At 72.2% G+C, this 230686-nt stretch carries 194 protein-coding genes and 5 pseudogenes (1 of these 199 cut by a window edge); 91 read left to right on the top strand and 108 right to left on the bottom strand.

The window, feature by feature from the left end; all coding sequences use genetic code 11:
- The 6 genes from ACIGXP_RS19450 to ACIGXP_RS19425 form a co-directional block, all read right to left on the bottom strand.
- On the bottom strand, positions 1-1121 hold the beginning of the coding sequence (locus ACIGXP_RS19450; protein ID WP_399769795.1) for a SpoIIE family protein phosphatase. The gene continues 1294 nt to the left of window position 1, outside the view; only the first 1121 of its 2415 coding nucleotides appear in the window; it begins with the start codon at positions 1119-1121; its stop codon lies beyond the left edge, outside the window.
- A gap of 178 nt (positions 1122-1299) precedes the next feature.
- Positions 1300-1680, bottom strand: coding sequence for a hypothetical protein (locus ACIGXP_RS19445; RefSeq protein WP_399769793.1), 381 nt, complete (start codon positions 1678-1680; stop codon positions 1300-1302).
- A gap of 404 nt (positions 1681-2084) precedes the next feature.
- Positions 2085-3002, bottom strand: coding sequence for a MurR/RpiR family transcriptional regulator (locus ACIGXP_RS19440; protein WP_363219692.1), 918 nt, complete (start codon positions 3000-3002; stop codon positions 2085-2087).
- 78 nt (positions 3003-3080) lie between these two features.
- On the bottom strand, positions 3081-5126 hold the full coding sequence (locus ACIGXP_RS19435) for a phospholipid carrier-dependent glycosyltransferase (RefSeq protein ID WP_399769790.1): 2046 nt from the start codon (positions 5124-5126) through the stop codon (positions 3081-3083).
- Positions 5127-5289: 163 nt separating this feature from the next.
- Positions 5290-5520, bottom strand: a complete 231-nt coding sequence (locus ACIGXP_RS19430) for a hypothetical protein (RefSeq protein WP_399769788.1) — start codon at positions 5518-5520, stop codon at positions 5290-5292.
- A gap of 203 nt (positions 5521-5723) precedes the next feature.
- Positions 5724-6356, bottom strand: coding sequence for a nucleoside/nucleotide kinase family protein (locus ACIGXP_RS19425; RefSeq protein ID WP_363219690.1), 633 nt, complete (start codon positions 6354-6356; stop codon positions 5724-5726).
- Positions 6357-6441: 85 nt separating this feature from the next.
- Between ACIGXP_RS19425 and ACIGXP_RS19420 the strand changes: the two genes are divergently transcribed.
- On the top strand, positions 6442-7182 hold the full coding sequence (locus ACIGXP_RS19420; RefSeq protein WP_399769785.1) for an HAD family hydrolase: 741 nt from the start codon (positions 6442-6444) through the stop codon (positions 7180-7182).
- A complete protein-coding gene (locus tag ACIGXP_RS19415) occupies positions 7179-9551 on the top strand; it encodes a glycoside hydrolase family 65 protein (protein WP_399769782.1) in 2373 nt (790 codons plus the stop codon). The genes ACIGXP_RS19420 and ACIGXP_RS19415 overlap by 4 nt, the downstream gene beginning before the upstream one ends.
- A 113-nt stretch (positions 9552-9664) precedes the next feature.
- Here ACIGXP_RS19415 and ACIGXP_RS19410 read toward each other — a convergent pair whose 3' ends face one another.
- Both ACIGXP_RS19410 and ACIGXP_RS19405 read right to left on the bottom strand, forming a co-directional pair.
- Positions 9665-9841, bottom strand: a complete 177-nt coding sequence (locus ACIGXP_RS19410) for a hypothetical protein (protein WP_399769780.1) — start codon at positions 9839-9841, stop codon at positions 9665-9667.
- On the bottom strand, positions 9838-10221 hold the full coding sequence (locus ACIGXP_RS19405; protein WP_363219686.1) for a BlaI/MecI/CopY family transcriptional regulator: 384 nt from the start codon (positions 10219-10221) through the stop codon (positions 9838-9840). Before ACIGXP_RS19405 ends, ACIGXP_RS19410 begins: the two co-directional genes overlap by 4 nt.
- Before the next feature lie 137 nt (positions 10222-10358).
- On the opposite strand from ACIGXP_RS19405, the gene ACIGXP_RS19400 reads away from it, so the two are divergent.
- The 4 genes and pseudogenes from ACIGXP_RS19400 to ACIGXP_RS19385 form a co-directional block, all read left to right on the top strand.
- Entirely contained in the window at positions 10359-11843 is a 1485-nt protein-coding gene (locus ACIGXP_RS19400; RefSeq protein WP_399769883.1) for a hypothetical protein, read from the top strand.
- Positions 11840-12787: a YbhN family protein gene (locus ACIGXP_RS19395; protein WP_399769776.1), complete on the top strand. Its 948-nt coding sequence runs from the start codon at positions 11840-11842 to the stop codon at positions 12785-12787. Before ACIGXP_RS19400 ends, ACIGXP_RS19395 begins: the two co-directional genes overlap by 4 nt.
- A 76-nt stretch (positions 12788-12863) precedes the next feature.
- On the top strand, positions 12864-13718 hold the full coding sequence (gene prcB / locus ACIGXP_RS19390) for a proteasome subunit beta (protein ID WP_399769773.1): 855 nt from the start codon (positions 12864-12866) through the stop codon (positions 13716-13718).
- Between the two features lie 138 nt (positions 13719-13856).
- Positions 13857-14043 (top strand): annotated as a pseudogene (locus tag ACIGXP_RS19385) (hypothetical protein); the annotation flags it as partial.
- Between the two features lie 33 nt (positions 14044-14076).
- Here ACIGXP_RS19385 and ACIGXP_RS19380 read toward each other — a convergent pair.
- The 4 genes and pseudogenes from ACIGXP_RS19380 to ACIGXP_RS19365 form a co-directional block, all read right to left on the bottom strand.
- Positions 14077-14148, bottom strand: a pseudogene (locus ACIGXP_RS19380) (DNA-binding response regulator); the annotation flags it as partial.
- A complete protein-coding gene (locus ACIGXP_RS19375; protein ID WP_399769771.1) occupies positions 14120-14875 on the bottom strand; it encodes a phosphatase PAP2 family protein in 756 nt (251 codons plus the stop codon). The pseudogene ACIGXP_RS19380 and the gene ACIGXP_RS19375, both read right to left, overlap by 29 nt.
- Positions 14872-15429, bottom strand: a complete 558-nt coding sequence (locus tag ACIGXP_RS19370; protein WP_399769768.1) for a phosphatase PAP2 family protein — start codon at positions 15427-15429, stop codon at positions 14872-14874. The genes ACIGXP_RS19375 and ACIGXP_RS19370 overlap by 4 nt, the downstream gene beginning before the upstream one ends.
- Positions 15426-16091: a DedA family protein gene (locus tag ACIGXP_RS19365; RefSeq protein WP_399769767.1), complete on the bottom strand. Its 666-nt coding sequence runs from the start codon at positions 16089-16091 to the stop codon at positions 15426-15428. Before ACIGXP_RS19365 ends, ACIGXP_RS19370 begins: the two co-directional genes overlap by 4 nt.
- Positions 16092-16300: 209 nt before the next feature.
- Here ACIGXP_RS19365 and efeU point away from each other — a divergent pair, with 209 nt between their 5' ends.
- The 3 genes from efeU to ACIGXP_RS19350 all read left to right on the top strand — a co-directional run bounded on the left by efeU (position 16301) and on the right by ACIGXP_RS19350 (position 20216).
- The gene (efeU, locus tag ACIGXP_RS19360; RefSeq protein WP_399769765.1) at positions 16301-18331 is read left to right on the top strand and encodes an iron uptake transporter permease EfeU; all 2031 of its coding nucleotides are present in this window, start codon (positions 16301-16303) and stop codon (positions 18329-18331) included.
- 47 nt (positions 18332-18378) lie between these two features.
- On the top strand, positions 18379-19650 hold the full coding sequence (gene efeB / locus ACIGXP_RS19355; protein ID WP_399769763.1) for an iron uptake transporter deferrochelatase/peroxidase subunit: 1272 nt from the start codon (positions 18379-18381) through the stop codon (positions 19648-19650).
- 89 nt (positions 19651-19739) lie between these two features.
- Positions 19740-20216, top strand: coding sequence for a DUF5709 domain-containing protein (locus ACIGXP_RS19350; RefSeq protein ID WP_399769760.1), 477 nt, complete (start codon positions 19740-19742; stop codon positions 20214-20216).
- 66 nt (positions 20217-20282) lie between these two features.
- On the opposite strand, the gene sthA is transcribed toward ACIGXP_RS19350, so the two are convergent.
- Positions 20283-21683, bottom strand: a complete 1401-nt coding sequence (sthA, locus tag ACIGXP_RS19345; protein ID WP_399769757.1) for a Si-specific NAD(P)(+) transhydrogenase — start codon at positions 21681-21683, stop codon at positions 20283-20285.
- 133 nt (positions 21684-21816) lie between these two features.
- On the opposite strand from sthA, the gene ACIGXP_RS19340 reads away from it, so the two are divergent.
- The gene (locus ACIGXP_RS19340) at positions 21817-22947 is read left to right on the top strand and encodes a molybdopterin-dependent oxidoreductase (RefSeq protein WP_399769754.1); all 1131 of its coding nucleotides are present in this window, start codon (positions 21817-21819) and stop codon (positions 22945-22947) included.
- 155 nt (positions 22948-23102) lie between these two features.
- Here ACIGXP_RS19340 and ACIGXP_RS19335 read toward each other — a convergent pair whose 3' ends face one another.
- On the bottom strand, positions 23103-23309 hold the full coding sequence (locus tag ACIGXP_RS19335; RefSeq protein ID WP_351246755.1) for a hypothetical protein: 207 nt from the start codon (positions 23307-23309) through the stop codon (positions 23103-23105).
- Between the two features lie 197 nt (positions 23310-23506).
- Between ACIGXP_RS19335 and ACIGXP_RS19330 the strand changes: the two genes are divergently transcribed.
- Both ACIGXP_RS19330 and ACIGXP_RS19325 read left to right on the top strand, forming a co-directional pair.
- Positions 23507-25354, top strand: a complete 1848-nt coding sequence (locus ACIGXP_RS19330; RefSeq protein WP_399769750.1) for a glycoside hydrolase family 15 protein — start codon at positions 23507-23509, stop codon at positions 25352-25354.
- A gap of 84 nt (positions 25355-25438) precedes the next feature.
- Complete coding sequence (locus ACIGXP_RS19325) at positions 25439-25672, top strand: hypothetical protein (RefSeq protein ID WP_363219570.1); 234 nt, start codon at positions 25439-25441, stop codon at positions 25670-25672.
- A gap of 172 nt (positions 25673-25844) precedes the next feature.
- Here ACIGXP_RS19325 and ACIGXP_RS19320 read toward each other — a convergent pair whose 3' ends face one another.
- Positions 25845-28595 (bottom strand): SpoIIE family protein phosphatase, encoded by a 2751-nt coding sequence (locus ACIGXP_RS19320; RefSeq protein ID WP_399769747.1) that lies wholly within the window; start codon positions 28593-28595, stop codon positions 25845-25847.
- 59 nt (positions 28596-28654) lie between these two features.
- A complete protein-coding gene (locus ACIGXP_RS19315; protein WP_399769745.1) occupies positions 28655-31165 on the bottom strand; it encodes a SpoIIE family protein phosphatase in 2511 nt (836 codons plus the stop codon).
- Positions 31166-31416: 251 nt separating this feature from the next.
- Here ACIGXP_RS19315 and ACIGXP_RS19310 point away from each other — a divergent pair, with 251 nt between their 5' ends.
- Entirely contained in the window at positions 31417-32835 is a 1419-nt protein-coding gene (locus tag ACIGXP_RS19310) for a hypothetical protein (protein ID WP_399769743.1), read from the top strand.
- Between the two features lie 277 nt (positions 32836-33112).
- Here ACIGXP_RS19310 and ACIGXP_RS19305 read toward each other — a convergent pair whose 3' ends face one another.
- Together ACIGXP_RS19305 and ACIGXP_RS19300 are read right to left on the bottom strand one after the other, a co-directional pair.
- On the bottom strand, positions 33113-33400 hold the full coding sequence (locus ACIGXP_RS19305) for a DUF1232 domain-containing protein (protein ID WP_363219696.1): 288 nt from the start codon (positions 33398-33400) through the stop codon (positions 33113-33115).
- A gap of 137 nt (positions 33401-33537) precedes the next feature.
- Positions 33538-34800, bottom strand: coding sequence for a hypothetical protein (locus ACIGXP_RS19300; RefSeq protein ID WP_399769741.1), 1263 nt, complete (start codon positions 34798-34800; stop codon positions 33538-33540).
- Between the two features lie 330 nt (positions 34801-35130).
- Here ACIGXP_RS19300 and ACIGXP_RS19295 point away from each other — a divergent pair, with 330 nt between their 5' ends.
- Both ACIGXP_RS19295 and ACIGXP_RS19290 read left to right on the top strand, forming a co-directional pair.
- On the top strand, positions 35131-35526 hold the full coding sequence (locus tag ACIGXP_RS19295) for a PadR family transcriptional regulator (protein ID WP_363219699.1): 396 nt from the start codon (positions 35131-35133) through the stop codon (positions 35524-35526).
- The gene (locus ACIGXP_RS19290) at positions 35523-36524 is read left to right on the top strand and encodes a hypothetical protein (RefSeq protein ID WP_363219698.1); all 1002 of its coding nucleotides are present in this window, start codon (positions 35523-35525) and stop codon (positions 36522-36524) included. Before ACIGXP_RS19295 ends, ACIGXP_RS19290 begins: the two co-directional genes overlap by 4 nt.
- A 155-nt stretch (positions 36525-36679) precedes the next feature.
- On the opposite strand, the gene ACIGXP_RS19285 is transcribed toward ACIGXP_RS19290, so the two are convergent.
- A complete protein-coding gene (locus tag ACIGXP_RS19285) occupies positions 36680-38044 on the bottom strand; it encodes an FAD-dependent oxidoreductase (protein WP_399769878.1) in 1365 nt (454 codons plus the stop codon).
- Positions 38045-38258: 214 nt separating this feature from the next.
- Positions 38259-40019 (bottom strand): NlpC/P60 family protein, encoded by a 1761-nt coding sequence (locus tag ACIGXP_RS19280; protein ID WP_399769739.1) that lies wholly within the window; start codon positions 40017-40019, stop codon positions 38259-38261.
- A gap of 360 nt (positions 40020-40379) precedes the next feature.
- On the opposite strand from ACIGXP_RS19280, the gene ACIGXP_RS19275 reads away from it, so the two are divergent.
- Positions 40380-42434 carry a DUF1996 domain-containing protein gene (locus ACIGXP_RS19275; protein WP_399769876.1) on the top strand — a complete coding sequence of 685 codons (2055 nt, stop codon included), beginning with the start codon at positions 40380-40382 and terminating at the stop codon, positions 42432-42434.
- Between the two features lie 97 nt (positions 42435-42531).
- Here the strand turns inward: ACIGXP_RS19275 and ACIGXP_RS19270 are convergent, their stop codons facing one another.
- Entirely contained in the window at positions 42532-43230 is a 699-nt protein-coding gene (locus ACIGXP_RS19270) for a lipoprotein (RefSeq protein ID WP_399769737.1), read from the bottom strand.
- 249 nt (positions 43231-43479) lie between these two features.
- Here ACIGXP_RS19270 and ACIGXP_RS19265 point away from each other — a divergent pair, with 249 nt between their 5' ends.
- A complete protein-coding gene (locus ACIGXP_RS19265; protein WP_399769734.1) occupies positions 43480-43938 on the top strand; it encodes a flavodoxin family protein in 459 nt (152 codons plus the stop codon).
- Between the two features lie 388 nt (positions 43939-44326).
- Here ACIGXP_RS19265 and ACIGXP_RS19260 read toward each other — a convergent pair whose 3' ends face one another.
- The 3 genes from ACIGXP_RS19260 to ACIGXP_RS19250 form a co-directional block, all read right to left on the bottom strand.
- On the bottom strand, positions 44327-45124 hold the full coding sequence (locus ACIGXP_RS19260; protein ID WP_363220542.1) for an SAM-dependent methyltransferase: 798 nt from the start codon (positions 45122-45124) through the stop codon (positions 44327-44329).
- Positions 45125-45190: 66 nt separating this feature from the next.
- Positions 45191-45841, bottom strand: a complete 651-nt coding sequence (locus tag ACIGXP_RS19255) for a GNAT family protein (RefSeq protein WP_363220543.1) — start codon at positions 45839-45841, stop codon at positions 45191-45193.
- A gap of 418 nt (positions 45842-46259) precedes the next feature.
- Positions 46260-47156 carry an ATP-binding protein gene (locus ACIGXP_RS19250; protein ID WP_399769730.1) on the bottom strand — a complete coding sequence of 299 codons (897 nt, stop codon included), beginning with the start codon at positions 47154-47156 and terminating at the stop codon, positions 46260-46262.
- Between the two features lie 388 nt (positions 47157-47544).
- Between ACIGXP_RS19250 and ACIGXP_RS19245 the strand changes: the two genes are divergently transcribed.
- The 3 genes from ACIGXP_RS19245 (at position 47545) to ACIGXP_RS19235 (ending at position 50129) form a co-directional block, all read left to right on the top strand.
- A complete protein-coding gene (locus ACIGXP_RS19245) occupies positions 47545-48420 on the top strand; it encodes a helix-turn-helix domain-containing protein (protein ID WP_399769728.1) in 876 nt (291 codons plus the stop codon).
- A 58-nt stretch (positions 48421-48478) separates the two neighbouring features.
- Positions 48479-49294: an SAM-dependent methyltransferase gene (locus tag ACIGXP_RS19240; protein WP_363219602.1), complete on the top strand. Its 816-nt coding sequence runs from the start codon at positions 48479-48481 to the stop codon at positions 49292-49294.
- Positions 49295-49628: 334 nt separating this feature from the next.
- Positions 49629-50129, top strand: coding sequence for a hypothetical protein (locus tag ACIGXP_RS19235; RefSeq protein WP_363219603.1), 501 nt, complete (start codon positions 49629-49631; stop codon positions 50127-50129).
- A 60-nt stretch (positions 50130-50189) separates the two neighbouring features.
- Here the strand turns inward: ACIGXP_RS19235 and ACIGXP_RS19230 are convergent, their stop codons facing one another.
- A complete protein-coding gene (locus ACIGXP_RS19230; protein WP_399769724.1) occupies positions 50190-51335 on the bottom strand; it encodes a PP2C family protein-serine/threonine phosphatase in 1146 nt (381 codons plus the stop codon).
- A 276-nt stretch (positions 51336-51611) separates the two neighbouring features.
- On the opposite strand from ACIGXP_RS19230, the gene ACIGXP_RS19225 reads away from it, so the two are divergent.
- The 3 genes from ACIGXP_RS19225 to ACIGXP_RS19215 are packed head-to-tail and all read left to right on the top strand — an operon-like array spanning position 51612 to position 53310.
- Entirely contained in the window at positions 51612-52298 is a 687-nt protein-coding gene (locus ACIGXP_RS19225) for a hypothetical protein (protein WP_363219605.1), read from the top strand.
- The gene (locus ACIGXP_RS19220; protein ID WP_363219606.1) at positions 52295-52573 is read left to right on the top strand and encodes a BON domain-containing protein; all 279 of its coding nucleotides are present in this window, start codon (positions 52295-52297) and stop codon (positions 52571-52573) included. Before ACIGXP_RS19225 ends, ACIGXP_RS19220 begins: the two co-directional genes overlap by 4 nt.
- Complete coding sequence (locus ACIGXP_RS19215) at positions 52570-53310, top strand: metallophosphoesterase (protein ID WP_399769721.1); 741 nt, start codon at positions 52570-52572, stop codon at positions 53308-53310. The genes ACIGXP_RS19220 and ACIGXP_RS19215 overlap by 4 nt, the downstream gene beginning before the upstream one ends.
- Positions 53311-53334: 24 nt before the next feature.
- On the opposite strand, the gene ACIGXP_RS19210 is transcribed toward ACIGXP_RS19215, so the two are convergent.
- Positions 53335-54582, bottom strand: a complete 1248-nt coding sequence (locus tag ACIGXP_RS19210) for an MFS transporter (protein WP_399769719.1) — start codon at positions 54580-54582, stop codon at positions 53335-53337.
- A 516-nt stretch (positions 54583-55098) separates the two neighbouring features.
- Here ACIGXP_RS19210 and ACIGXP_RS19205 point away from each other — a divergent pair.
- Entirely contained in the window at positions 55099-55329 is a 231-nt protein-coding gene (locus ACIGXP_RS19205) for a hypothetical protein (RefSeq protein WP_399769716.1), read from the top strand.
- 92 nt (positions 55330-55421) lie between these two features.
- On the opposite strand, the gene ACIGXP_RS19200 is transcribed toward ACIGXP_RS19205, so the two are convergent.
- Complete coding sequence (locus ACIGXP_RS19200; protein WP_363219609.1) at positions 55422-56411, bottom strand: aldo/keto reductase; 990 nt, start codon at positions 56409-56411, stop codon at positions 55422-55424.
- A gap of 494 nt (positions 56412-56905) precedes the next feature.
- Here ACIGXP_RS19200 and ACIGXP_RS19195 point away from each other — a divergent pair, with 494 nt between their 5' ends.
- Positions 56906-57847 (top strand): hypothetical protein, encoded by a 942-nt coding sequence (locus ACIGXP_RS19195; protein ID WP_399769713.1) that lies wholly within the window; start codon positions 56906-56908, stop codon positions 57845-57847.
- Between the two features lie 164 nt (positions 57848-58011).
- Complete coding sequence (locus ACIGXP_RS19190) at positions 58012-61386, top strand: pyruvate carboxylase (protein ID WP_399769711.1); 3375 nt, start codon at positions 58012-58014, stop codon at positions 61384-61386.
- A 159-nt stretch (positions 61387-61545) separates the two neighbouring features.
- Here the strand turns inward: ACIGXP_RS19190 and ACIGXP_RS19185 are convergent, their stop codons facing one another.
- The 5 genes and pseudogenes from ACIGXP_RS19185 to ACIGXP_RS19165 form a co-directional block, all read right to left on the bottom strand.
- Entirely contained in the window at positions 61546-63720 is a 2175-nt protein-coding gene (locus tag ACIGXP_RS19185) for a hypothetical protein (protein ID WP_399769708.1), read from the bottom strand.
- Positions 63721-63801: 81 nt separating this feature from the next.
- Entirely contained in the window at positions 63802-64263 is a 462-nt protein-coding gene (locus ACIGXP_RS19180; protein WP_363219511.1) for a hypothetical protein, read from the bottom strand.
- Positions 64264-64356: 93 nt separating this feature from the next.
- Positions 64357-65133 (bottom strand): polysaccharide lyase family 7 protein, encoded by a 777-nt coding sequence (locus tag ACIGXP_RS19175; RefSeq protein WP_399769706.1) that lies wholly within the window; start codon positions 65131-65133, stop codon positions 64357-64359.
- Positions 65134-65246: 113 nt separating this feature from the next.
- Positions 65247-66455 carry a chitinase gene (locus ACIGXP_RS19170; RefSeq protein WP_399769704.1) on the bottom strand — a complete coding sequence of 403 codons (1209 nt, stop codon included), beginning with the start codon at positions 66453-66455 and terminating at the stop codon, positions 65247-65249.
- 144 nt (positions 66456-66599) lie between these two features.
- Positions 66600-68756, bottom strand: a pseudogene (locus tag ACIGXP_RS19165) (TIM-barrel domain-containing protein); the annotation flags it as partial.
- A gap of 920 nt (positions 68757-69676) precedes the next feature.
- Between ACIGXP_RS19165 and ACIGXP_RS19160 the strand changes: the two are divergent.
- Together ACIGXP_RS19160 and ACIGXP_RS19155 are read left to right on the top strand one after the other, a co-directional pair.
- Complete coding sequence (locus ACIGXP_RS19160; protein ID WP_399769702.1) at positions 69677-70801, top strand: GNAT family N-acetyltransferase; 1125 nt, start codon at positions 69677-69679, stop codon at positions 70799-70801.
- Positions 70802-70905: 104 nt separating this feature from the next.
- Positions 70906-73542: a glycosyl hydrolase gene (locus tag ACIGXP_RS19155; protein WP_399769700.1), complete on the top strand. Its 2637-nt coding sequence runs from the start codon at positions 70906-70908 to the stop codon at positions 73540-73542.
- 60 nt (positions 73543-73602) lie between these two features.
- On the opposite strand, the gene ACIGXP_RS19150 is transcribed toward ACIGXP_RS19155, so the two are convergent.
- The 6 genes from ACIGXP_RS19150 to ACIGXP_RS19125 form a co-directional block, all read right to left on the bottom strand.
- Positions 73603-74355 carry an ABC transporter ATP-binding protein gene (locus ACIGXP_RS19150; protein ID WP_399769698.1) on the bottom strand — a complete coding sequence of 251 codons (753 nt, stop codon included), beginning with the start codon at positions 74353-74355 and terminating at the stop codon, positions 73603-73605.
- Between the two features lie 3 nt (positions 74356-74358).
- Positions 74359-75966 (bottom strand): benzoylformate decarboxylase, encoded by a 1608-nt coding sequence (gene mdlC / locus ACIGXP_RS19145; RefSeq protein WP_399769696.1) that lies wholly within the window; start codon positions 75964-75966, stop codon positions 74359-74361.
- Complete coding sequence (locus ACIGXP_RS19140; RefSeq protein WP_399769694.1) at positions 75963-76760, bottom strand: ABC transporter permease; 798 nt, start codon at positions 76758-76760, stop codon at positions 75963-75965. Before ACIGXP_RS19140 ends, mdlC begins: the two co-directional genes overlap by 4 nt.
- The gene (locus tag ACIGXP_RS19135; RefSeq protein ID WP_399769692.1) at positions 76757-77560 is read right to left on the bottom strand and encodes an ABC transporter permease; all 804 of its coding nucleotides are present in this window, start codon (positions 77558-77560) and stop codon (positions 76757-76759) included. Before ACIGXP_RS19135 ends, ACIGXP_RS19140 begins: the two co-directional genes overlap by 4 nt.
- Complete coding sequence (locus ACIGXP_RS19130; RefSeq protein ID WP_399769690.1) at positions 77557-78522, bottom strand: ABC transporter substrate-binding protein; 966 nt, start codon at positions 78520-78522, stop codon at positions 77557-77559. The genes ACIGXP_RS19135 and ACIGXP_RS19130 overlap by 4 nt, the downstream gene beginning before the upstream one ends.
- A 79-nt stretch (positions 78523-78601) precedes the next feature.
- Entirely contained in the window at positions 78602-79609 is a 1008-nt protein-coding gene (locus ACIGXP_RS19125; protein ID WP_399769688.1) for a Ppx/GppA family phosphatase, read from the bottom strand.
- Positions 79610-79885: 276 nt separating this feature from the next.
- Here ACIGXP_RS19125 and ACIGXP_RS19120 point away from each other — a divergent pair, with 276 nt between their 5' ends.
- From ACIGXP_RS19120 to ACIGXP_RS19095, 6 genes are all read left to right on the top strand, one after another.
- Positions 79886-81067 (top strand): FAD-dependent oxidoreductase, encoded by a 1182-nt coding sequence (locus ACIGXP_RS19120; protein ID WP_399769686.1) that lies wholly within the window; start codon positions 79886-79888, stop codon positions 81065-81067.
- A 134-nt stretch (positions 81068-81201) separates the two neighbouring features.
- A complete protein-coding gene (locus ACIGXP_RS19115) occupies positions 81202-82998 on the top strand; it encodes an RICIN domain-containing protein (RefSeq protein WP_399769684.1) in 1797 nt (598 codons plus the stop codon).
- 30 nt (positions 82999-83028) lie between these two features.
- On the top strand, positions 83029-83844 hold the full coding sequence (locus ACIGXP_RS19110) for an inositol monophosphatase family protein (protein ID WP_399769682.1): 816 nt from the start codon (positions 83029-83031) through the stop codon (positions 83842-83844).
- Positions 83845-83887: 43 nt separating this feature from the next.
- Positions 83888-85243 carry an FAD-binding protein gene (locus ACIGXP_RS19105; RefSeq protein ID WP_399769680.1) on the top strand — a complete coding sequence of 452 codons (1356 nt, stop codon included), beginning with the start codon at positions 83888-83890 and terminating at the stop codon, positions 85241-85243.
- A 108-nt stretch (positions 85244-85351) separates the two neighbouring features.
- Entirely contained in the window at positions 85352-86815 is a 1464-nt protein-coding gene (locus ACIGXP_RS19100; RefSeq protein ID WP_363219447.1) for an aminotransferase class I/II-fold pyridoxal phosphate-dependent enzyme, read from the top strand.
- Positions 86816-87224: 409 nt separating this feature from the next.
- A complete protein-coding gene (locus ACIGXP_RS19095) occupies positions 87225-89504 on the top strand; it encodes a catalase (protein ID WP_399769678.1) in 2280 nt (759 codons plus the stop codon).
- 68 nt (positions 89505-89572) lie between these two features.
- Here the strand turns inward: ACIGXP_RS19095 and ACIGXP_RS19090 are convergent, their stop codons facing one another.
- The 7 genes from ACIGXP_RS19090 to ACIGXP_RS19060 form a co-directional block, all read right to left on the bottom strand.
- Positions 89573-91246, bottom strand: coding sequence for a PP2C family protein-serine/threonine phosphatase (locus ACIGXP_RS19090; RefSeq protein WP_399769676.1), 1674 nt, complete (start codon positions 91244-91246; stop codon positions 89573-89575).
- Complete coding sequence (locus ACIGXP_RS19085) at positions 91230-92282, bottom strand: SpoIIE family protein phosphatase (protein WP_399769874.1); 1053 nt, start codon at positions 92280-92282, stop codon at positions 91230-91232. The genes ACIGXP_RS19090 and ACIGXP_RS19085 overlap by 17 nt, the downstream gene beginning before the upstream one ends.
- Before the next feature lie 5 nt (positions 92283-92287).
- Positions 92288-92734 (bottom strand): ATP-binding protein, encoded by a 447-nt coding sequence (locus ACIGXP_RS19080; RefSeq protein WP_399769674.1) that lies wholly within the window; start codon positions 92732-92734, stop codon positions 92288-92290.
- Positions 92734-93114, bottom strand: a complete 381-nt coding sequence (locus ACIGXP_RS19075; RefSeq protein WP_399769672.1) for an STAS domain-containing protein — start codon at positions 93112-93114, stop codon at positions 92734-92736. Before ACIGXP_RS19075 ends, ACIGXP_RS19080 begins: the two co-directional genes overlap by 1 nt.
- Positions 93111-93983 (bottom strand): STAS domain-containing protein, encoded by an 873-nt coding sequence (locus ACIGXP_RS19070; protein WP_399769871.1) that lies wholly within the window; start codon positions 93981-93983, stop codon positions 93111-93113. The genes ACIGXP_RS19075 and ACIGXP_RS19070 overlap by 4 nt, the downstream gene beginning before the upstream one ends.
- A 491-nt stretch (positions 93984-94474) precedes the next feature.
- Positions 94475-95653 carry an acyltransferase family protein gene (locus ACIGXP_RS19065; RefSeq protein WP_399769670.1) on the bottom strand — a complete coding sequence of 393 codons (1179 nt, stop codon included), beginning with the start codon at positions 95651-95653 and terminating at the stop codon, positions 94475-94477.
- 703 nt (positions 95654-96356) lie between these two features.
- Positions 96357-97337 carry a hypothetical protein gene (locus tag ACIGXP_RS19060; RefSeq protein ID WP_399769668.1) on the bottom strand — a complete coding sequence of 327 codons (981 nt, stop codon included), beginning with the start codon at positions 97335-97337 and terminating at the stop codon, positions 96357-96359.
- 247 nt (positions 97338-97584) lie between these two features.
- On the opposite strand from ACIGXP_RS19060, the gene ACIGXP_RS19055 reads away from it, so the two are divergent.
- The 3 genes from ACIGXP_RS19055 (at position 97585) to katG (ending at position 101765) form a co-directional block, all read left to right on the top strand.
- Positions 97585-98739, top strand: a complete 1155-nt coding sequence (locus ACIGXP_RS19055; RefSeq protein ID WP_399769666.1) for an abortive phage infection protein — start codon at positions 97585-97587, stop codon at positions 98737-98739.
- 329 nt (positions 98740-99068) lie between these two features.
- The gene (locus ACIGXP_RS19050; protein WP_363220427.1) at positions 99069-99506 is read left to right on the top strand and encodes a Fur family transcriptional regulator; all 438 of its coding nucleotides are present in this window, start codon (positions 99069-99071) and stop codon (positions 99504-99506) included.
- A gap of 33 nt (positions 99507-99539) precedes the next feature.
- Positions 99540-101765: a catalase/peroxidase HPI gene (gene katG / locus ACIGXP_RS19045; RefSeq protein WP_399769663.1), complete on the top strand. Its 2226-nt coding sequence runs from the start codon at positions 99540-99542 to the stop codon at positions 101763-101765.
- 233 nt (positions 101766-101998) lie between these two features.
- Here the strand turns inward: katG and ACIGXP_RS19040 are convergent, their stop codons facing one another.
- On the bottom strand, positions 101999-102277 hold the full coding sequence (locus ACIGXP_RS19040; protein ID WP_399769661.1) for a hypothetical protein: 279 nt from the start codon (positions 102275-102277) through the stop codon (positions 101999-102001).
- 10 nt (positions 102278-102287) lie between these two features.
- On the opposite strand from ACIGXP_RS19040, the gene ACIGXP_RS19035 reads away from it, so the two are divergent.
- Entirely contained in the window at positions 102288-102707 is a 420-nt protein-coding gene (locus ACIGXP_RS19035; RefSeq protein ID WP_399769659.1) for a DUF4232 domain-containing protein, read from the top strand.
- Between the two features lie 62 nt (positions 102708-102769).
- On the opposite strand, the gene ACIGXP_RS19030 is transcribed toward ACIGXP_RS19035, so the two are convergent.
- Complete coding sequence (locus tag ACIGXP_RS19030) at positions 102770-103627, bottom strand: ABC transporter permease (RefSeq protein WP_363220510.1); 858 nt, start codon at positions 103625-103627, stop codon at positions 102770-102772.
- A gap of 5 nt (positions 103628-103632) precedes the next feature.
- Positions 103633-104562, bottom strand: coding sequence for an ATP-binding cassette domain-containing protein (locus ACIGXP_RS19025; protein ID WP_363220509.1), 930 nt, complete (start codon positions 104560-104562; stop codon positions 103633-103635).
- A gap of 132 nt (positions 104563-104694) precedes the next feature.
- Here ACIGXP_RS19025 and ACIGXP_RS19020 point away from each other — a divergent pair, with 132 nt between their 5' ends.
- A complete protein-coding gene (locus ACIGXP_RS19020; RefSeq protein WP_399769656.1) occupies positions 104695-105975 on the top strand; it encodes a sensor histidine kinase in 1281 nt (426 codons plus the stop codon).
- Entirely contained in the window at positions 105972-106628 is a 657-nt protein-coding gene (locus tag ACIGXP_RS19015; protein ID WP_399769654.1) for a response regulator, read from the top strand. The genes ACIGXP_RS19020 and ACIGXP_RS19015 overlap by 4 nt, the downstream gene beginning before the upstream one ends.
- 166 nt (positions 106629-106794) lie before the next feature.
- Here the strand turns inward: ACIGXP_RS19015 and ACIGXP_RS19010 are convergent, their stop codons facing one another.
- Both ACIGXP_RS19010 and ACIGXP_RS19005 read right to left on the bottom strand, forming a co-directional pair.
- A complete protein-coding gene (locus ACIGXP_RS19010) occupies positions 106795-107715 on the bottom strand; it encodes a serine hydrolase (RefSeq protein ID WP_399769652.1) in 921 nt (306 codons plus the stop codon).
- An 11-nt stretch (positions 107716-107726) separates the two neighbouring features.
- Positions 107727-108710 carry a LysR family transcriptional regulator gene (locus ACIGXP_RS19005; protein WP_399769650.1) on the bottom strand — a complete coding sequence of 328 codons (984 nt, stop codon included), beginning with the start codon at positions 108708-108710 and terminating at the stop codon, positions 107727-107729.
- Between the two features lie 130 nt (positions 108711-108840).
- Between ACIGXP_RS19005 and bla the strand changes: the two genes are divergently transcribed.
- From bla to ACIGXP_RS18990, 3 genes are all read left to right on the top strand, one after another.
- Complete coding sequence (gene bla / locus ACIGXP_RS19000) at positions 108841-109791, top strand: class A beta-lactamase (protein WP_399769648.1); 951 nt, start codon at positions 108841-108843, stop codon at positions 109789-109791.
- Positions 109792-109945: 154 nt separating this feature from the next.
- Entirely contained in the window at positions 109946-110128 is a 183-nt protein-coding gene (locus ACIGXP_RS18995; RefSeq protein WP_363220707.1) for a hypothetical protein, read from the top strand.
- A gap of 96 nt (positions 110129-110224) precedes the next feature.
- Complete coding sequence (locus tag ACIGXP_RS18990; RefSeq protein WP_363220706.1) at positions 110225-111115, top strand: SDR family oxidoreductase; 891 nt, start codon at positions 110225-110227, stop codon at positions 111113-111115.
- 2 nt (positions 111116-111117) lie between these two features.
- Here the strand turns inward: ACIGXP_RS18990 and ACIGXP_RS18985 are convergent, their stop codons facing one another.
- From ACIGXP_RS18985 to ACIGXP_RS18960, 6 genes are all read right to left on the bottom strand, one after another.
- A complete protein-coding gene (locus ACIGXP_RS18985) occupies positions 111118-112677 on the bottom strand; it encodes a N,N-dimethylformamidase beta subunit family domain-containing protein (RefSeq protein ID WP_399769645.1) in 1560 nt (519 codons plus the stop codon).
- A gap of 143 nt (positions 112678-112820) precedes the next feature.
- Positions 112821-113831 (bottom strand): hypothetical protein, encoded by a 1011-nt coding sequence (locus ACIGXP_RS18980; protein ID WP_399769643.1) that lies wholly within the window; start codon positions 113829-113831, stop codon positions 112821-112823.
- Positions 113832-113943: 112 nt separating this feature from the next.
- Positions 113944-115767 (bottom strand): phospholipase C, encoded by a 1824-nt coding sequence (locus tag ACIGXP_RS18975; protein WP_399769641.1) that lies wholly within the window; start codon positions 115765-115767, stop codon positions 113944-113946.
- Between the two features lie 176 nt (positions 115768-115943).
- A complete protein-coding gene (efeB, locus tag ACIGXP_RS18970) occupies positions 115944-117191 on the bottom strand; it encodes an iron uptake transporter deferrochelatase/peroxidase subunit (RefSeq protein ID WP_399769639.1) in 1248 nt (415 codons plus the stop codon).
- The gene (locus tag ACIGXP_RS18965; RefSeq protein ID WP_399769638.1) at positions 117188-118396 is read right to left on the bottom strand and encodes an EfeM/EfeO family lipoprotein; all 1209 of its coding nucleotides are present in this window, start codon (positions 118394-118396) and stop codon (positions 117188-117190) included. The genes efeB (ACIGXP_RS18970) and ACIGXP_RS18965 overlap by 4 nt, the downstream gene beginning before the upstream one ends.
- Positions 118397-118543: 147 nt before the next feature.
- Positions 118544-119317: a polysaccharide deacetylase family protein gene (locus tag ACIGXP_RS18960; protein ID WP_399769636.1), complete on the bottom strand. Its 774-nt coding sequence runs from the start codon at positions 119315-119317 to the stop codon at positions 118544-118546.
- A gap of 253 nt (positions 119318-119570) precedes the next feature.
- Between ACIGXP_RS18960 and ACIGXP_RS18955 the strand changes: the two genes are divergently transcribed.
- Positions 119571-120281 (top strand): GPR1/FUN34/YaaH family transporter, encoded by a 711-nt coding sequence (locus ACIGXP_RS18955; RefSeq protein ID WP_399769634.1) that lies wholly within the window; start codon positions 119571-119573, stop codon positions 120279-120281.
- A 263-nt stretch (positions 120282-120544) separates the two neighbouring features.
- The gene (locus tag ACIGXP_RS18950; protein WP_399769632.1) at positions 120545-121171 is read left to right on the top strand and encodes a DinB family protein; all 627 of its coding nucleotides are present in this window, start codon (positions 120545-120547) and stop codon (positions 121169-121171) included.
- 14 nt (positions 121172-121185) lie between these two features.
- Here the strand turns inward: ACIGXP_RS18950 and ACIGXP_RS18945 are convergent, their stop codons facing one another.
- Positions 121186-121785: a TetR/AcrR family transcriptional regulator gene (locus ACIGXP_RS18945; RefSeq protein WP_399769630.1), complete on the bottom strand. Its 600-nt coding sequence runs from the start codon at positions 121783-121785 to the stop codon at positions 121186-121188.
- Positions 121786-121909: 124 nt separating this feature from the next.
- Here ACIGXP_RS18945 and ACIGXP_RS18940 point away from each other — a divergent pair, with 124 nt between their 5' ends.
- Positions 121910-122758 carry an alpha/beta fold hydrolase gene (locus ACIGXP_RS18940; protein ID WP_399769628.1) on the top strand — a complete coding sequence of 283 codons (849 nt, stop codon included), beginning with the start codon at positions 121910-121912 and terminating at the stop codon, positions 122756-122758.
- Positions 122759-122798: 40 nt separating this feature from the next.
- On the opposite strand, the gene ACIGXP_RS18935 is transcribed toward ACIGXP_RS18940, so the two are convergent.
- Together ACIGXP_RS18935 and ACIGXP_RS18930 are read right to left on the bottom strand one after the other, a co-directional pair.
- The gene (locus ACIGXP_RS18935; RefSeq protein ID WP_399769626.1) at positions 122799-123566 is read right to left on the bottom strand and encodes a GNAT family N-acetyltransferase; all 768 of its coding nucleotides are present in this window, start codon (positions 123564-123566) and stop codon (positions 122799-122801) included.
- Between the two features lie 410 nt (positions 123567-123976).
- On the bottom strand, positions 123977-124768 hold the full coding sequence (locus ACIGXP_RS18930; protein WP_399769624.1) for an SDR family NAD(P)-dependent oxidoreductase: 792 nt from the start codon (positions 124766-124768) through the stop codon (positions 123977-123979).
- Positions 124769-124864: 96 nt separating this feature from the next.
- Here ACIGXP_RS18930 and ACIGXP_RS18925 point away from each other — a divergent pair, with 96 nt between their 5' ends.
- A complete protein-coding gene (locus ACIGXP_RS18925; RefSeq protein WP_399769622.1) occupies positions 124865-125476 on the top strand; it encodes a TetR/AcrR family transcriptional regulator in 612 nt (203 codons plus the stop codon).
- Between the two features lie 91 nt (positions 125477-125567).
- On the opposite strand, the gene ACIGXP_RS18920 is transcribed toward ACIGXP_RS18925, so the two are convergent.
- Positions 125568-127631 (bottom strand): SpoIIE family protein phosphatase, encoded by a 2064-nt coding sequence (locus tag ACIGXP_RS18920; protein WP_399769620.1) that lies wholly within the window; start codon positions 127629-127631, stop codon positions 125568-125570.
- Positions 127632-127797: 166 nt separating this feature from the next.
- Here ACIGXP_RS18920 and ACIGXP_RS18915 point away from each other — a divergent pair, with 166 nt between their 5' ends.
- Both ACIGXP_RS18915 and ACIGXP_RS18910 read left to right on the top strand, forming a co-directional pair.
- A complete protein-coding gene (locus ACIGXP_RS18915; RefSeq protein WP_399769618.1) occupies positions 127798-130254 on the top strand; it encodes a SpoIIE family protein phosphatase in 2457 nt (818 codons plus the stop codon).
- A gap of 87 nt (positions 130255-130341) precedes the next feature.
- Positions 130342-131157 carry a maleylpyruvate isomerase family mycothiol-dependent enzyme gene (locus ACIGXP_RS18910; protein ID WP_363218808.1) on the top strand — a complete coding sequence of 272 codons (816 nt, stop codon included), beginning with the start codon at positions 130342-130344 and terminating at the stop codon, positions 131155-131157.
- 12 nt (positions 131158-131169) lie between these two features.
- Here ACIGXP_RS18910 and ACIGXP_RS18905 read toward each other — a convergent pair whose 3' ends face one another.
- The 4 genes from ACIGXP_RS18905 to ACIGXP_RS18890 all read right to left on the bottom strand — a co-directional run bounded on the left by ACIGXP_RS18905 (position 131170) and on the right by ACIGXP_RS18890 (position 137630).
- Positions 131170-132288 carry a PP2C family protein-serine/threonine phosphatase gene (locus ACIGXP_RS18905; protein ID WP_399769869.1) on the bottom strand — a complete coding sequence of 373 codons (1119 nt, stop codon included), beginning with the start codon at positions 132286-132288 and terminating at the stop codon, positions 131170-131172.
- Positions 132289-132413: 125 nt separating this feature from the next.
- On the bottom strand, positions 132414-135296 hold the full coding sequence (locus ACIGXP_RS18900; protein WP_399769615.1) for a lectin: 2883 nt from the start codon (positions 135294-135296) through the stop codon (positions 132414-132416).
- Positions 135297-135501: 205 nt separating this feature from the next.
- Complete coding sequence (locus ACIGXP_RS18895; protein ID WP_399769613.1) at positions 135502-136914, bottom strand: ATP-binding protein; 1413 nt, start codon at positions 136912-136914, stop codon at positions 135502-135504.
- Positions 136911-137630, bottom strand: a complete 720-nt coding sequence (locus ACIGXP_RS18890; RefSeq protein WP_363218812.1) for a response regulator transcription factor — start codon at positions 137628-137630, stop codon at positions 136911-136913. The genes ACIGXP_RS18895 and ACIGXP_RS18890 overlap by 4 nt, the downstream gene beginning before the upstream one ends.
- A 206-nt stretch (positions 137631-137836) precedes the next feature.
- Here ACIGXP_RS18890 and ACIGXP_RS18885 point away from each other — a divergent pair, with 206 nt between their 5' ends.
- Both ACIGXP_RS18885 and ACIGXP_RS18880 read left to right on the top strand, forming a co-directional pair.
- Positions 137837-139030, top strand: a complete 1194-nt coding sequence (locus ACIGXP_RS18885; RefSeq protein WP_399769611.1) for a cytochrome P450 — start codon at positions 137837-137839, stop codon at positions 139028-139030.
- Between the two features lie 107 nt (positions 139031-139137).
- Positions 139138-139689 (top strand): DUF1707 domain-containing protein, encoded by a 552-nt coding sequence (locus ACIGXP_RS18880; protein ID WP_399769609.1) that lies wholly within the window; start codon positions 139138-139140, stop codon positions 139687-139689.
- Between the two features lie 9 nt (positions 139690-139698).
- On the opposite strand, the gene ACIGXP_RS18875 is transcribed toward ACIGXP_RS18880, so the two are convergent.
- Both ACIGXP_RS18875 and ACIGXP_RS18870 read right to left on the bottom strand, forming a co-directional pair.
- Positions 139699-141345: an APC family permease gene (locus tag ACIGXP_RS18875; protein ID WP_399769607.1), complete on the bottom strand. Its 1647-nt coding sequence runs from the start codon at positions 141343-141345 to the stop codon at positions 139699-139701.
- A gap of 150 nt (positions 141346-141495) precedes the next feature.
- Positions 141496-142488 carry a trypsin-like serine peptidase gene (locus ACIGXP_RS18870; RefSeq protein ID WP_399769605.1) on the bottom strand — a complete coding sequence of 331 codons (993 nt, stop codon included), beginning with the start codon at positions 142486-142488 and terminating at the stop codon, positions 141496-141498.
- A 496-nt stretch (positions 142489-142984) separates the two neighbouring features.
- Between ACIGXP_RS18870 and ACIGXP_RS18865 the strand changes: the two genes are divergently transcribed.
- On the top strand, positions 142985-143284 hold the full coding sequence (locus ACIGXP_RS18865) for a hypothetical protein (protein ID WP_399769603.1): 300 nt from the start codon (positions 142985-142987) through the stop codon (positions 143282-143284).
- A gap of 43 nt (positions 143285-143327) precedes the next feature.
- Here ACIGXP_RS18865 and ACIGXP_RS18860 read toward each other — a convergent pair whose 3' ends face one another.
- The 3 genes from ACIGXP_RS18860 to ACIGXP_RS18850 all read right to left on the bottom strand — a co-directional run bounded on the left by ACIGXP_RS18860 (position 143328) and on the right by ACIGXP_RS18850 (position 147812).
- A complete protein-coding gene (locus ACIGXP_RS18860; RefSeq protein WP_399769601.1) occupies positions 143328-144623 on the bottom strand; it encodes an alpha/beta hydrolase family protein in 1296 nt (431 codons plus the stop codon).
- A 230-nt stretch (positions 144624-144853) separates the two neighbouring features.
- Positions 144854-146860, bottom strand: coding sequence for a glycoside hydrolase (locus ACIGXP_RS18855; RefSeq protein ID WP_399769599.1), 2007 nt, complete (start codon positions 146858-146860; stop codon positions 144854-144856).
- A 43-nt stretch (positions 146861-146903) separates the two neighbouring features.
- Entirely contained in the window at positions 146904-147812 is a 909-nt protein-coding gene (locus tag ACIGXP_RS18850) for a LysR family transcriptional regulator (protein WP_399769597.1), read from the bottom strand.
- A gap of 98 nt (positions 147813-147910) precedes the next feature.
- On the opposite strand from ACIGXP_RS18850, the gene ACIGXP_RS18845 reads away from it, so the two are divergent.
- Positions 147911-148300, top strand: a complete 390-nt coding sequence (locus ACIGXP_RS18845; RefSeq protein WP_399769595.1) for a RidA family protein — start codon at positions 147911-147913, stop codon at positions 148298-148300.
- A 30-nt stretch (positions 148301-148330) separates the two neighbouring features.
- On the opposite strand, the gene ACIGXP_RS18840 is transcribed toward ACIGXP_RS18845, so the two are convergent.
- The 3 genes from ACIGXP_RS18840 to ACIGXP_RS18830 all read right to left on the bottom strand — a co-directional run bounded on the left by ACIGXP_RS18840 (position 148331) and on the right by ACIGXP_RS18830 (position 151196).
- Positions 148331-148882 (bottom strand): universal stress protein, encoded by a 552-nt coding sequence (locus ACIGXP_RS18840; protein WP_399769593.1) that lies wholly within the window; start codon positions 148880-148882, stop codon positions 148331-148333.
- A gap of 74 nt (positions 148883-148956) precedes the next feature.
- Complete coding sequence (locus tag ACIGXP_RS18835; RefSeq protein ID WP_399769591.1) at positions 148957-150168, bottom strand: hypothetical protein; 1212 nt, start codon at positions 150166-150168, stop codon at positions 148957-148959.
- A gap of 206 nt (positions 150169-150374) precedes the next feature.
- Entirely contained in the window at positions 150375-151196 is an 822-nt protein-coding gene (locus tag ACIGXP_RS18830) for an SDR family oxidoreductase (protein WP_399769589.1), read from the bottom strand.
- Positions 151197-151285: 89 nt separating this feature from the next.
- Here ACIGXP_RS18830 and ACIGXP_RS18825 point away from each other — a divergent pair, with 89 nt between their 5' ends.
- Positions 151286-151900 (top strand): TetR/AcrR family transcriptional regulator, encoded by a 615-nt coding sequence (locus ACIGXP_RS18825; protein ID WP_399769587.1) that lies wholly within the window; start codon positions 151286-151288, stop codon positions 151898-151900.
- An 85-nt stretch (positions 151901-151985) separates the two neighbouring features.
- Here the strand turns inward: ACIGXP_RS18825 and ACIGXP_RS18820 are convergent, their stop codons facing one another.
- The 8 genes and pseudogenes from ACIGXP_RS18820 to ACIGXP_RS18785 form a co-directional block, all read right to left on the bottom strand.
- Positions 151986-152867 (bottom strand): DMT family transporter, encoded by an 882-nt coding sequence (locus ACIGXP_RS18820; RefSeq protein ID WP_399769585.1) that lies wholly within the window; start codon positions 152865-152867, stop codon positions 151986-151988.
- Positions 152868-152948: 81 nt separating this feature from the next.
- Positions 152949-154698: pseudogene (locus ACIGXP_RS18815) on the bottom strand (carbohydrate binding domain-containing protein).
- A gap of 160 nt (positions 154699-154858) precedes the next feature.
- On the bottom strand, positions 154859-155140 hold the full coding sequence (locus ACIGXP_RS18810) for a hypothetical protein (RefSeq protein WP_399769583.1): 282 nt from the start codon (positions 155138-155140) through the stop codon (positions 154859-154861).
- A gap of 89 nt (positions 155141-155229) precedes the next feature.
- Positions 155230-155910: a maleylpyruvate isomerase N-terminal domain-containing protein gene (locus ACIGXP_RS18805; RefSeq protein ID WP_399769581.1), complete on the bottom strand. Its 681-nt coding sequence runs from the start codon at positions 155908-155910 to the stop codon at positions 155230-155232.
- Positions 155911-155941: 31 nt separating this feature from the next.
- Positions 155942-156757, bottom strand: coding sequence for an ABC transporter permease (locus ACIGXP_RS18800; protein WP_399769579.1), 816 nt, complete (start codon positions 156755-156757; stop codon positions 155942-155944).
- A 21-nt stretch (positions 156758-156778) separates the two neighbouring features.
- Positions 156779-157642, bottom strand: coding sequence for an ABC transporter permease (locus ACIGXP_RS18795; RefSeq protein ID WP_399769577.1), 864 nt, complete (start codon positions 157640-157642; stop codon positions 156779-156781).
- Positions 157643-157645: 3 nt separating this feature from the next.
- A complete protein-coding gene (locus ACIGXP_RS18790) occupies positions 157646-158842 on the bottom strand; it encodes an ABC transporter substrate-binding protein (protein WP_399769575.1) in 1197 nt (398 codons plus the stop codon).
- A gap of 37 nt (positions 158843-158879) precedes the next feature.
- A complete protein-coding gene (locus ACIGXP_RS18785; protein WP_399769573.1) occupies positions 158880-159911 on the bottom strand; it encodes an ABC transporter ATP-binding protein in 1032 nt (343 codons plus the stop codon).
- Positions 159912-160012: 101 nt separating this feature from the next.
- On the opposite strand from ACIGXP_RS18785, the gene ACIGXP_RS18780 reads away from it, so the two are divergent.
- Entirely contained in the window at positions 160013-160771 is a 759-nt protein-coding gene (locus ACIGXP_RS18780; RefSeq protein WP_363219673.1) for a GntR family transcriptional regulator, read from the top strand.
- A gap of 37 nt (positions 160772-160808) precedes the next feature.
- A complete protein-coding gene (locus ACIGXP_RS18775; RefSeq protein WP_399769570.1) occupies positions 160809-161570 on the top strand; it encodes a cache domain-containing protein in 762 nt (253 codons plus the stop codon).
- A gap of 13 nt (positions 161571-161583) precedes the next feature.
- Here ACIGXP_RS18775 and ACIGXP_RS18770 read toward each other — a convergent pair whose 3' ends face one another.
- Positions 161584-162192, bottom strand: a complete 609-nt coding sequence (locus ACIGXP_RS18770; protein ID WP_399769568.1) for a flavin reductase family protein — start codon at positions 162190-162192, stop codon at positions 161584-161586.
- Positions 162193-162462: 270 nt separating this feature from the next.
- Between ACIGXP_RS18770 and ACIGXP_RS18765 the strand changes: the two genes are divergently transcribed.
- Positions 162463-163275: an EamA family transporter gene (locus ACIGXP_RS18765; protein ID WP_399769566.1), complete on the top strand. Its 813-nt coding sequence runs from the start codon at positions 162463-162465 to the stop codon at positions 163273-163275.
- 66 nt (positions 163276-163341) lie between these two features.
- Entirely contained in the window at positions 163342-163866 is a 525-nt protein-coding gene (locus tag ACIGXP_RS18760) for a hypothetical protein (protein ID WP_399769564.1), read from the top strand.
- 12 nt (positions 163867-163878) lie between these two features.
- Here ACIGXP_RS18760 and ACIGXP_RS18755 read toward each other — a convergent pair.
- From ACIGXP_RS18755 to ACIGXP_RS18745, 3 genes and pseudogenes are all read right to left on the bottom strand, one after another.
- Positions 163879-164619 (bottom strand): annotated as a pseudogene (locus ACIGXP_RS18755) (thioesterase family protein); the annotation flags it as partial.
- Between the two features lie 165 nt (positions 164620-164784).
- On the bottom strand, positions 164785-166263 hold the full coding sequence (locus ACIGXP_RS18750; protein WP_399769562.1) for a glutamate-cysteine ligase family protein: 1479 nt from the start codon (positions 166261-166263) through the stop codon (positions 164785-164787).
- 304 nt (positions 166264-166567) lie between these two features.
- Positions 166568-166804 (bottom strand): hypothetical protein, encoded by a 237-nt coding sequence (locus ACIGXP_RS18745; protein WP_399769560.1) that lies wholly within the window; start codon positions 166802-166804, stop codon positions 166568-166570.
- Positions 166805-167322: 518 nt separating this feature from the next.
- Here ACIGXP_RS18745 and ACIGXP_RS18740 point away from each other — a divergent pair.
- Positions 167323-168414 carry a substrate-binding domain-containing protein gene (locus ACIGXP_RS18740; protein WP_363219680.1) on the top strand — a complete coding sequence of 364 codons (1092 nt, stop codon included), beginning with the start codon at positions 167323-167325 and terminating at the stop codon, positions 168412-168414.
- A 106-nt stretch (positions 168415-168520) separates the two neighbouring features.
- Here ACIGXP_RS18740 and ACIGXP_RS18735 read toward each other — a convergent pair whose 3' ends face one another.
- From ACIGXP_RS18735 to ACIGXP_RS18710, 6 genes are all read right to left on the bottom strand, one after another.
- Positions 168521-169231, bottom strand: coding sequence for a sulfite exporter TauE/SafE family protein (locus ACIGXP_RS18735; protein WP_399769557.1), 711 nt, complete (start codon positions 169229-169231; stop codon positions 168521-168523).
- Complete coding sequence (locus ACIGXP_RS18730) at positions 169228-170748, bottom strand: amidohydrolase family protein (RefSeq protein WP_399769555.1); 1521 nt, start codon at positions 170746-170748, stop codon at positions 169228-169230. Before ACIGXP_RS18730 ends, ACIGXP_RS18735 begins: the two co-directional genes overlap by 4 nt.
- 42 nt (positions 170749-170790) lie before the next feature.
- On the bottom strand, positions 170791-172146 hold the full coding sequence (locus ACIGXP_RS18725) for a uracil-xanthine permease family protein (RefSeq protein WP_399769553.1): 1356 nt from the start codon (positions 172144-172146) through the stop codon (positions 170791-170793).
- Between the two features lie 1006 nt (positions 172147-173152).
- The gene (locus ACIGXP_RS18720) at positions 173153-174007 is read right to left on the bottom strand and encodes an alpha/beta fold hydrolase (RefSeq protein WP_399769551.1); all 855 of its coding nucleotides are present in this window, start codon (positions 174005-174007) and stop codon (positions 173153-173155) included.
- Positions 174008-174222: 215 nt separating this feature from the next.
- Positions 174223-174987 carry a class I SAM-dependent methyltransferase gene (locus tag ACIGXP_RS18715; protein ID WP_399769549.1) on the bottom strand — a complete coding sequence of 255 codons (765 nt, stop codon included), beginning with the start codon at positions 174985-174987 and terminating at the stop codon, positions 174223-174225.
- Positions 174984-176135, bottom strand: a complete 1152-nt coding sequence (locus ACIGXP_RS18710; RefSeq protein ID WP_399769547.1) for a Glu/Leu/Phe/Val dehydrogenase dimerization domain-containing protein — start codon at positions 176133-176135, stop codon at positions 174984-174986. The genes ACIGXP_RS18715 and ACIGXP_RS18710 overlap by 4 nt, the downstream gene beginning before the upstream one ends.
- 112 nt (positions 176136-176247) lie before the next feature.
- On the opposite strand from ACIGXP_RS18710, the gene ACIGXP_RS18705 reads away from it, so the two are divergent.
- On the top strand, positions 176248-176712 hold the full coding sequence (locus ACIGXP_RS18705) for an Lrp/AsnC family transcriptional regulator (RefSeq protein ID WP_399769866.1): 465 nt from the start codon (positions 176248-176250) through the stop codon (positions 176710-176712).
- 41 nt (positions 176713-176753) lie between these two features.
- Here the strand turns inward: ACIGXP_RS18705 and ACIGXP_RS18700 are convergent, their stop codons facing one another.
- Positions 176754-177629, bottom strand: coding sequence for an ArsR family transcriptional regulator (locus ACIGXP_RS18700; RefSeq protein WP_399769545.1), 876 nt, complete (start codon positions 177627-177629; stop codon positions 176754-176756).
- Positions 177630-177825: 196 nt separating this feature from the next.
- Here ACIGXP_RS18700 and ACIGXP_RS18695 point away from each other — a divergent pair, with 196 nt between their 5' ends.
- Complete coding sequence (locus ACIGXP_RS18695; protein WP_399769543.1) at positions 177826-178473, top strand: RICIN domain-containing protein; 648 nt, start codon at positions 177826-177828, stop codon at positions 178471-178473.
- Between the two features lie 97 nt (positions 178474-178570).
- Here the strand turns inward: ACIGXP_RS18695 and ACIGXP_RS18690 are convergent, their stop codons facing one another.
- Entirely contained in the window at positions 178571-179680 is a 1110-nt protein-coding gene (locus tag ACIGXP_RS18690; protein ID WP_399769541.1) for a 4Fe-4S binding protein, read from the bottom strand.
- Positions 179681-180016: 336 nt separating this feature from the next.
- Between ACIGXP_RS18690 and ACIGXP_RS18685 the strand changes: the two genes are divergently transcribed.
- The 6 genes from ACIGXP_RS18685 (at position 180017) to ACIGXP_RS18660 (ending at position 190072) form a co-directional block, all read left to right on the top strand.
- Positions 180017-181897 carry an ATP-binding cassette domain-containing protein gene (locus ACIGXP_RS18685; RefSeq protein ID WP_399769863.1) on the top strand — a complete coding sequence of 627 codons (1881 nt, stop codon included), beginning with the start codon at positions 180017-180019 and terminating at the stop codon, positions 181895-181897.
- Positions 181898-182641: 744 nt separating this feature from the next.
- A complete protein-coding gene (locus ACIGXP_RS18680) occupies positions 182642-183628 on the top strand; it encodes an aldo/keto reductase (RefSeq protein ID WP_399769539.1) in 987 nt (328 codons plus the stop codon).
- A gap of 173 nt (positions 183629-183801) precedes the next feature.
- The gene (locus ACIGXP_RS18675; protein WP_399769537.1) at positions 183802-184773 is read left to right on the top strand and encodes a threo-3-hydroxy-L-aspartate ammonia-lyase; all 972 of its coding nucleotides are present in this window, start codon (positions 183802-183804) and stop codon (positions 184771-184773) included.
- Between the two features lie 211 nt (positions 184774-184984).
- Positions 184985-186574, top strand: coding sequence for a multicopper oxidase family protein (locus tag ACIGXP_RS18670; RefSeq protein ID WP_399769535.1), 1590 nt, complete (start codon positions 184985-184987; stop codon positions 186572-186574).
- Between the two features lie 233 nt (positions 186575-186807).
- Positions 186808-188412 (top strand): ABC-F family ATP-binding cassette domain-containing protein, encoded by a 1605-nt coding sequence (locus ACIGXP_RS18665; RefSeq protein ID WP_399769533.1) that lies wholly within the window; start codon positions 186808-186810, stop codon positions 188410-188412.
- Positions 188413-188620: 208 nt separating this feature from the next.
- Positions 188621-190072, top strand: coding sequence for a WGR domain-containing protein (locus ACIGXP_RS18660; protein WP_399769531.1), 1452 nt, complete (start codon positions 188621-188623; stop codon positions 190070-190072).
- A 76-nt stretch (positions 190073-190148) separates the two neighbouring features.
- Here the strand turns inward: ACIGXP_RS18660 and ACIGXP_RS18655 are convergent, their stop codons facing one another.
- A complete protein-coding gene (locus ACIGXP_RS18655; RefSeq protein WP_399769529.1) occupies positions 190149-191732 on the bottom strand; it encodes a glycerol-3-phosphate dehydrogenase/oxidase in 1584 nt (527 codons plus the stop codon).
- Positions 191729-192328 (bottom strand): TetR/AcrR family transcriptional regulator, encoded by a 600-nt coding sequence (locus ACIGXP_RS18650; protein WP_399769527.1) that lies wholly within the window; start codon positions 192326-192328, stop codon positions 191729-191731. The genes ACIGXP_RS18655 and ACIGXP_RS18650 overlap by 4 nt, the downstream gene beginning before the upstream one ends.
- A 120-nt stretch (positions 192329-192448) precedes the next feature.
- Between ACIGXP_RS18650 and ACIGXP_RS18645 the strand changes: the two genes are divergently transcribed.
- From ACIGXP_RS18645 to ACIGXP_RS18635, 3 genes are all read left to right on the top strand, one after another.
- A complete protein-coding gene (locus tag ACIGXP_RS18645; RefSeq protein WP_399769525.1) occupies positions 192449-194041 on the top strand; it encodes an FAD-binding oxidoreductase in 1593 nt (530 codons plus the stop codon).
- Between the two features lie 66 nt (positions 194042-194107).
- A complete protein-coding gene (locus tag ACIGXP_RS18640) occupies positions 194108-194998 on the top strand; it encodes a diacylglycerol kinase family protein (RefSeq protein WP_399769523.1) in 891 nt (296 codons plus the stop codon).
- A gap of 101 nt (positions 194999-195099) precedes the next feature.
- The gene (locus ACIGXP_RS18635) at positions 195100-195477 is read left to right on the top strand and encodes an NUDIX domain-containing protein (RefSeq protein ID WP_399769521.1); all 378 of its coding nucleotides are present in this window, start codon (positions 195100-195102) and stop codon (positions 195475-195477) included.
- Positions 195478-195495: 18 nt separating this feature from the next.
- Here the strand turns inward: ACIGXP_RS18635 and ACIGXP_RS18630 are convergent, their stop codons facing one another.
- Entirely contained in the window at positions 195496-195867 is a 372-nt protein-coding gene (locus ACIGXP_RS18630; protein WP_363220612.1) for a thioesterase, read from the bottom strand.
- 65 nt (positions 195868-195932) lie between these two features.
- On the opposite strand from ACIGXP_RS18630, the gene ACIGXP_RS18625 reads away from it, so the two are divergent.
- Entirely contained in the window at positions 195933-198440 is a 2508-nt protein-coding gene (locus tag ACIGXP_RS18625) for an ATP-dependent Clp protease ATP-binding subunit (RefSeq protein WP_399769519.1), read from the top strand.
- Here ACIGXP_RS18625 and ACIGXP_RS18620 read toward each other — a convergent pair.
- Positions 198437-198910 (bottom strand): GreA/GreB family elongation factor, encoded by a 474-nt coding sequence (locus ACIGXP_RS18620; protein ID WP_399769517.1) that lies wholly within the window; start codon positions 198908-198910, stop codon positions 198437-198439. The genes ACIGXP_RS18625 and ACIGXP_RS18620 overlap by 4 nt on opposite strands.
- A 153-nt stretch (positions 198911-199063) precedes the next feature.
- Between ACIGXP_RS18620 and ACIGXP_RS18615 the strand changes: the two genes are divergently transcribed.
- Positions 199064-199141: a 50S ribosomal protein bL37 gene (locus ACIGXP_RS18615; protein ID WP_373305753.1), complete on the top strand. Its 78-nt coding sequence runs from the start codon at positions 199064-199066 to the stop codon at positions 199139-199141.
- A 16-nt stretch (positions 199142-199157) separates the two neighbouring features.
- On the opposite strand, the gene ACIGXP_RS18610 is transcribed toward ACIGXP_RS18615, so the two are convergent.
- A complete protein-coding gene (locus tag ACIGXP_RS18610) occupies positions 199158-199766 on the bottom strand; it encodes a YdeI family protein (protein ID WP_399769515.1) in 609 nt (202 codons plus the stop codon).
- 104 nt (positions 199767-199870) lie between these two features.
- Here ACIGXP_RS18610 and ACIGXP_RS18605 point away from each other — a divergent pair, with 104 nt between their 5' ends.
- Positions 199871-200932: a YihY/virulence factor BrkB family protein gene (locus ACIGXP_RS18605; protein WP_399769513.1), complete on the top strand. Its 1062-nt coding sequence runs from the start codon at positions 199871-199873 to the stop codon at positions 200930-200932.
- 30 nt (positions 200933-200962) lie between these two features.
- Here ACIGXP_RS18605 and ACIGXP_RS18600 read toward each other — a convergent pair whose 3' ends face one another.
- A complete protein-coding gene (locus ACIGXP_RS18600) occupies positions 200963-201712 on the bottom strand; it encodes an SDR family oxidoreductase (RefSeq protein WP_363220959.1) in 750 nt (249 codons plus the stop codon).
- Between the two features lie 160 nt (positions 201713-201872).
- On the opposite strand from ACIGXP_RS18600, the gene ACIGXP_RS18595 reads away from it, so the two are divergent.
- Both ACIGXP_RS18595 and ACIGXP_RS18590 read left to right on the top strand, forming a co-directional pair.
- Entirely contained in the window at positions 201873-203180 is a 1308-nt protein-coding gene (locus ACIGXP_RS18595) for a hypothetical protein (RefSeq protein WP_399769860.1), read from the top strand.
- Positions 203159-203341: a hypothetical protein gene (locus ACIGXP_RS18590; RefSeq protein WP_399769511.1), complete on the top strand. Its 183-nt coding sequence runs from the start codon at positions 203159-203161 to the stop codon at positions 203339-203341. The genes ACIGXP_RS18595 and ACIGXP_RS18590 overlap by 22 nt, the downstream gene beginning before the upstream one ends.
- A 29-nt stretch (positions 203342-203370) precedes the next feature.
- Here ACIGXP_RS18590 and ACIGXP_RS18585 read toward each other — a convergent pair whose 3' ends face one another.
- Positions 203371-203967, bottom strand: a complete 597-nt coding sequence (locus ACIGXP_RS18585; RefSeq protein WP_399769509.1) for a CGNR zinc finger domain-containing protein — start codon at positions 203965-203967, stop codon at positions 203371-203373.
- A 56-nt stretch (positions 203968-204023) separates the two neighbouring features.
- Between ACIGXP_RS18585 and ACIGXP_RS18580 the strand changes: the two genes are divergently transcribed.
- Positions 204024-205268: an MFS transporter gene (locus tag ACIGXP_RS18580; RefSeq protein WP_399769857.1), complete on the top strand. Its 1245-nt coding sequence runs from the start codon at positions 204024-204026 to the stop codon at positions 205266-205268.
- A 51-nt stretch (positions 205269-205319) separates the two neighbouring features.
- Complete coding sequence (locus tag ACIGXP_RS18575) at positions 205320-206276, top strand: hypothetical protein (RefSeq protein WP_399769507.1); 957 nt, start codon at positions 205320-205322, stop codon at positions 206274-206276.
- A 208-nt stretch (positions 206277-206484) separates the two neighbouring features.
- Here the strand turns inward: ACIGXP_RS18575 and ACIGXP_RS18570 are convergent, their stop codons facing one another.
- The gene (locus ACIGXP_RS18570; protein WP_399769505.1) at positions 206485-207183 is read right to left on the bottom strand and encodes a hypothetical protein; all 699 of its coding nucleotides are present in this window, start codon (positions 207181-207183) and stop codon (positions 206485-206487) included.
- 326 nt (positions 207184-207509) lie between these two features.
- Between ACIGXP_RS18570 and ACIGXP_RS18565 the strand changes: the two genes are divergently transcribed.
- On the top strand, positions 207510-208361 hold the full coding sequence (locus tag ACIGXP_RS18565; RefSeq protein WP_399769503.1) for an alpha/beta fold hydrolase: 852 nt from the start codon (positions 207510-207512) through the stop codon (positions 208359-208361).
- Positions 208362-208371: 10 nt separating this feature from the next.
- A complete protein-coding gene (locus ACIGXP_RS18560; protein ID WP_399769501.1) occupies positions 208372-208824 on the top strand; it encodes a GNAT family N-acetyltransferase in 453 nt (150 codons plus the stop codon).
- A gap of 97 nt (positions 208825-208921) precedes the next feature.
- Here ACIGXP_RS18560 and ACIGXP_RS18555 read toward each other — a convergent pair whose 3' ends face one another.
- Both ACIGXP_RS18555 and ACIGXP_RS18550 read right to left on the bottom strand, forming a co-directional pair.
- Entirely contained in the window at positions 208922-209320 is a 399-nt protein-coding gene (locus tag ACIGXP_RS18555; protein WP_399769499.1) for an ACT domain-containing protein, read from the bottom strand.
- Positions 209321-209455: 135 nt separating this feature from the next.
- Positions 209456-210613 (bottom strand): erythromycin esterase family protein, encoded by a 1158-nt coding sequence (locus ACIGXP_RS18550; RefSeq protein ID WP_399769497.1) that lies wholly within the window; start codon positions 210611-210613, stop codon positions 209456-209458.
- 102 nt (positions 210614-210715) lie between these two features.
- Between ACIGXP_RS18550 and ACIGXP_RS18545 the strand changes: the two genes are divergently transcribed.
- Positions 210716-211477 (top strand): TioE family transcriptional regulator, encoded by a 762-nt coding sequence (locus ACIGXP_RS18545; RefSeq protein WP_399769495.1) that lies wholly within the window; start codon positions 210716-210718, stop codon positions 211475-211477.
- Between the two features lie 95 nt (positions 211478-211572).
- Here the strand turns inward: ACIGXP_RS18545 and ACIGXP_RS18540 are convergent, their stop codons facing one another.
- Positions 211573-212496 carry an SDR family oxidoreductase gene (locus tag ACIGXP_RS18540; protein ID WP_399769493.1) on the bottom strand — a complete coding sequence of 308 codons (924 nt, stop codon included), beginning with the start codon at positions 212494-212496 and terminating at the stop codon, positions 211573-211575.
- An 84-nt stretch (positions 212497-212580) separates the two neighbouring features.
- Between ACIGXP_RS18540 and ACIGXP_RS18535 the strand changes: the two genes are divergently transcribed.
- Both ACIGXP_RS18535 and ACIGXP_RS18530 read left to right on the top strand, forming a co-directional pair.
- The gene (locus ACIGXP_RS18535; protein ID WP_399769491.1) at positions 212581-213147 is read left to right on the top strand and encodes a TetR/AcrR family transcriptional regulator; all 567 of its coding nucleotides are present in this window, start codon (positions 212581-212583) and stop codon (positions 213145-213147) included.
- A gap of 102 nt (positions 213148-213249) precedes the next feature.
- The gene (locus ACIGXP_RS18530) at positions 213250-214908 is read left to right on the top strand and encodes a penicillin-binding transpeptidase domain-containing protein (RefSeq protein ID WP_399769489.1); all 1659 of its coding nucleotides are present in this window, start codon (positions 213250-213252) and stop codon (positions 214906-214908) included.
- 144 nt (positions 214909-215052) lie between these two features.
- On the opposite strand, the gene ACIGXP_RS18525 is transcribed toward ACIGXP_RS18530, so the two are convergent.
- The gene (locus ACIGXP_RS18525) at positions 215053-215721 is read right to left on the bottom strand and encodes an O-methyltransferase (protein WP_399769487.1); all 669 of its coding nucleotides are present in this window, start codon (positions 215719-215721) and stop codon (positions 215053-215055) included.
- Positions 215722-215968: 247 nt separating this feature from the next.
- On the opposite strand from ACIGXP_RS18525, the gene argG reads away from it, so the two are divergent.
- From argG to ACIGXP_RS18505, 4 genes are all read left to right on the top strand, one after another.
- Complete coding sequence (argG, locus tag ACIGXP_RS18520; protein ID WP_399769485.1) at positions 215969-217417, top strand: argininosuccinate synthase; 1449 nt, start codon at positions 215969-215971, stop codon at positions 217415-217417.
- A gap of 122 nt (positions 217418-217539) precedes the next feature.
- On the top strand, positions 217540-218496 hold the full coding sequence (locus tag ACIGXP_RS18515) for a GlxA family transcriptional regulator (RefSeq protein ID WP_399769483.1): 957 nt from the start codon (positions 217540-217542) through the stop codon (positions 218494-218496).
- A gap of 146 nt (positions 218497-218642) precedes the next feature.
- Positions 218643-219656 (top strand): type I glyceraldehyde-3-phosphate dehydrogenase, encoded by a 1014-nt coding sequence (gene gap, locus ACIGXP_RS18510; protein WP_399769481.1) that lies wholly within the window; start codon positions 218643-218645, stop codon positions 219654-219656.
- 113 nt (positions 219657-219769) lie between these two features.
- Complete coding sequence (locus ACIGXP_RS18505) at positions 219770-220846, top strand: acyl-CoA desaturase (protein ID WP_363219802.1); 1077 nt, start codon at positions 219770-219772, stop codon at positions 220844-220846.
- Positions 220847-220905: 59 nt separating this feature from the next.
- Here the strand turns inward: ACIGXP_RS18505 and ACIGXP_RS18500 are convergent, their stop codons facing one another.
- Positions 220906-221760, bottom strand: a complete 855-nt coding sequence (locus ACIGXP_RS18500; RefSeq protein WP_399769479.1) for a TSUP family transporter — start codon at positions 221758-221760, stop codon at positions 220906-220908.
- Positions 221761-221844: 84 nt separating this feature from the next.
- Here ACIGXP_RS18500 and ACIGXP_RS18495 point away from each other — a divergent pair, with 84 nt between their 5' ends.
- A complete protein-coding gene (locus tag ACIGXP_RS18495) occupies positions 221845-222648 on the top strand; it encodes an AraC family transcriptional regulator (RefSeq protein ID WP_399769477.1) in 804 nt (267 codons plus the stop codon).
- A 206-nt stretch (positions 222649-222854) separates the two neighbouring features.
- Complete coding sequence (locus tag ACIGXP_RS18490; RefSeq protein ID WP_363219805.1) at positions 222855-224306, top strand: cytosine permease; 1452 nt, start codon at positions 222855-222857, stop codon at positions 224304-224306.
- A 51-nt stretch (positions 224307-224357) separates the two neighbouring features.
- Here ACIGXP_RS18490 and ACIGXP_RS18485 read toward each other — a convergent pair whose 3' ends face one another.
- A complete protein-coding gene (locus ACIGXP_RS18485) occupies positions 224358-225278 on the bottom strand; it encodes a LysR substrate-binding domain-containing protein (protein ID WP_399769475.1) in 921 nt (306 codons plus the stop codon).
- Between the two features lie 159 nt (positions 225279-225437).
- On the opposite strand from ACIGXP_RS18485, the gene ACIGXP_RS18480 reads away from it, so the two are divergent.
- On the top strand, positions 225438-226520 hold the full coding sequence (locus ACIGXP_RS18480; RefSeq protein WP_399769854.1) for a diaminopropionate ammonia-lyase: 1083 nt from the start codon (positions 225438-225440) through the stop codon (positions 226518-226520).
- Between the two features lie 235 nt (positions 226521-226755).
- Complete coding sequence (locus ACIGXP_RS18475; protein ID WP_399769473.1) at positions 226756-227421, top strand: acetate uptake transporter; 666 nt, start codon at positions 226756-226758, stop codon at positions 227419-227421.
- A 284-nt stretch (positions 227422-227705) separates the two neighbouring features.
- Here the strand turns inward: ACIGXP_RS18475 and ACIGXP_RS18470 are convergent, their stop codons facing one another.
- Entirely contained in the window at positions 227706-228053 is a 348-nt protein-coding gene (locus ACIGXP_RS18470) for a VOC family protein (protein ID WP_399769471.1), read from the bottom strand.
- 26 nt (positions 228054-228079) lie between these two features.
- Positions 228080-228430, bottom strand: a complete 351-nt coding sequence (locus tag ACIGXP_RS18465; RefSeq protein WP_363220146.1) for a DUF1330 domain-containing protein — start codon at positions 228428-228430, stop codon at positions 228080-228082.
- Positions 228431-228645: 215 nt separating this feature from the next.
- Between ACIGXP_RS18465 and htpG the strand changes: the two genes are divergently transcribed.
- On the top strand, positions 228646-230550 hold the full coding sequence (gene htpG / locus ACIGXP_RS18460) for a molecular chaperone HtpG (protein ID WP_399769469.1): 1905 nt from the start codon (positions 228646-228648) through the stop codon (positions 230548-230550).
- Positions 230551-230686 lie beyond the last annotated feature (136 nt).

The following is a 230686-nucleotide window of genomic DNA, read 5'->3' as shown; positions in this document are numbered from 1 at the left end:
TACACGAACGGCTCGCTCTCGAACGGCACTCCCGTCTGCAGGGCCTCCAGATAGCCGTGCCACAGCGGCTCTCCCGCGACGGACGGGTAGCTCTCCAGGACGTGTCTGCCGAGCATCTGCCGGCCGGTCCGGCCGAACACGTCGACCGCCTCCGGGGTGGCGGCCTCGATCCGGTAGTCCTCCACCTCTCCGGTTGCGGCGCGCAGCGGCGTCAGCAGGATCGCCGCGCCCGGCAGCGCGTCGAACACCGCCTGCACGGTCTGGGTGACACCGTCACCCACGCGCTCCTGGGAGGAGTCGAAGGCGCGCAGCCGGCCCGCGCACAGCCGGGCCACGGCCCGCAGCAGCTCGCGTTCCCGCGGCACGAACGGCCCGCCTCGCCGGCGCAGCACACCGAGGGCGACACCTGCGCTGTCCCCGACCGGCACGGGCAGCCAGGCCCGGCTGGGCCAGCGCTCCGGTGACTCCCCGAGCAGCAGGAGCCGGTCGCCCGCCGCGACGAGGTCCTCCAGCCACTGCGGCTCGCCGGACCGCAGGGCGTCGAGCGGGACCACACCGGTCACCGGGGGCACGTATCGCCACTGCGTGGCGAGGGTCGCGTCGATGCCCGCATGGCCGATCAGTTCGAGGCCGCCCTCGGGAAGCCGCTCGTACAGCATCACGGCGTCGGCGTCCGTCTCGGGCGCGACGTGGTCCAGCAGGCACTGGGCCAGCTCGTGCGGTGTGCCGACGCGGACCAGGTCCCGGCCGATGTGTCCGAGTATCTTCGCCAGCTCCACCGTGCCGGTGGGCGCGACCTGCCAGGTGCCGGCGGCCGGCCGCGGGGCGAGCGGCTGCTCCTTCGGAGGCGGCAGGGCGCCCAGGGTGAGCCAGCACTGTTCGAGGAGCGTGCGGTTGCCGTCCGCGGCCCGCTGCAGCAGATCCTCGTGCGCGGCTTGCGCAGTACACCCGGTGACGGCCATCAGCACGCCCTTGGCCCGCTCCAGGACCGCCGAGGTGGCGGCCAGGTCCCGAAGCCGTTCCAGCTCCGCGCGCTGCCGCGCCACGATCTTGGCCAGCGCCGCCGGATCGGCGCCGGTGGGGTGCACGGGCTCGCTCGTCACGCGACGAGCATGGCACATTCGGACGCCTTCGATCACTCGTCTGCCGGGTCCGGATTCCGATGGGCTTGACACGGGCTGCGCAGCATCGGGTCGTACGGGGACTGCCGCGGACGCCGGGCGGCACCCGGAGGCCGCTCGCACGAAAGGATGCGAACCGTGGCACGCCGTTGTCCGGCGGGGCGGGACGGGCCGCGGATCAGCGGCCCGTGCCCCTGGCGGCCAGGGCCTGGCTGACCGCGCGGACGCTGCGGGCGATGTGCTGCAGCTGCAGGACTTCTGCGGCGTACAGCTTGATCGTGTGCTCGATGACCGACTCGGGCAGTCCGAGCATGGGCAGCTCGGCCCGTGCGGTCTGCAGCGCGGTCCTGGCCACCCGGATCTCCTGCTGGACCTGCAGCTGGGCGTGCCGGGCGAGCAGGACGGGGTGGCGGATGAGGGCCGGATAGCTGGCGTAGCGCGCGGGGATCAGCTCGCGCAGCCACTTGGCCGCCGAGCGCTCCCAGTCGTACGAGCCCGGCGTCTTGACCTGACAGGGCCAGTCGTGGCTGATACGGGTGCTGGTCAGAGGCATGATCATCGCTTCCGGTGGGCGGCGTCGTGAGGGTGGTCCGACGGGTGCGGGGCGGCCCCGGCCTAGGGGATGGCCGGGGCCGCCACGGGCGCGTCGCGCAGACGACACGCCCCGGTACACCCCCCGCGCCGACGTGGGTAGGGGACGGCGGCTGGGGGTGTCCGTGCGGGGACCCCGGGTGTCGGGAACCTGCGCTGCGTGGGGACGTGCGTACGCATGGGCGGTCCGTCGGCTTTCTCGGGGCGGTGTGCAAGCGGTGAGTCCGCGGGTGAAGTATTTATATATACCGTTCGCTTTGCAAGACGTATGAAAACATTCATGCGTGATTTGTCGTGGAAGATCCCCGTCCATGGCAGGTGGACCGCAAGATCTTCACGACACCCGGCGCACAGGCGCACGAACTGCTGGGTTCAGTCCTTCATGAAGAACTGATGCTGGTCGGAGAGCTGCTCGTACTTCTCCAGACGGGCCTGGGTGCGTTCCGGGTCGGCGTCGGTCATGGCCTGCAGCAGCGCGGCCGCCATCAAGCCGGGCGCGGCGTAGGAGTCGAACACCAGCCGTGAGCCGGTGCCGGTGGCGAAGGTGACATCGGCCTCGTCGGCCAGCGGCCCGAGCGCCAGGTCGGTCACCAGAGCGACCTTCAGACCGGCGCCGCGCGCCACGCGGACCGCCTGGAGCGTCTCCTGGGAGTGCCGGGGCATGGCGAAGGCCAGCACCCACGTGCCGCCGGCCTCGCGGCACTGGAGCAGCGCGTCGTAGGCCACGCTGCCGCCCCGGGTGACCAGCCGCACATCGGGGTGGATCCGGCGGGCGGCGTAACCGAAGTACTCGGCCAGCGACTCGGAGATGCGCAGGCCCAGCACCGTCAGCGGGGTGGAGCGGGACAGTTCGCGGCCGACCTGGATGACCCGGTTGGGGTCGGCGAAGTCGCGCCGCAGATTCTCCAGGTTCTCGATCTCGGCGTCGACGGCCGCCTGCAGTTCGTTGGCCCGGTCCTCCTCGCCCGGACCGCCGGCCAGGGTGCTCAGCGCGATCGCCTGGAGCTTCTCGCGCAGCGCGGGGTAACCGCTGAAGCCGACGGCGGCGGCGAAGCGGGTGACGGAGGGCTGGCTGACCCCGACCCGGTCGGCCAGCTCGGTGATGGACAGGAACGCGGCCTCGGTGATGTGCTCGATCAGGTACTGGGCGATGCGCCGCTGGCCCGGCGACAGACGCGGGCCGTCGAAGAGTTCCCTGAGCCGGGAGGTCGGTGCGGCCTCGGCCTCGGGCACGGCCTTGCCCGAGGTGATCGCTGACGCCTGCGCGCGGGCCTGCTGCGGCGAGGGCACCGGTCCGCCTCCTTTGTCTGCCACAAGCACTCAACATAGCTCACCGACTGTGGTGAACAGGGGCTTGAGCAGGAGGTTTCAGCGCCGGAAGAGGCTGATCGAATGCCCCACCGCACCGGTCGGCCTGCTGCTTTCGACCAGCTCGGCGAGCCGTCCGCGCGCCTTGGCGAGCGCGGAGTCCGACACCACCAGCAGCCCGTGCACCCGATCCGGCGGTACGGTGCGCGGATCGGCGGCGTGGATGCCGTAGTACGACGGCACGCCACTGCCCTTGTACACCAGCCACACCCGCTCGCCCGGATACCGCTGCCGGAGCCGGTCGGCGAGCCGGCCCAGGTCCTGTCCCCAGTCGACGTTGGAGTCGTGCAGCAGCCGATGGGTGTTCGCCGGGCCGCCGAACGCCTCGTTGGAGTACGGCAGGTAGTACGGGAACGTCCGCGCCGAACTCGCGGCCGTGCACAGCACCAGAACGGCCGTCGCGGCTGCCGTCCACCGCCGTCCGGTCCGCGGCACACAGGCCCCCGCCACCGCGAGGAACACCGGCACGAACAGCGCGTACCTCGTCCCGAAGTCCCGCGACCCCGTCATGGCCGCCGCGAGCAGCACCCCGGGCGGCAGCAGCAGATACGGCGCGGCGGGCCGCAGCCGCCGCAGTGCCACGACCGTCACGGCACCGGCCGCGCCCAGCGCCAGCAGCCCGAGCGGCGTCTTCACCAGCAGGGCGGCCGGCAGGTAGTACCAGAGCGCGCCGGTGTACAGGTGCCCGAACAGATAGCCCTGCCACGGCTGGTACTCCAGCCCGAACTGCACCCGCATCCCGGCCCGGTACGCGCCCGGCACCGGCAGCAGGTCCACCAGGCGCCCACGCAGGCCGTGCAGGACCGGCACGGGCTCGGCGGGCGTGAACCGCAGCCGCGGATCGACGGCCAGATACGCGGCCCAGACGACACCGACCGCCACGACCAGCACGATGCCCGCCCCTGCGAGCGCCGACAGCGCTTTCCGCCCCCGCCCGCCGGCCGGTCTCGGGAGGGTGGGCAGGGGCGTGTGGTGGTGAGCGTCGGCCGTGGTCGGGAGGGTGGGCAGGGCCTTGCGTCGGTGCTCGACGACCGCGCCCGCGAGTGCGGAGAGCAGCTGCCGTCCCCGCCCCGTGCCGACGTCCGGCCTGCCCGGCGGAACCAGCGGTCTTCGGCCGGTGCCCGTGTGCACGTCGCCCGGCGGGGCCTGTGGTCCCCGGTCGGCGCTCGTGTGCGGACCGCCTGGCGGGTACTGCCGCTCCTGGACGGTGCCGGTGCCCGGCGCGTCCGTCGGCGGAACCTGTGGTCCCAGGTCGGTGTCCGTGTCCGGTCTGCCCGGTGGCGCCTGCGGTCCCCGGCTCGCGGTGAGGACGGACAGCGCGGCCAGGCCCATCAGTACCGGTACCGCCGGCAGTGCGCTCATCTTGGTGGTGACGGCTGCGCCGAGGGCCGCGCCGGCGAGCGGCAGGTACGGCAGGGGCCGCCGCCGGGCCCGCCACACCAGCCAGGCCGACGTCAGGACGAACCCGGCCATCGGCACGTCCAGCGTGGCCAGCGAGCCATGCGCGATCAGGTCGGGCGAGAAGGCGTACAGCGCGAGCGTCAGCAGACCGCCCGCCGTGCCCGTCAGCTCACGGGCGAACGCGAACGCGACCAGCCCGAACAGCAGCGTCAGCACGATCACCGGCAGCCGGGACCAGAACATCACCCGCCAGGGGTCGTTGCCGGACTCGTACAGCAGATGCCGGCCCACGTCCCCTTGAGTGCCGGTGTACGACGGGTCGTAGTGCGGGTCCGCCACCGCCACACCGGCCGCGATGAGCAGCTTGCCGAGCGGCGGGTGCTCGGGGTTGTAGCGGATCCGGTGCTCACGCAGATAGTCGGTGGCCGTAGCGACGTACACCGGCTCGTCGATCGTCGGGGTCTGCTGGACGGCCGTGGTGACCATCGCCGCGGCCATCTGCACGAGCAGCAGCGCGGCCAGCAGCGGCACCAGCCACCGCCGGTGGCGGCGCAGCCGGGCGTACGGGCGGACGGGGGCCGGCCGTGACGGCTCCTCGGCCGGGGCCTCCCGGGTGAGAACCAGATGCTGTGCGCGCGTCATCATCCGCCCCGCGGTGGCACCGGCCGAGGGCCGGCGGGAACGGCAGCGGGCCGGATCATGGCCCTACTGTCGCACCGCTCCCGCCGCCGGAGGCGTCACCGCTCCACGAGTCGTACCGGCAGACCTTCCGCCGTGTACACGGGTACGGCCCGCAACCGGTCGGAGTTCACCTCGATCCGGGTGAACCGGCCGCGCAGCCGGGACGCGTCCGGCGCCGGCAGGGTGCTCCCCCCGTCCGCGGCCCCTCGGCGTCGAGCCGCAGGGACGGCACCGCCGATTCGCCCGGCACGGCGAGGTGCCGGACCGTCAGCGGTGCCGTGCGGCCGACGCGCAGGGTGACCTCCAGCGTGTCCGCGTCCTGCGCGTACGAGCCGCGCACCCGCAGCCGCTCGGCCACCGCCGCGTGCCGCCCGTGACCCGCGCGTCCCCGTGCGCCAGGGCGTCCGCGGAGCCCGCGACCGGCACCGTCCCGCCGGTGTACCGGTTGCGGCCGGTCAGCGTCAGGGGACCGGTGCCGTGTCGCGCAGCCCCCGGTGATCTGCACGTGGCCGGGGGTGGACGCGGGGCGACCAAAGCACGCGAACGTGCCCTTCGGGGCGTTCAGGCGACCGGTACCACCAGGTCCGCCCGCCCCCGCGTCATCGCCACCAGTTCGGCGTTGCGCTGGTCCGTGCCCTGGACCCAGGCCACGGCCCGCTCGTGATCCTTGCCGAACTCCTCGTGCCGGGCGACCAGTCGGCGGATCCGCTCGTCCTCGTCCGCCTCGCAGAACCACACCTCGTCCAGGCACGGCCGCACCCGCGCCCACGAACCGTCCGTCAGCAGAAGGTAGTTGCCCTCGGTCACCACCAGCCGGGCCGTCGGCGGCACCGGGATCGCGCCCGCGATCGGCTGCTCCAGCACCCGCTCGAACCCGGGCGCGTACACCACCTCGTCGGTGTCCTCGCGCAACCGCCGCAACAGTGCCGCGTACCCGGCCGCGTCGAAGGTGTCCGGCGCCCCCTTGCGGGCCCGGCGGCCGAGCCGGTCGAGTTCGGCGTCGGCGAGGTGGAAGCCGTCCATGGGGACATGCGCCGCCCAAGGCGGCCCGTCGGCGTTCAGGGCGCGCACCAGATGCTCGGCGAGGGTGCTCTTGCCCGCACCGGGGCTGCCCGTGATGCCGAGCAGGGCGCGCCGGCCGTCCCGGGGGAGTGCGCGGGCACGGGCGAGGAGATCGTCGAAGGTCAGCGGCACACAGCAGAGTGTGTCACCAGGAACGCGCGCGCTGTGTGGCGTGCGCCACTCACTGGACGGTGCCGCACGGGGAACAGTGCTGGGTATGACTCAGCTCGGTCTCCCCGACGGAATCCAGGCCTGTCTCTTCGACCTCGACGGGGTCGTCACCCGGACGGCCGTCGTGCACGCGGCCGCCTGGAAGGAGACGTTCGACGCGTTCCTGCGGGACTACGAGGGGGAGCGCGGACGGCCGTTCGACCCGGTCGCCGACTACGACGAGTACGTCGACGGCCGTCCCCGCGCCGACGGCGTCCGCGCCTTCCTCGACTCGCGCGGCATCCACCTGCCCGAGGGCACCCCCGGTGACCCACCGGACACGCGGACCGTGCACGGCCTCGGCAACCGCAAGAACGTCCTGCTGCTGGAGAAGATCCGCACCGGCGGGGTCGAGGCCTACGAGGGCACCCTGCGCTATCTGGCGGCGGTCCGCGCCGAGGGGCTGCGCACGGCGATCGTCTCCTCCAGCGCCAACTGCCAGGACGTGCTCCGCTCGGTCGGCGCCGAGCACTTCTTCGACGTACGGATCGACGGCGTGATCGCCGCCGAACGGCACCTGCCGGGCAAGCCGCACCCCGACACGTTCCTCGCCGCCGCCCGTGACCTGGGCGTCGAGCCGCAGCGGGCCGCCGTCTTCGAGGACGCGCTGGCCGGCATGGACGCGGGCCGCGCGGGCGGCTTCGGATACGTCGTCGGCGTGGACCGGGTCGGGCAGACCGACGCGCTGTACGCCCACGGCGCGAGCGTCGTCGTCAAGGATCTCGCCGAGCTGGGAGGCAAGCAGTGATCACCGACCGGTCGTACGCCGTCGAACCGTGGGCCGTCCGGGAGACCGCCCTCGACCTCGACGTCCTCGCCCAGAGCGAGTCGGTGTTCGCGCTGTCCAACGGCCATGTCGGCTGGCGCGGAAACCTCGACGAGGGCGAACCGCACGGCCTTCCCGGCAGCTACCTCAACGGCGTCCACGAGGTGCATCCGCTGCCGTACGCGGAGGCCGGCTACGGCTACCCGGAGTCGGGCCAGACCGTCATCGACGTCACCAACGGCAAGATCGTCCGACTGCTCGTGGACGACGAGCCGTTCGACCTGCGCTACGGCCGGCTCGTCTCGCACGAGCGGGTCCTGGACCTGCGCCGCGGGGTCCTGGAGCGGACCTGCGAGTGGACCTCCCCGGCGGGCTCCACGGTCCGGGTGCGCTCGACCCGGCTGGTGTCGCTGACCCAGCGCGCGGTGGCCGCGATCGCCTACGAAGTGGAGGCCGTCGGCGGCCGCAGCCGGGTGGTGATCCAGTCTGAGCTCGTCGCCAACGAGTCCCTGCCCGAGTCCGACGGCGACCCGCGCGCGGCCGTGGCGCTGCAGTCGCCGCTGGAGCAGGAGGACCACTTCGCCTCCGGCAGCCGGCTGCGGCTGGTGCACCGCACCCGGCGCAGCGGCCTGAGGGTGGCCGTGGCCGCGGACCACGTCGTCAGCGGCCCGGAGCGCACCACCACCCGCAGCGAGAGCGGCAGCGACGTGGCCCGGCTGACCGTCACCTCGGTGCTGGAACCCGGGCAGACACTGCGGGTCGAGAAGCTGGTCGCCCACGGTTGGTCCGGCACCCGTTCGCTGCCCGCGATGGCCGACCAGGTCGACGCCGCGCTCGCCGCCGCCGCGCACGACGGCTGGCAGGGCCTGCTGGCGGACCAGCGGGCCTGCCTGGACGACTTCTGGGCCCGCGCCGACGTCGAGGTGGAGGGCGACGAGGAGGTGCAGCAGGCCGTCCGCTTCGCGCTGTTCCATGTGCTGCAGGCGGGGGCGCGCGCCGAGCAGCGCGCCATACCCGCCAAGGGCCTGACCGGCTCCGGCTACGACGGGCACGCCTTCTGGGACACCGAGATGTTCGTGCTGCCCGTCCTCACCCACACCGCGCCCGCGGCCGTCGCCGAGGCGCTGCGCTGGCGGTACAACACCCTCGACGAGGCCCGCGAACGCGCGGCCCAACTGGGGCTCGGCGGCGCCGCGTTCCCCTGGCGGACCATCGCCGGACCGGAGGGCTCGGCGTACTGGCCGGCCGGCACCGCCGCCTTCCATGTGAACGCCGGCATAGCCGACGCCGTGATCCGGTACGTCGAGGCCACCGGCGACACCGCCTTCGAGCGTGAGGCCGGTGTGGAACTGCTGGTGGAGACGGCCCGGCTGTGGCGCTCGCTGGGCCACCACGACACCCGCGGCGTCTTCCACATCGACGGCGTCACCGGCCCCGACGAGTACAGCGCGGTCGCCGACGACAACACCTATACCAACCTCATGGCCCGGCAGAACCTGCTCGCCGCGGCCGACGCCGCCGAACGCCACCCGCGTGAGGCGGACCGGCTCGGCGTGGACGAGGAGGAGACCGCGTCCTGGCGGGACGCCGCCGAGGCGATGCACATCCCGTACAACGACGAACTGCGCGTCCACGAACAGCACGCCGGGTTCACCCGCTACCAGCGCTGGGACTTCGCCGGCACCCGCGCCGACCAGTACCCGCTGCTGCTGCACTTCCCCTACTTCGACCTCTACCGCAAGCAGGTCGTCAAGCAGGCCGACCTGGTGCTGGCCATGTACACCTGCGGCGACTTCTTCGAGAAGGGGTACGGCAAGGAGGGCGCGGAGGGTGCGGAGCAGATCGCCCGGAACTTCGCCTACTACGAGCCGCTGACCGTCCGGGACTCCTCCCTGTCGGCCTGCTGCCAGGCCGTCATCGCCGCCCAGGTGGGCCATCTCGACCTCGCCTGGGCCTACACCACCGAGGCGGCGCTGATGGACTTGCAGGACCTGGAGCACAACACCCGCGACGGGCTGCACATCGCCTCGCTCGCCGGTACCTGGATGGCACTGGTGGCGGGCTTCGGCGGGATGCGCCGCGACGGCGAGAGCCTGCGGTTCGCGCCGCGCCTGCCCGAGCGGCTGAGCCGGCTCGCCTTCAACGTCGAGTTCCGTGGCCGGCGGCTGCGCGTGGAGATCGGCGCGGACAAGGTGACGTACGCGCTGCTGGACGGGCCGCCGCTGAGCCTGCGCCACCATGGCGAGCCGCTCACGGTGGACACCGAGGAACCGGCCGTGCGGGCCGTGCCACCGGTCGTCCGCCGCCCCACGCCGGAGCAGCCGCTGCATCGGGCGCCGAACGGGGGTTGAGCGCGGCGCTGCGCGCGGAGTGCCGAGCAACGCAAGTGCCCGAACACGCCGTCGGCCGTCTGCCGCGCCGTCGGGCCCGGTCGCGCAGTTCCTCGCGCCCCTGCAGCGCGCTTTCAGTCCGGCGCGCCGGACAGCTGCCGCAGCAGGTCGCCCGTCGCGCCGCCTCGGGTGCCCGCCCGGTCGGTGAAGCTCAGTGCGGGAGCGACCCGCCGGGCGATCGGCGGCGCGACCGTCGACAGCAGCAGCAGCGCCAGCGCCGGCGCCGGCGGGCCGTACACGTCGGACGTCATGCGCCGTCTCCGGCGAGCAGCTCGCGCAGCGCCCGCTCCTCCTCGGGGCTCAGGCCGGTCACGAACTGCTGGAGCGCGGCGATCGGGTCCGGGCCCCGGTCCAGGGCCTCGTGCATCGCCTCGGCGGTCAGCTCGGCCGCGTTCTTCGCCGGGCGGTACGCGCCGCGCCGCCCGTCGGCGTCCCGCAGCACCAGCCCCTTGTCGTAGAGCCGTTTGAGGATGGTGTGCACGGTGTTGTAGGCGAGTGCGCCGTCGATCTCGGCCTGGATCTCCGCCGGGGTCAACGGCCGCTCGGTCGCCCAGAGAGCGGCCAGGACCTCGCTCTCCAGCGCACCGGCGCTGCGCCGCTCCGCCCTGCCGCGGGACCCTGTGCCAGCCATGCCCCAACCTTACAGCGCGTAGTGCCGTCGACCGGATGGCGTCGTCCGCCCGGTTGAGCTCGGGGATTTGGGATAGTTTGTCGATGTTTTCCCTGCGGGGTGACAGGGGTCCGCACACCGAGGGACAGAAGGTGACGATGGCCGGCAGCGCGCACGCCACACTCGCCGGGCTGCGGCGCGAGCGGTCACACCGCACGTCCGGCGGCGCCCGGCGCACACGGTGCACGGTCGCGCTCGCGGCCGTGGCGGCGGCCTTCACCCTGGCCCAACTGCTCCTCGTCCCGCCCGGCATGGGCCTCGGCTGGGACGAGACGGTCTACGTCAGCCAGGTCAGCGCACACGCCCCCGCCGCCTTCTTCAGCGCGCCCCGCGCCCGGGGCGTCTCCCTGCTCGTCGCGCCCGTCGCCTCCTGGTCGTCCTCCACGCCACTGCTCCGGATCTACCTCGCGGTCCTGTCCGGGCTCGCCCTGTTCCTGGCCCTGCGCGCCTGGCGCGGCCTGTTCCCGGTCCGCGTCCTCGCCCTCGCCGGCGCCCTGTTCGCCTCCCTGTGGGTGACCCTCTTCTACGGCCCGCAGGCCATGCCCAACTACTGGGTGGCCGTGAGTGCCCTGGCCGCCGTCGCCTGTTTCCTGCACGCCCGCGCCGGCCGGGGGCGCTTCCCGTACTGGGGCCTGGCGGCGAGTGCCGCGCTCATGGCCTGGATGCGGCCCATGGACGCCGTCTGGGCGGTGCTGCCGCTGCTCGCCCTCGGCCTCGCCCGCCGCCACTGGCGGCCCCTCGCGGTGCTGCTCGCCGGGCTCACGGCCGGTGCCGCCGAGTGGGTGATCGAGGCCTGCGTCAGCTACGGCGGCCCGGTGCGCCGACTGGCCGACGCCTCCGCGATCCAGGGCGGCCTCGGGGCGCACTTCGCCGTCGTCGACCAACTGCGCAGCCTCGGCGGCCGGACCCTGTGCCGGCCCTGCACCGGCGACCTGCCCCACCCGCTGGTCACCGTCTGGTGGTTCGTCCTGCCCGTGCTCGCCGTGCTCGGCCTGACCGTCGCCGTCCGCGCCCGGCGTACGGCGGCCACGCTGCTGCCGTTCGCCTGCGCGGCGGCCGCCGCCTTTCCCTATCTGTTCCTCATCGACTACGCGGCCCCGCGCTTCCTGCTGCCCGCCTACGCCCTGCTAGCCCTCCCGGTCGCCGACGCCCTGGCCCACCTGGCCGGCGCACCGCGCCGGCCCTGGCGCCCGGTCCCCGCCACGCTCGTCGCCCTGGGACTCGCCGTCCATCTCGCGGTGCAACTGGCCGTGCTGACGCACACGGTGGCCTCCACCACCGCGCAGCACCGCGGCTGGTCCCGCACGGCCGCCGCCCTGCACCGGCTCGGTGTCCGCCCGCCCTGTCTGCTCACCGGCAGCGAGGCCATCCCGATCGCGTTCTACGCCGGCTGCGCCTCGGCCGCGACGAGCGGGCACAACGCCAACAGCACCGAGAACGGCATCGCCGGTACCGTCCGGCGGATCCCGGCCGCCGTACTGGTGCCCGCCGGTTCCGGACCGCCCGGATACGCCCGCGACTGGGCGGCCGAGCCCTTCGACGGCGGGCGGCTGTACTTCACCGTGCCGGAGAGCGGCCGATGACCTCACCGGCGCACCTCGCCGTCTGTCTCGGCCGGCGCCGCGCCTGCTGGCACGCGGGCGTCCTGCTCGCCGTCCTGCTCGGCGCGCTGTACCTGGTCCGCCGGCACTGGCCCGCACTGGAGAACGGTGCCTGGCGGCTGGCCGAGGCCGACCAGGGCTGGCTGCTGGCCGGCGCGGCGGCGGCCGCCGGCACCTGGGCGGCCTCGGCGCTCGCCCAGCAGGGCGCGGTCGTACGGCGGCTGCCCGGACGCCGGCTGGTCGCCGCCCAGTTCGCCGCCTCCGCGGCGAACCACCTGCTGCCCGCCGGGCTCGGCGCAGCGGCGGTCAACCTGCGGTTCCTGATGCGCTGCGGACTGCCCGCGGGCCGTTCGGCCAGCGCCCTCGCCGTCAAGGCCACCGCCGGCGCCACTGTCCGCCTGGTGCTGATCGCCGTGCTCGGTCCCGCCTGCCCGGGGCTGCTGCGCCTGCCGCGCCTCACTCCCACGGCCCTCGCCGTCACCGTCGGCGGTCTCGCCCTGCTCGCGGCCCTGCCGGCGAGCCCCTGGTGGGGACGCTGCCGACGGGCTCTGTCGGCCGTCCTGACCGACATCCGCACCCTGCACGCCAACCCCCTGCGCGCCGCGGCCCTGTGGGGCGGCTCCGCGGCCTTCGCCGCACTGCACTGTCTGGTCCTCATCGCCGTCACCCGGGCGGTCGCACTGTCGCTGCCCCCGCTCCAGGTGGCCCTGCTGTACCTCGCCGCGAGCAGCGCCGCCGCACTGCTGCCCACCCCGGGCGGCCTCGGCTCCCTCGACGCGGCGCTCGCCCTCGCGCTCACCGTCTCCGGCGCCCCCACGGTGGCCGCCGCCTCCGCCGTGCTCGGCTACCGGCTGCTGACCGTGTGGGTGCCGCTGCTGCCGGGGCTGTTCGTGCTCGGGGTGCTGGTGCGGCGCAAGGCCCTGTGAGGGGCGGGGAGTTTCCCGCGCGCCCGCCACAGGTAGGAGTCGGATGTCACGTGCCGCCACACGAGGGGGGAGCAACATGTCGGGGAACGACACTGCGGGGCTGCCGAGCGAGGCGTTCTTCACACCGGGGACGTCGTCCTTCACCGCGTTCCTGGCCGCCCACCGGCCCGGGCTGCTGCCCACCGCGCGCACGCTGCCCGACGGGATACGCACGGCCCCCGACCGATTCCCGCACGGCACGACCGTGCTCGCCCTCACCTACCGCGACGGCGTGCTCATAGCCGGCGACCGGCGGGCCACCATGGGCAACCTCATCGCCCAGCGAGACCTGGAGAAGGTGCACCCCGCCGACGACTTCACGGCCGTCGCCTTCGCCGGCACCGTCGGCCTCGCCGTCGACATGGTGCGGCTCTACCAGGTCGAGCTCACGCACTTCGAGAAGATCGAGGGCACCCCGATGACCCTGGCCGGCAAGGCGACCCGCCTCGCGGCCATGATCCGGCAGAACCTCGCCCAGGCCATGCAGGGCCTCGCCGTCGTCCCGCTGCTCGCCGGATACGACCTCACGGCGCCCGAGGGCGGACGCGGCCGCATCTTCGGCTTCGACGCCGCCGGCGGTCTCTACGAGAAACAGGACTTCTACGCCGAGGGCTCCGGCTCCCCGTACGCCCGGGGCGCCCTGAAGAAGCTGTACCGGCCCGGCCTCACCCGCCGCGAGGCCGCCCTCGCCGCGCTCCAGGCGCTGTACGACGCGGCGGACGACGACTCGGCCACCGGCGGCCCCGATCTGAACCGCCGTATCTTCCCCGTGGTCTGCGTCATCACCGCGGACGGCTTCGAGCGGCTCCCGGAACCGGAGACCGAGCAACTCAGCCGGGACATGGTCGAACAGCGCACCACCCGCCCGGACGGACCGCACGCCCTGGCCTGACCCCGCGCCGCGCCCGCGCTCAGGATGCGTTCAGATCTCCCCTGGCAGCGTCGGCGCCATGACCTCACAGACCTCTGCGACCACGGTCGCCGCCACCGGCGCCGGCACGCCGGGCCGTCGCACGCACGGGCACAAGGTGCCCGGCTCGCGGTCGTGCTCGTGGTGCAGTTCCGCACCAGGTCCCACCGTCGCGCTGATCAGCGTCGTCGGCACCCTGGTCAGCGACAACCTCACCGACAACATGGGCGTGGCGCTGCAGACCACCACGACCGTCTTCACGATCGTCCTGGTGATCGTCTTCGCCACCTGGTACCGGGCCGAGCGACCCGCAAGGACGTCACCGAGGAGCGGCCGGAGAGACCGTGTCGAAGTCCTCGTCGTGCAGTCCACGGCGCGGCACGTCACGCAGGGCGTGATCGTCCTCGACGATGAGGATCCTGGGGCGCATGTCTCTCCACCGGCCCGTCGGCCGTATCGCTCGGGTGGGACGTGCCGTGGTGAGGGGCACGGGGGACGTATCGCCCGGCCTGCCACCGGGCCGCCGCGCAGCCGAGAACGCCGAGCCAGCCGACGGCGAACAGCCAGCCGCCGGCCACGTCGGTGAACCAGTGCACGCCGAGGTAGGCCCGGGTCAGCCCGACGCCCGCTCCCCAGCAGGCGACCAGCAGACACAGCAGGGTCCGGCCGCGCGGGGCGCGCAGGCACAGGGCGAGGATCAGCAGCCCGGCCGTCAGGGCGGCCGTGGTGGTGTGCCCGGAGGGGAACGACCACCCGGACGCGTGGGTCTGCCAGTCCCGGCTCGGCGGCCGGGCCCGTGCGACCAGGTCCAGCACGCCGTACCGGACCGCCTGGCCCGCGCCGAGGCAGAGCGCGCCGAGCGGCACGGCCGTCAGCCGCTGCCCCGCGGAGTGCCCCGCGATCAGTCCCGCCAGGACCACCAGGACGTACGGCACGACACCGGTGCCCGTGGCGGTCAGCGCGCGGGCCACCGCCACCGCCACCGGCGGACGGTGCCCGACGGACCAGGACAGCAGGCCCTGGTCCGGATACAGCGGGCCACCCTGATGGCTCACCACCAGCGCGGTCAACGCCGCGAACGCCATCCAGGCGACCAGGGCCGCCGTGCCTGCCGCGTCCGCGAGCCTCCCGGGCTTCATGCCGCCCCCGGCACCAGCAGCGGACGCAGCCAGGTGCCCGAGAGCCGGTCCGCGAGACCCGTCGGCCACCGCCGCAGGACGGCGGTCGTCGCGAGGTGACCCACCAGCCCGCCGAGCGCCGCCCCCGCGACGACGTCGCGCGGATGGTGCACCCCGACCCACACCCGGGAGGCCGCCATGGCGAGCGCGCACACCGATGCCGCCGTGCCCGGGCGCCGGGAGACGAAGAACAGGGCGACCGCGGCGGCGAACGCGATCGCGGTGTGATTGCCGGGGAACGACCAGTTGCCCCGCGCGGGACACGCCTCCGGCGTGCGCAAGGCCGGCCGGCGGCACGGCCGGTCCTCGGCCACCGGCGGCTTCACGGCCCCGGTCACCCCGAACGCCGCCCCCACCGCCACCGGCACCAGCAACGCCGTCATCGCCGCGGCCGCCCCCTCCCGGCGGGCCCGCCACCAGCCCGCGGCCATCAGCACCGCGAACACCGCCGCCCAGTACGCCGACCACACCACGTGCGGCCCGTCGACGGACGAGCCCGACAGGGTGTACGTCATCCGCGGGCCTCTTCCTTGGCCGCCCTGCGGGAGCGCAGCACCTCGGCGGCGACCGGGAGCAGGGACACGAGGACGATCAGCGCGATCACCGGCAGCAGGTACTTGTCGATGTTCGGGATGGAGGAGCCGAGCGCGTATCCGGCGAGCGTCAGGCCGAGGCTCCAGAGGAGTCCGCCGGCCACCTGCCAGAGGGTGAAGGTCCGCGCCGGGACGCCGAGCGCGCCCGCCATCGGGTTCAGCACCGTGCGCACCACCGGGACGAACCGGGCCAGCACGATCGCCTTCGCGTGGCCGTACCGCCCCAGCAGTTCCTCGGCCCGCCGCGCGCCCTCGCGCAGCTTCGCCGACCGGCTGCGGGCCAGCAGTGTCCCGCCCGCCTTGCGGCCGAGCAGGAACCCGCACTGAGAGCCGGCCAGGGCGCCGACGGCCGCCGCGACGAGCAGCGGCCCGAGCGACAGGTGCACCCCCTGGTCGGACGTTCCGGTGCACAGCAGTCCCGCCGTGAACAGCAGGGAGTCCCCGGGCAGGAAGAACCCGATCAGCAGGCCCGTCTCCGCGAAGAGCACCACGCCGACGCCGAGCGCGCCGAAGGCGGCGAGCAGCGAGTGGGCGTCGAGCACATTGACCGCGAGCTGTGACGCCAGGTGGGGGGAAGCGGTCATCGCCGTACGCCCTTTCCTTCGACTACGACAAGATTCGACTACACATTTGTAGACGTTCTATCGGGCCACTGACGAACCGGGAGTGACGACGGTTCCCGGCCTTTGCCCGTCCATTGCCGCTTCATGACCGGCTGACTACACGGCCGTCGTCATGATGGTCCGCGAAGGTAAGGCTTGCCTTCACTAAGTGCCGGGGAGGGCAGCAGGGCATGTGGGACGACGCGTTTCCGAGTTTCCTGATCGGACTCAGGGAGGGACTCGAAGCCGGACTGATCGTCTCCATCCTCGTCGCCACCCTGGTGAGAGCCGAGGCTCGCTCCCGTCTGCCCCAGGTGTGGACCGGTGTGCTCGCCGCCGTCGCCGTGGCGATGAGCTTCGGTGCGGTGCTCACCTTCACCGCCGCGTCCATGCCGCAGACCGCCCAGGAGGCGTTCGGCGGCACCCTCAGCGTGATCGCCGTCGCGTTCGTCACCGCCATGGTGTTCTGGATGCGCCGCTCGGCCCGCAACCTGTCCGGCGAGCTGAAGGAGAAGGTGACCGGCGCCCTCGCCATGGGCTCCGGCGTGCTGATCCTCACCTCCTTCCTCGCGGTCGGCCGTGAGGGCCTGGAGACGGCCCTGTTCCTGTGGACCACCGCGCGGGCCGCCGGCGAGTCGGCCGGACCGCTGACCGGCGCCGGCATCGGCCTCGTCCTCGCGGCGGCCCTGTGCTGGGGCCTGTACCGGCGCGTCCTGAGGATCAACCTGACGAAGTTCTTCACCGCCACCGGCGCCGTACTGATCGTCATCGCCGCGGGCGTCCTCGGCTACGGCCTGCGCGACCTCCAGGAGGGCGGCGTCCTGCCCGGCAAGGCCGCCTTCGCGGTCGACCTCGCCGGCAGCGTCGACGCCGGCTCCTGGTACAGCACCCTGGTCCAGGGCGTCTTCAACCTCACCCCGACCATGACCTGGCTCCAGGTGGTCGCCTACGTCGGCTACCTGGCCGTCGTGATGACCCTGTTCGTGCGCGGCGCGCGGGCCACGGCCCCCGGGCCCGCAAAGGAAGGCCCCGCGGCCGGGCCGAAGGCCGCCCGGCCCGAACGGCGCCGGCCGGTCTGGGTGCTGCCGGCCGCCGTGGTCGCCGTACCCGTCGTGATCGCCGGACTCGTCGTCGCCCTCGCCCGCCCCAAGCCCGCCGGCGACCAGACGGTCGCCGTCTCCGAGACCGAGTGCGGCAAGGGCTTCACCGCGCCCGAGCCGGGCCGGCAGACCTTCCAGATGCACAACACCGGCGGCAAGACCTCCGAGGTGTACCTGGTCGACCCGTCCACCGGCGCCGTCTACGGCGAGATCGAGGGCCTGGCCCCGGGCACCACCCGTGACCTCGTCGCCACCGTCGCCGGCGGCACCTACGCCTGGCGCTGCGTCCCGACCGGCGGCAAGGCCGTCACCTCCAAGCCGGTCACCGTCAGCGGCGGCGGCGCGGCCAAGCCGGTCGTCCCCGTCTCCGAGCAGGACCTCGCCGCACCTCTGAAGGCGTACAAGGCGTACGTCGAGCAGGGCCTCGCCACCCTCGTCAGCCAGACGCACACCCTCGACGACGACATCGAGCACGGCCACCTGGACAAGGCCCGCACCGACTGGCTCACCGCCCACCGCACCTACGCCTCCCTCGGCGCCGCCTACGGCACCTTCGAGGACTACGACCAGAAGATCGACGGCCGCGCCGACGGACTGCCGGACGGCGAGCGGGACAAGGACTTCACCGGATTCCTGAGGATCGAGTACGGCCTGTGGCACGGTCAGTCCGCCAAGGACCTCACCGCCCCCGCCCGGCAGCTCGCCGCCGACGCCGCAGGACTGCAGAAAGCCTTCCCGAGCCAGGACTTCGACCCCGGCGACCTGCCGCTGCGCGCGCACGAGATTCTTGAGAACACCCTCCAGTTCGAGCTGACGGGCGACACCGACGAGGGCAGCGGCACGGGTCTCGCCACCGCCGACGCCAACCTCGCCGGTACCCGTGAACTGCTCGCCGTCCTCAAGCCGCTGCTCACCACCCGCGCCCCCAGGCTGCTGCCGACGGTCGACACGGACATCGCCCGCCTGCAGAAGCTCCTGGACGCCGCCCACCGCGGCAGCGACTGGACCCCCGTCGACAGGCTCGCCGCCGCCGACAAGCAGCGCCTCGACGGCGCCACCGGGCAGCTGCTGGAAGACCTCGCCCCGGTCCCGGACCTCCTCGAGATCCGGAAGTCCGCCTGATGACCACCGCGCCCCCGCACCCTCAGCACCCCGAAGGGAACCCGCCGATGCCGACCGCCGACACGCCGACCTGCCCCGCCGGCCCCGCCCGCCGCTCCTTCGTGCGGACCGCCCTGGGCGCCGGTGCAGCCGGAGCGGTCCTGGCCGGCGGCGGCTACGCCCTGGGCGAGAGCGGCGGCACGGCCCAGGCCGGCACCACCCATGCGGACGGCAGCGCCAAGGTCCCCTTCCACGGCGCGCACCAGGCCGGGATCATCACCCCGGCACCGGCCGCCGCCACCTTCGTCTCCCTCGACGTCATCGCCGACGACCGCAAGGGCCTCACCGACCTGCTGAGGACCATCACCGAGCGGGCCCGCTTCCTCACCTCCGGCGGCGCACCCACCGACCTGGGCGTCGGCGCGCCGCCCTCCGACAACGGCATCCTCGGCCCCGAGGTCCCCTCCGACGGCCTCACCGTCACCGTCGGCGTCGGCGCCTCCCTCTTCGACGACCGCTACGGCCTCGCCAAGGCCAGGCCCGCCCGGCTCACCCCGATGCGGACCTTTCCCAACGACAACCTCGACCCCGCCGAGTGCCACGGCGACCTCTCCCTGCAGATCTGCGCCCAGAGCCAGGACACCGTGCTCCACGCCCTGCGCGACATGGCCCGGCACACCCGCGGCGGCATGCAGATCAAGTGGCGCATCGACGGCTTCCAGAACGCCCCGCGCCCCACCGGCGCCCAGCGCAACCTGCTCGGCTTCAAGGACGGCATCGCCAACCCGGACGTCACCTCCACCCGTGAGACGGACAAGCTGATCTGGGTCGGCGACGGCCAGGGCGAGCCGGCCTGGACCCGGGGCGGCAGCTACCAGGTCATCCGGATCATCCGGATGCTGGTCGAGTTCTGGGACCGGGTCTCGCTGAGCGAGCAGGAGAAGATGTTCGGCCGCCGCAAGGACACCGGAGCCCCGCTCGACGGCGCCCAGGAGACCGACATCCCCAACTACGCCAAGGATCCGCACGGCACCGCGATCCCGCTCGACTCCCACATCCGCCTCGCCAACCCCCGCAAGGCGGAGACCGACGGCTCCCGCATCCTGCGCCGCGGCTACAACTACGACCGGGGCGTGGACAACGTCGGCAACCTCGACATGGGCCTGGTGTTCTGCTGCTACCAGCAGGACGTCAAGCGCCAGTTCGAGGCCGTGCAGACCCGGCTGATCGACGAGCCCCTGGTCGACTACATCTCCCCGACCGGCGGCGGCTACTTCTTCGCCCTCCCCGGCGTCCGGGACACCACGGACTGGCTGGGCCGGGGCATGCTCTCCGCCTGACGCCGGCCTGCCCGGGCACCGGCGGGGTTAACCACCCGGCTGCGGGAAACGCGGACGAGGACCGCCCGCGAGCCGCGAAGGAGGCGACCATGAGCGACCAGCAGTCCGGACAGACCCCGATGGCGGACGACGCCTACCAGCCCACCGGTACCAACGAGGAACAGGAGGACGCCGGTCCCCTGGACCTCCAGGACGCGGTCGACGAGCGTACCTACGACGACATCCTGGACGAGGGCTACTCCCCGCCGGAACGCCCCCTCGGCGTCACCAGGCAGGGCACCACCGCCGCCGAGCAGCACGAGGGGGAGACCCTGGGCGAACGGCTCGCCCAGGAGGTACCGGACGCCCAGCCGGCAGCCGGCGACGACATCGGCGACCTGCCCGGCGGCGAGGGCGAACCCCTCGACCCCGAGGCCGGCGAGTCCCGGGCGGGCCGCCTGGTCGCACCCGACGAGGGCGCCCACCCCGACACGGTCAAGGAGGAGGTCGCGCGTGACGTGGGCATCGACGGCGGAGCGGCAGGCGCCGAAGAGGCAGCGGTACACGTGGTGGACGAAGAAACCTGAGCCCGGCCGGGCCCGGTGGTCCCGCATGAAGGCGCGCCGGGCTGCGAAACAGCAACCGGGGCGGCGCTACCCCAGCCGGTCGACCTGGCGGAGCCGATTCGTCGCGTCCAGCGCGGCCACCTTGTACGACTCCGCCAGCGTCGGATAGTTGAACACCGCGTTGACCAGGTAGTCCACGGTCCCCCCGCACCCCATCACGGACTGCCCGATGTGAATCAACTCCGTCGCACCGGAACCGAAACAGTGCACCCCGAGCAGCGTCCGGTCCACCGGGGACACCAGCAGCTTCAGCATGCCGTGCGCATCACCGATGATCTGCCCCCGGGCCAGCTCCCGGTACCGGGCCACGCCCACCTCGAACGGCACCCGGTCCTCGGTCAGCTGGTCCTCGGTCCGCCCGACGAAGCTGATCTCCGGGATGGTGTAGATCCCGATCGGCTGCAGCCGGTGCATCCGCCCGGCCGGTTCCCCGCACGCGTGGTACGCCGCCGCGCGGCCCTGCTCCATCGAGGTCGCGGCGAGCGCCGGGAAGCCGATGACGTCACCGACGGCGTAGATGTGCGGCACCTCGGTGCGGTAGTGCTCGTCCACCGGGATCCGGCCGCGGGCGTCCGCCGCCAGCCCCGCCCTGGCCAGGTCGAGTTCCTCGGTCAGGCCCTGCCGGCCCGCCGAGTACATCACCGTGTCCGCCGGGATCTTCTTGCCGCTCTCCAGCACGGTGAGCGTGCCCCGCGGACGGCGTTCGACCCCGGCGACGGTCTCGCCGAACCGGAACGTGACGGACAGGTCCCGCAGGTGGTACTTGAGCGACTCCACGATCTCGACGTCGCACAGGTCCAGCATCCCGGGCCGCTTCTCCACCACGGTCACCCTGCTGCCCAGCGCCGCGAACATCGAGGCGTACTCCATGCCGATGACCCCCGCGCCGACGATCACCATGGACCGCGGCACGCGCTCCAGCGAGAGCACGTTGTCGGAGTCCATGATCGTCCGACCGTCGAACTCGACGCTGTCCGGACGGGCCGGCCTGGTGCCAGTGGCGATGACGATGTGCCCGGCGCTCAGGCGCCGTTCCCGGCCGGACAGCTCGGACAGGGCGATGGTGTGCGGATCGGCGAAGCGGGCCGTGCCCGAGTGGACGGTGACGTGGTTGCGGGCGAGCTGGCTGCGGACGACGTCCACCTCCCGGGCGACGACGTGCCGGGTGCGCGCGGTCAGATCGGCGACGGTGATGTCGTCCTTCAGCCGGTAGCTCTGCCCGTACAGATCACGCTGGGTGAGTCCGGTCAGGTAGAGCACCGCCTCGCGCAGGGTCTTGGACGGGATGGTTCCGGTGTGCAGGGACACCCCGCCGAGCATGTCGGGGCGGTCGACGACGGCGACCCGGCGGCCGAGCTTGGCCGCGGCGATGGCGGCCTTCTGACCGCCGGGTCCGGATCCGATGACAAGCATGTCGAAGTCGGGCACCCTCGGGAGTCTGACAGCCCTCCGGCCCGCTCCGGAAGGCGTCGCCACCGTCGAAATCCCTCGGAACCTGAGGGAGTTGACACCGGCGTCCGCTCTCCTCGCCCCTCCTGCGCCCCGGGAGGACAATGACGCCATGGGCCAGCGACCCCGTGACCTGAGCGCTCCCGCCCGGCTGGCCGGCCCCGACGAGGGGATCGGCGCCGACGAACTCGCGCTCGCCACCCGCAACCACGGTCTGCCCCTGGAAGCCCTCCGCTACGACATCACCCCGCCCGGACTGCACTACGTCCTCACGCACTACGACATCCCGTACGTGCCGCACGCCGATGCCTGGCGGCTGGCCGTCGGCGGACGAGTGCGTACGCCACTCGATCTGTCCCTCGCCGATCTGCTGTCGTTCCCCCAGGTCACCACCCGGGTGACCCTGGAGTGCGCGGGCAACGGACGGGCGCTGCTGACTCCCCGGCCGGTCAGCCAGCCCTGGCTGGTGGAGGCGGTCGGCACCGCGGACTGGACCGGCGTACCGCTCAGGCTGCTGCTCCGGGAGGCGGGTGCGGACCCGGCGGCCGTGGACGTCGTCTTCACCGGCGCCGACCACGGGATCGAGCGCGGTGTCGAACAGGACTACCAGCGCGCTCTGCCCCTCGCCGTGGCCGTCGGCGACGACCCCGAGGTGCTGGTCGCCACCGCCATGAACGACGCGCCGCTGCCGCCGCAGCACGGCCGGCCGCTGCGGTTGATCGTGCCCGGCTGGTACGGCATGGCCCAGGTGAAGTGGCTGCGCTCGGTCACCGTCAGCGACGTACCGTTCACCGGCTTCCAGCAGTCGGTCGCCTACCGGATCCGGCGCACCGCCGACGAGGAGGGCGAGCCGGTCACGCGGATCGCGCCGCGTGCGCTGCTCGTCCCTCCGGGGTTTCCCGACTTCATGTCGCGCACGCGGGTGGTGCGGCCGGGGCCGGTGCCGCTGTGGGGCCGTGCCTGGTCCGGTCACGTGCCTGTTTCGTCGGTGGAGGTCAGTACGGACGGTGGTGGGAGCTGGCAGCCGACCGTCCTCGACCCGGTCCGGCAGGGGCGACGATGGGCTTGGCGCGCCTGGCACTGCGACTGGGACGCGTCACCCAACGAGTATCTCGTCGGCGCGCGTGCGACCGACCCGGGTGGTCATACCCAGCCTGTTGCTCAGCGCTGGAGCCGCGGTGGCTTTGCCAACAACGGGGTGAGCTGGCTGCGGGTCGTCTGTGTCGACGCCTCTTCGCCGTAGGGCCTTGTGCCCGATGGCGGGTGCGGGTGGTGTGTGGTACTCGCGCCCGGCGGCAGGGCCGCATGTCGCACACGGCCCCGCGCCCCTTCAGGTCGGCTGTTGTGCCCCCGTTGGATGCCCCCGTTTGACATGAGCCCTTGATTCCCCGGACCGCCCTACGGCAGCAGCCTCTCGATGGCTGTCGGGCCCTCCTTCTCCATCTTGCGTCGTGCCCAGGCGAGGTTCTTCGGGTTGACGTCCCTGCCCGCCGCCATCACCAGGTCCTCCGGGGTGATGTCCCGGGAGGGAGCGGAGTGGAGCAGGGCGTCCGGGGTGCAGTGGTCGTCGGACGACCGGGACTCGTCAGGTGTGGATGTCGACATGATGCCTCCTCCTCGGTCCGGATGACCGCATCCGTGCCGGTGCCGCCGAACGGGGCACACTCTCACCATTGCCCGCATCCGCGCACCCTGCATCTCCAGGCGCCCGGGAAGCGGGTGACGAGCGCCTTCCCAGCCCGCGGCAAAGCACTCGCTCCTAAGCTGGAAAACATCTCGCACCACTCACCGGGAGGCCGCAGATGGCCGAGACCCCGTTTCCCGAGGACGTCCGCCCCAGTCCCCGCTATCTGCCGATCGCCGAGCACGGGCTCATCGGCGATCTGCGCAGTGTGGCCCTGGTCGGGACGAACGGCACGATCGACTGGTACTGCTGTCCGTCCTTCGACGCCGCCAGCGTCTTCGCGGCGATCCTCGACGCCGAGCGCGGCGGCTGCTTCGAACTGGCCGCCGCCGTACCCGCGCGTACCAAGCAGTTCTACTTCCCCGACACCAACGTACTGATCACCCGATTCTTCACCGAGGACGGCGTGGGCGAGGTGCAGGACTTCATGCCGGTGACCTCCGACGGCCCGGCCGGCACGGGCGAGGCGGGGCGGCACCGGCTGATCCGGCGCGTGGTGTGCGTCCGCGGCACCGTGCCCTTCCGGGTGCTGGTCGCCCCCCGTTTCGGCTATGGCGCCGTCCCGCACACCCTGAAAACCGTCGCCGGCACCGTCGTCTTCGAGTCCGCCGAGCGGTCCCTGGCGCTCACCTCCACGGTCGTCCTGGAGTGCGACGCCCGGGACGCGCGCGCCGACTTCAAGCTCGCCGAGGGCGAGACCGCGGTGTTCGCGCTGGACCAGCTCGGCGCGGCGGTGGTCCCCCGCGGCTGCGCCCACGCCGAGGCCGAGCACGAGTTCAACGCCACGGTCGCCTACTGGCGCCGCTGGCTGCACCAGTCCCGGTACCGGGGCCGCTGGCGCGAAATGGTGCACCGCTCCGCGCTCACCCTGAAGCTGCTCACCTACGCCCCCACCGGCGCCATCGTCGCCGCCCCCACCACCAGCCTGCCCGAGCAACTGGGCGGCGAGCGCAACTGGGACTACCGGTATGTGTGGGTGCGCGACGCCGCCTTCGCCGTCTACGCGCTGCTGCGGCTCGGCTTCGCCGGCGAGGCGGAGGCGTTCATGCGGTTCCTGACCACGCACATCACGCCCTGCGACGGCTCCGCCTCCGCCCCGCTGCAGATCATGTACGGCATCGACGGCCGCGCCGATCTGCCCGAGCGTGTACTGCCGCACCTGGAGGGCCATCTGGGCTCCGCCCCGGTCCGGGTCGGCAACGCCGCGGCGGGCCAGCTCCAGCTGGACATCTACGGCGCGCTCATCGACTCGGTCTACCTCTACGACAAGTGGGCCCAGCCGATCTCCAGCGGCCAGTGGGACGACGTGTGCCACCTGGTCGACTGGGTGTGCGACCACTGGGACCAGCCCGACGAGGGCGTGTGGGAGACCCGTGGGGGCCGCAAGAACTTCCTGTACTCACGGCTGATGTGCTGGGTCGCCATCGAGCGGGCCATCCGCCTCGCCACCCACCGCGGGCTGCCCGCCGACCACCGGCGCTGGCGCCAGGCCCGGGACGCCATCTACCGGCGGATCATGGACCGCGGCTGGTCGGAGCGCAGGCGCGCCTTCGTGCAGTACGAGGGCGGGGACGTCCTGGACGCCTCCCTGCTGATGATGCCGCTCGCCAAGTTCATCGCCCCCACCGACCCCAAGTGGCTGTCCACCCTGGACGCCCTCACCGAGGACCTCGTCTCCGACTCCCTCGTCTACCGCTACGACCCGCAGGCCAGCCCCGACGGACTGCGCGGCGACGAGGGCACCTTCTCCATCTGCTCGTTCTGGTACGTCGAGGCCCTGGTGCGGGCCGGCCGGCTCGACGAGGCCCGGCTCGCCTTCGAGAAGATGCTCACCTACGCCAACCACCTAGGCCTGTACGCGGAGGAGATCGGCCGCACCGGCGAGCAACAGGGCAACTTCCCGCAGGCCTTCACCCATCTGTCCCTGATCAGTGCCGCGTTCAACCTCGACCGCGCGCTGGGCTGACTCGGCTGTGTACCGCCAGGTCGCCCGGGTACCCGGTGCCTGCCAAGGACGACATACACAGGGTCCGCAGAAGGAGGAGGCCCGATGACCAGCACCAGCGAGACCGGTGGCGTCACCGGCACGCGTGACAAGAACTACGACCTGATCTGGTACGTCGAGGCGTGCCTGGACAACGCCCTGCGTCTGGAGACGTACATCCAGGACGCCGAACGCGAGCATGACACCGAGCTCGTGGACCTGTTCCACAAGGCACAGGCCGACAGCCGCAAGGGCGCCGAGATGGGGAAGCAGCTGCTGCGCTCGCGGTTGAGCGCCTGACCGCCTCCTCCACTCAGGCGAACCGCGAACCCGGAACGGGTTCGGGAACTCGGGACGGGTCCGAACGGGTCCGGTGAAGCGACGGGTCCGGTGGTGTGGCACGCGCACTGCGCGCTGTCGCCCACCGGACCCGTTCCGTCTCCTGGCCCGGCGTCCGGGGCTGGACAGGGTGTCAGGGCTGGGGTCGGGGCAGGGGCTGTTCCGCCCAGATGATCTTGCCCTGTCGGGTGTACCGGGTGCCCCAGCGGTCGGCGAGCTGGGCGACCAGGAACAGACCCCGGCCGCCCTCGTCGGTGGTCGCCGCGTACCGCAGGTGCGGCGAGGTCGTGCTGCGGTCGGAGACCTCGCAGATCAGCGTGCGGTCGCGGAGCAGCCGTACGCCGATCGGGCCGCGCCCGTAGCGGATGGCGTTGGTGACCAGCTCGCTCAGGATCAGCTCCGTCGTGAAGTCCAGCTCCGTCAGGCCCCAGTCGGCGAGCCGCCGGGTCACCGACGACCGGATCTCCGACACCGCCGCCGGATCGGACGGCACCTGCCACTCGGCGACCCGGTCGGGGCCCAGTACCCGTGTGCGGGCGACGATCAGCGCGACGTCGTCGCTCGGCCGGGCCGGCAGCCGGCCCAGCACGGCACGGCAGGTCTCCTCCGACGAGGCGCCCGGCGTGCCGCGCAGAGCCTCGCTCAGCAGGTCGAGCCCCTCGTCGATGTCCCGCTCGCGGTCCTCCACCAGCCCGTCGGTGTACAGCACCAGCCGGCTGCCCTCGGTCAGCTCCAGCTCGGCCGTCTCGAACGGCAGCCCGCCCAGCCCCAGTGGCGGCCCCGCGGGCACCTCCGGGAACTCCACCCGGCCGTCGGCGTGCACCAGCGCGGGCGGCGGATGCCCGGCCCGGGCCAGGGTGCAGACCCGCGCGACCGGGTCGTAGACCGCGTACAGACAGGTTGCGCCGGTGATCGCCGCGGCGCCGTCCGCCGCGGTCTCGTCCTGGTCGATCCGGCCGACCAACTCGTCCAGCAGCCCGAGGAGCTCATCGGGCGGCAGGTCCAGCGCGGAGAAGTTGTGCACCGCCGTACGCAGCCGGCCCATGGTGGCCGCCGCGTGCAGCCCGTGCCCCACCACGTCCCCCACCACCAGCGCCACCCGCGCACCGGACAGCGGCAGCACGTCGAACCAGTCGCCGCCCACCCCGGCCTGCGCCGGCAGATAGCGGTAGGCGATCTCCAGCGCACCCTGCTCGGGCAGGCTGCGCGGCAGCAGACTGCGCTGCAGGGTGACCGCCATGCTGTGCTCGCGGGTGTACCGGCGGGCGTTGTCGATGGACACCGCCGCCCGCGCGACCAGCTCCTCGGCGAGGGCCAGCTCCTCGGCGTCGAACGGCTGCGGCTTGTCGGCGCGCCAGAAGTTCGCCACGCCCAGCACCAGACTGCCCGCCCGCAGCGGCACCGTGATCAGCGAGTGGATGCCGTACGCCAGGACCTGGTCGGTGCGCTCCAGGTCCTGTGCGCGCCAGCCCGGAGCATCGCCCAGCCGGGGCACCAGCACCGACTGCCCGGTGGTCAGGCTGCGCGCCTGCGGTGAGGTGGCCACGAACCGGATCCGCTCGCCGACCGGGTACAGGGGTTCGTCCTTGCGGATGCCGACGCAGGCGGCGCGGCGCAGCGCCGTGCCCGGCCTCGGCTCCTCGCCGTGCAGCACCGCGTCGAACAGATCGACGGTGGCGAAGTCCGCGAACCGGGGCACCGCCAGCTGGGCCAGTTCCTCGGCGGTACGGGTCACGTCCAGGCTGGTACCGATGCCCACCCCGGCGTCGTACAGCATGTTCAGCCGCTCCCGCGCCACCTCCGCACGGCCGGACAGAGCGCGCAGTTCGGTGGAGTCGCGCAGCGTGGTGACGCTGCCGGCCGGGCCGCCGCGCAGGTCGGTGGGGCGCTGGTTGATGGCCAGCAGCCGGTCCTTGACCAGGTGCACCTCGTCCGTGGCCACCCGGCCCGAGGCCAGCAGCGCCGCCGTCTCACTGTCCAGACCCAGCTCCAGCACGCTGCGCAGCTCGGCGTCCTCGGGCAGGTCCAGCAGCCGGTGCGCCTCGTCGTTCGCAAGCAGCAGCCGGCCGTCGCCGCCGACGATCAGCACACCCTCCCGGACCGCGTGCAGCACCGCGTCATGGTGCTCGTACATCCGCGTCATCTCATACGGTCCGAGGCCGTGCGTCTGGCGGAGCAGCCGTCTGCTGACCAGGGCCGTGCCCGCGGTGGCCAGCGCGAGCGCCGCCGCTGCCGCCGCGAGCAGCAGGGGCAGCTGCTGGGCGGCGGCCCCGCCCACATGCGCGGTGGTGATCCCGGCCGACACCAGGCCCACCACCTTGCCGCCCGCGTCCTTCACCGGCACCACGACCTGCACCAGCGGGCCTATCGTGCCGGTGACGTGCTCGGTGACCGTGCCCCCGGCCAGCGCCGGGCCGATCGTGCCGACGAACTTCTTGCCGATGCGGTCGGGCTTGGGGTGCGTGTAACGGATGCCGTCGGTGTTCATCACGACGACGAAGTCCACGCCGGTCGCCTTACGGGTCGCCTCCGCGCGCGGCTGCAGCACGGCCGTGGGATCGGGCGAGCGCAGCGCGGCGACCGTGCCGGGCGCGTTCGCGAACGTCTGGGCGACGGCGAGCGACCGGTTCTGCGCCTCCAGATCGCTGTCGTGCCGCACCTGCAGCACCTGCGCCACCACCGCCGAGACGACCAGCAGCAGCACGATCACCACTTGGAGGACGAACACCTGCCCGGCGACGCTGCGCCCGGTCACCGCCGACCGCAGCATCCCGGGCCGGGCGCCGTTCCCGCCCGGGCCGTCGGGCCCCGGGCCCTGCGGTGCGCGCGCGTGCCCGAAAGGACGGGGCGGCCGAGTCGCAGGCCTGCCGGGCAGTCGCACCATGTGCCCATGTCTACACTGCCCGGCCCCGTCAGGCGAGACTGCGGCCCGCGGCGATCCGGTCACCGGTGACTCGGGGGAGCCGAACGGCGGGCGGCGAGCAGCAGTGCCACGTCGTCGGGGCGGTCGGCGGCATGCCGGGCGGTGGCCGTGAGCCGGTCGGCGACCCCGGCCAGCGACCGGCCGCCCCGCCGCCCGGCCGCTGCCCCTGCCCTGTTCAGCGCCAGCCGCAGCGCCGTGATGCCGTCGTCGATGTCCGCGCCCGGCCGCTCCACCAGTCCGTCCGTGTACAGGGCGAGGATCGCGTCCGGCTCCAGCACCAGCTCGGTCACCGGGTAACGGGCTTGCGGGTCCACACCGAGGACCACACCGCCCGGGACGTCCAGCACCCCGGTCGGTCCGCCGGGCGGGCGCAGCAGCGGCGGCGGATGCCCCGCCCGGGCGATCCGGGCCCGGCCGGTGGCGGGGTCCAGCCGCAGATAGCAGCAGCTGGCGAACTGACCGGGGTCGAGGTCGATCAGCAGGTGGTTGGTGCCGCTCATCACCTCGTCGGGCGGCCGGTCGCCCAGCGCGAACGCGCGTACCGCGCTGCGCAGCTGCCCCATCGTGGCCGCCGCCTGCACCCCGTGCCCCTGCACATCACCGATCACCAGCGCCAGCCCGTCACCGGCCTCGACCACGTCGTACCAGTCGCCGCCCACGTCCATGCCCTGTGTCCCCGGCAGATACCGGCCCGCGGTCTCCACCTGCGGGTGTGCCGACAGCCGGCGGGGCAGCAGAGCCTGCTGCAGACCGCGGGCGAGGGCCGCCTCGCTGTCGTACCGCTGCGCCCGCTCCATGGCGTGCGCGATCAGCCCGGCGAGCGCGGTGAGGACCGTACGCTCCTCGGTGCTGAAGCTGCGCTGCCCTTCGAAACCGAGGATGCAGGAGCCGACCGGCCGGCCGGACGCGATCAGCGGCAGGAAGGCACGGGCGCCCTCGTCGGCGTCCAGCGGGATACCCGGGTAGGCGGACGCGATCTGCTGCATCGACTCGAAGAAGAGCGGCCGGCCCGTGGTGAGGGTCTCCACGCCGGGCACACGCGCGTCGAGCCCGATGCCCTCGAACGGTGCCAGGAATCCCTGCGGGAAGCCGGTCTCCCAGGCAAGGTAGAGATGCCGCTCCTGCAGCAGGTAGATGGCGAGGCGCCGGCCGCCGAACGCGGGCAGCAGCTCCTGCATCACCACGGCCGACACCTGCCGGGCGGTCACCGCGTCCGTCAGCGCGATGGCCAGGGCGATCGGCCGGTACAGCGGGGCCATCGAGTGGTCGGCCGCCGCGGTGTCCTCCGGGACATGCTCCTCGACGACCGGCTGGGCCGACGTGTCCATGCGGCTGGCCGGGACGAGCGTGCAGGTCAGCAGGTCCTCACCGGGATGCACCGACACGGCGAGCCAGTCGCCCGCCCCCGGCTCGGCGCGGTCGCCGGCCGGACGGCGCACATGGAAGTGCACGGGCTCCGTGGCCAGCAGGGCGCCGCGCAGATGGTCGTCGTACGGCGGACCGGTCAGCCACGGCATCGCCTCCCACAGCGGCCGCCCGAGCAGCCACTCGCGCTCCCGGCCGGCGAGCCGGGCCGCGGCCTGGTTGGCGTACACGATCAGACCCACCCGGTCCATGCAGAACACGCCCTGCGGCAGCAGATCGGCCGCGCCCTCCGCGGAGGCGGCGGGACCGGGCTCGAACACCACCCCGCCGACCCGCTCCACCGGCCCTTCCCCGGCAGCAGGCCACAGATGCAGCAGCCGCGGTGTGCCGTCCCGCCCCCGCAGGCACAGGGGCACCGCGGGCGGCTTCCCGGCGGCGGTGTCGCGCAGCGCGGCCAGGATGCGGTGCGCGTCGTGCGGGGCCACGGCGTCCGCGAGCGCCTCGTCACTCCCCACGACGTCACCGGGACGTATGCCGAGGAGGCCGTGCAACCGCTCGTCCGCGCGTACCGCGCAGCTCTCGGGATCCCAGTCGAACCGCGCCACGACCGTCTGCGCGGGCCGGCTCGCGGGCGGCCGTACGCACAGCGGTTCGCCGTCCCAGACGACCGCGCCGGCGTTCCCGTCGGCGAGTGCGAGCAGCTCGGCGCCCAGTCCTTCGGCCAGCCGGGCGAGCAACTCGGGGTCCAGCAGCTCGTCCGCCGTGTCCGCGACCGCCGGACGCAGCACCGTGAGCACCCCGAGCGGTTCGCTCCCGCCCGGCACCGGGACGTGCACCGACCCGAACGGGAACGGCAGACCCGCGGCGAACTGCGGATACCTGCGCACCGTCTCGGCGGCGTTGGGCAGCACCACCTGCACACCGAGGCGATAGGCGTCGGCGACCGGGAAGGGACGGCCGACGTGCAGCCGCCACCAGGGCCGGAACAGCGGACCGGGCAGCCCCGCGAGCACCGCGAGACGCAGCAGGCCGGGGGTACCGGACCGTAGATACACACCCGCCACCCGGCCGCCGGCCGCGCCGAGCGCGCCGGTCGAGGCCTCGGCCAGCAGTGTGGCCAGCCGGGTCCGCGTGCGGACCACCTGCTCGCCACCGCTGTCAGCCATCGCCCCTGCCTCGTCCCGTGCGCCTTCGGGTGGATGACACAGCAAGAATGCGCCCCGAGGACCATGCGACGCACCTGGGAGGGGGTGGTGAGCCGACGGAGTCCGCGCTGACCGACCGTCTCACACCAGTGCCGCACCGGAGTGGCGGGCCCACCCACCGGCTCCTAGTAATGGACTGCGTAATGGACTGCGTAATGCCGCGGCCGTGTGCGGGGGCGCAGCCGCTGCCGCACCCTGCGACTGGAGCCGAGATGACGACCCCCTCTCCGTCCCCCCGTCCCCACGAGGCCCTCATACCCTCCGTGCCGGTCCTCACCCCGTCCCCCCAGCTCCTGACGTGGCCGGCCACGCCGCCGGAGCCGCTTCCCCAATCGCCCGACGAGAGTCCTCCCGACGGCCCCCGCGAGCTGTCCGCCGGCACCACGCACGCCGGCACCGCGCATGCCGACCGGCCGGGCGAAGACACCCCGGACGACGGTGCCCCGCGCCAGGGCGATCTTCCGTACGACGATCCGTTGCAGGGCCTGGTCCGCGCGGCCGTCGCCGACCGCCCGCTCGAGGAGGTCGTCCGGCTCATCACGCTGCTGGAGAACTCGCCCGAGCACCCCCGGGCCACGGCCGACGCGCTGCGCGCGATCGGGGTCGACCGGCCCGTGGAGGACCTCGCCCGCCTGGTGGCCCTGCTGACCGAGCCGCCGCGGGACACCGGCAGCGCCGACGAGGTGATCCGGGCCGCCGCCGAACGCCGGCCGCTGGACGAGGTCGCCCGACTCGTGCAGCTGTTGCACCGTGCGTCCGTCGAACCCCACTGCGGTCAGGCCGCGCTGCAGGCCGCGGCCGCCAACCGGCCCGTCGAGGAACTCGCCGAGCTGATCGCCCGGCTGGCCGCGGACCGTCCCGGCCACGAGACCCTCCTGTTCGAGCCCCCGCTGCCTGCGTCGCCGCCGCCCGTCACCTCGCCGAGTGAGACTCCGCTGCCCGAGCGGTCGTACCCCGATCCCGCCGCCCTCGCATCCGCCGCCCTCGCGTCGGCTCGCCCCGCCTCGGCTGAACCGGCTTCGGCGGGCCCCTCCTTGGCCAAACCCTCCCCGGCCGAACCCCCCTCGGCCACGCCCGACGGCACCCCCGCGGCCACCGGCGGGAGGGGCGGGCCGGAGCCGGGGCCGGGGTCGGAGCCGGGGCCGGACCGGTCGGCGGAGGGCAGGCCCGCCAACGGCCGGCCGGTGCAGCTTCGCCCGGCGAAGGGCCAGGGCCAGGACGCCTGGAGCTCCCTGGCTCCCCCGTGGGGCGTGCGTGGCGCCGCGGTGCTGGTCTTCCTGTGCGGGGTGGCCCACGCCCCGCGCTCCTGGCCCGGACCGTCCCACGGTGTCCTCCCGGCCACCGTCCTGGGCCCGGTCCTGTGCGTCCTGCTGGCCCTCGCGCTGCCCGCCCGGTCGCCGCAGGCCCGGCTCGTCACGGCGACCGCCGCGCTCGGCCTCACGGCCGCGCTCGCCGCCGGACAGCTGCTCGGCAGGTGGTCCGGCGTGCCCGACCCGTCCCGGTCCTGGGATGCGACCCTGGCCCCGCCGTGGCTTGCCGACACCACGGCAGCAGTGGCCGCGCTCGCGGCCCTGGCGGTGCTGCTGGGCACCCTGGTGGCGAGCGACGCCCGCCGTGCGGGCGCGGGCTGACCCGGACCGCGGGGCGCGCCGGTCCGTCCGGCCCGGCGCCACGTTCCCGGCGTTCACCGGGCGCAGTACCGGACGACCGTCCACCCGGGCGGCCGCCGGGGCGAACGGGAAGGCGTCCACCTCCAGGCACATCGCCACATCATCGGCGTGGACACCGGCCCAGCCCCGCCGCACGCCGTCGGCGAGCCGTGCGGCGGCGTCGGACCGGCCGGGCCCGCTCCAGGTAGGGGGCCGGGTCGGTGTCGGCGGGCGCCCCGGCCGTTCGAAGCCCCACCGTTCAGGGCTCGGTCGGACCGGGTGGCAGCGGTCGGGCGGCGCGCAGGCTGCGCAGCGCCAGCAGCAGGACGGCGATGTCGTCCAGGTAGACGGGGTCGGGTAGCAGGTCGGTGGGGAGCAGCAGATAGGCGACGGCGCCCCAGAACACCCAGCGCGGCCCCGTCGGCAGCCCGGCCCGCTGCAGCATGCGACGGGCGCGCACCAGCCGCACGAGCAGGCCGATGGCGACGACGAGCAGCACGGCCGCGACAACGGCGCCGATCACGAGCAGGGTGGTGGCGGAATCCATCCGGCCTCCTCCTTCCGGCCTCCGAAGAGACGGCTACGACGACTGCCGGCTCCTACGGACAGGGTGTGCGCCAACTCCGACCCCAAACCGGGTCACCACCGTGCAGTCTCAGAACCGTTGCAGTCACAACCGTGCGGTCACAGTGGAGCCCGGGAGCCGTCGTGACCGTCCCCGCGCGGGCCGCCGGTCGGCGGGACCGGCGGTGACGACTGCCGCTCCGTTCCGTCCACGTCCTCGGCGGGGCCCTGCGGGGCCGGCGGGGCAGGGCGGCGGGCCTTGGCCGCGGACCTCAGCCGCTCGAACGTCCGCGTCAGAGGCTGCAGCGCACCCGGCGTCCGCGGCTCGGGCCGCTGCTGCGGCAGGGCGGGGGCGGGGACGTCCCGGTAGGCGGCGAGGGCCTCCAGGGCCTGCTCGGCAGCCTCCTTGTACAGGTCCCGGGACTTCGTCATCGCCTCCAGCGCCTCGGCGTACACGGCGACCAGCCGCCGTTCACGCTCCAGTTCCTCCTGAAGGGTCATCAGGGTCCAGTTCTCCCGCAGGTCGGTCAGGGCCTCCTGCACCTCGCGCGGCAGCGGCCGGGGCAGGGCGGCGAAGTGCCGCAGGGCCGCGACGAGTTCGGCCGGTTCGGAACCGTCCAGGAAGACACTGCGCACGCGGTGCTCGTGGCCGTCGTAGCCATCCGGAGCCGGATCCGGAGGCAGCAGTACGGCGCCGCCGCGCGGCACCTCGACGCCGAGGTCCTTCAGCGCCCAGTTGACGGCACGGAACTGGTGCGGCGCGGCCCGGTGCTCGACGATCCGGTGCCTGAGGCCCGGCGGCAGCAGCCGGGCCAGCGGCAGCCGGCCCTGCTCGTCCGGGGTCATCGCCTCGTGCACGACGACGTTGACGCACCACGCCTCGCGCGCCGCCTCGCGCAGCCTGCGCCGCATCTCCTTGTCGTCCGCGGGCAGCGGGTTGACCTGCCGGAAGCGCACCCCGGCGAGCGTGGCGTGATGGTCCCAGGAGCCGTCCTCGCCCGTCCCGTCCGCGGGCCAGAACAGCGTCGCCGGTGAGGGCCACGCCTCGTCCCAGGGGCGCTCGGCCTCCGCGACGAGCCGCCACTCGTGCCCCTGGGGCCGGCTCTCGCGCGCCACAAGGGTGAGCCGGGCCCGCACGGTGACCGTGCCGCCGGCCCGCCAGCGTGCCTCGAAGACCCGCAGGCCCGCGTCCGGGACCACGGGGGGTGCGGCTTCGGGCGCTTCGCCTGCGGGGGGTTCGGTGAAGTCGTCGATGTCCCCGTTCTCCTTGTGCCGGCGCAGGGTGCGGCGGACGACCTCCTCGGGGGCGGGACCGGTGTGGCGGCCCCGGGCCGCCCAGAGGGTCTGCGGGATGGTGGCGCGGTCGGTGGCGGAGTTCGACATGAGCCAATCTGCTGATGGGGGCGGGTGCGTCTCCCAGTATCACCGCTGGCCCGCGCGTCACGTCGTCCGGGGCCGGGAGGCGGCGCGTGGCGGATTTTGCACACCCCCGCGCACGGGACGCGCGCCGTTCACCCGGGGCGCGTGGGGCATGCGTCGGCCGGCCGTTGTTCACACGTGGTCGTGCCGTCGTATGCCGCCCAGAATGGGCGGGCGAACGGGGTCCGCCCGCCCATCCGCTCAGGGGCGGGCCCCGTTCACGGGGTATGCGGTGCCGTGCCCGTCGATATATATCGGCAGCCGATATATTCTGGCTCCATGACAGCGAAGAGCATGACCCGGGCGGCGTTCTTCGTCCTCACCGCGCTCGCCGACCAGCCCCGGCACGGCTACGGCATCCTGCGCGAGACGGAGGAACTGTCCGGGGGAGAGGTGCAGTTGCGGGTCGGCACGCTGTACGGAGTGCTGGACCGGCTCACCGCCGACGGCCTCATCGTGCTGGACCGGGAAGAGGTCCAGCAGGGCCGGCTGCGGCGCTACTACCGGCTCACCGACGACGGCGTCGCGGCCCTGGACGCGGAGGCCGAGCGGATGGCCGCCGGCGCCGGCGCGGCCAAGCGGCGCATCGCCGAGGGCCGCCGCGCCGGCACCGCCGTCCGCCCCGCGGCCGAAGGCCGGTCCGGGCTCGAACCCCCCACCGCACCCGGACTCGCCGGAGGTTACGCATGACCACGCTGCTGGAGGCCCGCTACCGCGCCGTCCTGCGCCTGCTCCCCGCCTACTACCGGCGCGAGCGGGAGGAGGAGATGGTCGAGACGTACCTGGGCGACCTCGACCGCGACACACAGGACCAGAGCCGGCCCACGCTCGGCGAGGTGGCGAGCATCGCCGCCCTGGCGGTGCGCAGCCGCCTCGGCGCGGCAGGGGCGCCCCGTCCCTACGTCCTGCTCGGCTCGGGCGCCCGGCTCTTCGCGCTGGCCGCCGTCCTGGTCCTGGCGGCCTCCGCCGTCGTCGCACCGATCCTGCAGCTGACCTGGTCGTTCACCCGCGGAGGTGCTGAACGGCGGGTGCTCCTCTCGGACTTCACCGACCACGGGCTCCTCGGCGGAACGGTCGCCCTCGCCCAGTGGATCCTGCCGCTGGGCTGGACGGCCGCCTACTTCGGTCTGCTGTACGGCCGTCGCCGTCTCGCCCGGACCGGTGTCCTGGTGGCCGCACTGCCCACCCTGTGGCCGCTGGTGTCCTCGCTGACCGGGGCGACGGTCATCACGGAGCCCGCGTTCGTGGTGACGCTGGCGCTCCTCGCATGGTTGCCGGCCCTCGTGCTGTGCGCCGCCCACCACCGTGACGCGCCGCCGGCCCGGCTGCCGGCCGGCACCCCCGGTCTGGTCTTCATGGCGGCGTGCGTGGTGACGGGCGCGTCCCAGGTGCTGCTGCCCAGCGCCGCCGACCTGGTGTGGGGCCCCGGCAACTGCTTCGTCGCGGGCGCCCTCGGCTGGCTGCTGTGGAGCGTGCGCCGTGCGGAGCGGGTCGCGCCGGGCGGTGCGCTCGCCCTCGCCGTGCTCGGCCTGCTCCTCCTGGCCGTGCGCATCGCCGCCCTGTACCCGTGGCTCGGGCTGCCCGAGGCCGCCGGGTATCTCCGCGGCGACATCGCCCAGGCGGTGGCGCTCGCCCTGCTGACCGTGGTCCTGGCGGTGGCCGGCCGCCGAGAGCTCGCTCCACGCTGAGCTGCCTCGGCGCCGGTGCATGCGCAACCATGCCCTGCTGCCCTGCTGCCCTGCTGCCCTGCTGCCCTGCTGCCCTGCCGCCCGCGGAACGCCGCCGTTCGCGAGGGGGCCGGCGCCTGGCGCCCGCCCCCTCTTGAGTCCTGCGGAGTACGGACTTACGCCCCGCTCTCCCGCAGCATGTCCTCACGCTCGACGATCTTTACGCGCTCGCGGCCCTGCGGCTCGCCCAGGGTCCGCTCGGCGGCGTCCAGCTTGTACCAGCCCTCCCAGGTGGTGAAGCGGACCTGGCGCTCGGCGAGGAAGGCGTCCACGGCCTGCGGGTCGGGCGAGGCGGGCGTGTGCAGCCGGCCGCCCGCGTAGTCGTCCAGCAGGTTGGCGACGGTCTCGTTGGCGTCCCCCTTGGTGTGGCCGATCAGACCGATGGGGCCGCGCCGGATCCAGCCGGTGACGTAGGTGGACTGCAGAGGGGAGCCGCCCTCCTCGATCACCCGGCCGCCCTCGTCCGGGACCGTACCCGTTTCGAGGTCCCAGGGCAGCTTGGGCAGCTTCTCGGAGAGGTAGCCGACCGCGCGGTACACCGCCGTGACGTCCCAGTCCTTGAACTCACCGGTGCCCTTGACGTTGCCGGTGCCGTCCAGGGCGGTGCGCTCGGTGCGCAGGCCGACGACCTTGCCGTCCTCGCCGAGGATCTCCGCCGGGGACTCGAAGAAGTGCAGGAACAGCTTGTGCGGCCGGTCGCCGGCGTCACGGATCGCCCAGTTCTCCAGCGTCTTGGCGACCATGTCCGCCTGCTTGTTGCCGCGCCGGGTCTCGATCGAGCCCTCGTCGTAGTCGATGTCCTCGGGGTCGACGATGACCTCGATGTTCGGCGAGTGGTCCAGCTCGCGCAGCTCCATCGGGCTGAACTTCGCCTGGGCGGGGCCACGGCGGCCGAAGACGTGGATCTCCAGGGCCTTGTTGGCCTTCAGACCGTCGTAGACGTTCGGCGGGATCTCGGTCGGCAGCAGCTCGTCCGCTGTTTTGGCGAGGATGCGGGCCACGTCGAGCGCGACGTTGCCGACGCCGAGCACGGCGACCTTCTCCGCCTGGAGCGGCCAGGTACGGGGCACGTCCGGGTGGCCGTCGTACCAGGAGACGAAGTCGGCTGCGCCGTAGGAACCGTCCAGGTCGATGCCGGGTATGGACAGTTCACGGTCGGCCATCGCGCCGGTGGAGAAGATCACCGCGTCGTAGAAGGCGCGCAGGTCGTCCAGGCTGATGTCGGTCGGGTAGTCGACGTTGCCGAACAGGCGGATCTGCGGCTTGTCGAGCACCTGGTGCAGGGCGGTGATGATGCCCTTGATGCGCGGGTGGTCGGGGGCGACTCCGTACCGGATCAGGCCGAACGGGGCGGGCATGCGCTCGAAGAGGTCGATGGACACACCGGGGTCGGCGGCCACCTCGGACTTGAGCAGGGCGTCGGCGGCGTAGATCCCGGCGGGACCGGCTCCGACGATGGCTACCCGCAGGGGGCGCGGCATGATCAGGTTCCCTTCGAGCGTGGATGGCGACTCGATCAAGGAGCCTAAACTAAGGCACGCCTAAGTTGGTACGGGGGTCAGGTCTATGACCTCATAAGTGGATCTTATGAGGTGCCCAGCGATGCCTTATGGCCCGGGGCGCGGGGACGGCGGTGGCGGTGACGGGCGGTGGCGGATGCGTCGACAGCCACCCCGGGGAAGGTCCCTGGGCCGGTCAGGCGGGTCGCACGATCCGGTGGATCGCCGACTCTCCGGCGCCGTAGACCGACTCCTCCCGTATCGACGATCCCGGGCCCGGCGCGTGCACCATCATGCCGCCGCCGACATGGAGGCCCACGTGCCGGTCGTCGTCGAAGAAGAGGACCAGGTCACCGGGCTCCATTCCGGCGAGGGTGACCGGGGTGCCGGCGAGCGCCTGCTGGTGCGCGGCGCGCGGCAGCGTGACCCCGGCGGCCTTCCAGGCGGCCTGGGTGAGGCTGGAGCAGTCGTACGAGTCCGGCCCCGTCGCACCCCATACGCACGGCTTCCCGATCTGCGCCCGAGCGAACGCGATGGCCTTGGCGGCCCGCGCGGCCCCGGGTGACTCGGGGAGGGGCGTGAAGGAACCCGTACCGGTCCCGGAGGCCCCGCCGGCCGACCAGGTGGACCAGGTGTCCTCGGCCGGCGTCGCGGTCACCGCTCCGTCCGGTGACGCCCACTGCGGCTGCTGCCACTGACCGGTTCCGGGGTCCGAGGGGGACTGCGTGGGCGGTGCGGCCGGGACGGGCACGGCGGTGAGCGCGGTTGGCGGTGCGGGTGGAACGGGCGCGGCTGCGAAGGGGGTTGGCGGCGTGGGCGAAAGGGAAGCGGGCGGCTCGGCCGCGAGGGGCGCGAGCGGTGTGGCCGGGTCGGGCATGGCCGGCGTGGTGGTCATGGGTGTCGGCGGTGTGGTCTCGACCGGCATGGCCGGTGTGTGTGTCGGCGGTGTGGCCGTGAACGGCGTGGGTGGTGCGACCGGAACGGAAGTGAGCGATGCCGTCGTGGCCGACGCGGGCGGCATGGGCGTGGCGGACGCGGGGGGTACGGCCAGAGCGCCGACGAGTTGGGCGGCGTACCGGGAGATCACATCGCTGGCGGCGGCGAGCTTGCGCTGGTTGGCGGCCTTGGACGCGGCGGGGGAGGGGCGGCCCGGCGCGGTGGGGCCGGGGAGCGCCCAGGGTTCCTGCGCCGGACTGTCCTGGGGCGCCGGCGGCCCGGTCACCGGGAGGACCGCCGTCTCGACGGGCCCCGGGCCGGCCGGCTCCACCGGAAGACCGGGCCCGGGAATCCCCGGCACCGGCCGCGGTGCATCGAGGTCGGCCGGTACTGCCTGCGCTTGCGTACCCACCAGGGCCGCGGGGCCGGGCAGCGTCAGTTCCGGTGTGCTCGCGCCGCGCACTGCCGCTCCGGCCAGACCGGTCAACTCGCGGGCTGCACCGGGCAGTTCAGGCCGCCGGGGAGCAGGCAGCGCGGCACGTCCGCCCTCTCGCGCAGCCCGGGCGAGCTGCTCGGGGTCCGGCGCCGGGCCGGCCGTCAGCTCGGCCACCGCGCGGTCGGCGGCCCGCTCCAACGCTTCGGACCGCCGAGCCGGCAGACCCGTACCCAGCGCGTCCGGTGTGCCGCCCGGACCACCACCGCCCATCCGGCCAAGGGAACGGCCCGTGGCCGGACGGTCGGGGAGCCGGTCGGCGGGCAGTACGGCGGGTACGGTCGGCCCGAGCTTGGCGCGCGCCATGTCGAACCACGGCCGGGCGACCTCGTCGAGAGCGGGATCCGGCCGCCGGCCCGACCGCTTGGCCAGCGGAACGCCCCGCGAGCGCGTCACCGAGGCCATGGCCCGGGTCGCGTTGTAGTTCCCGGTCGCGTTCTCGGCCTGATCGTAGAGGGAGTTGATCCGCTGCCGGACCTCGTCCCGCTGCGGAACCTCGTCGCGGCTCTCCGGCGCCATGGAAGACATGCTCCTTCCTTGCCCCGCAGGGCAGTTGGGCCGTCTCGTCCGGCTCCGTCGAGCGCCGGGCGGCCTCGCGTCAACCTAACCAACGTGTGTACCTCGTGTGAAGGTTGAGGCGTGGAATGTCCGATACGTATTTGTGATGTTCGTGGTGACGTTCGAAGGGGAAAGGGAGAGACCCCTGTTTCCCTGTGAGATACCGATGAATTCTCGAAGCCGTTGAACACATCGCCGCCGCCTTCCGTATGAAGCCGGGGAGCTCCATGCCCGACCGGCGCACACACCACACAGGGGACGACCTTGGCACGCAACAACCGCAGACGCCCGACGGGCGCACGACGCGCGACCTTCGCAGCGGTCGCCCTGATGCTGGGCGGAGGTGGCCTCGTCGTGGCGAACGTCTACGCCTCGGCGACCGAGGGCTGGGGTGGCGGGTCCGGTGCGAACGGCACCGGCCATGTCCTGTCCGCGGGCATGGCGACGATCGACTGCCCCGATGTCGGCAGCCGGCTGACCGCCGTACCGGACGCGGCCCGTTCCGACGTGGACCGCGAACTCGCCCTGCTGGACCGGCAGTCGGCGGCGGCGTACCGGCAGCTCCAGCAGCAGTCGGGGCAGGTCATCGGGCAGGCCACGGGACAGGCCACGGGGCACGCCTCCGGTTCCGTCGACGACACGATCATGAACCCGCTGAAGGAGCAGCGGGCCGCGGCGATCGGTCGGATCGCCGACGCCCTCGGCCGGGCGGGGGAGCGCCCGCAGGGCCTGGACGCCCTGGCCGCCTGCACCCTGCGGCCGGCCGGCGGCGGTGCGGGTGACGGCGCTCAGACCACCGCCACCCCGACCGGGGGCACCCAGCAGACAGGCGCCGGCCAGGGCGGCAACGGACCGGTCGTCTCCGACTACGCGGACATCACCTCCGTACAGCCCGGCCTGCCGGCCCCGCCCCAGCAGGCCGACGCCTCGCGCGGCACCTTCTCCTCCGACTGCGGGGTCAACGCGAACGGCCTGTTCAACTCCGACAACGTCATCGTCGCCCCCGGCGTCTCCAACGGTGCCCACCACTTCCACGACTACGTCGGCAACCAGGGCAACAACGCCTTCGCCGGCGACGACGACCTGGCGAAGGCCGACACGAGCTGTGCCGACCAGGGCGACAGGTCCACGTACTACTGGCCGGTGCTGCGCCTGCAGAACGGCACGCAGGAACGCGACGCCGGATCCCCGGGCGGCGGCACCGAGGGCAACGCGGGCCGGATCGTCACGCCCAAGCAGGTCACGCTGACGTTCGTGGGCAACCCGCACGCCAAGGTCACCGCCATGCCACGGTTCCTGCGCATCATCACCGGCGACGCCAAGGCCTTCGTCAACGGGCCCGGCAACGCCAACGCGTCCTGGAGCTGCACCGGTTACGAGGACCGGCAGCTGAAGGACAAGTACCCGCTGTGCCCGCCGGGCAGCGACGTGGTGCGCACCTTCCGGTTCCAGAGCTGCTGGGACGGCCGCAACATCGACAGCGCCAACCACCGCACCCATGTGGCCTTCACCGCCGCCGACGGCTCCTGTCCGGCCGGTTTCCGCCCCATTCCGCAGCTGGTGCAGCGCATCGTCTACGACGTCAAGGCGCCGAGCCTGCAGGACGGCGGCCGTACGGTGCCGCTCTTCGCGGTCGACTCCTTCCCCGAGCAACTGCACAAGCCCGTCACCGATCACGGTGACTTCATCAACGTCTTCGACGAGGACCTGATGCGCGACATGGTCGACTGCATCAACTCCGGCCGCACCTGCGGCCGCGGCGGCGACGGCTCCGGTACGACGCCGGCGCCCACGGCGAGTTCCGGCTCCGGTGCCACGGCTGCCCCGGGCGGCGGTGTGACGGCTGCCCCGGGCGGCGGTGCGACGGTCGCCCCGGGCGAGGGTGCGACGGAGCAGCCCGGCGGCACCGCCACCTCCGCGCCGGCATCCTCGGCGGCCCGGCCCACCGAGAGGCCGAGGACCGACGCGACGACCACTCCGCACCGCTCCACCCGGCAGGAACAGCCCGCGAAGCAGGAAGACCCCGCCGAGCAAGGCCGGTCCGCCAAGCCGGCTCAGCCCACCAAGGGGGACCAGCCCGCGCACCAGGACCGGCCCTCCCAGCAGAACGGCGGCACCACACAGCACACGCCCTCCAAGCAGGGCAGCTCCACCGAGCCGGCACCGCCCACGCCGACGTCCACGCCCGTCCAGTCCCCGCCCACCCAGTCCGCGCCCGCGCAGGCCACCGCCGCCGGACACGTCCCGCCCGCCTCCGCGCAGCCGCAGGGCAAGCAGGGTGCACTCGCGGAGACCGGGGCGCATGTGTGGCCCGCGGTCCTCGGCAGCTTGCTCGCCCTGTCGGGCCTGATCATGCTGCTCCGGGCCAGGCGCCTGCGCTACTGACCGCCGCCGTCAGCACCGCCGCCCGCGACGTCCACGACCGGCCCGGCTCCACGGGCCGGTCGACGACCGTGGGATGAGTGCTGCCCGGCGGGTGTTCTCAGCTCAGCATGAGTGTCTGCTTGGCGAGTTCGTACGCGGGCCGCATCGCGTCGTGCTCCTCGCTGTCCATGCCGCCGAGGTGCAGGACGACCGGGCCGTCGGGCGTGCTGACCGCGAGGGCGGTCTCCTTCTTCGTCTCTTCCAGGAGCTTGCTGGTGTAGAGGTACTCCACCTCCACGCCGCTCAGCCCGCCGCCGGTCTTGACGGAGTGGTACTTCTCCTTGCTGACGTTGTCCTCCGCGGCGACGAACCGGCGCAGCACTGCGCCCGCGTCGGCATCCCCCGGCTTGCCGGTCCACACGCGCAGGAAGCCGATGTGGCCCGCCGGCTTGGCGTCGATCTCGCAGGCCGTGGTGACCGGGCCCTGACGCAGCAAGGCGTCGGCGAGTGCCCCGTTCAGGTCGCCGTCGGAGCCCTTCGAGGTCTTCGACAGCTCCTTCTCGGCGTCGACCGGCTTGGCCTTCCAGCCCTTGGCGATGTCGAAACGGACGGGCAGTTCGCAACTCGAACCGGTCGCACCGATCGCACCGCCGCTCGCCGTCGCCGTCCCCCTGGCCCCCTCGCTCCGGGCGCTCGGCGATGCGCCGGAAGCGCTCTTCCCGGGACCGTCCGCCGACTCCGCGCACCCGCCGAGCACCGCCGCCAGCGCCACCGCCATGACCACTCTGCCCCACATGGACCCCACCCCGACCTGCACGTCCTTCTCCCCTCCTGTTCAGGGGCGTCACTGTAACCGAGGGCACCGGCAACGCCGAACGCCCTTCTTCGGGCCGGCCGGGCCGGTCGGTCGGTGAGGCAGCGGCTCGGGAGAGGACCGGACATGCGTGCATCCGTACCGGTCACGGCAGCCCCTCCCGTCCCTCCCGTGCACCGGCTCCACCCCGCCGCGCCGCCCGCCGCGCCCGCCGTTTGCGAGAGGACACGGGCGCACGGCAGGGTGCGGGGTGTGCCTACCTTGCTGATCGTCCATCACACCCCGTCGCCCAACTGCCAGGCGCTTTTCGAGGCCGTCGTCTCCGGCGCCACCACACCGGAGATCGAGGGCGTCCGGGTCGTCCGGCGGGCGGCCCTGTCCGCGACCGCCGCCGACGTCCTGGAAGCCGACGGCTATCTGCTCGGCACCCCGGCGAACCTGGGCTACATGTCCGGCGCGCTGAAGCATTTCTTCGACCAGATCTACTACCCCTGCCTGGACGAGACCCGGGGCCGGCCGTTCGGCTACTACGTCCACGGCGGCAGTGACGTCACCGGTGCCGTCCGCGCCATCGAGGCCGTCACCACCGGCCTCGGCTGGCGCCGTGCGGCCGACGCGGTGACCGTCACCGGCGAGCCCGGCAAGGCCGACACGGAGGCGTGCTGGGAGCTGGGGGCGACGGTCGCGGCAGGGCTGATGCCGCAGGCGTGAGGGCCGGGCGGGCCCGTCGGCGCGGGCACCGGGGGCCGACCGAGCGCGCCGGTGGGAGCCCGGGCCTCCGCTGCCCGGACCGATGATGGCCCCACCTCCTGGCGGTGATTCCGGTGCCGCCCGCCCCGTTCCCCTCGGTGGACCCGTTCGGCCGCCGCACGGGTGAGGTGGCGGCGCGGTGCCCCGGCGTCACGGGACCGGCCCGCACCGCTGCCGGGGCTGTCGGCGAGCGGTCGTACGAAGAGGCCGACGGTGGCCTCCTCGGTGAAGGTCCGGCGCGTCCAGGTGCCCTGCACCGGCCGACAGCGACCGGCCGGTGCAGGGCATGGCATCGGTGCCGTACACCCGGTGACCGAGGTCGAGAACCCGTACCCCGGGACCCACCGCATCAGGGTTTGCGGGCCACCCCGACGTACACCGGCTGCTCCTCGCGGACCCGCATCCCCGGCTCCGGGTGCCAGTGCGGGGCCGACACGACCCCCGGCTCGTACAGCTCCAGGCCGTCGAAGAAGCGGGTCACCTCGGTGAGCGAGCGTGCCTGGACCGGGGTGCCGCCGGCGCGGTAGACCGCCACGACCCGCTCCCGGACCTCCGGGTCGAACTCACCGCTGCCGTGGGACAGCAGCAGGTGGCTGCCGGACGGCAGGGGGTCCAGCAGCGTACGGACGACGCCGTGCGGGTCCTGCTCGTCGGTGACGAACGGCAGCAGCGCGATCAGTGACAGGGCGACGGGCCGGGTGAGGTCCAGGTGCTCGCGGGCGTACTCCACGATCCGCTCCGGTTCCCGGACGTCGGCGTGCACATAGGCGGTACGGCCCTCGGCTGTGCCGTGGAGCAGGGCTTCGGCGTGCCGCAGCACGATCGGGTCGTTGTCCGCGTAGACGACACGGGCGCTCGGGGTGACGGCCTGGACGATCTGGTGCAGATTCGGCTCGGTGGGGATCCCGGTGCCCACGTCCAGGAACTGGTCGACGCCCTGGCGGGCGACGAAGCGGACGGCCCGGTGCATGAACTCACGGTTGGCCCAGGCCGTGTCCTTGACACCCGGGAACAGCTCCAGCACCCGCTGTGCGGCTTCGGCGTCCACGGGGTAGTGGTCCTTGCCGTCCAGGTACCAGTCGTACATCCGCGCCGAGTGCGGCTTGCCGGTGTCGATGCGCTCCGGGCTGAATCCGGTGTCTGTCACGTCGGCTCTCCAGGAAAAGTGGGGGGTTGATGGCTCGCGACGCCGGACGGGCGGGCGAGCGGGTGGTCAGCGGCAGCGGGAGGCCGCCGTACTGTCGTGGCGGTGCCAGACGGCATCGACCACACGGCCGTCAGGAAGGGTGTGCCGGGGCGGTCCCTCGTCCGCCACGAAGCCGGCGCGGGCCAGGGCCCGTCGGCTCGCGGTGTTCCCGGGCTCCGCGCCCGCCCGGACCGTGGTCAGTCCGGCATGCGTGTGGGCGAGCGCCGCGCCGGCGCGGAACAGCTCCGCGCCCAGGCCCTGGCCGCGGCAGGCCGGCGCCAGCCAGCCGCCCATCTCGCCCGTACGGTGCTCCAGTTCGAGGGCGCCGGCATAAGCGAGGTCGGATCTGCGCACACAGACCAGGAGCAGCGGATCGTCCGGGCCGGGTACGTACGGCTGCGCCAGCTTCCCGGGCACCCGGCGGCCGTCGTCACCGGCCGGCCGCCAGGCGAGCAGGGCCCTGCGGGTGCCGGGATCCGGGAGGACCTGATCCGCCTGGGTGCCGAGCCAGCGCTGTGCCTCGGCATCGGCGCCGGCGGCGAGCGCCGCCGCCACGTCGAGCCGGGTCCGGGGCGTGAACAGCAACAGCCGTTCGGTGGCCAGGGCGTGCCGGCCGCATCCGGGCTCGCACCGCCCGGGCGCGGGCAGCCCGGATGAGGCCCGCCTCCGGCGGATCATCGACCAGACCATGCACACCCCCGGCGGAACGCTCCGCGTGACGGACCCGGAACCCGCACGAGCCCCGAGCCCCGACGGATGCGGGCGCCCCGCACCGGCGGTGAATTTACCGGGCTTCGCGGGCGGATGGGGTGCGGGCGGGGGTGGTTTCGGTCCAAGGGCGGCGGTGTGGGGCGGTGGGGCGAGCGGGCGCGGCGCCCCGTGGCCACCGCCCCGTTCCGCCGGAGTGTTGCGGCGCTCCGGTGAGCGGGTCCCGGGTTCAGCCGGCGTGTTCCTGGGAGCCGGGCTTGGGGCGGGTGCGGGTCCAGGAGGGGTCGGCGGACGGAGTGGGGACGGGTGCGGTGTGGCGCATGGGAATCCTTCGGACGAGTGGGGGACGGTCCGTGGCGGGCAGGGGGGGCGGATCGGGGGCGCGGTTTCAGCCGTGGTCGGACGGCAGCTCCGCCCAGACGACTCGGGCTGGCCGACCGGACAGCGGCGTCACGCCCCAGGCGAGGCTCAGCGCGTCGACGAGCAACAGCCCGCGCCCGTGCTGGTCGTCCGGTCCGGGGCGGCGCGCCACTGGTGGCGCGGCGCCGCCTTCCTGGTCCTCGACCTCGATCCGTATCCGGTCCGCCGTGTCGTGCAGCCGGCAGGCGATCCGCCGACCGGCCGTGTGCATCAGGGCGTTCGTGACCAGCTCCGAGATCACCAGGACCGCGTCGTCCCGGCGGTCCTCCGGTACGTCCCAGGCGGTCAGCAGATCCTGCACGACACGGCGGGCCGCGCCCACGGCCGCCGGCCGGGCCGGGAGGTCGAAGGCGGCGGCGCAGCGGGAGGTCGGGGCCCTGGAGGCGAGCCGGTCGGGGCCGAGGGGCCCAGGGAGTCGACCGAGGCGCTCGCCTCCGGGCGGTCTGCGGACACCGGCCTGGACCGGCGGTCGATGCGGAGGTTCCACGGCGTCCGCCGCGGGGAGCGGGTGGTTCCCGGTGTCCGGGGCCCCGCGCGGGGCGGCGAGGGCCGCGTCCGCCCGCCGGTCCGGCCCGTCCGTACGGTCCGGACCGCGACGCGGCCGCCGGTCGGCGGTGTCCGGCGCCCGGTCCGTCGCGTCGGCGCCGTCCCGTGGCTGCTGTGGCCGGTCGGCGGTGCCGGGAGTGCGGTGCGGTCCGTCGGGCGGGTCCGGGAGCCGGTGTGCCGGGTCGGTGATGCTCCGGGCCCGGTGGGTCTGCTCCGCGTCGGCAAGATCCCGGCGCGCGTACCTCGTGGAGTCCGGGGGCGGGATCCGGGCCGGGTCGTCCGTGGGCCTGCGCCGGGGGAGGACCGCGGGCAGGCGCAACGGGCTCGACGCCAGGGGCGTTCTCCGGTCCCCGGGTGGTCGGTGGAGCGGTAGGGGGAGGGAGGGCGGAGCCATCGCCGTGCGCCTTTCATCCGGCTTCGCGTGGGGGTGTCGGATCTGTGGCCGGCCGCTCGCGCAGCAGACGACACACCGCCTCCCACGAGGCCGTAGTGCGGCCCGGTCTCCCCCAACCCGGCCGCGCCGCCCGCTCCTTGGTCAGCCGGAGCAGTGAGTCCACTGTGGCACCTGCCAACAACGCTCCGCAACCGGCAAGTTGAAATTTGCAAGTAGCCAAGTGCATGCTGCTTCGGCCAGAACGTGATCGAATGGGTCGGGGAAGCGATCGTGTGCGACGGTGTCCCCGTGACCTGGTGAGGGGGTGTGAGGCGTGACCGAGGAGACCGACTGGGGTGGCGCACCCTCCGTCCTGCGCATGATCCTGGGCCGGCAACTGGAGGAGCTGCGCACCCGGGCCGGCCTCGGCTACGCGGCGGCGGGCACCGCCATCGGGGTCAGCCACTCCACGATCCGCCGCATGGAGGCCGCCAAGGTGGCCCGGCTGCGGCTCGCGGACGTCGAGAAACTGCTCCAGGTCTACGGCGTCACCGACCAGGACGAGATCGACACCTTCCTGCAGTCCGTGCGCGAGGCCAACAAGCGCGGCTGGTGGCACACCTACCGCGATGTGATGCCCGACTGGTTCGCCGCCTATCTCAGCCTGGAACAGGCCGCGTTGCAGATCCGCGCCTACGAGAACCAGTTCGTGCACGGCCTGCTGCAGACCGAGGACTACGCCCGCGCCCTGCTCGCCGCGGACCATCCGCACGCCTCCGTGGAAGCCACCGAACGCCGGGTCGCCCTGCGCATGCGCCGCCAGGAACTGCTGGCCCGCCAGGCGCCGCCGCGGGTGTGGGTGCTGATGGACGAGACCGTGCTGCGCTGGCCCGTCGGCGGACCGCAGGTGATGCGCGCGCAGATCGACCACCTCGTCGAGGTCAACCGGCTGCCGCATGTCACCCTGCAGCTCATGCCGTTCGCCAACGGACCGCATCCGGCGCTTCGGGCGGGCGCCTACCACCTCTTCCGCTTCCGGGCCCGCGAACTGCCCGACATCGTCTACCTCAGCGGCCTGGTCGGGGCCGTCTACCTCGACAAGGCCGACGACGTGGTGGTGTACCGGGAGTCGCTGGACCGGCTCGGCGCCCAGGCCGCGCCCGCCAGGAAGACGGAGGCCCTGCTCGGCGCGATCCGCAAGGAGCTGTGACACACCCACCTGCGCGTACGCAAGCCCCCACCCCCCGACCCGAATGGGAGACACGGCGTTGCCCGACAACGGATGGCCGGCCGACCGGATCGACACCGAGAACGCCCACTCCGCCCGCATCTACGACTACATCCTCGGCGGCAAGGACTACTACCCCGCCGACAAGGAGGCGGGTGACGCCATGGCCCGGGAGTGGCCCGCGCTCCCGGTCCACATGCGGGCCAACCGCGACTGGATGAACCGTGCCGTGCGCTGGCTGGCCGAGGAGGCGGGCATGCGCCAGTTCCTGGACATCGGCACCGGGATCCCGACCTCGCCCAACCTGCACGAGATCGCCCAGGCCGTGGCTCCCGAGTCCCGGGTCGTCTACGTGGACAACGACCCGATCGTCCTCACCCTCTCCCAGGGCCTGCTGGCCAGCGCGCCCGAGGGCCGTACCTCGTACATCGAGGCCGACTTCCGCGACCCGGCGGCCATCCTGGACGCCCCCGAGCTGCGCGAGACGCTGGACCTGGGCAAGCCGGTCGCGCTCACGGTCATCGCCATCGTCCACTTCATGCTCGACGAGGACGACGCGGTCGGTGTCGTGCGCCGGCTGCTGGAGCCGCTGCCGTCCGGCAGCTGGCTGGCGATGTCCATCGGCACCGCCGAGTTCGCCCCCGAGGAGGTGGGCAGGGTCGCCCGCGAGTACGCGGCCCGCAACATGCCCATGCGGCTGCGCACCCTCGACGAGGCCCACGAGTTCTTCGAGGGGCTGGAACTGGCCGAACCGGGCATCGTCCAGGTGCACAAGTGGCACCCCGACGGCACCGGCGAGAAGGACATCCGCGACGAGGACATCGCCATGTACGGCGCGGTCGCCCGCAAGCCGTGACCGGCCGCTCGTCGTGACAGACCAGGGGCCGGGGTCCGACCCACCTCCCGGACCCCGGCCCCGCCTCCTTGCGCACGGCGGGACGGGCGGCTCCCCGGCCGGCAGGTCCCGATTCGTCGCGGGAGCACCCAACTCCCAGCCCACTGAGGCGGAATGACCGAAAGGGCGCGGAAACCCGACCGGAATTCGGCACAACCTTCCGGCTGCCTCATGTTCCGTGACAGGAGTGGGAAAAAAGCCGGGAGAAGCGGAACCGGCGCGAGGGAAATGCGGTCTTAAGGTCCGTCGACGGCCGGGATCAGCCCGGACGTACGAAACCGGGGGAATGAGACACATGTCCGTTCAGAGTCGTAAGACCCTCCTCACCGCGGTGGCCCTCGCCGGCGGCCTCACCCTGGCCGCCGTGGCGCCCGCCCTCGCGGGCACCGGCACCAGCCACACCACCCGCACCGCCGCCGTGTCCTCCGCGCAGGGCGACCCGCGCAACGTCACCCAGCACGTGGCCGACTTCTACGGCGCCTACATCGACGCCGTCTGGTCCACCGACGACAAGGCCGCGGGCGACGCCGCCAAGGCGCTGCGGGCCTTCTACCTCTCCGCCGCCGCGCAGAAGCACGTGGCGGCCTTCGAGAAGAAGGAGCACGCCGACGGCATCCTCTTCGCGCAGAACGTACCGGTGAAGTGGAAGGTGACCTACACCGGTTCCGGCGCCGGCCATGCCACCAGCCGGGTCACGCTCACCTGGAGCGACGGGCCGCACGCCGAAGTCAGCGCCATCGACGTGCAGTCCGACCTGAAGACCCTGAAGATCACCGACCTGAGGTCGGTCCGCTGACCGGGGGCGTGCGGTCCCGCCCCGCCCCACTCGGGGCGGGACTCACGCCTGCCGTGACAGTCATCGGTGCGCGGCGGAGCCACTGACCCGGCCGTGCTGGCGGCGCCGGTCCACGGCCGTGCGGTGCAGCGCGATGAGCGCGGCGTCGTCGTCCAGCCGGCCCCCGGCATGGGTGAGCAGATCGCGCCGCACATGGTGCATCAGCGCCTCGGGGCTGTCGTCGGTCCAGCGCCCGGCCCGCTCGGTGAGGGGATAGAACCGGCCGTGCGCGTCCCTGGCCTCCACCACGCCGTCGGTGTAGAGGAGCAGGGTGTCACCCGGCTCGAACGAGAACACGTCCAGCGTGTGCTCGGTGCTGCTCTGCACCCCGAGCGGCGGTGACGGGTGCAGACTCGGGACGGTGACGGCGTGGCCGGGGCTCAGCAGCAGCGGTGGCGGATGGCCGCAGCTGGTCATGCGGGTGACCGGATCCCGGTCCGGGATCTCCACCAGCAGCGCGGTGGCGAACCGCTCGCCCGCCTCCTCCGGCGGCTCCAGGTCCGCGGTGTGCCGGGTGATGCTCTGCTCCAGGACGGCCGCCAGCTCCGCCAGCGGGATGTGCCGGTGCGCGCTCTCCCGGAACGCCCCGAGCAGCAGCGCGGCCTCGCCGATGGCCGCCAGGCCCTTGCCGCGGACGTCGCCGATCAGGACGCGTACCGCGCCGTCGCACCGGGTTGCCGCGTACAGGTCGCCGCCGATCTGTGCCTCGTCCTCGGCGGCCAGATACAGCGAGGCGATCCGCAGCGGCCCGATCTGCTCGGGCAGCGGCCACATCAGCACATGCTGCGCCGCCTCGGCGACCGTGCGGACCTGGGCCAGCTGTGCCTGCCGACGCTCGCGCAGCGCGCTGTACAGCACCAGCAGCACCGAGAGCACGGCGAGGGTGATGATCTGCACGACGTGGTTCGTGGTGCCGATGCCGCCATGGGTGACCCCGATGAGGATCTGGGCGGCCAGTGCGAGCGCCCCGATCGCCGCGGTGGTGCGCGGACCGGCGATGGAAGGCGTCAGTGCCGGTGCGATCACCAGGGCCGGGCCCAGGTGGACGCTGTAGGGGGCCTGTGTGTCCACCACCGTGATCACCACGATGAGCGCGACCGGGAGCAACAGCAGCGGATGTGCCGACTGCCATGGCTGCCGCCAAGCCGCCCCGAGCCGGGGTTTCATTCCTACAGCGTGCTCCCGGGCCGGACGGCACGCACGTCACGCGGGAAGGATCCGCCCCCTGCGCTTCCGCCCGGCCTCGCCCGCGCACGCCGAGACCGCGCCGTCACAGGTCTGTTCCCGCTCCAGGCGGCCTGCTGCCTGCCGCCGTCCTGGCGGAGCGAACCGCCGCGAACCGCCGTGCGGTGCGCCGTGTCGGTGCGGTCGCGCCGGGTACCCGTACGCCCCCGGGGCGGAACCGGCCACCCCGGGGGCGCCCGGTGCCGTGAAGGAGAGGTCATGACACACAACGGGGAGGACACCGCGCCCCTCCGGCGACCGGAGGTCACCGAACTGCGACTCGCCCAGGACGGAACGGACCGCTCCACCGCCTCCGCGCCGGGGCAGCCGGACCTGCCGCACGACCGCAGCCAGGCGATCCTGGAGGCCGCCAAGGAGATCGGCGCCCTCTTCAAACGCGCCGGCCACCGTTTCGCGCTCGCCGGGAGCGTGGCCGTCTACGCCCACGGCGGCAGCCGCTACCTCCAGCACGACGCCGACTTCTGCGTCCTGCCCGACGACGCCGAGACGGTCGCCGCCACCCTGCGCGAGGCGGGCCTCGACGTGCGCACCCCGCCCGAGGACTGGCTGCTGAAGACCACCTGCCGCGGACAGAACGTCGACATCATCTTCGCCCTCGCGCACCAGCCCGTCACCAAGGACCTGCTGGAGCGCGCCCATGTCCTGCCGGTCGACTCGGTGCTGATGCCCGTCCTGTCCCCGACCGACCTGATCCGCAGCCTGCTCAGCGCCTTCTCCGAGCACTACTGCGACTTCGGGGCCGTGCTGCCGGTCGCCCGGGCCGTGCGCGAGAAGGTCGACTGGCAGGAGGTCCGGGACACCTGCGGCGAACAGCCCATGCCGGCCGCCTTCCTCTTCCTCCTCGAACGGCTGCACGTGATCGACCCCCAGGAGGGGCAGCCATGACCGACACGAGCCCGCCGCCCCCGCCGGCGGCCGGCAACCTGGACTACCGCGTCGCCCACCTCGCCGAGCACCTGGCCGCCGGACCGCTCGGGGAACTCGGCGTACGACTGGAGATGCGCGGCGACGCCGTCCTGCTCACCGGCACCGTGCCGTCCGCCCAGTGCCGGGACGAGATCTGCCACATGGCCCGCGAGGAACTGGCGGGGCATCCCGTCCACTGCGACATCCTCGTCGCCGGGACCTCCTCGCCCGACCATGGAGAGGACCTGACATGATCCGCGTCGCGGCCGTCGGGGACATCCACATGGGCCCCGAGAGCCAGGGCACGCTGCGCCCCTCCTTCGAGACCCTGCCCGGGTGCGCCGACGTCCTGCTGCTCGCCGGTGACCTCACCCGGCACGGCACCCCTGAGGAGGCCGCGGTCGTCGCACGGGAGATCAAGGACCTCGGGGTGCCGGTCGTCGCCGTCCTGGGCAACCACGACCACCACGACGAGCGTCCCGAGGAGGTCACCACCATCCTCCGGGACGCCGGCGCCCATGTGCTGGAGGGGCAGGCCACCGTGGTCGCCGGCGCTGGTGGGACCCGGATCGGGGTCGCCGGGACGAAGGGCTTCGGCGGCGGTTTCGTCGGACGCTGTGCCGGGGAGTTCGGCGAACCGCTCATGAAGGAGTTCGTCCGCTACAGCCGCCGGTGCGCCGACGGTCTGCACGACGCCCTGAAGGAGCTGGCCGACTGCGACGTGCGGATCGCCCTGACCCACTTCTCGCCCGTGCCGGACACCCTGGCCGGCGAGCCGCCGGAGATCTACCCGTTCCTCGGCAGCTATCTGCTCGCGGAGGCGATCGACACCGGCGGCGCCGACCTGGCGGTGCACGGCCACGCGCACGCCGGCACCGAACACGGCATGACCAGCGGCGGCGTCCGCGTGCGGAACGTGGCCCAGCCGGTCATCGGACAGGCCTTCCACGTGTACCACCTGCCGGGCCGGGAGCAGCACACGCAGGAGTGAGCCCCGCGGCCCCGGGGGCGGGCGTCAGGCGGCCGTGCCCAGGGCCGCGCGGCCGGTCACGTCGCCGTCCTTCGCGGTCACGGTCACCGGCACCACGGCGCCGCGCCGCCGGACCAGCAGGCCCGCGCCGATCGACCCGGCGATCAGCAGACCACCGGCGACCAGGGCGCCGCGCGCACCGGCCCACTCCATGAGCAGGCCCAGCAGGGGCGGCCCGCCGAGGCCCCACACCGTGCCGATGCTGCTCCACACCCCGAGCACCCGGCCGCGCAGATGGGCGGGAGGGTCGGTCTGCAGGACCGCCGTACCGGCGGTGTCGGAGACGGACTCCACCACGGCCATGGGCAGCACCAGCACCATCAGCACGGCCAGCGACGGCGACAGGCCGGCGACGACCTGGAGGAGGGCGCCGGCGGCCGCCAGCACTCCCACGGTCCGCACGGAGGGCTTGCGCAGCCGGGCGCCGAGGACCGCACCGATGATGCCGCCGACCGCCAGCACCGTGGAGACGGTGCCGAAGGACCCGGCGCCGCCCGCGAGCGGTCCGGTGACGAGGACGGCGAGCGTGAGGCCGTAGTTGCGGCCGAAGACCGAGCTGATCCCGGTGATCCCGGCGAGAGCCATCAGCCGGGGCCGGCGCACGAAGAACATCAGCCCCTCCCGCACGCTCATCTCCGCCCGCTCAGGAACGGCCCGAGCCTGTGCAGCCGGCTCGGTCACCGCCCCGTGCACCGGCCGCAGGAAGGGCACGACCGACGCCACGAACAGGAACGACAGTCCGTTGGCGGCGTACGCGGAGGCCGTGCCGAGGAACCCGACGGTCACACCGGCGAGCGCGGTGCCGGCCAGCCGGCCCGCGCTGTGCACGAGGGCCCCCACTCCGATCGCCGACGGCACGTCCTCCCGCGGCACGAGATCGTTGCCGAGCAGCGCACAGGCCGGCCCGTCGACGGTGGCGATGATGCCGGTCACGGCGGCGAGCGCGAGCAGCGCCGGCATGTCGATCCGGTCCAGCGCCACCAGCAGCGCCGTGGTGAAGGCGACCGCGCCGAGCAGCGCCTGGCTCACGGCGACGGTCAGCTTCCGGGGCCAGCGGTCCACGGCCGCGCCGCCCAGCAGGCTCACGAACAGCGCAGGCGCCGCCTGCACGGAGATCGACAGGCCGGTCGCCGCGGCGGAACCGGTGATCTGCAGCACGAGCAGGTTCTGCACGGTGAGCTGCATCCAGGTGCCGGCGTTCGACACGAAGTTCGCGGCCGACCACCAGCGCATGCCCCGATGCCGCAAGGAACGCCACGGCGAACGCGAGGCGGGAGCGGAACCGGGCACGGACGTGGACAGGGCAGGAGCAGAGGGCACGGCGGGGTACTCGACAACCAGGGAGGGAGACAGGGACCGGCGGAACCCGTCGGGCCGGCTGCACTGCGCGGCCGGGCCATCCCCGGTCAGGGCGCCGACCATGGTGGCAGACGGGAGGGGACAGTGGTCGCCACGGCACTCGCCGGAGCGTCGCTGCGAGCCCCAAAGTCCCGCATGCCTAGGCCCGTTGGGCCTCGCGTGTGGTTCCTCACAGACCCCCGTGTGCGGCACTGCGCACCGGCTGGAGACAGTCCCCGCGTCCTGCCGAAGCGGACCCGCACACGTGACGCGCACCACGGCCGCACGGCGGCACCCGAACCCCGGTCACGCTCCGGTGCGTTCGATCAGTGGTCGGCCCGGAAGCGGGCCCCGTTCCACCATCGGCGCAGCTCGGCGCACCCCGATGCCAGGCACGTCGTTGGGCGGGGCATGAAGATCATCACCCGCGCCGCGCTTGCCGCCGCGACTCTCGTCCTGACCGCCGCCGTCCCCGCCCTGGCAGATGGGGACCACGGGTCCACCCAGACCGGCCAGAAGGGCTCGTCCGGCTCTGCGGCCAACTCCCGGAACAGCAGCCCCACGAAGATCAACCTCGACGAGGACTCGGACGCCGACTACTCGCAAGGACTTCTTCCCCGCGTCATGGGACAGCTGCTCTAGCGGTTCCCGAACGATGCGAACCGGCCTCCGGCCAGGACCGTCGCGTCCCTGCCGGAGGCACCCCGCGATGAGGCACGTCGTGACGGGCGCCCCTAGCGATTGACAGTGCGCATCCCCGCCTCGTCGTACCGCTCGCCCGCCACCGCAGGCAGCTCCGCGTCGATACGGGCCAGGTCCTCCCCGGTCAGCTCGACGGCGACCGCGGCGGCGTTCTGCTCCAGGTAGGTGCGGCGCTTGGTGCCCGGGATCGGGACCAGGTCCTCGCCCTGGGCCAGGACCCAGGCGATGGCCAGCTGGGCCGGGGTCACGTCCTTCTCGGCGGCGATCTCCTTCACCTTCGCCGCGAGCCGCAGATTCGCCTTGAGGTTGGCGTCCGTGAAGCGCGGGTTGGCGCGGCGGAAGTCGTTCTCGTCCAGCTCGTCCGGCGAGGTGAAGCGGCCCGCGAGGAAGCCGCGGCCGAGCGGGGAGTACGGCACGAAGCCGATGCCCAGCTCCCGGCACGCGGGCAGCACCTCGGCCTCCACGTCCCGCGTCCACAGCGAGTACTCGCTCTGCACCGCGGTGATCGGGTGCACGGCGTGCGCCCGCCGGATGGTCTCCGCGCTTGCCTCGCTCAGCCCGATGCAGCGCACCTTGCCCTCGGCGACCAGCTCGCCCAGCGCGCCGACCGTCTCCTCGATGGGCACGTCCGGGTCGACCCGGTGCTGGTAGTACAGGTCGATGTGGTCGGTGCCCAGCCGCTCCAGCGAGCCATGGACCGAGCTGCGCACGTGCTCGGCCGAGCCGTCCTGCCGGCCGATCGTGCTCATGTCGCCGGGTACGGCGTCGTCCATGCGGTAGTTGAACTTGGTCGCGATCACGTAGTCGTCGCGATGTCCCCGTATCGCCTCGCCGACCAGCGACTCGTTGGTCAGCGGGCCGTACACCTGGGCCGTGTCGAGGAAGGTGACGCCCAGTTCCAGGGCCCGCCGGATGGTGGCGATGCCCTCCTCCCGGTCCGCGGAGCCGTAGAAGGCGGACATCCCCATGCATCCGAGGCCGATGGCCGATACCTGGAGGTCCCGCAGACTGCGCTTCTGCATGCGATGTCCCAGCCTTTCCTGCACTCGATCGTCGTTCCGTACGGCACGGGGTCCTGCTTCGTCCCGCTTCCATCTAGCGACGGATCGCGGCACCCGGCATCCCGTGGGGGAGGCCGGGTACGGGCACCCGCGTGCCGGACGCCGGCGACGCTACGAGTTGGAGCGCTCTCGAAGTCAAGGCGGACCCGGCGCCGGGCTGCGCATCCAGCCGTACCGGCAGCTCGAACAGGTCGCAGAAGCCTTGTTCCGGAGGACGGGTCCGTGGGGAGGGAGGTTGCCTCGCGGCGCCGGATTCACGGCCGCGCGGACCTGTGGGTCTTCCCACACCCGCGCGTCCCCCTGACGGATCTTGACGCCCGTCTGCCGGATCGCTGAACTGTCACCGATCAGGTCGAACGTCGGTAAAACGCCCCGCCCGGTCCGACCGCCGGAAGCGGGGTGAAGGGGGCGAGGGACATGACGGGGGAGCCGAAGGCGATGGGCTGCCGTGCCTCATGACCACTGAAGGGCGCATCGACCTGTGCCGCTTACTGCTCGCACGGCTCGGCCGGTTCACCGGGCGGACGTTGCGGGCCGAGTGGCGCGCCATCGTCGTCGACCCGGTGCACCGCCTCACGCGGCGTGGACTCTCCGCGCTCCTGCTGGGTTTCGTCGCCGCGTCCGGCGTCGTTTTCTTCCACGACATCGCACAGCACCCGCTCGGCCGGCTGTGGGTCCAGCGGCTCGGGGGCGTCACCGGTGACCTCCCGCTGTGGCTGGCGCTGCTGCGCACGCCCGTGTCGCTGTACGTCCCCGCGCTCGACCTGCCCGTGTGGGCGGGCATCACCTCGCTGTTCCTCTCCTTCGCCCTCGCCGAACTGGTCGTGGGCCGGGCCCGGACCCTGGCGATCGCCTATGTCACCACCCTGGCCGGCACGCTCGTCGCCCGCGTGATGATCGCGCTGGGCCCCGGCTGGTGGGGTTTCGGCCTGCCGCACGCGTACGGGCAGGTGCTCGACACCGGGCCCTCCGCGGCTGTCGTCGGTCTGTTCACCTATCTCTCGGTGATCAGGCGCGCGCCCGTGGTGTTCACCCTGACCGGCGGCTCGATGGTGTGGGAGTCCCTCGCCGTGCCCAACCTGGCCGGGCGCGAGCATCTGATCGCGGTGGGCTCGGCGATCGTCCTCGGCCTGCTGCACGGCCGCCGCGCAGTCCTGCGTGCATACCTACGGTCCCTGCTGCCCACGCGCCACCGCATGCCCGCGCAGACTCGGCACTGCGCTCCCGCGCCCGCGGAGACCTCGCACCGCACCCCCGTACCCGCGGAGACCCGAGACGGTCACCCCGCGAACGCCGGCCCTCCGGTGATCCCCGTGTCCGCCCTGTCCCGCGCCGCACCCGCTCCGGCGTCCGCCGACCGCGCGCACGACGCGGTGATGACATCCCTGGAATGCTGAATGCCGATGCCAGAACGACCGAGTGTGGCGCCGCCCACCCCGTCGATGTGACGGTTTTCGCACGTCGACACGCGCGGGCACCCCCTAGGGTGTGCCGCGAGGTACGCAGGGCGTGGCTGACACCATGGTGTTCGTCGCCGGCAGGCAGCTGAAGGGAATCCAGGATGTTCCGCAAGGTGCTGGTCGCCAACCGTGGAGAGATCGCGATCCGCGCGTTCCGGGCGGGCTACGAACTCGGCGCGCGCACCGTCGCCGTGTTCCCGCACGAGGACCGCAACTCGCTGCACCGGCTGAAGGCCGACGAGGCGTACGAGATCGGCGAGCCGGGGCACCCGGTGCGGGCCTATCTCTCCGTCGAGGAGATCGTGGCCGCCGCCCGCCGGGCCGGCGCCGACGCTGTCTACCCGGGCTACGGCTTCCTGTCCGAGAACCCCGAACTGGCCCGCGCCTGCGAGGAGGCGGGCATCACCTTCGTCGGCCCGAGTGCGCAGACGCTGGAACTGACCGGCAACAAGGCCCGCGCGGTCGCCGCCGCCCGGGCGGCCGGAGTGCCCGTGCTGGGCTCGTCCCAGCCCTCCACCGACGTCGACGAACTGGTGCGCGCCGCCGAGGAGATCGGCTTCCCGGTCTTCGTCAAGGCCGTTGCGGGCGGCGGCGGTCGCGGCATGCGCCGTGTGGAGGACCCCGCCCAGTTGCGCGAGTCCATCGAGGCCGCTTCCCGCGAGGCCGCCTCCGCCTTCGGCGACCCGACCGTCTTCCTGGAGAAGGCCGTCGTGGACCCCCGCCACATCGAGGTGCAGATCCTCGCCGACGGCGAGGGCAACGTCATCCACCTCTACGAACGCGACTGCTCGCTCCAGCGCCGTCACCAGAAGGTCATCGAGCTGGCCCCCGCGCCCAACCTCGACCCCGAGCTGCGGGACCGTATCTGCGGCGACGCCGTCCGCTTCGCCCGCGAGATCGGCTACCGCAATGCGGGCACCGTCGAGTTCCTCCTCGACCGCGACGGCAACCACGTCTTCATCGAGATGAACCCGCGCATCCAGGTCGAGCACACCGTGACCGAAGAGGTCACGGACGTGGACCTGGTCCAGGCCCAGATGCGGATCGCCTCCGGCGAGACCCTCGCCGACCTCGGCCTGGCCCAGGACACCATCACCCTGCGCGGCGCCGCCCTCCAGTGCCGTATCACCACCGAGGACCCCGCCAACGGCTTCCGCCCGGACACCGGCCGGATCAGCGCCTACCGCTCCCCGGGCGGCTCCGGCATCCGCCTGGACGGCGGCACCACCCACGCCGGTACGGAGATCAGCGCGCACTTCGACTCGATGCTGGTCAAGCTCACCTGCCGGGGCCGGGACTTCAGGGCGGCCGTGGGCCGCGCCCGGCGTGCCGTGGCCGAGTTCCGCATCCGCGGCGTGGCCACCAACATCCCGTTCCTGCAGGCCGTCCTGGACGACCCCGACTTCCAGGCCGGGCGGGTCACCACCTCCTTCATCGAGCAGCGCCCGCACCTGCTCACCGCCCGTTCCTCCGCGGACCGCGGCACCAAGCTGCTCACCTACCTCGCCGACGTGACCGTCAACAAGCCGCACGGCGAGCGGCCCGACCTGCTCGACCCGGTCACCAAGCTGCCCCCGCTGCCGGCCGGCGAGCCTCCTGCCGGCTCCCGCCAGCTGCTGGTCGACCTCGGCCCCGAGGGCTTCGCCCGCCACCTGCGCGAGTCGCCGGCCATCGGCGTCACCGACACCACCTTCCGTGACGCCCACCAGTCCCTGCTCGCCACCCGCGTGCGCACCAAGGACCTCCTCGCCGTCGCCCCGGTCGTCGCCCGCACCCTGCCGCAGCTGCTGTCCCTGGAGTGCTGGGGCGGCGCCACCTACGACGTGGCGCTGCGCTTCCTCGCCGAGGACCCGTGGGAGCGGCTGGCGGCCCTGCGCGAGGCCGTGCCCAACATCTGCCTGCAGATGCTGCTGCGCGGCCGCAACACCGTCGGCTACACCCCGTACCCCACCGAGGTCACCGACGCCTTCGTGCAGGAGGCCGCAGCCACCGGCATCGACATCTTCCGCATCTTCGACGCCCTCAACGACGTCGGCCAGATGCGCCCCGCCATCGACGCCGTACGGGAGACCGGGAGCGCGATCGCCGAGGTCGCCCTCTGCTACACCGGCGATCTGGGCGACCCCGCCGAGCGGCTCTACACCCTCGACTACTACCTGCGCCTGGCCGAGCAGATCGTCGACGCCGGCGCCCATGTCCTGGCGGTCAAGGACATGGCCGGCCTGCTGCGCGCCCCGGCCGCGGCCAAGCTCGTCTCGGCCCTGCGCCGCGAGTTCGACCTGCCCGTGCATCTGCACACGCACGACACGGCGGGCGGCCAGCTGGCCACCTACCTGGCCGCGATCCAGGCGGGCGCCGACGCCGTGGACGGCGCGGTGGCCTCGATGGCCGGTACGACCTCGCAGCCGTCGCTGTCGGCACTCGTCGCCGCCACCGACCACTCCGACCGGCCCACCGGCCTCGACCTGGGGGCCGTCGGCGACCTGGAGCCGTACTGGGAGAGCGTCCGGAAGATCTACGCCCCGTTCGAGGCGGGCCTCGCCTCGCCGACCGGCCGCGTCTACCACCACGAGATCCCCGGCGGTCAGCTGTCCAACCTGCGCACCCAGGCCGTCGCCCTCGGCCTCGGCGACCGCTTCGAGGACATCGAGGCGATGTACGCCGCCGCCGACCGCATCCTCGGCCGCCTGGTCAAGGTCACCCCCTCCTCCAAGGTCGTCGGCGACCTCGCCCTGCACCTGGTCGGCGCCGGGGTCTCCCCGAAGGCCTTCGAGGAGACGCCCGACAGGTTCGACATCCCGGACTCGGTCATCGGGTTCCTGCGTGGTGAGCTGGGCACCCCGCCCGCCGGCTGGCCCGAGCCGTTCCGCACCAAGGCCCTGAAGGGCCGGGCCGCGCCCAAGCCCGCCCCGGAGCTGTCCGCCGAGGACCGCGAGGGCCTGGCCAAGGACCGCCGAGCCACCCTCAACCGGCTGCTGTTCCCCGGCCCCACGCGGGAGTTCGAGACGCACCGGCAGGCCTTCGGCGACACCAGCGTCCTGGACAGCAAGGCGTTCTTCTACGGACTGCGCCCCGCCAAGGAGTACGCCGTCGACCTGGAACCCGGTGTCCGGCTGCTGATCGAGCTGCAGGCGGTCGGCGAGGCCGACGAGCGCGGTATGCGTACCGTCATGTCCTCGCTCAACGGCCAGCTGCGCCCGATCCAGGTCCGCGACCGCGCCGCCGCCTCGGACGTGCCGGTGACGGAGAAGGCCGACCGTGCCAACCCCGGCCATGTCGCGGCGCCGTTCGCCGGTGTGGTGACGCTGGCGGTGACCGAGGGCGACGAGGTCGCGGCCGGTGCCACCGTCGCCACCATCGAGGCGATGAAGATGGAGGCCACCATCACCGCGCCGAAGGCGGGCCGGGTGTCCCGGCTGGCGATCAACCGGATCCAGCAGGTGGAAGGCGGCGACCTGCTGGTCGAGCTGGCCTGACCCGCGACCGCCCGGCACACGCGAAACGGCCCCGTGGCACCGGAAGGTGCCACGGGGCCGACGCCGAGGGCGAGGAGAGCGAAGGGACTGCGTCGAATCTCATCACAAGAGAGGTAGAAGGAAGCCCCTTCATGGCCTCGCCGTCGCCAACGTTAGCAGTCACTCCGGGATCAGGTCGCGCAGATTTTCCGGGGTGACGATCCGGGAGTCCGGGTGCAGTCCCTCCGGCCGCTGCAGGCCGAGGTAGGTGACCGGGCCGTCCGGCGCCGCCTGCGTACCGTCCCACTCGGTCACGGTCGTGCCGCGCTCGGCCAGCAGGTCGGCGAGGTGGCCGACCGTGAGGTACTCGCGCTCGACGATGCCGCGCACCAGCGTCGCCACCGACACCTGGTTGCCCTCGACCCGGTTGGCCGCCGGCCGGCCCTTGAGGTACAGGTGCAGCCACTTGGCGCGCCACCGGCCGTCGGCGCCGCGCAGGAACACCAGCGGCAGCGCGATGCGGCCGGGTCCGCGCAGCTCCGACTTCATCCGCACCGTGCGCGGCTCGAAGGGACGGCCGGCCTGCTCGGTCTCACGCAGCATGAACCCGAAGAAGGACTCCTCCACCTCCTCGAAGCCCTCCCCGGAGAAGATGTGGACCTGCGGGACGATGAACGTGCCGCGCACGGCGCCCAGGCGCAGGTTGATGAACTCCGAGGCGCCGTCGGGTGCTTCGGTGATGTCGCCGGAGTGCTCGCCCTCGACGTCGGACAGGGCCGTCCAGGACAGCCAGGTGACCGTCTCGTGGTCGGCGTCCAGCAGCAGCGCCGACAGGTCGTAGTCGGTGCGCGCGCTGGTCTGCTTCCAGTGCACGAAGAAGCGCAGCAGCTCCCCGTCGACGGGGCAGAGGGAGCCGCGGGGCAGCACGCCGAGGCCGGATGCGGTCGCCCTGCCGCTGAGCGGGAGCGCCACATCGAGCATGTCCGGGTCGACCAGCAGCCGGTCCACGGCCGGGAGCCGGCGGCCGATCTCGTCGTCGAGCGCGCTGGTCAGCCGCTTGCGCTCCGGCGGCAGCAGGGGCGGGCGGGTGTCGTCGGTGACCCAGGCGCGGCCCTGCCGGCCCACGAACACCCGGCGGCCCTCGCCCGCCCCGGCACGGTTGTGCAGATGCTCGCGCACCGACAGCAGCACCCGGCCGGACACCTCACCGGCGACCTCCTCGGCCGCGGCGACGACCGTGTCGCGCTCCTCCTGGGTGCGGGCCGTGCGCAGCAGCCGGTCCAGGGAACGGAACAGCCTGCCCGGAGCCGACTGCAGCAGCCGTACCGCCCCGGTGACGTCCCCGGCACCGAGCAGCTCCTCGACACGGCCCTCGAAGGAGCGCGCACGCTGCTCACCGCGGGCGACGGCGAACACCTCGGCGGCGTGCGGCCACTGCGGGTACTCGTGCGGGTGCAGCCGCTCCCCGAGGCGCTTGAACGCCTCCCGGTGGGCCACTACGTCCGCCAGCCCGGCGGGGGAGGCGGCGACGACGGCGTCCAGCTGCGCGAGCAGCGCCCGGCGCACCGGCCGTGACAGTCCCCGGAACCGGGTGGGCTCCTGGAGGGTCACGTCACCGTCGGACAGCGCGCAGGCCAGGCGGAGCACGTCGGTGACGGTGTCCAGCAGCAGGTCCGCGCCCACCCGCAGCCGGGCCCGGTTGACGACGGCGCGGTTCTCGCGCACGGGGATCGCCTCCGGCTGCGGCCCGGTCACGCACGCCCCGGCGAGCACCTCCAGGTCGCGCAGGCCGTCCTCGCCCAGCGGGGTGCTGCTTCCGGCCAGGGCCAGGTACAGCGCGGTGACCTCGTCGTCCAGCGGAGCGCCGAGGTCCAGCAGGGTCAGGCGGTCGCCCGCCGCAGGGATCAGCTCGTCGTGCCGGGCGAGCAGCTCGGCGTAGGGGTGCCGGTAGCGGCCGTACGACGGCAGGGTCAGCAGGTCGACCACCCCGCTGAACAGCTGTTTCAGCGTGCCCGTGCGGGTGGAGTCGTCGGCGAGGGCCTCCTCGACGCAGCGATTCCAGAACTGGACGGTGTCGGGGACGTTCGCGGGGAAGTCCACGAAGTAGACGTTGTGCTCGACATGGTCGCCGACCAGCTCGCGGACCGTCGCCAGGGTGCGGACGGCGGTGGCGACGACCACGTCCTCGGACAGGGACGACAGGTGCACGAGGGCAGCCGCGGAGAGCTTGAAGCCCACCGACATCAGCGCAGCGTCGAACTGCCGCGCCGCCCCCTCGCCGTGACCGGCGGGTCCGGCGGGGGCGGGGATGCGGTGAGCGTGTCGTACGACCAGCTGTTCGAGGGTGTCGCGCATTGCGGCATGATCGCAGAGGTCCACGAACCGCCGCACCGCTATTTGGCCCCGGCCTGAGGGGACGTGTGCGTCCCGGAGCGGTCAGTCCCAGAGCGGGTAGGTCATGACCTGCTTGAAGCCCTCCGGCCGGGCGCCGGGGTAGGTGAGGCTGATCTGCGTGTAGCGCTCGAAGGACGGGTGCTTCTTCCACTGCTTCTCGCCGGCGAGCCGGATGACGACCGGGTAGCTGTGGAAGGTGCCGGCCGCGCAGTACGGCGTGCAGTCGTTGACCCAGTTCACGCCCACGGCCTTCGCCCCGTCCGGACCCCAATCGGACCAGTGGAGTCCGGACAGCCGGCTGTTGCCGTCGCCGCAGGCGAGGATGAATTCCGCCGGGCGGACATTCCGGTGGAAGAAGCAGTCGACGAGCACGGGCCGTGCCGTCTGGGACTTCGAGTTCGTCGCGGCCTGAGCCGGCGGGCTGGCCGAGGCCGTTGTCATCGCCGCGGTCAGCAGGGCTCCTGCCGCGAGGGTGACCGCCGTTCCCACCAGTGATCCGCGCATGGCCGCTCCCACTGCAGTTCTGTGTCCGACCGCGTCCACTCGACGCTACGACCGTGCGGCCATTTGCACCAATCGCGCAGGTCGCGCAGCGTGTCACCCGTGCTTGAGCGTGAGGCCGTAGAACGCGACGCGGGCGCCGTCGGTGGTGCTGTCGGATGAGGACTGGTTGTAGGAGCCGGCCTTGAAGTACTGCTTGTACCGCTGGAACGACGACGGGATGCCGTAGTGGGTGGTGGCGCCGTTGACCGTCAGGTCGATGGTGTCGCCGCCGGAGACGGCGATGGTGTAGCTCCAGGTCCTGCCGACCGCCACATGCCCGACACTGTGCGTGGTCTGCCCGCCGGACGGCGAGTTCTCGGTGCCGAGGACGATGTCGCCGTTGGCGTGGTAGTACAGCTCCAGCAGCGGCTTGGTGGAGGAGCCGCCGGTGCCGAGGTGGATCTGCCCGACGCACACGTTCTTCGTCACGGACACCACCCGCAGGGTCGCGCTCATCCGGTGCGAGCCGGACAGTGCCCAGTCGGCGGCGCTGCCGTCGCGGTTCATCTCGCGCAGCTCGGAGCGGGCGTAGTTCGAGTTCGGCGTCGTCACCCCCTTCTCGGGCGCCCAGAAGGTCATCGCCCCGTCGCGGGTGTCGGTGTAGAAGTACGCGTCCTGGTAGCCGTGCGCGCCTTGGAGGCGGGACGACGGGATGGTGGTCGGGTGGCCGGGGGAGCCGACGGGCTCCTGCAGCTCCCAGACCGACAGGTCGAAGCTGCCGCCGGGGGCGGCATGCGGGTCGGCGGCGATCGCGCCGGGGCTGCCGGCCAGGGCGAGGGCAAGGGCGAGGCCCGCGGAGGCCGGCACCGCGAGGAGCCTGGATCGGGTCATGTGGGGGGTCCCTTCGTCGGACCCGGATGCGTTCAGTAACATGAACACTGAACGCATCCTTGGTCATCGATGACCCGAGAAGCTAGAGGTCTGAACCAGACACGTCAAGAGATTCAGCAGGCACCCTCGTCCTGCCACGGTCCCCATTCCGCGGCGCCGGGCACCTCGTTCCGGGTCCACCACTTGGCCTTCCAGTTGTGCTTGTTGTAGGAGACCTCGTTCCCCTGCGTGTACACCGCGGTCGAACTCCAGGCGGGCTTGCAGGAGGTCGGCGTCGGCGTGGGGGTCGGTGTCGGTGGGGTGGTGGGCGGGGTGACGCCGGCGAACTTCACCGAGTACTTGGCGAAGTCCCAGGAGTTCTGTGCGACGCTGGAGCATGTTCCGGACGTACGGCCGCCGTTGTCGGGCGGGCTGCACTGCCGGTCGCGGTTCAGGGACCAGAACGTGAACCGGTCCATGCTGTGGTTCGTCGCGTAGTCCAGGACCGTCTGGAAGTCCGCCTGGGTGAAGTATTCGCCCGTGTCGCTGCGGCCGTTCATGCCCGAGAAGCCCTCGTGGGCATACGCGGTCGCCTGGTCCCAGCCGAAGGTCGACTGCAGGATCGAGTTGAAGTTGGTCAGGGCGCTGGTCTGGCTCGCCGCCCCGTTGAAGCCGCCGTCGAACGGCATGATGGAGAAGTTGTTCGGGGTGAACCCCTGGGACTTGGCCTCCAGCAGCATCTGCTTGCCGAACCAGCCGGTGCCGTCCGCGGTGCCGGCCGTCGTCACGGAGACGTACAGGCCCGGGTTGTTCTGCTGGAGGATCCTGGCCGCGCCGATCTCGTTCTTGATGGCCGCGCTGTTCTCGTACTCCGGTTCCTCCAGGTCGAAGTCGATGGCGCGCAGTCCGTACTTGGTGATGACCTGCTGGTAGGCCGCCGCGGTGGATGCCGCGTCGGAGCAGGCCTGGCCGAGCTTCGTGCCGCCGTAGCCGCCGATGGAGGCCGATACGTCACCGCCCTTGGCGCGGATCGTGCTGATCACCGACTGCACGGCCGTGTCCGAGGAGACGGGTGCGGTGCCGCCCCAGGTCGGCGTGCAGCCACCGCCGTTGGGGGCGAGGACGAAGGCCAGCTGGAAGGCCTTCAGACCGGTCGCGTCCATGATGGCGGCCGGGTCCGGCGGGTCGTTGTCCAGCGGCATCAGATAGGGGGCGGCGGCGTACCAGCGGTTGTTCAGTGCGGTGGTCGCGCCCGAGGCGTTGCCCGTGACGAGTGCGGTGGTGCCCGCGGCGGCGAGCGTGACGGCCGCCGCCGCGCCCAGACATGCCCGAAGAGGTCTCACTGTGTGCCTCCGGAGGGTGGGGTGGGGAAGTCCCCGGAGTGGGGAGCCCCACCCTCCGTTGGCTGTTGCGGTCACGTCAATAAGTTGGACTAGACCAGCGTGGACTTTGGACTAGACCATACGATTCCTTTACCTCCCGTCGACCAGCCGCACCGTGAAGCCCCGGTCCAGCGACAGGCTCGGCGTGGTGATGGCCGTGACGTGCGTGGCGGGATCGAACAACCAGGCAGTGGCAGGCAGTTGGCGGCCGTCGAGCAGCACCCGTGCGGGCGCCGAGCCGCCGTGCACGGTGAACCGGTAGCCGCGGGCGTCCACCTTGCCGGCGTAGTCGCCCCGGCTCGCTCCCACCGTGACGGTCGTCCCCTTGCCGTCGGCCTGCACGGACACCCGCTGGGTGGCGGCCGCGCCCTTGGCGAAGTCGCGGGTCACCCCGTCGTCCTCGTACAGGGTGTAGCGGCTCGTGCCACGGGCCGCCGGATACAGGTCCCAGTCCAGCTCGTGCCGGTCCCGGGTCTGCCAACTCGTCGTCCCCTTCGGCCACATGGGTACGATCGCGCCCTCACGGACGAACAACGGGAGCGTGTCGAGCGGGGCGTGATAGCCGTTGACCGTGGTCGGGCCCTGGTAGGTGCGGCCGGTCCAGTAGTCCGTCCAGGTGCCCTTCGGAAGGTAGATGCCGTCCCGGGTGTCGGAGTCCTGGTAGACCGGGGCGACCAGGAAGTCGCGGCCGGACAGGAACTCGTACTTCGCCTGGTCGCCGAGGGTGTTCGGGTCGTCCGGGTACTCCAGCCACAGTGGACGCACCGCGCCCACACCCGTCTTCGCGGCCTCGGCGGACAGCGTGTACATGTACGGCAGCAGCCGCTCCTTGAGCTGCAGATACGTGCGGTTGATGGAGGTGTACGGCTCGCCGTCCCGCCACGGCTGCTGGTCGGCGGGCTTGCCGGTGGTGAGGTCGCTCGCCCAGCCGTCCATGGTCATGATGGCCGGCAGGAACGCCTTCCACTGCAGGTCACGGGCGTACATCTTGGCGTCGTGGCGGTAGATGCTGCCCACGTCACCGGTGTTGTAGGAAATACCGGACAGGGTCGCGCCGGCGTAGGTCGGGATCTGCCAGCGGATGTAGTCCCAGGACAGCTTCTGGTCGCCGCTCCACAGCACCCCGCAGCGCTGGGCGCCCGCCCAGGAGACCGGCAGCCACACAAAACCGCGCGCGTCGCTGTTGTCCTCGATCCCCTTCTTGGCGGCGTCGCACGCGTCCAGGGCGAACTTGTAGCCGTTGCCGACCCAGGCCACGTCCAGCTTGGCCACCCGCTGACCCGCCTTCACCTGGTCGGCGAGCTTGTCGATGCCGTCCTGGGTCCACAGGCCGAGCTGGGCGTGGTGGTCCTGCAGGCCCTTGGCGGTCTGCTGCAGGTTCTCGTATCCGCAGCCGTAGCCGTCGTTGACCAGCATCCAGCCGAGCGGCATCCGGTTCTGCGTGTACCCGTCGGCGATCTTCAACGCGTCCAGGGTGTGCCGCTCGCCCCGGTTGGCGTTGTGCAGGTAGCAGTCGGAGTCGCCGGGTTCGAGACCGTACACCGGAGGCATGAACGGCTTGCCGGTCAACGCGGTGTACTTGCCGATCACCTGCTTCGCGTCACCGAGGAAGTAGTAGGCGTCCAGGCGCCGTTCCTGCTGGCCGGTGGTCACGGGCTGCCCGAAGGTGTACACGCCCGGGGCGAAGGTGTTGCGGAAGGCGCCGTAGCCCGCGCTGGAGAGGTAGAACGGCTGGGAGTTGTTGTAGCCGCCCTCGTTCCAGTCGAAGCTGTTGGACACGTACATGGTCTGCCCGCGGTGCGAGAAGCTGCCGTTCTGCTCGCCGCCGCCGAAGAACTGCTCGTCCGCGCCGCGCACGAGGCTCTGCCGCATGCCGCCGGTGGACCAGCGCAGCGGTTTGTCCTCCTGCCAGATGCGGGTGCGGTTGTCGGGCTTGTACAGCCCGAAGCGCAGCGGGCTCTTGTACACGCGCAGGACGGCGCGCGGGGAGCGGATGCCGTAGTAGTCGCCCGCGTCGAAGGACGAGGTGCGGCGCTCCGGGGCGGGCTGCCGGCGCACGATGGCGGTGCCCGCGGGATCGTTCAGCGAGCCGGACGGGTCGGCCTGCAGTCGCAGTTGACCTCCTGTCAGGAAGTCGGCGCGGGCCGTCAGCCGTCCCGCCCCGATGGTGTAGCTGCCGTCACCGCCCGAGAAGGACGTGAGGTCACCGGCGTCGGTGGTGGCGGGCAGGTACGCGGAGCCCGTGAAGGAGTTGTCGTGCACGTCGTACGGCACGACCACCACGTGGTAAGTCCCCGACGCCCGCGGGATCACCGTGGCCTCCGGGTCGGCGGTGCCCGCGCTGGACGCCACCTGCTTGCCGTGGTCGTCGTACACGTACAGGTCGAAGTCGTCCGAGGGTTTCTCCCACTTGACCGACAGCGGGACGCCGCCCTCGGGGTTGTCGTCCCAGTAGCCGTCCGGCACCGAGACCGTCAGGTCGAAACGGTCGCAGATCTTGCTGTCCGGGTCGGTCGCGGCATCCGGACAGCTCTCGGTGCCGCCGCCGGTGCCCTTGGCGTACACCGGGCTCTGCCAGCTGACGCTGCCGTGGCCGGGGTCGAGCACGGCCCCGGCCACGGTGGCGGCGGCCTGGGCGGGCGCCGGGGCGGTGAGTACGGTCCCCGCCAGGGCGGCCGCCAGCCCCAGCGGTACCCAGGCCGGCCACGGCACTCGGTGGCGCAGTCTTCGCGGTCTTTGCACGGCGGAACAGCTCCCCTCGCAGCACTGCGGACTGACGTCTTGCTGTTCTTGCGCTGATGCTCGTAAACGCTCGAAATGAGCGCCAATCGAGCAACTTCAAGCAGGAAGCCTCGGGGCTGATGCAGGTTCATGTCAATACCGCGAAGCCCTTTACCAAGGGCTGTTCACGATGTCCGCGTACCCGTGGCGGACCGTCCGTCGCCTGAGGCACCCTTGACAGTGTGCGTACTGTTTCGCGACGTTTGAGCAGTCGCGCACGGAGGGGATTCGGCGCACATCGGTACCAAAGGCAGGACGCGCCCGGCGCGTCATGGGGGGAGAGCGGTCGCCCATGCGATCCATGAGCCATGCATCACACGCCTCACCGACCGGTGCCGCCTCGGGCACACCGCTCGCCGATCCTGCGCAAGGGCGACCTGCGGAAGGGCGGTCGAACTGAGGTGGACATCACCATCCACAGACCCGGCGAGCTGACGCCCGAGCTGCGCGGGGCCTGGCACCGCGCCATGGACGAGTCACCCGAGTACGCCAACCCTTTCCTCGCACCGGAGTTCACGATCGGCGTCGGCCGGTACCGCAGCGGCGCGCGGGTCGCGGTCCTGTGCGAGGGCGGGGAACCGGCCGGGTTCTTCCCGTACGAGCGGGGGCCGCTCGGCACCGGACGGGCCATCGGACTCGGACTGTCCGACTGCCAGGCGCTCGTGCACCGGCCCGGGGTCACCTGGGACGCGCAGGAACTGCTGCGGGCCTGCCGGCTCAGCATCTTCGAGTTCGACCATCTGGTCCAGGAGCAGCGGCCGTTCGCGCCGCACGTCACCGGAACGTTCGCCTCACCGGTGATCGATGTGAAGCCCGGCGACGGCGAGTATCCGGAGTGGCTGCGCGGCACCTATCCGGGCCTGGCCAAGACGACGCTGAAGAAGGAGCGGCGGCTCGGCCGGGACATCGGCGAGGTGCGGTTCGTCTTCGACGAGCGCGACCCCGAGGCGCTGCGCACGCTCATGCGCTGGAAGTCCGCGCAGTACCGCAGGACCGGCCGCATGGACCGCTTCTCCCGGCCGTGGATCGTCGCTCTGGTCGACCACCTCTTCCGGGTCCGCGAGGAGCACTTCACCGGGGTGCTGTCCGTGCTGTATGCGGGCGAGCGGCCGGTCGCGGCCCACTTCGGCCCCCGGTCGAGCACGGTCCTGGCAGCCTGGTTCACCGCCTACGACCCCGAACTGCACTACTACTCACCGGGGTTGATGATGCACCTGAGGACCGCCGAGGCGGCCGCCCGGCACGGCGTCACCCTCGTGGACCTCGGGCGCGGCGACAAGGAGTACAAGGACTGGCTGAAGACCCGTGAACTGCGGGTCGCCGAGGGCTTCGCGGCCCGCCCGCATCCGGTGGCGCTGGCCCAGCGGCTGTGGCGCAGGCCGGTACGCGGACTGCGGAACACGGTGCTGGCCCATCCCGGGCTGCGTGATCCGGCCGACCGGCTGCTGAAGACGGCGGGCAGGCTGCGCACCCAGAGCGCGGCGGCTTCCCCGGCCGACGGGAAGGACCGGCTTCCGGGGCGGTAACTACTGGCAGGTTCTCGTCAAAAATTCCTCAAGCGCCGGACGTTGTCGTGTCCGCGTGGTCGGGTCTCCTGCGTCAGCAGTGTCGCTGCACCGGGAGGTCCTTGGTGTCCCTGCCAACCCACAGAAGACGGTGGCTGACCGTCTGTGCTCTCACCGCTTCCGCCGCGCTCGTCGCGATACCCCCGTCCGCCGCCTCCGGACGGGGGATCAGCCCCTTCGGAGTCCGCACGCTCGGCCAACTCGCCAAGGAGCGCGAGCAGTCGGTGGGCGCCGCGTCGCCGCATTTGGCGGCGGACGACGACGGCAACGAGGCGGACGAGATCGCCGAGGGCGCCGACCAGTACGCCGAGGCACGCACCTCACCGGGTGTCGTCGCACCGGGCGCGTACGGCGCCGCCTGGCACGACCTCACCAGCCTCAGGAGCACCGGCGGCCATTGGCGCAACATCACCGACCTGCCGTACGACTCCGACGACCCGCGCTACCGCGACATCGACTCCAACTCCAGTGGCGGGAGCGGGAACGTCACCGGCCGGATGGCGGCGATCGCCGCCGACGACGACGGTTACGTCTACGCGGGCAGCGCCGGGGGCGGTGTGTGGCGCTCGCGCACCGGCGGCGGCCACTGGCAGCCCGTCAGCGACCGACTGCCCGCGCAGTCCACCGGCGCCCTCGCCCTCGACGGCGCGGGCCGGCTCTGGCTCGGCACCGGCGAGGCCACCACCAACTCCGACGCCTACCTCGGCAGCGGCGTCTACGTCCTCACCCACCCGCACCACGGCACCTTCTCCGCGCGCAGCCGGGTCGGCGGCGACGAGCTGGAGAGCACCACCATCCACGAGCTGCGCTTCGGTGGCGGCACGGTGTGGGCGGCCACCGGCAAGGGCGTGTGGAGCCACTCCACGAAGAAGCTGAGCGGCCCCTGGAAGCTGGAGTTCGCGCCCAACCCGGACTTCCTGCCGGGCGGTTCGAAGGCCGACGACCCGGACGCGCCGTACAAGAACATCGCCAACGACATCGCCATCGACCCCAAGGACCCCACCAAGGTGGTCGTGGCCGTCGGCTGGCGCGGCGGCGACGACTACAACGGCTTCTACACCAAGTCCGGCGGCACCTGGACCCGGATCACCGGCGGCCTCGGTGACCTCCCCGCCGACGCCGGCAACATCGGCAACGTCACCTTCGCCCGCTCCGCCGACGGCTCCCGCTACTACGCCATCGACCAGTCCCCGGAGCAGCTCGGCACCAACCCGGACAGCGGCCTGGAAGGCATCTACGTCTCCCGGTCCGGTTCGCCGGCCGGCCCGTGGACGAGGATCGCCGACTACAAGGGCCTGGCCGCCGACAACTCGGCGCTGACCTCGGCCGGTTACATGCCCGGCGTCCAGGCCTGGTACAACCAGTTCCTCACCGTGGACCCGGCCGACCCGCAGCACGTGTACGCGGGCCTGGAGGAGGTCTACGAGACCAAGGACGGCGGCACGAACTGGTCCACGGTCGGACCGTACTGGAACTTCACCTTCCCCTGCTGGAGCATCGACCCCGCCAAGCAGACCGGCGACTGTCACCAGACCACCCACTCCGACCAGCACGGCGTCGCGATCGGCAGCTCCCACGGCAAGAGCTTCGTGTACGTCGGCAACGACGGCGGCATCTACAAGCGCCCGGTGAACGGCGCCCAGGACGCCTCCGGTCACGCCACGGACTGGACCTCGCTCAACGACGGCACCATCGACACCCTGCAGTACTACTCCGTCGGCATCGGCAGGGACCTCGACCACGGCGGTCTGTCCGTCACCGGCGGCCTGCAGGACAACGGTCAGTCCATTCTGCGCAGCAACGACAGGGTCATGGGCTCCGACTTCGGCGGCGACGGCGGGGACACCCTCACCGACCCCGCCAACGGCTGCAACATCGCCCAGGAGTACGTCTACCTCGCCGTCCAGGTCACCCAGAACTGCGCGGTGAACGACGGCAGTTGGACCACCGACCCGAGCAAGGCGACCTCGTACTCCGTCGCTCCGCCCGACAACGCCAGCAGCGAGGCCCGCTTCATCGCCCCGCTCACGGCGGACCTGAAGGACGGCAACACCTGGGTGGCCGGCGGCCGGCACATCTGGGTCCAGACCCACGGCTACGGCATCCGCAGCGGCACGGAGTGGACCGGCGTCCACGACCTCGGCGCGGGCCGCACCGCGACCGCCGTCGCCGCGTCCGGCGGCAAGATCTACGCCGCCTGGTGCGGGCCCTGCAACAACCAGGGCTTCGCCCGCGGCATCGCGGTCGGCAACGCGGACGGCACCGGCTGGCACGACGTCAGCCTGCCGGTGGACGGCACCGTCCCCAACCGCTACCTCAGCGGTTTCGCCGTCGACCCGAACAACGCCGACCACGTCTTCCTCGCCGTCAACGGCTTCTCCCGGCACTGGACCGAGGGTCCCGGCGCGGGCGTCGGCCATGTCTTCGAGTCCACCGACGGCGGCACCACCTGGAAGGACATCTCGGCCAACCTGCCCGACGTGCCGGCCGACTCGGTGCTGGTGACGGCGGACGGCGGCCTCGCCGTCGCCACCGACCTCGGGGTCGTCCACCGTGCTCCGGGCCGCACCGCCTGGGAGCGGATCGGCTGCCTGCCGGCCGTCGCTGTACTCCAGCTCAGGACCAGCCCGGACGGTCGCACCCTGTACGCCGCCACGCACGGCCGGGGGATCTACACCGTGCGGGTGCGAGACCTGCACTGACGGCCGAGTGACGGGTGGCTCCGGGCTCTCCGGGGCCACCCTTCCCACCTGCCGGGACGCTCAGCCGCCGGCACGAACCGCCCGCCCCACTTCCGTGCGCAGCTGCACGAACGCGGGCAGGCCGCGCGTGCTGAGCTGGTCCCGTTCGCGGGGCAGGCCGACCGGCAGGTCGCGGATCACGTGGGAGCCGGGGCCGGGGGAGAGGACGACGACGCGGTCGCCGACGTACACGCTCTCGTCGATGTCGTGGGTGACGAACACGATGGTCGTGTCGTTCGTGCGATGGAGTTCCAGCAGCAGGTCCTCCAGGTCCTCGCGGGTGCCCGCGTCCAGCGAACCGAACGGCTCGTCCATCAGCAGCAGGGAGGGCCGGCAGACCAGGGCACGGGCGATGGCGACGCGTTGCTGCATGCCGCCGGACAGCTCGCGGGGACGGCGCCGGGCGACCCCGGGCAGACCGACGCGTTCGAGGATCGTCTCGGCCTCGGCCCGGCGGGCCGCCCGCCCCAGGCCCCGGCGGCGCAGCGGCAGGGCCACGTTGTCGCGGACGGTGAGCCAGGGCAGCAGCGAGCGGCCGTACTCCTGGAAGACGACCGCGAGCCGCTCCGGTACGCCCGTCACCGGTGTCCCGTCGATGGTGATCGTGCCCTGCTGCGCGGGCAGCAGCCCGGCGATGGTGCGCAGCAGCGTGGACTTGCCGCAGCCGGAGGGCCCGACCACGCTGAGGAGCTGGCCGTCGGGCACGGTGAGGCTGATGCCGTCCAGGACGTGCTGGTCGCCGAAGTGCCGGCTGACGGAGTCGAGGCGCAGCATCTCTCACCCGGCCCAGGGCTCGTAGAGGGTGCCCACCTCACCGGTGACCGGCAGGTGCAGCAGGAAGGGGCCTGTGTCGTCGGCCCGGCCCAGGGCGTGGTCCAGGGCGGCCGGCAGCTCCTCGGGGTGTGCGGCGCGGGCCGCCGGGCAGCCGAAGGACTCCGCGAGGGCCACGTAGTCGATGCCCGTGATGTCCGTGCCGGGGACGGGCGCGACGCCGATCCGGCGGCCCAGTGCCCGGACGGCCGCGTAACCGCCGTTGTCCAGCAGGACGTAGGTGACCGGTGCCGCGTACCGGGCCGCGGTCCACAGGGCCTGCACCGAGTACAGCGCCGAGCCGTCGCCGACCACGCACACCACCCGGCGCCGGTCGGCGAGCGCCCGGCCGACCGCGAGGGGCAGGCCCCAGCCGAGCGCGCCGCTGCCCGTGGTGAGGAAGCCGCCGGCGGTCTCGACGGGCACGCGCGCGTGGAGGGCGTCGCGGTGGCTCGGTGCCTCCTCGACGAGGACCCGCTCGCGCGGGAGCCGGGCGCGCAGCAGGTCGAAGAGGAGTTCCGGGGTGATGTGCTCCTGCGCGAGGGCCGGTGCGGGGGCCGGCCGGGGCGGCGGCGGATCCCGGTCGGGCTCCTTCAGCAGCTCGGTGAGCCTGGTCAGGGCGGGCCGCAGGGTGGTGACGATGCTGGTGCCGGTGGGCAGCCAGGCGGCCTGGCCGGCGTCGCAGTCCAGGTGGAACAGCTCGGTGCCGGGGGCGAGCGGGGGCCCGTCGTCCGCCACGTGATAGGTGAAGACCGGTGCGCCGAGCGCGACCACCACGTCGTACGGCGCGAGACGTCCGGCCAGTTGACGGGCTGTCGGCGGCAGGAACCCCTGGAACAGCGGGTGCGACTCGGGGAAGCCGGAGCGGCCGGAGAGCGGGCTGATCCACACCCCGGCCCGGATCCGCTCGGCCAGCGCCCGGACCAGGTCCAGAGCGTCCTCGTCGTCCACGCCCGGACCCACCACCAGCGCCGGGCGGGCGCAGGCGTCCAGCCGGGCGGCGAGCGCGTCGAGGGCGTCCGGGCCGGCGGTGAACGCCGTGTGCAGCGTGCGGGGCGGCACGGGCTCGGCGGCCCGGTCCCAGTCGTCCTCGGGCACGGACACGAACACCGGGCCGCGCGGCGGTGTCATCGCGGTCCGGTACGCCTCGGCGAGCACGGCCGGCACGTCCTCGGCCCGTTCCGGCTGGCGGGCGGACTTCACGTACGGGCGCGGGAACAGGGCCGGTTCCTCCGCGCCGAGGAACGGCCGCAGCTGGATGAGGGAGCGCGCCTGCTGACCCGCCACGATCACCAGCGGCACCCGGTCGCGGAAGGCGTTGAAGACGGCCCCGAGCGCGTGTCCCACCCCGCCGGCCGAGTGCAGGCTGACGAACGCGGCGCGCCGGGTGCCCAGCGCGTATCCGGCCGCCATGCCGACGGCGGCGGACTCCTGCAGGCCCAGCACATAGGTGAAGTCGTCCGGCCAGTCGCGGAACATCCGCAGTTCCGTGGAGCCCGGATTGCCGAAGACCGTGGTCATGCCGGTGTCGCGCAGAAACCCCACGACCGCCTCGCGGACCGTGCCCGCCGTCATGCCGTCCTCCCCGCTGATGCCCTCGGGCCGACGAGCCGCTTCTCGATCGCCAGCAGTGCGGTGTTGAGCAGATACCCGAGCGCCCCCAGCAGCACCAGCGCGGCCCACACCGTGAGCAGGTCCGAGCGGGTCTGGGCGTCGGTGAGGGTGAAGCCGATCCCGTTGTCGCTGCCCGGCAGCAGCTCCGAGAACACCATCAGGATCAGGCTGAGCGACAGGCTGAGCCGCAGCCCCGCGAAGATCCGGGGCAGCGCCGAGGGCAGCACCAGGAACCACAGCCGTTCGGGTGCCGTCAGCCGCAGCACGGCCGCCACCTGGAGCCGCAGCGGGTCGGTGGCCCGCGCGCCCTCGGCCGAGTTGACCAGCACCGGCCACACGGCGCTGAACACGATCGACGCCACCTGCATGGGCGTACCGAAGTCGAAGACCACGACGAACACCGGCACCAGCGCGGGCGGCGGTACGGCCCGGGCGAACTGGAGCACCGGGTTGCACAGGGCGTACGCCCGGCGTGAGCGGCCCACCGCGATCCCCAGCACGATCCCGGCGACGGCGGCGAGCGCGAACCCGGCCGCCATCCGGCCGAGGCTCGGCAGGATGGTGCCGACGGCGGCCGGAGTGAGGAACAGATGGCCGGCGGGCCCAGAGAACCACAGGTCGCGGGCGTGCCGGGCGATGCGCATGGGGGGCGGGAAGTAGACGCTGGCCCGCGCACGGGCGGCCGCCTCCCAGCAGGCGACGGCGAGGAGCAGCACGCCCCAGCGCAGCACCAGGGGCAGCGCGATGCGGCTCATCGCCGCGCTCCCTGCCGCAACCGCCCTGGCATGTCCGGGGGTTCCTGCGCCCACGCGAACAACCGCCGCTCCGCCCCGACCAGTACGCCGTTGATCACCAGCCCCAGGCCGCCCGCCCACACCACCCCCGCCAGTACGTCCCGGGTGCCGTCCGTCGCCGTCTCCGCCTGGGCGATGAAGATGCCGAGACCCTGACCGAAACCGGAGAGGATCTCCGTCGCGACGGCGAGGATCAGGGCCACCGCGGCCGAGATCCGCACCCCGGCGGCGATGAAGGGGGCAGTGGCCGGCAACTCCACGCGCCGCAGCACCGCGAGCCGCCCGAACCCGAAGGCGCGCAGGGTGTCCTTCGCCAGCGGGTCGGTCTCGCCCAGGCCGTAGACGGTGTTGAACAGCACCGGCCACACCGAGGCGTAGGCGATCAGCGTCACCTCCGTCCCGGTGCCCGACCCGAGCAGCAGCGACACCAGCGGGATCAGCGCGACGGACGGCAGGGGCCGCAGGAACTCGATCACGGCGCGGGCGGCGGCCTCCACGACCGGCACCGCGCCCAGCAGCAGCCCCAGCGGTACGGCGATCGCGCAGGCGAGCCCGAGCCCCAGCGCCCACGCCCGCAGGGTCACCCCCAGCCCGTCGAGAAAGGCAGGGTCACCCGCCAGCCGGGCGGCGCGGGCGAGGACGTCGGAGGCGGGCGGCAGATAGCTGCGCCGTACGATCCCCGCGCGGGCGACCGCCTCGCACACCCCGAAGGCCGCCGCCGCGCCGAGCACGCCCAGCAGGAGTTCCTGACGCCGTGTCATTTCGCCAGCAGAGGTGCCGGATCGACGTCCTTCTTCAGCAGCCCCTGGACGCGCATGAGCCGGATGAGCCGGCGCAGCGCGGCCGGGTCGGCGGCCGGCGGATAGGAGGGCAGGTGGATCGACTTCGCCTGGTCCGCGCTCACCTTGGTGTACTTCGGCAGTTCCGTGCGCACCGCCTCCGGGTCCTCGGCGGCGAGCCTGGAGGCCGCTTCGACGGCATGCCGGAAGCCGGCCGCTGCCTTCGGGTTCTTCTTCACGAAGTCGGCCGTGGTGACGTACCCGCTGGCGGGCAGTCCCCGCGCGGGGCCCGACCCAGCGTCCAGCAGCACCCGCGCGCCCAACTCGCCCTGAATGGCGGTGTCGAAGGGCTCCACGGCGTGTGCGGCGTCCACCTGGCCCTTCTCCAGGGCGGGGCCCATCTGCGGGAACAGGATCTGCCGGTAGACGGGCCGCCCGGCGCCCCGGGCGTCGAGGATCGCGTTCAGGGTCAGGGACTGGATGTTGTTGAGGACGGCCACGGCGACCTCCCTGCCCGCGAGGTCCTCGGGTGTCTTCAGCCCCGAGTCCCTGGGCACGAGGACGTCCATCATGTGCGGGGCGATCCGGACGCCTTCCGCAAGGATGCGCAGGTCCAGGGTGCCCTTCTCGTACGCCTGGAAATAGGTGACGTAGTTCGCGCTCGCGATCACGTCCACCTGGCCCTTGAGCAGCGCGGGCAGTGCCTGGATGCTCTGCTGGACGGCCTGGATGCGCACGTCCAGGCCCTCCTTGGCGAACAGCCCGCGGTCCCGGGCGAGATAGAGGGCGGCCGAGTCGGTGAGCGGCAGTGCCGCGACGGTCAGCTGCTGCCGTCCGTCGCCGGAGGGCGACGTGCCGCCGCTGTCGCAGCCCACGAGGACCAGCGCGGCGGCGAGGAGCGCGGCGAGGCGTTTCGTTCCCGGTCGTGATCGACGTAAAGGCATACGGGCATGACTACCCCGCATGTGTCATGATCGCTACAGAACGCGGGTCGGTTTGGGGGTCTTTGGAGAAACCCGAACACTACGCCGGTGGACTCGCGATGCGCAGGGGTGCCGCGGAGGGCGGTGCTGCGGTGTCGGTGGTGCCGGTGACGTCCGTCCACCAGTCCGAGCCGTCCTCGATGTAGCGCAGCAGCACGCCCTCGCGGATCGCCCAGGGGCACACGACGGCCCCGCTCAGTCCCATGAGCTTCAGCGCCGTGTGCCCGACGACCGCTCCGGCCAGGCTCTGCGCGGCACGCGGCGCGGAGATCCCGGGCAGCTGGGCACGCTCGGCGGCGGGCAGGGCGGCCAGGGTGCGGACCGCCTCGCGCAGATCCCGGCAGCGCATCTCCCGCTGCACGAACGGGCCGCACCGCCCGGGCGCCGCCCCGCACAGCCGCGCCAGCTGCTGGAACGTACGCGAGCTGACCGCGACCGTGCGCGGGCGTTCCCAGCGGATCCGCGAAGCCACGTCCCGCAGCTCATGGCGGATCCGGCGGCGCAGCACCTTCAGCTCGGCCTGCCCCGGCGGGTCCTGGTCACCCAGGTACTCCTGGGTCAGCCGGTTCGCGCCGAGCGGGAGGGAGGCCGCGAAGTCGGGCAACCGGCCCCGGCCGAACGCCACCTCCAGGGAGCCGCCGCCGACGTCGAGCACCGCCAGCGGACCGGCGCGCCAGCCCAGCCAGCGCCGGGCCGCCAGGAAGGTCAGCTCGGCCTCCGTCTCACCGGGCAGCGTGCACATGCGGATCCCGGTGCCGGCCGCGACCCGCCGCAGCACCTCCTGCCGGTTCGGGGCGCTGCGCACCACCGCGGTCGCAAAGGCCAGCGGCCCCGCCGCATGCCACCTGCGGGCCGTGGCACCCGCCGCACCCACCGCCTTCACCAGCCGCTCCACCGCCTCGTCGGCGATGCTGCCGTCAGGGGCGACGTGTTCGGACAGGCGCAGCTTCCACTTGACGGTGTGCACCGGCAGCGGAACACCGCCTTCCACATCCGCGATCACCAACCGGACCGTGTTCGACCCCGCATCCACCACGCTCACCCGCATGGGCGGGGAGTACCCAATTCTCCGGCGAAAACCCGTCGCACAGGGGGCGCGCCCGTGCACAGCGGCACGCTCACGTGCTTCTCCAGGACGGCTCACGGGAGAGCCCGAAGCGGACCGGGAGCGGGCCGCGCACGGACCGGCGTCCATCCCGCGACCGTCGTGTCCAACACCCCCTCGCCCGTACGGACCACTGTCCGGATCCCGGCCCCCGGCCCCGCGGCCGACCCGCCCCTGCCCTTAGATGGTCCCCACCACTGTCGGCCCGAGGAGCGGCACTTGAGCGGGACGGATGCGACGAGGGTACTGGTGATCGGCGGCGGTATCGCGGGGACCGCGGCCGCGCTCGGGCTGCACAAGGCCGGACACGACGTCACCGTGTACGAGGCACACCCCGGCACGGCCGAGGACATCGGGGCGTTTCTGACCCTGGCGAGCAACGGCATGCGCGCCCTGGCCCAGCTCGACGCCACGGACGCCGTCACCGCCGTCGGTTTTCCGCTGACTTCCCTGCGGCTGCTCGACAGCCGGGGCACCGAGCTGACGCACGCCCCGCTCGGCGAGATGACCGACCCCGACCTGCGGTACCGCTGCCTGCTCCGCGGCGAGCTGAACGCCGCCCTGCAGGAAACGGCGGCCCGGCGCGGCATCCGCCTGCGCCATGGCGCCCGTCTGGTCGGCATCACGGACGGCCCGTGCGGCGTCACCGCCCGGTTCGCCGACGGCAGCACCGCCCACGCGGACCTGGCCATCGGCGCCGACGGGCTGAACTCCACCGTGCGCCGGATCATCACCCCCGAGGTGCGACCCACGTACGCCGGCCAGCGGGTCTTCTACGGCTGCAGCGGCGCCGCACCCGGCGCGGACGGCACCGGCGTCATCACCTTCGTCCGGGGCAGCGAGACCACCTTCGGACACGCGGTGTCCCCGACCGGGCGGACGTACTGGTTCGCCCGCGTGAGCACCGAACCCCTGCCCGACGGCGGAGCCGCGCACCGCACCCCGTGGCGCGAGGACCTGCTGCCGCTGCTGCGCAAGGACGCCACCCCCGCCGCGGACATCGTCGCCGCCTCCGAGGGCCCCGTGATGGTCACCAACGCCACCGAGATGCCGCTCGGTGCCGTGTGGCAGAAGGGACGCACCCTGCTCATCGGCGACGCCGCCCACGCGGCCTCCCCGGCCACCGGCCAGGGCGCCTCGATGGCCCTGGAGGACGCCGTCGTCCTCGCCAAGGCGCTGCGCGATCTGCCAGGTCCGCACGCCGCGTTCGCCGCCTACGAACGGCACCGCCGCCCGCGCGTGGAGCAGAACATCACCGTCAGCGGCGGCATCTCCCGCGGCAGCCACGCCCCCTCCCGCCCGTCTCCCGTCGTGGCCCGTCCCGCGGAGCCGGACGAGGCGCTGATCCACCAGCTGGCCTGGGACATCCTGCTGCCCGCCGCCCCGCCCGGGCAGCCCTGACCCCCGCCTGCCGCGGACGTACGCGCGCGAAAGTGCAAGAGGCGGAGCACTGAAGTCCATTGCCGGGGGAAACCGCCGGGCCGGATCGTTCCGTGCAACCGGCCCTTCGGCAACAAGGAGCACAGTTGCGACTCTTGAGCAGAGCAGGCGGCGCCCTGGCGGTGTTGTCGGCGACTGCCGCCCTGGTCATGGGCGGCGGCACCGCGTCCCCGGCATCCGCCCAGGCCCCCGCCGACGCCACCTACACCGTGACCGTGGGGACCCCGGTACTCTTCGCCCACCCCACGGACACCCCCGCCGGTCCCTACCTCGACCGGGACGGCACCTTCCACTACCAGCAGTCCGCCGCGCTGTACGGCGCCAAGGACCCGCGCACCTGGGACTTCTACACCGGCAAGGACTTCGACACCGCCAGGTTCGACAAGACGCTGAGCAAGGCGGTGAACCCCGCCAACCCCGCCGACCGCAACGACGACACCACCTGGCGCTGCAACAACAGCCCCACCGGCCGCGAGGCGACGTACGCACCGAGCGGCTCCGGCTACGCCCAGAAGAACTACTGCGACCTGTCCGGGGTGTGGGTCGACCCCGACACCGGCGACTGGTACGGCCTGGTGCACAACGAGTTCACCCCGCAGCCCTTCGGTGACGGGCTGCACTACGACGCCATCGACTACGCCGTCTCCACCGACAAGGGCCGCACCTGGAGCGTCAAGGACCACGTGCTCACGTCCCCGTACAGCACCAGGCGCGCAGACACCACGGCCTTCCCGAACCAGACGTACTCCTACGGCGACGGCGACCAGCGCCTCTTCGTCGACACCGCCTCCGGCTACTTCTACGTCCATTACGGCTCCCGGATCATCGACAAGAGCGGCCGCTGGAAGGCGTTCTACGAGCACGTGGCCCGCGCCCCGATCTCCGCCAAGATGGCCCCCGGCTCCTGGCGCAAGTGGTACGCCGGCGCCTGGTCCCAGCCCGGCACCGGCGGCCAGGAGAGCAACATCGTCCCCGTCGACGCCGCCCACCCCACCGGCTACACGCCCGCCTCCGCCGAGTACGACCCGGCCAACACCGGGACCGCCGCCGAGCAGATCGCGGCCGGGAAGATGCCCCCGACCTCGCCGCTGTTCGTCATGAACATCGCCTACGACGCCTATCTCGGGCTGTACATCGGCGAACCGCAGGCCGTCGACCAGAGCGGGCACTCGCCGCAGTACCTCTACGCCACCGACGACCTGACGACCCAGAAGTGGCACCTCATCGGGGACACCGGCGGCTACACCAACGCGTCCTGGTACCGCTGGTTCCTCGACAGCGCCAACCGCACCAGCTCCACCGTCGTCGGCAGGTCCTTCCGCTCCTACTGCGCCTTCGGCTGCTCGCACGACGCCTCCGGGGAGTACGTCGACATCACCGTCGACTCCGGCAAACCCGCCGCCGCGCCCCTGGACACCGGCCGCGGCTACCGCATCGCGAGCGGCACGGGACGCCTCCTGGCCCAGAAGGGCGACGGCACGGCCACCACCTCACTGGCCCGGCCCACCGGCTCCGGCCGCGACACCTGGGTCTTCACCCCGACCGGCGACGGGGCCTTCACCCTCACCAACGCCGCGAGCGGCCGGCTGCTCGGCGTCGACTCCTTCTCCTCCGCCGGCCGCGCCTGGGGTGCCCGGCCCACCGTCACCGCGGCACCGGCCGGCGGCCCCTCCGTCGGACAGCAGTGGTTCGTGATCCCGAGCGCCTCCGGCGGCACCTGCCGCCTGGTCAACCGCTACAGCGGACTCGTACTCGGCCTCTCGGGCCGTTCCGGGCGGCTCGCCGAGACCACACCGATGCGCAACTGGACGGACCACAGCGGAAGTTCCGTCGGCGCAGGGCGCTCCGCAGCAGAACAGAGGCTGTCCTTCTCGCCGACCCGGGCGTACTGACGCCATCGGTGCTCCGAGTACTCTGCGCCCATGTCGATCACCAACGGGGAATCCGACGCCCGCCTGGCCCTCACCGCGGCCCAGACGGGCGCAGCCGTGGTCCGTGACCTCTACGGCAGCCGGCTCGCACGCCACGACAAGTCCGCCGGCGACTTCGCGACCGAGGCGGACCTCGCCGCCGAGCGGGCCATCCTGGACGTGCTGCGCGCCGCCCGGCCCGACGACGCCGTGACCGGCGAGGAGAGCGGCCGTTCGGGTGCCGCCGACGCCCGCCGCCGCTGGCTCGTCGACCCGCTGTGCGGCACCCTGAACTACGCGGTGCAAAACATGCTCGTCGGCGTGAACGTCGCCCTGCGGGAGGGGAACCGGGTCACGGCCGCCGCGACCGCCGACCCGTTCAGCGGCGAGGTGTTCTGGACCGACGGCGAGGCCGCCCGCCTCCGCAGGGACGGCGCGGACGAGCGGCTGACGCCGTCGGCCGGGTCCGCGCTGGTGGACATGAACCTCGACCCGCCGTTCCCCAACGCGCCCGGGTTCCAGGCGGCCCGGCTCCTCGCCGACCCGGGCTTCGCCGGACGCTTCCGGCCTCGGGTGATCTCCAGCACCCTCGCCGTGGCCTGGGTCGCCGCGGGCCGCAGGGCCGCCTACGTCACCGACGGCGACCTGCGCGACAGCGTGCACTTCGCGGCGGGCATCGCCCTGTGCCAGGCCGCCGGCTGCATCGTGACCGGACTGTACGGCGAACCCGTGCTCACCGGCGCGTCAGGACTGATCGCCGCGGCCGACCCGGAGACCCACACCGCACTGCTGGAGCTCGTCGAAAAACAAGGCTCCGGCGTGAGTTGACGGTGGTCTCGACGTACGCCGCGCCGTCTGATGTGATGCCGGCATGACGTCGGCCCACGACCTCGGCACCCGCCTCGGCCGGGCCCTGGACACCCGCCCGCAGACGCTGCGCGCATGCGCGCAGGACTTCGGGCACATCGTGCGGACCACGCCGCTCGGTGTCCTGCGCCCGCAGTCCGCCGCCGAGATCCAGGACCTGCTGGAGTGCGCCGGACCCCGGGGCATCCCGGTGAGTGTGCGCGGCGGTGGCCACTCCCTGTACGGCCAGGGACAGGCGGACGGCGGGATCGTGCTCGACCTGCGGGCGATGAACCGGGTCGGTCCCGTGACGGACGGGCAAGTGACCGTACAGGCGGGCGCGTTGTGGCGGGAGGTACTGGCCGCCACCCTGCCGCACGGCCGTGCCCCGGCGGTCCTCACCGACTACCTCGGCGCGGGCGTCGGCGGTGTCCTGTCGGCGGGCGGACTCGGCGGCGCGACGCACCGGCACGGCCTGGTCGCGGACCAGGTCCTGGAGCTGGAGGTGGTGACCGGAGCGGGGGAGCACCGGGTCTGCTCACCCGACCGGGACCCCGACCTGTTTCACGCCGTGCTCGCCGGTCTCGGCCAGTGCGCCGTCATCGTGGCCGCCACCCTGCGTCTGGTCCCCGCGCCCGACCGGGTGCGCCGCTACTGCCTGTACTACGCCGACCTCGCCCGCTGCCTCGCCGACCAGCGCCGGCTCGCCGAGGAGCAGCGTTTCACCTACCTGGAGGGCCAGGCACGGCCGATCGGGGAGCGCCACTGGCAGTACATGATCGAGGCCGTGGCCCCGCACGACGGCCCGTACCCGCCCGACGACAGCACCCTGCTCGCCGGGCTCTCGCACGATCCCGGCGCCCTGGAGGCGGAGGATCTCGGATACGGGGAGTTCGCGCATCGCGTGGACACGGACGAGGAGGTCCTGCGGACGACGGGGGAGTGGCTGCACCCGCACCCCTGGCTCAATCTGCTGCTGCCGCACGACAGCGCCGAGGCCGTCGTCCGCGCCGTACTGGCCGACCCCGCCTTCGGTGACCTGCGGGACACCGGTCTCGTCCTGCTGTACCCGGTGCTCTCCAGCCGGTTGCGCGCCCCCTCCTTCCGCCGCCCGTCCGGTGAAGTCCTGTACGTTTTCGCCCTGTTGCGCACGGCTCCGCCCGGCAGCCCGGAGACGGTCGCGGCGATGGTGGCCGCCAACCGTACCGCGTACGAACGGGCCCGGTCCCGGGGCGCCCTCGCCTACCCCGTCAACGCCCTGCCCCTGGCGGACTCCGACTGGCGGGACCACTACGGCGACCGCTGGCCGGTCTTCGCTGAGGCCAAGCACCGCCACGATCCTCATCTCGTCCTGGCGCGCGGACACGGCATGCGGTTCTGACGTCATGGCTTGAATCAAAGCGTGAACCAAGTGGCGCGGGATCCGGGGTTTCGAGCAGGCGACCAGTGCAACACGGTCGGTACGACCGACCGGCTCAGGAGGATCGCCATGGACCACTCGCGCGCGCCCGTACTGGAAGCTCTGCAGGAGTTCCGGCGGCGAGGAGACGTGGTGTTCGGGCCGCCGGGACACAAACAGGGCCGCGGCACCGACCCCCGGGTCGCCGACGTCCTCGGCATCGACGTCTTCCGCTCGGACGTACTGACCCTCAACGGCCTGGACGACCGCCGGCAGTCCCAGGGCGTGCTGGAACAGGCGCAGGAGCTGATGGCCGACGCGGTCGGCGCCGAGCACGCCTTCTTCTCCACCTGCGGCAGCTCCCTGTCCGTGAAGACCGCCATGTGCTCGGTCGCGGGCCCGGGGGAGAAGCTGCTGCTGTCCCGCAACGCGCACAAGTCGGTCATCGCCGCGGTGATCATCAACGGTGTGGAGCCGATCTGGGTCCACCCGAAGTTCGACGCCGAGCGGCACATGGCCCATCCTCCGGAGCCCGACGACGTCCGCGACCGGCTGCGCGAGCACCCCGACGCCAAGGGCATGCTGCTGATCACACCCACCGACTGGGGCACCTGCGCCGACATCCGCGGCGTCGCCGACGCCTGCCACGCCTACGACGTACCGCTGATCGTGGACGAGGCCTGGGGTGCCCATCTGCCCTTCCACCCGGCCCTCCCGTCCTGGGGCATGGACGCCGACGCCGACCTGGTCGTCACCAGCGTCCACAAGATGGGCGGCGCCATCGAGCAGAGCTCGGTGTTCCACCTCCAGCACGACCGGGTGGCACCCGAGGTGCTCAAGCAGCGCGAGGACCTGCTCGGCACCACCAGCGCCTCCTGTCTGGTGTACGGCGCCCTGGACGGCTGGCGGCGGCAGATGGCCGAGCAGGGCCACGAGCTGCTGGAGCGGGCCGTCCACCGGGCCGAGCGGATCCGGGCGGCCCTGCGCGAACTGCCGGGGCTGCGGGTGATGGGCGGCGAGGTCGTCGAGGAGGGCCTCGCGGCCGAGTTCGACCCGATGAAGATCGTCATCGATGTCCGGGACCTCGGCATCAGCGGTATGCAGGCGGCCGAATGGCTGAGGGCCGACCGGCATGTCGACGTGGGCGGCTCGGACACCTGCCGGATCAGCGCCTCCATCACCCACGCCGACGACGACGAGACCGAGAAGATCCTGCTGGACTCCATGCGCTCCCTGGTGGAGAACGCCGGTGCGATGGAGCGGCGGCCCGCCGTGCGCCTGCCCGAGCCGCGCGCACTCGAACTCGAACAGGCCGTCCTGCCGCGCGAGGCGTTCTTCGGGCCCGCCGAACAGGTTCCCGCCGAACGCGCCGTGGGCCGGATCGCCGCCGAGATGATCAGCCCCTATCCGCCCGGCGTGCCCGTGGTGGCGCCCGGTGAGGTGATCACGCAGGAGGTGCTGGAGTACCTGCGCAGCGGCGTGGAGCACGGCTTCCTCATCGCGGACGCGGCGGACCCGTCACTGAAGACCATCCGGGTCACGGCCCACCCGTGACCGGGCCTCCCGAACTGCGGGGGCCGGGGGCAGCGCCTAAGGTGGCGGTGCGGGCGGCCGGGTGCTTGCCTGCTCGGGTCAAGAAACCGGCCCTCCTGACGAAGACACCCTCGGCAGGGGGCCCTTGGCCCTGCTCGACAGTCCCCGGGTCCGGATGGACGCGTCCGGCGGGCCAGCCGTCCCGGCTACTCGATGGGAGACGGCCCGACTTCACCCCGACCGGAAATCCTCCGTGATTGCCGGTTTCGGGCGCACCGGCCCGGGGACCTCGGTACGAGGCCGTGCCGACCCCGTTTCCCCTGATGCTGTGGTGTTGCCGGCCGTATGCCCGGGTGTGGCCAGCGCGTGTCGGACACCCGCCTCGCCGGTGCCGGGCCCGCCCCCCGTGACCAGTGAAGGAATGGTGGAGATGAGCGAGACGAACCCCCTGAAGCGAGCGGCGGACAAGGTGGCGGACGCCCTGCAGGGTGACGGCGCGGGCCCGGAGGAGGGCATACCCGGCAAACCCGGCCCCCGCACGCCGTCGGTCGCCGAGCCGACCGAACCCCATGAGCCGTTCCCGCCCAAGCCCGACCAGACCGGCCCCGCCACCGTCTCACCCACCGGCCTGCCCACCGGCGCCGACCAGGCCCGGATGGCGCAGAGCGGCAGCCATCTGACCACCGCCCAGGGCACCCGGCTGTACGACACGGACCACTCGCTCAAGGCGGGACCCCGTGGCCCCGTGCTCCTGCAGGACCACCACCTGCGGGAAAAGATCATGCACTTCGACCACGAACGCATCCCCGAGCGCGTGGTCCACGCCCGCGGCGCCGCAGCGCACGGCGTCTTCCGCAGCTATGGCACGGCCGCGAACGTGACGAAGGCGGCCTTTCTCGCCGAGGGCGTCGAGACCCCGGTGTTCGTCCGCTTCTCCACCGTGCTCGGCTCCCGGGGCTCCGCCGACACCGTCCGGGACACCCGCGGTTTCGCGACGAAGTTCTACACCAGCGAGGGCGTCTTCGACCTGGTCGGCAACAACATCCCCGTCTTCTTCATCCAGGACGCGATCAAGTTCCCGGATGTCGTGCACGCCGCCAAACCCCACCCCGACCGGGAGATCCCGCAGGCACAGAGCGCCCACGACACCTTCTGGGACTTCGTCACGCTGCACACCGAGGCCACCCACCACACCCTGTGGAACATGTCCGACCGGGGCATCCCGCGCTCGTACCGCACGATGGAGGGCTTCGGGATCCACACCTTCCGCCTGGTCGACGCCGCCGGCGGGACGACGCTGGTGAAGTTCCACTGGAAGCCGAAGCTGGGCGTGCACTCGCTGGTGTGGGAGGAGGCACAGATCATCAACGGTGTCGACCCGGACTTCCACCGCCGGGACCTCGCCGACGCGATCGAGGCGGGCGCCCACCCGCAGTGGGAGTTCGGCATCCAGACCTTCCCCGACACCCCCGACCAGACCTTCGAGGGCATCGACCTTCTGGACCCGACGAACATCGTCCCGGAGGAACTCGCCCCCGTGCAGCCCATCGGACTGCTCACCCTCGACCGCAACCCCTCCAACTTCTTCGCCGAGACCGAGCAGGTCGCCTTCCACCCCGGCCATCTCGTGCCCGGCATCGACATCACCGACGACCCGCTGCTGTCCGGTCGTCTGTTCTCCTACCTCGACACCCAGATCACCCGCCTCGGCGGCCCCAACTTCGCGCAGATCCCGGTCAACCGGCCGCACGCACCCGTCAACGACATGCTGCGCGACGGCATGCACCAGACCGCCGTGCACCGGGGCGCGGCCCCCTACCGGCCCAACTCCCTCGACGGCGGCTGCCCCTTCACGGCCGGCGCGGACGCGGGCGCGTACGTCGAGGCTCCGGTACGGGTCCCGGAGGCGACGAAGGTCCGCGAGGCGCCGGCGTCGTTCGACGACCACTTCAGCCAGCCGCGCCGGTTCTGGCTCAGCATGAGCCCGGTGGAACGCGAGCACATCATCGGCGCCTACACCTTCGAACTCGCCAAGTGCTACGAACAGGCCATCCGGGAGCGGGCGTTGCAGGTACTGGCGAACATCGACCCGGAGCTGTGCGCGGGCGTCGCCGGCGGTCTCGGCCTGCCCGCCCCGCAGCCCACCGTGCCCCTGGCCGACGTCGCGCCCAGCCCCGCCCTGTCCCAGGTCGGACACACCTGGCCCACCGACGGCCGGATCATCGGCATCGTCACCGGCCCCGACGGCGACCTGGACGGCGTACGGGCCGTACGCCAGGAGGTGCTGGACGGCGGCATGGTCCCGCTGGTCGTCGCACCGACCGGCGGCACCCTCGGCTCCGGCACGGACGCGGTGGGCGTCCAGCGCACCTACGCCACGGCACGGTCCGTGGAGTTCGACGCGCTGCTGGTGGCCGGCACCCCCGGCGTCGGCGCCGACGCCTACGGCGCCCGGGACGCCAAGGCGGGCCTGCCGACCGCCCAGGACGGCACCCCCGATCCGCGGGTGGGGCTGCTGCTGGCGGAGGCATACCGGCACGGCAAGGCCATCGGCGCCACCAAGGGCGCGCAGAGCGTGCTGGAGGCGGCCGGCATCCCCGTCGACGCGCCCGGTGTGATCGCCGGCGACGGCGCCACGACCGTCCTGCAGCAGCTCACCCGACTGCTCGGCTCGCACCGGGTGTGGGACCGCTTCCCGTCCTCCGCCTGACCGGCCGCCACCAAGCGGTCGGGGCCTTGCCCTCCGGGGCCGGGGACCCGGCCGCCGGCGCCGCCGGTTCAGGTCCGGGTGCGACAGAGCAGCAGACAGATGTCGTCGTCGTGTTCGGAGTCGTACAGCATCGGCTTCAGCAGCGTGTCGGCCGCGGTCTCCAGGTCCTCCAGCTCAACCGCGGCCAGCGCGCCCATGGCCCGCGCCAGCCGCTCTATGCCCGCGTCGATCCCGGCGGACCGCCGCTCGACCAGCCCGTCCGTGTACAGCGCGAGCGTCGAGCCCGCGGGCAGCTCCACGGTGTGCTCCTCGTACTCGAAGGGCACCGGGACGCCCAGCATGATCCCCGGCCTGGCCTCCAGCACCCGCACCTCGCCCTCCGGGCCGCGCACGACGGCCGGCGGATGCCCGGCAGCCGCGCACACCACCCGGGGATCCCCGGGCGTGAACCGGGCGATGGCACAGGTCGCGTACAGCTCCGGCTGCTGGTGGCGGAGCATCCGGTGCAGCAGCGTGAGGATACGCGCGGGCCCGTTGCCCTCGACGGCGTACGCGCGCAGGGCGGTGCGCAACTGGCCCATGATGACCGCCGCCCGCAGTCCGTGCCCCGTGACATCCCCTATCACCGCCAGCACACTTCCGTCGGGCTGCGGGAAGGCGTCGTACCAGTCGCCGCCGATGTTCATCCCGTGCGTGGCCGGCAGATAACGCGCGGCCAGCGCGAGGCCCGGCGTGGCCGGCAGGTCGGTGAGCTGGGCGCGCTGCAGTTCCTCGGCGACATTGCGGTGCTGCTGGTACTGGCGGGCGTTGTCCAGCGCGATGCCCGCCCGCCGGGCCAGCTCGACCAGCATCACCGTGGTGTCCGGGTCGAAACGGTCACCGTGCGCGGCCAGGGTCAGCACACCTTGAACCGCGCGCACGCCGAGCGGCAGACACAGCAGCGGACGGTCCGGGGACAGCGCCGAGGCCGGCAGGTCGTCCACGCCCGGCAGGCCGCCCGGCCGCGGGCCCGCGTGCTGGGGCCGGCCGGTGCGGGCCGCCGTCACCGAAGCCGCCGCCCGCTCGGCCGGGGGCGTCCGCTCGTCGTCCACGAGCCAGACGTCGACATGCCGGGCGTACTCCGGGACCAGCAGCTCCGGCAGCCGGCGCAGGATGTCCTCGTGGTCCAGCGAGGCGTTCAGAGCGGCGCTGGCATCGGCGAGGAAGGTCAGCTGCCGCCGGGCGTTCTCCGCCTCCGCGCGGGCGGCCCGCTCGGCGTCGAGCAGCTCCCGCTGGGCCAGCGCCGCCGCCTCCAGCTCGGCGTGCAGGGCGAGCACACCCTGGTTGGTCTGGTGCAGCTCCTCCCGATGGAAACGGATCAGCTGCTCCGTCTCCGCCAGGTGCGCGAGAACGGCGGACGCGTCCTCGTCGGCGTCCAGGAGGGCCTCGGCGAGCTGCGCGTCGTCGAAGCCGGCCGGCCGGGGCAGCGGTCCGCTGACGGGGACGGGGCAGACGAGGGCGCCCTGCCACGGCTCGGACCCGCGCAGCAGCACGTGCAGGGTGCCGTCGGCGTGAGCGGTCACGGTCAGCTGCACGCGGGCCCCGTCCCGGCAGGGCCGCAGCCGGGTGCCGAGCGCGGCCAGGAAACGCGTGCGGTCCAGCGCGGGCACCTCGGCGTCCGCGGTGAGCCGCGCCAGCAGGGCACGGGCGCGGGCCGCGTCGGCGGCGGAGGCCAGTGTCCAGGTGTCAGAGACGGCTGTCATGGGTGCTGGTCCGGCGGTCGGGGGCCAGTACGGCCACGGTGGTGTCGTCGCGTACGGGGCGGGCGGGGCTGCTCGCGTCGCGCAGGACGGCCGCGGCCAGCACCGCCGGATCCTGGCCGAGCAGCCGGGGATCGTCCGGCGGCGTCCACCGGCTGGGCAGCCCGTCACTGTGCACCACGAGCACACTGTCCGGATGCCACGGCATCCTGCGCACGGGGATGTGCGCCGGGAAGTACGCCCCGACGATCCCCGGACGGGAGAGGAGGGACGCCCAGCCCTCCCCGGTACGCAGCCGGGCGCCGGCGTTGCCGATGCCGGCGAAGCCGAGTTCCGCGCGTTCCGTGTCCAGCTGGGCCACGGCGACCGCCGCGCCGCGGGTCGGCCGCAGCGCCATGTGCAGCCGGCGCAGGATCTCGACGGGCGGCAGGTGTGCGGCCCGGTGCAGCTCCGCCACCGCGGTGGTGGACGCGTGCGCGGCTTTGGGGCCGTGCCCGAGACCGTCCGCGAGGAGCAGGGTCAGCAGGGCGCCGGAACGCACCCAGCTCCAGGCGTCACCGCACTGCCCGGCCTCGGCCAGCGAGACGCAGATCCCACCCGCCGGTGCCTGCGCCGCGGGCGTCCCGCGTCTGGGGGGCTCCGCGTCGAACCGGGCCGTCGCCACCGTGCCGCGGCCCGGCGCGCTGTACAGATGGAAGGCGTCGGCGCTGCGCAGACAGCTGCCCAGACCGGCGCCGAGGGAGACCCCGGCGGTGGTGTAGCCGTCCCGCAGCGCCGCGGGGACATCGGCGATACCCGGCCCGTGGTCGAGCGAGAAGAGCTGCACCGACACACCCGGGCCGCCGGCCGGCGGCCCGACGAGATTGACCACCATGCGGCCGCCGCCCGCGTGCCTGAGCAGATTGGTGGCCAGCTCGGTGCTGACGAGTTCGGCGGCCGCGGTCCGCCGCGGGCCGAGGCCCGCCTGCACGCACGCCTCCCGGGCGGCCGTCCGGGCATCGCGTACCCGCGTGGAGTCGCCCACCGGTACCTCCCACACCCGGCTCATCCCGCCCCCGGACGCGACGCGGGAACCTGCGTCACCCAGGCGACGGCCGTGACGGTGGTGCCCCGGCCCGGCTCGGTGTCCACGGCGAACTCGTGCACCAGCCGCTTGGCGCCGCTCAGGCCGAGGCCGAGACCGCCTCCGGTGGTGTAGCCGTCGGTCATGGCCAGCTCCAGATCGCGGATGCCCGGGCCGCTGTCGGTGAAGCACATCCTCAGGCCCCGGCAGCGGCCGTTGTCCAGCGGAGTGATCTCCGCCCGGCCGCCGCCGCCGTGCACCAGCGTGTTGCGGGCCAGTTCGCTCGCCGCCGTGACCAGCTTGGTCTGCTGGACGAGCCCGAAGCCGAGCTGGGCCGCGCACCGCCGCACCTGCTGCCGCACCCAGGCCAGATCCGCGTCCGAGCCGATGGGCAGGCTGGTCGCGGACGTCTGGCCGGGCGCCTTCATCACGTCCTCCTCCGGGCCAGCAGTTCCAGGGCGCGGTCGACGTCGAGCGCGGTGACCAGACCGGGCAGGGCGAGCCCCAGCTCCACGAGCGTGATCGCCACGGCGGGCCGCATGCCGGCCAGGACCGTACGGGCCGCCAGCAGCCGGGCCGTGGAGGCGATCTCGGCCAGCACCCGGCCGAGGAACGAGTCGACGACGTCCACCCCGGAGATGTCGAGCACCACACCGGTCACCCGGCTGGTGGCGATGCGGCTGGTGATGTCCTGCTGCAGCTGTTCGGCCATACCGTCGTGCAGCTCGCCCTGGAGCGAGACGAGCAGGACGTCGCCCAGCGCCAGCACCGGGACCTGGGCCGGCTGACCGGGAGTGGGCTGGTTCACCGCGCGCTCGCACCCGCGTCCGCACGGGAGACCTCGATGCCCTGCCGGCCCAGTGCGTAGGCGAGGGCGTCGGCCAGCGAGGCGCGGGTGAGCACCGAGCCGAGGTCGATGCCCAGCTGCACGATCGTCTGCGCGATGGCCGGACGGATGCCGGAGACGATGCACTCGGCGCCCATCAGCCGCGCGGCGGCCACCGTCTTCATCAGATGCTGGGCGACGAGCGAGTCGACCGTGGGCACACCGGTGATGTCCAGGATGGCGAACCGGGCCCGCTGCTCGACGATGGCCTCCAGCAGCGACTCCATGACGACCTGGCTGCGGGCGCTGTCCAGCGTCCCGATCAGCGGGACCGCCACCGTGCCCTCCCACAGTTTGATGACCGGGGTGGCGACTTCGAGCAGCTGCTGCCGCTGCCGCTCGATCAGCTCCGTGTTCGCGTCCAGCGCCGTCTCCATCACCACCAGGCGCAGCGTGCCCAGCAGCAGGGTCAGCGCCAGTACGCTCTCCTGGGCCTGCGGGGCGGCGGCATCGGGGAACTCCTCGCGCAGCAGCTCCACGGCAGGCACACGCAGTCCGGCCACCTCGTCGGCGATCTGGGACGGGGTCGAGCCGCTGAGGGTCCTGGTCTGGGTCATGCGTCCCAACTGGTCGCGCACCGGATGGAAGCCCGGTGCCGTGATGTCCTCCAGTCGTCCGCTCACCGCCACTTCGGACAGGGAGTCCACGACGGCCTTGCACGCCTCCACCGCCTCGTCGCGGGAGACGGTGAAGACCGAGCGGAACAAGGGCGCGTCGGCCCAGCGCTGGGCGATCTGCTCCCGGCGCCGCTCCAGGAAGGAACTCACCACCTGTGGCGCCGATTCGGCCATGTCCTGCTCGGGCACTCTCCTCGTCTCCTTTTCCACGCCGATGCAACTCTCCTGGCCCTGACGGTCACTTGCCGTCAAGGGCGTCAAGCGGTGCCGGCCCGGCGGCGGATGCCACCGGGCCGGTGCCGATGGGCCGACTACCCCGAATCCCGCCGGACTCTCCTGGCTGTTGCCGACGTCACCCGTGCGTGCGACCCGGCCGGGACCTCAGGAAGGACCCGGGACGGGCTGACCGGGGCGGCGGAACAGCGCGGAGCCCGCCGGTCGCTGCCGCAGGGCGCGGTGGAAGGCCGCGTCGGGGAAGCCCGGATCCCGTCCGGCCGGCGGGGAAGCAGAGGAGAGCGAGGTGCCCGCCGGGGGCCGGCACGCCCTCCGGCAGTGCGTGACGGCTGACGCGGCGGTGCGGCGGCAGATGAGGGAAGCGGCCGGACGTAGGGGTGCGGAGGGCGGACCCGCCCTCCCAGGCGTCTCCGACAGCCCAGGGGACCTGCTCAGTCCCGTGCCGCGGCCGGTGCCTCGCCGCGTGCCTCCACCTGGTCCGGCTGGGGCGTGGGGCGGCGTCGGCGCAGCAGCAGACGTCTCGCCGGGCACTCCACCGCCTCGTACAGGACCCAGGACAGTCCGAGCGCAATGGCGAACGCGACCGTGGTGACGGCCAGTCCCGCGAGCAGCCCGAAGTGCGGCTTCGTCCCGAGCAGATGGGTGCCGGCGCGCAGCACGAGCAGATGGACCATGTAGAAGGCGAACGACAGTTCACCGAGCCGTACCAGCCGCCGGCGCCGCCACAGTGAGGGCAGCCCCTGGATGTCCGCGACCGCCGCGGCCGGAATGAGCAGCGTGAACCCGACGATGGTGCACACGGTGGCGGAATAACCGGGCGTGACCTGCGGGACGAGGAAGTAACCGATGATCGCCAGGGCGAGCGAGGCCTCCAGACCGGGCCCGCGCCACCGGCCGAGCAGCACCAGCCGCGCGCTGACCGCGCCGAGGACGAACTCCGGCAGCCGGGCCGCCGGGAAGGAGTACAGCGCGTACGTCCACCAGTGGTGCGCGTCCGCCCAGGCCAGCACCATGATCGCCGCCAGCGACAGGGTACCCAGCGCGGCCGAACCGCGCGCGCCGAGCCGGCGGAGCAGCAGGAAGAGCAAGGGGAAGGAGGCGTAGAAGAACGCCTCGCAGGCAAGGGACCAGCTGACCGGGTTCAGCGTCTGCCACCAGGGGCGCCACCAGGAGTGGAGCAGCAAGAGGTTGGACACGGCCTGTTTCGGCTGCGGCCTCGGCTCGTGTGCCAGCGAGTACGCCATGACGAGGGCGACCGCCAGGGTGACCAGGTGCACCGGGTAGATGCGCGCGATACGCCGCCGCCAGAAGGCGAGCGCGCGGTCGCGGGGCCGCGCCGACCAGGTCAGTACGAAGCCGGACAGTACGAAGAAGAAGGACACCCCGGTGGCACCGGCACCGAAGCCCCAGGTCACGAGGCGGCCGCTGGTGCCTCCGAAGTAGCCGAAGTTGTTCACGTGCAGTCCGAACACCAGGAGCGCCGCCATCCACCGCAGCCCCGTCAAGGACGGCAGTGAGGGCATGGCGGCGGCCGGGGAATCCCTGGCAGTCGTCTCGCCGGTACGGGCGGGCGGCGTCGTCCGGAACGCCCGGGTCGTCGCCGTGGTCATCGAATCACCTGCCGGAGAGGATTGGCGTGGGGCATGAAGGGGTATCTTGCCCGTTCACCTCTGGTCCATCACGTCACATGGCAAACATCACACTCGCTGCCGAACGACGGACCCTCCCGGATGCCACGGACGGTCGGGCCGGGTGCACCCGTACGAGTGAGCACTTCACACCGATTTGATCGGCCGTCAGCCCACTGGACGAACCGGGTGACCACATCCCTCGAGGCCACCGGACCGGCGGCCCACCGGCAGTGACCTCGGATCGTCAACTGAGCTCGCTCCGCGGCGACTTGCAGCAGCGGCCGGGGCAGGGTCATGATTTACCGCTGAGCCGAGTGATGGTCAGTCAAGCTGCTACGTCGGCAAGCGCGTTGACGATCCGATCCCGAGTCATCCTCGATCTGCCGGGTACGCCGGCGGCGCTCGCGCGTTCGTACAGCTCGGCCTTCGACAGAGACGCCCGGCTCATCGGCCTTCTTCCTGCCGGAGGCCTGTTTCCCGCCGCCCTTGCGGCCCCGGGACCGGCTCTGCCCGACGCTCCGGCTGTCGGGGCACTGGTCCTGCCGCACGCCGGGGTGCGAGGCACCTTCCTCGTCGGCGGGCTGCTGACCGTCGACAAGGACGGTGACCGGCCCGAAGGTCAGGACACCGGTCCGGATCGGTCTCGCCATCGCTCCTCGCCTCCTGTCCAGGGGGCCGTCCGTCATCTGCCACCTGGTGGCCGGCCGGTGTGCCCGGCCAGGGGACGCGTGGTCCGCCCCGGGCCGGCCAGTCGCTCCGCCTCGGCCGCGGTGGTCTCGGCGTGCCGCCGGGCCTGCCGTACGGCGCGGTCGGTCTGCCGGGCCCGGTCCCGTGCCGCCTGCTCGTCCGTACGCGCCTGCCGCTGCTCCTCCTCGGCGTCGCGCAGCTCCGCGCGCAGCTCACGCACCCGCTGCTCCGCCACGGCGACCCGGTCGCCGGCCTGCTCCGCCTTTCGTTCGGCGGCCCGGGCTTCCGCCTCGCAGCCGCGCAGGTTCCGCTCGGCGTCGCGGGCGGCTCTGCGTGCCTCGTCGAGACGGCGCCGATGTGCCGGCTCGTCCTCGCGCTCCTCCGCCTTGCCGCGCTTCCTCCCCGCCGTCCCGCGAGCGCCCTCCTCTTCCTTCTCGGCGCGCCGCTTCGCTCCGGTCGCCGGCGGGGCGGCGGGACGGCGTTCGAGGACCCCCGCGTCGGTTTCCGGGAACCCGAACGCGGAGCTGAGAGGCTTCACCAGCCGTCCCGCGGCCCATTCCCCGGCGGCCTCCGGATCGGCGAGCACGGCGTGCAGGGTCTCCTCGACCTCGCGCTGGACGCTCTCGCCCACCGGACGTCCGGCCTGCGCCGCCAGCCGCCGGGCCTGCCGCCCGAGCGCGCCGATCACCTCACTCTGCCGACGGGCGAGCTTGCGCAGCTGCGGACCGTCCAGTTCACGGTGGGCCCGGCGGAGTTCCTCGCCGAGGGTCAGCAAGGACTCGACCTCCTCCCGCTGCCGACGTACGAGCAGATTGCTGACCCAGGCTCCCAGGCTCGGCCTCCGCAACGCACCGATCTGCTTGGCGAGGGCCGGGTCACCGGCCTTGCGGGCATCCAGGGCGCGGCGATCGCGGGCGGCGACGAAGTCCTCCGGCCGCAGCCCGTACAGCTCGTCGGCGACGGCGTCCAGGTCCACCAGCGTCCCTCTCGACGGCCACCTCGGGGTGAGAGTCCGAGTTTCTCACTCATGGGGGTTTTGTGATGAATAGGGTGCTTCATCCGCGCGCGGCGGGGCGATGAGGAATGCGAGGCGGGGGCGGGGAACGGCGCGACTTTTGATGCCGGCCCCCTCCCCTTCGGCGCCGGGAAGATCACCCTTCGGTCCCTCGCCGTAGACCGTCGGCGGACGGTGCGGGGGCGGCCGGGCCCGGCAGGGTGACCGTATGCAGAGGAGCGAGGGGATCAAGCGTGCACAGTTCCTGGCCGGCATGGCGTCCGCCGGCCTGGCCGCGACCGCGCTGCCGTCGGGCGAGGCCCGCGCCGCGCAGGGCGGACCGCGCCGGGGGCTGCGCCAGGGACTGCGCCACCACGGGGTCGTGTACACCGTGGGTGCGGGGGAGACGCCGGGTACGGCCTTCAGCGCGGCCCGGATGCGCAAGGACATCCGGGTCATCCGCGACGAGTTGCACGCCGACACCGTCGATGTGACGGGTGACGGGGTGGAACGGCTCACGGCCACCGCCGCCGAGGCGGCCGAGCGGGGGCTGGGTGTCTGGCTCCAGCCGACTCTCGGAGACGCCCCGGAACGGGACATCCTGGAACACCTGGCCGAGACCGGCCGGTTCGCGGAGCGGCTGCGACGGCACGGTGCGGCCGTGGACCTCAGTGTGGGCTGCGAGTTCTGGCTGTTCGTGCCCGGGATCGTGCCCGGCGACACCGTCTTCGAACGCATCCGGAACCTGCTCGACGGCAAGGTGGACCCGGTCGCGATGCAGCGCCGCCTGGACCGGTTCACGGCGAAGGCGGCCGCGGTCGGGCGGTCCGTCTTCCACGGCCGGCTGAGCTACGCCGCCGCGCAGGAGGACAAGGTCGACTGGCGCCTCTTCGACATCGTGGGCATCGACTACTACTCGTACTTTCCTCACCGGGCCGACTACACAAGGCAGTTGAGCCGCTATCTGCGCTGGGGCAAACCGCTGGCCATCACCGAGTTCGGCACCTGCGCCTACGGCGGGGCGCCCCGGACCGACGGCATGGGCTGGGACGTCGTCGACAACGCCAAGAAGCCCCCGGAGATCAAGGGCGACCTGGTCCGCAGCGAGCGCACCCAGGCGGCCTACCTGATGCAGCTGCTCGACGCCTTCTCCTCGATGAACCTGTACGCGGCGATGGCCTTCGAGTTCGTGACTCCTGACGCCCCGCACCGCCCGGGCGACCCGCGCCACGATCTCGACCTGGCGAGCTACGCCATCACCAAGACCCTCAAGGACCGCCCGGACGACCCCGCATCGGGCTGGCACTGGGAGCCGAAGGAGGCCTTCCACGCCCTGGCCCGCCGCTACCGGTACGCCCGAGCCGGACACGCGGACGTCCGCTGATCCGGCTCCGGCCGCCCGTCGGTGACCACCACCGCGGCTCACCCGTTCGGAGGATCGACCGGCTTGCCGCGCGGTCGTCGCCGACACGGGGCCACATGATGCGGGCATGTCCCGGACGCACCCGCCGGCCCGCTCCGCTGCCGATCGCCGTACCGCCCGCTCCGATCGCCGTACCGCCCGCTCCCTCACTGCGAGGGCAAACGCGAAGGCAAAGGTCCGGGCAGGCGCGGGAGAGGACGCGGAGATGGCCGGCAGGCGTCGTGACACGACCAAAATTGCATCGTTCGTTTTCTTGAACCCCTCGTGTTTATGAGGGTAGGTTCGCCCTCATGACCGCCTCCCCGCCCCCGACCACCGCCGAGGAGCTCCGCGGTGCCGGCCTGCGCGTGACGGCAGCCCGCGTCGCGCTGCTGGAGACCGTCCGGGCGGGCGACCACCTCGGCGTCGAGGCGATCGCCTCCGGGGTACGCGACCGCGTGGGCCACATCTCCCTGCAAGCCGTCTACGAGGCCCTTCACGCACTCACCGCGGCGGGTCTGGTCCGCCGTATCGAGCCGGCCGGTCACCCCGCCCGGTACGAGGGACGCGTGGGGGACAACCACCACCACATCGTGTGCCGGTCCTGCGGTGCCGTCGCCGACGTCGACTGCGCGGTCGGCGACGCGCCCTGTCTGACCGCCTCCGACCCCCGCGGCTTCGCCATCGACGAGGCCGAGGTCGTCTACTGGGGCACCTGCCCCGACTGTTCCACCGGCCGCAGTTCCTGAGCACCGAGTTCCGCACAGTTCGGAAGGATTGCCATGACTGAGAACCACGACGCGATCGTCACAGACGCGAAGGCGGAGGGGGCGAGCGGCGGCTGCCCCGTCGCCCATGACCGGGCCCTGCATCCGACCCAGGGCGGCGGCAACCGCCAGTGGTGGCCGGAGCGGCTCAACCTGAAGATCCTGGCCAAGAATCCGCCGGCGGCGAATCCGCTCGGTGAGGAGTTCGACTACGCCGAGGCGTTCAAGAGCCTCGACCTTCCGGCTGTGAAGCGGGACATCGCCGAGGTGCTCACCACGTCGCAGGACTGGTGGCCGGCCGACTTCGGCCACTACGGCCCGCTGATCATCCGCATGGCCTGGCACAGCGCGGGCACGTACCGCATCAGCGACGGCCGCGGCGGCGCCGGCGCCGGCCAGCAGCGCTTCGCGCCGCTGAACAGCTGGCCGGACAACGCCAACCTGGACAAGGCCCGCCGCCTGCTGTGGCCGGTGAAGAAGAAGTACGGCCAGAAGATCTCCTGGGCCGACCTGATGATCCTCGCCGGCAACGTGGCCCTGGAGTCCATGGGCTTCGAGACCTTCGGCTTCGGCGGCGGCCGCGCGGACGTCTGGGAGGCGGAGGAGGACGTCTACTGGGGTCCTGAGACCACCTGGCTGGACGACAAGCGTTACACCGGCGACCGCGAGCTGGAGAACCCGCTCGGCGCCGTCCAGATGGGTCTGATCTACGTCAACCCCGAGGGCCCCAATGGCAACCCGGACCCGCTGGCCGCGGCCCGCGACATCCGTGAGACCTTCCGCCGCATGGCGATGAACGACGAGGAGACCGTCGCGCTGATCGCCGGCGGCCACACCTTCGGCAAGACCCACGGCGCCGGACCCGCCGACGCAGTGGGCGCCGACCCCGAGGCCGCCGGCTTCGAGGAGCAGGGCCTCGGCTGGAAGAGCACCTACGGCACCGGCAAGGGCGCGGACGCCATCACCTCCGGTCTGGAAGTGACCTGGACCGCCACGCCGACCCAGTGGGACAACGGCTTCTTCGACATCCTCTTCGGCTACGAGTGGGAGCTGACCGAGTCCCCGGCCGGCGCCAAGCAGTGGGTGGCCAAGGACGCCGAGGCGATCGTCCCCGACCCGCAGGACCCGTCGAAGAAGCGCCTCCCGACGATGCTCACCACCGACCTGTCGCTGCGCTTCGACCCGATCTACGAGCCGATCTCGCGCCGGTTCCACGAGAACCCGCAGGAGTTCGCGGACGCCTTCGCCCGTGCCTGGTACAAGCTCACGCACCGTGACATGGGTCCGAAGGCGCTGTACCTCGGCCCGGAGGTCCCGGCGGAGACGCTGATCTGGCAGGACCCGCTGCCGGCCCGCGAGGGCGAGCTGATCGACGACGCCGACGTCGCGACCCTGAAGACCAAGCTGCTCGACTCGGGCCTGTCCGTGTCCCAGCTGGTCACCACCGCCTGGGCGTCCGCCTCCACCTTCCGCGGCAGCGACAAGCGCGGCGGTGCCAACGGCGCCCGTATCCGCCTCGCCCCGCAGCAGGGCTGGGAGGTCAACGAGCCCGACGAGCTGGCCCAGGTGCTGCGCACCCTCGAGGGCATCCAGCAGGACTTCAACGCCTCCTCCGGCGCCAAGAAGGTCTCCCTGGCCGACCTGATCGTCCTCGGCGGTGTCGCCGCGGTCGAGAAGGCCGCCAAGGAGGGCGGCTTCGAGGTCCGGGTGCCCTTCACGCCGGGCCGGGTGGACGCGAGCGAGGAGCACACCGACGCCGAGTCCTTCGAGGCGCTGGAGCCGACCGCGGACGGCTTCCGCAACTACCTCGGCAAGGGCAACCGCCTGCCGGCCGAGTACCTGCTGATCGACAAGGCGAACCTGCTGACCCTGAGCGCTCCCGAGCTGACGGTGCTCGTCGGCGGCCTGCGCGTCCTGGGCGCCAACCACCAGCAGTCCCAGCTCGGCGTTCTCACCAAGACGCCCGGCGTCCTCACCAACGACTTCTTCGTCAACCTGCTCGACATGGGCACGACCTGGAAGTCCACCTCCGAGGACCAGACCACGTTCGAGGGCCGCGACGCCGTCACGGGCGAGCTGAAGTGGGCCGGCAGCCGCGCCGACCTGGTCTTCGGCTCCAACTCCGAGCTGCGCGCGCTCGCCGAGGTCTACGCGAGCGACGACGCGAAGGAGAAGTTCGTCAAGGACTTCGTCGCCGCGTGGGACAAGGTCATGAACCTGGACCGGTTCGACCTGGTCTGAGCATCGCTCCGAGGGCGTCCGGCCCGACCTGCACAGGTCGGGCCGGACGCCCTTGTCGTTCGCCGGGCGGCAGGGCCTTCCGCCCCCGACCCTCACGGAATCGTCACAGATGATCTACAACGGTCACAGCCGATCCACAGTGGAAACCCTGGGTCCCGCGCCTCTGTCTCCCCCGGTGCGTACCGGCAGTGAGCCGGTCGGACACGTGCACCGGAATCGGGGGACCTCATGCATCACCGCAACACCATCCGCCTCGCCGCGTCGGCGACGGCCGTGATCGCTGCCGCACTGTCGCTCACGGCATGCGGGCCGGGAAGCGGCGACGGAACGGCCAGGACGTCCTCCCCGACCCCGGCCTCCGCCACCCCCTCCCACTCCGCCCCGACCGCCGCGAGCCCCAGCACCACGGCCACGTCGGCCTCGGGCTCCTCCGGCGGCGGCACGTCGGCCCCTTCCGGTGCCCCGGTCTCTCCCGTGTCCCACACCACGGCCGCCACGGCGCCGCCGTGCACGGTGTCGGCCGTGAAGGCGACGGCCTATCAGGCGGCCGACCGTCCGGTCGGCACCGGTACGGGCGCGGCCGTAGTCGAGTTCACCAACGTCTCCGGACATGCGTGCGTCCTGCGGGGCCACCCGACGGTGGCCGGTGCGGGCAACGGTTCCCCCGAGCACAACAGCCCGCTGAAGGTGACCCCCACGGGCACCACGTCGGCCGTACGCCTGGCACCGGGCGGGAAGGCATGGGTGAAGCTGACCTTCCACCAGGTCCAGGGCGAGGCCGACGGCTACTGCAAGTCCGGCGCGACGCCCGTCGTCTACCCCACGCTCGTGGTCGGCCTGCCCGGCTCCGGGGCACACCAAGTCGCCCTCACCGACGGTGAGTTCGCCGAGTGCGACAATGTCGTCCTCGCGACCGCGGTCACGGCGGCGAAGCCGGCCTGACCGGCACTCCGTCAGCGGGCGGCCCCGGCGCGGACGGCGGCCGGGGCAGGCCCTGTCGGTCGTCACACGTCGCGGTGATGGGCGAGGACCAGCGTCAGACAGACCGCGACGAGCGGCCAGACGGCGTAGGTGATCCATGAACCGGCGATCGTCTGGGGGTAAGGGCCCTGGCCGAAGGGATGGCTTACGGTGACGAGGTTCTCCCAGGCGGTGCGGGGCAGCGCGTGGGAGATGTCGGCGCCGATGCGCCGGCTGTCGCCGAAGACGTCGGGCAGCAGGAGCAGGACCCCGGCGGTGGTCACCAGGGTGGTCGCGCCGTGCCGGATCACCGCGCCGAAACCCATGCCGATGAGCGCGGACACCGGCGCGAGCAGGGCGGAGGCGGTGACGGCCCGCAGCACGCCCGGACAGCCGATCGGCACGTCGATGTGCCGGCCGGACAGGATGCCTTGGCTGACGGCGAACGAGGTCGTCGAGACCAGCGCGCCGAACACCAGCAACACCGCCGTCACCACGGTGACCTTCGCGGCCATCACCTGGCGGCGGGCGGGCACGGCCGAGAAGGTCGTGCGGATCAGCCCCGTGCCGTATTCACCGGCGACGCTGATGGCGCCGATACTGCCGGCGGTGAGGATGAGGATCATGGCGCAGTTCTGGTTCATGGCGTCGCGCAGGGCCCAGATCGGTACGAACAGGGCCCGGATGCCGGCGTCGTAGAGGGGCCAGTTGCGGTAGTCCGCGACGGCGGCGTTCGCGCTGTTGCCGATGACGGCGAGGGCGGAGAGCGCGAAGGCCCAGCGCATCGAGCGCAGTGACCACATTTTGAGCCATTCGGCCACGAGGAGGTCGAGGAAGCGGGCACGGGGCTCGTCGCCCGGCGGGGCGGGCCGTGCGGACGGTGCGGCTGCGGATGGGGACATGCGGCTCATCGGACTTCTCCGAGTTCTCCTGCTTGTGCTGCGAGGTATGCGACGCGGCCGACGGTGAGTTCCATGAAGGCCTCCTCCAGGGAACTCCCGCGGGTGGCCAGTTCCTGGAGGGTGATGCGGTGGTGGGAGGCGAGCTCGCCGATACGGGCGGCGTCCATGCCGGTCACCGTGAGCGCCTGCCCGCCCTCCGGCCGTACCGAGGCGCCTTCCGCGGTCAGTACGGCGGTCAGGGCGGCGGAGTCGGAGGTGCGGACGGCGACCGACCTGCGGGTGCCGCGGGCGGCGAACGCCACAAGGCTCTCGGAGGCGACCAGCTCACCATGGTCGATGACGACGAGATGGTCGGCGGTGTTCTCCATCTCGCTCATCAGATGGCTGGAGACGAAGACGGTACGGCCCTCGGCGGCCAGCCGCCGGAACAGCCCGCGCACCCACAGCACGCCCTGCGGGTCCAGGCCGTTGAACGGTTCGTCGAACAGCAGCACCGGCGGATCGCCCAGCAGTGCCGCGGCGATGCCGAGCCGCTGCTTCATACCGAGGGAGAACCCGCCGATCCGTCGCCGGGCCGCTCCGGCCAGGCCCACCTCGTCCAGGACTTCCGTCACCCGCTGCCGCGGTATGCCGTTGCTGCGGGCGAGGATCGCCAGGTGCGCCTGTGCGCTGCGCCCGCCGTTGACGTCGCCGGCGTCGAGCAGCGCTCCGACGTGGCGCAGCCCGCGCGCCCGTTCCCGGAAGGGCCGCCCGCCGACCGTGGCGGTTCCGCTGGTGGGAGCGTTCAGCCCCGTGATCACCCGCAGTGTGGTGCTCTTGCCCGAGCCGTTGGGGCCCAGGAATCCGGTGACACGACCGGGACGGACGGTGAAGGTCAGATTGTCCACGGCCACGGTCCGGCCGTAGTGCTTGGTGAGTTCATGGACGTCGATCACCCTGGCAACGCTGCCGCGTCCGGCCTCGGCCGGGCATCGCGCGGACGGTGACACCTGCGCGGGCGCGTGTCAGCCGTGGTTGTACAACCGCGGCCCGATCCCCGGTGAAGATCACTCGGTTACGATCGGCGCATGTCCACCACACGCGCCTTACTGCTGCTCAAGCGTGTGCCGCCGGGCGTGTGGGCGACCCTGACATGGTGTGTCTGCGCGGCCACGGCGTACACGACCCGCATGTCCGACGGAAACCCGCGTCCGGTCATGCAGTGCTTTCCGCCCGAGGGCATGGACCGCCAGGCAAGGTGCCGGCTGTTCCTGGTCGCGGACCCGGACGGGACGCCGGGGGGCACGTGGTTCCTGGCCGCCGGCTTCGTTCTGGCGCTGACCGGTGGTGTTCTGCTGCACCGCCGTCCGCTGGCGGGTGTCGCCCTGCTGCTCGCGGGTTCCGCGGCCGGGACTGCGGGACTTCACGTGGCCCGGCTGCCGTTCCTTCAGTTCCTGTCGGCCGACGTCGCCTTGTTCTTCGTCGCCGTGACGCGGCCGCGCCGCACCGCGGTGACGGCGACCGCCGTGTCCCTGGGCGTGATGGCCGCCTGCGCCGTCGCGCAGCTGCTGCTCGCCGGCTCCCTCGACTCGACGGGGCCGGCTGTCGCTCTGACGGCCGTGGTGCTCACGGCCGTCATCGCCTGGCTGACCGGCGATGCGCTGCGGCGCAGCCGCGAGTACGCGGAGCGGCTGAGCGCCCAGGCCACGGCATCGGCGGTCATGGCCGAACGGCTGCGGATATCAAGGGAGTTGCACGACGTGGTCGCGCACAGCATCGGCATCATCGCCCTCCAGGCGGGTGCCGCGGGTGAGGTCCTCGACACCCAGCCGGCCCGGGCCCGTGAAGCGCTGAAGGTCATCGAGACCAGCGGCCGGGAGACCCTGTCGGGTCTGCGCCGGATGGTCGGCGCGCTCCGCCAGGCCCAGCCGCGACCGGGCGTGGACGCCGCGTCCGCGGAACCCGCGCCGCTCGACCCCGTGCCCGGTCTGGCCGGCCTCGACCGGTTGGCCGAGGTGACGACCGCCGCCGGTGTCCGCGTCGCCGTGCGGCGGCACGGGCAGCCGCGGCCGCTCCCCCAGGAGATCGACCTGTCGGCCTTCCGTATCGTCCAGGAAGCGGTCACCAACGTGGTACGGCACGCGCGCACCGACTCCTGCCAGGTGACCGTCGACCACCGGGACGACGCGTTGGTCATCGACGTCCTCGACGACGGCCGCGGCCGTGGCGCCGGCGGGGCCACCGGGTACGGACTGGTGGGAATGCGCGAGCGGGTCGGTCTGCTGCACGGCGAACTGTCCGCGGGCCCTCGCCCCGAAGGCGGATTCCGGGTGACGGCCCGGCTGCCCCTGCCCCAGGAGGCCCGATGAGCGTCCGCGTCCTCCTCGCCGACGACCAGCCGCTGGTACGCGCCGCCCTGGAGATGTCCATGGCCAACGCAGCCGACCTCGAAGTCGTCGGGGAGGCGGGCACCGGCGCCGAAGCGGTCCGGCTGACCGGGGAACTGCGGCCCGACGTCGTCGTCATGGACATCCGCATGCCCGGCATGGACGGCATCGAGGCCACCCGGATCATCACCTCGGGCCCCGGAACCGCGAGGGTCGTCGTGCTGACCACCTTCGACGACGACGAATACGTCTACGGCGCCCTGCGCGCCGGCGCCTCCGGCTTCCTCGTCAAGGACATGGCCGTGCCCGACATACTCGCCGCCGTCCGTGTCGTCGCCGCCGGCGACGCCCTGATCTCCCCGAGCGTCACCCGCCGCCTCATCGAGGAGTTCGCCCGGCGCCCCGGCCCCGCCCGGCCCCACCGCGACCTGGCCGGCATCACCCCGCGCGACCGTGAAGTCCTCACTCGCATCGGGCAGGGCATGTCCAACACCGAGATCGCCGCCGACCTGTTCATCAGCGTCGCCACCGTCAAGACCTATGTGACCCGGCTGCTCAGCAAACTCGACGCCCGCGACCGCGTCCAGTTGGTGATCACCGCCTACGAGACGGGCCTGGTGGCACCCTCCCGATGAGCCGCCCACGGCCCCGGCGGGCACACCGCCGCCGGCCGGGTCCGCGCCCTCCGCATCAGCGAGGCCACGACCGATGTGCGGCCCGCCGCGTGGGCGCGCGCCACCACATCGCACCGGCAACCGCCCGGCCACTCACACCTGCACGGCGCTGACGCGCACGTGCCCTTCACCGACGCAGCACCTCGAACGCCTCCCGCCCCGCACCCCCGATCGCAAGGTCGACATCCGCCGCAAGCCCCGCGCAGCGGTCCGCGCGCGTCAGCGCGGCCACCGCCACCCGGTCTCCCGACTCCGCCTCGACCACACCGATCTCGTGCCGCAGATGCAGAAACGTGCCCGTCTTCCCGCTCCACCGCAACGTGTCCGTCCGCAACTCGCTCGCCAGCCGGTGCGTGAAGACCTGCAGGCCCATCAGCCGCCGCAACTCCGCCGTCGCCCCGGGAACGGATATCCCATCGCACCACACCCGCTGCAACAGCCCCACCAACGCTGCGGCCGATCCCGCGTTCGCGTACGCAGGATCCAGGGTCTGGATGGTGTGCCGATCGGCCTGCTCGTCCCGCACGGCCAGCTCCAGCGCGAGGGAGAAATCGTTCCCCGCCGCGCCGGCGGCACACTCGTACATGTGATTCATCCGGTGCCGCATCCGGATGTCCCCGCACCCCCAGTCACGCAGCCGCGCGTCCACGTCCGCGACCGGCACCAGATCGAGCAGGGTGTCCGCCGCCGCATTGTCGCTCACCGACAGCATCTGCAGGAGCAGGTCGCCGACCGCAACGGTCGCCGGGTACCGGAACGCCGCGAGCCCGGTGGGACCCACGCTGCTGTGTGCCGGGTCGACCGTCACCGAGTGCGCCGGGTCGAGGTCCCCGTCCGCGATCCGGTCCAGTACGACGAGGGCGAGCGGCACCTTCACCACCGATGCGAGCGGCACCATCTCCTCGACGTCGAAGCCGAGTTGCTCGCCCGTGTCGAGGTTCCGGGCGAGGAACGAGCCGCGCACACCGAGGGCGGCCCAGTCCGCGGCGATCGCCTCGGCGACGTCCAGGAGCACGCCGTGGTCGCCGACGTACACAGGGTGGTGCACCGGTGCCGCGCTCATCCGCGTGCCGCCAGCCGCGCGGGGGCGTGCTCGGCACCGGGGCCCGGGGCGCCGGGCCCGGAGGCGACGGCTCCCACGGCGGACGCCAGCAGCGGCGTCAGCCAGTCCGGCACGCCTGCCGCGCCGGCCCGGTCCGGGGCGGCGCTCACGTCGTACCCGCGGTGCAGTGACCGGTCGGCCAGCGGGGCCCAATGTGCCCCGTGCTGCCGGGCGAACGGTTCGGCGCACAGCAGCAGCGCCCGCCCGGCCAGGGTCTCGGCGAGCGCGGTGGCCGCGGACCCGGCCGGCCGGAACCGGCCCGGGGGCAGCCCGGCCCGGGCGGCGGCACGGTCCAGACGGTCCTCGCAAGCGGGCACATGATCCTCCGGCAGCGTCAGCACCGGAAGCGGCGCATGAGGTTCGGCGGTACGGCGACGGCGGGGCCGCAACTCCTCCAGGTGGACCGAGCGCAGGGGACCGTCGTACGCCGGGAACCGCTCGCTGTCCGCTGCCTCGGGCGCCGACGCAAGGCCCAGCGGCACCCGGAACACGCCCCGCTCCGGAGGAACCCGCACGAGCGCGTAGCCGAGGGAGCCGTCGGCCAGCCCGGAAACCCTTTCCTGCGGCGGCAGTTCACGCATGCCGAGGGTGATTCCGCGCTCGGCCCCGGCGCGGATCGCGCGTGCCAGCGCCGCCGGTGCGCAGTGCGCGGGCACGCCGACGGCGCGCATCCGCGTCCGCGCGGCCGCACCGGCGACCTGCCGCAGCCGCTGGGCCCGCTCCAGCACGTCCCGTGCGTACGGCAGCAGCAGCACTCCCAGTTCCGTGGTCGTGATCTGCCGCCGCGAACGGTCGAACAGCAGGCCGCCGAAGTGCTCCTCCAGCGTCTTGATACGGCGACTGAGCAGCGGCTGGGCGATACCGAGCCGGTCGGCCGCCCGGGAGAAGCCCGCCTCGTCGGCCGTCGCGACGTACGCCTCCAGGTGCGCAAGGAGATCCATCCTGCACTCATATCAATAAGGCATGTTCTGTTCAAAGTTCCCTCTTGGACATGAGAGGAGTCCGCCTGTTTCGCTGGTCCCGTCGAAGATCCACGACTCCGATCACGGACGACCCAGGAGGACTGTGCCCATGACCGGCTCGCACTGCCCCAGCTCCCAAGGCCCCGGCCCCCACCCCATGGCCCGCCGCGGTCTGTTCCGGGCGGGCCTCGCGCTCACCACCGTGGCCGTCGCGGCCGGCGCGTTCTCCGCGCCCGCCGCCTCGGCGACCGCCGACAGCGAACGACACGGCACGGAAGCCGAGTTGACCGAGCTGGAGCAGCGGCACGGTGCCCGGCTCGGCGTGTACGCACGCAACATCCGCACCGGCCGGACCGTGGCACACCGGGCGGGGGAGCGGTTCGCGATGTGTTCGACGTTCAAGGCGTTCGCCGCCGCGGCGGTGCTGCGGGACCACGGCGGCTGCGCGCCACTGGAGAAGGTGATCCACTATCCGCCGCACGACATCCTGCCCAACTCGCCGCGCACCCAGGAGCATGTCGACACCGGAATGACGGTGGCGGACCTGTGCGCGGCGGCGATCCAGTACAGCGACAACGCGGCCGGCAACCTGCTGCTGCGCGAGATCGGCGGACCTGCCGGGCTCACCCGCTTCTTCCGCTCGCTCGGCGACGGGGTGAGCCGGCTCGACCGGTGGGAGACGGACCTGGGCAGTGCGATCCCCGGGGACCCGCGCGACACCACGACCCCGCAGGCCCTCGGCCGCAGCTTCGCAAGGCTCACCCTGGGCCGGGCACTCGCCCGCGCCGACCGGGAGCGGCTCGTCGACTGGCTGAAGGGCAACACGACCAGCGCCGCGCGGTTCCGCGCCGGACTGCCGCGCGACTGGGTTCTGGCGGACAAGACCGGCACCGGCGACTACGGGACCGCCAACGACATCGGCGTGGCCTGGACGACCCGGGGGACGCCGCTCCTGCTGACCGTGCTGTCGGCCAAGAACACCCGGGACGCACCGGCCGACGACACGCTCGTCGCGGAGGCGGCGCGGATCGTGGCCGGCGTCCTGGCACCGGGAGAGTAGCGGCCCCGCGTCATTCCGCTGTTCAACTGTCTGGATATGAGGTGACCGGCAGCACGGTTTCCCAGTACCGCCAGTAATATGATCCCCTTATTCCGGGTGTACCAGTCAGTCAACTTTGGCGCTGTCCCAGGACGCGCCCGGCCCGGAGAAGTCCATGTCTTCTGTCAACGACGCGTTGGAGAACGCGCGCTTCACCTACGAGCAGCACATGCGCACGTGCCGTCAGTGCCATGCCGACCGCGCGGCCTGCGCCGTGGCCAAGCATCTCCTGCGGATCTACAACCTCGCCCGCAGGGACCACATGCGCGCGGGAGGGCAGCACACGGCGTCCGGCTGACGGCAGCGGGCCGCCAACGGCTCACCGGGCTTTTCGGCCGGTGCGATCCGGGAACCCGGTCGGCTGTCCTGTCCGCCCGAGACACAGGAGGCCACCGTGACGGACCAGCACGGTGACCGGCCGGACCCGGTCACCCAGCACGCCCGCCCGGACTTCCCCTCACAGGACCAGCCCCATCCGGGCTGGACCGGCCCGATGGACCCGCCGCCCGACCACGGCGAGGAGTCCTACCGCGGCGTGGGCCGGCTGGACGGCCGTAAGACCGTGATCACGGGAGGGGATTCCGGCATCGGCCGGGCGGTGGCCCTCGCCTTCGCCCGTGAGGGCGCCGACGTGCTGTTCACCCATCTCGCCGAGGAGGAGGACGAGGCCCGCGAGACGTCCCGGCTGGTGGAGGAGGCCGGACGCAAGGCGGTCGCCGTCTCCTGCGACATCCGCGAGGAGGACAACTGCCGAGCGCTGATCGAGCGGGCGGTCGACGAGTTCGGCCGCATCGACGTGCTCGTGAACAACGCCGCCTACCAGATGTCCCAGCCGGACGGCATCGAGGCGATCAGCACCGAGCAGTTCGACCGGGTCATGCGGACCAACCTGTACGGCATGTTCTGGCTCACGAAGTTCGCGCTGCCGCACATCCCGGCCGGCGGCTGTGTCATCAACTCGACGTCCGTCCAGGCGTACAAACCCAGCCCGCACCTGCTGGACTACGCGATGACCAAGGGCGCGATCGTCACCTTCACGCAGGGGCTCGCACAGATGGTCGCCGAGCGCGGCATCCGGGTCAACGCGGTCGCACCGGGTCCGGTGTGGACGCCGCTGATCCCGTCGACCATGCCGGACACCAAGGAGTTCGGCAAGCAGTCCCCGCTCGGCCGCCCGGCGCAGCCCGCCGAACTGGCCCCCGCCTACGTCTACTTGGCGTCACCCCAGGCGAGCTACATCACCGCCGAGATCCTCAACGCGACCGGCGGTACACCGCTGCCCTGAGCTCACGCCTCGCCGTACAGCGCCGCCGCGTTGGGCCGGGGCGCAGGCGCGTGCCGTGCCGCGGGACCTTTCGCGAACGTCCGCAGGAGGTTCTCCGTGGTGCGGGTGACGAAGGCGCGGGTACGGGCGTCCATGCCGTGGTCCCGCCCGAACACGCCCGTCCCGGCCACCAGGCCCTCCACCCAGCGCATGGTGCCGGTCGCGAACACGCCCGCGCCGCCGGCCGCCGTGTAGTACGCCGAGTCGCTGTGGCTGGGCCGGCCGCCGCAGACCAGCGGGGAGTGCGCGGTGACCTCCAGGGGCCCCGGGGTGGGGGTGCCGGGGGTGACCCGGTCGTACTCGACGCCGACGAGATGGGCGAAGGAGTCGCCGGAGCGTACTCCGGTGCCGTCGTACAGCCAGTGATCGGCGGCCTGGACGACATAGGGCGCGTCGACGGGATACCCCTCGTAGAGCACGCCGGTCAGCGAGGACTCGGGATCCGCGGCGGGCGGGAGCCGGTAGTCGGTCGTCACCAGGGCCGGCTGCGAGCCGTAGCAGGGGTCGGCGCGGTAGTCGGTCTTGTAGCAGACCACCGTACGGTCGTCCGCGGCCTGTCCGGCCTCCAGCCGGACCCGGCGGAAGCAGGTGTTCGCGCCGAGGAAGGCGATGTTCGTGCCGGCGTCGCGGGCAGCGGTCACATGGGCCCGCTGCTGTGGCGTCCAGTACTCGTCGTGCCCCAGGCAGACCACGGCGTGCGCACCCCGCAGCACCCCCGGGTCCCGGTGGACGTCGACGCCCGTGCTGTAGGCGAGCGGGATGCCCAGGCGTTCGGCCAGCACCACCAGCGCCCACTCGTACACCAGGAACTTCTCGGCCCCGCCGCCGTCGTAGGGGCGGTCGAAACTCACCGCGAGGGAGCGGGTGGCGTACGCCCCGGAGGTGCCGGCATAGAGGCTGCTGCCGCCCCAGCGGTTGTACGCCTGCCAGGTCGCCGGGGCGTGCACCAGGACCGTGCGGCCCGCGCCCTCGGCGGAGCGGACGATCAGCGGCACGTACCGCTGGTGGCCGGTGTCCGCCTCCAGCCGCAGCAGGTAGGCGCCCTCCGGCCAGCCGGAGGTGTGCACGGGCAGCGTCCTCGGCCAGTCGGCGCGCACGGTACGCGTCGCGGGCAGCACGCGCGGGGCCGGCCGGGCGCGGCCGGGTATGCGCTCCGACGCCCAGACCCGGCGGGCCTGCCGGCCGCCGTACCAGCCGACCCGGAACGCGGAGACACGGAAGGACGCGGCGGTCGTCGACACGTGCAGCCCGCACGTCTCGCCCGGTGCGACGCTCACCCGGTCCGTGTAGCCGGCCACGGCATCCGGCGGCCCGGTCGGCCCCAGCCGCCAGTCGGCGGTGCCCGGCGCGTCCTGCTCCGCCTCGGGCCGCAGCCGCCGCCCGCCCCGGCCGGTCGTGTCGTGCGGACGCGGCGGCGCAGCCGTGCACGCGGCGGCCGTGCCGAGGCCCAGACCGGCGCCCAGGGCGAGAAAACGCCGGCGGCCGAGGCCGTCGGACGGGGCCGTTTCGTGTCCCGGAGCCACATGACCTCCCGAAGGCGTGCCCGTTCCAGCGTTCCGGCGCCTGCCCGCGCCCCGCAACCCCACGACGGGCCGGAAGGGCGGCGGTGGCGGGGCCGCTTCCGGGGCGGCGAGGCACCGCGGCCGCGGCCGTCCGGGTGACGGGGTCAGGTACGGAACCCGATGTGCACGTGGTCGTGGTGCGTCGGATCGCTGAAGAACCGACCGGCTGCGCCGCCCGGCAGCAAGGGACCGCCCACGTTGTACGACCCTGCGGCCGCCGCGTCCCGCATGAACCGCTCGATCAGACCGCGAGGCGTCGCCGGGCCGACGACCGCGTGACCGTCGATCCGCCATACGTCGAAGGTACGGCCGCGCGGATGGTCGCTGGGCCGGCCGGTGCCGAACACGTTCAGCGGATGCCCGGAGCGCACGACGCTCACCTCCAGCCGGTACCCCCGCGCCAGCGCGCGCATCGCCCGGGCCACACTGGTGTGCACCTGACCGCTGCGCAGGTCCGCCGCGGCGGCGGGCGGCAGCACGATCCGGTCGTCGGACAGCACACCCATCACCTCCGGTGCGAGCGACCGTGCGGCCGGTCCGGGGTGCGCCGGATGCAGGGCGTCGACCGTCCAGCCGTGCCCCGACCGGGACAGGCGTACGTCGACGGTCGTCCCGCCGGCGCCCACCGTGCCACCACGCCGGGTCCACTGCCGGCACACCACCAGCACGCTGGCCGACCGGGACAGGATCCCGCCGTACTGCGCGTCCACGACCTGCAGCGCCGCCTGGTCGGCCGTCGGCAGCAGCGGCCGGGCCTGCCCCACGAGGTCCCCCGGCAGCCCGAGCGCCGCGACCCGCGCGCGTGCCGCCGGGACTCCGCCGTGCCCGTCGCCCCACGCCCCGATCGCCTCCACCAGCTGCACGGCACGCTGCTTCGCCGCAGGCTGGACCTCGGCGGACCCGGGCCGCCAGGGCGTGGTGCGGGGCAGACCGGAAGAGGGCGACGCCGGGGAGGAGGACGCCGGCCTGGTCGGCGACGCGGACCCCTGGGGCGGGCGCTCGGCCGGAGCGCTGCTGCTGGAGCAACCCGCCACGCCGAGCGCGACACCGGCCAGGGCACCGAGCACGGCACGCCGGCCGGGCGGGGGAGCGCCGGGCGCACACGCATGGGTCATACGGCCCAGTGTCCGGCGCGCGATCCGCGTTCGGCGACCGCGAGCACCGAACGCACCGCCGACCGCGCCCCCGAGGCCGTCCGGGGGCGCGGTCACCTGGGGTGGTACGGGCTCAGACGGTGCCGTGCTGCCTGCGGCGCAGCGTCAGGTACGTGCCGGTCGCACCCGCGGCCAGCAGCGCGCCCACGCCGAGGCCGACCGGCAGGACCGGGAAGCCGGAGGCGTCGGTCGATGCGGCCGTGTTCTGCATCGCCGGACCCGGGGTGATGCTGGTGAGGACCGGGGCGATGTGCCGGACCGGGCCGACGTGCCGCACGGAGCCGTCGGAGTTCAGCAGCACCTGCTTGTTGTTCGGGTGCCGGAAGTCGAACATGCCCGCCAGCGAGCCGGCCGTGGCGTCGAAGGAGTGGTCCCCGATCCGGCCGGTGCTCCAGTTGTCCTCGATGAACCGGGTGATGGACGCCTGGTTCGTCAGGGCGTGGTCGACCTTGTTCACCTTGCTGTACGGCGAGATGACGAGCAGCGGCTGGCGGGTGCCGGGGCCGCAGCGGTCCGCGTAACCGCCGGCCGCCTTCGGGCCCTTCTGGCAGGCCGGGCTGTCGGTGGCCTTGCCGTTGGAGCCGAGCGAGGTGTCCGTCGAACCGTTCCTCGGAGTGACGTAGGCGTGGTCGTACCAGCCGTCGGAGTCGTCGTAGGCGACCACGACCGCGGTGGACTTCCACTGCGGCGAGCTCTGGATCGCGTTGATCTGCTGTACCAGGAAGTGCTGTTCGTCGACCGGGTCGGAGTAGCCGGCGTGGCCGTCCTGGTACGCCCCGGCCTTGACGAAGCTGACGGCCGGCAGCTTGCCCGCCTTCAGCGCGGCGGAGAAGTCGGTCAGGTCGTAGTTGTGGTTGGCCTGGCCGTTGTGGCCGATCTCCGAGACGCTCTTCGGCGGCAGGTGGTGCGGGTTCGCCGTCGACTTGTAGTACGCGAACGGGTTGTGGTGCGGACTGTAGTCGACCACGGACGCGCCGCCCAGGTTGGTGTGCGTGGTGTCGCACTTGGCGTACGAGCCGGATGTGCCGTTCCATGCGGTCGAGGGACGGAAGCCGCCCTGGAACCAGCCCCAGGTCACCTTCCTGGCGTTGAGGAGGTCACCGATGTTCTTGCCCTGCATCGACGCCAGCGCGTTGCTGCTGGTGTGGTCCTTGCCGGAGCAGTCGTCCCAGGCCGGGTCGGGGTCGTTGATCATCGTGCCGACCCCCTTGGCGTCGGGCGACTGGACCGCGTACGGGTCCGGCTTCGCCGTCTGCTTGCCGGTGACCGGGTCGACGGAGATGACACCGTGCGTGTTGCCGGAGACGAGGTTCAGGGCGCCGGGCGTGGACGGGCCGTAGTTCGAGCTGTAGGAGCGGTCGCTCAGGGAGTAGTGCTGGGCGTAGTTCCACAGTGCGGTGACGGTGTTGCCGTCGTAGTAGTCCATCGCCAGGCCGGGTTCGCCGAACAGGCCACCGCTGCACTTGTCGACCTCGGTGTTCTGCACGAACTGGTCGGCCCTGCCGCCGTTGTAGGCGTACTGCTCGGGGCCGTAGGAATGGTTCTGGTCGCAGGTCATCGCCTGGGACGGGGACAGCCGCTTGGGCGCGTACTGGTTCGGGTTGTGCTCGAGCAGTCCGGCGTGCGCGAGGGTGTCGATGTTCTTCGGGGTGTTCTTCGCCGGGTGGAACTTCGTGCCGTCGGTGTTGGCGGCCTTCGGATACGTGGCGAAGTAGTGGTCGAAGGAGATGTTCTCGTCGAAGAGCACGACGACGTGCTTGATCGGTGTTGCGGTCGAGACCTGGCTTGCGGACACGGCCGCCCAGCCGGGCGCATTGCTGCCGAGCGCGGTGAGCGCGGCGGCTCCCGCGAGCGCGCCCAGAGTGCGCAGCGCGGCTCGTGTTCCTCTGCTGGCCATGGTGGACTTCCCCTCCGGACTTAACGTTTCTGCGTCGTACGGGCACGGATGCTGCGCCCGTTGCGGGGCGCGTCGGCTGAGCCATGATGACCTGTGGGTGAACACCGAGTCAGGGATGTTGGGGCAAAACTTGACTGTGTGTTGACCCGGTCGGCCGCCGAGTTGTCCGGACAGGTTCAGCCCAACAGCGCACGCCCGTACCAGTCCGAGGCGTCCCGTACCCCGGGCAGCGCGAAGAAGTAGCCGCCGCCGAAGGGGCTGATGTAGTCCGTGAGCGGCTCGCCCGCCAGCCGGTGCTGCACGGTCTCGAACTGCCGCTTCAGGTCCTGCTGGTAGCAGGAGAAGAGCAGGCCCATGTCGAGGTTGCCGTTGGCGTCCATGCCCCGGTCGTAGTTGTAGGCGCGGCGCAGCGGGCGTTGGCCGGCGGTGCCGGGCGTGCGCGGATTGGCCAGGCGTATGTGCGCGTCCAGCGGGATGACGTCACCCTTGGGGTCGTCGGCGTACTTCGGCGTGTCGTGCTCGTGGTCGCCGTCCAGCGGCGCACCGGAGGAGCGGGAGCGGCCGAACATCCGCTCCTGCTCGCTGAGCGAGACCCGGTCCCAGAACTCCACCAGCATCCGGATCAGCCGTACGACCTGGTAGCTGCCGCCGACCGCCCAGTCCGGCTCGCCCACGCCCTTGCCCACCCACACCAGCTGGTCCATCTCGCGGGCGCTCGACGCATCCGGGTTGGCGGTGCCGTCCTTGAAGCCCATCAGGTTGCGTGGGGTGCCCGACGGCCGGGGCGGGCTGGAGAAGCCGTCCAGCCGCCAGCGGACCTGCATCCCGCCCCGGGTGTGCCGGGCGATGTCACGCAGCGCGTGCAGGGTGATGTCCGGCTCGTCGGCGTGCAGTTGGAGGCTGAGGTCGCCGTGGCACCAGTCGGTCTGCAGGTCGTCGTCGGGGAAGGCGGGCATGGCGGTCAGCCGCCGGGGCCTGCGAGCGGCCAGCCCGAACCGGTCGTCGAAGAGCGAGGCGCCGACGCCGACAGTGACGGCCAGTTGACCGGAGGGCAGCGGGTCGCCGAGGACGCCCGAGTCGGCGGGCGGAGCGGTGATGCCGGCCGGGGAGGGCGTCCCGCCCGAGGTGAGGAAACGGGCCCGGTCGGTGAGCGTGCGCAGCAGGTCGGTGAGTTCCGCCCGGCTCCCGGCGGTCACGTCGAGGGAGGCGAACACGCAGGTCCGGCGCGGGGCCGCGAGGATCGACGCCTGGTGGACGCCGTGGAAGGGAGCGATCGCGGGGCCGGTGCCGGCCGTGCTGACCGGGGCGGCGGCGCTGGTGGCGAGGCCGGCCCCGGCGACGGCGGCGCCGCGCAGGAAGCGGCGCCGGCCGAGGCCGTCGGATCGTCCGGCATCCCTCACCCGGTCGCTCGGACGGCCGTTCATACGGTCCTCCGCGGGTCGCACAGGGTGGCCACCGACGCCAGCCGCTCCACCAGGTCACCGAGGACCGCGTCGATCTGTTCCCGCCGGGCGCGGCTCAGACCGCCGAGCGGGGTCCAGCGGTCGCCGTGCCGGGAGCCGTCGAGAGCGTGCCGGGCTCGCTCCAGGTCCTGGTCGAGCCCCGGCAGACCGGCGTACCGGCTGGTGAGCAGCGGGCGCAGCCGGGACAGCACCTCGCGTGTGCCGTCGAGGTTGGCGCGGGCGGTGGCGAGGTTGCTGCCGCTGCCGTAGTCGGTGCGGCCGGTCAGCTCGAACTGCACGGTGTTCTCCAGGATCTCGTGCGCGCGCAGACCCAGCTGGGCGGGGTCCATACGGGTCTGCGACCAGCTGTCCCGCAGCCCGGTCAGCGCCTTCACCAGCGCCGCCGCCGGGGCGCGCAGCCCGGCGGCCGACTCACCGTGCCACAGCCCGTACTCGACGCGGTGGAACCCGGCGAAGTCCTTGTCGTGCACCCCGCCGGGCAGGCCCGCGTCGGTGCCGTTGATCTCTGTGTCCGCGTCCCCGAAGGCGTCGTACGCCGCCCCCAGCCGCTCGTACTGCAGATGCGCAGGCAGCCACGCCGACCGGGCGGCGGCGAGATCGCCCCGCTCGATCGCGTCCCTGAGCCTCGTGGTGAGCCGTACGGTGTCGTCGAGGCCGCCGCCGACCCACTTCTGGTAGCCGAGGGCGGGCGGGATCAGGTCGTGCTGCGTGACCGGTGCGGCGCCCGGACCGCGCTGCCCGGCGGTGATGCGCACGCTGGGCCCGGTGACGGCGTCGGCGTCGTCGGGCACGCACTTGAAGGCGTACGTCCCCTTGCCCAGCCGGACGGTCAACTGCCGTGTGGTACCGGGGCCGATGCCCTCCACCTCGCCGTACACGACCTGGCTGCCCGGGTCCTCCAGGTACACCTCGGCGGCGCCGTCGGAGGAGTTGTGCAGGTCGAAGGTCCGCACCCCGGGCTCGGGCCGGGTCCAGCCCCGGCCGCAGCGGCTCTCCGACACGTCGATGACGATGTGCCCCGACGCGGCACCGCCGGCCCGGCCGTGCCGCGACCCGCCCGGAGAGACCGCCGACAGCGCGCCCGCGAGGGCCACGGCGAGGACGACGAACACGGCGGGGGCCGTCCGGAGCCGGACGGACCGCGTGCCGAGGCGAGGCAACGGCATGGCGAGCCTTTCCGGGACGACGTACGCAGCGGCCTCATGGTAGACACCGTCCGGATCCGAACAGCTGTCCCCAGACGTCGATGGCCGAAAATTTCCCCGGGGTTCACCGCTGCACGGCTCCTGCAGGAGCCATGCACCGCGGCCCGTTCAGCGGACCGGGAAACCGAAGGAGTAGCCCTGCTGCTTCAGCCACGGCAGCAGGGTGCGCAGCGCGGCCACGGTCTGCGAGCGGTCGCCGCCCGCGTCGTGGAAGAGGATCGTCGGCCCGTTGGACAGCTCACGCTGGACGGTGGCGACGATGGCCTGGGCACCCGGCCGCTCGAAGTCCTTGGAGTCCACGTTCCACCCCAGCGGCCGCATGCCGTGCGAGGCCGCCAGCTGCCGGCTGTACGGGGTGAAGGCACCCCCCGGAGCCCGGTAGTACATCGGCCGGACGCCGCCGGACGCCTTGGTGATCTGCCGCTCGGCCTCCAGGACCTGCTGCGACTGGTAGGCCTCGGACTTCTTGTCCATCGTCGTGTCGTGGGACACCGTGTGGTCGCACAGCCGGTGCCCCGCCGCCACCACCTGCCGGACCAGCTCCGGATGCGCCTGGGCCTGCGGGCCGACCATGCAGAACGTCGCCTTCACACCGTTGGCGCGCAGCAGTTGCAGCACCTGCGGGGTCCACCTCGGGTCCGGACCGTCGTCGATGGTGATGTTGACCGCGTGCGCGCCCCCGTCCGAGGCATGGGCGATGTCGGCGGACACGGCCGCGGCCTTGGGCGCGGTGTGCCCGGACGAGACACCCGGCCGCGGCGCGCCGCCGCCCGGCTGTCCGGCCTGCGCGGTCCACACCGATGCGGCCGCCGCCACCGCCGTGACCCCGAGCGCCGCCGCGATCACCCGGCCGTGCCATCCCCGTCCGCCATGCCGCGCCATGCCCCGCCCCGTTCCGTCCCGAATCCCTGTGTGGTTGTGCACCTGGTCTCTGTGCACCTGTCAGGACGGCCGGGGTTGAGCACGGGATCCGGCTGTTACAGATCACGGACAATTCCGGGGCGTTTCCGCAACAGAACACTCCGTTCCGTGGCCCGAGCGGGCTCAAGGGGGAGGACTGCGGGCGCAAAGGGGTACCCCGTGTCTACGACCACCGCAGTACTACGGCCCAGGTCCGAGGGACGAGGTGATCCGGATGCCGTCACCAGCAGCGCGGTCGGACGACACGGCCGGCGGGCCGCCACGGCCCGAGGCACTGACGAGGATCATGCTCAGGCCGGTGGCCAGCAGCCTCCCCCTCGGCTTCTTCGCCTTCGGCACCGGAAGCATTCTGCTCACCGCCGCGCAGTTGTCGTGGGTGCCCCTGGCCCAGAGCCGGCCGCTGATGCTGCTGATTCTGGTGTTCGTGGTGCCCCTGCAGATGCTCTCCGGGATCTTCGCGTTCCTCGCCCACGACAGCGGCGCCGCCTGTGGCCTGTCCGTGCTGGGCTGCGCCTGGGCGGGCAGTGCGCTGGTCACCCTGTCGGAGCCGCCGGGCCGGCTCAGCCCCGGGCTGGCCGTGTTCCTGCTGAGCATCGCCCCGCTCATGCTCCTGCTCAGTGCCGCCGCGGTCCCCGGCAAGCCGCTGTTCTCCGTGCTGCTGCTGATCGGAGCCTGCCGTTTCGTTCTGACCGGCATCCACCAGGCCGGTGGAGCGGCCGTGCTGCGCACCGCCGCCGGCTGGACCGGCGTGGCCCTCGCGGCCTTCGCCCTGTACGGCGGCTTCGCCCTCCTGCTGGAGGACACGGCGCAGCGCACCGTCCTCCCGCTGGGCCGGCGGGGCCGCGCCCGTACGTCGCTGCAGGGCGACCTCGGCCACCAGCTGGACCAGGCGGAACGGGAGGCCGGCGTACGGCGGCAGCTGTGAGCGGGAGTCCCGCGCCCACCTCATGGCCGACTTGACGGTTGGCTGGTGGGGGGCGTTCGTCCACCGGGCCTGGTCCGACGGCGAAGTGGTGATCGGCCCAACCGGCTCCAGGCAGCCGGGTGTTGCACGGGATGCGGCCGGTGGCGGGCGGTGGAAAAAGGAGGCGCGGGGCCGGGGCGGCTGTGGCAGGGTGGCGGGCTGTGAGAACCGCGGCGGGCCGGCCGGCTCGGCAGGGGTGCGGTCTCTTCTGTCAGGAGCATTCGATGACGACACCGCCGGCACGGCTCCTTCCGCTGCTGGACCAGTTCGACTTCGCCTGCGAGCGGCTGCTGCACCGCCTGGCCGGGCCCGTCATGGACAGCGGCGACGGCGCGGAGACCAGGGTCGAGCCGCTGACCGACGACGAGTACTTCTGGCAACCCGTCCCGGGCTGCTGGACGGTCAGACGACGCACGGACGGGCCCGGACCGCGAGCGGCCTGCCTGGCCGGCGCAGGCCCCTGGGGTCGCGATGCCGCGCCGTACCCGCACCCCTGGCCACCGCCCGTCACCACCCTCGCCTGGCGGCTGAGCCACCTCTCCGAGATGCTGTCCCTGCGCGCCGACCACACCGCCGGCAGCCGCTCGGCGACCCGGGAGAACCATCCCGTCAGCGGGGACGCCGCCGACGCGATCGCGGCCTTCGAGACCGGCGCCGCCGACTGGCGGCGGGCACTGCTGGGCGCCGACGACGCGGCGCTGGACACGGTCGGGTACTGCGCCTACCCCTACGGCAGCGACCCGGAGGAACCCTTCCTCGACATCGTCTGGTGGGTCAACCAGGAAGTGCTGCACCACGGAGCCGAGATCGCCCTGCTCCGCGATCTGTACCGAGCGGGCCGTCCGTCCTGACGGCCACGGCCGGCTCACTCCCCGCCCAGTGCCGCCCGTACGATCGCCGCGGCCGCCGTGCCCGCGGCCCGTACCGGTTCGGTGCTGCGCGCGGCCCGGCCCAGCATGAAGGCGCCCTCCAGCAGGGCGATGACCGAGCTTGCCGTCTCCCGGGCGGCGGGCCCGGGGATCCCGCCCTGGGCGTAGTACGCGGCCAGGTGCTCGATCCAGCTGTCGAACACCTCCGAAGTGGCCTGCCGTAGCGTCTCGTTGGTGCTCGCGACCTCCATCGCGACCGTCGCGATGGGGCACGGGTCGGCGAAGTCCAGCTCGGCGAGCGTACCGGCCGCGGCGGCGAAGGCGTCGGCGGTGGCCGCGACCCGGTCCTCGTACGGCGTCATCAGCGCGGTGATGAGCCCCAGGTAGACGGCGCCCGAGGTGCGGATCACCTCCTCGCCCAGCTGGGCCTTGCCGCCGGGGAAGAAGTGGTAGATCGAGCCGAAGGGCGCACCGGCGGTCTCGGCGATCTGCTTCATCCCCGTGCCGGTGTAGCCCGAGCGCCGGAACAGCTCGGTGCCGGCGTTCAGGATCCGCTGCCGGGTCTCGTGGGTGCTGATCGCCTTGCTGTCGCTCATGGGGTGGCACCTCCGGGGCAGCCGCTGTTGCCAAAGGACGGTCGGCGTCTATTCTGTCACTAGAACGATCTATCAAGAGTCGGGGACGGTCGTGGCAGCGGCCGGACGGGGCGGAGGCACGGGCATGCCGGAGATCGAGCTGAGCGCGGGCACCATCGACTACCAGGACACCGGAGGCGACGGCCCCGCCGTGCTCCTCGTCCACGGCCTCGGCTTCGACGACTCGGTCTGGGCCGACGTCGTCCCCGCCCTGCGCCCCGACTTCCGCGTCCTGGTCCCCGTGCTGCCCCTCGGCAGCCACCGGCGCCCGATGCGGCCGGACGCGGACCTGTCCGCGCACGGCATCGCCCGCCTGCTCGCCGAGTTCATGGACCGCCTGGACCTGCGGGACGTCACCCTCGTCCAGAACGACACCGGAACGGCCCAACTCCTCGTCGGCGTACGCGACGAGCGCATCGCCCGGCTCGTACTGACCTCCTGTGAGGCCCTGGACAACTACCCGCCCGGCATCCAGGGCCGGATCCTGTACGCGGCCGGCAAGGTGCCCGGCGGTCTCTTCCTCCTCCTGCAGTCCTTCCGTTTCCCCGCCCTGGCCCGCATGCAGACCTCACTGGGCGGCATGGCGAAGAAGCGGCTGCCGAAGGACCTCATCGCCCGCTGGTACGGCCCGCTCCTGAAGAGCCGTCACATCCGCCGGGACTTCGGCAAGTTCTGCCGTACGACCCGGAAGGACTGCTACCTGGAAGCGGCCCGGAACCTTCCGGGGTTCACCCGCCCGGCGCTGGTCGCCTGGGGCGCCGAGGACCGCATGATGCCGCCCGCCACGGGCCGCCGACTGGCCGGGCTGCTGCCGAACGCCCGCTATGTGGAGATCCCCGACGCCCGCACCCTGGTCCAGTTGGACAATCCGGCCGTCCTCACGGAGGAGATCCGCCGTTTCGTCAAGGACCACCCTCTGCCCGGGGAGGGGTGACACGGTCGCCGGCGGGGACGGGCCCCGTCCCCGCCGGACGTCATCCTTCGAGTGAGACGTACAGTCGGGTGCCGCCGGGCCGGAAGCCGACCCTCTCGTAGACGCGGCGGGAGCCCTCGCCGGAGTACTCGAGCCACACCGACCGCGCTCCGTGGCCGAACATCGTCTCGGCCAGGGCCGAGGTGACCGCGGCGGCGATGCCGCGGCCCCGGTATGCGGGAAGGGTGCCCACGCCGGCCAGTTCTGCGGTGCCCTCTGCGGGCGCCGAGCACAGGGCGCCGCCGGCGCAGCCGCCGTCGGGCGTACGGACGAACCGGACGGCTCCGCCGCCCTCCGCGGTGCGCCGCAACCGCGCCGCGCCTTCCGGGGAGGGCTCCCACTCACCGCCGAAGGCTTCGGCGAGCGCGATGTCGAGCTCGGTGTAGTCGGCCTCCGTGGCCGGGGCCTCCACATGGACCGGGCCCGCCGGGCCGTGTCCGAAGCGGGGCACGGCCAGCGTGGCCGGAGTGCAGACCAGGTACTCGTGCACCGCCTCCGTGCCGAAACCGGCCCGGCGCAGCGCGGGTTCGACGGCGGGCGCGGCGTCCGGGGCGAACTCCAGGCGGGGTCGCAGCCCGCGCTCGCGGAACGCGGTGATCAGATCGGCGACGTCCCGGTCGGTGGGCTCGGCGCCGGGGCAGGGCGTGGCGTAGTTGATGTACGGACTGGTCGTCGAGGGATCGAACCCCACGACGAAACCGCCGACTTCACGCGCCGCCGGGCGGCGCAGGAGATGGGCGACGGCAAAGCGCTGGACATCGGTGCGCATGGTGAAGACCTCACGGTGAAGGCGGCCACGGGCTGTTGTGAGCCGGGCGCGGCCGGGCATGGGGGAACGGCCTCTGCGAGGAGGCGGGCGGTGTGCTGGACACCGCGTCGTCGGACCGCCGTGAGGGAATGCGGGAGATACCGGGAGAACGCTGCCGCGGGGCAGACGGCTCAGTATCGGCGGCGGCCGCTGATGGACGCCGGAACCATGGACTTCAGTCCTTCGTGAAAAGTGGTCGGATGTGCTGTCGAACGGGAAGGATCTTGCCACGCACGGGCGGACATGACAACTGCCTCCCGGGCCAACGGGCAACGTGCGGAGACGACATGAAGATCCGCGCCCGCATGAGCATGAGCGCCGACGGCAGCCGGCCTCCGCTGCCCGGCCGCCCCGCGAGCCGGCGCTGATCCTCAGCGGCTCGATCGCTGGGCGGCCACGATCGCGTTCAGCGTCGGTTCCGCCCCCGCCAGCCGCTGCACCCGCTCCGCGAACCCCGGGAACTGCGACGCGACCTTGGTGAGGAACCGCAGCTCGACGGGCGCCACGTTGATCTCGGCGACATCGCGTTCGATCGCCCGCGTCACCCCTTTGCAGACCCGCTCCGGGGAGACGGTGCGGACGCCGCCGGGCGTGGCCGAGCCGGTCTTCGCGAACATGCCCAGCTCGCGCACGAAACCCGGCTGGACGATCGAGACGCCGACGCCCGTGCCGTGCAGATCCTGCCGGAAGGCCAGTGAGAAGCCGCGCAGCCCGAACTTCGTCGCGTTGTACAGGGACGAGTACTTGGTGGCCGCCATGCCGGACAGCGACCCGACGAAGCAGATGTGCCCGCGTCCGGCGGCCACCATGCCGGGCGCGAGCAGCCGGGCGAGCACCGCGGGGGCGCGCAGGTTCACCGCGAGGGCGCGGTCGATCTGCTCCGGGGTGTAGTCGAGGACGTCGCCGCTGGAGGGCAGGGCCGCGTTGGCGATCAGGATGTCCGTACCGGCGGCCTCCTCCGCCAGCCGCCGCACGTCGTCCGGGTCGGCCAGATCGGCCGGAATGGTCCGGGCGCCGTAGCGTTCGGCGAGGGGTTCGAGCGCCTCGGAACGCCGGCCGGTGAGCACGAGGCGGGCGCCGCGAGTGGACAACTCGGCGGCGAGCGCGCCCCCGATGCCGCCGGTGACGCCGGTGAGCAGAACGGTTGACCCGGCAATGTCCACGACTACCCTCCAGTCCTGTTCGTTCGAACGAACAATAGGGAGCCCGGGCGGCCCTGTCCACCGGGGCATGTCACACGGGGTGGAAGAATGCACGGCATGCCGCATGCCGCCCCCACCGCGCCGACGCGCCAGCGCATCATCACCGCCGTCCTGCAGATCATCGGCGAGGACGGAGTCGCGGCGGTCACGAACCGGCGGATCGCCAAGGAAGCCGGGGTGTCGCTCGGTTCCGTCACCTACCACTTCGAGACCCAGCACGAGCTGCTGCGGGAGAGCCTGCTGCACTTCGTGCGCGAGGAGGCGCGGCACTTCACCGAGCTGGCCGAGCAGTGCCAGACGGAGGGCCTGGACATCGAGGACGCGGCGTCCCTGGCCGGCCAGGTGGCCTGCGGCTCGGCCCTGGACAGCGCCCATCTCGCCCCCTTCGAGCTGTATCTGCACGCCGGACGCGACGAGCGCCTGAGGGAGGCGGCGGCCGAGGCGTTCCGGGCCTACGATCTGCTCGCCGCACGGATCCTCACCGCGCTCGGCGTCCCGGACGCGGAACGCCTCGCCGCCACGACGGTCGCCCTCGTGATGGGCCTGCAGCTGCGGCGTCTGGCCACGGGCAGCCCCGCCGACGACCTGGTCGACGCCCTCCTGCTGCTGGTCCGCGGGACCGCCGACCGATCGCTCCCGGCCGGTTCAGGACAGCCGGCGGCACAGTAGGACGCCGGTCCCCGAGCGGCTGTTCACCCGGTGCTGAAGGCGATTGGGGCGGCACACGCGCCGTCCCGGCCGGCGCAGTCGCCGCCCGGGTCTACAGGGCCCGGGCGATGAGCAGGGCCACGTCGTCGTGGTCATCGGGGTGGCGCAGGCCGTGCAGCAGGACGTCGCAGGTCTCCTCCAACGGCCTGTCCGGCTCGCCGAGGAGGTCCAGCAGCGCGTTCAGCCGGTCGTCGATGGGGTGCTGACGGGTCTCCACGAGGCCGTCGGTGTACAGCACCAGCACATCGCCGGGCCGCAGCGCGACGGTGGTCGTCTCGAACCGTACGCCGCCGACCCCGAGCGGCGCCGCGGCCGGCAGGTCGAGGAGCCTCGGCGCGGCGCCGGGACGCGCGAGGGCGGGCGGCATGTGTCCGGCGTTCGCGACGCTGCACCGCCCGGTGCGGGGGTCGTACGCCGCGTACAGGCACGTGACGATGTAGTGCTCCAGATCGCAGGTGATCTTGTCCAGGTGCTGGAGGACGGCGCCCGGGTCGAGGTCGAGATCGGCATAGGCGCAGGTCGCGGTGCGCAGCCGGCCCATGGTGGCCGCCGCGTCGATCCCGTTGCCCATGACGTCGCCCACCACCAGGGCGGTCTTGTCGCCGGTCAGCGGGATGACGTCGTACCAGTCGCCGCCGACCTCGCTGGTGGCCTGCGCGGGCTGGTAGCGGGAGGCCAGTTCCAGGCCCGTGTGGTGCGCCGAGTGCTCCGGCAGCAGACTGCGCTGCAGGGTGAGGGCGGTGTTGCGGACGCTCTGGAACCAGCGGGCGTTGTCGATCGCGACGGCGGCCCGGCCGGCGAGTTCGACGGCCAGGACGACGTCGTCCTCGTCGAACGGCGCCGGATTACGGGTCCGCTTGAGATCGAGGGCTCCGAGCACCTCGCCGTGGGCGATCAGCGGCACGGCGAGATACGAGTGGACGCCGGCCCGCGCCAGCAGGGCACCGGCCTCGGGATCCCGGGCGATGCGCGGCAGATCCTGCGGCCCGACGTGGCGTACCAGCACCGGCCGTCCGGTGTGGACGCACAGGGTGACCAGCCGGTCGCCCTCGTATGCGGCGAGGTCGCCCGGAGAGTCGGCGGCGTGCAGCGCCACCGTGGGATGGGCCGCCTTCAGCGCCAGCGCCCGGAAGATCTCCGGGCCGTTGTCCCGTCTGCGCATACGGCAGGACAGGGCGGAGTCGAGGACGTCCACGGCGACCACGTCGGCCAGCGCGGGCGCGGCGATCTCGGCCAGTTCACGGGCCGTCTGCTCGACGTCCAGCGCGGTGCCGACCCGCGCGGAGGCGTCCGCGATGAGCGCCAGGCGCCGCCGCGCCCGGTCGGCCTCGGCCGCCGCGCGGTGCCGCTCGGTGACGTCGACGACCGAGGCGGCCGCGCCCAGCACCCGCCCGCCGGGATCCTCCAGCCGGTAGAAGGACAGCGACCAGGCGTGCTCGTGGCCGGGATCGGCCGACGGACGGCCGACGTGGTACTGGTCCAGCAAGGGCGTACCGGTGGTGAGAACCTGGCGCAGCGCGGACTCGACGGTGTCGACGTCCGGGAAGGGCAGGGTCTCGCGCAGACGGCGGCCGATGTGGTCCTCGGCGGGAATGCCGTCGATCCGCTCCAGCGCCGGATTGACCAGGAGGTACTTCAGCTCGGGATCCAGGAGGGCCAGACCGATCGGGGACTGGTTGATCAGCTGCTCGCACAGCGCCAGATCCGTCTCGACGCGCTGGAGCAGGGTGTGGTCGGCCGCGATGCCCAGCGCGTAGACGTCCCCGAGGTCGTCCAGCAGCCGCATGGTCCGGAACTCCGTCAGCCGGCTGCCGCCGTCCTTGTGCCGCACGGGAAAGGTGCCGGCCCAGCCCCGGCCGGTCTCCAGCACCTCGGTGAACAGACTCACCACGGCCTGCAGATGTTCCGGATGGATGAGCAGGCGCGCCGCGTGTTTGCCGAGGGCCTCCTCCGCGGAGTAACCGAACAGGTCCTCGGCCTGCGGGGTCCAGAAGACGATCCGGCCGCGGGTGTCCAGGGCCACCGCCGCCACGCTCAGTACGTCCAGCAGCCCGGTCGGCCGGGGCAGCCCGGTGCGCTGTTCGTCATGGCCGGTTTCGAAGGAGTCCACTGCCATGCCTGCTTCACCTCCACCGGCCGGGCGGGCGCGCGCAGGCGCTGACGACCGGTACTCCCATGGTCCCACCGCCCCGGTCCGGCCCCACCGGACGGCGGGCCATGGACCGTCCGGCCCCTGCACATCACCGGCCGAACTGGCTCATAGTGGTGTATGGGTGTCATCGATGGAATCTCCGCGAGGGGACTTCGCCGCGACCTCACCCGGGGAACCGGGTGATCTCTTCGACGCGTCGACCGACGCGGCCGCGGTGATCTCCGTACACGGCGTGGTGCTCGGCTGGACCCGCAGCGCCGAAGCCCTACTCGGCTACGCGGCCCCGGACGTCCTGGGCGTCAGCGCCGCGCGGCTGCTGGGCATGCCCGAGGACCCCGCACGGCTCGCCGGCATCGTGGAACGGTGCAGCACCGGAAACGGCTGGAGCGGGCAGATCGCCGTACGGCACCGTGACGGCCGCCCCCTCGACCTTCAGTTGCGGGTCTCGGCGTCCTTCCCCCTCGGCGACACCGAGTGCTTCCTGGTGTCGGCCCGCGAACAGCGGCAGCGGTGGACCATGGGCCAGTCGGTGCTGGACGGGTTCCTGACCCGCGCACCGATCGGCATGGCCGTCATGGACACCGAGCTGCGGTACGTCTGGCTCAACGACACCCTGGAACGGTTCGGCGGCGTCCCCCGGGACGAGCGGCTCGGGCGGCGGCTGAGCGAGCTGCTGCCCGGGATCCAGGCGGAGTCCCTGGAGAGCCTCATGCGCAAGGTGCTCGCCACGGGCCTGCCGGTGACCGACTACGAGTACCAGGGCTGGAGCTGGGCCGACCCGCACCGCCGGCACGCCTACTCGACCTCGTTCTTCCCCCTGGTGGACGCCGACGACACCATCACCGGAGTCTGCTACATGGTCCAGGACGTCACCGAGCGGTGGAACACCCGCCAGCTGCTGACCATGGTCAACGAAGCCGGCACCAGCATCGGCACGACACTCGACGTACTGCGGACCGCCCAGGAACTCGCCGACTTCGCCGTCCCGCGCTTCGCGGACTTCGTCATCGTCGACCTGCTGGAACCCGTGCTCAGCACCGAGGGCCACGGAGCATGGCTGACCGACGCGGGACCCGCGCCCGCCCGGCCGGTGATGCGCCGCGCCGCACTGCGGTCGGTGCGCGAGGGCTGCCCCGAGGCCGTCGCACGGGTCGGCGACCTGGTCCACTTCCTCCCGCCGCCCCACGACGGGAGCCTGCTCACCGAGGGCGAGCCGCTGCTCATCCCCGTCCTCGAACCGTCCGACGAGCTGTGGGTCACCCGGGAGCCCGAACGTGCGGACCGCATACGCGAGTTGGGCCTGCACTCGCTCATCGCCGTGCCGATGCGGGCCCGGAACACCGCCCTCGGCCTCACCACGTTCGCCCGGTCGCTCAACCCCGTCTCCTTCGGGCCCGACGACGTCCTGCTGGCCCGGGAGCTGGTGGCCCGCGCGGCTGTGTGCGTCGACAACGCCCGCCGCTACACCAGGGAGCACGCGGCGGCGCTCACCCTGCAGCGCAGCCTGCTGCCCCCCGCCGTGACGGGCGGCACCGCCCTGGAGGTGGCCTCCTCCTATCTGCCCGCCGACCCCTCGGGCGGTGTCGGCGGCGACTGGTTCGACGTGATCCCGCTGTCCGGCGCCCGGGTGGGCCTCGTCATCGGCGACGTGGTGGGCCACGGCATCACCGCGGCGGCGAGCATGGGCCGGCTGCGCACGGCGGTGCAGACCCTCGCCGCCATGGAGATGCCTCCTGACGAACTGCTCGCCCATCTCGACGACCTCGTGCTGCGGCTCAGCGACGAGGAGACCGCCGTCGGTGCGGCCGCCCGCAGCACCTTCATCGGCGCGACCTGCGTCTACGCCGTGTACGACCCGGTCAGCATGCGGTGCGCGATGGCCCGGGCCGGACACCCGCCGCCCGTCGTCGTGACACCGGGCGGACCCGCCCGCTTCGCCGAGATCCCCGCCGGACCCCCGCTCGGACTGGGCGGCATGGCCTTCGAGGCCACCGAGATCGAACTGGCCGAGAACAGCCTCTTCGGCCTGTACACCAACGGTCTGATCGAGGGCCCCGACCGCGACGTGGAGCGGGGCATGGCGCGGCTCGGGGCGCTGCTCGCGCACACCGGGGAGGACCTCGACGCGCTGTGCACCTCCGCCGTGCGGCAGCTCGTGCCGGTGCCGCAGCCCGACGACATCGCCCTGCTCCTGACCCGCACCCACGCCCTCGGCGCCGACCGGGTCGCCTCCTGGGACGTACCCGCCGACCCGGCCGCCGTCGGCGTCCTGCGCGCCCAGGCCACCCGCCAGGTCGCGGACTGGGGCCTTGAGGAACTGGCCATCACGACGGAACTCGTGGTGAGCGAACTCGTCACCAACGCCATCCGCCACGCCACCCCGCCCATCCGGCTACGGCTCCTCCGCGACACCCGCCTCACCTGCGAGGTCACCGACGCCAGCAGCACGGCCCCCCGTCTCAGGCACGCCCGGATCACGGACGAAGGCGGTCGCGGGCTCTTCCTGGTGGCCCAGCTCACCCAGCGCTGGGGCGCCCGGTACACCGGCGACGGAAAGGCCATCTGGGCCGAACAGGAGATCCCCTGACCCCGGATTTGCCTTGGAGTGCACTCCAGCATCCAGACTGTCGCTGACCGACTTCGTGCTCAGGACAGAACAGGACGGCGGCAGCCGATGACAACCACCAGCCGGGCGGAGCATCCTCTGCCGTACGACACCTACCGTGAGGCCATCGCCCGCGAGACCCTCCGCTTCGCCGAGGTGGCCGGGGGCGCCGACCCGGCAACCGCCGTGCCCTCCTGCCCCGACTGGACCCTGGCCGACCTCACCCAGCACGTCGGAGCGCTGCAGCGCTGGTTCTGCACCCTGCTGACCCGGCTGGTCCAGGAGCCTCCCCGCAGCCGCGACGTCGAGCTGGGGCTGCCGGAGAACCCGCGGGAGTATCCCGGCTGGGTGGCCGCGGGGGTGCCCGCGGTGGCGGCCGTCCTGCGGGACACCGATCCCGAGGCGCCGATGTGGGTCTGGGGCGAGGACCGGCACGCGCGGTTCTGGGCCCGGCGGATGCTCTTCGAGACCCTGGTGCACCGGGTGGACGCCGAGCGTGCCGTCGGCCTGGACTCCGGCCTCGACCCCGTGCTCGCGGCGGACGGCGTGGACGAGTTCCTCGTCAACCTGCCCTACGCGGGTCTCTTCGCCCCCGGCGTGACGAAGCTGCGCGGCGAGGGCGAGACCCTCGCGTTCCGGTGCACGGACCTCGGCGAGGCAGCGGGCGAGGAGTGGCGGGTGCGGCTGGACCCGGACGGCTTCCGCCTGCTGCCGCGTGCAGATCACGCGGCGGGACAGGCCGGGACGGCCACGGCGGCGGTGCACGGGCAGGCGGCGGATCTGCTGCTCCTGCTCTACGGACGGCGGTCGTTTCAGGACGCCGCCTTCCAGCTCTCGGGACGGACCGCGGTCCTGGACAACTGGTTCGCCCACACGGCCTTCTGACACCGGCGGCGCTCACCCGGCCGGCGGCTCCTCGGGATGCAGGCAGACCGCGAGAGCCGCGGTGTCGTCCTGCAGGCCGTTGTGGCTGTAGTCCAGCAGGTCGTCGTGGAGCCGTGCGAGCAGTTCCCCCGGCGGGAGGGGGCCCCAGGAACGCAGGCGCTGCAGCAGTGGATAGAAGGTGCCGGCCGCGTCCCGTGTCTCCGTGACGCCGTCCGTGTACAGCAGCAGCTGGTCGCCGGGCCGGAAGGGATACACCTCCAGGCGGAACGGGTCCTCGACCAGCATGCCGAGGTTCAGGGGCGGCGCCGGGCGCCCGCTCTCCAGCTCGCACACCTCGCCGGCCCTGAGGGAGACGGGCGGTGGGTGGCCGCAGTTGACGATGCGGACGAGCCGGCCGTCGGCGGGGATCTCGGCGAAGACAGCGGTGACGAACCGTTCGCTCGTCTCCGTTCCGCCGAGCTGCGTCGCCCGGCGGCTCATGCTCGTGTCCACGCGGCCGGCCAGAGCGGGCAGCTCCGGTTCGTCGTACGCCGCCTCGCGGAACGCCCCGAGCAGAGCGGCGGCGGTCTCGACCGCGAGCAGTCCCTTGCCACGGACGTCGCCGATGACGAGGCGGACCCCGAACCGGGTGGGGACGGCCTCGTACAGGTCGCCGCCGATGCGGGCCTCCGCGGCCGCGGAGAGGTAGAGGCTCTCCAGCCGGAGGTGGCCGATCCGGTGCGGCACGGGCCGCAGCAGGACGCGCTGCGCGATCTCGGCCACGTACCGCACGTCGGCCAGGGTGCGTTCGCGCCGGATCCGGTGGGCGGCCACGATCACGCCGAGGCCGCCCACCAGGGTCGTACAGATGTAGGACGCGACATAGTGACGGTCCCACAGATAGCCGACGGACCGGCCCGCACAGCACGGGGTGCCGGCCAGTACCGCTTCGAGGCCCACGGCGAACACCGTGGCGGCGCCGACGAGCACGGGGCCGTGCGCGAACGCGGTCACCAGGGGCACGGCGATCAGCACGAAACTCACCGGCCAGTCCACGGGCGTGGCGGGCTCCAGCAGCAGGACGGCCGCGACGTACAGGAGCGGAAGCCAGCGCAGCCACGCCGGAGGCGCCGGCAGCCGGGGCCGGGGCATCGAGCCGTCCTCCGGCTCCCGGCCGGTCCGTCGGTGCGTCACCCGACCAGCCTGGTGCGCGGTGCCCCCGTACCCCGGGATTGCTCCACTCAACGGCATGTTCCGGCACCGGCCCCCGCACAGGCTCAGCCGCTGCCGAAGCCGATCGCAAAGATGTGCAGACCCCCGGCGGCGACATCGGACGGCAGGCGCACACTGCTGACCGTCTTGCCCGGACTCAGCGCCACGGGCGCCGTGGCGAACACATATGTCCGTGTGCTGTCGGAGGCGGTGCCCGCGTGGTTGCGGTACGGCAGGGTCACCGCGACGGTGTTGTCGGCGAGCGGTGAGGCGGCGCCCCCGTTCAGCGTCCAGTCGGACAGACCGACGGTGACCGACTGGGTCGTGCCGTCCGTGTAGGTGACGGTCGCCGTGCCGGAGGCCGGACCGTTGTTGGCGGCACCCAGGAAGGAGATGCTGCCCGAGCCCGGCGTCCGTACCGTCTGACCGTTCGCCTCGTAGTTGTCCCTTGCGCCGGGCACCACGTCGGGCCAGGTGAAGCCGACCGCGTCGACCGTGACCTTCGAGCCGGGGCTGATTCCCGCGGTGGCCAGAGCGTGCGCGGAGTAGCTGTAGCCCGCGCCGTCGAAGTTCGCCGAGGCCGCGGCGGTGTCACCGGACGTCCCGACGTCGCTGTAGGCGGGTGCGCCCGGGTAGGAGCGCGGGGCGGCCGAGGCGTCCGACGCCCAGGACGTGTTGGGCGAGGTGCCGAGTACGTAGGTGAGGGTGCCGCCGCCGGTCAGGGCGCCGTCGGGCGCGTGTGCCGCGTTCCAGGGCGTGCCGTTCCACGTGGCCGACTGGACGTACGGGGCGTCGTCCGCCGCACCGTTGCCGTTGATCGTGAGGGTGTGTCCGGACGGGAGGGTGATCAGCGCCTGGGGGAAGAGCGGGCTGCCCAGCGCCAGATCGGCGGTGCCGGGGGTCTCGGGATACATGCCGAGGGCGGACCACACGTACCACGAGCTCATCTCGCCGAGGTCGTCGTTGCCCGCGAGTCCGGCCGGGCCGGCGGTCCAGATCTGGTCCTGGATCTGCCGGACGACCTTCTGCGTCTGGTAGGGGCGGCCGATGTAGTCGTACTCCCAGGGAATGTTCAGGCTCGGCTCATTGCCCAGATCGGTGTATCCGCCGGCGCCGGTCAGCGAGGACAGGTCCGTGTCCAGGTACCTGGCCATGGCCGCGTCACCGCCCAGGGCGGTCGCCAGTCCGTGCAGGTTGAACGGCACCATCGGTGTGTACTGCCAGGAGTCGCCCTCGACGAAGTTCCGGCCCGAGGCCGGCGAGAAGCCCGCCGTCCATGTGCCCGAGGCGTCGCGCGGCTGGATGAAACCGCTGCCGTGGTGGAACAGGTTCTGCCAGTCCTGCGCCCGGTCCGCGAACCGCTGCTGATCGGCGGTGTGGCCGAGGGCGCCGGCGAGGGCCGAGACGGCGAAGTCCGCAGAGTTGTACTCGAGGGTGGTGGCGGCCGCGCCGTAGAAGTTGCAGCAGCCGTACTTGCCGTTGCTGGGCAGCCAGCCCAACTGCTCCAGATAGGTGAGGCCGGGCCGGTTGTCGTTGGGGACGGTTGCCTCCGCGATCATGCCCTTGAGGGCGGTGGCCGTGTCGAAGCCGCGGGCCCCGAAGGCGTAGTAGTCGGCGATGATCTCGTCCGCCGGATCGCCCACCATGACGTGGGTCTCGCCGTTGTTCTCCGACCACTTGGGGAACAGGCCGGTCTGACGGTAGTCATCGACCATCGACTGGGCGGTGTCGGAGGCGATCCGGGGCGCGACGAGCGCCTCCAGCTGGGCCTGCGAGCGGTAGACGTCCCAGCCCGAGTAGTTGGCGTAGGCGGCGCCATGGCCCGGGTCGACGGTGTGGATCCTGCCGTCGAAGCCGGGATAGCGGCGGTTGGTGTCACTGATCACGTTCGGATGCAGCAGCGCGTGGTACAGCGCCGTGTAGAAGACGGTCTGCTGAGCGGGTGTCCCGCCGGCGATCCGCACCCGGCCGAGGAGGGACTTCCAGGCGCTGTGCGCCGCGCCGCGGACCTTGGCCAGGTCCCAGCCCGGGTTCTCCGCCCGGCGGTTGCCCGCCGCGCCTGCGGCCGACACGTACGAGATGCCGACCTTGGCCTGAACCACCCGGTGGGTGGTGGTGTCGAACGTGACATAGCCGTCGGAGCCGCTCGCCCCGGGAGCGAAGGTGTGCGGCGTACGGCCCACGGGGCCGTGCAGCACCGGCTTGTTGGGCGCCTCGGGTGCGCTGGGGGAGGCAATGGTCGTGGGGGTGGTGGGCGTGGCGGCGGCCAGCGCGGTGCCGCTGTGGCGGAACGGCTGGTCGAAGACCATGTCGTAGTAGACGGTGTAGGAATTGCCCTCACCGCAGAAGTTGCCGCTGGTGACCTTCCCCCGCACCTCTCTGTCGTTGACCACGTCGAACTGCGCGGCGGTGTCGCCGTTCTCGCTGCCCGTCAGTTTGAACAGGAGGTTCGCCCGCGTGGTGGCCGGGAAGGTGAACCGGGCCATTCCGCTGCGGGTGGTGGCGGTCAGTTCCGTCGTGACGCCGTTGTCCAGGGAGACCGTGTACGAACCGGGTGTGGCGGACTCGGCGGCGTGCGAGAAGCCGACCGTGGCGCCCGTGTCCACCGTGCCGACGGTCGGCAGCACCGGGATGTCACCGGCGGCCCGGCAGCCCGGTCCCGCGATATGGGTCAGGCCGAATCCGGTGATGGCGGAGTCGGCGTACTCGTAGCCGCCGCCGTCCGGGCGGTGCGGGCTGGTGTCGGGGCTCCACTGGACCATCCCGAACGGGGTGTCGGCCCCCGGGAAGTCGTCTGCGGCGTGTGTGGTCCCGATGAAGGGGTTCACGAGGGAGGCCGGGTCGGAGACCGGCGCGAGGGAGGAGGGGTGGGCTTGTGCGGGGGCGTAGGCGGCACCGGCGATCAAGGCGCCGGCGGTGAGCACGGGCAGGAGGCGGAACGGCACCATCGTGACCATGTCCCTTCGACAACGTTGTCCCGCAAAGTGGTCCCTGTGGCTCCTGCTGTCAAGGCCATGCGGTGCAGAACCAGCCGTTGGTCTGACGTGACGTCACATCACGGGGACGGCTTGGTCCTGGCCAAGGGTGTCCGGCCGGTTGCAGATCGGGGACGGCGCTGGCCCGGCGGCCCGGAAGTCCCGCCGGGCTGACGGTTCAGTGGGGCGAGCGCGAGTCCACGGGCAGGCTCAGCCGGAACAGGGCGCCGCCTCCCGGGGCCTGGTGGGCGGTGAGTTCGGCGCGGTGGGTGTGGGCGATCTGACGGGCCATGGCCAGCCCGAGGCCCGAGCCGGGAAGGGCACGAGCGGCGCGGGCCCGGTAGAAGCGGTCGAACACATGAGGGAGGTCGGCCGAGTCGATGCCGGGACCGTGGTCACGGACGGCGATCTCCAGCCGGTCGGGATCCGCCGACCGCTGCGCCGCCACCTCGACCCGGCCGCCGGGCGGGGAGAACTTCGCGGCGTTGTCCAGCAGGTTGGAGAACAGCCGGGTCAGCCGGCTCGGCACTGCGGCCGTCAGGGCGGACGCCGCCGCGGTGCCGGTGTCGAGGACGAAGGGAACGTGAGGCCAGTGGTCGCGGGCGGCCGCCACCGCGTGCTCCAGCAGGGCGGTCGGGTGCACCAACTCCAGGGCCTGCTGCGGCTCTTCGTCGCGGGCAAGGTCGATCAGGTCGTTGACCAGCGTGGTCACCTCCCGCAACTGGCGGGTGAGGGCGCTCGTCGCACGCTCCCGCCGGTCCGGGGTCAGCCGCTCGGCGCGCAGCAGGATCTCGGCGTTGGCGCGCAACGCCGTCAGCGGTGTGCGCAGTTCGTGCGAGGCGTCGGCGACCAGACGCCGTTGCGCGGCGAGCGATTCCTCCAGGGCGTCGAGCATGGTGTTGAAGGTGACGGCGAGCCGGGTGATCTCGTCCTCGCTGTCTCGTTGCCCGGGCGGCAGCTCGATACGGAGTCCCGCGTCCCGCGTGGCCGTGATCCGCTCCGCGGTCGACGTCAGCCGGGTCACTGGAGCCAGACCCGAACGGGACACCCAGTAGCCCAGCAGGGCCGCGACCGGCACACCCGCCCCGCCGATCACGGCGAGCAGTCCGGCGGCCTGCCGCTCGGCGTGCCGTACCCCGTCGGAGCGCAGCGCCACCTGCATGGCCAGCCCTCGACGGGCCGGCGTGGTCAGCACCCGCACCGGCCGGCCGTCCACCGACGCCGTGCTGTAGTACGGCGCCCGACGGCGGCCGGCGACCTCGCGCACCGCGTCCGTGACCGGCAGCAGATAGGGCCGGTGCGGGTCCTGCGCGGAGGCCTCGGGCACCAGTTGGGCACAGGCGGGGGCGGCCAGGTACCGGCACTCGCCGGACTGCACCCCGGGGCCCTCCTGCCGGTGCTGCTGGACGGCCAGCGTGGCCGCCTGCGTCAGTTGCAGGTCGAACTGCCGGTGCAGGGTGTAGACGGTGACGGCGTACGCGCCGGCGCACACCGCCAGCGCCACACCCGCCACGGCGGCCGACGCGGTCAGGGCGAGCCGGCGGCGCAGCGGAGGGCGACGGTGCCGACGGGGCCGGCGCGGCCGCGTCACCGTTCGTCCAGCCGGTAGCCGACGCCGTGCACGGTGTGCACGAGCCGCGAGGCGCCCTCGGCCTCCAGTTTCCGGCGCAGATACCCGATGTAGACGGCCAGCGAATTGGAGTCGGGCCCGAGGTCCCGGCCCCACACCCAGCGCATGATCGTGCCCCGCTCCAGTACCTGCCCGGGGTGGCGCAGCAGCAGATCCAGCAGGCTCCACTCGGTGCGGGTGAACTCCAGCCGCCGCCCGCCCCGCTGCCCCGTGCGGGTCCGCGGGTCCACGACCAGATCGGCGAAGTGCAGCTGCGCGCACGGGGTCGGCTCGGCGGGGCCGGCGCGGCGCAGCAGGGCGCGCAGCCGGGCCGCCAGCTCGTCCAGCGAGAACGGCTTGACCAGGTAGTCGTCCGCTCCCGCGTCCAGGCCGTCCACCCGGTCGCTGACCGCGTCCAGTGCGGTCAGCACCAGGATCGGCGTACGGTCGCCCAGCGCCCGCAACTGCCGGCACACGGCGAGCCCGTCCACCACCGGCATCATCACGTCGAGCACCAGCGCGTCCGGTTCCCAGTCCGCCACCGCCGCCAGACCCGCGTGTCCGTCCGCCGCACCACGGACGGTGAACCCCTCCAGGGCCAGCCCGTCCTCCAGGGCGGCGCGTACCTCGGGATCGTCATCCACGACCAGCACGCGCGCGGCACCGGCGGGGGACACGTCCTGAGCTGCGTCGTTCATGGGACCAGCCTGCCAAACGGCGTTCTTAACAGCCTCTTAGACCGTTCCTTCATTGCAACGGGGCATTGCGTTTGAGCTCAGCGTCATTGCGCCAATTTCCCGCAGCCCACCTGCACTTACGTCGCTAGCACGATTGACGAGATTATGAATGCAACGTAGCTTTCGGGCTGCATCAAACGCGTAATATCGTGAAACGGGGAATGGTCATGAGCGAATCCGTCCACACCGTCACGGCGCTGCCCACGGAGCGTCGGCCGGGCTGCCCCTTCGACCCGCCGGCCGAGCTGATCGACGCCCGTCGGCACGGCCCCATCAGCCGCTTCACCCACGTCGGCGGAAGGCCCGGCTGGCTGATCACCGGGTACGACCTGGTGAGGTCGGTCCTCCCCGACTCGCGGTTCAGCTCGCGCAAGGAACTCCTGAACGTGGGCGACTTCGAGGTTCCCCCGGTGCCGCCCGGCGAGTTCCTCCTCATGGACGACCCGCAGCACCGGCGCTACCGCAGGCCGCTGGCGGGCAAGTTCACGGTGCGACGGATGCGACTGCTCACCGAGCGCGTCGAGCAGATCACCGCCGACTGCCTGGATGCCATGGAGAAGGCCGGTCCGCCGGCGGACCTGGTGACCGCGTTCGCCAAGCCCATCCCCACCGTCATCATCTGCGAGCTGCTGGGGGTGCCGTATGAGGACCGGGGCTCCTTCCAGGAGCAGATCGACACGTTCATGGGCGGGGAGACAAGCGATGAGGAGCTGATGGCGGCCTACACCGCCACCCAGGAGTACCTCGCGGAGCTGGTGGCCGCCAAGCGCGCGAACCCCACCGACGACGTGCTCAGCGAACTCACCGGCAGCGATCTGACCGATGAGGAACTGAAGGGGATCAGCCTCGTTCTGCTGGCGGCCGGGTTCGACACCACCGCGAACATGCTGTCCCTCGGCACGTTCGCACTGCTGCAGCACCCGGAGCAACTGGCCGCGCTGCGCGCCGACCCCGCGCTCATCGACGGGGCCGTGGAGGAGTTGCTGCGGTATCTGAGCGTGGCCAAGACGTTCATGAGGACGGCGCTGGAGGACGTCGAGCTGGGCGGGCAGACCATCAAGGCCGGGACGACGGTCGTCCTGTCGTACAACACCGCCAACCGCGACCCCGAGCGCTTCGCCGACCCGCATGTGCTCGACCTCCGCAGGCAGGACGTGGGCGGGCACCTGGCCTTCAGTCACGGCATCCACCAGTGCCTCGGCCAGCAGCTGGCCCGCGTCGAGATGCGGGTCGCGTTCCCCGCGCTGTTCAACCGCTTCCCGACGCTGCGCCTGGCCGTACCGGCCGAAGAGGTCGGCCTGCGCCCGGAGACCGCGGACATCTACGGGGTGAAGAGCCTCCCGGTCACCTGGGACGTCTGACCGCGGGACGGTGACGGGTGACGTCGCGTACGGTCGCCTGTCACCCTTGTGAGGTTGCTGTGACGGCAGGTCAGGGCCATGGGCGAGAAGGGGGAGGGGCGAGGATCATGAGCAGCGCCGACCGGGAGCCGGCAGGCCCGCCGCAGTTGATCAGCGACGAGGACCGCGACATGGCCGTGCAGCGCCTGCAGGAGGCGTACGCCGAAGGGCGCATCTCGTACGAGGAGATGGACGAACGCCTCCACCAGGTCCTCACCGCCAGGACGCACCATGACCTCGTGCCGGTGTTGGCCCCGCTCCCCGAAAAGCACGCGGACACCACGTCCACGATCGCCGCCGCACGCGGACGGATCCGGCGGCGCGGCGCATGGCGGGTGCCTCGGGTCCTCAAGGTCGAGTCCGCATTCGGCAGGGTGCACCTGGACCTGTCCCACGCGGTCATCGAGCATCCGGTGGTCGACATCGAGTTGCACCTCGGCACCGGCAGGGCCGAGATCATCGTGCCGCGCGACGCGATCGTCGAGATGGAAGAGCTGCGTACCGTGTGGAAGGTCCCTCGCTACAGGGCCCGGCGGCATCCCCGCCCCGGCGGGACGAGGATCCGGATCTCCGGAACCATGGAGTACGGGCGGTTGAAGATCCGCCACGCGCGACATTGAGGCCGCGGCTCAGAGGATGTCCTCCTCCTCCGGGACGACGACCTGGTCGATCAGTCGCTGGATGCGTTCGGTGGGCAGGGCGACTGCCATGGCCCAGTAGTAGATGACGACGCTGAACGCGGCCACGACCCCGATGTCCCACCACAGCGGGAACCAGGGGTGCCTGAGCGGCCCGAAGTCGCTGAGGTAGACGATGAGCCCCATGCCCACGAGGTAGACCGGCAGCCATTGCGCGGCCCGCAGGTCGAGCTGGGGAGTGATGGGGTTCATCTTGAACACCCGGTTGGCGACCAGGATGACGTAACCGAGCAGGATGGCGACGCCGAGCTTCCAGTCGGTGGTCCAACCCGACCACAGGATCAGCAGGTTGGCGACGATGAACGCGAGCGGCGACATCCAGGCGCCGCCGGGCAGCCGGTAGGGACGGTGTGCCTCGGGCAGCCGGTTGCGGAACACCCCGAAGGACAGCGGCGCGCCCGCGTACATCAGCACGCTGGCGCTGGTGATCAGGCCGACCAGGGAACGCCAGCTGGGGAACGGCAGGAAGCAGATGCAGCCGATCACGAACGCGGTGATGAGGCCGACCCAGGGAACACCGCGCCGGTTGGTGGTCTCGAAGACGGAGGGCACATAGCCGTTGCGGCTGAGGCCATAGGAAACCCGGGAGGAGCCGGTGATGTAGATCAGACCGGTGCCGGCGGGGGAGACCACGGCGTCGAGATAGAGGACCGTGGCCAGCCAGCCCAGGCTGATCAGCGTGGCCACTTGGGCGAAGGGCCCGCTCAGCGCGGTGAAGGCCGAGTCGGCCCAGTGGCTGCCGATCTGCGCGGCGGGCAGTGCGGCGAGGAAGGTCACCTGCAGAAGGATGTAGATCAGAATGCCCAGGATGATCGAGCCGATGACCGCTCGCGGGATGTCCCGCTTGGGGTTGGCGCTCTCACCGGCCAGCTGGTCGGCCTGCTCGAAGCCCAGCAGAGCGAAGATGATGCCGCTGGTGGAGACGGCGGACAGGATGCCCTTGGCGCCGTACGGGTCGAATCCGTTCGCGGCGGTGAAGTTGCCGGTGCGGAACTGGGCGATGGCGAACACGAAGATCGTCAGCAGCGGAACGCCGACCTTCCACCAGGTCGCCGCGCTGTTGGTGCGGGCCAGCAGCCGGATGCTGAGGAAGTTGATGGCAGTGATGACCGCCATCAGCCCGACCGCGACGGCGATGCCCGGCGGAGTCAGGACGTGCTCGCCGCCCTGGACCTTCTCCCAGCCGCTCGCCCAGGAGTAGTGCTGGCCGTACGTGATCATCGCCAGCACCTCGATGGGCGCCACGGTGGCCGCCTGCAGCCAGGAGAACCAGCCGAACGACGCGCCGGCCGCGCCGCCGAAGGCGTAGTGCGGGAAGCGGGCGGTGCCGCCCGAGACGGGATACATACCGCCGAGTTCCGCGTGCACCAGCGCCAGGATGAGGATCGCCAGGCCGCCGATGGCCCAGGAGATGATCGCCGCCGGACCCGCGGCCGCCAGGGCGCCTTGTGCGCCGAAGAGCCACCCGGACCCGATGATCGAACCCTCCGAGGCCCAGATGAGTCCGACGAAGCCGATCTCACGCCGGAGCCCGGGCTTGTGGGTTTTCGGACCGGGTGAGGCCTCTGACACGGCCATGGTCCACACCCCCTCGATAGGGTGATGTTCACCCCTATCGTGCCACGGTGACGTTGCCTTGGCAGTGGACGTGCAGGCACGACTTCCCGGACAGGCGCGGGACGACTTCCCCGCACGCGCAGACACGACTGCCCGGCGTGCGGGATCGCCCTATGAGCCGGCGGTGAGGCGGGGGCCCGCCGGTGGCGCTCCGGTGACCGCTGCCGCGTACAGGTCCGCCGTGGCGGCGCCGAAGTAGGCGCTGTAGGAGATCTGCGGGGTGTTGCCGCCGGTGTGATAGCCGCCGATCACACCGATGACCGCCCAACCGCCGGGCCACGGTACGAGCATCGGACCGCCGCTGGTGCCGCCCACGAAGGCGTCGCAGGCGATGCGCGGGAACGTACCGGGGTCGGCCGGGTCGTCGCTGTCCCACCTGGTGGTCCAGCTCCAGCACTCCAGCGGCTGCTCCGCCCCCGCGGGGTAGCCGATCATCCGGACCGGGGCGTGGTAGTAGCCCGTCCCGGTGAGCAGCCGCACTCCGCCGACCGCGTCCTCGAGGCGTGTGCCGTCCTGGTTGGGCTCGGTGGCAGCGAAGGCGAAGTCGTACCCGGCTCCGGCGTGTTCGCCCAGGTCGTAGTACTGCTGGGGAACGTAGACGCCGTCGGTGCGCACCGGGAAGATCCCGAAGGGTTTGCGGGCGTCGTGGTACTGCGGGACGAAGGCCAGGTGACGCGCGGGCGCGGTGCCGGCGTAGCCCTTCAGACAGTGGCCGGCGCTCAGCACCAGGTCGTGGCCGGGGCTGTGGACGACGGATCCGCTGCAGGTGCGCCCGGTGCCGCCGGCGTCCGTCCAGAAGAAGGTGCCGGCCTGGGGGATGCCGTCGAAGCTCCGGCTCGGCGGGATGTACTCGCCCGGCCGGGGCCCGTCCACCGCGGGGGACGCCCCGGCGGCCGGCGCACCCGGCTTGCTCCCCTTGACGGTGTCGGCCGGCAGCGCTGCCGCCATGCGCGCCCGGGTCCAGTAGGCGTCGAGCCGGTCGGCGAGCGGGTTCCGGGCGGCGGTGGCGCCGTCGGCCGATGCCGTGGTGGTGAGGCCGGTACAGAGCAGCAGGGCTGCCGCACAGACGGCGGCGTATCGCACGATCCTGGTCCCGGGTCTCATCAGTTCCCCTCGGAGCGGACGCAATTGACGGCCCACCATAAGCCCGCGGCAGCGGGCAGCACAGCGCTCGCTGCCGCCATTCGCGAACGGCGGCATACCGGCACCGCGGGCCATACGGCCGTCCCGGGCAGGTCGCGGACCGTGTGGGCGTAAGTGCCGCGGCGGTCGGGGGTGGCGGGCGCGCCGGGTCGATGCGGGCGCGCCGGGTCGAGGGCGAGCTTGTCGGCGATGCCCGGATCATCGTCCGCGGCGCGAGCTCGACGACCGGCAGACGGGGAATGGTGATCACGTTCCGGCGGGGTTGCGCCGCAGGCACCGCGGCCGTCCTCCGGGCCGTGTACCGCGTAGCCGTGCACGAGTGGGGCGTGTCCTTCTGGGTAGACGCCCCCACCGGCCATGGGACGCGGTTCCCCGGTCCCCCACTACGGGCGGGACGGGACCGTCAGCCATGGACCGCACACGCACGGTCAGGAGCCCTACCGGAAGGAGAAGGCCAATGAAGAGGCTGATACGGAAAGCGGGCGCGGCCGGTGCCGTCACCACGGTGGTCGCAGGTGCTCTCCTCGCCACCGGCGGCTCCGCGGCGGCCACCCCGGGACCGGCGGGACACGCCGCCGGCACCGCGGCGGTGCACGCCGACCGGCGCACGCCCTGCCGAAGCGGGCCCGGGCAGCGGATCGATCCCTGGGTCGCCGGCCAGGTGGCGTGGTCCGTCCCTGGCGCTCGGCATCGTCTGGCAGTGTACGACCCGTGGATCAAGGACCAGCTGGCGCGCTTCGCGTCCTCCTCCTGTTAGTTCCCGTACCGCTCTCTCCCGCCTCCATGGCACGGCGCCGCGATCACATCACGAAGACCATGTCCGGGTACTTCGGTGACGGTCGCTCCAGCAGCCGTCCGCTGCGGCCGCGCAGCCAGTGGTCGAAGTAGGCGGACACATAGGCCTCGTTGGTCCGTATCGCGGTGGCCGGGTCGATCGTGCCGATGTCGTCGGTCCGCTCGCAGGGCGACAGATGCAGCTGTGGCACGAGCGCCTCCGCGTCGGTGAACGTGGCGTGCTCCGAGCCGAGCAGGGTCAGCTGACGGTTCCACCCCGGGGTGTGGGCGCGGAACGCCTGCCAGCCGGGTCCGGTGTCGGTGTCGCCGTCCTTGCCCATCAGCAGGAAGGGCCGGTCGAGGCCGTGCCGGGCGACGGGCATCAGCGAGCCGTCGTAGTTGGTCAGATTGCCGTCCATGTCGATACCCGCGGTGATCCGGTGGTCCGCGTCCATCGCCAGCGCGGCAGCCGTACCGCCCATCGAGTGGCCGAACATACCGACCTCGGTCAGATCCAGCGCCCCCGCCAGGCCGTCCGGCAGCGGCTGTCCGTCCGCGTCGGGGTTCCGGCCGCTGTTGAGCTCGTTGAGCTGGTCCAGGACGAAGCCGGTGTCGGCGACCCGGACGGCCAGCGCCTTGCGCAGAAAGGTGTCCACACCGTCCGAGGGCGGTGACAGGGTGGCCAGGGAGCCGTCCGGGAACTGGACCTCGGGCGACTCGTAGGTGTTGTCGATGGTGACGACCGCATAGCCGCGGCTGGCCAGATCGGCCGCCGACGTCGTGCCCCAGGTGCGCGGTTCACCCAGTCCCGGGGAATAGAGCACCACCGGGAGCCGTCCGGCGCGGCCGGCGGCCGCAGGAGCGTTGCGGGTCACGTGGGTGACGGTGCGCGCCCAGTCCGCCCGGCCGGCCGGGATGTGCAACCCGAGGTAGCCGTTCGCCGTGACCTCGTCGAAGTGGGTGGCCGCCGCGGGCAGCATGTACGGGGCCGCCGGCCGGCCTGCCGTGTCGGTCGCGGGGTAGTACACACTGACCATCAACTCCCGCCGGCTCTTCCCGGACCGCCACGGGTCCGCCCGGGAGTGGTCCACCACATGCAGGTCCACCTCCCCGACCCGGTAGGGACCGGTCGGGGCGGGAAGGGCGAGCGGACGGGAGGACGACGAGGTGGTCGGGACGGTGGGGGCCGCGCGGGTGGCCGCGGCGGCGGGGAGAGCGGCGGTCAGCGTGCACAGCGCGGCGGCGGCGCACGCGGCGAGCGCTCGTGCTCGGCGCCGGGTGCCGCCGCGACGGTCGGGCGGCCGTGGAAGAGGAGTCGTCATGGACCAAGCCTGACGACTCGTCGGCTCTCCCCACATCCGGGGAAGCCCCCGATCTTGTCCCTCAGGGTATCCGTAGGGGATCCGATCGCCCGTCCCAGGAGCCGGTTGCCCGTGCCGGGAGCCGATGGCTGCTTTCCGGGAGTCGGCGGCCCCTTCCGGGCCTTGGTGGCCCCTGCCGAAATGGGTGGCCCTGCCGAAGTGGGTGGCCCCGTCGCGCCGCCGGCCGTGTGTCACAGGCCCTCGGGGCACAACCGCTTCTTCTCGCCTCCCTTGAGCACCGCGTCGACGCAGCCGGCGGGCAGCCCGTCATGGGGCGTGGTGGAGAAGTTGGCCGTCACGGTCAGCACCCCGCTGCCGAACGTGGTGCGCTGTACGAGACCGTCGTCCGTGAGCCGGCGGAAGCCGGTCATCGGCTGTGCGGCCGCCGCCTTGTGCAGGGGCTCGAAGTACCGTTGCACCTGGGCGATCCGCTCGCCGTGCCGGTCCAGTTCGGACTGGTCGAGGACCAGGTTGAGGGGCACGTTGTACAGCATCGCGAGAAGCGCACGGGTGCGGCTCTGGTCCGGCAGTTTCGACCACGACAGCTCCCAGCGCTCGGTACTGATCACCGAGTCGTGCAGGACCGTCTGGTAGAGCGGCACCCGGTACCTCGGGTCGTACATCGCCTTCGCGAGGTCGGCCGGCAGATGGACGGGCTTGAAGAAGATCCCCGGTGCGTCGGCCGGGGCGTAACCGCCCCAGGCCGGGCGGTCCCTCTCCAGCTTCCACAACCGGTCGTCGACCGGTGTGCCAGAGCCATGGCTGAAGGACAGCACTCCGTTCGCCCAGGAACCCGCGCTCTCCGAACCGAGCACCAGGCGGCGGTCGCCGGACAGCCATGCCATGCGCGCGAGCCGGTTCCTGCGGTCCTGGGCCTTGGTCATCGGATGCGCCGGAGAGTGATCGGCGAACAGTTCACCTGCGGCGTCGACGTCCAGGAAGTAGCTGGTGGCGCCACCCGCGGTCATCTTCCCGGTGCGGTCGGACAGGTAGTGCCGGCCGGGCTCCGCGCGGCGGAGCGCTTCGGAGCTCACATAGCAGCCGCGGCCGCCGAATCCGGTGACGACGGTGCCGTCCGCCTGGCGCACACAGGCGGCCTGCCACACCGGGGCGGGCCAGCCGGACACGGGGGTGTCGGCCGACGCCGGGTCCTGCGCATTGGCCCAGGAGTCGTAGGGCCCGACGAGATAGCCGGCCTGCCGGGCAAGGCGCGTGGCCTCCCGGTCCATGGGGGCGCCGTCGGCGTCGTACCCCAGCCACATCCGGTCGATCCCCAGCTCCCGCAGCCGGCGGACGCCCTCGGCGGTACGTGCCTGGCCCCACGTGTAGGCGTGGAAGGCGCCCACCAGCTTGGCGACTTCGGGATTGCGCGCGATCTTCTGCCGGAGCGTCGTGATGCCACCGTGGCCCTGGAGCCAGGCGCGGTAGTCGCGCGCCGCCGCCACCGGTGACCCGTCGGTGAGCGCGAACGTCACCGTGTACGTCCCCGTGGCCTGTTGCGCCGAGAACGCGTGCTCGGCCTCGGTGCGGAGCCTGCCGCCGACGGACACGAACCTGAGGGTCGTGCCGATGTCGGACTCGACGATGTAGCTCGCGCCGTGCCGTCCGGACTGGCTGGTGCCCCAGAACGGCATGGTCAGGCCGCCGGCCATGTCGGCCTCGGTGCCCGCCAGGCCCGCCGAGGGAGAGTTCCACCACCGGTCGGCGACCGGCACGGACAAACCCTCACCGCGCGGGACCTGCACCTCCTGCGTGGTTCGGTCCGTGCCGGAGACCGGCCAGGTCAGGCTGGCCCGCCGTGCCGAGTGCACGGTGACGGCCAGGCGTCCGTCACGCGCGGAGGCGGTGACGGTCAGCCCCCTGTCGACGTAGCGCCAACTGGCCCGACCGCCGCGGACGGTGACCTTCCCGGGCGCGCCGAGATCACCGGACGCCGGTGCCGACAGCTGCCAGGTGCGGCCGTCGTCCGCCCGGGCCCGCACGGCCAGGGACCTGAGGTCCACCGTGGCGCGGCCACCGTCGACCGGTACGGAGAGCTGGTCGCCGTGCGCTTCGATGCGCCGGGACTCCTGCGCGGCGGTGCCGAACGCGGCGGCCGTACCGATCGCACCGACCATCAGGAGCGCACCGCTCACCGCGATGATCTTCGTCTGTGTCTTCGTCTGTGTCTTCGTCTTCTTGAGCTTCCTCGCCTTCACAGCCGTGGACTCTGGCGAGCGAACATAAGAGAGATGTGAGAGCTCATGAGCGGTGCCGCGCCTGCTGACCGATCGTCGTCAGCAGGCGGGCCACCAGTGGATTGCGGTCGTTCCTGCGCCATGCGACGGCGACCCGTGTACGCGCGGTGCCGGGATCGATCCGGCGGAAGGCCACCCCCTTGAGCCGGATGCGGCGGATGCTCGCCGGGGCCAGGGACACCCCGAGCCCGGTCTCCACCAGGGCGCACACGGTCTGCCACTCCACCGCGTGCTGGGAGATCCGGGGTGTGAACCCCACCTCCTCGCACAGGCCGGTGATCCGGTCGTACAACTGCGGGCCGACAGCGCGCGGCAGCAGGACGAACGGCTCGCCGGTCAACTCCGCGAGCGGCACCACCCGTTGGCCGGCCCGTGGGTGTGCGGCCGGCAGCACGGCCACGAACGGCTCACTGAACACGGTCCGGAAGCCCAGTTCGGACTCGTCGGCCGGAGGCTCCCGCAGCAGGCCGATGTCGATCGTTCTCTCGCGCAGTGCGTCGAGCTGCGGCGCCGTGGTCATCTCGTGGATGTCCAGATCCGCGTCGGGGAACCGCTGCCGGAAGTCGCGCAGCAGGCCCGGCAGGACGGTCAGGGCCAGTGAGGCGGCGAAGCCGATCCGCAACCGCCCGGACCGGCCGCTGCCGGCGGCCCGTGCCGCGGTCAGCCCGTCGGCGAGCCCGGCCAGGGCCTGCCGGGCGGCCGGCAGCAGCGCGTGGCCGGCCGGGGTGAGCGTCACCCGTCCCGGTTCCCGCTCGAAGAGCGCGTACCCGACCTTCTGCTCCAGTCGGCGGATCTGCTGGCTCAGCGGGGGCTGGGCGATGCCCAGGCGGGCGGCGGCGCGGCCGAAGTGGAGTTCCTCGGCGAGTACGACGAAGGCGTGCAGCTGCGGCAACGGGAGTTCGGGGCGGTCCATGTCCCAGGGATATCAGTCCGGTCCATATGCCTGGAGATATCAGTCCATGGCAAAGCCCGTATTGGACGTATCGGCGCTGGCCGCCTAGCTTTCCGCGCATGACAGAGCGACGTGCGATCCTCAGCGGCTCGGCCTTCGAGGAGCAGATCGGCTACGCCCGTGCCGTGGTCGACGGGGACTGGGTCCATGTGTCCGGGACCACGGGGTTCGACTACACCACCATGACGATCCCGGACGACGTCGTGGCACAGGCGGAGCAGTGCCTGCGCAACATCGAGGCCGCGCTCGCGGAGGCCGAGTGCGGCTTCGCCGACGTGGTGCGGGTGCGCTATCTGCTACCCGACCGCGCGGACTTCGAGCCCTGCTGGCCGGTGCTGCGCCGCTGCTTCGGCCAGGGCCGGCCGGCCGCCACCATGCTGGTGTGCGGCCTCGCCGACCCACGTATGAAGATCGAGATCGAGGTGTACGCCCGCCGCAGCGCGAGCTGACCTCGGAGACCCGGCGCAGCGCGGCCGGGGTCACGGCGCCAGGCCCGCCGCCCGGCCCCGCCGCTCCGCCGGTTCGCCGCGCCGCAGGATCCGTGCCTCGCGGGGCAGCAGCCGCGGGCCGGCCACGACCAGGACCTCGCACGCGGCCCGGGCCGGGACGTGCCGGTGCACCGGTCGGCGGTGCAGCCGGGCCAGCGGGCCCCGGGGCCTGGCCCTGCCTATGACCAGCAGGTCGTCCGGGGACGACGCGATCGAGCACAGCACCGGTCCTGCGCGGCCCCTGACCACCCGCCGTACGATCCGCAGGTCGCCCGGAGGACCGCCGTTCGCCAGCTCGAAGGCCCGGTCCAGCAGCTGCCGCGCCTTGTCGGACCACAGCCGGCCCCACGTCGGCTCGGGCCAGCGCCGGTAGACCGCATCGCCCTCCGGCGGCTCCCAGGCATGGACGGCCACCAGCGTGCGGCCGGTTCTGCGGGCTTCCAGAATGCCGCGGCGCAACGCGGCCAGGCCGGCGAGCGAGTCGCTCACTCCGACGACGACATTCCCGGCCGGGCCGCTCCCTGTCGTTCCGTGTGCTGCCATGACCCCACGCTAGGAAGGCCGCTGCCCCCGGCAAAGTCCCATTGACGGAAACCGGCCTTCCTTTCGGGGTGCGGTCATTTCCCGGGGCGCAGGAAGGCGGACCAGCCGCCGTCCGGTTTCCGACCCACCTCCAGGGTGCGCAGTTTCGAGAGGATCCTGGGGTCCTGCGCGTCGAGCCAGTCCACGAACTGCCGGAAGGAGACCAGGCGCACGTCGTCCCAGCCGGCGATCTGCCGCAGGGCCTCCTCGGCCGCGTCCATGTAGATGCCGCCGTTCCACTGCTCGAAGTGGTTGCCGATGAACAGCGGCGCCCGGTTCGTCTCGTACGCCCGCTGGAACCCGGCCATATAGGCCTGTGCCGCCTGCGCGCGCCAGTAGGGGTAGTTGTAGGAGGGCGCGCGCGTCGAGTTCTTCGACTGGTTCGCCATCATGTTGTAGTCCATGGACAGCACCTCGAACCTGTGCCCGGGAAACGGGATGCTCTGCAGCGGCAGGTCCCACACGTCGCCCCGCTTCCTCGGCCAGCACTGCAGCCCGCCGGGTGAGGAGGCGTCGTAGCGCCAGCCCAGTTCCCGCACGACCGGCAGCAGGTTCCGCTGCCCGAGCAGACAGGGGGTGCGGCCGCCCACGAGTTCCTTGTCGTAGTCGAAGGGGAGCGGCGGGTCGTCGTGCCAACCGGTGTGCGACCGCCAGCACTTGACGAAGGTCCGAGCCTGTTCCACCTCCGAACGCCACTGCTCCGGCGTCCAGTTGGCCACCGACCCGGAACCGGCGCAGAAGTGCCCGTTGAAGTGTGTACCGATCTCGTGTCCGTCGAGCCAGGCCTGACGGATGTACTTCAGCGTCGCCTTGAGGTGTTCACCGGTGAGGTAGCCGATGTCGGAGGCGCCGACCGGGTTGTTCGGCGGATCGTAGAGATGCTTCTTCTCCTCCGGCAGGAGATAGAGGCCGGACAGGAAGAACGTCATGTGTGCGCCGTGGGCGCGGGCGAGCTCCAGGAAACGCGGGAACAGTCCGGTGCCCAGCTCGCCGGCGCCGTCCCAGGAGAACACCACGAACTGCGGCGGGGTCTGGCCGGGTTCGAGGGGCTCGGGCGGCGCCGGCTGGCGGGGCTGCCGTCCGGTGTACGCCGTGGAGCCGTCCCCGATCAGCCGGGGCGGCCCCTCCAGGGGTGCCGTACCGTCCTCGTCCGAGCGGCCTGCGCATCTGGCCAGCGAGGCGGCAGCCAGACCGATGCCGGCGCCGAGACCGAGGCGAGCCGCACTCCGGCGGCTGATTCCACTCATCGCCATCCCAACCCGCGCCCGGCCGCGACGCCTTGTGCGCCACCTCGGCCGACTCCCGACAGTTCGCACCATAGAGCCGATAAGTTTATAAAACGGCTAATTGGTGCGGTGTGGCGTGCAAGGGGGTGGCCAAGTGCCGCTCGTGTCACCCGGTCGGCCCTGCGGCGCCGGACATCGGACGGTCCGTGCCGGCGGACCCGCGAGACTCAGCGGAACGCGGCCGCGTTGCGTGCCGCCCACGCGGAGAAGGGCGCCGCGGGCCGGCCGAGCAAGCGCTCCACGTCACCGCCGACCGCCTGTTCCTCCGGGGTCGGAGCGCCGAGGACGGCGAGCGTGCCCTCGACGACGGCGGGCGGGATGAACCGGATCATCTCCGCGCGGGCTTCCTCGCGGCTCTGCTCCACGAACGTCACCGGTTCTTCGAGTGCGGCGGCGATGGCGGCGGCCCGCTGCCGTGGGGTGGTCGGCTCGGGACCGGTCAGCGTGTAGGTGGCGCCGTCGTGCCCGTCCCCGCGCAGTACGGCCGCCGCCACCGCGGCGACGTCGGCCGGGTCGACGAACGGCAGCGCCACATCGGCGAAGGGTGCCGCCGCGGTGCGGTACCGGCGCACCGGCTCCGCCCAGGCCAGTGCGTTCGAGGCCAGCCCGCCGGAGCGCAGCACGGTGAACGGCAGCCCCGATCGGGCCACGGCCGCCTCGAAACGCGCCGCGTGCGTGTACGCCTGTGGCCGCGTGCCCGCGCCCTGCGAGGACAACAGCACCACCTTCGCCAAGCCGGCGGCAGCGGCCCGGCGCAGGATGCCGGCCGGTTCCTCGCCGGCCACCAGCAGGAACAGCGCCTTGGCGCCCTCCAGTGCGGGAGCGAGGCTCTGCGGGTCACCGAGGTCGGCGGCGACGGCCCGGACACCCGGCGGTACGTCATCCGCCCCGATGCGCCGGGCGACGGCCGTCACCGTCTCCCCGGCCTCGACCAACGCGGCGACCAGGGCCCGCCCCACGTTCCCCGTGGCTCCCGTGACAACGATCATGGCGTTTCTCTCCTCGGTCGAGTGAGTTAGTTGACTAACTAAGACGGGACATTAGCCCGGAGCGGCCACCGTTGTCTATCCTCAGTCAGGTGACTGACTCAGAATCCGCGGCCACGGCCCGGGCGGCGCGACCCAGCCGTTCCAGCCGCGGCGACAAGCGCGAGCGCCTGGTGAAGGCGGCCGTCCAGGTCTTCCATGAGCAGGGTGTGGAGAAGACGACCCTCGGCGACATCGCCCGCACGGCCGAGGTGCCGCTCGGCAACGTCTACTACTACTTCAAGACCAAGGACCAGCTGGTCGAAGCCGCCGTGGACGCCCACTGCGAGCAACTCGACGCGCTCACGACCCGCTTGGACACCCTGCCGGATCCGGCCGCCCGGCTGAAGGCGCTCGTCGCCGGCTGGGTCGACCAGCGTGAGACCGCGGCCCGCTTCGGCTGTCCCTTCGGCACCCTCGCCACCGAGCTCGACAAGCGTGACGACGGCCTGGGCCAGTCCGCCGCGAAGGTCATGCGAGCCCTGCTCGCCTGGGCGGAGTCCCAGTTCGCCCAGCTCGGCCGCGCCGACGCCGCCGCGCTCGCCGTCGAACTCGTCGCCGCCTACCAGGGCATGTGCGTCCTCACCAACACGTTGCGCGACCCCGGTCTGATGGCCGCGCAGGGTGAACGGCTCCAGGCCTGGATCGACGGAATCGCGGGGCGGTAGCAGGCGCGAAGGCCGCGGGGCCTGCGAGCGGTGGTTTCCGGCACCCGTGACGGCACGGGCGCGGTCCGTGCGGTCGTTCCCCCTTTCACGCAGCCGTGCGCCGCTGTCCGGCCGCGACCGGCGCCACGGTGATGTGCTGGACGGCCCGGCTGAGCACCACCACGCCCACGACGATGAGCACGGCGCCGCACGCCTCCGGTACGAGCCACCAGCCCATGCGGATCCGCTCCCCGAACAGTGTCATGCCGAGCGTCAGGCTGATCACCGCGTCACCGATGGTCAGCGCGGGCTGCGCCGCGGCCAGCGGCCCGGCCTGGAGCGCGTTCTCCAGCAGGATCACGGCGGCGGCACCGGTGAGTGCGAAGCCGTACGTCTGCCAGGACCGCAGGAACGCCGCGAAGCCGTGGTCGGCGAAGGTGCCGGCGGCCGACTTCAGCAGGGCGGCGGTCAGCGCGTTGCCCGCGGCGGAAGCCGCCGCGAAGAGCGCGGCGCGGCGGGCCGGCGAGTGACCCCGGCCGGCGAGCAGAACGGCCGCGGCCATCCCGCCCAGGCACAGGCACAGGGCGGGAATCCAGCGGGTGAGCGGCGCGTAAGCGGTGGCGCCGTGCGGGGCGGCGGCGACGAGCAGGACGGCGAGGCCCACGACGCAGCCGCCCACCCCCCTCCAGCCGGATCGGGGCAGCCGCCTGTGCATCAGCGGGGCGGCGACGAGCAGCGCGAAGGGCAGCTCCAGGATGAAGAGCGGCTGGACCAGCGCGAGGGGGCCGTTGACCAGGGCCAGGCTCTGGAACAGGGCGGCGCAGACCACCCCGCACATGCCGATCACCCAGAAGGGCCGGCGCACCAGCTCCGCGAGCAGCCGCAGCCCGCCACGGCTGCTGTCGGACGCGGCCTTGCGCTGGAAGGCGGTGCCCACGGCGTTGCTCGCGGCTCCCGCGACGGCGAACGCCGCGGCCAGTTCGATCACGACCGTCTCCTGCCTGCGGGAGGCCTCCCGGAGGAGCTTCGGGTCCTTTCAGCCTACGGAAGGCGGCGGCAGGGCGCCGGGTCAGCTCAGGGTCAGGTCGTCGGCGTAGACCGCGCCCTGGCCGTACCAGCCGTGCGCATACACCGTGACCGTGCCCGAGGAGCCCGTCGTGAACGGCACCGTCAGCTTCGACCACGACGAGGACGAGGTCCAGGTACTGGCCGTTGCCCCGCCGCTGACGCCGAGGTAGGCGTACGGACCCTGCACCCAGCCGCTCAGGGTGTAGGAGGTGCCGGGCTTCAGGGTCAGGGTCTGCGCGCATCGGCCGGTCTGCGAGGCGGAGGGCGCGGTCCTCAGGGCGTGCGCCCCGCCGTGCGCGGGGGAGGAGACCACGGTGGCCCCGCTGTCGCAGGTCCACGGCGTGAGTGAGCCGGACTCGAAGTCACCGTTGGCGAGGACGGCCGTGCCGCCGGACCCCCTGACGGTCAGGGTCAGGGTGGAGCTGTGCCGGGTCGGGCCCGCGGCGCCGGTGACGGTCAGGGTGTAGGTGCCGGGTGGCGTGGTGGCACCGGTCTTCACGGTGAGGGTGGCGGCGCCGCCCGCGGTGACCGAGGACGGGCTCAGGGACGCGGTCGCCCCGCTCGGCGCGCCGCTCACCGTCAGACCGACCGTTTGCGCGCTGCCGGAGGTCACCGCGGTCCGCACCGTCACGGTCGCGGTTCCGCCGGGGTCGACCGAGGCGGTGGCGGGGGAGAGGGCCACGGAGAAGTCGTTCGCCGGCGGGGTCGTCGTACCGCTGCTGAAGGGCGCGAAGGTGTGGGTGAAGTACCAGGTGTCCTGGGAGATACCGGAGCACGTGTCGGAGGCGCCGGATCCGGGGCAGCCGCCGTTGTCCCGCTGGAGGGCCCAGAAGGAGAGGGTGTTGATGCCCTTGGCGACCGCCCAGTCGTAGACCGTGGGGGCGTCGGCGGTGGTGAAGGTCTCGGCCGGGCCGTAGTCGTCCACGCCGGGCATCTCGGTGACGCCGGCCATGTTCCACAGCTGGGCGTCCGACAGGTTCGGGTACAGCTCGGCCAGCTGGTCGTGCAGTCCGCTCGCGGCCGTCTCGGTGTCGGTGGCCATGTGGTGCGTGGCGCCGTCGTAGTAGTCGAAGGTCATGATGTTGACCACGTCGATCCTGGCACCCGCCTTCTTCGCGCTGCGCAGTACGGCGAGGCCGCTGTCGGCGAGTCCGGTCGTCGTGGTCGGCAGCGTGTACGAGAACTGCACCGAGCGGCCGTTCGCAGCGGCCCAGTCCTGGACCTTCTTGACGGCCTGGTTGCGGCGGTCGATGCCGGCGGTGTTCGTGAGGGAGTTGTCCTCGACGTCCATGTCGAGCCGGGAGACGTCGTAGGTGGTGATGATCTTCTCGTAGGCGGCGGCGATGGAGGCGGTGTTCGTGCAGCTGTCGGCGATCTCGGTGCCGCCGTTGTCGGCCGCGTAGCCGCCGAGGGAGGGGATCACGTCACCGCCGCGCGAGCGGATGGTGGCGAAGTCGGCGCCGAAGACGGAGGAGTCGACCGGCGTGGACGTGTCGCCGTTCCAGTAGGGGGTGCAGGAGCCCTTCTTGTCGGTCTGGAGGAAGGCCATGGTCAGGTACTTGGCGCCGGAGGCCTGGGCGAGCGCGGCGGGGCTGTCGCCGTTGTAGGCCTCGAAGTAGGGCGCGAAGACATGGGGGGGGCAGCGGGGTCGCCGCATGTGCGGTGCCCTGCGCTGCCAGGGTGAGCCCCGCCGAGGCGGCCAGGGTGACCAGGCCTGCGAGCAGGGCGCGTACGGGTCTCGGACGTGTCATCGGGTACTCCCGGTTGGCGAACGGCACTGTGCGGCCCGGCCATGGGCCATGGAGCTAGGCCATGATTGGTCTGGACCAAACGCCGGTCAAGGTGTGGGAGCCGCCTTTTGCATGTTCATGGCCAAATCAACGGGCCCGTGCACAGGGGGAGTTGGCCCGCTCAGGTGGCGCGCGTGCCACCTCCGCGGCGGATGCGGCCCAGGAGATCCCGGTGGTATGCCGCGAGTTGTCCGGCGGGCACCGGGGCCGGGCTGCCGGCGAGCGTGTACCAGGTGTCGCTGCCGGAGTGCTGGATGGCGACGCGCACACTGCGGCCGTCGGACAGCAGGATGGTCGCGACCGTCAGATCGCCGGTGATCACGCCGACCTCGTCGGTCATCGCTCCGCCGGGTCCGGCGGTGACCCGGTCGACGTACGTGTCGATGCTGGGCGGGTTGTTCATGGGCGCAGGTTTCCATCAACCCGGCCGGCAGGCCCCGCGCCGCGCAGGTGACGCCGTGCGCGTCCCCGTGTCGGGTGTGCGGCCGGGTCTCAGCCGAACAGGGGGAACCGGTCCGCCGCCGCCCCCAGGGCGGCCCGTTCGGCCTCGGTGAGCGCGGCCCGTCCGGTGCCCACGCGCGCGTAGTGCTCGTCGGTCCACTCCGGCAGGCCCGGTCGCCCGAGCAGACCGTCCAGCGTGACGCGTACCGCCGCCAGACCCTCCGGGGCCGGACCGGGCGCGTGCGGGAGACGGACCGTCAGGTCCAGGTGGTGGACGGTCGCCTCCACCGCGAGGGTGGTCAGCAGGTCCCCGGCGGTCAGGACGTGCCCCTGCGTGCCGACGTGCCGGGCGGGGTCGGCCGCCTCCGCCGCCTGCACGGCCGCCGCCAGCGTCTCCAGATACAGGCCCTGCAGCTGACGGAAGTCGAGGAACATGCTGCCGTTCACTCGTACCCACCGCCGGCCGTTCGCGGCCCCGACGGTGTCCGGCCGCCAGTCCCGCCAGTAGGACACGGCGTCCCGGTCCACCGGCTCGTGCGCCGGCGTGTGCAGGGCCACGAGCGCGCGCTGGGCGTCCGCCAGACAGTGGAAGACGAGATCACGGACCGCCCAGCCGGTACAGCCGGTCGGCAGCCACGACTCCTCGTCACCCAGGTCCGCGACGACCGCCGAGGCCGCCTCGTACGCCGCGCGCACCGCTCGTGCCGGGTCGACGCCGTTCTCCGTACTCATGCACCCCCCTGTCCGTGCGCCGTACAGGCTCTCACACCCGGCTCGACGTCGCCGTGTCCGCGGACAGCCGCTGGGCGACGTAGATCGGGAGCACCGACAGCAGCACGAGCACTGCGGCCACGACGTTCACCACCGGCGCCTGCTGGGGTCGCGTCATGTTGTCGAAGATCCAGATCGGCAGGGTCTCGATGCCGGGTCCCGCGGTGAACGTGGTGACCACGATCTCGTCGAAGGAGAGGGCGAAGGCGAGCAGAGCGCCCGCCAGCAGTGCGGAGCGGACGAGCGGGAAGGTGACGTCGGCGAAGGCCCGGAAGGTCGTCGCGCCGAGGTCCATGGCTGCCTCCTCGTACGAGGCGGCCGTACGGCGCAGGCGCGCGACCACGTTGTTGAAGACCATCACGATGCAGAACGTGGCATGGCCGACGATCACCGTGAACAGCCCGAGACCCACGCCGAGCGGCGCCAGAACCGTACTGAAGGCCGAGTTGAGGGCGATGCCGGTGACGATGCCGGGCAGCGCGATCGGCAGGACCACGATGAACGACACCGTGTCGCGGCCGAAGAAGCGGTGCCGGGCCACGGCGAACGCGATGAGCGTACCGAGCACCACCGCGATCGCGGTGGCCCCGAGACCCGCCTTCACCGAGACCCACAGCGCCTGCCGGGCACCGGAGCTGTGCCCGGCCGCCGACCACCAGCGCCACGTCAGCCCCGACGGCGGCCAGCTCGCGCTGCGGTCGGGATTGAGGGAGTTGACGAGGACGAGCAGCAGCGGGACGTAGACCACCGCGAAACCGAGCCCGGCGCCGGTGCGCAGGGCGATGCGCGCGGTGCGGCTGAGATGCATGGCGCTTCTCTCCTCCAGGTCCTACAGGCTGTCGAGGGCGCCCGTACGGCGGATCGCCAGCAGGTACAGGACGATCACGACGACGGGGACGGTGCCGAGCGCCGCGGCCATGGGCAGGTTGAGCTCGATGTTGGAGTACACGAGGTTGCCGATCAGCTGCGTCTTGCCGCCGACGATCTGCACGGTGATGTAGTCGCCGAGGCTGAGCGAGAAGGTGAACACCGAGCCGGCCGCGACCGACGGCAGCACCATCGGCAGCACCACCGAGCGGAAGGTCCGCCCGGCCCGCGCCCCGAGGTCGGCCGAGGCGTCGAGCAGGTCGGCCGGAAGTTGTTCGAGGGCCGTGTGGATCGGCAGGATCATGTAGGGCAGCCACAGGTAGGTCAGCGTGAGGACGGTGGCCGGCAGGCCGAAGCCGGGGCCGCTCAGCCCGAACGGGGCGAGCATCCAGTCGGCGAGGCCGCCCCGGGACAGGATGAGCCGCCAGGCGTACACCTTGACCAGGTAACTCGCCCACAGCGGGGTGAGGATGGCCACCACCAGGAGCGGGCGCCACCTGGGCCCGGCCACGCGCGCGGTGTAGAAGGCCACCGGGAAGGCGATCACCGCGCACAGCACGGTCACCGCGAGTGCGACTCCGGCACTGCGCAGGATCACCTGGCGGAAGACGGGCGTGGTGAACAGCTCGTGGAAGTTGTCCGTCGACCAGACCTTCACCACCTGCGAGGTGAAGGAGTTCGTGGTCCAGAACGCGGAGACGAACAGGACCGCGAGGGAGCCGAGATAGAGGACGGCGAGCCACAGCAGCGGGGCGGTGAGCAGGAGGGTCAGCCGCAGCCGGGGTCTGCGGTGCAGCGCCCCCGCGGTCCGGGTCAGCAGGGCCATGCCTCAGCCCTTGATCTCGGTCCAGGCCTGCACCCACTTCGCGTACGGCACGCACTTCACGTCCTTGCGGCCGTCGAGGCACTGCTCGATGGGCGTGTTCCAGAAGGCGATCTTCTTCCAGTAGTTCTCGTCGGCCGCGTGGTAGACCGTGCAGAAGTTCTTGTCGCTGGTCTCTGCGCACGCCCTGGAGTTGGCCGGGGCCTCGCCGAAGTACTCGGCGACCTGGGCGTTGACCTTGGGCGACACGATCCAGTCCAGCCACTTGTAGGCGCAGTTGGGGTGCTTGGCCCTGCTGTACACCATCCAGGTGTCGGACCAGCCGGTGGAACCCTCCTTCGGCACCAGCGCCTTGACCTTCGCGCCCTCGGAGGCGGCGAGGTTGGCGATGACCTGCCAGGTGGTGCCGACCACCGAGTCGCCGCTCTTGAAGGCGGAGACCTCCTTGAGGTAGTCGCTCCAGTACTCCCCGACGTTCTTGTTCTGCTGCTTGAGCAGGGCCACGGCCGCGTCGAACTGCTTCTGGTCGAGCGCGTACGGGTCCTTGATCTTCAGCTCCGGCTTGGTGGCCTTGAGGTAGAGGGCCGCGTCGGCGATGTAGATCGGCGAGTCGTAGGCGGTGACATGACCCTTGTAGGTCGAGGCGCCGTCGAAGACGGCGGCCCAGGAGGTGGGCGCGGGCCTGACCTTCTCGGTGTTGTACATCAGCAGGTTGGCGCCCCGGCCGTGCGGGATGCCGTACATCCGGCCCTTGACCGAGTTCCAGCCGCCGTTCTTCAGCCCGGCGAAGACGTCCTTGTAGTTCGGGACCAGGGCGGTGTTCACCGGGGCCGCGTCGCCGGAGGCGATCAGGCGCAGAGAGGCGTCACCGGAGGCGGAGACGGCGTCGTACTCGCCGGTCTTCATCAGCTTGACCATCTCGTCCGAGCTGGCGGCGACCTTCGAGTGGACCTGACAGCCCGTCTGTTTCTCGAAGCCGCCGACCCAGTTCGCCTTCGGGTCGTCGGAGCCGTCCTCGACATAGCCGGCCCAGGCGATCAGGTTGACCTGGCCCTCCGTCTTGCCGAGCTTCGTCGGGGCCTTGAGGTCGGGTGGGTTGAGGCCGGTCGCGGACGAACTGCCCGAGCCGGAGGAGTCACAGGCGGCGGCGAGCAGCAGCGCGGCGGCGCAGGCCGCGACGCGCAGGGTTCGGGTGGGACGCACGGTGTTCTCCAGGGGGACGTTGAAGGCGGGGGAGAGGTCAGGAGGGCAGCCGGACGGCGTGCCGGCGGTGCCAGGTCAGGCGGACCCGGGTGCCGCGGTAGGCGGCGGCGTCCTCGGAGGAGGTCTCCAGGTTCTGCTGGAGCGCGGTGAGCCGGCCGCCGCCGTCGAGGTCGACCAGGAAGCGCGTGGCGTCGCCGAGGTAGACGACCTCGGCGACGGTTCCGGTGGCGGTTGCGTGCTGCGGCTCGTCCGCCTCTGCGGACTCCTTCAGGACGCGGATCTTCTCAGGCCGGATGTTGTACGTGCCCGGCGTACCGACGATCCGGTGGGCCGCCTCCCCGTCGAGGAGGTTCGAGGTGCCGACGAAGGAGGCGACGAAAGGGGTCGCCGGGCGCTCGTATATCTCCGCGGGCGTGCCGATCTGGGCGATACGGCCCTGTTCGAAGACGGCGATGCGGTCGCTCATCGTCAGGGCCTCCTCCTGGTCGTGGGTGACGAAGACGAAGGTGATCCCGACCTCCCGCTGGATCGCCTTCAGCTCGACCTGCATCTGCTCGCGCAGCTTCAGGTCCAGGGCGCCGAGAGGCTCGTCCAGGAGCAGCACCCGGGGCCGGCCGACGAGCGCGCGGGCAAGGGCGACGCGCTGGCGCTGTCCGCCGGAGAGCTGGGCCGGGCGTCGCTGGCCGTAGCCCTCCAGGCGGACCTCGGCGAGGGCCTTGCGGGCGCGGACGAGACGTTCGGCCTTGGGTACTCCGCGGACCTTCAGGCCGTAGGCGACGTTCTGCTCGACCGTCATGTGCGGGAAGAGGGCGTAGTCCTGGAAGACCGTGTGCACGTCCCGCTCGAACGGGGCGAGGCCGGTGACCTCCTGGCCGGCGAGTTCGATCCGGCCCCGGTCCGGTGTCTCGAACCCTGCGACGAGCCGGAGGACGGTGGTCTTCCCGGAGCCGGAGGGGCCCAGCATCGAGAAGAACTCGCCGTCCCGGATCTCCAGGTCGACCCCGGCCACGGCGGTCGTCCCACCGAACGACTTCCGCAGGTCCTGCAGCCGGATCGCAATTCCCTCCATGGGGGAACCTTTCTGGCGCGCTGTACGTTGAACCGCTTGACCGCAAACATATGAAGTCATAGTTCTAAGCTCAAGGTCCCCTTAAGGTAAAGCTTGAGTCAATGCACGAGGTGGTGACCGTGAAGCAGCAGGAGACGGACAGCCGCGCCCGCAGGGCCGTCTTCAGCCCGGTGGACAACCGGGCCCGCGTGGACGCGGTCGTACGCCGCCTCGCCGACGCCATCGAACTGGGCCTCCTCGCCGACGGCGAGCAACTCCCCGGCGAGAGCGAGCTCGCCGGACAGCTCGGTGTCTCCACGGTCACGCTGCGCGAGGCGCTCATGGCCCTGCGGCAACAGGGCCTGGTCACCACCCGCCGGGGCCGCGGCGGCGGCAGCTTCGTCTCCCTCCCCGAAGTCCCCGCCGACGACCGGCTGAGGGCCCGGCTGCGTGGCTGGAGCACCGAGGAGCTGCGCGACCTGGGCGACCACTGGGCCGCCCTGTCCGGTGCCGCCGCCCGCCTCGCCGCGCAGCGCACCGAGCCCGAGGACCTCCGTCAACTCCGCCGCACCGTGGAGGAGCTGACACGGGCCGAGGATGCGGCGGCACGCAGCCGGCTGTACGGCCGCTTCCACGTCGAACTCGCGGCAGCCGCCCAGTCCGCGCGGCTCACCCGCGAACAGGTCGCTCTGCAGAGCGAGATCGGCGCACTGCTCTGCCTGGTTCTCGCCGACGACGCATATCGTGAAGAAGTTGCGGACCGTCACCGCAGCGTCATCTCGGCCGTGCAGGATGGGGGCCAAGAAACGGCCGGCACGCTGGCCGAGCGGTGTGTCAGGGAGTCGACGGCGCGGCTCGTCGCCGTACGTCTCACCCTCTGACCGCGCCGCGTCCGGTTCCCGTCCGCTGGAGGACACCATGGGCGTCAGGCCCGGGCTCGCCACCCTCGACACGGAGACGGAGACCTGGGTGGCCGCGCAGGTCGGCGCTGCGCTGGAAGCCGTCTTCGAGACCGTCGCCGCCACCCGCGCCGACACCGAGGCCCTGCTCCACCGGGTGGCCGCGCAGGGCCGGCGGCCCGCCAGCGCCGACCTCGCCGCCCTGCGCCCCGGCCTGCATCTGCACCTGACCCGCGAGGAACTGGTCTCCGGCGTCGGTTTCGTCGCGGCCCCCGGCCTGCTGGCCGACGTGCCCGCCTGGCTGGAGTGGTGGCAGTCGGGCACGGACGGTGACGTCCGACCGCTCCTGCTCGACCTCGATCCCGGTCAGTCGGCGTACTCCGACTACACGCACTGGGACTGGTTCGCGCTGCCCCGCGACACCGGGCGCCGGGCGGTGGCCGGACCCTACGTCGACTATCTCTGCTCCGACGAGTACAGCCTGACCCTGTCCGAACCGGTGCTGGTGCAGGGCCGGTTCGCCGGGGTGGCCGCCGCAGACGTCTACCTCCGCCACTTCGAGGCGGCCGTACTCCCCCTCCTGCGGCGCCTTCCGCGCCCCGCCCACCTGGTCAACGCCCGCGGCCGGGTCGCCGCCTCCGCCGACGCCGCCCACCTGGCCGGCTCCCTCACCAAGGGCCCCGACTTCGCCGAACTGCTCGGCACGGCACGCCCCGGCACGTACGAGGACCTACGCCTGGTGCCGTGCCGGGGGGTGCCCCTTGTGCTGGTGCTCGTCTGACGAGCCAGTGGGCTCAGTCGCGCTTCCGGTCCCGGTACGGTATGCGGGCCAGCTCGTGGATCTCGCCGACCGTGCCCCACTCGTTGCCGCCCAGCCGGGACAGCGGCCGGAGCCGGCCGATGTCGGGCCGGCCCTCCACCAGTACGTCCTCGTGGACGGCGGCGTGCACGACCTGACCGAACACCACCGTGGAATCGCCCAGGCGCAGGGTCGAGTGCAGTGTGCATTCGAGGGCGACCGGAGACGCGGCCACCCGCGGCGGCCGCACCCGCAGCGACGGCTCCCGCTCGATGCCCACGGCGTCGAACTCACCCCGGTCGCGGGGGAAGTCGGTCGCGGTCGCGTTGATCTCGGCGGAAAGCGGCTCCGGGGCGAAGTTCACGACGAACTCCCCGGTCTCCTCCGCATTGCGCAGCGAGTCCTTCCGGCCCACCGACGTGAACTGGACGACCGGCGGATCGGTGCAGGCAACGGTGAAGAAGGAGTGCGGGGCCAGGTTCGCCGTCTCGCCGTCCGGAGCGAGGGTCGACACCCAGGCGATCGGCCGCGGAACGACGACGGCCGTGAGCAGACGGTAGAACGCTCCGGCGCCCATGGACTCGGGTGAGTAGTCGACGCGCATGACAGCACGCTAAGCGGTACCGCCGACAGCCGTGCCACCACCCCCACTGTTGATCAGCAACGGGGCACCGCCCTAGGGTGCGAGGGCAGCCGCACAAGGAGCTCGATACCCATCAGCCCCCAGCCCACCCCTCGCCCACGCGCCGCACTCGCTCTCGGCCGGGGACTCGGCGCCGTACCCGCCCCCGGGCTCGTCCTCGGCGGCATCCTCGGCCTGCAGGGCGGAGCCGCGCTGACGACCCGTCTCTACCCCGCGGTGGGACCGGCCGGCGTGGTGACCCTGCGGCTGGTCCTCGCCGCGCTGGTCCTCACCGCCGTGGGGCGGCCCCGGATCCGCGGCGACCGGACCGGCCTCGGCATCGCGGCCGTGGCGGGCACGCTGCTCGCCGTGCACCATCTCGCGTACTACGAGGCGGTCGCCCGGCTGCCGCTGGGCGCCGCCACCACCCTGGAGTTCCTCGGCCCCTTCGCCATCGCCCTGTGCGGCTCCCGCCGCGCCCCCGACCTGCTGTGGGCAGGCCTCGCCGCCACCGGCGTCCTCCTGCTCAGCCACTCCGGTAGCGCCCTGGACGCCACCGGCATCGCCTGCGCCACCCTGGCCGGTTGCTGCTGGGGCGGGTACATCCTGGCCGGCAAACGGCTGGCCGGACACGACCCCGGCGGCAACGGCCTGGCGCTCGCCGTCACCTGGGGTGCGCTGCTCAGCCTTCCCTACGGCATCACGCAGGCGGGCACCCGCCTGCTGGACCCGGGCACGCTCGCCGTGGCCGCGGCGGTCGCCGTCCTGTCCAGCGTGGTGCCCTACACCTTCCAGCTGGAAGCCCTGCGCCGCCTCACACCGCGCGTCTTCGGCGTCCTCACCAGCCTGGAACCCGCGGTCGGAGCCCTGATCGGCCTGGTCCTCCTCGGCCAGCACCTGGCCGTGGCCCAGTGGGCGGGGGTGGCGGCGGTGGGGCTCGCTTCGGTGGGGGCGACGCGTGCGGAGGGGCGGGCAGGAAGGGCGCGCGCCGCTCACGAAGGGGCCGCGACTGCCGCTCGGACCGAGGCCGCCACCCGTGAGAGTCAGGACGCGACTGCACCGTGAGGCTCGCCCACGGCTTCCGCCGCGACGCCGGTCACCTCGGTCCGTCCATGCCCTACCGTGACCGGCATGAGCCTGTCGGGAGAGAGCTGCCGGAGCTATCGGTATGTCGGTCCCGAGGACCTGAGGGCCGCGGCCCGGCCGGGGGACACCGGCACCGGCATCCGCACGGCGGGTGAGTTCGTGGACTGGGCCGCGACCCGTACCCGTGCGGAACTGGCCGAACCCTTCACCTTCGTCATCAGTGGGGACGGCGTCCTGCTACTGGCCCCGCGCCGGTCCGAGCACGTCGCCTGCGCGGGCGGTGAGCCGGTGCTGAGCGCGGGAGAGATCAGCTTTCGCGAGGACGCCGGCCGCTGGACGGCACACGAGGTGAGCAACCAGTCGACCGGCTACTGTCCGGACACCGACTCGTGGCCGGCCGTGGCCCAGGCGCTGGAGCGGGCCGGGCTCGGCCACCCCGGTTCCTTCACCCATGAGGTGATCTTCCGCCGCTGCGGCGTCTGCGGGCAGCACAACATCGTGCGGGACGGCCACTTCGTCTGTGTCTTCTGCGATGCCGACCTCCCCGAGCGGTGGAACATCGAGCCCTGAGGCCTGCCAGGGTCACCGGCCGGGCAGCGGTCGGACCGTGAGGGTTTGCTCGGCCCGTCCCACCGGGCCGTGGATGTCGTGCAGGACGCTGCTGGTGAGCCCCAGGCCGGTGGGGCCGAAGACGACCGTGGTGTCCAGACCGGCCCAACGGTCCTCCGGCCGGCGGTGCAGATGGATCGTCAGGTCGACGTTGCGGAACATCCACTCGGTCGGCGGCCGGCGTACGGCGATGCCGTTGGCCGTGTCGACCAGCGCGACGTAGGACGCGACCGGGCTGCTCGGCTCGCCGGCGACGAGGTCGAGGTCCGTGGTGATCCAGGCCGTGGCGCGGCCCGGCTCCGGGGCATGGACCGGACGGATGTCGACGGACGCGCAGTGACCCCCGGGCCACACGGAGGCCAGCGACTGGCCGGCGAGGCCGTACGGCAGGGGCATGCGGGCGTCGGCGCCGCCGGCTACCGTGCTGGTGTCCACCTCGGTGAGCAGCCAGGCGCGGGCCCGCACGACCGGCCGGTCCGCGATGCGCACGACCGCTTCGAGCAGTTCGATGGTGCGGCCCGGCCGGATCGACTCCACCTGTATCTCGCACTCGTCCAGGGCGAGCCGCCCCAGGATGTCGAAGCTGATCCGTGACAGGAGCAGTCCGCTCGGCGGGCGCTCGGCACGGTACTGGTCGATCGCGTGGACCACGAGTCCGGCCAGCGGGCTGAAGTGCTGTTCGGCGGGGTCCCATGCGCCGCTCGCGTGCGGCGTGGCGGTGTGCGCGTCGGCGGTCCGTCACCGGGTTGATGTCTGCGCGGGCACCTCGTCGACGACGGACGACTCGACCGGCTGGACCAGGCGTTCACCCGGGATCACACCGCCGAACGGGCCGAGCCGGCCCGGGCGTTGAACACCGTGCTCACCCGCTGAGCCCGCTCAGTCCACCGGCCAGGTGTGGACGGGCGCGTTGAGGTGCATGTAGTCGATGTACAGCTGGGTCATCCGGCGCAGCGCCTCGTGCCGGCCCGCGTGCGCGGTGGCGTCGAGGTGGTGGAACATCTCCTTCTGCCACACGGCGCCGTTGCGTGCCGTGACACAGCGCTGCTCGATGACGCCGAGCAGCGGCTCCCGCCACGCCTCGTCCATGCCGGAGTGCTCCAGGCCCCGGTGCGCCAGCGGCAGCAGCCGCCGCAGGACCAGTTCCGGCACCGGCACCTCGCCCATCCCGGGCCAGTACAGCAGGGCGTCGATGCCGTGCCGGGCGGCGGTGTGCAGATTGTCCTCGGCGGCCGCGAACGACATCCGCGACCACACCGGCCGGTCCTCCTCCACCAGGGCGCGGGTGAGGCCGTAGTAGAAGGCACCGTTGGCGAGGGTGTCGGCGACGGTCGGTCCGGCGGGCAGCACCCGGTTCTCCACCCGGATGTGCGGTACGTCGTGCGAGACGGCGTACACCGGGCGGTTCCAGCGGTAGATCGTGCCGTTGTGCAGGGTCAGTTCGCCCAGTTCGGGGGTGTCTCCGCGGTCCAGCGTCTCCACCGGGTCCTGCTCGTCGCACAGCGGGAGGAGCGCGGGGAAGTAGCGCAGGTTCTCCTCGAAGAGGTCGAAGACGCTGTTGATCCACCGCTCGCCGAACCACACCCGGGGCCGTACGCCCTGCACCTTGATCTCCTCCGGCCGGGTGTCCGTGGCCTGCTCGAACAGCGGGATGCGGGTCTCGTGCCACAGCTCCTTGCCGAACAGGAACGGCGAGTTCGCCGCCAGCGCGACCTGGACCCCGCAGATGGCCTGCGCCGCGTTCCAGTAACCGGCGAACTCCTCCGGAGACACCTGGAGATGGAACTGCGTGCTCGTGCACGCGGCCTCCGGGGTGATGGTGTCCGCGTAGGTGCGCAGCCGGTCCACGCCGTCCACCTCGATGCGCAGGTCCTCGCCCCTGGCCGCGAAGATCTGGTCGTTGAGCAGCTGGTAACGCGGGTTCTCCGACAGGGTTTCCTCGCCGATGTCCTCCTGGCGCAGGGTGGGCAGGATACCGATCATGATCAGCCGGGTGCCGATCGATCGGGCCCGCTCGTCGGCGTGGTTCAGCGCGGCGCGGATCTCCGACTCCCACGCGTCGGGACCACCCGCGATCAGCCGCCGGGGCGGGACGTTGATCTCCAGGTTGAACCGGCCCAGCTCGGTGGACCAGGCAGGGTCCGAGATCGCCTTCAGCGCATCGGTGTTGCGCATCGCCGGCTCGGCGTCCTCGCCCACCAGGTTCAGCTCGATCTCCAGGCCGACCTGCGGCCGCTCGGACTCGAACCGTGACTCGCGCAGCATCTGCGCCAGCGCGTCGAGGCACTCGTGCATCTTGATCCGGTACCGGCGGCGGTCCTCGCGGGTGAAGACGAGCGCCGGGACGTCACGTCCCATCGGCCCTCCAGGATTCCCCTCGTCGCAGACCTCTCCCCCCAGAGTCGCACCATCACGCGAGCCTCACCAAGCGTGGCCCGCGTCTGCCCGGCGCGGATTCCCGCGCCCACGACCGACCGGACGTGCCGGCGTTGTGGCACCGACGGGCACAAGTGCCCCAGCCCCCACCGCACGGGCACGCCCGTCGCCTCCCCGACGGCACCCGCCGGACGCTGTTCGCGTACGAGGGCGGCGCACGTCTTCTCGCGCAGCAGCCGACGGCCGTCGGGGAGTCCGCCGCATGATCGCGGCGCCGACGGCCGCCTCACCGAAGGGCCCGGCCACGCAGGTGCCCGGACGGCTCCGGGTGGTCGTGCGAACCGGGCGACGGGGGCAGCGGCCGTGGCGGTCCCCGCGCAGGGCGCCTGCACCACCGGGGCGCGGGCGGGCCACCGAGGGCCGAGGTCAGTCCGAGCAGCGCGGTCACCTCCGTGCGCGGGAAGACGGCGAAGGCGGTGGTGCTGCCGGGGCGTACGACGATCTTCGCGACCAGCAGAGACACGGCATGGCCGAGTCAGGCCGCCCGCTGCCCCGGAACCGCCGCCGCCCCGCCCTCGCCGCCGGCCGCACGGTGAGCGAGGCCCGGCCGTCCCGGAGAACCCCGGCAGATGGTTCCGCACCAGGCCGTCCGGGGCCCAGCGGACCCAGTCGACCCAGCGGACCCAGCAGACCCGGCTCCCAGGCTCGGGCGAAGGCGAGCGTGGCCGGCAGCTCGGACGCCGAACCACGGCATCGCCGAGCCCGCCGTCAGGGAAACGCCCGGCTACTCCTCACCGAGCGCGACGTCCATGACGGTCCGGCATGACGGTCCGGCCGGCCGGCAACACCTTCACCTGCACCCCCGCACAGGCGCCGGCTTCGACCGCTTCCTCGGCGACAGCGCGGGTGTCCGACGTGGACTCCGTCCCGATGCCGCCGAGTGCGTGAACGCCCCTACCCGCGGAGCCGGTTGCCGAGACGACCGGCTGCCGGGACGGGATCGTGGTGGCTCCGGGCGGCGGAGATTGCGAAGATGGATCCATGACCATGTCCCACGGCGCTCGCCGGCCCACGATCGCCGACGTCGCCGCCGCCGCGTCGGTGTCGCGGACCACCGTGTCCCACGCCCTCAACGGCATCGGCAAGGTCGACCCGCGGACCCGCGAACGCATCAAGAAGATCGCCGCCGAGCTGGGGTACCGGCCCAACCTGCGCGCCCAGCGGCTGCGCCGGGGGCAGGCCAAGGCCATCGCGCTGGCGTCCTCGATGCCGTTCGCGGTGGCCGGCGGCCCCTCACGGCTCGGCTTCTACATGGAGGTGGCCGCCGCAGCGGCCGAGCGGGCCCTCGTCCACGACTACGCCCTCGTGCTGATCCCGCCCGTGCAGTCCGGATCCGCGCTGTACTCCGTGGACATCGACGGCGCGATCGTGGTCGAGCCCGAGGCGGACGACGCGGCCGTGGCCCAACTGCGCGAGCGCGGACTGCCGTACGTCGCCCTGGGCCGGCCCACCGCGCCCGACGACGACGCCCCCTACGTGGACCTGCACGGCGGCAGGGTGGTCGAACTGCTCCTCGACCATCTGCGTGACCAGGGCGCCCGCAATCCGGCGCTCATCGTCGGCGCGGGCACCCGTCACTCCTCGGTCGACGCCCGCGCGGCCTACGAACGGATCGCCGCCGCACACGGCCGGCCGCCGATCGTCGCGACCGCCCCGGAGGACGGCGGCGAGCAGGCGGGATACGACCGGTGCGCCGCGCTGATCGCCGAGCACCCCGGCATCGATGCGCTGTGCGTGCTGGTCGACGCCTTCGCCGTCGGCGCCGTACGGGCCCTGCGGGAGGCGGGACGCCGTATCCCCGATGACGTCATGGTCGTCACCCGGTACGACGGTCTGCGCGCCCGCACCTGCGAACCGCCGCTCACCGCCGTCGACTTGGGCCTGGAGCGGGCCGCCGCGGACGCGGTGGAACTGCTGCTCGCCCGGCTGGGCGCGCGACCGGCCACCGGCACGGCCGGGCCGACGGGGACCGGGGGCGAGCCGCCCTCCGCCGCACCCCGGCTCGTGCTGCGCGCCTCGTCGTTGCGCCGCCCGCCGACCGAGACCGGCGGGACGCCCCCGGGGACGGCGTAGACAGGGGCCGTCCGGCAGCAGGATCGAACGGGGCCCGTCCGGCACCGGGGCACGACGGCGCGCGTCCGGCACCGGGGCACGGCGGGGTGCGTCCGGCAGCGGAGTGTCACGTCCCCGCCATCAGCACCACCCCCGACACCAGGGCGAAGACAAGGACGAAGGCACGCATCCGCTGCGCGTCGACACGCCGGTGCACGAGCCGGCTCAGCCAGGCCCCCGCGGCGAGCGCCGGCAGCAGCAGGAGTGCCCAGCCCATGTCCGCCGCACGTCCCCGCCCGGTGACGAACAGCAGGAGGAGCGAGGCGACTTCGCCCACCAGGAAGCAGGCGGCGACGGTCGCCCGCAGCTCGCCCGGCGGCCGGTGCTGGTAGACGAGGGCGAGGGGCGGGCCGCCCACCCCGGTGGCGGTCTCGGTCAGCCCGGTGACGACCCCGGCGCCCACATAGGCTCCGCGCCCGGGTACGAACGACGGCACGACGAGGCTCACCACGGCCGCCAGCACCGTCGCCGCGCCGACGACGGCTCCGAGCGCGCCCTGCGGGATCGCCCACAGCAGCGCCAGCCCCGCCGGTGTCGCCGTCAGCCGGGCCGCCGTGATCCACCGGGCGCCGCGCAGATCGAGACTGTGCCGCTCGCGCCAGGCGACGTGCAGGTTGAGCGGGATCATCGCGGTCAGCACGAACACCGGCAGCAGTGCCGGATCGACGAGGCCCGCGACAGGCGCGACGATCAGCGCGAACCCGAGGCCGCTCGTGCCCTGCACGAACGCCGCCGCCGCGACGGTCAGCGCCAGTACCGCCAGAGTGCCGGCGTTCATCGCAGCGCGCCGGAGCGGGGCGTCGGGAGGACGGAGCCGTGCGGATGCCCAGGGGGCGGTGGGACGGTGGGCGTGCCCCCGGCCGTGAACGGGCTGGGCGGCGACGCGGCGGCGTCCGGTGCCGCCGCTCGCTGCCGCGCGGTCACCGATGTCGGATGGGCCCGTGTCACCCCGGCGCGCCGTACCACGCGCGGGCCCAGTTCGGCGGCCCGTCGGACCAGTGCCGGTCCGTCCCAGTCCGGCGGCCAGCCGTGCCACAGGCGCAGCCGGCCGGCGACGAACACGGCGGTGAGCTGGTCCCGGTTGCCGTGCCGGACCAGCTCCCACGGCAGGTCCCAGGACGGCTGCAGCTCCGGCCCCCCGACGTCGACCAGGAGGAAGTCCGCCGCGGCACCGGGCGCGATGCGTCCCGTGTGCCGGCCCAGTCCGACCGCGTCCGCGCCGCCCGCCGTGGCCCGCTCCCACCACGTCCAGCCGGCGCCGCAGGAGGAGTCGCCGCTGGCCAGGCCGTAGGTGAGCCGCTGAGCGAACTCCGCCGCGTCCGTCAGCCGGAAACCGTCCCCGCGTGTCCCGTCGGTGCCCAGACCGAACCGGATGCCGCGCTCGGCGAAGGTGGTGGCGGGGGCGACGGCGTTGCCCTTCCACGCGCTGGCGACCGGGTTGTAGCTCACCGCCGTGCCGCTGTCCGCGAGCAGTGTGACCTCGGCCGGGGTGAGCAGCGTGGCGTGCGCGGCGAGCAACTGCGGGCCCAGCGCGCCCACCTGGTGCAGATACTCCAGGGGCCGCAGCCCGTACCGGACCAGGGAGCGCTCGACCGCGACGAGGTGTTCGTTCACGTGGATCTGTACGACCGTGCCCGCGTCGGCGGCTAGCCGCGCCGTCGCCGCGAGCGTGGGTGCGGTCGCGGCCTCCGGCACGGAGACGGCGAGCGAGGGATGGACCAGGTCGTCGGCGGCGTAGCGCGCGAGGTGCTGCTCGGCGGCGGCGAGCACGGCCCGCGGATCCGTGTCGTCACCGGTGCCGTCCGAGGCGTCGTTGCAGATCAGCCCCAGCACGCAGCGGATGCCCGCGTCACGTGCGGCCGAGGCCACGACGTCCACGTCCACGGTGGCCCGGGTTCCCGACTCGGCGACCGTCGTGAAACCGCCCCGCAGGGACTCCAGTGCCGCCAGTTTCGCGGCCACGTACGCCGACTCCTCGTCCAGGGCGCGCTCCAGCGGCACCCACACCCGGCGGAAGATCTCCGACGGCTCCCCGAAGGCGAGGGCGCCGCCGAAGCTCTGCGTCAGATGGTGGTGGGCGTCGACGAAACCCGGCATCAGCACGTGCCCGGGCAGCCGGAGGGGGGTCAGCGACGGGTGCCCCCGGATGATCCGCTCGACGGGGCCGACATCGCGGAACACGCCGTCCCGCACGACCACGGCGTGCAGTTCCAGCGGGCCGTCGGGGGTGAGCGTCATGTCGGGGACCAGCAGCAGCGCGTCCTGGCGGAGCCGGTCGGGGGTCAGGTCGGTCATGCTTCTCCGTTGTTCGAGAGGGGGAGGGAGCTGTGCGGAACGTCAGACACGGGCGGTCGGACCCGGCGCCTCGGCCGGCACGGCGGCGGTGGTGTCCGTGGGGTGCCGCCCCAGATGGTGGAAGACGACGTTGAGGACGGCGGCGACGAGGGCGCCCACCGCGACCCCGTTCTCCAGCAGGATCCGCACGCCGGACGGGAACCCGGTGTACACACCGGGCACCAGGATCGGCAGCAGGCCCAGCGCGAGCGCGACGGCGCAGGTCATCGTGGCCGTGTGGTCCTCCAGCCGGGCGCGGCCGAGCATCTGCACACCCAGTACGGTGATCACCGCGAAGACGACCATCGCGGCGCCCCCGACCACGGCCGACGGCATCACGCTGATCGCCCGCGCGACGGGCGTCACAAAGCCGAGGACGACGAGAACGACGCCCGCGGCGGCCGTGACATACCGGCTGCGCACGCCGGTGACCCGGACGATGCCGATGTTCTCCCCGCTGGTCACCATCAGCGGCAGCCCGAAACAGGCGCCGAGCAGTGAGGTCAGGGCGTCCCCGCGGACGGTGCGCGGCACGTCGGTCCGTACGTCGATGTCCTTGCCGACCGCCTCCGCGTTGATGACGGTCTGCCCGGTCGCCTCCGCCATGGACGCGAGGCTGTACAGCAGCAGCGGCAGCGCGGCGAGCAGGTCGAAGACTGGTGTACCGAACGGCAACGGACGTGGCACACCCACCAGTTGGCCCGACAGGGCGGCGCCCGGGTGGACCTGCCCGAGGGCGCAGGCAAGGGCCGTGCCGGCCACGAGGCCGAGCAGTACGGCGAGTTGACGCAGGACCCCGCGCAGCAGCCGGGTGAAGACGACGATTAGGGCGATGGTGGCGAAGGCCGGCCCGAGGCGGGCCGGATCGGCGAAGCCCGGAGTGCCGGGCTGCCCGGTGACCAGCAGCGCGCCGACCTTCACCAGGTTGACCCCGACGATCACGATCATCGTGCCGATGACCAGCGGCGGGAAGAATCTCAGCAGGCGCGTGAACAGCGGCAGCACCAGGAAGGTGAAGGCGGCGGTGAGGAGCACCGCGCCGGTCGCCGTGCGCAGCCCGTGCTGCTGCGCGATCGACAGGAACAGGATCAGAGGCGCTCCGCCCGGCAGCATCACGAACGGCAGCCGTGGCCCGAACTTCCAGGGTCCGAGGGACTGCACGAGCGAGCCGATCCCGGACAGCAGCAGGGCCGCGGAGAGCAGGTTGACGGTGATGCCCGGACTGAGCCGGAGGGTGGCACTCATCAGGAAGATCGCGGAGATCGGTGTGGCCGCCATGACGAGGACGTGCTGCACACCGAAGAGCAGGATCCGTCCGAGGGGGCGGGACTCGTCGACGGGATGTACGGGACTGGACACGCGCGGGCTCCGTTCGGCTCGCTCGGCTCAGGCCGCGACGATCCGGCCGGGACGGCGGCCAAATCGATTTGGCCAATCGATTTGGCCGCCAGTATGGAGTCGTCGGTGGGGGATCGGTCAAGGGGTCGCGCGGTCGGCCTCAGGACCCACGGTGCAGGGACGCGCGGTTCGCCCGCACACAGGAGGGGGCTTGCCGGTTCGAGGGGCACGGCTTGGACGCCGTCCTGTGTCGCGCGGCGCTCCTCTCGGCGACCGTCGCCTCTCCCTGTCAACTACCGGGTGCGCGCGGGTGGTTCCCGGCCTCCGGGCGGCTGGCCCAACGGTCATGCCGGAGCTCTTGACCAAGTGCCGCTCACGCCGCGGCCCAGGGCGGTCCGTTCCCCCGCCTTCGGCGTCCAGGACACCCGAGGCGGTGGCGGTAGGAGACGCCGGCGGTGCAGCGAGCCGGGGAACGCGGGTGCCGTTGCTCAGCCGGGGCGGCCCACGGCACCGGTGTGCCATACGGGCGCGTCACCCGGCCGGACCGGCTCCGCTGGCCCGCGGGCGGCCGGCGTCGGAGGGTCTGTAACAAGATCGGTGAGTCGAAGCTTCGTCCGACCGGTCGCAGGGTCGTCCCCCCGTGTTGTGACGAGGCGGGCCGACGCGCCGGGGCGGGGAACGGTAAATCCATGCGCTCGGGTCGTTCCCCGCCCCTTTCATCCCCGCCTCTTTCATCCCACCTTCATCAGGCCCCGCCTGCGGGGCGACGACCAGGCGTCCTTTCCACACTGGGCGCGCCCGGACGAAGACGAAATCCCGGCGCATGGATCGTCGCCCTGGCCGTCCACGGTGGGCGTGGACCTCGGCGGCGGGCAGTGCGGTGCAGATCAGCGCATGCCGGTTGAGGCCGCCGAGCACTCCAGGCCACCGGGCAACTGGGGCAGGACCGTCACCGCCCCGCCGGCGGGTGGGAAATGCCCGTCGAAGGCGCGCAGCAGGACCCCAACGGCGGATGCGGAGGCCCGAATCAATACCGGTGCGCGCGGAGGAAGTCCAGCAGCACGGCGTTGAATCGCTGCGGCTGCTCCAGGTTCGGCAGATGGGCGGCGTCGTCGATGAGGGCGAGCCTGGCGCCGGGGACGAGCGCGTGCATGAGCTCGGCCTGGTCCACCGGTGTGTACGGGTCATCCGCGCCGACCACCAGGAGGGTGGGCACGCGTACGGCGCGCAGCGTGTCGCGGTAGTCGGGTCGTTCGGCGCGCCCGCGCAGGGCCGCCGCGGCTCCGGCCGGGTCCGTGCCGCGCATCATGCCCAGCACATGCTCGGCGACCTCGGGCAGGCCTGTCACATGGTGCGGGGCGATCATCTTGTCGATCACCTCGGCGGCATAGCCGTCCATCCCTTCCGCGAGCAGCCGGTCGGCGAGGGCGTTGCGGAGCGCCTTGCCCTCGTCGGTCTCGGCGATCGGTGAGGTGTCGGCCAGTACGAGTGCCGCAATCCGGTCGGGGTGCCGCAGGTGGAAGTGCATGGCGATCTGCCCACCCATGGACAGCCCGGCGACCACCGCGCGCGGCACACCCAGGTGGTCGAGCAGGCCCGCGAGATCCTGCGCGAAGTCCGACAGCAGCGTCCGGCCGGGCACCACCACGCTGTCGCCGTACCCGCGCAGGTCCGGTGCGATGACCCGGTATCCCGCCCCGGCCAATGCGGCGGCCTGCGGCGTCCACATGCTGCGGTTGAACGGGTGGCCGTGGACGAGCAGCACCGGTGCCCCGTCGGACGGGCCGAGAACGTCGTAGCCGATGGTGACACCGGAGGCGACGAGGGCCCTGCCGGTTCCGGCTCGGGTCGCCTGTGCCGGCGCTGCGTCGCGGAGCGTCATGCCTGCTGCCCTTCCCGAGCCAGGATCGTCCCCGGCTCGGCCTGCTGGTGCGCGGTCACCGCGGTCAGGACAAGGACAGCAGATGATCCGGATCCGCACCGCCGCCCTGCAGTCCAGGGCCCGCGGGGACAACTCCGGGTGGAGGGGTCGCTCATGTCCGCCTTTCAGTTCACGCTGGTTCACGGGGCCGTGACCGCAACGGTCGCGTGTCGCACTCAGGGCTTTACGGCGTGCAGGATCCGCATGCCTCTGGAGTCGGCCGCGTCGCGGCGGACGTCCAGCCCCGCCGCCCGGCACTGCTGAACAAGCCAGGAGGACGCGATCCGCAGCTTGGGATAGCTGCCGGTCTGCTGCTGCCAGGAGCCGTTCGTACGGGTGTGGAGCAGGTCGTGGACGATCACCGTGTCTTCGTCGCGGTATTCGAGGAAGCAGGTGAGCAGCCGGTCGTCGCTGCTGCGTACCGGGATGAAGCGGTCGGTGCCGCGCAGCTCCGCTGTGAGGTCGCGGTAGGTGACGACGAGGTGGCCGCCCGGGGCGAGGGCACGGCCGATGTGGCCGAGCAGGACGGGGACGTCCGCCTTGGACGGGAGGTGGGGAAGCGTGTCACCCATGCAGACGACGGCCGCGGCCGTGCCCGGCGCGGCCGCCTCGGGCCACACGGTACGGATGTCACCGTGCACCGGCCGCACCGCACCGGTGTCCTCGGTGTGGGTGACGAGTTCGTCGAGCAGGCGGCGGCTGGTGTCCACGGCGATCACCGGGGAGAAACCGAGGCGGACCAGGGCCAGTGTCTGCGCGCCGGAGCCGCAGCCCAGGTCGATGGCCGGGCCTCCGTCTTCGGCGGCCGTCAGGCCGAGTTCGCAGAACAGCGCGGCCTGCCGGTCCGCGACTTCGTGGACGTCTCCGCCGAGCATCCAGGTGTAGTGCTCGGCGAGCAGCCCCTCGTAGTGGGCGACGGCGGTTCCCGTATCGGCCGTCATGGCGTGTTCCTCGGGTCGTGCCGACGCGAGCTGTCGGCGGGCAGCAGGGAGATGTTCTCGGGGTCGCGGGGCCCCGCTGTCCGCAGCCGCGACGACGGCCTGGGTGAGCCCACCCGGGCCGAGGCGGCGCGCAGGCGGCGCATGGCCAGCTCCTCGGCCGCCTGCGCGGGGGTCCGGCCGTGGCTCTGCGCCGTGTCCAGCAGGGCCTCAACGGTGTCCCCGATCGCTCGGACACGCGCGTGTGCCTCGTCGGCACCGAGGCGGTGGAGTTCGGTGCTGATGGCGTTGATGACCCCTCCGGCGCCGGCGACGTAATCCGGCACCCAGATGATGCCGCGCCGGTGCAGCAGGTCCGCGACATCGGGGGTGGCGAGCTGGTCGTTCGCCGGCCCGACCACGGCACGGCAGCGCAGCCGTGCCACGTTCTGACGGGTCAGAACGGAGCCGAGCGCCGAGGGGACCACGATGTCCACGTCCGCGGCGAGGATCTCTTCCGACGACCGCCAGACAGCGCCGAGTTCGTCGGCGGTGCCGCGCTTGTCCGCGTCGATGTCGGTGACCGTCAGGACGGCTCCCTCGGCGGCCAGCAGGCGTGCCAGGTGTGTGCCGACGCGGCCCAGACCGATCACGGCCAGACTGCGGCCGTCCAGACTCCTGCTGCCGTACAGCCGTCGGCTGACGGCCCGCAGTGCGGCGAGCGTCCCCTGCGCGGTGTGCGGGGACGAGTCGCCGCTGCCGCCCAGACGCGCCGGCCTGCAGAACACATGAGGGGTGACTTCCCCGATCACCGCCATGTCGTCGGGGCCCGTCCCGACATCCGGCCCGGTGGCGTACGCCCCGCCGAGCGAGTCGATGACATCTGCCACGTCCCGCAGCATGTCATGGCGTCGGCCGGCATCCAGCTCCGTCCCCTGCGGCAGGGCCACGACGGTCTTCCCACCACCGTTGGGCAACCCCGCCATGGCGAACTTCGAGGTCATCGCGGCCGACAGCCGAAGGGCGTCGGTGAGGCCGTCCCGCCAGTCGGGGTAGTGCCAGACGCGCAGGCCGCCTGCTGCCGGGCCGAGTGCCGTGGAGTGAACAGCCACGATGACCGGAAGCTCCGAGCGACGGCCGGTGTGGATCGCGACCTGCTCATGATCGAGCATGAGCCTGCTGTCCCTTCATTCGTTCGGTTCGATCACGCCATGCTGCACGAACGATCCAACGAGCGGTGTGCTCACCGAACGTTTGCATGAAGATGGGATACGGTTGACGGCCATGGACGAACTTGATTCGGAGATTGTCCGGCTTCTCCAGACAGATGCGCGGCAGTCCAACCGCGAACTCGCCCGGAAGCTCGGCGTTGCCCCTTCGACCTGCCTGGAGCGGGTTCGCGCGCTCCACCGCCGGGGCGTCATCCGCGGCTACCACGCCGACATCGACCCCGCGGCTCTCAACCGCAGCGTTCAGGCGCTGGTGTCGGTTCAGGTACGTCCCCTCAGCCGCGGCGTCATCGACGCCTTCAAGGCCTTCGCCAGCGGCATGCCGGAAGTCCTCCATGTGTTCGTGCTCTCCGGAGGCGACGACTTCCTCCTCCACGTCGCCGTGCAGGATCTCGACCACCTGCACGCCTTCCTCACCGACCGGCTCAGCAAGCGCGGCGAAATCACCGGCTTCCGTACCTCGGTCATTTTTCAACAGGTGAGCAACACCGCACCCGCACGGCTTCCCGCGCCCGACTAGGCATTGCGAACTCTCCGCGGGCACACCCTTCTTGACGGGCATCAACACGCCGAATCAGACGTCCTGCCCCTGCTCGTTTCTGTCTGCGTCAGGTGGTAGCCCAGGGGAGTTGCGACGTGCTCGACGCTCTGCCCCATCCGCAGGGACTGGATCAGGCCGGCACGCCGCAGGACCGCGGCGTGCCGACTGGCCGTGGCGTCCGACACGCCGAGCAGGGAGGCGAGTTGCCGCCCGGTGATTCCTCCGGACATGACGATGCTCTCGAGTGCCTGCGCTCGGCTGGTGCCCAGGAGCGGTCGCAGGGCTGCCCGCCGGCCGGGTCCGATGCGTGGCGCGGGTCCTGCGGGGATCCGGACGGTCAGCTGATCGCTGGCGGGTTCGGCCAAGGTGACCCGTCGGCTGAGGGCTACCGCCTGGATCTGCAGGGACCGCCGGCCGAGTTCGAGGTCCGCGTCGAAGGCCGTCGCCAGTTCCAGGACGCCGTGACGGTATCTGATGCCGTGTCCGAGTTGCTGGAGCATCGCCGAGGCGCCACTGCCGACGTAGATCTGGGAGAGGCCGACGGCCCGGGCTGCGACCGCTGATCGGATGCCCGAGCGGTATGGCTCGATGGCGGTGCTGCGAAGGTGGGCGACGGCGTTGGCGAGGACGCTGCGGGCCCGCTCCTCGCCCTCGGCGAGGGCCTTGGTGAAGGGCGTGGGACTGCGGCGGGCGAACAAGTGGGAGAGGTACAGGCGGCTGACACCCTCGGCGAGTTCCGGCGAAATGCTGCGCGTGTAGAGCTGTACCAGCGGGTCCCGAGGCTGCCCACTGCGGGCGTAAGCCCTCCCGGCTGCTGTCAGTTCGGCGTCGTAGTCCGGGCGGGAGCAGACACTGACGCTGCCCAGGCCTGCGGACCCGAGATGAATCCGTATCAAGGTTGGCCCCCTGTGCACTTGACGTCCCCATCAGGGCTTTTGCACGTGCAGACGAAAGCTACCCGTGGCCGAGTCCAACCGAAACGATGCGTACACACCACGGCGCCATGCAGGTCAATGCGGCCTCGCCCTGCTCGCTGCTTCTCACCGTCGCGGTGCCCGGAACCAGAGCCTCGGACACAGACAAGGACGAACCATGAGACCCATCAGACGGTTCGCCGGCACGCTCAGCGCCGGCGTCACCCTGTTCGCGCTCGCGTTCACCGCCGTTCCCGCTCAGGCGGCCCCCGTAAGTCCGGCGGCCCTCGGCGCCACCCCGGTACGGATCGCGTCCCCCGCCGGGACGACCACGCTGCCCCGGGATGCGCGACGCGTAACGCCCGCGGCTACCACCTACGGGCCCTACCTCGTCAAGAACGTCGTCACCGGCAAATGCATCGACATCCCCGGCTACGGTGCCGGGACGGTCAACGGGCCGGTCAACGAGTACACGTGCAACGGGACGTCCGGCGACAACCAGCTGTTCTACTGGGACCGTGTCGGTTACAGCTCCAACGGCTACGCGCTCTACAACCTCCGCAACGTCAAGGACGACCTGTGCCTCGACGTGCCGAACTACGGCAGTGTGAACGCCGGCACCAAGGTCAGCGAGTTCTACTGCAACCAGACGACCGGCGACAACCAGCTCTATGCTCAAGTCGCTCGCTCCGACGGCTTCTGGCTCGTCAACCTTGCCAGCGGGCTGTGCCTCGACGTCGACGGCGTACGCACCGGCGGCGACAACGCCCGGCTCACGCTGTATTACTGCAGCGACAACGACGACCACCACTGGACGATCCCGTAAGCGGACGTCCTCGGCCTTGGTGCGGCGCCCACCCGCCGCACCAAGGCCATCCGCGTGCGCCCGGCCCGGTGCGTGTCGTTCCGCTCCGGCTGCCCGCTCAGTGCCGGTCGGACGGGTTCGGGTGCTGCTTGCCGGGAGCGCGCCAGCCGCCCGAGACCTCCTTGGTCGGTTTGTGGGGGAAGCGGCGTTCGGCGTATCGCTGTGCCGCCGAGCCCGGCAGGACGTACAGGGTCTCGGTCTTGTCCTGGAGGGGGCGCAGGACCGTGTCCAGGTAGGCTCTGCGGTCGTCGAGGTAGGGGCCGAGCACGTCCTCGCCGGCGGGGCAGACGGCCACGCAGTAGCCGGACTTGTAGCTGGGCTTGAAGGCGAGGCTCTGCCACATCGACGCGTTCTCCGGGTCGGTGACCCTGGAGCGGAAGTCGGCGGCGTCCTCGCTGTCGGCCACGGTCTGCGCCCAGTCGGTGAACCCGCTCATGAACTCCCGGTAGTTGTGGGTCGTACAGGCCAGGGCGTCGAACGAGCCGTCCTTGCCGATCGCGCCCACCGGGCAGGCGGCCACGCACAACTTGCAGTCCACACAGGGGCTGTAGTCCAGCTCCTGTCCGTACGCACTGACCGGAGCGTCCACGAGCACCGTGGCCAGCAGCACGAAGTTGCCGAACCGGGGGTGGATGACGTTGCGGTGCAGCCCCATCACACCCAGGCCGGCCGCCACGGCGACCGTCTTGTGGGCCACCACCCAGATACGACCGGGAAAGCGCTCCATCTCCTGGGGAAACCCGGCCGACGGGTTGAGCGCGCGATGGCCGGCGTCCTCCAGCGCCCGGGTCACCGTACGGGCCGCCGCGTTGACCTGTTCGTCGGTCTGGTGGAACTCCTGGTTGGCCACACTGCGCGCGGCTGAGCGCGTGTTGTCGCGGTTCATGCGGACCATGAGCGAGACCAGCGAGCGCGTTCCCGGCAGCGCGGCCAGCACGTGTTCGCGTTCTCCGGCGAGGCCGGGATGGTCCAGGCTCACCGCCGCCGCGTCGTCCGCGCCGGCCGCCAGGCACAGTGCGCGCAGCCACGCCGCGTCGATCTCCGGCGGCGGCCCGGGCCGGCCGCCGGAGGGCCGAGCGGCCAGCACGGCCCGCACGGACGGGTGGGCGGCGAGCTTCGCGGGCAACCTGTGCTCTTCCGCCTCCCCGGCGCCGTCCTGCTCGCTCATCCTGCCCCTCCCGGTAAGTTGGAATTTCAAACTCACTATGCCGGTCGGCTGGGTGATCAGGCAAGGGGCGGAGTCGCCAAGGGGTACGTACGGCTCGCGACCCGCGTCCCCGCAGAACCTCATCCGTCACGGCCGTCACCAGCACCGGCGTTTCGGCCGGCCACGACCACCGGGGAAGCCCTGCATCCCGGCGACCGCGCGTTCGGCGCCCCTGGATTGACGGCTCCGCTCTTCGTCCGGAAACGCGTGCGTTCGATTCGCCCGCGCCCTCGTTGAGCCTGGCACCGCCGGACCACCCGGGTGCGGTGCCGGCCCGAAGGAGGGACGCAGGTGACCGTGACCGACGCCTCGACAGAAGATGCCCCGCCGCCCCCTCCACCGCCGGCCGCGATCAGTTACGCGGGCAAGTCCGGCAAGAACCCCCTGGAAGAAGCCAGTTTCCGGAGCATGTGCGGGCGTCTGCCGTCCGTGCTGCGCCGCACCGCGGGCATGGCCTGGTCCGTCGACCGGACCGGGGTCGTGCTGCTCCTCGGCTGCCAGTTCCTCACCGGCGTCGCGGCCGCCGTGGTCCTCGGCTGCACCGCACAGGCCATGACCCACATCCTCGGCGCGGGCCCCGTGTCCGGACGTCTGCACGGCGCCCTGCCCGCCCTCGCGGTGGTCACCGCCGCGGCGGCGGTGGGCCGGATCGGCAGGGCCCTGGCCTCCTACGCCGACGGGCGGATCACCCCGCGGCTGGTGACCGAGGCGGACGTCGCCCTCGTCTCCGCCGTCTGCCGGGTGGAGGCCTCCGCCCAGGCCGAGGACGGGTTCGCCGACCGGCAGGAGGCCGCCGAGGTCGGGGTCACCCGCACCACCACGATGGTCAAGGACGCCCAGCAGTTCCTGGCCTCACTCATCCGCATGATCGCCGCCGGCGGGGTCATCACCGCACTGCACTGGCTGATGCTCCCGCTGTTGCTGCTGGCCGTCCTGCCCGCGGGTCTCGGGGCCGTGCTGTCCGCCCGCGTCGACTACGAGACGCACTACGCCAACGTCGGCGACCGCAACGTACGCGGCATGATGCGCTGGTGGGCCACCTTTTCGCGGCACGGCGACGAGGTCCGCGCGAACGGCATGACCGACTACCTCGTCTACTGGTACCGCGCGTTGTCCGAGCGCATCGACCGGCGCACCCTGACCGCCGCGCCCCGCATGCTCCGGATCGTCCTCGCGACCTCCGCCCTCGGCGGTGCGTTCCTGCTCCTCACCTGGGCCGCGCTCGCCTGGCTCGCGATGACGGGGCGGGTCGCTCTGCCCGTCGCCGCGACCGCGGTGGTCGCCGTGCAGACCACGCTCGCCGCGCTGTCCCAGTTCGTGCAGTACGGCGCCGCGATGTTCCACACCTCCCTCTACCTCGCCGACATGCGCTCCTTTCTCGACATGGCCGCCGAACGCGCTCCGAATCGCGGGGAGTCGGCCATCCCGGAACATGTCGAGGAGATCCGGCTCGAGGAGGTCGTCCACCGGTACCCCGGCAAGGACGAGCCCGCCGTGGACGGGGTCTCCCTCACCCTGCGACGCGGGGAGATCCTCGCGATCGTCGGTGAGAACGGCTCCGGCAAATCCACGCTGACCAAGCTCATCACCGGCATCCTCCTGGCGGACAAGGGCCGTGTCCTCTGGGACGGCGTCGACCTCGCGCGCGCCCGGCCCGACTCCGTCTGGAGCCGGACCGCGCTCGTCCCGCAGAACTTCGCCTGCTGGCCGTTGCGCGTCCGGGAGAACATCACGCTGGGCCAGCCGCGCACCCAGGAGGACGGGCCGGTGTGGGAGGCCGTCGACGCCGTCGGCATGCGCGAGGCGGTCGAGCGGCTTCCGCACGGGCTCGACACCCTGCTCGCACGCGAGATCTTCGGTGGCGCCGAGCTGTCCGGCGGACAGTGGCAGCGGCTGGCGTGCGGCCGTGCGCTGTACCGCCGTACCCCGCTGCTCATCCTGGACGAGCCGACATCTCAGATGGACCCGCGTGGCGAGCACCAGATCTTCCTGGAGATCAAACGCATCGCCGCCCGGCGCATCACCATCGTGGTCACCCACCAGCTGGAGAACACCCGCCTCGCGGACAGGATCGTCGTCCTGCAGGGCGGCCGCGTCATCGAGCAGGGACGCTACGACGACCTCGTCCACGCCGACGGCCTTTTCGCCGAGCTCGTGGCCCTGGCCAAGGACCGGTGAGGAGGCGGGCCGAGCCGACGGGAGCGGGCCGGCCCGGGGGAGGTGCCGCGGCAGCGGAGGGAGGGCAGGCTGAGGAAGGGGGCCGGAGGAGTTGAGTGGGGCGGGCCGACGGGAATGGGGCCTGACTGAGAGAAGCGGTCCTGGGGCGACGGGAGAGCGTTCTCCGGACGCAAACAGAACCCGGACCAACGGCTGCCGCCGGGGCGGACGGAAGGAAACGGGGTCGGGCGACGGAAACACGGCCGGGACCGAAGCCGGCGCGGCCCAAGCCGCAGGAAGCCAGGCGGAAGCGAAGTCCGGGAACCCGATGCAACGCGGTCGGCCCGGGGTCGGAGGAAGTCGGGCCGGGAGCCGAAGTCCGGGAAGCTGACTCAACGCGGCGAGCCCGGGGCGGAGGAGCGAGGGCAGCGTGGCCGGCCTGGTCGGAGGGAGGTGGGTCGGAAAGCGAATTCCGCGAACCGAAGGCAGTGCGGCCGGGCCCGGGGCGAAGGAAGCCGGACCGGGAGCCGAGGGCCGCGAACCCGAGGCAGCCGTGGCGAAGCGGAGGCACCCGGGCCGGCTGACGGAGGTCGGGGTCGGGGCGGAAGCGTGGCCCGAAGTTGTGGAAGCGTGGCCCGGACCGACACGGCGTCGGCCGGGCGCGCGTCGATACGATCATGATCACGCAGACGGAGAAGTCCGGTCCGGCCCCCGGCCCGCGCCGAGGTGCACTCGGCGGGACACACCGACGAGGGGAACCGCACCATGGAGTACGTCAAGCTCGGCACGAGCGGCCTGGAGGTCTCCCGGCTGGCGCTCGGTTGTATGAGCTACGGCGTTCCCGACCGGGGTCCGCACCCGTGGACCCTGGACGAGGACGCCGCCCGCCCGCTCATCCGCCAGGCCCTGGACGCGGGGATCACGTTCTTCGACACGGCCAACAGCTACTCCGCCGGCACCAGCGAGGAGATCGTCGGCAGGGCGCTCGGGGAGATGACCCGGCGCGAGGACGTCGTGATCGCCACCAAGGTCTACTTCGCGGTGGAGGACGGCGCGGCCCGCAGCGACCGCCCCAACCGGTCGGGCCTGTCCCGCAAGGCGATCATGACCGGGATCGACCACAGCCTGCGCCGCCTCGGCACGGACTACGTCGACCTCTACCAGATCCACCGCTTCGACCCGCACACCCCGGTCGAGGAGACCATGGAGGCGCTGCACGACGTGGTCAGGGCGGGCAAGGTCCGCTACATCGGCGCGAGTTCGATGTACGCCTGGCAGTTCGCCAAGCTGCAGCACACCGCCGAGCGGCACGGCTGGACGAAGTTCGTGTCCATGCAGAACCACTACAACCTCCTCTACCGCGAGGAGGAACGCGAGATGCTGCCGCTCTGCGCCGACCAGGGCGTCGGCGTGATCCCGTGGAGCCCGCTCGCCCGCGGCCGCCTCACCCGCGACTGGGACGCCGCCAGCGTCCGCAGCGAGTCGGACGCCTTCGGCCGGACCCTGTACCAGCCGGACGACAAGCGGATCGTCGACGCCGTCGCCGCGATCGCCGCCCGGCGTGGTGTGCCGCGCGCCCAGGTGGCCCTGGCCTGGGTCGCCGCCCGCCCGGGCATCACCGCACCCATCGTCGGCGCCACCAAGGCCCATCACATCCCGGACGCGCTCGCCGCGCTCGACCTCCGGCTCACCGACGACGAGATGAGGGAACTTCAGGAGCCCTACACGGCCAGGGGAATCAGCGGGCATTGAGTCCGACCGCACGTCACGCCGCCACCCCACGCCCGTCCGGCCGTTCCCTGGACAGACGGGCGTGCGCCTATCTAGAGTTCCTGTCCAGGAATGGAAAATCAGTCTAAGGATGCACAGTCCCAGCAGTAGGCCCGCAAGCGTGCGGGTGCCGGGACGGAAATGAGGAGACCGCCATGGCCGCCGCCGCTTCACGCGTAACGTTCGACGATGTCCGTGCGGCCGCCGCGCGTATCGAAGGCGTCGCCCACCGCACTCCTGTCCTCACCTCGCGCACCCTGAATGCCCTCGTCGGCGCCGAGGTGTTCATCAAGAGCGAGAACTTCCAGCGCGCCGGCGCCTTCAAGATCCGCGGTGCCTACAACGCGGCCGCCCGGCTCTCCCCGGAACAGCTGGCCAAGGGCATCGCCGCCTACTCCTCCGGCAACCACGCCCAGGCCACCGCCCTGGCCGCCCGTGAACTCGGCACCAGCGCCGTCATCCTGATGCCCGAGGACGCCCCGCGCTCCAAGCGTGAGGCAACCGCAGGATACGGCGCCGAGATCGTCACCTACGACCGCTATACAGAGGACCGCACCGCGCTCGGTGCCGCACTGGCCGAGGACCGCGGCCTCGTCCTCATCCCGCCCTACGACCACCCCGACGTCATCGCCGGACAGGGCACCGCGGCGCTCGAACTCCTCGACGAGACCGGACCGCTCGACGCCCTGGTCGTACCCGTCGGGGGCGGCGGCCTGATCGCCGGGAGCGCCACCGCCGCCAAGGCTCTGCACCCCGGCATCCGGGTCATCGGTGTGGAGCCGGAAGAGGGGGACGACACCCGGCGCTCCCTGGAGAGCGGCGCCCGTGTCACCCTGCCCGTCCCCCGGACCATCGCCGACGGGCAGGCCCTGCCCACGCCCGGCGAGATCACCTTCGAGATCAACCGGCGCCTCGTCGACGCCATCGCGCTGGTCAGCGACGAGGAGATCGTGAGCGCCATGCGCTTCGCCTTCGAACGCCTGAAGATCGTCCTGGAACCCAGCGGCGCCACCGGCCTGGCCGCACTCCTGGCCGGCCGCGTCGAAAACGTCCCGCCCCGCATCGGCATCATCGCCTCCGGCGGCAACATCGACACCCGGCGGTTCACCGAACTGGTCGGCGGATGACGGCCGTTGTGGCGTCGCACGAGCCGAGCCGCTCAACAGCCGGGCCGTGCGGGGCGTGCCGACGTCCAGGGGGTCGAAGGTGCCGTCGCCGCCGGCCGTCCACGGCGCGGCGGGAGACATCCGCCCGCCGACTGGGTCACGGAGTCCGACATAACCGATGAGTACGCCGCATTTCCCCCTATCGCGCCGCAAATTGTGTCTTATTACAGCCATGCACACACCTTCGCGGCGTACTCTGCTCCGTGCCCCGCTCGCTGCTGCCGGCGCGGGACTCCTGCCTGTCCGTCCCGACTTCGTTCTCCGCCCCCACCGCGGCCCCGAGGGCACCGCGCTCGGCGAGTCCGCCTCCGGCCCGCCGCGGTCCGGGACCTATGTCGACCCGTCGGGTCCGGAGGTCCTGGCCGCCGAGCGGAGACGCGGTTCCGGCCCCCTGCGCAGCTTCGCGCTCACCGCCGGCCCGGCCACGCTGGACCTGGGCGGGCGGACCGTCAGGAGCTGGGCGTACGACGGCACGCTGCCCGGCCGGGTGGTGCGCGTCACCGCCGGTGACGTCCTGAACCTCACCCTCGCCAACCGGCTGCCGGCCGCCACCACGCTCCACGCCCACGGCGTGCGCCTGCGCAACGACATGGACGGCGTCCCCGCCGTGACGCAGAACGCCATCCGTCCGGGGACCGACTTCACCTACCGCTTCGCCGTCTCCCACCCGGGCACCTATCTCCTGCACTCCCACGTCGGGGTCCAGCCCGACCGGGCGCTGTACGCCCCGCTCATCGTCGACGACCCCAGGGAACCCCTCTCCTACGACAAGGAGTGGGTCGTCGTCCTGGACGACTGGGTCGACGGCGTGAACGGCTCCACCCCGGACCGTGTACTCGACCAGCTCCAGCCCGGCACAGGCATGTCCATGGGGCGCGCAGGCATGGCCATGGCTCCCGCACGCGGTGGTCTGCCGACCGGTCCCTCCCGGGTGTTGCGCACCTCGTACAGCCGGATGCTCGACAGCCCCGGCGGGAGCGTGGCCTACCCGTACTACCTCGTCAACGGCCGGCTGCCGGCCAATCCCGCGGTGTTCCGGTGCAGCCCGGGCGACCGTGTCCGGCTGCGGATCATCAACGCGGGCTCCGAGACGGCCTTCCGGGTGGCGCTGGGCGGCCACACCATGACCGTCACGCACACCGACGGCTATCCCGTGGAACACGAGGAGACGGACGCGCTCCTCATCGGCATGGCCGAACGGTACGACGTCCTGATCACCGCCGAGGACGGCGTGTTCCCCCTGGTCGCACTCGCCGAGGGAAAACAGGGCCAGGCACTCGCCGTGCTGCGCACCGACGGGGGCAGAAGCATTCCCGGGCGGAACGTCCGCCCGGACGAGCTGGCCGGGAAGATCGTACCCGCACGTCGTCTCGTACCGGACGAGTCCGTGGCGCTGGACGACCGTGAACCCGACCGTGAGGTGCGCATCCGGCTCACCGGCGGCATGCGCCGGTTCGACTGGGGCTTCGACCACCAGCCCTACGACCCTCGCAGACGCCACCCGGTGCGCGCCGGCGAACGGGTACGGCTCACCCTCGTCAACGCCACCGACATGTGGCACCCCCTGCACCTGCACGGCCACACCTTCGCGGTCACCGGCCTCGACGGCGTGGGGACGCGCAAGGACACCGCGCTGGTGCTGCCCCACCGCAAACTCGTCGTCGACTTCGACGCCGACAACCCGGGCCTGTGGATGCTCCACTGCCACAACCAGTACCACTCGGAGAGCGGCATGATGACCCTTCTCGGATACCTCAAGTGACCGGCTGATCCAGGCACTTGGTCCAACCTCGGGAACGGATGGTTCCCGTGCCCGGCGCGGGCGCGCCTTCCCGCGCCGGGCACGGGCCGGACCCGGACCCCGGCCCGGAAAAACGGATGCGCCGCCCGGAGCGCGTCGGTTACCGTGACCGCATGTCCACGCCCCGAATCTCCTAGCTGAGGACCCGCTTCCACGCCAGAAGTGTGTCCTCCTGCTATGTCGGAGCGTTACCCATGATCACCGCTCGTGATGTCGAGCTGCGCGCCGGTGCGCGCCTGCTTCTTTCCGGTGTCTCCTTCACCGTCTCCCCCGGGGACCGGATCGGCCTCGTCGGCCGCAACGGCGCCGGCAAGACCACCCTGATGACCGCGCTCGCCGGACGGTCCCGGCCCGCCGCCGGCACGATCACCCACACCGGTCCGGTCGGCTTCCTCGCCCAGGACTCCCGTGCCGCCGACCCCGCCGTCACGGTCACCGACCGGATCCTGTCCGCCCGCGGCCTCGACACCGCCCTGCGCGAACTGCGCACGGCCGAGGCGGCGATGGCCGACGCCACCCGTCCGGCGGCGCTGGAGCGGGCGATGAACGCCTACGCCCGCGCCGAAGCCGCCTTCCAGGCGGGCGGTGGCTATGCGGCCGAAGCCGAGGCCGCCCGGGTGGCAGCCGGACTCGGGCTGCCCGAACGGGTCATGGGCGAGCCGGTCGGCACCCTGTCCGGCGGACAGAAGCGGCGCGTGGAACTCGCCCGCATCCTGTTCGCCGGAAGCCGCGGCACCCTGCTGCTGGACGAGCCCACCAACCACCTCGACGCCGACTCGCTCGGGTGGCTGCGCGGCTTCCTGAAAGGCCATCAGGGCGGACTGGTGGTCGTCAGCCATGACACCGCTCTGCTCGCCGACGTCGTCAACCGTGTCTTCCATCTGGACCCCGGACGAGCCGCGATCGACGTCCACAACACCGGCTGGACCACGTACACGACCCGACGCGAGACGGACGAGCGGCGCCGTACCAGGGAGCGGGCCGGCGTCGAACGCAAGGCCGCCGCCCTGCACGCACAGGCGGACCGCATGAAGGCCCGGTCCGCCACCGCCGCCACGGCACGGAGCATGGCCCGCCGCGCCGACCGGATGCTGGCCGGCCTGGAACCGGCCCGGCGCACCGAGAAGACGGCCAGGATCCGGCTGCCCGAGCCCGCCCCGTGCGGGCGGACGCCGCTCGCCGCGATCAGCCTGGCCAAGTCCTACGGCGACCTCCACGTCCTGGACGGGGTCGACCTGGCGGTGGACCGGGGCAGCCGTATGGTCGTGCTCGGATTCAACGGCGCCGGCAAGACCACCCTGCTGCGGATCCTCGCAGGTGCCGAACAGCCGGACAGCGGACGCGTGGTGCACGGGCACGGACTGCGCCTCGGCTACTTCGCCCAGGAGCACGACACACTCGACACCGGCCGCACGGTCCTGGAGAACCTGCACGCAGCCGCACCGCACCTGGACACCGGCGAGGCGCGGCGGGTGCTCGGCGCGTTCCTGTTCGGCGGTGACGACGCCGACAAGCCCGCGGGTGTCCTGTCGGGCGGCGAGCGAACCCGGCTGGCGCTGGCCGCACTCGTCCACTCCGGGGCGAACGTCCTGCTGCTGGACGAGCCGACCAACAACCTCGACCCGGTCTCCCGCGACGAGGTCCTGGCCGCGGTCGGCTCCTATCCCGGCGCGATCGTGATGGTCACCCACGACGAGGGCGCCCTCGACGCCCTCCGCCCCGACCGCGTACTGCTCCTGCCGGACGCGGACGACGACCTGTGGAGCGAGGACTACCGAGCCCTGGTCGCCCTCGCGTGACGATTCGCCGTATGCGTCAACCGGCGGACCGCACAGGTGCGTTGAGGTCGAACCGTGAGAGCGCGGGGCAGCCGGCGGATGCCTGCCGGGGGCCGGGAGCGGCACCGTGGTCCGGCGACGGCGGCCCGTTGTCAGTGGTCGCCCTTACGGTCTCATCAGTGAGGACCTGCCGGAACGGCCGCGGGTCCGTCCTGGGGAGGGGTCTGCCATGATCACGGCGTCCGCGGTGTCGACGACGTATCTCGAACTGTCGCAGGAGGGCGGCGGCGCCCACAAGTTCTACGAGGTGACCGTCGACGGTTCGGTGGTGACGGTGCGGTACGGAAGGATCGGCGCAGCAGGACAGACCCAGACGACGACCTTCCCCACCGCCGAGAAGGCCAGGGCGGCCGCCGTGAAGAAGGTGGGGGAGAAGGTCCGCAAGGGCTATGCCCCGGCTGTCCAGGGGCAGCGCGCCCCGCGCGCGGTGACCCGGCGTCAGGTCAGCTCGGCCCCCTCCACGGCCCGGGCGGTGGCGCCCGTGCTGTGGCGGTTCCGCACCGGCTCTGCCGCGTTCGGCATCCATGTCGACGACGAGCACTGCTGGGTGGGCAATCAGGCGGGTGACGTCTACACCCTCGGACACGACGGTGCCGTCCTCGCCCGGTTCAGCCTGCCCGACGGAGTCAAGTGCCTGGTCGCCGACGACTTCTGGATCTACGCCGGCTGCGACGACGGCAAGGTCTACGACCTCTCCTCCAAACTGCCCTTCGCCGCGTACGACATCGCCGCCGACGTCGACATCTTCTGGCTGGACATCCACGAGGGCGTCCTGAACGTGTCGGACCGTGACGGCCGGCTCACCGTCATCGACCACGAGGACGAACACCAGTGGGCCCGCCGCAGCCAGGGCGGACACGCCTGGATGGTCCGCGCCGACGACCAGGCCGTCTACCACGGCCACCAAAGGGGCGTCACCGCCTACGCGCCCGACGGCGGCGGCGAGTTGTGGCACACGGCCACCAACGGCAGCGTGCTGTTCGGCTGGCAGGAGGACGACGCCGTCTACGCGGGCACCGGGCACCACGTGGTCCAGCGGCTGGCGAAGGCGACCGGCGCGATCGAGGCGACGTACGCCTGCGACAGCGCGGTCTACTCGTGCGCCACCTCCCCGGGCGGGCGGTTCGTCTTCGCCGGGGACGCCGCGTCGTCCGTCTACTGCTTCGACCAGGACGGCACGCGCCTGTGGAAGCTCGGCACGGGCGGTGGCTCGGCGCTGTCCATGCAGTACCGCGACGAACGGCTGTACCTGGTGACCACCGACGGATCGCTGGTGTGCGTCGACGCGAGCGAGACGGCCATCACCGCGGCCCAGCAGGGCACGGTGCCGGTGGCACGGGACGTCAAACTCGCCGCCGCCCTGCCGACCTACGCACCCGCCACCGCCGTGGCCGCGGTGGCCACCGTCTCCCGGGCTCCCTCCGGAACCGTCGTGGTCGAGTGCGTGCAGGAGGGCGGCCGGCTTCGGGTGCACGTGGTGTCCGAGGGCTACGACCCTTCCTGGAAGGTCCAGTTCCCGCGCGCGATACGCGAGCCGGGCGCCCGCTACGTCGTGGACGCCCTGCACCCGGCGGCCGGCGGCTTCTACCGCGTCCGCGGCGACATCCGCCGCCTGCTGTGAGGCTCCGCCCCTTTGGCGAAGTGCCCCGGCCGGCCGGGGCCGCCGGCCTGTGGGCCCCGGCCTGCGGCCGTGCGGTTCAGGGGCGCGCCGCCTCCGTCTCCGCCAGCAGCTCCCGCGCCACGGAGAGCGCCTGGGCGCGGTCCTGCGGCACCAGACCGATGCGGGTACGGCGGTCCAGGAGGTCCGAGGCGTCCAGCGCGCCCTCGTGCAGGACCGCCCACAGCAGTTCCGCGCGGGTGACCGGGTGGCCCGGCAGCACCGGCTCGGCCAGGGCGGGGTCCTCCGCCGCGAGCGCGTGGACGGCCTCGGCCTCGATGCCGTAACGGCGGACCAGGCGCCCGGGTGCCGACAGGGAACGCAGCCGGGCGGGTGCGGCGGCGCCGACCAGCGGCAGTGCGGCGGTGGGGGAGGACGCGGCGGGAAGGCCCCGGGCGGCGGTCGCGGCGTCCACGGCGTCCTGTGCCATCCGCCGGTAGGTGGTGAGCTTGCCGCCGACGATCGTCGTGACACCGCCGGGGGAGGTCAGCACCGCGTGCCGGCGGGAGATGTCGGAGGTGCGCGCGGGTGCGCCGTCGCGGCCGTCGTGCGCGGACATGTCCAGCAGGGGGCGCAGTCCGGCGAAGGCGCCGACGACCTCCTCCCGGCCGACCGGTGTGTCAAGGGCCGAGCCGAGCACGTCCAGCAGGAAGCCGATGTCCGTCTCGGGCACCTCCGGCACGTCCGGGATCCCGCCCTCGACCGGCTCGTCGGTGAGGCCGACGTACACCCGGCCGTCGCCCTGGGGCAGGACCAGGACGAAGCGGTTGGTCTCGCCGGGGATCGGGATGTGCAGCCCGGCCGGCAGGGCGCCGAGCCGTTCCGAGCGCAGGACCAGGTGGGTGCCGCGGGACGGCCGGATCCGGATGCCCTCGACGAGATCACCCGCCCACACCCCGGTGGCGTTGATGACGGCGCGGGCGCTGATCTCGCCCTCCTCACCGGTGAGTTCGTCGCGGATGCGGGCGCCCGTGCCGGTCAGCTCCAGCACCCTGACCCGGGTCAGCACCCGTGCGCCCTGCGCGGCGGCGGTCCTCGCCAGGGCGGTGACCAGCCGGGCGTCGTCGGTCACCCTGCCGTCCCAGGACAGCAGTCCGCCGCGCAGCCCGGCCGCGCGTACCGAGGGCGCCAGGTGCCGGGCCTCCGTCGCCGACAGCCGGCGGGGCGCGGGCAGCACCTGGCGCGGAGTGCGGGCGGCCAGGCGCAGCATGTCCCCGGCCCGGAACCCGGCCCAGGCCAGCGAGGCCTGGGCCTTGGACACCAGCGGGGTCAGCGGCAGGACGAACGGCTGGGCGGCCACCAGGTGCGGGGCGGTCCTGGTCATCAGCACCCCGCGTTCCACCGCGCTCTCATGTGCGACGTCGAACTGCGCGGAGGCCAGATAGCGCAGCCCGCCGTGGATGAGCTTCGAGCTCCAGCGGGAGGTGCCGAAGGCCAGGTCGTGGGCGTCGACCGCGACGACGTCCAGCCCGCGTGCCGCCGCGTCCAGTGCGGCTCCGGCTCCCGTGGCGCCGAGGCCGACGACCAGGACGTCGGCGACCCTGCCGTCCGCGGCCTCGGTCAGCTCCCGCCTGCGGCGGCGGGCACTGAGGGACGAGCCGGCGTGGGCCCTGGTGTGGCTCATGGCGTGAGGGTCCTCTCCAGGAGGGTGCGCAACTCGGCGAGGAAGGCGGGGGAGTCGAGCTCCGGATCGTCCTCGTCGGTCATCGTGCGCAGGGACAGGGTGAAGGACTGCACGGTCAACAGCAGGGCGCGGGACTGCCGTTCGACATGGCCGGGACGTACCGACCCGTCCGCGTGGCCCGCGCGCACGGCGTCGGCCAGCAGGTTCAGCAGCGCCTCCTGGCTGGCTCCGCGCCGGTCGAGCACATACGGCAGCAGCAGCTCCGGATCGACGTCGATGATCTTGCAGAAGAGCGGGTGCGCCCGGAACGCCTCGACCCCCGCCACCAGTCCGTCCACGATCCGCGTGCGCGTGTCGATGGCGTCGGCGGGGTCGGGGATCGCCCGGGTGGCCACGTCGATCCACTCACGGGTCATCAGATCGCCGACCAGGGTCCGCAGGTCCGGCCAGCGCCGGTACAGCGTCATCCGGGACACACCGGCACGGCGGGCCACGTCGGCGAGGGTGGTGCGGCGGACGCCGACGGCCAGCACGCAGTCGCGCACCGCGTCGAGCACATGATCGTTGTCCGAACCGTTGTGACGAATAGGCGTCATGTGTCACAGTGTAACGCCCCGGGGGCCGGACGGAGCAGCCACCGTCGCCCCGGACACGGCCGCCGGCCGTCGCGCGAACCGAGCGCACCGAGCACACCGACCTGTGAGGACGACCGTTCAATGGACATGCTGTGGAACGGCTGGGGCGACCCGGCCAAGGCGGCACCGCTGCCCGACTCGGTGACCGGACTGCTGCGCGACCTGCTCGGCGTCAAGCCCCGCACCACGCCCGCCCTCGCCCTCGACGACATCCGCCTGCCGGGCACCACGGCCGCCCCGGCCGCGCTGAAGGCGCTCGCCGAGGCCGTCGGCGGCGACGACCACGTCCGCACCGACAGCGAGAGCCGCATCCGCCACACCCGCGGCAAGTCCACGCCGGACCTGCTGCGCATCCGCACCGGGGACTTCGCGGACGTCCCGCAGGCCGTCGTCCTGCCCGCCTCCCACGACGAGGTCATCGCCGTGCTGCGCGCCTGCGCCGCGCACGGCCTCGCCGTCGTCCCCTTCGGCGGCGGCACCTCGGTCGTCGGCGGACTCGCCCCGCAGCGCACCGCGTTCATCGCCCTGGACCTGCGCCGGATGAACGCTCTGCTCGACCTGGACCCCGTCTCGCGCACCGCCGTACTCCAGCCCGGCCTGCGCGCCCCCGAGGCCGAAGCACTGCTCGCCGGACACGGCTTCACTCTCGGCCACTTCCCGCAGTCCTTCGAGTGGGCCACCATCGGCGGTTTCGCGGCGGCCCGCTCCAGCGGACAGGCCTCCGCCGGCTACGGCCGCTTCGACGAGATGGTCCTCGGCCTGACCCTCGCCACGCCCGAGGGCACGATCGAGACCGGCCGCGCCCCGCGCTCCGCCGCCGGCCCCGACCTGCGCCAGCTGATCCTCGGCTCGGAGGGCGCCTTCGGCGTCATCACCTCCGTCACCGTACGCATCCGGCCGCTGCCACAGAAGCGGATCTACGAGGGCTGGCGGTTCGCCTCGTTCGAGGAAGGCGCCGCCGCGCTGCGCAGGCTCGTCCAGGACGGACCCCGGCCCACCGTGCTGCGGCTGTCCGACGAGACCGAGACCCTCATCGGCCTGGCCCAGCCCGACGCCATCGGCGGTGACCTGGCGCAGAGCGCGGCCGGCTGCCTGGCCATCACCGGCTACGAGGGCACGGCCGAGGACACCGCGCTGCGCCGGGAACAGGCGGCCGCAGTCCTCACCGCCTGCGGCGGCACCCTCGTCGGAGCGGAACCGGGCGAACGCTGGGCCCACGGCCGCTACTCGGCGCCGTACCTCCGCGACGCCCTCCTCGACGTCGGCGCCTTCGCCGAGACCCTGGAGACCGCGGCCTTCTGGTCCCGCATCCCCCGTCTCTACACGGCCGTACGCACCGCACTCACCGACACCCTCACCGAGGCCGGCACCCCGCCCCTGGTCATGTGCCACATCTCCCACGTCTACGAGAACGGCGCCTCCCTGTACTTCACCGTCGTCAGCGCTCAGGGCGAGGACCCGGTGGCCCACTGGACGCCCGCCAAACACGCCGCCAACGAAGCCGTACTGGCCGCCGGTGGCACCATCTCCCACCACCACGGGGTCGGCACCGACCACCGCGACTGGTATGTCCGCGAGGCCGGACCGCTCGGCATCTCGGCCCTGCGCGCCGTGAAGCGCCGTCTGGACCCCGAGGGCCTGCTCAACCCCGGCGTCCTGCTCCCCACCGACTGACCCCTGATACGACTCATCCACCCGACCGGCCGACCCATCAGACCCGCCTGCTTCGGAGGCACACCGATGCGACAGTTCACCGCCGTCGTCAACCCCACCGCGGGCGGCTCCACCGGGGCGGCGACACTGCTGCACCTGGCCCGGCTGCTGCGTGAGGCAGGAGCCGAGCTGGAGACGGAGTACAGCCACAGCCTCGCCCACGCCCAGGACATCGCCCGCCGCGCCGGCGAGCGCGGCCGGATCGTGCTGGCCGTCGGCGGCGACGGGATCGCCGGCGGCATCGGCGGCGCGCTGAGCGGCACCGGCACCGTCCTGGGCCTGGTACCCGCGGGACGCGGCAACGACTTCGCCCGCGCCCTGAAACTGCCCGCCGACCCCGCCGACCCCGCCGCACTCGCCGACCTGCTGCTGCACGCCGAGCCCCGGCCGGTCGACACCATCGAGGTGGAGTCGGCCGTCCACCCGCGCACCGTGGTCCTGGGCAGCGTGTACGCCGGCGTGGACGCCGTGGCCAACCGGCACGCCAACCACGCCCGGCTGCTGCGCGGCGCCGCCTCGTACTACGCGGGCGGCCTGCGCGCCGTCACCACCTGGCGGGCGGCCGACTACCGCGTCACCGTCGACGGCACGGAGCACACCCACCGCGGCTACACGGTCGTCGCCGCCAACTCCCCCTACTACGGCTCCGGTCGGCTCATCGCCCCCGACGCGCGCGTCGACGACGGACTGCTCGACGTGGTGATGATCCGCGAGGCACCGCGCAGGCTGTTCTTCGCCCTCATGAACGAGCTGAGGACAGGAGCCCACATCCACCGCCCCGAAGTGCGCGTCCTGCGCGGCAGGGAGCTGCGCATCGAGGCGAACCGGCCCGTCCCCTACGGAGCCGACGGCGAGGTCGACGCCACCCTCCCGGTCACGCTGCGGGTACGTCCCGGAGACCTGCCGGTGCTCTACTGACCACTCACTCACGGGAGATGACACGGCGTCGGTGCAGGACGGGCCGGCCATGGGTAAGGGAGGAGAACCCGGCCGGGCGCGCCGGGGGAAGGTGGTCGGTCATGAGGCTGGATCCTGCCGAGGGCCTGGTGCAGGCGGTCGTCCTGTACGACGGACGGCTGCTGCTGGTGGCGGACGGCGACGGATGGACGCTGCCGTCGGGCACGCCTCAGCCTGCCGAACCGGCCGAGGCCACCGCGGCACGCGTCGTCTACGAACTCACCGGCTACCTCGTCGACGGCACCGAGTCCCTGGCCCCGCACGACACGATCCCGGCGGCCGAGACCTCGGCGGTGGTGTGTCAGCTGCTGAGCGAGTCCCCGTCGGACGGAGCCGGCCTCGCGCCGGAGCACGTGCGCTGGGCGCCGATCCCCGAGACCGCCGACGCCGTGCTCCCGGCAGCCGTACGCGCATACCTTCGGGGTCACACGCCCGCATGAGCCCAGCCGGGCCCGGGGTCAGCGATCCGCCGCAGGATCGGGCACGCGGGCCAGGAACCGCTCCCGGTCGACGATCGCCCGGTCGATCTCGCCCGTCGCGACCAGCCGCCCCGAAGCGTCGACGGCCCGCACCGCGAACGTCAGCCGCCCGCCCGCACCGGAGTCCGCGGTCTCGGCACTCACCTCCACCTGCCCCCCGACGGGTGTGGCCCGCAGATGCCGGATCCGCACCTGCGTCCCGACGGTGGTCCGACCGGACCCGGTGAACGGGGCGGCGGCCCGCACGGTGGCCGCTTCCATCCACGCGATCAGCCGCGGGGTGGCGAGGACAGGCACATCACCGCTGCCGACCGCCACCGCCGTGTCGGCCTCGGTCACCTTGTGACGCATGCCCCCACGCTACAAAGGTGTGTCTTCCGTTTGCGGTGCCGTGCACGGCGCGATTGAGTGATGACATGTCGATGTCCTTCGGTGCACCGTTCGGTTCGTCGGACCCCTTCAGTGAACTGTTCAACCGCTTCTTCGGGATGTCGCCGGCGTCGTCGCCTCCCGCGGTGCAGCGCGTGCCGATCGGCCGGCTGCTGACGGAGTCGTCGCAGGAACTGCTGAACCTGGCCGCGCAGCGGGCGGTCGAGGACGGGACGCCCGACCTGGACACGGAACACCTGCTCTGGGCGGCCACCAAGGTCGAGCCGTCCCGCAGACTCCTCTCCCAGGTGGGCGTCGACCCCGACGCGCTGGCGGCGGAGATCGCCGAGATCCTGCCCCGGGAGTCCGGCGAGCCGTCCTCGCAACCCGGCCTCACCCCCGCGGCCAAGCGCACGCTCGGCGCCGCCTACGCCCGGTCGCAGGCGGCCGGTGTGTCCTACATCGGCCCCGAGCACCTCCTCGGCGCTCTGCTGGGCGACAGCGACACGGGCGCCGCCAAGCTGCTGCGCGCCGAGGGCAGGGACACCAGGAAACTGACGGACCTGACCGACCAGGCCGCCCGCGGCGAGGGACCGTCCGCGGAACGGAAGAAGACGCCGGCGACCACGCTGGACGAGTTCGGCCGGGACCTGACCGAGGAGGCCCGGGCCGGGAAGCTGGACCCGGTGGTGGGGCGCGCGGAGGAGATCGAGCAGACGGTCGAGATCCTCTCGCGGCGGTCGAAGAACAACCCCGTGCTGATCGGTGAGCCCGGGGTGGGCAAGACCGCGATCGTGGAGGGGCTGGCGCAGCGGATCGTGGCCGGTGAGGTGCCCGACACCCTCAAGGACAAGAGGGTCGTGGCGCTCGATCTGTCGGGGCTGGTGGCGGGGACGCAGTACCGGGGCCAGTTCGAGGAGCGGTTGAAGAAGGTCATCGAGGACGTCCAGGCGGCCAAGGGCCGGATCATCCTGTTCATCGACGAGGTGCACACCGTCGTCGGCGCCGGCGCGACCGGCGAGGGCTCGATGGACGCGGGCAACATGCTCAAGCCCGCGCTCGCGCGCGGGGAACTCCATGTCGTGGGGGCCACGACGATCGACGAGTACCGCAAGCACATCGAGAAGGACGCGGCGTTGGAGCGCCGGTTCCAGCCGGTGATGGTGCCGGAGCCGACCGTGGAGGAGACCGTGCAGATCCTGGAGGGGCTGCGGGACTCCTACGAGGCGCACCACCAGGTCCGGTTCGACGACGCGGCGCTGGTCGCGGCCGCGGAGCTGTCCGACCGCTATGTCACCGACCGCTTCCTGCCCGACAAGGCCATCGACGTGATGGATCAGGCCGGTGCGCGGGTGCGGCTGCGCAGCGTGGGGCGCTCCACGGAGGTGGTCAGCCGTGAGGACCGTATCGCCAGACTCCGGCGTGAACTCGAACAGGCCGTCTCGGTCGAGGACTTCGAGAAGGCATCGCAGCTGAAGCGGGAGATCGCCGAGGTGGAGGGCGAACTCGCCGGCATCGAGGAACGCCGTGAGGGCGTCGTCTCCGTCACGGCCGCGGACATCGCCGACGTCGTCTCGCGCCGCACGGGCATCCCGGTGTCACAGTTGACGGCGAGCGAGAGGGAGAAGCTGCTCAGGCTCGAGGAGGAGATGCACGCCCGGATCGTCGGCCAGGACGAGGCGGTCACGGCCGTGTCCCAGGCGGTGCGCCGCAACCGCGCCGGCATGGGGGACCCGAACCGGCCGGTGGGTTCCTTCCTCTTCCTCGGTCCCACGGGCGTGGGAAAGACCGAACTCGCCAAGACACTCGCGGCGTTGCTGTTCGGGGACGAGGCCCGGATGATCCGCTTCGACATGAGCGAGTTCCAGGAGAAGCACACGGTCGCCAGGCTCGTCGGCGCCCCTCCCGGATACGTGGGATACGAAGAGGCGGGCCAGCTGACGGAGAAGGTGCGCCGCCAGCCGTACAGCGTGGTGTTGTTCGACGAGGTGGAAAAGGCACACCCGGACGTCTTCAACACGCTGTTGCAGATCCTGGACGACGGTCGGCTGACCGACGCCCAGGGCCGCACCGTCGACTTCCGGCACTGCGTCGTCATCATGACGTCCAACATCGGCGCCCGTCGGATTCTGGACCACAAGGGTGATGTGTCGCAGCTGAAGGACGAGTTGATGGAGGATCTGCGGGGCAGGTTCCTGCCGGAGTTCCTCAACCGGATCGACGACATCATCGTCTTCCACGGTCTGACCGAGGACGACCTGGGGAAGATCGTGGACCATCTGCTGGACCAGAGCAAGCGCCGCGTCCGCGCGCAGGGCATGGCGCTGCAGGTCACAGAGGCGGCGAAGAAGCTGCTCATCGCGCACGGCCATCAGCCGGAGTTCGGCGCCCGGCCGCTGCGCCGCACGATCCAGGCGGAACTGGACAACCGCATCGCCAGCCTGCTGCTCAGCGGTGAGGCTGGGCCCGGCGACACCATCGTCGCCGACGTACAACACGACTCACTGCACTGCACGGTGCGCAAGGGCAGCGGCTCCGGCGAGCCTGCCGTCTAGGGGGACTGGCCGTCCCCGATCGACACCACCACCGCGCTCGACGGGCCGTCCGGTGTGTCGAAGTGCACCGAGTCACCGGCGCGACGCCCGATCAGCGCAAGGCCCAGTGGGCTGTCCGAGGTGACCAGGGTCTGGTCGAAGGCCTCGGCGACCTCGCCGATCTGGAGCGTCTCCTGCGAGCCGTCCGCGAAGCGGACCGTGACCGTGCTGCCCACGCCGACCTCGTCCGTAGGGGGAGGCCCGGCCACGTCCGCTTGGCGCAGCCGCTCGGTGATGTCCTCGATACGGCGGTCCAGACGGTCGAGCTGATCGACGCGCCGCAACTCGTCGGCCTGGTCGGCCTGGTCGCCCACATCGGCGCTGTCGTGCAGCGTCCCGGCCACGAGGCGGCGCTCGTCGCGCAGATCGGCCAGTTCCTGCTCCAGCGCGTGACGGGCCGTGGCACTGATCGGCTTCGGGTCACCGGCCATTCCGGCTCCTCTGGTCCAGGGGAGGATATTCACCAGTGGCGCATTTTTCGCATCGTATCAACGGGGACGGACAGTGGAGAGGTGATTGGTCCGGATATAGCGTATTTATGGATAGCCTGTCCGTATCGTCTTGCTCTCCCTCAGGAGGTTCCCATGTCCTCGAAGCGACGCCGGAAGAAGAAGTCACGTCGCGGCCATGCCGCCAATCACGGGAAACGCCCCCAGTGCTGATCCCGAGTGCCGCGCTTCAGGGGTGGATCTTCTGCTGCGCGGCGAGCATGGCGACGAACTTCTCGATGCGCGCCGCCCGGGTCTCCGGCTTCTTGGCGTCCTGGATCCGGTAGAGGATCGCGTACCGGTTCCGGCTGTCGAGGGCGGCGAAGAAGTCCCGCGCCTCCGGGGTGGCGGCCTCCAGGGCAGCCCGGAGGTCGTCGGGCACCGTGGCAGCGCTCTGGTTCGCGTACGCCGCCTCCCAGCGGCCGTCCGCCTTGGCCTTCTCCACCTCCCGCAGGCCGGCCGGTCGCATCCGGCCCTGCTCCGCGAGTTCGGTGGCCTTCTGCCGGTTCACCCGCGACCACTTGCTGCCCTGCCGGCGCGGGGTGAAGCGCTGCAGCCAGTACCGCTCGTCCAGCTTCTTCTTCTGCCCGTCGATCCAGCCGAAGCAGAGAGCCGACTCAAGTGCTCCCGCGTAGTCGACGCCGGCGATCCCGGAGTCCTTCTTCGGGATCTTCAGCCAGACGCCCCGCACGTCGGCGTGATGCTCCTCCAGCCACTTCTCCCACGCCTCCTGCGAGGCGAAGGCGAGGACCGGATCGGCGGCATTCCGTGCCCCACCTGCCTGCGCTGCACCCGACATGCGCCACATCCAAACCCACCCCGGCGGTGTGGTCAATCGGGTGCCATGGCCGATTCCGGCGGGTCCCCGGGCTTGAGGCCGCGCGGCCGGGTTACCCGACCGGCATGGCGAAGCTGCATCTTCCCCGGCGCCACCGCCTCGGTGGCGACACCACTACGACGCCCCGGGTACCGGCACCGGAGGAGGCCGGGCCCGGCCGGCAGGTCGAGCGGGCCGCCCCCGACACCCCCGCGAAGCTCCCCAGACGCGCCTGGGGAGCCGTGCTCAAGGGCTCGCTGCGCGAGTTCCGGGACGACGAGCTGACCGACCGGGCCGCGGCCCTGACGTACTACGGGGTCCTCGCCCTGTTCCCCGCGCTGCTGGTGCTGGTGTCACTGCTGTCCGTCGCCGGCAGGTCGGTCACCGACAAGGTGCTGGCCGACCTCAGGCACCTGGCGCCCGGTTCCGCCCGGGACATCCTCACCCGGGCCGTGGAGCAGCTGCAGAACAACGCCGGCATAGGCTCCGTCATGGCCGTCGCCGGCCTCGTACTGGCGGTGTGGTCGGCCTCCGGCTACGTGGCCGCCTTCATCCGTGCCGCCAACGCCGTCTACGACATGCCGGAGGGCCGCCCGCTGTGGAAGATCCTGCCGGTGCGGATCGGCGTCACGGTCGTCCTGATGGTCCTCGCGGTGGCCAGCGCGCTGATCGTCGTCTTCACCGGCGGCCTGGCCCGCCACGCCGGCCAGGCCCTGGGCGTCGGGGACATGGCCCTGACGGTGTGGTCGATCGCGAAGTGGCCGGTGCTGGTCCTGCTGGTCACGGTGATGATCGCGATCCTGTACTGGGCGACGCCGAACGCCAGGGTCAAGGGCTTCAAGTGGATCACCCCCGGCAGCGTCCTCGCGCTGGCGATCTGGATGATCGCCTCCGCCGGATTCGCCTTCTACGTCGGCAACTTCGCCTCCTACAACAAGGCCTACGGCACCATGGCCGGCGTCATCGTCTTCCTGGTCTGGCTGTGGATCAGCAACCTCGCGATCCTGCTGGGCCTGGAGTTCGACGCGGAGACGGTGCGGCAGCGGGCCGTCGCCGGAGGCCATCCGCCCCGGGCCGAGCCCTACACCCAGCCTCGCGACACCAGGAAGTGGGACGAGGAGGACGTACGCAGGCTGCACGAGACGTGACTCCGGCGCGCCGCCTCCTGTCCCTCGCGCTCAGGCTGCGTACCCGCCGTCCACCGAGAGCTCCGCGCCCGTCACGTACACCGCCTCCGGTCCCGCCAGGTACGCCACCGCCGACGCCACCTCCTCGGCCGTGCCGAAGCGGCCGAGGGCGGTCATCGCGGCCTGGCCGGAGGCGAACGGCCCGTCCGCGGGGTTCATGTCGGTGTCGGTCGGACCGGGATGCACGATGTTCGCCGTGATCCCGCGCCCGCCCAGCTCACGGGCCAACGCCCTCGTCAGCCCGACGACGGCCGACTTGCTCATCGCGTACAGCGTGGCACCCGGGCCCGGCGTGCGCCGGGCGATGCAACTGCCCACGGTGATGATCCGTCCCCCCGATGCCATCAGTGCGGCGGCTGCCTGGGCGGCCAGGTACACCCCGCGCACGTTCACGGCGATCAGGCGGTCCACGTCGGCGAGCGACATGCTCTCCAGCGGCTGCATCAGTCCTACGGCCGCGTTGTTCACGAGGACGTCCAGGCCCCCGAGTGCCTCGGCCGCACGGCCCACCGCGCCCGCTGCCTCCTGTGCGTCCGCGGCGTCGGCACGCAATGCCACCGCCCGCCGCCCGAGTGCCTGGACCTCCCGCACCAGGCCCTCAGCCGCCTCCTTCCCCTGCACAAAGGTCACGGCCACGTCCGCGCCCTCCCGCGCCAGTCGCAGTGCCGTCGCCGCGCCGATGCCCCGGCTGCCGCCGGTGACCAGGGCCTTCCTGCCGTTCAGAGCTCCCTGTGAAGTCATGCCTCCATCTCACCGGGGGGACATGCGCAAGTCTGGCGGCGAACGGACCTCGACCTACTGCCAGCCAGAGGCATGCGTGAGTGGCGTCCGCGCGGGCGTTGTCAGTGCTGGGTCGTAGGGTGCGGAGCACGGCACGGTTCCGAAGGCGATGGGGGTCATGATGCGCAGGCCGGTCGAGGGAGAGGTCCACGTCCACTACGGTCAGCTCTACGTCGAGAGCGATCCGGACAGCTACGGCCCGGACCTCGCCGAGGCGTTCGCCGGCCAGTCCTCCGGGCTGTGCGGCGCGGCGATCCCGGGAACCCTGTGGCTGACGACCGGACTGCACACGGGCGACGTCGGCTTCACGGTCGAAGTGCACGACCACGCCCCGCCGTTGGACCCGAGCTGGGAGGACGTGGTGGAGGTGTCCTTCCGCCCCGTCTCGGACAGTACCGCGCTCGTGCTGTGGGGAGGCGAGGGCTCCTGGGAGCTGGGCCTGGAAGAGACCGACTACCGCGTCCGCTACTGCGCCCAGGGCATGGACGCGGCACACGAGGAGGACACCCGACTGCGCGACGAGCCGCAACTCGACCGCTACCTCCTGCAGTTCTGGCCCGCCCCGCCCCTGCCGGACCGTGTCGTGAAGCAGACCTCGGGCATGGCGGCGTACTGGCACGACTACGCCCGCACGCTGCCGGCCCCGCCCACCCCGGCCGAACGCGCCGAGGCCGAACGCCAGGCCCGCCTCGCACAGGAACAGGCCGAAAGAGAACGCGAACTGGCCTACGAACGCTGGGAGTGGGGCGGGCGGTCGCCGAGCCCGGCACTGCGCGACGTCGACGGCAACGTACGCGGCCTGCTCGACTTCGACGCGGCGCTCGTGCACGCCATCGACGCCGCCGGACCCGCCGCACAGCGCGCGGTGGCCCTGCTGGCCGCGCGCCGTGCGTGCGAGGCGGCGGGTCTCGCGGAGCTGGACTGGATCGCCGCCGGACTCACCGCCGTCACCGAGGGACGACCCCTTCCGCCGCCGCTCGACGACGAGGCCCGGGCGTGGCAGACCCTCGACACCGACCCGAGGGTCCCGGACCGGACCGTCGGCTGGGCCGTGCCACCCGAGCGTCCGCCCTTCGACGCGCCGTCCGGCGCGGACGAGGTGTCCCTGCCGATTGCCGTGGCCGATTCGACGGCGCTGATCGCGGGGCCCGCGGCGGACTGGGCACCGGCGCCGGAGCCGCCCGAGTCGCCGGCGGCCCAGGGCGCCGATGCACCGAAGCACACCTTGCGGGTCACCATCGGCGCGCCGGACCCCTCCCTGCGCTTCTCCCAGCCGCACATGGCCGTACCCGCGCTGCTCGCCGCCGCCGAACCCGACCCGCTGCGGGCGGCCCTCGACGCGGTGTACGCGGGCATCGCCACGTACGGCGAGGACTATCCGGCCCTGCTGCGAGAGGTCTGGTCGCGGTGCGACGGCAACCGCGCATAGCGGACGGACCGCGCCTGCCGAAGGTGCACGGCGGTGACCGGGACGCCGGCCTCACCGGTGACGGCCGGCGCCGGCTGCCGCGGGTTCTCGGCTCCCGGCGTGACACCACATCCACGGACGACCGCCGTGCGCTGGTGCGGCTCATCCGCGCGCTCCCGTGAGGAACCGGCGCCGCGCGGCCGGGCCCCGGTCACCCGGGTGAGGGTGCGGAGCGGGCGCGCCGGTGTGCCGCGACCCGCTCGCGGGTCGCGCAGCGCCGGGAGCAGTAGCGGCGTTGGGGGCCCGGCCCCTGGGTGATGAACACGTTCCGGCAGGCATCCGACGCGCAGATCCGGCCGGGCGGGAGCTGCCGGTCCCACACGAGAACGGTCAGGGCCAGGCAGGACGACGCGAGGAACCACTCGTCCCAGGAGGCGTCGTCGTCGCGGTCGAGGTGGGGATGCCAGGGCGTGCCGCCCCCGTGGGAGGTCAGACGGAGCGGCCCGGTGTGTTCGCGCAGCAGTCGGTTGAGGGCGTCGGCGGCCTCGTCGGCGTGCTCGGCGGCGAAGACCTCCCGCAGCCGGTCGGCGGCGTCCCGCATCCGCGCGACCTCACGGGCCGTGAGGTCGACGGGGCCCGTCTCGCCGTACGCGCGCAGCACCTCCGCCACGTCGCCGGGGTCGGCGCGGTCGTCGGCCAGGGCATTGACGAGGGCGGCGGTGCGGCGCGCCATCCTCAGGACGGAGTGCCGGGTGGACCAGTCACCGCCGTCGGCGTTGCGGGAGGACACCAGCGCAATGTAACGCATATTGCGAGGTTTTGAGTTACCTCCGTAACGTCGTGCGAGTGACACGGCGTTACGCGATGGCCTCCTATGTCGTGGGGGCAGGGATGGCCCGGACCGGGGACGAGATGTCAGGACCGGCGCTGATGCTGGCGGGATTCGCCGTCGCCGGGTCGGCCTCCGAAGCGTCGGTGCTGCTCGCGGGCATCACGGCCGCGGCGGCAGCAGGGGGACCGGTACTCGGGGCTGTGCTCGACCGGCAGCAGCGGCCGGGACGGCTGCTCGGCGCAGCACTCCTCCTGTACGCGACCGGGCTGGTGGCGATCCTCGTGGGCCTCGGCCGGCTTCCGTTCACGGTCACTGTCATGATCGCCGTACTGACCGGATCGCTGGGGCCCGCGCTGTCGGGCGGCTGGACGGGCCAGCTGCCGCGCGTGGCGGCGGGCGACCGGCTGCCACGCGCGAACGCCCTCGATGCCATGACCTTCGGCATGGCGAGCCTGGCCGGCCCGAGCCTTGCCGGCGGCCTGGCCGAGGCCCTGGGCGCGTCGGGGGCCGTCGTGGTCTCGGCCGCGCTCATCGGCTCGGCGGCACCCGCCGCGTGGACCCTGCCGGGGCGCCCTGTGCGGGTGCGGGGAGGGCAGCGGGAGTCGCTGATCGGCGAGCTGGCCGCCGGAATGCGGGTCATCGTCACGAAACGCCGGCTGGCGCGGGCGACCCTGCTCTCGGTCCTGTGCTGTGCGGCGCAGGGCATGCTGACGGCCTGCGTCCCGATGCTGGGTGTACGGGTCCTCGGCGGAGCGGGCCGAGGTGCGCTGCTGCTCTCCTGTGCGGCCGTCTCGGCTCTGGCGGCCAACGCGGTGCTGGCCCGGTTCCCCCAGTCCATGGCTCCCGACTCGATCGTCTGGGCCGGCGCCCTGGTCCAGGCCGGCGCGCTCGCTCTGGCGGCGACGGTCCGCCCCACCGCGCTCGTCCTGGCCCTGCTGCTGACCGGAATCGGCGAAGGACCGCAGCTCACCGCCCTTTTCGCGGTACGCCACCGGGAGGCTCCCGACCGTCTGCGCGGCCAGATCTTCACCACCGGTGCAAGCCTGAAGATCACCGGCTTCGCATCCGGCGCGGCGATCGCCGGTCCGCTGGCGGCCTGGTCCCTCCCGGGCACCCTGGCAACGGCAGCGGGCGTGGCGGCCGCAGCGGCGCTGGTCTTTTGCGCCGTACCGCTGGACACCGCCGGATCGCAGTCACCCGGGTCCTGCCCGGCACCCGGAATACCGGCAACCCGACCGTCCCCCGGACAGATGTCGGATGATACGTGTAAACCATAACGATCTCGGCCCAGCCCTTGTGTCCTCGCCGATCCGTCCTAGCCTCCGGCCATGGCATTTCTTTCAAGTCGCCGCAGAAGGGCCCGCCTCGCTCCGGAACTGGACGACCAGGAGCTGGGCAAGCTGCTGAAGTCTCTCGTGGCGACCTCCAGGACCGGCACCTTCGGGACCACCGAGCTGTGTGTGGCGCAGATGTCCCGGCTCCTGGAGCAGGACCCGGGCGACTGGGACCGCCGGGCGCATCGCATGGATGTCCTGGCGGGATACCTCACCGGATCCCATCTGCCGCGGTCCTGGGTCGCTCGGGAGCCCCGCAGTGCGAACGCGCTCGTCCTGCACGCCTGGACCCAGGTGGCGCAGGCCCGCACCCAGGGGCGCCTGGAAGACCCCGCCGACGCCGTTGACGCCTGTCTGCGGGCTGCCGAGCTCGCTCCGGACGACCCCACTCCCTGGGTGGTCCTGCTCGCGGTGGCACGCCTGGAACGCCGTGAGCAGTCCCAGGTATTCGGGGTGTGGAACGAGGTGCTCGCCCGCGATCGCTGGAACCGCGAGGCGTATCTGAGCATGCTGGCCTACCTCAGCCCGCAGGAGGCGGGATCGCGTATCCAGGTCCTGGAGTTCGTGGACAGCCTGGGCGCCCGCATGCCCGCCAACGCGCCGTGCGCCGCGACCGAACTCACCGCCCAGGTCCTCCAGTACCACTCGATCCTCGACCGCGGCGGATTCGAGGCACTGGTCGCACGCAACCACTGGTCCCAGGCGATGGCCGCGCAGGCCCTCGACCGCGTGGCCCACACATGGGGCCAGCCCGGGTTCCTCCGCCACGCCAAGGCACTGGCCGACCTCAACCTCCTCGCCTATGCGCTGATGGCCGCGGACCGGCGCGCCGAGGCGCGTTCCGTCTTCGAGGCGATCGGTGGTGTCGTCACCCCATGGCCCTGGCAGACCGGAGGCGACCCGGTGGCCGAGTTCGACCAGACACGACAGAGGGCCGGCGCCGCCCTGTGAAGCCCTGGGCAGCTGCGCCCGTGTCTGACGTCGTGTCGGTTCAGGCGGCTTCAGGCGGGGCGCGAGGAGTACGGCCGCGCCGGACCGGCCCCGTCCCCCGGCTCGGCGGCAGTCTTGGGTGCCGACCGGAAGCCGTCCCGAGCGGGCTGAGGGCCGAAGCACCTCAACGGCGCTCAGGTACGGTCACGACGGGGCGAGGGGAACACGGTCACTGGGCGGCGTCGGGCTGGGGCTCCTCCGCGTTCGCCGCCGCCGGCTCCGAGCCGGTGGGAAGGGTGTAGAAGACGGACGAGCCCTGCTTGGTGCGCTGGGCGCTGTTGCGGGCCACGAGGTTCTCCAGAGTGGTGCGGATGACCTTGGTCTGGATCGACCGGTCGGGATGTGCTTTCTCGAGGGCCTCGGTGACCTCCGCGGCGGAGCGCGGCTCCTGCTGGTCCGCGAGGTGGCGGCGGACGAGCTCGACGAGCGTGGGCTGAGCCGCCTGAGCGGCCGCCTTCTTCGCCGCGGGCTTGGCGGCCGTGGTCTTCGTCGTCGCGGGCCTGGACGCCGCGGGCTTCTTGGCGGACCGCTTCCGGGGCTCGGACTGCTCCTTCCCGGACTCGGGCTGTTCCGCGGTCGCCTTCTTCGCCGCCCGGCGTGTGCCGGAGGTGGCGGTGGTCTTCTTCCGCGGGCCGGGCACCACGGCGCCGTCCGTGGTGGCGGATGCGCCCACCGAGGTCACACCGAGTGCCTGCTGCATGCTCGTCAGAATGGTGTGATCATGCTGCAGGGACGTCAACTGCTCCTGCAGCGCCACGATTTCGGCGGAGATGCGCTCCTGTTCCTTGACGTTGCGCTCGAGGTCGCTGGTCACCTGGCTGACATACTGCGAGGTCAACTCGGTGACGGGGGTGGTGGGCTCAGGCATCTGTCGCTCCGAGGGTGTGAGTGGGGGTGCGCTCCTTTGCCTCCGGTGCGGCAAGCGGGGAGCGGGAGTTGTACTGCGGGTTCCCCGGCAGAGCGGGGAGGTTTCCTGCGGGGGTGTCCCGACACATGGATGATACGGCTGGGCCAACGTGTTTCTACTGAGTGAACCCTGTGCGTTGCGCGGAGGTACGGGTCGCGTCGATCCGGTGCAGCCGCAACTCGCCGCCAGAACCGCGGCTTCGACGAACTTCCGTCTCTCCGGTGCGGGCGAGCGCGCGGCACAGCCGATCGATGGCCGACGGCGGCCGACACCCGCAGAATGCCGCCATGGGATCCTTCATCTCGTACGACGGCGCCGAACTCGCCTACCGCGTCTCCGGGACCGGCAAGCCCCTGGTGTGTCTGCCCGGCGGACCGCAGCAGTCGACGTACCTGGGCGACCTGGGCGGGCTGTCCGCGCACCGCAAGCTGATCAGGCTGGACCTGCGGGGTACCGGGCTGTCCGCCGTGCCACAGGACCTGGTTTCCTGCCGCTGTGACCGGCTCGTCGACGACGTGGAAGCCCTGCGCCGGCACCTGGGCCTGGAACGGATGGACCTCCTCGCGCACAGCGCCGGGGCCAATCTGGCCGTGCGGTACCTCGGCCGCCACCCCGAACGCATCGGCCGGCTCGCTCTCATCACACCGAGCGTCAGGGCCGTCGGCCTGGTCATCCCCGACCGGCTCCGGCGCGAGACCGTACGGCCACGCCGGGACGAGCCGTGGTTCCCGGGGGCGTTCGCGGCGCTGGAGGCGATCGGGGCGGGTGCGGTCACGGCCGAGAACTTCCGGGCCATCGCACCTTTCTCCTACGGTCGTTGGGACGATGCGGCCCGGGCCCACAAGGCGGCCGAGGAGGAACAGCTGGACCCGGGCATCGTGGCCGCGTTCGGCGCCGAGGGCGCGTTCGACCCGGACGCCGCCCGCGCCGCGCTCGCCCGATTCGATGCACCGGCGTTGCTGCTCGCCGGTGAGGTCGACCCGGGCGCCCCGCCGCCCGCGGTGGCCGAGTTCGCCGCCCTGTTCCCGAACGCCGAACTCGTCGTACAGCCCGGAGCGGGACACTTCCCATGGCTGGACGATGCCGAGCGGTTCGTGGCGGCGACCGCCGGGTTCCTGCGCGAAGCGCCGACCCGCTAGCCTCACGATCATGGCGGACTGGGAGATACGTCCCGCGTCGGCGGCGGACGTCGAGGCGGTGGCCGAACTGCGGGCCGTGGTGCTGAGGGCGGATCTGGAGCGTCTCGGGCGGTACGACGCACACCGGGTGCGCCAGCGGCTGCGGGACCGGTTCGTGCCGGCCCACACCCAGGTGATCGAGGTGGGCGGAGTCTTCGCCGGATGTGTGGCGCTGCGGCCGGCGCACGACGCACACTGGCTGGAGCACTTCTACCTGGACCCGGACCTGCAGGGCAGGGGCATCGGATCGGCCGTGCTGCGGATGCTGGCGGAGCGGTGCGACCGGGAGGCCACCCGGCTCCGGTTGAGCGTGCTCCGGGGCAGCAACGCCCGCCGGCTGTACGAGCGCCACGGCTTCACCGTGGAGAGCGAGGACCCGGTGGATGTGTTCATGCTCCGCGAACCGGTCTCCACCCCGCGCTGATGCCCCGTCATGAGTGCGCCGGGCGCGGCAACGCGCCCGGCGCCGGATTCCTCCCCGGAGGACAATGCCGTGCGCCGGCACAGTCCTGCGGTGCGACTCAGGCAGAGGTGCGCGACAGCCGCTGGAGGACGTCCACTGCCTGCTCGGCGTCGTCGTAGGGCACGAAGAGGTGGTCGTGGTGGAAACCGGCGACCACATTGCAGCTCAGGCCCGCGTCGGCGAGGGCGCGGGACACGGCCGCGGTCAGTCCCACCGCGGCCGGCGCGGAGTGCACCCGCAAGGTGATCCATCCGGCCACGTAGTCGTACGCCATCCCGGCCGCGTCCGCCTCCGCCTGCGGAACGACGAGAGTCAGGCCCTCCTGCTCGGCGACCGTCACCACAGGGGTGACACCGGACGGCACGCCTCCCTCGGCCATGGTGAAGACATAGCGGCCCGGATTCAGCTCGGGACGCATGCCGCTGAGCAGTGTCTGCAGATCAGTCTCGCCGGTCACGGACCCAGCCTACGGCGCGACCGGCCACACTCCGGGCAGGCGAGCCGTCGGGGCGTGGGGTTTCGGCGGGTGTGCATCCGCATCGTCATGCCCCATGTGTGGCCCGGCGGCGTGGTCTTCGGTCCTCCTGCCGCGTCAGATGTGCGGGGGTGCGCCGGCGGTCGTGCCGTCGCTGATGTGCAGGACCGCGTCCACCGCGCCGAGCGTCGCCCGGTCGAGCGGGAAGTAGCCCTGCCTCGGGTGTGTGTCCGTCCGCGTGCGGGCCGACGGGTCCGCGGCGGCCGGTTCCAGGCTCCATGTGGTGATACGGCTCTGCAGGCGGCCCTCGTAGGTGTCCGGAGCGGGGTCCTGGAGTCCCAGAGTCGCACTGCGGCCCAGGCTGCCGGCCACGCAGACGTACCGGTCGCCCAGCAGAGCGGCCACGATGGCGCCGGCACCGGACCACTGCGCGCCGAGGTCCCCCGGGCGCCAGGCACTCGCGTTGCGCTGCAGGTGGAAATTGTGCGTGAACACCAGCGTCGAGCCCCGGTCCTCCTCGATGGCTCGTATCTCCAGGAGGTTCTGGGCCATGAGCGCGTCACGGGTGGCGAGCAGGCAGGCTTCCCGGGAACCCGGTTCGAGGGGCTGGGCCGACTGCTTGTGGTAGCGCAGCAGGCCCAGAGCGGCAGTGAGATGTGTCCTGGTCCTGAACCAGTCCTCGCGGGACGTCGCCGCCATCAGCTCCGGAGCGCGTCCGTGGAGCGCGAGGTGCATGTCGTCCGCGATCAACCGCAGCCGCTCGGCCTCGGCTGTGGCGCCGGGTGACATGGTGTGGTCCAGGACCGCCTCCGGCCGGCTCCACCGTGTGTCCTCGCCGGTGAGTGCCGCGAGATCGAGGTCGAGTCCCAGGTAGTCACGGGTGTGTTCCAGATAGGTCCGGGGGCTGGGTGCGCTGAAGTTCTCCAGCGGCGCGTCGAAACCGTGGAAGGCCAGGCGTTCCTCGGGCGGCCGGTTCCGGTTGTAGTCGCGCATCCAGCTGACCAGCCGCCTGTTGGGATCCTGGTCTCCGAAGCCGTGGGAGAAACCTTCACGCATGACCGCGTCGAGGTTTCCGGTTCCCTCCTGGACGTAGTCGTTCACGGTGAGGGCTGCCACGCGGTCGGTCTCCAGGGCGATCGACCGGAAGCCACGGTCGGCCAGCTGGGCGAACAGTTCGTTGCGGATCCGTCCGAAGGCCGGTTCCTGGTGGGTGGGCTCCCCGAGCGCCAGAAGGTCGCATGCGGAGGTCACGAAGTCTCGGATGTCCTGACTCATGAGCCTCAATCGTATCCTTGAAAGAACGGTTGAGACTTCGGAGAGCTGTTGCGCTCACGGAGGTCTTTTTCAAGGGTGAGGCCTGGGATAAAGTCTCAACCGGTGAGCACCTTGCGACCGACCGACCTCGCACGCGAGCACGGCATCTCGACCCAGGCCGTACGCAACTACGAGCGGCACGGATTCATCCCGGCCGCCGAGCGCACCCCCAGCGGCTACCGGATCTACACCGAGGTGCACGCGGCAGCACTGCGTGCCTACCTCTCTCTGGTCCCCGCGTACGGGTACGCCGCCGCCGGCCAGATCATGAACGCCGTCCACCGGGACCGACGCGACGACGCGCTGACGATCATCGACCGCGGCCACGCCCAGCTGCTCCGCGACCGGGACACGCTGGAAGCCGTGCGCACAGCGGTGAATCACCTGACAGCGGAGTCCCCGGCCGCCCCGGGTCCGGCCCCGGACGACCGAACCCGAACCGTCGGCGAACTGGCGCACCAACTCGACGTCACCCCGGCGACCTTGCGCAACTGGGAGAGCGCCGGAATCCTCCGCCCCGCCCGGGACCAGGCGACCGGATACCGCGTCTTCCACGCCGAGGACATCCGTGACGCCGAACTGGCGCACCTCCTGCGGCGCGGGGGTCATCTCCTCGACCACATCGCCACCGTGGTCCAGCAGATCCGCACGGCCGGCGGCACGGACGCGCTGGCCGCCTCCCTGGACACCTGGCAACGAAAACTCACCGACCAGGGCCTCGCCATGCTGCACGCCGCCACACGTCTCAGCGCCTATCTGACCCACCTCGACAGCGCCGACGCGGTACCCGACTCGCCGGCTCCGGCTGGACCGACGCGGCCGTGATCAACGCCGGGGACGGCACCCCAGTACCCCGCCCAGGGCGACGGGGCGGCCCGCGGGTGCCCGCTTCTCTTCCGGGCCGTCAGCCGGAGGTCCTGTCAGGCAGCGGCGGCAGAGGCCTGGAAATAGTGGCCCTTGTCGAGGTCCGCGAGGAGGCCCGGCTGCGTCGGCTCCCAGTCCAGCAGTTCGCGGGTCAGGGTGCTCGACACCGGGACGTCGAAGCCGAGGAATCCTGCCAGCCAGGTGAAGTGCTCGGCCGCGGCCTCGGGAGCGAGGGAGGCCACCGGTACGTCGAGGTGCCGGCCGATCACCTCGGCGACGGCACGGATCGTGACGCCCTCCTCCGCGGCACCGTGCAACACCGATCCGGCCGGGGCCCGTTCGACCGCCAGGCGGAAGAGATGCGCGGCATCCAGACGGTGGACGGCCGGCCAGCGGTTGGCGCCGTCGCCGATGTAACCGGAGACCCCCTTCTGGCGGGCGAGGGCGACCAGCATGGCCATGAAGCCGTTGTCTCCCTCGCCGTGACAGGTCGGCGACAGCCGCACCACGGACGAGCGGATGCCGCGCGCGGCGAACCCGAGCACCTCCTGTGCGGTGACCGCCCGGATGGTGACCGGGGAGCCGTCGAACGCGGGCATGTCCCGCTCGGTCGCCACCCGCCCGGGCGCGAGGCCGGCCATGCCGGAGGCGAGCACGAAGGGCCGGCCGGTCCCGGCGAGCGCTTCACCGAAGGCGTCGACGGCGCGGCGGTCCGCCTCGGCGGCGCCCCGGAAATCGCCGCTGAAGGCGATGTCGTGCTGGAAGGCGAGGTGGATCACCCCGTCCGACGCGGCGGCCGCGTCCTGCAGCACAGCGAGGTCTTCGACGGTGCCGCGGACGACCTCGGCTCCCGCCGCGGTGAGCGCGGCGGCGGAGGCGTCGGAGCGGGCGAGCCCGACGACCTGGTGTCCCGCCTCGATGAGTTCGGGTACGACGGCGGATCCGATCCAGCCGGACGCGCCGGTGACGAAGATGCGCATGGGAAGGCCCCCACCACTCGATGTCAGTGACTGTCATAGACGCTACACCTCATGTCAGTCCCTGTCATCACGTAAGATCTCCCCATGGGGAGATGGCAGCCGGACGCGCGCGGACGCCTGGCGAAGGCCGCACTGGAGCTCTACGCCGAGCGCGGGTACGAACAGACCACCGTGGCGGAGATCGCCAAGCGTGCCGGGCTCACGGAGCGGACCTTCTTCCGGCACTACGCCGACAAGCGCGAGGTGCTGTTCGCCGGCGCCGGTGAGCTGGAGGATCTGTTCGTGCGGGCGGTCGCCGGGGCTCCCGGGTCCGCGGCGCCGCTCGACGCGCTGACGGTCGGACTGGACGCCGTCGCGGAGATGTTCGCCGACCGGCACGAGTTCGCCCGTCGGCGGCATGCCGTGATCGCGGCGAACGCGGAACTCCAGGAGCGTGAGCTGATCAAGCTCGCCTCGTTGGCGGCCGCGCTCGCCGGCGCCCTGCGCGGTCGCGGCGTCGCGGAGCCGACCGCGAGCCTCGCCGCCGAGGCGGCCGTAGCCGTCTTCAAGATCGCCTTCGAACGCTGGATCGCACCGGCCGAGGAACGCCCGATGCGACAGCTGATCCGGGAGTCGCTGACCGCACTCAAGGCTGTGACCGCGGGCGCGTAGGCGACGCGCGGCCACAACGGCGGTCTGGGCGGATTGACGTTCCGGTAACGATCTCCCGATTTTCGGCACGCGCTTTCATGGAACGTACATACGATCCTCCTCATGAACAGAGCTGTGAAGATCGGCCTCGCCGGTACGTGCACCGCGCTGCTCGCCCTCGGGGGAATCGCTACCTACAACATCGTGCATGGCCTGACCTCCGGTTCAGCGGGTGACGACACGACCAAGGAAGCACGCGGTTTCGACCCCTCGGCGGTGTCGAGTACGCCCCCGTCGGGTGCCGAGGCGGAGAAACTGACCCGAGCGTTCCTGGACAGCTGGTCCCAGCAGCACCTGGACGGCGCGGCAAGCGACACCGACATACCGGACACCGCCTCCCAGGCGCTGCGCGACTACGCCGACGGCCTGCACCTGAAGAAGCTGTCGTTCGATCACATCCTGGCCGCAGGACCCTCGTCCGTGACGCCGGGGGCCACCAAGGTCACCTTCGACGTCACCGCCGAGGTTGCGGGCGGCACCTGGAGCTATCCCAGCGCGGTGGCGGTAAGGAAGAGCACGAACGGCCAGCTGGCGGTCCACTGGAACAACTCGGTGCTCCTTCCGGGCCTGGGCGACGGCCAGTCGCTGACCGCGGGCAAGCTGCCGGCCGGCTCGACCAGCGCGAAGGTCGTCGCGAGCGACGGAAAGACCGACCTCTCCCACTTCCCGTCACTGCGGGACGTCGCGGCGACGATCGGCAAGAACGCGAAGCCCGCCGGCGGCACTCCCGGTACGGGCGTGGCCGTGGTCGACGGCGGCGGCGCGGGCGTGAAGACCCTGAAGGTCTTCAGCAAGGGCCGGCCGGCGACCGTCAGGACCACCATCGACGCCGGCCTCCAGACGGTGGCCGAACGCGCCGTGAAGGACGCCCACCTTCAGCAGAAGCCCGCCGGGACCGTGGCGCTCGACTGGCGCAACGGCCACATCCTCGCGCTGGCGCACACGGGTGACGACGGCGACATCGCCATCAACGGCATCAAGTCCCCCGGCTCCACGATGAAGATCATCACCTCGGCGGCCCTCTTCGACAAGGCGGGCCTCACCCCGAGCAGTGCCGCACCGTGCACGGACTCCCTGATGGCCAACAGCCAGCTCTTCCACAACGACTCGGGCGTGCGGCCCAACCCGGGCGCCTCCCTCGCGCAGGCGTTCACGGTGTCCTGCAACACCTCCTTCATCAAGGACGGTTTCCACCACCTCGTGCACGACGGCGACGCCTCCGCCCTGCACGACGAGGCCGTGAACGTCTTCGGCATGGGCAGCTGGTCCATCGGCGGCGGCGTCGCCACCACCGACCCGAGCATCCCGGCGGACGTCCAGGGCGGCGACCAGGCGGCCCAGTTCATCGGCCAGGGCAAGGTCACCGCCACGCCCCTGTTCATGGCGTCCGTGGCGGCCACCGTCCGCAACACCGGCTTCGAGCAGCCGGTCATCCTGCCGGGACAGCACCAGGACACCGCGCCCCGGCCCATCTCCGCTCGCACAGCCGGCTATCTGCAGTCGATGATGCGCAACGTGGCCACCAGCGGTACGGCGGCTCCGCGACTGGGCGGACTGGCGGGCGTCGGCGCCAAGACCGGCACCGCGGAGGAGGGGGACCACACCAACGGCTGGCTCACCGCGTACAACTCCCGTATTGCGGCGGCAGCGCTGGTCGAAGGCGGCAGCTCCGGTGTGGACTCTGCCGGATACGTGGTCCGGCGACTGCTGACCGGCAGCTGACGGCGCGCGTCGCCCGCACCGGGGCCGGGCCGGGGCTGTGTCCCGGTCCCTGTGAGCGCCGATGAGCGTGCACGCGGGCGCGCCGGATCGGGGGCGGCGGGTCGGGGGTGCCGGACTTCCGTCACCCCTCGGCGCCCTCACCCCTCACTCGGTCACGAGGGCGAGCGTGAAGCCGTCGTAGCCCTTGGAGCCCACCGTCTGGAGTGTGGTGGCGGTCAGCCGGGGGTGTCCCGCGATGAGTTCGGTGAAGCGGCGGACGCCCTGGACGCGGGGGTCGTCGCTGCCCGCGTCGGTGACGGCGCCGTCGCGCACGACGTTGTCGCCGACGATGACACTGCCGGGCCGGGTCAGCTTCAGGGACCACTCCAGGTACTCCGGGTTGGAGGGCTTGTCGGCGTCGATGAAGACCAGGTCGAACGGCCCCGCGTCTTCGGCTGCGAGCCGGGGCAGCGAGTCCTGGGCCTTGCCGACGCGGACGTCGACGACGTGCTCCAGCCCGGCGCGGGCGATGTTGGCGGTTGCGACGGCGGCGTAGTCCGGGTCGCTCTCCAGCGTGACCATGCGGCCGTCCTCCGGAAGGGCGCGCGCGAGCCAGATGGTGCTGTAGCCGCCGAGGGTGCCGATCTCCAGGATCCGGCGAGCGCCCTGGAGCCTGGCGAGCAGGTTCAGCAACTTGCCCTGGTTGGGAGCCACTTGTATCGCCGGGAGCCCGGCGGCGTCACTGTTCTCGGCTGCCGCGAGCAGGGCGTCGTCCTCCTCCACGAGCAGGCCGTTGAAGTAGTCGTCGACTGCGGTCCACGTCTGCTGAGACACGGTAGGTTCCCTTTCGGTACTCACTAAGTTCCGAAAGGGAACGTACTAGGGGAGTGCGTCGGCCTGTCAATGGCTTTCCTGGAGTCCCGGCAGTTGAGGCGCCGCGGGCCGCCTGGCTCGGCACGGCTCGTCCCGGCACCGGGCCCGGCCGCGGCGCGTGCCGTCCGGGCGGCCCGCCGGCCGGTCGGTGGCGAGCGCCACGAGAGCGCACTATGCATGGGCATGCGGAATGATGCATACTCTTCCTATGTCCAAGGTCCTCACTTCCCTTCCGGTCGGCGAGCGCGTCGGTATCGCCTTCTCCGGCGGCCTCGACACCTCGGTCGCCGTCGCGTGGATGCGCGACAAGGGTGCCGTCCCGTGCACCTACACCGCCGACATCGGCCAGTACGACGAGCCCGACATCGCCTCGGTGCCCGGCCGCGCGACGACCTACGGTGCCGAGATCGCGCGCCTGGTCGACTGCCGCGCGGCCCTGGTCGAGGAGGGGCTGGCCGCGCTCGCCTGCGGCGCGTTCCACATCCGCTCGGGCGGTCGTGCCTACTTCAACACCACGCCACTCGGCCGCGCCGTCACCGGGACCCTCCTGGTCCGGGCGATGCTCGAGGACGACGTGCAGATCTGGGGCGACGGCTCCACGTTCAAGGGCAACGACATCGAGCGGTTCTACCGCTACGGCCTGCTCGCCAACCCGCACCTGCGCATCTACAAGCCCTGGCTGGACTCCGACTTCGTGACCGAGCTGGGCGGCCGCAAGGAGATGTCCGAGTGGCTGCTCGCGCACGGCCTGCCGTACCGCGACAGCACGGAGAAGGCGTACTCGACCGACGCCAACATCTGGGGCGCCACCCACGAGGCCAAGACCCTGGAGCACCTGGACACCGGCGTGGAGACCGTTGAGCCGATCATGGGTGTCCGGTTCTGGGACCCCTCGGTCGAGATCGCCCCCGAGGACGTGACAGTCGGCTTCGACCAGGGCCGTCCGGTGACGATCAACGGCAAGGAGTTCGCCTCGCCGGTCGAGCTGGTCATGGAGGCCAACGCGATCGGAGGCCGGCATGGTCTCGGCATGTCGGACCAGATCGAGAACCGGATCATCGAGGCCAAGAGCCGTGGCATCTACGAGGCGCCCGGCATGGCGCTGCTGCACGCGGCGTACGAGCGGCTGGTCAACGCGATCCACAACGAGGACACCCTCGCCCAGTACCACAACGAGGGCCGCAAGCTCGGCCGCCTGATGTACGAGGGCCGCTGGCTGGACCCGCAGGCGCTGATGATCCGCGAGTCGCTGCAGCGCTGGGTCGGCGCGGCGGTCACCGGCGAGGTGACGCTGCGGCTGCGGCGCGGTGAGGACTACTCGATCCTCGACACCACGGGCCCGGCGTTCAGCTACCACCCGGACAAGCTGTCCATGGAGCGCACCGAGGACTCCGCGTTCGGCCCGTCGGACCGGATCGGTCAGCTCACCATGCGCAACCTCGACATCGCGGACTCCCGGGCGCGGCTCGAGCAGTACGCGGGCCTCGGCATGGTCGGCACCGAGCACCCGGCGCTGATCGGCGCGGCCCAGGCGGCCTCCACCGGTCTGATCGGCGCGATGCCCCAGGGCGGTGCCGAGGCGATCGCCTCCCGCGGGGAGGTCTCGGAGGAGGACGCGGTCCTGGACCGTGCCGCGATGGAGTCCGGCACGGACTGATACCGCCGACCGCCCCACACCCTTGGGCAGCGGGCCCCGTCGGATTCCCACCGGCGGGGCCCGCCGTCGTACGACGAGAGAGGCCCGCCGTCATACGGCCCCCGCCTCGTACTCTGTGTCCCGTGCCGTCTCCCCGTCTGCAACGCGTCGCCGTCCTCGTCCTCGAAGGCGCGAAGCCGCTCGACGTCGGGATCCCCGCGCAGGTGTTCACGACGCGGGCCAGCATGCCGTACGAGGTGCGGGTGTGCGGGGCGGCCCCCGGGCTGGTGGCGGGCGGTGACGGGCTGTCGTACCACGTCGCCCACGGCCTGGACGCGCTGACCTGGGCGGACATCGTCTTCATCCCCGGGTACCGGTTTCCCGACCGCGAGGATCCGCCGCGGTCCGTCGTCGACTCGCTGCTCGCCGCCCACGCACGGGGCACGCGGCTCGCCGCCATCTCGACAGGTGCCTTCGCGCTCGCGGCCACGGGTCTGCTCGACGGCAAGCGGGCGACGACGCACTGGCACTACGCGCGGGCCCTCGCGGCGAAGCACCCGCTCGTCCGGGTCGACGAGAATGTGCTCTTCGTCGACGAGGGCAGCGTCCTGACATCGGCCGGTGCCGCCTCCGGTATCGATCTGTGCCTGCACATCCTGCGCACGGACCTGGGGATCGCCGTGTCGAACCACGCGGCACGGCGCCTGGTCGCCGCCCCCTACCGCAGCGGAGGTCAGGCCCAGTACGTGCCGCGCAGTGTGCCGGAGCCGCTCGGTGAGCGGTTCGCCGCGACCCGTGAGTGGGCCCTGCACCGCCTCGGCGAGCCGCTCACCCTCACGGTGCTCGCCCGGCATGCCGCGGTCTCCCCGCGCACGCTCTCCCGGCGCTTCGTGGAGGACACCGGGTACACGCCGATGCAGTGGGTGATGCGCGCCCGTATCGACCTCGCCCGCGAGCTGCTCGAACGTTCGGAGCGCAGCATCGAGCAGATCGCCGCCGACGTCGGCCTCGGCACCGGCACGAATCTGCGGACGCACTTCCAGCGGATCCTCGGCACCACCCCGAGTGAGTACCGGCGCACCTTCACCCGGGGCGAGTAGCCGCCCGGCGGCCCGCTGGCGCGATCCTTGCGAACCATGGCGCTTGCGACACGGTCATGAGCGCGGGCGGCACGCGACGCTGGTGACGCACCGAAGGAACCAGCAGAAGCCGGCAGAAGCTCGCAGGAACTCAAGGGACACCACTCATGACTCGCATCGCCATCAACGGTTTCGGCCGCATCGGACGCAACGTGCTGCGCGCCCTGCTCGAACGCGGCAGCACCCTCGAGATCGTTGCCGTGAACGACCTCACGGAACCCGCCACCCTGGCACGGCTGCTCGCCTACGACACCACAGCCGGCCGGCTCGGCCGTCCCGTGACCGTCGACGGGGACACCCTCGTCGTCGACGGCCGTCGCATCACCGTGCTCGCCGAGCGGGAGCCCGCGCAGTTGCCGTGGGCCGAACTCGGAGTGGACATCGTCCTCGAGGCGACCGGCCGCTTCACTTCGGCGAAGGCCGCCCGCGCACACCTCGACGCCGGTGCGCGCAAGGTGCTGGTGAGCGCGCCGTCCGACGGAGCCGACGTCACCCTCGCGTACGGGGTCAACACCGACGCGTACGACCCGGCCCTGCACACGATCGTCTCGAACGCCTCCTGCACCACCAACGCGCTCGCGCCCCTGGCCGCCGTGCTGGACGAACTCGCCGGGATCGAGCACGGGTTCATGACGACGGTGCACGCCTATACGCAGGAGCAGAACCTGCAGGACGGTCCGCACCGGGATGCCCGCCGGGCCCGCGCCGCCGCCGTCAACATCGTGCCGACCACGACGGGCGCGGCGAAGGCGATCGGCCTGGTGCTGCCGAACCTCGACGGCAAGCTGTCGGGCGACTCGATCCGGGTGCCCGTACCGGTGGGCTCGATCGTCGAACTCAACACGACCGTCGCACGCGACGTCACCCGCGACGACGTGCTGGCGGCCTACCGCACCGCGGCCCAGGGAGCACTCGCCGGCATCCTGGAGTACTCGGAGGACCCGCTCGTGTCCTCCGACATCACGGGCAATCCGGCTTCCTCGGTCTTCGACTCCGCCCTCACCCGCGTCGACGGCCGTCATGTGAAGGTGGTCGCCTGGTACGACAACGAATGGGGCTTCTCCCACCGTGTGATCGACACGCTCGAACTCCTCGCCGGGCAGCCCTCCCGAGAAGGCTGAGGTCAGCTGCTGGACAGGGGGGCAGCCCCCGGGGCGTCCTGGGGAAAGCCCCCCATCCGGTCGGGGGCCTGACCGGCTGTTACGGTCGAAGGGGCGGGCCGAGACTCGACGGCATGACGATTTCCCCTCATACCTCGGTCGCGGCCGAGCTGCCGGCCGCCCGTTCCCGTCCGTCCGGATCCACGGCCGGCAGCGACTTCGCCCGGCTGTCCCGGCGTATCACCGAGGCGGGCCTGCTGAAGCGGCGCCCCGGTTACTACACGGCACGGCTCGCTCTGGTGATCGCGCTGACGGTGGCGGGCTGGGGAACCTTTCTCGCACTCGGCGACACCTGGTGGCAGTTGGCGGTGGCGGCCTTTCTGGCGTTCATGTTCGGTCAGATCGCCCTGGTGGCACATGATCTGGCGCACCGGCAGGTGTTCCGGCGCGGCCGGCCGAGCGAGACATGGGGCCGGCTCTTCGGCAATCTCGGGATCGGTATGAGCTACGGCTGGTGGATGAACAAGCACACCCGCCACCACGCCAACCCCAACCACGAGGAACTCGACCCGGATGTCGCCCCGGACATCCTCGTGTGGTCCACCGCCCAGGCCCGCGACAGCCGTGGTCCGGCCCGTCTCATCGGCGGCCACCAGGCGTGGCTGTTCTTCCCGCTGCTGACCCTGGAGGGCTTCAACCTGCACGTCGCGAGCGTGCGCGCGCTGCGCTCGCCGGCCATGAAGCACCGGCTGCTGGAAGGCGGTCTGCTCTTCCTCCACCTCGCCGCGTATGTGTCTGCGCTCTTCCTCGTGCTCCCGCCCGGCAAGGCGGTGGCGTTCCTCGCCGTGCACCAGTGCCTCTTCGGCGTCTACCTCGGCTGCACCTTCGCACCGAACCACAAGGGCATGCCCACCTTCAGCGGTGACGAACGGCCCGACTTCCTGCGCCGCCAGGTCCTCACCTCCCGCAACGTACGCGGCGGCCGGTTCACCGATGTGATGCTCGGCGGGCTCAACTACCAGATCGAGCATCACCTGTTCCCGAGCATGCCCACACCCCATCTGCGGCGGGCCCAGGTCATCGTGCGCGAGTACTGCGCGGCGATCGGCGTGCCGTACCACGAAACCGGCCTGATCCGGTCCTACCGCGAGGCCCTCACACACATGCACCGAGTGGGAGAACCGATCAGGCGGCGGCGCAAGGCATCCTGACGGCGACTCCGGAGCCGACATGTGCGCCGACGGCTCGCCGTCCGCCGTGAGGACCCGCGTCAGCCCGCGCACAGCATCGCGAACTCCACGACGCCGAGCAGCGCGAGATACGCCCAGGCATACGTGCGGTCCGGGATCCGGGGCGGCCGGCGTCGCAGCACAGCGATGACGGGCAAGGCGCCGACGAGCAGCGCCCCGGCGGCACGGAGATCGACGAGGCCGACCAGGTGCAGGGGGGTGTGTCCGGCGACCGAGCCGGTGTCCGTGCCCGTCAGCGACAGCGCGGTGGCGGGGAGGGCGATGGCGAGGGTGAGGGGGTTGGCCAGCGCGGTCGCCACCCGCATCGGGTGTCCGGCGCGTCGTAGCGCGGGGACCGTCATGACGCTGCCGCCCACGCCGAGGAAGGCCGCCACCGCGCCGATCGGTGCGCCGAGGACCGCGGGCAGGGCCCGAGGCACAGCGCGGACCGCCCCGGCCTGTCCCGTGCGGGTCTGCTCCGCCTGAGCCTCGCCGCTCTCCTCGGCCGGTCCGCGCCGTCGCAGGAAGCCGGGGCGCAGCAGCAGGTCGACGATGGTGACAGCGACGTACGCGACGAAGCCCCAGTGGGCCTGGCCGGCCGGGGCGTGGCGGGTGGCGAGCGCACCGGCCGTGGCCCCGGCCGCCAGCAGGAGCAGCAGCGTGCCGCTGCCGCGCAGGGCGGACAGCACGCGCCGGGGCGTGACGGCCGTGGCGAATCCCGCGTTCACCAGCATCACCAGCGCCGAGGTGGCGGTCGCCACCCGTATCGCGTCCGCGCCGAGTGCCGCGTTCGCCCACACCACGACGGGGACCGCGACGAAGCCGCCGCCGAATCCGAACAGGACCGTTGTGACCCCGGTGAGGAGTCCGATGCCAAGAAGCGCCAAGTCGTTCACAGGGCCACCTCACCAGCCGCGACGAGTGTCCCGCATGCGATGCCCGGCACCATTCCTTCGAGATTCGGCCCCTACAGTGGCCGCGTGAAGAACGTCTCCCTGGACGGCCTCGACCATGTGGACCGGGCCGTCCTTCCCATCGGCACCGACTACCCGTCCGGCCATGTGCTCGACTGGCACCAGCACCGGCGCGCGCAGTTCCTGTACGGCGCGACGGGCGTGATGGTCGTCGACACGCCCGAGGGCACCTGGACCGTTCCGCCGGAGCGAGCCGTGCTGATCCCGGCCGCCACCCGGCACCGGGTCCGCATGCTGGAGGTGAGCACCCGAAGCCTCTACATCGAGCCGGCCGCCGTGCCCTGGTGGCCGGCCACCTGCACGGTCGTGGACGTTCCGCCGCTGCTGCGTGAACTCCTGCTGGCTGCCGTCGAATTCGAGGCCGACTACAGCCTCTCCGGCCGGGAAGGCTGCGTCGTGGCGCTCCTCCTGCACGAGATCGCCGCGCGCACCCCGCTGCCGTTCCACGTGGCGGTCCCCGCCGCCGCCGACCTCGCGTCGATCTGCCGGGAGTATCTTGCCGCCCCGGACGCCGGTGTCACCAATGCGGCATGGGCCGCGCGGACCGCCATGAGCGAACGGGCCTTCACCCGGCGCTTCCGAGCCGAGACCGGCGAGAGTCCGGCGGTCTGGCGCACCCGCGCGCGTCTGCTGGCCGCCGTGCCGCTGTTGCGTACGGCCTCGGTCACCGAGGTCTCCGGGCGCCTCGGCTACGCCTCTCCCGCCGCGCTGACCGCCGCCTTCACCCGCGCTTTCGGCATGCCCCCGTCCCGCTTCACCACGAGCCACCGCAACGGCGGCGGCACGGCCCCCAGGACCGAGCAGACCTGAGGCCGCCCGGCCCGTGGGACTTGCGGGCGACGGTGCCCACCCGGCGCAATCATCCATCGCTCAGCGTGAACGAGCCGCCTACAGCGGTGCTGTCGCCACCTCACCGCCCCCTTCCGCTCCCGATATCTCCGTACACACCGCTCGTCACGCCGTCCCCGGCGGACAACAATGTGTCCCAGAGGGAGACCGGACCGCCGGGAGGCGTCATGAGCACATCAGCTGAGCCAAGGGTGTCCGGCCTCGAGGTCCGGTCCATCGACTACGTTCCCCTGGACGAGCGGCACGGCAAGCTCTGGCATCTGGGACCGCTGTGGTTCATGTCCAACGCCCAGATCGCGACCCTGGCCGTGGGACTGATCAGCATCACCGAGGGCGGCAACCTGATCTGGTCCCTGCTGGCCATCGTCGCCGGTACGGTCATCGGCACCTTCTTCATGGCCTTCCACTCGGCGCAGGGACCCCAGCTGGGCCTGCCGCAGATGATCCAGTCGCGCCCCCAGTTCGGCTACGTCGGAGCCCTCCTGGTGTGGCTCTTCGCCTATGTGCAATACGCGGGGTTCAACGTCTTCAACAGCATCCTCGCCGCGGAGTCCCTGCACACCACCCTGCACGGCGGCGTCAAGCTGTGGGTGGTCGTGGTCACCGTGGTCGCGCTCGTCATCGCGCTGGTCGGCTACGACATCATCCACAAGGCCGAGCGGTTCCTGACGTACACCTTCCTGATCATCTTCGGAGTCTTCACCGTGGGCGTCCTCGTGACCCTGCAGTATCCGGCGGGCTCCTTCGACCTCGGCGCCTTCAAGTGGACCCCGTTCCTCGCCCAGTTCGGCGTGGTCGCCGGCTACCAGATCAGTTGGGCCATCTATGTCTCCGACTACTCGCGCTATCTCCCGCCGGACGTGACCGTCCGCAAGACCTTCTACTGGACGTACTTCGGCTCCGCGCTCGGCGGCATCTGGCTGATGGTCCTCGGTGCGCTGCTGGCCGCCTGGGCGGGCAAGGACTTCGACACCATCAAGTCGATCAACGCGGCCGGAGACAAGGTGTTCGTCGGTTTCGGCGCGGTCGTGCTGCTCTTCGCCGCACTGGGCCTGGTGTCCGTCACCGCGCTGAACATGTACGGCGGTTCGCTGACCCTGATCAGCGGCATCGACTCGTTCAAGCGGGTGCGGCCGACCCTGGGCGTACGCCTGCTGACCCTCGGTCTGACCGCCGCGCTCTCCCTGGTCGGCGCCCTGGCCGCAACCTCCAACTTCCTTGCGAACTTCAACAACTTCCTGCTGCTGGTGCTCTACCTGTTCATCCCGTGGACCGCCGTGAACCTGATGGACTACTACGTCGTGCGCCGCGGGCACTACGCCGTCGCCGAGATCTTCAACCCGCACGGCATCTACGGCCGGTGGGGCTGGCACGGCATCATCTCCTACCTGGTCGGCTTCGCCGTCATGATCCCCTTCTTCTCCGTCGGCACCCTGTACGTCGGTCCCGCCGCCAAGGCGCTGGGCGGCGCCGACATCTCCCTGTTCATCGGCCTCCCCGTCTCCGCGTTGCTGTACTGGTGGCTGACCCGCTCGATCGACGTGGCCGCCGAGACACGCATTGCCCAGGCCGAGGCGGAGGCACTGGAGCAGGCGGCCCACGAACACCGCGAACCCTGACCACGGGCCGCGCAGCGCCAGGCCGGCTGGGGGAGGAAGCCCGACGACGGGCTAGGGCAGGTCGGAGCGCAGGGCGACCGCACGGAGCAGGGCCTCCCTGCAGGCGAGGACCGCGGGGTGCCGGCTGCGGCCGCGGCGTACGACCGTGAAGATGCGGCGAGTGCGCTGCCCGCGGGGCAGTCGCCGCAGGGGCACGGTCGGAGCCCGGCCGTCCCAGACGAGGGCCGGAAGGAAAGCTGCGGCATGGTGCTGCTCGACGAGGCGGAGGTGCAGCAGAAGGTCGGAGGTCTCGAACCGTACGTCGGGTTCGAAACCGGCGTTGCGGCACAGGATCGTGGCCCAGTGCCGGGCGGCTGTGCCTTCGGGCTCCATCACCCAGGGATGGCTCTGGAGCGAGCGCAGCACCGCCAAGGAGCCCCGGAGGCCGGCTCTGTGGGCGGTTTCGGGCAGCGCGAGGTGCAGGGCGTCCTCGAGCAGGTCCTCCTGCTCCAGTTCGGCGGGCCGCGGGTTGGGGCTGCCGGGGTATTCCTCGGCGAGGACCAGGTCGAAGTCACGGGCCTGCAGGGCGGGCAGCGCCCTTTCCGGTTCCATGTGGGTGACGTGGACGCGCAGGCGCGGGTGCTGCTCGCGCAGCAGGCCGAGGGCGGTCGGGATCAGGGCCAGGGCGGCGGTCTGGAACGAGGCGATGTGCAGGGTGCCGGTCAGATCGGTCAGGGAGGCGGCGATGTCCGCCTCCGCGCGCTCCAGGCGCTCCAGGACCGCTTCGGTGTGGGCGACGAGGATCTCGGCCTGTTCGGTCAGCCGCACCCGCCGCCCCACAGGTTCCAGCAGCGGGACGCCGACTTCGGATTCCAGCTGGGAGAGCTGCTGGGAGATCGAGGAGGGGGCGTAGGACAGCGCGGCGGCGACGGACGCCAGGGTGCCGCGGTGCTTGAGTTCACGCAACAGCCGCAGCCGGTGCAGGTCGAACATCGCCGGCTCACCCTCCTCGTCGCCGCCGAGGACGTCGCGAACGATCGGCTTCTCCGACGACTATAGGTCGGAAACATTCGCTGGACCGATCGTACGAGATCGACGGATCCTCTTCGTGTGTCCCAGAACCTCTCCTCCTTCCCGGCCCTGCGGTGGTGGATGCGCCCGGACGCCGGTGGCTGGCACTGTGCGCCCGCATCCGCCGAGGCACGGGCCTTCCACGCCGAGCTGCCCGACTACGTACCGACAACGCTGACGGAACTCCCGGCGCTGGCCGTCGAATTGGGGGTCGGCCGGGTCTTCGTGAAGGACGAGTCGTGCCGTCTGGGGCTGCCCGCGTTCAAGGCGCTCGGGGCGTCGTGGGCGATCCACCGCGTCCTTGCCGAGCGGGCCGCCGACGGCATCCAGCCGGACCCGGTCACCTTCGTCGCCGCCACCGACGGCAACCACGGTCGCGCGGTGGCCCGCATGGCCCGCCGGCACGGGCAGCACGCCCACGTTTTCGTCCCCCAGGGAGTGCATCCGCGGGCGGTGGCGGCGATCGTCGACGAAGGGGCAAAGGTCACCGAGGTTCCGGCGCCGTACGACGAGGCGGTACGGCGTGCGGCCGAGGCGGCTGCCGTGCCCGACGCGGTCCTGGTCCAGGACACCGCCTTGCCGGGGCACGAGCGGATCACGGAGTGGATCGTCGAGGGGTACTCCACCCTGTGCGCGGAGATCGACGAGCAGTTGGCGGCCCAGGGGGTGACGGAAGAGCCCGCCGTCGTCTGCGTACCGGTGGGCGTGGGGTCCCTGGCCCAGGCCGTCATCACCCACTACCGCAGCCGCGGCTTCGGGCCTGCTCCGGCGCTGCTGGCAGTGGAGCCCGAGGCCGCGGCCTGTGTCCTCGCCAGCCTCACCCGGGGCGAGGCCGTCGGCGTCGCCACCGGCGAGACCGCCATGGCCGGGTTGAACTGCGGCACGCCGTCGAGCCTGGCCTGGCCGTACCTGCACGGCGGACTGGACGCCGCCGTCGCCGTCCCGGACTCCGCCGCTGCCCGGGCTGCCGCCCGTCTCGCGGCTCTCGGCGTCTCCTCGGGCCCCTGCGGGGCGGCGGCACTCGCCGGCCTTCGTCTCGTGCTCACCGGAGCGGGCGCCGATGCCCGCCGTACGGCGCTGGGGCTCGACACCACCTCGGTGGTCGTGCTGCTGAGCACCGAGGGCACGGCCGCCAACCCCCACCACCTCGTGGAAGATCGCTGAGCTGCACCACCGGACCCGCAGGAAACCCGCGCCGGGTGCTCGCCGTCGTCCGGCCCGGGCCGACAAACGAGCCCCGGAAAGGCCTAACGAATACGACAAATGGGTACTTTCCGTAAAGGTAGACGCAGGCGACACACGAGTGTCGTCAGCCCGCCTCGGGGTTCCGACCAGCACGTTCACGGGCTCGGCGAGCGTCGGCTGCTGGTCCTCTGCTCTGGTCGAAGGGATGCCGGACATGAACGAGGACACGAGGAGCCTCCACCCGGAGCGGCCACTCGCGGACGGCCCGCGCCCGACGGTAGCGGGCGACCCGGCCCCACTGGGCCTGGCCGGCTTCGCCCTGACCACGTTGCTGCTCTCGATCGTCAACACCCACCTGCTGAAGGAGACCGCCGCCATCCTGCCGGTCCTGGGCCTGGCCGCCTTCTGCGGCGGACTCGCCCAGTTCGCCGCCGGTCTGTTCGAGTTCCGCCGCGGCAACACGTTCGGCGCGACGGCGTTCGTCTCGTACGGGGCCTTCTGGCTGACCTACTGGTGGCTCGCACCGCGCCTGGCACTCGCCGGTGACGCACACAACGCGCTCGGTCTGTTCCTGCTCGGATGGGCGATCTTCACGGCCTACATGGCCGTCGCCGCACTGCGGGTCAGCCTCGCCGTCCTGCTGATACTGGCGCTGCTCGCGCCCACCTACCTCTTCCTGGCCATCGGCGCCTTCCAGACGGGAGCGGAGCCGCACGCCATGACCCAGGTGGGCGGATGGTTCGGCATCGCCACGGGACTTGTCGCCTGGTACACATCGGCGGCGACCGTCATCAACGAGTCCCACGGCCGCACCCTCCTGCCCGTCGGGCCCCGCGCGCCCGGCGCGGCCCCGCCACCACGGGACGAGCGCCTCGCCTGAGACCCTGCGGGCTCAGCCCGCTCCCGGGCTCCGGTCGGACCGGCGGCAGCGAAGTATGGCGAGTGAGGTGGAAGCCCGCCTTGAACGCCATCCGCGCCGGGCTGCGTGCCGAGGAACCGGCCGTACGGGAGGGCTGCTGCCGCTTGCTCGACCACCTGGTCGACACCGAGTCGATGGGCGAACTCGTCGCCATGGCCGGCGATCCCGACGCTCGCGTCAGGATCGCCGCGTTCCACGCCCCGGCCTGTGAGGGCCCGTACACGAACGGACGCTCCCGCCCGCCTTCAGCGATGGCTCAGCACGTTGACCACCCGGCCGTTGGGATCACGGACGAAGAAGCGCCGTACACCCCACTCCTCGTCCTGCAGGGGATGAACGATCTCCGCGCCGGTCTCCCGCACGACCGCGTAGACCGCGTCCACGTCATCCACTTCGATGCTCAGGTCGGGGTTGACCGGGGCGGTCCTGTCCTGGGTCATGAAGCCGACCTGCGCCGCCGGCGTGGAAGGGGAGGCGAGCGTCATGATCCAGCCCTGGTTCATGACCTCCTCGAAGCCGAGGAGGCCGTAGAATTCCCGGCTCTCCTGCACGGCTTCCGACCGGACAACGGGCATGACACGGCGAACGGACATCGGCGTACTCCAGGTGAGAGGCGAGCCTAGCTGTGGTCGGCGAGGGCCGTCAGCATGGTCTGGGCGGTGACCGTCGCGTCGTAGTCCTCGCTCACGCCCGGAACGAGGATGATGTCCCCCTCGATGTGCCGGGAACGCAGGGGCGCGATGGCCTGGTAGGCGTCGGAGTCCCACCAGGCCCGTGCCTGGGCGATCGACGGGAAGCCGATCACGACGACGTGCCCGGGCCAGGAGCCCTCCTTCACCTCGTGCGCAGTGCCGTGCACGAGGAAGCGGCCGCCGTACGGCTCGAAGGTGGCGGTGACCCGGGCGATGTACTCGGCGATCTCCGGGTGCGGAGCGGCTTCCTGGAGGTGGGCTATCGCGTAGGCGGACATGGGGTCCTTCCCGGTCGGTCGGCTGCGGTTGTCCACCATCCTGCCCTCCGGGCGCACTGAGGGCGATGAGTTTCCACTCGTCGCCCCCGGTGTCGCGGGTGCCCCGGTGGCTGGATCGAGCCACCGATGCCATATCGCCTCATGCTCCCTGACATGGTGTTTTACAGTGGCTGGCAGCAGTTTCCGGCGATAACACCTGTGAGGAATGCGCGAACATGCCGACTGAAACACTGGAGTTTCAGGTGGAGGCCCGTCAGCTGCTGCAGCTGATGATCCACTCGGTCTACTCGAACAAGGATGTCTTCCTGCGGGAGCTCGTCTCCAACGCCTCCGACGCGCTGGACAAGCTGCGTCTGGAGAAGCTGCGGGACGACTCGCTGGACGCGGACGTGTCCGATCTGCACATCGAGATCGACATCGACAACGACGCCCGCACCCTCACCGTGCGGGACAACGGCATCGGGATGTCGTACGACGAGGTCGGGCAGCTCATCGGCACGATCGCCAACTCCGGCACCGCGAAGTTCCTCCAGGAGCTGCGCGAGGCCAAGGACGCGGCCGGGGCGGAGGGGCTCATCGGCCAGTTCGGCGTCGGCTTCTACTCCGGCTTCATGGTGGCCGACGAGGTCACCCTGGTGACCCGGCGCGCCGGCGAGAGCAAGGGCACCCGCTGGACCTCGCGCGGCGAGGACACGTACACGCTGGAGCCGGTCGACGACGCGCCGCAGGGCACCTCGGTCACGCTCCATCTGAAGCCCGCCGACCCGGAGAACCAGCTCCACGACTACACCTCCCCGTGGAAGATCCGGGAGATCGTCAAGCGGTACTCGGACTTCATCACCTGGCCGATCCGGATGGTCCCGGAGAGCTCTTCGGGCCAGGGCGACGAGACACCCGAGCCCGAGACGCTGAACTCGATGAAGGCCTTGTGGGCGCGCTCGCGCGACGAGGTGTCCGACGACGAGTACCACGAGCTGTACAAGCACATCGCCCATGACTGGCGCGACCCGCTGGAGACGATCCGGCTCCAGGCCGAGGGCACCTTCGAGTACCAGGCCCTGCTGTTCCTCCCCGAGCACGCGCCCCATGACCTGTTCACCCGGGACTTCAGGCGTGGCCTGCAGCTCTACGTCCGCCGTGTGCTGATCATGGACGAGTGCGAGGCCCTGCTGCCGCCGTACCTCCGCTTCGTCAAGGGCGTCGTCGACGCCGCCGACCTCTCGCTCAACGTGTCGCGCGAAATCCTCCAGCAGGACCGCCACATCGAGATGATGCGACGACGGCTGACGAAGAAGGTTCTGTCCACGGTCAAGGAGCTGATGACCAAGGACCAGGAGCGATACGCCACGCTCTGGCGGGAGTTCGGCACCGTCCTGAAGGAGGGACTGGTCACCGACGCGGAGAACCGCGACGCCATCCTCGCCCTCGCGTCCTTCGCGAGCACGCACCACGACACCGAGCCGACCACGCTCAAGGGTTATGCGGAGCGGATGAAGGACGGGCAGGAGGACATCTACTACCTCACCGGCGAGTCCCGGCAGAGCATCGAGAACTCCCCGCACATGGAGGCCTTCCGGGACCGGGGTATCGAGGTCCTGCTGCTCACCGACCCCGTCGACGAGGTGTGGGCCGACGCCGTCGGCGAGTACGAGGGCAAGAAGCTGCGGTCCGTCGCCAAGGGGCAGATCGACCTCGACGCCACGGGCGAGGACAAGGGCGACGGCGAGCGGGAGAAGCAGAGCGAGGAGTACGCCGGGCTGCTCGACTGGATGAAGGAGCAGCTGGCCGAGGACATCAAGGACGTGCGCCTGTCCTCCCGCCTCACCGTCTCCCCGGCCTGTGTGGTCTCCGACGCGAACGACCTCACCCCGGCGCTGGAGAACATGTACCGCGCGATGGGCCAGGAGGTACCCCGCGCCAAGCGGATCCTGGAGCTCAACCCGGACCACCAGCTGGTGAAGGGCCTGAACCGGGCGTACAAGGAGCGCGCGGACCGCACGGAACTGACCGAGACCGCCGAAGTCCTGCATGGTCTGGCGGTGCTCGCCGAGGGCGGTCAGCCGAAGGACCCGGCCCGCTTCGTCAAGCTGATGGCGGACCGCCTGGAACGCGCCCTGTAAGCCCGACCGGCCAGACGTCGGGGGGCGGGCCCCCCCCCCGGGGGGGGCGCCCCCCCCCCCCCCGCCCCGGGGGCGGGGGCAAAACCGGGGGTCCGGTGGGAATATAAAAAACAGGATGGGAATTTTTGGTAGAGTG

The sequence above is a fragment of the Streptomyces sp. NPDC053069 genome, from assembly GCF_044546895.1.
Lineage (GTDB): Bacteria > Actinomycetota > Actinomycetes > Streptomycetales > Streptomycetaceae > Streptomyces.
Note: the sequence above shows the minus strand (reverse complement) of the source record. Positions and strands in the feature narration are given on the sequence as shown.

Coding starts and splice junctions, on each gene's coding strand:
- ACIGXP_RS18960 (WP_399769636.1), bottom strand. CDS start 119,317: ATGGCGCGGCATGGCGGACGGGGATGGCACGGCCGGGTGATCGCGGCG.
- ACIGXP_RS18870 (WP_399769605.1), bottom strand. CDS start 142,488: ATGAGACCCGGGACCAGGATCGTGCGATACGCCGCCGTCTGTGCGGCA.
- katG (WP_399769663.1), top strand. CDS start 99,540: ATGACTGAGAACCACGACGCGATCGTCACAGACGCGAAGGCGGAGGGG.
- ACIGXP_RS19185 (WP_399769708.1), bottom strand. CDS start 63,720: ATGCGCGACACCCTCGAACAGCTGGTCGTACGACACGCTCACCGCATC.
- ACIGXP_RS18620 (WP_399769517.1), bottom strand. CDS start 198,910: ATGGCCGGTGACCCGAAGCCGATCAGTGCCACGGCCCGTCACGCGCTG.
- ACIGXP_RS19020 (WP_399769656.1), top strand. CDS start 104,695: ATGTCCACCACACGCGCCTTACTGCTGCTCAAGCGTGTGCCGCCGGGC.
- ACIGXP_RS18550 (WP_399769497.1), bottom strand. CDS start 210,613: ATGAGTCAGGACATCCGAGACTTCGTGACCTCCGCATGCGACCTTCTG.
- ACIGXP_RS18915 (WP_399769618.1), top strand. CDS start 127,798: ATGGAATCTCCGCGAGGGGACTTCGCCGCGACCTCACCCGGGGAACCG.
- ACIGXP_RS19295 (WP_363219699.1), top strand. CDS start 35,131: ATGACCCGGGCGGCGTTCTTCGTCCTCACCGCGCTCGCCGACCAGCCC.
- ACIGXP_RS18715 (WP_399769549.1), bottom strand. CDS start 174,987: ATGACGGCCGATACGGGAACCGCCGTCGCCCACTACGAGGGGCTGCTC.
- ACIGXP_RS19375 (WP_399769771.1), bottom strand. CDS start 14,875: ATGAAGCCCGGGAGGCTCGCGGACGCGGCAGGCACGGCGGCCCTGGTC.
- ACIGXP_RS18770 (WP_399769568.1), bottom strand. CDS start 162,192: ATGCGCGTCGACTACTCACCCGAGTCCATGGGCGCCGGAGCGTTCTAC.
- ACIGXP_RS18570 (WP_399769505.1), bottom strand. CDS start 207,183: ATGCCTGAGCCCACCACCCCCGTCACCGAGTTGACCTCGCAGTATGTC.
- ACIGXP_RS18630 (WP_363220612.1), bottom strand. CDS start 195,867: ATGCGTCACAAGGTGACCGAGGCCGACACGGCGGTGGCGGTCGGCAGC.
- ACIGXP_RS19235 (WP_363219603.1), top strand. CDS start 49,629: ATGTCCGTTCAGAGTCGTAAGACCCTCCTCACCGCGGTGGCCCTCGCC.
- ACIGXP_RS18665 (WP_399769533.1), top strand. CDS start 186,808: ATGATCACCGCTCGTGATGTCGAGCTGCGCGCCGGTGCGCGCCTGCTT.
- ACIGXP_RS18660 (WP_399769531.1), top strand. CDS start 188,621: ATGATCACGGCGTCCGCGGTGTCGACGACGTATCTCGAACTGTCGCAG.
- ACIGXP_RS18925 (WP_399769622.1), top strand. CDS start 124,865: ATGCCGCATGCCGCCCCCACCGCGCCGACGCGCCAGCGCATCATCACC.
- ACIGXP_RS18575 (WP_399769507.1), top strand. CDS start 205,320: ATGGCATTTCTTTCAAGTCGCCGCAGAAGGGCCCGCCTCGCTCCGGAA.
- ACIGXP_RS19350 (WP_399769760.1), top strand. CDS start 19,740: ATGAGCGACCAGCAGTCCGGACAGACCCCGATGGCGGACGACGCCTAC.
- ACIGXP_RS19150 (WP_399769698.1), bottom strand. CDS start 74,355: ATGCTGCGCCTCGACTCCGTCAGCCGGCACTTCGGCGACCAGCACGTC.
- ACIGXP_RS18920 (WP_399769620.1), bottom strand. CDS start 127,631: ATGGCAGTGGACTCCTTCGAAACCGGCCATGACGAACAGCGCACCGGG.
- ACIGXP_RS19225 (WP_363219605.1), top strand. CDS start 51,612: ATGACACACAACGGGGAGGACACCGCGCCCCTCCGGCGACCGGAGGTC.
- ACIGXP_RS18465 (WP_363220146.1), bottom strand. CDS start 228,430: ATGTCCGCCTACGCGATAGCCCACCTCCAGGAAGCCGCTCCGCACCCG.
- ACIGXP_RS18840 (WP_399769593.1), bottom strand. CDS start 148,882: ATGGCAGCACACGGAACGACAGGGAGCGGCCCGGCCGGGAATGTCGTC.
- ACIGXP_RS18710 (WP_399769547.1), bottom strand. CDS start 176,135: ATGCTCGATCATGAGCAGGTCGCGATCCACACCGGCCGTCGCTCGGAG.
- ACIGXP_RS19395 (WP_399769776.1), top strand. CDS start 11,840: ATGACCTCACCGGCGCACCTCGCCGTCTGTCTCGGCCGGCGCCGCGCC.
- ACIGXP_RS18675 (WP_399769537.1), top strand. CDS start 183,802: ATGGCCGCCGCCGCTTCACGCGTAACGTTCGACGATGTCCGTGCGGCC.
- ACIGXP_RS19100 (WP_363219447.1), top strand. CDS start 85,352: ATGGACCACTCGCGCGCGCCCGTACTGGAAGCTCTGCAGGAGTTCCGG.
- ACIGXP_RS18610 (WP_399769515.1), bottom strand. CDS start 199,766: ATGTCGGGTGCAGCGCAGGCAGGTGGGGCACGGAATGCCGCCGATCCG.
- efeB (WP_399769763.1), top strand. CDS start 18,379: ATGCCGACCGCCGACACGCCGACCTGCCCCGCCGGCCCCGCCCGCCGC.
- ACIGXP_RS18640 (WP_399769523.1), top strand. CDS start 194,108: ATGCGACAGTTCACCGCCGTCGTCAACCCCACCGCGGGCGGCTCCACC.
- ACIGXP_RS19215 (WP_399769721.1), top strand. CDS start 52,570: ATGATCCGCGTCGCGGCCGTCGGGGACATCCACATGGGCCCCGAGAGC.
- ACIGXP_RS19090 (WP_399769676.1), bottom strand. CDS start 91,246: ATGACAGCCGTCTCTGACACCTGGACACTGGCCTCCGCCGCCGACGCG.
- ACIGXP_RS18585 (WP_399769509.1), bottom strand. CDS start 203,967: ATGCGTTACATTGCGCTGGTGTCCTCCCGCAACGCCGACGGCGGTGAC.
- ACIGXP_RS19080 (WP_399769674.1), bottom strand. CDS start 92,734: ATGAAGGCGCCCGGCCAGACGTCCGCGACCAGCCTGCCCATCGGCTCG.
- ACIGXP_RS18690 (WP_399769541.1), bottom strand. CDS start 179,680: ATGAGCGAGCAGGACGGCGCCGGGGAGGCGGAAGAGCACAGGTTGCCC.
- ACIGXP_RS18885 (WP_399769611.1), top strand. CDS start 137,837: ATGAGCGAATCCGTCCACACCGTCACGGCGCTGCCCACGGAGCGTCGG.
- ACIGXP_RS19180 (WP_363219511.1), bottom strand. CDS start 64,263: ATGCGCGGATCACTGGTGGGAACGGCGGTCACCCTCGCGGCAGGAGCC.
- ACIGXP_RS19070 (WP_399769871.1), bottom strand. CDS start 93,983: ATGGCCGAATCGGCGCCACAGGTGGTGAGTTCCTTCCTGGAGCGGCGC.
- ACIGXP_RS18975 (WP_399769641.1), bottom strand. CDS start 115,767: ATGGCCAGCAGAGGAACACGAGCCGCGCTGCGCACTCTGGGCGCGCTC.
- ACIGXP_RS18580 (WP_399769857.1), top strand. CDS start 204,024: ATGGCCTCCTATGTCGTGGGGGCAGGGATGGCCCGGACCGGGGACGAG.
- htpG (WP_399769469.1), top strand. CDS start 228,646: ATGCCGACTGAAACACTGGAGTTTCAGGTGGAGGCCCGTCAGCTGCTG.
- efeU (WP_399769765.1), top strand. CDS start 16,301: ATGTGGGACGACGCGTTTCCGAGTTTCCTGATCGGACTCAGGGAGGGA.
- ACIGXP_RS18705 (WP_399769866.1), top strand. CDS start 176,248: ATGGACGAACTTGATTCGGAGATTGTCCGGCTTCTCCAGACAGATGCG.
- ACIGXP_RS18845 (WP_399769595.1), top strand. CDS start 147,911: ATGACAGAGCGACGTGCGATCCTCAGCGGCTCGGCCTTCGAGGAGCAG.
- mdlC (WP_399769696.1), bottom strand. CDS start 75,966: ATGACGGCGGGCACGGTCCGCGAGGCGGTCGTGGGGTTTCTGCGCGAC.
- ACIGXP_RS18980 (WP_399769643.1), bottom strand. CDS start 113,831: ATGACCCATGCGTGTGCGCCCGGCGCTCCCCCGCCCGGCCGGCGTGCC.
- ACIGXP_RS19130 (WP_399769690.1), bottom strand. CDS start 78,522: ATGCCTTTACGTCGATCACGACCGGGAACGAAACGCCTCGCCGCGCTC.
- ACIGXP_RS18890 (WP_363218812.1), bottom strand. CDS start 137,630: ATGAACGACGCAGCTCAGGACGTGTCCCCCGCCGGTGCCGCGCGCGTG.
- ACIGXP_RS19210 (WP_399769719.1), bottom strand. CDS start 54,582: ATGCGCTGGTGGTCGGCCGCGAACTTCGTGTCGAACGCCGGCACCTGG.
- ACIGXP_RS18835 (WP_399769591.1), bottom strand. CDS start 150,168: ATGAGTGGAATCAGCCGCCGGAGTGCGGCTCGCCTCGGTCTCGGCGCC.
- ACIGXP_RS18950 (WP_399769632.1), top strand. CDS start 120,545: ATGACGACACCGCCGGCACGGCTCCTTCCGCTGCTGGACCAGTTCGAC.
- ACIGXP_RS18560 (WP_399769501.1), top strand. CDS start 208,372: ATGGCGGACTGGGAGATACGTCCCGCGTCGGCGGCGGACGTCGAGGCG.
- ACIGXP_RS18695 (WP_399769543.1), top strand. CDS start 177,826: ATGAGACCCATCAGACGGTTCGCCGGCACGCTCAGCGCCGGCGTCACC.
- ACIGXP_RS18760 (WP_399769564.1), top strand. CDS start 163,342: ATGAGCCTGTCGGGAGAGAGCTGCCGGAGCTATCGGTATGTCGGTCCC.
- ACIGXP_RS18645 (WP_399769525.1), top strand. CDS start 192,449: ATGGACATGCTGTGGAACGGCTGGGGCGACCCGGCCAAGGCGGCACCG.
- ACIGXP_RS18880 (WP_399769609.1), top strand. CDS start 139,138: ATGAGCAGCGCCGACCGGGAGCCGGCAGGCCCGCCGCAGTTGATCAGC.
- ACIGXP_RS18540 (WP_399769493.1), bottom strand. CDS start 212,496: ATGCGCATCTTCGTCACCGGCGCGTCCGGCTGGATCGGATCCGCCGTC.
- ACIGXP_RS18775 (WP_399769570.1), top strand. CDS start 160,809: ATGGGCGTCAGGCCCGGGCTCGCCACCCTCGACACGGAGACGGAGACC.
- ACIGXP_RS19405 (WP_363219686.1), bottom strand. CDS start 10,221: ATGGCTGGCACAGGGTCCCGCGGCAGGGCGGAGCGGCGCAGCGCCGGT.
- ACIGXP_RS19220 (WP_363219606.1), top strand. CDS start 52,295: ATGACCGACACGAGCCCGCCGCCCCCGCCGGCGGCCGGCAACCTGGAC.
- ACIGXP_RS19315 (WP_399769745.1), bottom strand. CDS start 31,165: ATGGCTGACAGCGGTGGCGAGCAGGTGGTCCGCACGCGGACCCGGCTG.
- ACIGXP_RS18875 (WP_399769607.1), bottom strand. CDS start 141,345: ATGGCCGTGTCAGAGGCCTCACCCGGTCCGAAAACCCACAAGCCCGGG.
- ACIGXP_RS19205 (WP_399769716.1), top strand. CDS start 55,099: ATGAAGATCATCACCCGCGCCGCGCTTGCCGCCGCGACTCTCGTCCTG.
- gap (WP_399769481.1), top strand. CDS start 218,643: ATGACTCGCATCGCCATCAACGGTTTCGGCCGCATCGGACGCAACGTG.
- ACIGXP_RS19290 (WP_363219698.1), top strand. CDS start 35,523: ATGACCACGCTGCTGGAGGCCCGCTACCGCGCCGTCCTGCGCCTGCTC.
- ACIGXP_RS19030 (WP_363220510.1), bottom strand. CDS start 103,627: ATGTCCCCATCCGCAGCCGCACCGTCCGCACGGCCCGCCCCGCCGGGC.
- ACIGXP_RS18900 (WP_399769615.1), bottom strand. CDS start 135,296: ATGGTGCCGTTCCGCCTCCTGCCCGTGCTCACCGCCGGCGCCTTGATC.
- ACIGXP_RS18470 (WP_399769471.1), bottom strand. CDS start 228,053: ATGTCCGTTCGCCGTGTCATGCCCGTTGTCCGGTCGGAAGCCGTGCAG.
- ACIGXP_RS18935 (WP_399769626.1), bottom strand. CDS start 123,566: ATGCGCACCGATGTCCAGCGCTTTGCCGTCGCCCATCTCCTGCGCCGC.
- ACIGXP_RS18720 (WP_399769551.1), bottom strand. CDS start 174,007: ATGACGCTCCGCGACGCAGCGCCGGCACAGGCGACCCGAGCCGGAACC.
- ACIGXP_RS18905 (WP_399769869.1), bottom strand. CDS start 132,288: ATGCCCCGGCCCCGGCTGCCGGCGCCTCCGGCGTGGCTGCGCTGGCTT.
- ACIGXP_RS18800 (WP_399769579.1), bottom strand. CDS start 156,757: ATGCATCTCAGCCGCACCGCGCGCATCGCCCTGCGCACCGGCGCCGGG.
- ACIGXP_RS18785 (WP_399769573.1), bottom strand. CDS start 159,911: ATGGAGGGAATTGCGATCCGGCTGCAGGACCTGCGGAAGTCGTTCGGT.
- ACIGXP_RS19445 (WP_399769793.1), bottom strand. CDS start 1,680: ATGATCATGCCTCTGACCAGCACCCGTATCAGCCACGACTGGCCCTGT.
- ACIGXP_RS18490 (WP_363219805.1), top strand. CDS start 222,855: ATGAGCACATCAGCTGAGCCAAGGGTGTCCGGCCTCGAGGTCCGGTCC.
- ACIGXP_RS19230 (WP_399769724.1), bottom strand. CDS start 51,335: ATGAAACCCCGGCTCGGGGCGGCTTGGCGGCAGCCATGGCAGTCGGCA.
- ACIGXP_RS19325 (WP_363219570.1), top strand. CDS start 25,439: ATGACCAGCACCAGCGAGACCGGTGGCGTCACCGGCACGCGTGACAAG.
- ACIGXP_RS19140 (WP_399769694.1), bottom strand. CDS start 76,760: ATGAGCCGCATCGCGCTGCCCCTGGTGCTGCGCTGGGGCGTGCTGCTC.
- ACIGXP_RS19015 (WP_399769654.1), top strand. CDS start 105,972: ATGAGCGTCCGCGTCCTCCTCGCCGACGACCAGCCGCTGGTACGCGCC.
- ACIGXP_RS18480 (WP_399769854.1), top strand. CDS start 225,438: ATGCGCCCGGACGCCGGTGGCTGGCACTGTGCGCCCGCATCCGCCGAG.
- ACIGXP_RS18865 (WP_399769603.1), top strand. CDS start 142,985: ATGAAGAGGCTGATACGGAAAGCGGGCGCGGCCGGTGCCGTCACCACG.
- ACIGXP_RS18740 (WP_363219680.1), top strand. CDS start 167,323: ATGACCATGTCCCACGGCGCTCGCCGGCCCACGATCGCCGACGTCGCC.
- argG (WP_399769485.1), top strand. CDS start 215,969: ATGTCCAAGGTCCTCACTTCCCTTCCGGTCGGCGAGCGCGTCGGTATC.
- ACIGXP_RS18730 (WP_399769555.1), bottom strand. CDS start 170,748: ATGACCGACCTGACCCCCGACCGGCTCCGCCAGGACGCGCTGCTGCTG.
- ACIGXP_RS19320 (WP_399769747.1), bottom strand. CDS start 28,595: ATGGTGCGACTGCCCGGCAGGCCTGCGACTCGGCCGCCCCGTCCTTTC.
- ACIGXP_RS18655 (WP_399769529.1), bottom strand. CDS start 191,732: ATGAGCCACACCAGGGCCCACGCCGGCTCGTCCCTCAGTGCCCGCCGC.
- ACIGXP_RS19330 (WP_399769750.1), top strand. CDS start 23,507: ATGGCCGAGACCCCGTTTCCCGAGGACGTCCGCCCCAGTCCCCGCTAT.
- prcB (WP_399769773.1), top strand. CDS start 12,864: ATGTCGGGGAACGACACTGCGGGGCTGCCGAGCGAGGCGTTCTTCACA.
- ACIGXP_RS18850 (WP_399769597.1), bottom strand. CDS start 147,812: ATGGACCGCCCCGAACTCCCGTTGCCGCAGCTGCACGCCTTCGTCGTA.
- ACIGXP_RS19275 (WP_399769876.1), top strand. CDS start 40,380: ATGCTGGGCGGAGGTGGCCTCGTCGTGGCGAACGTCTACGCCTCGGCG.
- ACIGXP_RS19365 (WP_399769767.1), bottom strand. CDS start 16,091: ATGACCGCTTCCCCCCACCTGGCGTCACAGCTCGCGGTCAATGTGCTC.
- ACIGXP_RS18535 (WP_399769491.1), top strand. CDS start 212,581: ATGGGGAGATGGCAGCCGGACGCGCGCGGACGCCTGGCGAAGGCCGCA.
- ACIGXP_RS18505 (WP_363219802.1), top strand. CDS start 219,770: ATGACGATTTCCCCTCATACCTCGGTCGCGGCCGAGCTGCCGGCCGCC.
- ACIGXP_RS19195 (WP_399769713.1), top strand. CDS start 56,906: ATGACCACTGAAGGGCGCATCGACCTGTGCCGCTTACTGCTCGCACGG.
- ACIGXP_RS18485 (WP_399769475.1), bottom strand. CDS start 225,278: ATGTTCGACCTGCACCGGCTGCGGCTGTTGCGTGAACTCAAGCACCGC.
- ACIGXP_RS18530 (WP_399769489.1), top strand. CDS start 213,250: ATGAACAGAGCTGTGAAGATCGGCCTCGCCGGTACGTGCACCGCGCTG.
- ACIGXP_RS18600 (WP_363220959.1), bottom strand. CDS start 201,712: ATGACTTCACAGGGAGCTCTGAACGGCAGGAAGGCCCTGGTCACCGGC.
- ACIGXP_RS19135 (WP_399769692.1), bottom strand. CDS start 77,560: ATGACACGGCGTCAGGAACTCCTGCTGGGCGTGCTCGGCGCGGCGGCG.
- ACIGXP_RS18475 (WP_399769473.1), top strand. CDS start 226,756: ATGAACGAGGACACGAGGAGCCTCCACCCGGAGCGGCCACTCGCGGAC.
- ACIGXP_RS18830 (WP_399769589.1), bottom strand. CDS start 151,196: ATGATCGTTGTCACGGGAGCCACGGGGAACGTGGGGCGGGCCCTGGTC.
- ACIGXP_RS18635 (WP_399769521.1), top strand. CDS start 195,100: ATGAGGCTGGATCCTGCCGAGGGCCTGGTGCAGGCGGTCGTCCTGTAC.
- ACIGXP_RS19125 (WP_399769688.1), bottom strand. CDS start 79,609: ATGCGGGTGAGCGTGGTGGATGCGGGGTCGAACACGGTCCGGTTGGTG.
- ACIGXP_RS19310 (WP_399769743.1), top strand. CDS start 31,417: ATGACGACCCCCTCTCCGTCCCCCCGTCCCCACGAGGCCCTCATACCC.
- ACIGXP_RS18565 (WP_399769503.1), top strand. CDS start 207,510: ATGGGATCCTTCATCTCGTACGACGGCGCCGAACTCGCCTACCGCGTC.
- ACIGXP_RS19340 (WP_399769754.1), top strand. CDS start 21,817: ATGGGCCAGCGACCCCGTGACCTGAGCGCTCCCGCCCGGCTGGCCGGC.
- ACIGXP_RS19420 (WP_399769785.1), top strand. CDS start 6,442: ATGACTCAGCTCGGTCTCCCCGACGGAATCCAGGCCTGTCTCTTCGAC.
- ACIGXP_RS18780 (WP_363219673.1), top strand. CDS start 160,013: ATGCACGAGGTGGTGACCGTGAAGCAGCAGGAGACGGACAGCCGCGCC.
- ACIGXP_RS19200 (WP_363219609.1), bottom strand. CDS start 56,411: ATGCAGAAGCGCAGTCTGCGGGACCTCCAGGTATCGGCCATCGGCCTC.
- ACIGXP_RS19305 (WP_363219696.1), bottom strand. CDS start 33,400: ATGGATTCCGCCACCACCCTGCTCGTGATCGGCGCCGTTGTCGCGGCC.
- ACIGXP_RS19065 (WP_399769670.1), bottom strand. CDS start 95,653: ATGACCACGGCGACGACCCGGGCGTTCCGGACGACGCCGCCCGCCCGT.
- ACIGXP_RS19280 (WP_399769739.1), bottom strand. CDS start 40,019: ATGTCTTCCATGGCGCCGGAGAGCCGCGACGAGGTTCCGCAGCGGGAC.
- ACIGXP_RS18750 (WP_399769562.1), bottom strand. CDS start 166,263: ATGGGACGTGACGTCCCGGCGCTCGTCTTCACCCGCGAGGACCGCCGC.
- ACIGXP_RS18965 (WP_399769638.1), bottom strand. CDS start 118,396: ATGCCGTTGCCTCGCCTCGGCACGCGGTCCGTCCGGCTCCGGACGGCC.
- ACIGXP_RS19050 (WP_363220427.1), top strand. CDS start 99,069: ATGACCGCCTCCCCGCCCCCGACCACCGCCGAGGAGCTCCGCGGTGCC.
- ACIGXP_RS19300 (WP_399769741.1), bottom strand. CDS start 34,800: ATGTCGAACTCCGCCACCGACCGCGCCACCATCCCGCAGACCCTCTGG.
- ACIGXP_RS18680 (WP_399769539.1), top strand. CDS start 182,642: ATGGAGTACGTCAAGCTCGGCACGAGCGGCCTGGAGGTCTCCCGGCTG.
- ACIGXP_RS18605 (WP_399769513.1), top strand. CDS start 199,871: ATGGCGAAGCTGCATCTTCCCCGGCGCCACCGCCTCGGTGGCGACACC.
- ACIGXP_RS18795 (WP_399769577.1), bottom strand. CDS start 157,642: ATGGCCCTGCTGACCCGGACCGCGGGGGCGCTGCACCGCAGACCCCGG.
- ACIGXP_RS18670 (WP_399769535.1), top strand. CDS start 184,985: ATGCACACACCTTCGCGGCGTACTCTGCTCCGTGCCCCGCTCGCTGCT.
- ACIGXP_RS19005 (WP_399769650.1), bottom strand. CDS start 108,710: ATGGATCTCCTTGCGCACCTGGAGGCGTACGTCGCGACGGCCGACGAG.
- ACIGXP_RS18810 (WP_399769583.1), bottom strand. CDS start 155,140: ATGAACAACCCGCCCAGCATCGACACGTACGTCGACCGGGTCACCGCC.
- ACIGXP_RS19175 (WP_399769706.1), bottom strand. CDS start 65,133: ATGACCCGATCCAGGCTCCTCGCGGTGCCGGCCTCCGCGGGCCTCGCC.
- bla (WP_399769648.1), top strand. CDS start 108,841: ATGACCGGCTCGCACTGCCCCAGCTCCCAAGGCCCCGGCCCCCACCCC.
- ACIGXP_RS18860 (WP_399769601.1), bottom strand. CDS start 144,623: ATGACGACTCCTCTTCCACGGCCGCCCGACCGTCGCGGCGGCACCCGG.
- ACIGXP_RS18955 (WP_399769634.1), top strand. CDS start 119,571: ATGCCGTCACCAGCAGCGCGGTCGGACGACACGGCCGGCGGGCCGCCA.
- ACIGXP_RS19110 (WP_399769682.1), top strand. CDS start 83,029: ATGTCGATCACCAACGGGGAATCCGACGCCCGCCTGGCCCTCACCGCG.
- ACIGXP_RS18910 (WP_363218808.1), top strand. CDS start 130,342: ATGACAACCACCAGCCGGGCGGAGCATCCTCTGCCGTACGACACCTAC.
- ACIGXP_RS19055 (WP_399769666.1), top strand. CDS start 97,585: ATGCAGAGGAGCGAGGGGATCAAGCGTGCACAGTTCCTGGCCGGCATG.
- ACIGXP_RS18650 (WP_399769527.1), bottom strand. CDS start 192,328: ATGACGCCTATTCGTCACAACGGTTCGGACAACGATCATGTGCTCGAC.
- ACIGXP_RS19095 (WP_399769678.1), top strand. CDS start 87,225: ATGAGCGAGACGAACCCCCTGAAGCGAGCGGCGGACAAGGTGGCGGAC.
- ACIGXP_RS18595 (WP_399769860.1), top strand. CDS start 201,873: ATGCGCAGGCCGGTCGAGGGAGAGGTCCACGTCCACTACGGTCAGCTC.
- ACIGXP_RS19335 (WP_351246755.1), bottom strand. CDS start 23,309: ATGTCGACATCCACACCTGACGAGTCCCGGTCGTCCGACGACCACTGC.
- ACIGXP_RS19190 (WP_399769711.1), top strand. CDS start 58,012: ATGTTCCGCAAGGTGCTGGTCGCCAACCGTGGAGAGATCGCGATCCGC.
- ACIGXP_RS18995 (WP_363220707.1), top strand. CDS start 109,946: ATGTCTTCTGTCAACGACGCGTTGGAGAACGCGCGCTTCACCTACGAG.
- ACIGXP_RS18945 (WP_399769630.1), bottom strand. CDS start 121,785: ATGAGCGACAGCAAGGCGATCAGCACCCACGAGACCCGGCAGCGGATC.
- ACIGXP_RS18735 (WP_399769557.1), bottom strand. CDS start 169,231: ATGAACGCCGGCACTCTGGCGGTACTGGCGCTGACCGTCGCGGCGGCG.
- ACIGXP_RS19370 (WP_399769768.1), bottom strand. CDS start 15,429: ATGACGTACACCCTGTCGGGCTCGTCCGTCGACGGGCCGCACGTGGTG.
- ACIGXP_RS19410 (WP_399769780.1), bottom strand. CDS start 9,841: ATGACGTCCGACGTGTACGGCCCGCCGGCGCCGGCGCTGGCGCTGCTG.
- ACIGXP_RS18625 (WP_399769519.1), top strand. CDS start 195,933: ATGTCGATGTCCTTCGGTGCACCGTTCGGTTCGTCGGACCCCTTCAGT.
- ACIGXP_RS19255 (WP_363220543.1), bottom strand. CDS start 45,841: ATGATCCGCCGGAGGCGGGCCTCATCCGGGCTGCCCGCGCCCGGGCGG.
- ACIGXP_RS19400 (WP_399769883.1), top strand. CDS start 10,359: ATGGCCGGCAGCGCGCACGCCACACTCGCCGGGCTGCGGCGCGAGCGG.
- ACIGXP_RS19285 (WP_399769878.1), bottom strand. CDS start 38,044: ATGCCGCGCCCCCTGCGGGTAGCCATCGTCGGAGCCGGTCCCGCCGGG.
- efeB (WP_399769639.1), bottom strand. CDS start 117,191: ATGAACGGCCGTCCGAGCGACCGGGTGAGGGATGCCGGACGATCCGAC.
- ACIGXP_RS19435 (WP_399769790.1), bottom strand. CDS start 5,126: ATGATGACGCGCGCACAGCATCTGGTTCTCACCCGGGAGGCCCCGGCC.
- ACIGXP_RS19105 (WP_399769680.1), top strand. CDS start 83,888: ATGACGTCGGCCCACGACCTCGGCACCCGCCTCGGCCGGGCCCTGGAC.
- ACIGXP_RS18940 (WP_399769628.1), top strand. CDS start 121,910: ATGCCGGAGATCGAGCTGAGCGCGGGCACCATCGACTACCAGGACACC.
- ACIGXP_RS18805 (WP_399769581.1), bottom strand. CDS start 155,910: ATGAGTACGGAGAACGGCGTCGACCCGGCACGAGCGGTGCGCGCGGCG.
- ACIGXP_RS18615 (WP_373305753.1), top strand. CDS start 199,064: ATGTCCTCGAAGCGACGCCGGAAGAAGAAGTCACGTCGCGGCCATGCC.